Source organism: uncultured Parvimonas sp. (assembly GCF_963524015.1).
In the GTDB taxonomy this organism is placed as follows: Bacteria; Bacillota; Clostridia; order Tissierellales; family Peptoniphilaceae; genus Parvimonas.
The window spans coordinates 57,672-288,357 of sequence record NZ_CAURDT010000002.1 but is presented as its reverse complement, the minus strand read 5'-3'; the positions used below and the strand labels follow the sequence as shown (position 1 = coordinate 288,357).

Annotated in this window: 212 protein-coding genes, 19 tRNA genes, 1 pseudogene, 1 riboswitch and 1 other annotated feature (2 of these 234 only partly in view); of the genes and pseudogenes, 204 read left to right on the top strand and 28 right to left on the bottom strand. The window is 28.0% G+C overall.

Annotation, left to right across the window (positions count from 1 at the left end; all coding sequences use genetic code 11):
* From RWJ08_RS04260 to RWJ08_RS04170, 19 genes are all read left to right on the top strand, one after another.
* Nucleotides 1–4, top strand: the final stretch of a protein-coding gene (locus tag RWJ08_RS04260) for a hypothetical protein (RefSeq protein WP_313961187.1). The gene continues 587 nt to the left of window position 1, outside the view; only the last 4 of its 591 coding nucleotides appear in the window; its start codon lies beyond the left edge, outside the window; it ends in the stop codon at nt 2–4.
* Between the two features lies 1 nt (nt 5).
* Complete coding sequence (locus RWJ08_RS04255) at nt 6–713, top strand: pseudouridine synthase (protein WP_313961186.1); 708 nt, start codon at nt 6–8, stop codon at nt 711–713.
* Nucleotides 714–793: 80 nt separating this feature from the next.
* Nucleotides 794–2,326, top strand: a complete 1,533-nt coding sequence (locus RWJ08_RS04250; RefSeq protein ID WP_313961185.1) for a chloride channel protein — start codon at nt 794–796, stop codon at nt 2,324–2,326.
* 37 nt (nt 2,327–2,363) lie between these two features.
* Entirely contained in the window at nt 2,364–2,876 is a 513-nt protein-coding gene (locus RWJ08_RS04245; protein ID WP_313961184.1) for a GNAT family N-acetyltransferase, read from the top strand.
* 187 nt (nt 2,877–3,063) lie between these two features.
* Nucleotides 3,064–4,242, top strand: coding sequence for a DUF819 family protein (locus tag RWJ08_RS04240; RefSeq protein WP_313961183.1), 1,179 nt, complete (start codon nt 3,064–3,066; stop codon nt 4,240–4,242).
* Nucleotides 4,243–4,369: 127 nt separating this feature from the next.
* A complete protein-coding gene (locus RWJ08_RS04235) occupies nt 4,370–5,026 on the top strand; it encodes a YoaK family protein (protein ID WP_313961182.1) in 657 nt (218 codons plus the stop codon).
* Nucleotides 5,027–5,037: 11 nt separating this feature from the next.
* Complete coding sequence (locus tag RWJ08_RS04230; protein ID WP_313961181.1) at nt 5,038–5,535, top strand: tRNA (cytidine(34)-2'-O)-methyltransferase; 498 nt, start codon at nt 5,038–5,040, stop codon at nt 5,533–5,535.
* Nucleotides 5,535–6,185, top strand: a complete 651-nt coding sequence (locus RWJ08_RS04225; RefSeq protein WP_313961180.1) for a hypothetical protein — start codon at nt 5,535–5,537, stop codon at nt 6,183–6,185. Before RWJ08_RS04230 ends, RWJ08_RS04225 begins: the two co-directional genes overlap by 1 nt.
* Before the next feature lie 208 nt (nt 6,186–6,393).
* Nucleotides 6,394–7,023 (top strand): hypothetical protein, encoded by a 630-nt coding sequence (locus RWJ08_RS04220; protein WP_313961179.1) that lies wholly within the window; start codon nt 6,394–6,396, stop codon nt 7,021–7,023.
* Nucleotides 7,024–7,462: 439 nt separating this feature from the next.
* Nucleotides 7,463–8,218: an ABC-2 family transporter protein gene (locus RWJ08_RS04215; RefSeq protein ID WP_313961178.1), complete on the top strand. Its 756-nt coding sequence runs from the start codon at nt 7,463–7,465 to the stop codon at nt 8,216–8,218.
* A 1-nt stretch (nt 8,219) separates the two neighbouring features.
* Nucleotides 8,220–9,026 carry an ABC-2 family transporter protein gene (locus tag RWJ08_RS04210; protein ID WP_313961177.1) on the top strand — a complete coding sequence of 269 codons (807 nt, stop codon included), beginning with the start codon at nt 8,220–8,222 and terminating at the stop codon, nt 9,024–9,026.
* Nucleotides 9,027–9,037: 11 nt separating this feature from the next.
* Nucleotides 9,038–9,976, top strand: a complete 939-nt coding sequence (locus tag RWJ08_RS04205) for an ATP-binding cassette domain-containing protein (protein WP_313961176.1) — start codon at nt 9,038–9,040, stop codon at nt 9,974–9,976.
* Between the two features lie 297 nt (nt 9,977–10,273).
* Entirely contained in the window at nt 10,274–11,794 is a 1,521-nt protein-coding gene (locus RWJ08_RS04200; protein ID WP_313961175.1) for an ATP-binding cassette domain-containing protein, read from the top strand.
* A 99-nt stretch (nt 11,795–11,893) separates the two neighbouring features.
* Complete coding sequence (locus RWJ08_RS04195) at nt 11,894–12,400, top strand: FHA domain-containing protein (RefSeq protein WP_004831845.1); 507 nt, start codon at nt 11,894–11,896, stop codon at nt 12,398–12,400.
* The gene (locus RWJ08_RS04190) at nt 12,393–13,652 is read left to right on the top strand and encodes an FtsW/RodA/SpoVE family cell cycle protein (protein WP_313961174.1); all 1,260 of its coding nucleotides are present in this window, start codon (nt 12,393–12,395) and stop codon (nt 13,650–13,652) included. The genes RWJ08_RS04195 and RWJ08_RS04190 overlap by 8 nt, the downstream gene beginning before the upstream one ends.
* 9 nt (nt 13,653–13,661) lie before the next feature.
* Nucleotides 13,662–15,062, top strand: a complete 1,401-nt coding sequence (locus RWJ08_RS04185) for a penicillin-binding transpeptidase domain-containing protein (RefSeq protein WP_313961173.1) — start codon at nt 13,662–13,664, stop codon at nt 15,060–15,062.
* Between the two features lie 8 nt (nt 15,063–15,070).
* Nucleotides 15,071–15,394, top strand: coding sequence for a hypothetical protein (locus RWJ08_RS04180; protein WP_009355095.1), 324 nt, complete (start codon nt 15,071–15,073; stop codon nt 15,392–15,394).
* A gap of 116 nt (nt 15,395–15,510) precedes the next feature.
* Nucleotides 15,511–17,259, top strand: coding sequence for an oligoendopeptidase F (pepF, locus tag RWJ08_RS04175; protein ID WP_313961172.1), 1,749 nt, complete (start codon nt 15,511–15,513; stop codon nt 17,257–17,259).
* Nucleotides 17,260–17,283: 24 nt separating this feature from the next.
* Entirely contained in the window at nt 17,284–19,329 is a 2,046-nt protein-coding gene (locus RWJ08_RS04170) for a TcaA second domain-containing protein (RefSeq protein ID WP_313961171.1), read from the top strand.
* An 85-nt stretch (nt 19,330–19,414) separates the two neighbouring features.
* Here the strand turns inward: RWJ08_RS04170 and RWJ08_RS04165 are convergent, their stop codons facing one another.
* Nucleotides 19,415–20,095: a hypothetical protein gene (locus tag RWJ08_RS04165; RefSeq protein WP_313961170.1), complete on the bottom strand. Its 681-nt coding sequence runs from the start codon at nt 20,093–20,095 to the stop codon at nt 19,415–19,417.
* Nucleotides 20,096–20,318: 223 nt separating this feature from the next.
* Here RWJ08_RS04165 and RWJ08_RS04160 point away from each other — a divergent pair, with 223 nt between their 5' ends.
* From RWJ08_RS04160 to RWJ08_RS04125, 8 genes are all read left to right on the top strand, one after another.
* Nucleotides 20,319–20,984 carry an MgtC/SapB family protein gene (locus RWJ08_RS04160; protein WP_009354483.1) on the top strand — a complete coding sequence of 222 codons (666 nt, stop codon included), beginning with the start codon at nt 20,319–20,321 and terminating at the stop codon, nt 20,982–20,984.
* Nucleotides 20,985–21,167: 183 nt separating this feature from the next.
* Entirely contained in the window at nt 21,168–22,394 is a 1,227-nt protein-coding gene (tyrS, locus tag RWJ08_RS04155) for a tyrosine--tRNA ligase (protein ID WP_313961169.1), read from the top strand.
* Between the two features lie 9 nt (nt 22,395–22,403).
* Nucleotides 22,404–23,039 carry a uridine kinase gene (udk, locus tag RWJ08_RS04150; protein WP_313961168.1) on the top strand — a complete coding sequence of 212 codons (636 nt, stop codon included), beginning with the start codon at nt 22,404–22,406 and terminating at the stop codon, nt 23,037–23,039.
* On the top strand, nt 23,026–23,487 hold the full coding sequence (locus RWJ08_RS04145; protein WP_313961167.1) for an aminoacyl-tRNA deacylase: 462 nt from the start codon (nt 23,026–23,028) through the stop codon (nt 23,485–23,487). Before udk ends, RWJ08_RS04145 begins: the two co-directional genes overlap by 14 nt.
* The gene (locus tag RWJ08_RS04140) at nt 23,487–24,086 is read left to right on the top strand and encodes a molybdenum cofactor guanylyltransferase (RefSeq protein ID WP_313961166.1); all 600 of its coding nucleotides are present in this window, start codon (nt 23,487–23,489) and stop codon (nt 24,084–24,086) included. The genes RWJ08_RS04145 and RWJ08_RS04140 overlap by 1 nt, the downstream gene beginning before the upstream one ends.
* A gap of 198 nt (nt 24,087–24,284) precedes the next feature.
* Nucleotides 24,285–25,820 (top strand): ribonuclease Y, encoded by a 1,536-nt coding sequence (rny, locus tag RWJ08_RS04135; protein ID WP_009354564.1) that lies wholly within the window; start codon nt 24,285–24,287, stop codon nt 25,818–25,820.
* Between the two features lie 583 nt (nt 25,821–26,403).
* Nucleotides 26,404–26,892, top strand: coding sequence for an isoprenylcysteine carboxylmethyltransferase family protein (locus RWJ08_RS04130; protein WP_313961165.1), 489 nt, complete (start codon nt 26,404–26,406; stop codon nt 26,890–26,892).
* Nucleotides 26,893–26,922: 30 nt separating this feature from the next.
* Complete coding sequence (locus RWJ08_RS04125) at nt 26,923–27,531, top strand: class I SAM-dependent methyltransferase (RefSeq protein ID WP_313961164.1); 609 nt, start codon at nt 26,923–26,925, stop codon at nt 27,529–27,531.
* A 129-nt stretch (nt 27,532–27,660) separates the two neighbouring features.
* On the opposite strand, the gene mscL is transcribed toward RWJ08_RS04125, so the two are convergent.
* The gene (gene mscL / locus RWJ08_RS04120) at nt 27,661–28,074 is read right to left on the bottom strand and encodes a large-conductance mechanosensitive channel protein MscL (protein ID WP_083816251.1); all 414 of its coding nucleotides are present in this window, start codon (nt 28,072–28,074) and stop codon (nt 27,661–27,663) included.
* Between the two features lie 125 nt (nt 28,075–28,199).
* Here mscL and RWJ08_RS04115 point away from each other — a divergent pair, with 125 nt between their 5' ends.
* The 3 genes from RWJ08_RS04115 (at nt 28,200) to thrS (ending at nt 32,336) form a co-directional block, all read left to right on the top strand.
* Nucleotides 28,200–28,892: a DUF6873 family GME fold protein gene (locus tag RWJ08_RS04115; RefSeq protein WP_313961163.1), complete on the top strand. Its 693-nt coding sequence runs from the start codon at nt 28,200–28,202 to the stop codon at nt 28,890–28,892.
* A gap of 2 nt (nt 28,893–28,894) precedes the next feature.
* Entirely contained in the window at nt 28,895–30,196 is a 1,302-nt protein-coding gene (gene hisS / locus RWJ08_RS04110) for a histidine--tRNA ligase (RefSeq protein WP_313961162.1), read from the top strand.
* A 193-nt stretch (nt 30,197–30,389) separates the two neighbouring features.
* Nucleotides 30,390–32,336 carry a threonine--tRNA ligase gene (gene thrS, locus RWJ08_RS04105; protein ID WP_313961161.1) on the top strand — a complete coding sequence of 649 codons (1,947 nt, stop codon included), beginning with the start codon at nt 30,390–30,392 and terminating at the stop codon, nt 32,334–32,336.
* A gap of 139 nt (nt 32,337–32,475) precedes the next feature.
* Here the strand turns inward: thrS and RWJ08_RS04100 are convergent, their stop codons facing one another.
* Both RWJ08_RS04100 and RWJ08_RS04095 read right to left on the bottom strand, forming a co-directional pair.
* Entirely contained in the window at nt 32,476–33,297 is an 822-nt protein-coding gene (locus tag RWJ08_RS04100; RefSeq protein ID WP_313961160.1) for a CPBP family intramembrane glutamic endopeptidase, read from the bottom strand.
* Between the two features lie 12 nt (nt 33,298–33,309).
* Entirely contained in the window at nt 33,310–34,005 is a 696-nt protein-coding gene (locus RWJ08_RS04095; RefSeq protein ID WP_009354786.1) for a Crp/Fnr family transcriptional regulator, read from the bottom strand.
* 737 nt (nt 34,006–34,742) lie between these two features.
* On the opposite strand from RWJ08_RS04095, the gene RWJ08_RS04090 reads away from it, so the two are divergent.
* The 23 genes from RWJ08_RS04090 to RWJ08_RS03980 all read left to right on the top strand — a co-directional run bounded on the left by RWJ08_RS04090 (nt 34,743) and on the right by RWJ08_RS03980 (nt 46,086).
* Entirely contained in the window at nt 34,743–35,396 is a 654-nt protein-coding gene (locus RWJ08_RS04090; RefSeq protein WP_313961159.1) for a cupin domain-containing protein, read from the top strand.
* Between the two features lie 237 nt (nt 35,397–35,633).
* Complete coding sequence (locus tag RWJ08_RS04085) at nt 35,634–37,169, top strand: YjjI family glycine radical enzyme (RefSeq protein WP_313961158.1); 1,536 nt, start codon at nt 35,634–35,636, stop codon at nt 37,167–37,169.
* Nucleotides 37,159–38,004 (top strand): YjjW family glycine radical enzyme activase, encoded by an 846-nt coding sequence (locus tag RWJ08_RS04080; RefSeq protein ID WP_313961157.1) that lies wholly within the window; start codon nt 37,159–37,161, stop codon nt 38,002–38,004. The genes RWJ08_RS04085 and RWJ08_RS04080 overlap by 11 nt, the downstream gene beginning before the upstream one ends.
* Before the next feature lie 156 nt (nt 38,005–38,160).
* Nucleotides 38,161–41,439, top strand: coding sequence for a leucine-rich repeat domain-containing protein (locus RWJ08_RS04075; RefSeq protein ID WP_313961156.1), 3,279 nt, complete (start codon nt 38,161–38,163; stop codon nt 41,437–41,439).
* Between the two features lie 202 nt (nt 41,440–41,641).
* Nucleotides 41,642–42,094 carry a tRNA (adenosine(37)-N6)-threonylcarbamoyltransferase complex ATPase subunit type 1 TsaE gene (gene tsaE / locus RWJ08_RS04070; protein ID WP_313961155.1) on the top strand — a complete coding sequence of 151 codons (453 nt, stop codon included), beginning with the start codon at nt 41,642–41,644 and terminating at the stop codon, nt 42,092–42,094.
* Nucleotides 42,091–42,774 (top strand): tRNA (adenosine(37)-N6)-threonylcarbamoyltransferase complex dimerization subunit type 1 TsaB, encoded by a 684-nt coding sequence (gene tsaB, locus RWJ08_RS04065; protein ID WP_313961154.1) that lies wholly within the window; start codon nt 42,091–42,093, stop codon nt 42,772–42,774. Before tsaE ends, tsaB begins: the two co-directional genes overlap by 4 nt.
* Nucleotides 42,775–43,209 carry a ribosomal protein S18-alanine N-acetyltransferase gene (gene rimI, locus RWJ08_RS04060; RefSeq protein WP_313961153.1) on the top strand — a complete coding sequence of 145 codons (435 nt, stop codon included), beginning with the start codon at nt 42,775–42,777 and terminating at the stop codon, nt 43,207–43,209.
* Nucleotides 43,209–44,219: a tRNA (adenosine(37)-N6)-threonylcarbamoyltransferase complex transferase subunit TsaD gene (gene tsaD, locus RWJ08_RS04055; RefSeq protein WP_313961152.1), complete on the top strand. Its 1,011-nt coding sequence runs from the start codon at nt 43,209–43,211 to the stop codon at nt 44,217–44,219. The genes rimI and tsaD overlap by 1 nt, the downstream gene beginning before the upstream one ends.
* Before the next feature lie 193 nt (nt 44,220–44,412).
* A tRNA-Glu gene (locus tag RWJ08_RS04050) sits at nt 44,413–44,487 on the top strand.
* A gap of 31 nt (nt 44,488–44,518) precedes the next feature.
* A tRNA-Val gene (locus tag RWJ08_RS04045) sits at nt 44,519–44,594 on the top strand.
* A gap of 5 nt (nt 44,595–44,599) precedes the next feature.
* A tRNA-Asp gene (locus RWJ08_RS04040) sits at nt 44,600–44,676 on the top strand.
* An 8-nt stretch (nt 44,677–44,684) separates the two neighbouring features.
* A tRNA-Thr gene (locus tag RWJ08_RS04035) sits at nt 44,685–44,760 on the top strand.
* 22 nt (nt 44,761–44,782) lie between these two features.
* Nucleotides 44,783–44,867: transfer RNA gene (locus RWJ08_RS04030), tRNA-Tyr, on the top strand.
* 39 nt (nt 44,868–44,906) lie between these two features.
* A tRNA-Gly gene (locus RWJ08_RS04025) sits at nt 44,907–44,980 on the top strand.
* A gap of 4 nt (nt 44,981–44,984) precedes the next feature.
* A tRNA-Arg gene (locus RWJ08_RS04020) sits at nt 44,985–45,061 on the top strand.
* 5 nt (nt 45,062–45,066) lie between these two features.
* Nucleotides 45,067–45,143: transfer RNA gene (locus tag RWJ08_RS04015), tRNA-Gln, on the top strand.
* A 7-nt stretch (nt 45,144–45,150) separates the two neighbouring features.
* Nucleotides 45,151–45,226 (top strand) — tRNA-Lys (locus tag RWJ08_RS04010).
* 5 nt (nt 45,227–45,231) lie between these two features.
* Nucleotides 45,232–45,320: transfer RNA gene (locus tag RWJ08_RS04005), tRNA-Ser, on the top strand.
* Between the two features lie 4 nt (nt 45,321–45,324).
* Nucleotides 45,325–45,415: transfer RNA gene (locus RWJ08_RS04000), tRNA-Ser, on the top strand.
* Between the two features lie 7 nt (nt 45,416–45,422).
* A tRNA-Ile gene (locus tag RWJ08_RS03995) sits at nt 45,423–45,499 on the top strand.
* Between the two features lie 69 nt (nt 45,500–45,568).
* A tRNA-Trp gene (locus RWJ08_RS03990) sits at nt 45,569–45,642 on the top strand.
* 35 nt (nt 45,643–45,677) lie between these two features.
* Nucleotides 45,678–45,753, top strand: a tRNA-Phe gene (locus tag RWJ08_RS03985).
* 260 nt (nt 45,754–46,013) lie between these two features.
* Nucleotides 46,014–46,086 (top strand) — tRNA-Phe (locus tag RWJ08_RS03980).
* A gap of 123 nt (nt 46,087–46,209) precedes the next feature.
* Here RWJ08_RS03980 and RWJ08_RS03975 read toward each other — a convergent pair.
* Nucleotides 46,210–47,466 carry an AraC family transcriptional regulator gene (locus RWJ08_RS03975; protein ID WP_293440711.1) on the bottom strand — a complete coding sequence of 419 codons (1,257 nt, stop codon included), beginning with the start codon at nt 47,464–47,466 and terminating at the stop codon, nt 46,210–46,212.
* Nucleotides 47,467–47,934: 468 nt separating this feature from the next.
* Here RWJ08_RS03975 and argF point away from each other — a divergent pair, with 468 nt between their 5' ends.
* From argF to brnQ (RWJ08_RS03930), 9 genes are all read left to right on the top strand, one after another.
* The gene (argF, locus tag RWJ08_RS03970) at nt 47,935–48,927 is read left to right on the top strand and encodes an ornithine carbamoyltransferase (protein ID WP_009354542.1); all 993 of its coding nucleotides are present in this window, start codon (nt 47,935–47,937) and stop codon (nt 48,925–48,927) included.
* A 9-nt stretch (nt 48,928–48,936) separates the two neighbouring features.
* Nucleotides 48,937–49,872, top strand: a complete 936-nt coding sequence (gene arcC / locus RWJ08_RS03965; RefSeq protein ID WP_281703228.1) for a carbamate kinase — start codon at nt 48,937–48,939, stop codon at nt 49,870–49,872.
* Between the two features lie 9 nt (nt 49,873–49,881).
* On the top strand, nt 49,882–50,817 hold the full coding sequence (locus RWJ08_RS03960) for a DMT family transporter (protein ID WP_009354601.1): 936 nt from the start codon (nt 49,882–49,884) through the stop codon (nt 50,815–50,817).
* Nucleotides 50,818–50,987: 170 nt separating this feature from the next.
* Complete coding sequence (locus tag RWJ08_RS03955) at nt 50,988–52,118, top strand: Mbeg1-like protein (RefSeq protein ID WP_293440706.1); 1,131 nt, start codon at nt 50,988–50,990, stop codon at nt 52,116–52,118.
* Nucleotides 52,119–52,341: 223 nt separating this feature from the next.
* Nucleotides 52,342–52,752 (top strand): 30S ribosomal protein S12, encoded by a 411-nt coding sequence (gene rpsL / locus RWJ08_RS03950; protein WP_009355082.1) that lies wholly within the window; start codon nt 52,342–52,344, stop codon nt 52,750–52,752.
* A gap of 129 nt (nt 52,753–52,881) precedes the next feature.
* The gene (rpsG, locus tag RWJ08_RS03945) at nt 52,882–53,352 is read left to right on the top strand and encodes a 30S ribosomal protein S7 (RefSeq protein ID WP_004831806.1); all 471 of its coding nucleotides are present in this window, start codon (nt 52,882–52,884) and stop codon (nt 53,350–53,352) included.
* A 39-nt stretch (nt 53,353–53,391) separates the two neighbouring features.
* Entirely contained in the window at nt 53,392–55,467 is a 2,076-nt protein-coding gene (gene fusA, locus RWJ08_RS03940; protein WP_009354890.1) for an elongation factor G, read from the top strand.
* A 20-nt stretch (nt 55,468–55,487) separates the two neighbouring features.
* Nucleotides 55,488–56,681 carry an elongation factor Tu gene (tuf, locus tag RWJ08_RS03935; protein WP_313961151.1) on the top strand — a complete coding sequence of 398 codons (1,194 nt, stop codon included), beginning with the start codon at nt 55,488–55,490 and terminating at the stop codon, nt 56,679–56,681.
* 259 nt (nt 56,682–56,940) lie between these two features.
* On the top strand, nt 56,941–58,359 hold the full coding sequence (gene brnQ / locus RWJ08_RS03930; protein WP_313961150.1) for a branched-chain amino acid transport system II carrier protein: 1,419 nt from the start codon (nt 56,941–56,943) through the stop codon (nt 58,357–58,359).
* Between the two features lie 49 nt (nt 58,360–58,408).
* On the opposite strand, the gene gpmA is transcribed toward brnQ (RWJ08_RS03930), so the two are convergent.
* Nucleotides 58,409–59,152, bottom strand: a complete 744-nt coding sequence (gene gpmA, locus RWJ08_RS03925; RefSeq protein WP_313961149.1) for a 2,3-diphosphoglycerate-dependent phosphoglycerate mutase — start codon at nt 59,150–59,152, stop codon at nt 58,409–58,411.
* Between the two features lie 131 nt (nt 59,153–59,283).
* Between gpmA and RWJ08_RS03920 the strand changes: the two genes are divergently transcribed.
* From RWJ08_RS03920 to RWJ08_RS03855, 14 genes are all read left to right on the top strand, one after another.
* Nucleotides 59,284–60,141, top strand: coding sequence for an ABC transporter permease (locus RWJ08_RS03920; protein WP_293440695.1), 858 nt, complete (start codon nt 59,284–59,286; stop codon nt 60,139–60,141).
* The gene (locus RWJ08_RS03915; protein WP_313961148.1) at nt 60,135–60,923 is read left to right on the top strand and encodes an ABC transporter permease; all 789 of its coding nucleotides are present in this window, start codon (nt 60,135–60,137) and stop codon (nt 60,921–60,923) included. Before RWJ08_RS03920 ends, RWJ08_RS03915 begins: the two co-directional genes overlap by 7 nt.
* Nucleotides 60,910–61,998, top strand: coding sequence for a spermidine/putrescine ABC transporter substrate-binding protein (locus RWJ08_RS03910; RefSeq protein ID WP_313961147.1), 1,089 nt, complete (start codon nt 60,910–60,912; stop codon nt 61,996–61,998). The genes RWJ08_RS03915 and RWJ08_RS03910 overlap by 14 nt, the downstream gene beginning before the upstream one ends.
* Nucleotides 61,999–62,203: 205 nt before the next feature.
* Nucleotides 62,204–63,640: an amino acid permease gene (locus tag RWJ08_RS03905; RefSeq protein WP_313961146.1), complete on the top strand. Its 1,437-nt coding sequence runs from the start codon at nt 62,204–62,206 to the stop codon at nt 63,638–63,640.
* A gap of 108 nt (nt 63,641–63,748) precedes the next feature.
* Entirely contained in the window at nt 63,749–65,068 is a 1,320-nt protein-coding gene (locus RWJ08_RS03900; RefSeq protein ID WP_313961145.1) for a M18 family aminopeptidase, read from the top strand.
* The gene (locus RWJ08_RS03895) at nt 65,068–65,448 is read left to right on the top strand and encodes a hypothetical protein (RefSeq protein ID WP_039868482.1); all 381 of its coding nucleotides are present in this window, start codon (nt 65,068–65,070) and stop codon (nt 65,446–65,448) included. The genes RWJ08_RS03900 and RWJ08_RS03895 overlap by 1 nt, the downstream gene beginning before the upstream one ends.
* A 163-nt stretch (nt 65,449–65,611) precedes the next feature.
* Nucleotides 65,612–66,787 carry an iron-containing alcohol dehydrogenase gene (locus RWJ08_RS03890; RefSeq protein WP_313961144.1) on the top strand — a complete coding sequence of 392 codons (1,176 nt, stop codon included), beginning with the start codon at nt 65,612–65,614 and terminating at the stop codon, nt 66,785–66,787.
* Between the two features lie 384 nt (nt 66,788–67,171).
* Nucleotides 67,172–68,425, top strand: a complete 1,254-nt coding sequence (locus RWJ08_RS03885) for an ABC transporter permease (protein WP_313961143.1) — start codon at nt 67,172–67,174, stop codon at nt 68,423–68,425.
* The gene (locus RWJ08_RS03880; RefSeq protein WP_313961142.1) at nt 68,418–69,287 is read left to right on the top strand and encodes an ABC transporter ATP-binding protein; all 870 of its coding nucleotides are present in this window, start codon (nt 68,418–68,420) and stop codon (nt 69,285–69,287) included. Before RWJ08_RS03885 ends, RWJ08_RS03880 begins: the two co-directional genes overlap by 8 nt.
* A gap of 9 nt (nt 69,288–69,296) precedes the next feature.
* Nucleotides 69,297–70,172 carry a hypothetical protein gene (locus RWJ08_RS03875; protein ID WP_313961141.1) on the top strand — a complete coding sequence of 292 codons (876 nt, stop codon included), beginning with the start codon at nt 69,297–69,299 and terminating at the stop codon, nt 70,170–70,172.
* Between the two features lie 227 nt (nt 70,173–70,399).
* Entirely contained in the window at nt 70,400–71,419 is a 1,020-nt protein-coding gene (locus tag RWJ08_RS03870) for a LacI family DNA-binding transcriptional regulator (protein WP_313961140.1), read from the top strand.
* Between the two features lie 44 nt (nt 71,420–71,463).
* Nucleotides 71,464–73,224: an ABC transporter ATP-binding protein gene (locus tag RWJ08_RS03865; RefSeq protein ID WP_313961139.1), complete on the top strand. Its 1,761-nt coding sequence runs from the start codon at nt 71,464–71,466 to the stop codon at nt 73,222–73,224.
* Nucleotides 73,214–74,968 carry an ABC transporter ATP-binding protein gene (locus RWJ08_RS03860; RefSeq protein WP_313961138.1) on the top strand — a complete coding sequence of 585 codons (1,755 nt, stop codon included), beginning with the start codon at nt 73,214–73,216 and terminating at the stop codon, nt 74,966–74,968. The genes RWJ08_RS03865 and RWJ08_RS03860 overlap by 11 nt, the downstream gene beginning before the upstream one ends.
* The gene (locus tag RWJ08_RS03855; RefSeq protein ID WP_009354719.1) at nt 74,949–75,179 is read left to right on the top strand and encodes a hypothetical protein; all 231 of its coding nucleotides are present in this window, start codon (nt 74,949–74,951) and stop codon (nt 75,177–75,179) included. Before RWJ08_RS03860 ends, RWJ08_RS03855 begins: the two co-directional genes overlap by 20 nt.
* A gap of 436 nt (nt 75,180–75,615) precedes the next feature.
* On the opposite strand, the gene RWJ08_RS03850 is transcribed toward RWJ08_RS03855, so the two are convergent.
* Nucleotides 75,616–75,861, bottom strand: a complete 246-nt coding sequence (locus tag RWJ08_RS03850; RefSeq protein ID WP_004832367.1) for a type B 50S ribosomal protein L31 — start codon at nt 75,859–75,861, stop codon at nt 75,616–75,618.
* Between the two features lie 211 nt (nt 75,862–76,072).
* On the opposite strand from RWJ08_RS03850, the gene thyA reads away from it, so the two are divergent.
* The 10 genes from thyA to RWJ08_RS03800 all read left to right on the top strand — a co-directional run bounded on the left by thyA (nt 76,073) and on the right by RWJ08_RS03800 (nt 84,367).
* Nucleotides 76,073–76,903, top strand: a complete 831-nt coding sequence (gene thyA, locus RWJ08_RS03845; protein ID WP_313961137.1) for a thymidylate synthase — start codon at nt 76,073–76,075, stop codon at nt 76,901–76,903.
* Between the two features lie 9 nt (nt 76,904–76,912).
* A complete protein-coding gene (locus RWJ08_RS03840; RefSeq protein ID WP_313961136.1) occupies nt 76,913–77,449 on the top strand; it encodes a flavin reductase family protein in 537 nt (178 codons plus the stop codon).
* A gap of 128 nt (nt 77,450–77,577) precedes the next feature.
* Nucleotides 77,578–78,021, top strand: a complete 444-nt coding sequence (locus tag RWJ08_RS03835; RefSeq protein WP_313961135.1) for a GNAT family N-acetyltransferase — start codon at nt 77,578–77,580, stop codon at nt 78,019–78,021.
* Between the two features lie 10 nt (nt 78,022–78,031).
* Complete coding sequence (topA, locus tag RWJ08_RS03830; protein ID WP_313961134.1) at nt 78,032–80,116, top strand: type I DNA topoisomerase; 2,085 nt, start codon at nt 78,032–78,034, stop codon at nt 80,114–80,116.
* A 102-nt stretch (nt 80,117–80,218) separates the two neighbouring features.
* Nucleotides 80,219–80,731, top strand: coding sequence for a cysteine hydrolase family protein (locus tag RWJ08_RS03825; protein WP_118058439.1), 513 nt, complete (start codon nt 80,219–80,221; stop codon nt 80,729–80,731).
* A 173-nt stretch (nt 80,732–80,904) separates the two neighbouring features.
* Nucleotides 80,905–81,246, top strand: coding sequence for a histidine triad nucleotide-binding protein (locus RWJ08_RS03820; protein ID WP_313961133.1), 342 nt, complete (start codon nt 80,905–80,907; stop codon nt 81,244–81,246).
* Nucleotides 81,247–81,391: 145 nt separating this feature from the next.
* Nucleotides 81,392–81,571: a 30S ribosomal protein S21 gene (rpsU, locus tag RWJ08_RS03815; protein ID WP_004832359.1), complete on the top strand. Its 180-nt coding sequence runs from the start codon at nt 81,392–81,394 to the stop codon at nt 81,569–81,571.
* Between the two features lie 355 nt (nt 81,572–81,926).
* Nucleotides 81,927–83,045: a carbohydrate kinase gene (locus RWJ08_RS03810; RefSeq protein WP_313961132.1), complete on the top strand. Its 1,119-nt coding sequence runs from the start codon at nt 81,927–81,929 to the stop codon at nt 83,043–83,045.
* Nucleotides 83,017–83,937 (top strand): pseudouridine-5'-phosphate glycosidase, encoded by a 921-nt coding sequence (locus tag RWJ08_RS03805; protein ID WP_313961131.1) that lies wholly within the window; start codon nt 83,017–83,019, stop codon nt 83,935–83,937. Before RWJ08_RS03810 ends, RWJ08_RS03805 begins: the two co-directional genes overlap by 29 nt.
* A 109-nt stretch (nt 83,938–84,046) precedes the next feature.
* A complete protein-coding gene (locus RWJ08_RS03800) occupies nt 84,047–84,367 on the top strand; it encodes a TfoX/Sxy family protein (RefSeq protein ID WP_313961130.1) in 321 nt (106 codons plus the stop codon).
* Nucleotides 84,368–84,445: 78 nt separating this feature from the next.
* Here the strand turns inward: RWJ08_RS03800 and ppdK are convergent, their stop codons facing one another.
* Both ppdK and RWJ08_RS03790 read right to left on the bottom strand, forming a co-directional pair.
* The gene (gene ppdK / locus RWJ08_RS03795; protein WP_313961129.1) at nt 84,446–87,070 is read right to left on the bottom strand and encodes a pyruvate, phosphate dikinase; all 2,625 of its coding nucleotides are present in this window, start codon (nt 87,068–87,070) and stop codon (nt 84,446–84,448) included.
* A gap of 13 nt (nt 87,071–87,083) precedes the next feature.
* Nucleotides 87,084–87,890, bottom strand: coding sequence for a pyruvate, water dikinase regulatory protein (locus RWJ08_RS03790; protein WP_009354535.1), 807 nt, complete (start codon nt 87,888–87,890; stop codon nt 87,084–87,086).
* Nucleotides 87,891–88,117: 227 nt separating this feature from the next.
* Between RWJ08_RS03790 and RWJ08_RS03785 the strand changes: the two genes are divergently transcribed.
* From RWJ08_RS03785 to RWJ08_RS03750, 8 genes are all read left to right on the top strand, one after another.
* Nucleotides 88,118–89,515, top strand: coding sequence for a L,D-transpeptidase/peptidoglycan binding protein (locus RWJ08_RS03785; RefSeq protein WP_009354489.1), 1,398 nt, complete (start codon nt 88,118–88,120; stop codon nt 89,513–89,515).
* A 514-nt stretch (nt 89,516–90,029) separates the two neighbouring features.
* Complete coding sequence (locus RWJ08_RS03780) at nt 90,030–90,638, top strand: CPBP family intramembrane glutamic endopeptidase (RefSeq protein ID WP_313961128.1); 609 nt, start codon at nt 90,030–90,032, stop codon at nt 90,636–90,638.
* Between the two features lie 32 nt (nt 90,639–90,670).
* On the top strand, nt 90,671–91,561 hold the full coding sequence (locus RWJ08_RS03775; protein WP_313961127.1) for a CPBP family intramembrane glutamic endopeptidase: 891 nt from the start codon (nt 90,671–90,673) through the stop codon (nt 91,559–91,561).
* 115 nt (nt 91,562–91,676) lie between these two features.
* Nucleotides 91,677–92,027 carry a GntR family transcriptional regulator gene (locus RWJ08_RS03770; protein ID WP_009354524.1) on the top strand — a complete coding sequence of 117 codons (351 nt, stop codon included), beginning with the start codon at nt 91,677–91,679 and terminating at the stop codon, nt 92,025–92,027.
* 1 nt (nt 92,028) lies between these two features.
* Nucleotides 92,029–93,384: a PH domain-containing protein gene (locus RWJ08_RS03765; RefSeq protein ID WP_313961126.1), complete on the top strand. Its 1,356-nt coding sequence runs from the start codon at nt 92,029–92,031 to the stop codon at nt 93,382–93,384.
* 9 nt (nt 93,385–93,393) lie between these two features.
* Entirely contained in the window at nt 93,394–93,591 is a 198-nt protein-coding gene (locus RWJ08_RS03760; RefSeq protein WP_009448946.1) for a PLD nuclease N-terminal domain-containing protein, read from the top strand.
* On the top strand, nt 93,591–94,505 hold the full coding sequence (locus tag RWJ08_RS03755) for an ABC transporter ATP-binding protein (RefSeq protein ID WP_313961125.1): 915 nt from the start codon (nt 93,591–93,593) through the stop codon (nt 94,503–94,505). Before RWJ08_RS03760 ends, RWJ08_RS03755 begins: the two co-directional genes overlap by 1 nt.
* Entirely contained in the window at nt 94,502–95,269 is a 768-nt protein-coding gene (locus tag RWJ08_RS03750) for an ABC transporter permease subunit (RefSeq protein ID WP_313961124.1), read from the top strand. The genes RWJ08_RS03755 and RWJ08_RS03750 overlap by 4 nt, the downstream gene beginning before the upstream one ends.
* Before the next feature lie 35 nt (nt 95,270–95,304).
* Here the strand turns inward: RWJ08_RS03750 and RWJ08_RS03745 are convergent, their stop codons facing one another.
* Nucleotides 95,305–95,781: a glutathione peroxidase gene (locus RWJ08_RS03745; RefSeq protein WP_313961123.1), complete on the bottom strand. Its 477-nt coding sequence runs from the start codon at nt 95,779–95,781 to the stop codon at nt 95,305–95,307.
* Between the two features lie 504 nt (nt 95,782–96,285).
* Here RWJ08_RS03745 and ileS point away from each other — a divergent pair.
* Entirely contained in the window at nt 96,286–99,381 is a 3,096-nt protein-coding gene (ileS, locus tag RWJ08_RS03740; protein WP_313961122.1) for an isoleucine--tRNA ligase, read from the top strand.
* Nucleotides 99,382–99,481: 100 nt separating this feature from the next.
* On the opposite strand, the gene RWJ08_RS03735 is transcribed toward ileS, so the two are convergent.
* Together RWJ08_RS03735 and RWJ08_RS03730 are read right to left on the bottom strand one after the other, a co-directional pair.
* Nucleotides 99,482–100,693, bottom strand: coding sequence for an arginine deiminase (locus RWJ08_RS03735; RefSeq protein ID WP_313961121.1), 1,212 nt, complete (start codon nt 100,691–100,693; stop codon nt 99,482–99,484).
* 1,019 nt (nt 100,694–101,712) lie between these two features.
* A complete protein-coding gene (locus RWJ08_RS03730; RefSeq protein ID WP_313961120.1) occupies nt 101,713–102,243 on the bottom strand; it encodes a folate family ECF transporter S component in 531 nt (176 codons plus the stop codon).
* Nucleotides 102,244–102,268: 25 nt separating this feature from the next.
* Nucleotides 102,269–102,360: riboswitch (THF riboswitch) on the bottom strand.
* A gap of 188 nt (nt 102,361–102,548) precedes the next feature.
* On the opposite strand from RWJ08_RS03730, the gene secA reads away from it, so the two are divergent.
* From secA to RWJ08_RS03595, 27 genes are all read left to right on the top strand, one after another.
* Entirely contained in the window at nt 102,549–105,269 is a 2,721-nt protein-coding gene (gene secA / locus RWJ08_RS03725) for a preprotein translocase subunit SecA (protein ID WP_313961119.1), read from the top strand.
* A 407-nt stretch (nt 105,270–105,676) separates the two neighbouring features.
* Nucleotides 105,677–106,159: a hypothetical protein gene (locus RWJ08_RS03720; protein ID WP_313961118.1), complete on the top strand. Its 483-nt coding sequence runs from the start codon at nt 105,677–105,679 to the stop codon at nt 106,157–106,159.
* Nucleotides 106,160–106,170: 11 nt separating this feature from the next.
* Nucleotides 106,171–106,398 (top strand): hypothetical protein, encoded by a 228-nt coding sequence (locus RWJ08_RS03715; RefSeq protein WP_313961117.1) that lies wholly within the window; start codon nt 106,171–106,173, stop codon nt 106,396–106,398.
* Nucleotides 106,399–106,641: 243 nt separating this feature from the next.
* Complete coding sequence (rlmD, locus tag RWJ08_RS03710) at nt 106,642–108,015, top strand: 23S rRNA (uracil(1939)-C(5))-methyltransferase RlmD (protein ID WP_313961116.1); 1,374 nt, start codon at nt 106,642–106,644, stop codon at nt 108,013–108,015.
* A gap of 24 nt (nt 108,016–108,039) precedes the next feature.
* Nucleotides 108,040–108,342: a hypothetical protein gene (locus RWJ08_RS03705; protein ID WP_313961115.1), complete on the top strand. Its 303-nt coding sequence runs from the start codon at nt 108,040–108,042 to the stop codon at nt 108,340–108,342.
* 495 nt (nt 108,343–108,837) lie between these two features.
* Nucleotides 108,838–109,842: a low temperature requirement protein A gene (locus tag RWJ08_RS03700; RefSeq protein ID WP_313961114.1), complete on the top strand. Its 1,005-nt coding sequence runs from the start codon at nt 108,838–108,840 to the stop codon at nt 109,840–109,842.
* A 465-nt stretch (nt 109,843–110,307) separates the two neighbouring features.
* On the top strand, nt 110,308–110,598 hold the full coding sequence (locus tag RWJ08_RS03695) for a thioredoxin family protein (protein WP_313961113.1): 291 nt from the start codon (nt 110,308–110,310) through the stop codon (nt 110,596–110,598).
* A gap of 97 nt (nt 110,599–110,695) precedes the next feature.
* Entirely contained in the window at nt 110,696–111,259 is a 564-nt protein-coding gene (locus RWJ08_RS03690) for a hypothetical protein (RefSeq protein WP_313961112.1), read from the top strand.
* 93 nt (nt 111,260–111,352) lie between these two features.
* Nucleotides 111,353–112,288 carry a DUF4268 domain-containing protein gene (locus RWJ08_RS03685; protein ID WP_313961111.1) on the top strand — a complete coding sequence of 312 codons (936 nt, stop codon included), beginning with the start codon at nt 111,353–111,355 and terminating at the stop codon, nt 112,286–112,288.
* A gap of 85 nt (nt 112,289–112,373) precedes the next feature.
* Complete coding sequence (locus RWJ08_RS03680) at nt 112,374–113,453, top strand: hypothetical protein (protein WP_313961110.1); 1,080 nt, start codon at nt 112,374–112,376, stop codon at nt 113,451–113,453.
* Nucleotides 113,454–113,543: 90 nt separating this feature from the next.
* Nucleotides 113,544–114,659 (top strand): hypothetical protein, encoded by a 1,116-nt coding sequence (locus RWJ08_RS03675; protein ID WP_313961109.1) that lies wholly within the window; start codon nt 113,544–113,546, stop codon nt 114,657–114,659.
* 117 nt (nt 114,660–114,776) lie between these two features.
* Nucleotides 114,777–115,247 (top strand): GNAT family N-acetyltransferase, encoded by a 471-nt coding sequence (locus RWJ08_RS03670; RefSeq protein WP_313961108.1) that lies wholly within the window; start codon nt 114,777–114,779, stop codon nt 115,245–115,247.
* 123 nt (nt 115,248–115,370) lie between these two features.
* Nucleotides 115,371–115,781, top strand: coding sequence for a GNAT family N-acetyltransferase (locus RWJ08_RS03665; RefSeq protein ID WP_009354484.1), 411 nt, complete (start codon nt 115,371–115,373; stop codon nt 115,779–115,781).
* Between the two features lie 200 nt (nt 115,782–115,981).
* Nucleotides 115,982–116,698 (top strand): putative ABC transporter permease, encoded by a 717-nt coding sequence (locus RWJ08_RS03660; protein ID WP_313961107.1) that lies wholly within the window; start codon nt 115,982–115,984, stop codon nt 116,696–116,698.
* 257 nt (nt 116,699–116,955) lie between these two features.
* The gene (locus RWJ08_RS03655; RefSeq protein WP_313961106.1) at nt 116,956–117,717 is read left to right on the top strand and encodes a hypothetical protein; all 762 of its coding nucleotides are present in this window, start codon (nt 116,956–116,958) and stop codon (nt 117,715–117,717) included.
* Nucleotides 117,718–118,081: 364 nt separating this feature from the next.
* Nucleotides 118,082–118,332: a binding site (T-box leader), on the top strand.
* A gap of 118 nt (nt 118,333–118,450) precedes the next feature.
* Nucleotides 118,451–119,737 (top strand): branched-chain amino acid transport system II carrier protein, encoded by a 1,287-nt coding sequence (gene brnQ, locus RWJ08_RS03650; RefSeq protein ID WP_313961105.1) that lies wholly within the window; start codon nt 118,451–118,453, stop codon nt 119,735–119,737.
* 24 nt (nt 119,738–119,761) lie between these two features.
* On the top strand, nt 119,762–121,042 hold the full coding sequence (locus RWJ08_RS03645; RefSeq protein ID WP_313961104.1) for an O-acetylhomoserine aminocarboxypropyltransferase/cysteine synthase family protein: 1,281 nt from the start codon (nt 119,762–119,764) through the stop codon (nt 121,040–121,042).
* A 280-nt stretch (nt 121,043–121,322) separates the two neighbouring features.
* The gene (locus tag RWJ08_RS03640) at nt 121,323–122,681 is read left to right on the top strand and encodes a DKNYY domain-containing protein (protein WP_313961222.1); all 1,359 of its coding nucleotides are present in this window, start codon (nt 121,323–121,325) and stop codon (nt 122,679–122,681) included.
* A gap of 111 nt (nt 122,682–122,792) precedes the next feature.
* The gene (locus RWJ08_RS03635) at nt 122,793–123,602 is read left to right on the top strand and encodes an MBL fold metallo-hydrolase (RefSeq protein WP_313961103.1); all 810 of its coding nucleotides are present in this window, start codon (nt 122,793–122,795) and stop codon (nt 123,600–123,602) included.
* Nucleotides 123,603–123,779: 177 nt separating this feature from the next.
* Nucleotides 123,780–125,141: an aldehyde dehydrogenase gene (locus RWJ08_RS03630; protein ID WP_313961102.1), complete on the top strand. Its 1,362-nt coding sequence runs from the start codon at nt 123,780–123,782 to the stop codon at nt 125,139–125,141.
* Between the two features lie 194 nt (nt 125,142–125,335).
* Complete coding sequence (locus RWJ08_RS03625) at nt 125,336–125,569, top strand: pro-sigmaK processing inhibitor BofA family protein (protein WP_313961221.1); 234 nt, start codon at nt 125,336–125,338, stop codon at nt 125,567–125,569.
* A gap of 11 nt (nt 125,570–125,580) precedes the next feature.
* Entirely contained in the window at nt 125,581–126,210 is a 630-nt protein-coding gene (gene tmk / locus RWJ08_RS03620; protein WP_313961101.1) for a dTMP kinase, read from the top strand.
* Nucleotides 126,207–126,533 carry a cyclic-di-AMP receptor gene (locus RWJ08_RS03615; protein WP_293440093.1) on the top strand — a complete coding sequence of 109 codons (327 nt, stop codon included), beginning with the start codon at nt 126,207–126,209 and terminating at the stop codon, nt 126,531–126,533. Before tmk ends, RWJ08_RS03615 begins: the two co-directional genes overlap by 4 nt.
* An 8-nt stretch (nt 126,534–126,541) precedes the next feature.
* Nucleotides 126,542–126,814, top strand: coding sequence for a cyclic-di-AMP receptor (locus tag RWJ08_RS03610; RefSeq protein WP_009354493.1), 273 nt, complete (start codon nt 126,542–126,544; stop codon nt 126,812–126,814).
* A gap of 3 nt (nt 126,815–126,817) precedes the next feature.
* Entirely contained in the window at nt 126,818–127,624 is an 807-nt protein-coding gene (locus RWJ08_RS03605) for a hypothetical protein (RefSeq protein ID WP_313961100.1), read from the top strand.
* Nucleotides 127,625–127,636: 12 nt separating this feature from the next.
* Complete coding sequence (locus RWJ08_RS03600; protein WP_293440089.1) at nt 127,637–127,765, top strand: LPXTG cell wall anchor domain-containing protein; 129 nt, start codon at nt 127,637–127,639, stop codon at nt 127,763–127,765.
* 130 nt (nt 127,766–127,895) lie between these two features.
* Nucleotides 127,896–128,135 carry a Veg family protein gene (locus tag RWJ08_RS03595; protein ID WP_009354820.1) on the top strand — a complete coding sequence of 80 codons (240 nt, stop codon included), beginning with the start codon at nt 127,896–127,898 and terminating at the stop codon, nt 128,133–128,135.
* An 81-nt stretch (nt 128,136–128,216) separates the two neighbouring features.
* Here RWJ08_RS03595 and RWJ08_RS03590 read toward each other — a convergent pair whose 3' ends face one another.
* On the bottom strand, nt 128,217–128,780 hold the full coding sequence (locus RWJ08_RS03590) for an ECF transporter S component (RefSeq protein ID WP_009354650.1): 564 nt from the start codon (nt 128,778–128,780) through the stop codon (nt 128,217–128,219).
* Between the two features lie 171 nt (nt 128,781–128,951).
* On the opposite strand from RWJ08_RS03590, the gene RWJ08_RS03585 reads away from it, so the two are divergent.
* The 25 genes from RWJ08_RS03585 (at nt 128,952) to RWJ08_RS03465 (ending at nt 156,279) form a co-directional block, all read left to right on the top strand.
* The gene (locus tag RWJ08_RS03585; RefSeq protein ID WP_313961099.1) at nt 128,952–130,085 is read left to right on the top strand and encodes a class I SAM-dependent RNA methyltransferase; all 1,134 of its coding nucleotides are present in this window, start codon (nt 128,952–128,954) and stop codon (nt 130,083–130,085) included.
* A 17-nt stretch (nt 130,086–130,102) separates the two neighbouring features.
* A complete protein-coding gene (locus RWJ08_RS03580; protein WP_293440084.1) occupies nt 130,103–131,212 on the top strand; it encodes a SpoIIE family protein phosphatase in 1,110 nt (369 codons plus the stop codon).
* Nucleotides 131,212–132,477: a glucose-6-phosphate isomerase gene (locus tag RWJ08_RS03575; protein WP_313961098.1), complete on the top strand. Its 1,266-nt coding sequence runs from the start codon at nt 131,212–131,214 to the stop codon at nt 132,475–132,477. Before RWJ08_RS03580 ends, RWJ08_RS03575 begins: the two co-directional genes overlap by 1 nt.
* Before the next feature lie 13 nt (nt 132,478–132,490).
* The gene (locus RWJ08_RS03570; protein WP_313961097.1) at nt 132,491–133,063 is read left to right on the top strand and encodes an AI-2E family transporter; all 573 of its coding nucleotides are present in this window, start codon (nt 132,491–132,493) and stop codon (nt 133,061–133,063) included.
* Nucleotides 133,053–134,282 carry a gephyrin-like molybdotransferase Glp gene (gene glp, locus RWJ08_RS03565; protein WP_313961096.1) on the top strand — a complete coding sequence of 410 codons (1,230 nt, stop codon included), beginning with the start codon at nt 133,053–133,055 and terminating at the stop codon, nt 134,280–134,282. Before RWJ08_RS03570 ends, glp begins: the two co-directional genes overlap by 11 nt.
* The gene (mobB, locus tag RWJ08_RS03560; protein WP_313961095.1) at nt 134,272–134,763 is read left to right on the top strand and encodes a molybdopterin-guanine dinucleotide biosynthesis protein B; all 492 of its coding nucleotides are present in this window, start codon (nt 134,272–134,274) and stop codon (nt 134,761–134,763) included. The genes glp and mobB overlap by 11 nt, the downstream gene beginning before the upstream one ends.
* A gap of 160 nt (nt 134,764–134,923) precedes the next feature.
* Nucleotides 134,924–134,999 (top strand) — tRNA-Lys (locus RWJ08_RS03555).
* A gap of 378 nt (nt 135,000–135,377) precedes the next feature.
* Nucleotides 135,378–135,453 (top strand) — tRNA-Phe (locus RWJ08_RS03550).
* 3 nt (nt 135,454–135,456) lie between these two features.
* Nucleotides 135,457–135,531, top strand: a tRNA-Gly gene (locus tag RWJ08_RS03545).
* Nucleotides 135,532–135,540: 9 nt separating this feature from the next.
* Nucleotides 135,541–135,614 (top strand) — tRNA-Cys (locus tag RWJ08_RS03540).
* 87 nt (nt 135,615–135,701) lie between these two features.
* Nucleotides 135,702–137,177 (top strand): UDP-N-acetylmuramoyl-L-alanyl-D-glutamate--2,6-diaminopimelate ligase, encoded by a 1,476-nt coding sequence (locus RWJ08_RS03535; RefSeq protein WP_313961094.1) that lies wholly within the window; start codon nt 135,702–135,704, stop codon nt 137,175–137,177.
* Between the two features lie 73 nt (nt 137,178–137,250).
* Complete coding sequence (gene asnB / locus RWJ08_RS03530; RefSeq protein WP_313961093.1) at nt 137,251–139,074, top strand: asparagine synthase (glutamine-hydrolyzing); 1,824 nt, start codon at nt 137,251–137,253, stop codon at nt 139,072–139,074.
* A gap of 11 nt (nt 139,075–139,085) precedes the next feature.
* Nucleotides 139,086–140,276, top strand: coding sequence for a D-alanine--D-alanine ligase (locus RWJ08_RS03525; RefSeq protein ID WP_313961092.1), 1,191 nt, complete (start codon nt 139,086–139,088; stop codon nt 140,274–140,276).
* Entirely contained in the window at nt 140,276–140,959 is a 684-nt protein-coding gene (locus RWJ08_RS03520) for an amino acid racemase (protein WP_313961091.1), read from the top strand. Before RWJ08_RS03525 ends, RWJ08_RS03520 begins: the two co-directional genes overlap by 1 nt.
* A 116-nt stretch (nt 140,960–141,075) precedes the next feature.
* Entirely contained in the window at nt 141,076–141,522 is a 447-nt protein-coding gene (locus RWJ08_RS03515) for a DNA starvation/stationary phase protection protein (RefSeq protein WP_313961090.1), read from the top strand.
* 410 nt (nt 141,523–141,932) lie between these two features.
* Complete coding sequence (locus tag RWJ08_RS03510; protein WP_313961089.1) at nt 141,933–143,636, top strand: proline--tRNA ligase; 1,704 nt, start codon at nt 141,933–141,935, stop codon at nt 143,634–143,636.
* 40 nt (nt 143,637–143,676) lie between these two features.
* Nucleotides 143,677–144,564 (top strand): hypothetical protein, encoded by an 888-nt coding sequence (locus RWJ08_RS03505; RefSeq protein ID WP_313961088.1) that lies wholly within the window; start codon nt 143,677–143,679, stop codon nt 144,562–144,564.
* 116 nt (nt 144,565–144,680) lie between these two features.
* On the top strand, nt 144,681–146,471 hold the full coding sequence (locus RWJ08_RS03500) for an ABC transporter ATP-binding protein/permease (protein WP_313961087.1): 1,791 nt from the start codon (nt 144,681–144,683) through the stop codon (nt 146,469–146,471).
* Nucleotides 146,461–148,116: an ABC transporter ATP-binding protein gene (locus RWJ08_RS03495; RefSeq protein ID WP_313961086.1), complete on the top strand. Its 1,656-nt coding sequence runs from the start codon at nt 146,461–146,463 to the stop codon at nt 148,114–148,116. Before RWJ08_RS03500 ends, RWJ08_RS03495 begins: the two co-directional genes overlap by 11 nt.
* Nucleotides 148,117–148,176: 60 nt before the next feature.
* Nucleotides 148,177–148,596 (top strand): YbaN family protein, encoded by a 420-nt coding sequence (locus RWJ08_RS03490; RefSeq protein ID WP_313961085.1) that lies wholly within the window; start codon nt 148,177–148,179, stop codon nt 148,594–148,596.
* 283 nt (nt 148,597–148,879) lie between these two features.
* Complete coding sequence (gene nrdD, locus RWJ08_RS03485; protein WP_009355056.1) at nt 148,880–151,003, top strand: anaerobic ribonucleoside-triphosphate reductase; 2,124 nt, start codon at nt 148,880–148,882, stop codon at nt 151,001–151,003.
* 12 nt (nt 151,004–151,015) lie between these two features.
* The gene (nrdG, locus tag RWJ08_RS03480) at nt 151,016–151,510 is read left to right on the top strand and encodes an anaerobic ribonucleoside-triphosphate reductase activating protein (RefSeq protein ID WP_029949551.1); all 495 of its coding nucleotides are present in this window, start codon (nt 151,016–151,018) and stop codon (nt 151,508–151,510) included.
* Between the two features lie 2 nt (nt 151,511–151,512).
* The gene (locus RWJ08_RS03475; RefSeq protein WP_313961084.1) at nt 151,513–152,685 is read left to right on the top strand and encodes a cation diffusion facilitator family transporter; all 1,173 of its coding nucleotides are present in this window, start codon (nt 151,513–151,515) and stop codon (nt 152,683–152,685) included.
* A gap of 89 nt (nt 152,686–152,774) precedes the next feature.
* Nucleotides 152,775–154,529, top strand: coding sequence for an ATP-binding cassette domain-containing protein (locus RWJ08_RS03470; protein WP_313961083.1), 1,755 nt, complete (start codon nt 152,775–152,777; stop codon nt 154,527–154,529).
* Nucleotides 154,522–156,279, top strand: a complete 1,758-nt coding sequence (locus RWJ08_RS03465) for an ABC transporter ATP-binding protein (protein ID WP_313961082.1) — start codon at nt 154,522–154,524, stop codon at nt 156,277–156,279. The genes RWJ08_RS03470 and RWJ08_RS03465 overlap by 8 nt, the downstream gene beginning before the upstream one ends.
* A gap of 85 nt (nt 156,280–156,364) precedes the next feature.
* Here the strand turns inward: RWJ08_RS03465 and RWJ08_RS03460 are convergent.
* A pseudogene (locus RWJ08_RS03460) lies at nt 156,365–157,019 on the bottom strand (IS30 family transposase).
* Between the two features lie 376 nt (nt 157,020–157,395).
* Between RWJ08_RS03460 and RWJ08_RS03455 the strand changes: the two are divergent.
* Nucleotides 157,396–164,067 (top strand): S8 family serine peptidase, encoded by a 6,672-nt coding sequence (locus tag RWJ08_RS03455; RefSeq protein WP_313961081.1) that lies wholly within the window; start codon nt 157,396–157,398, stop codon nt 164,065–164,067.
* A 65-nt stretch (nt 164,068–164,132) separates the two neighbouring features.
* Here the strand turns inward: RWJ08_RS03455 and RWJ08_RS03450 are convergent, their stop codons facing one another.
* The 4 genes from RWJ08_RS03450 to RWJ08_RS03435 all read right to left on the bottom strand — a co-directional run bounded on the left by RWJ08_RS03450 (nt 164,133) and on the right by RWJ08_RS03435 (nt 165,739).
* Nucleotides 164,133–164,357 (bottom strand): IS3 family transposase, encoded by a 225-nt coding sequence (locus RWJ08_RS03450; protein ID WP_255260971.1) that lies wholly within the window; start codon nt 164,355–164,357, stop codon nt 164,133–164,135.
* A gap of 68 nt (nt 164,358–164,425) precedes the next feature.
* Entirely contained in the window at nt 164,426–164,938 is a 513-nt protein-coding gene (locus RWJ08_RS03445; protein WP_313961080.1) for an IS3 family transposase, read from the bottom strand.
* Between the two features lie 166 nt (nt 164,939–165,104).
* On the bottom strand, nt 165,105–165,536 hold the full coding sequence (locus RWJ08_RS03440; protein ID WP_313961079.1) for a helix-turn-helix domain-containing protein: 432 nt from the start codon (nt 165,534–165,536) through the stop codon (nt 165,105–165,107).
* Nucleotides 165,537–165,604: 68 nt separating this feature from the next.
* Nucleotides 165,605–165,739 (bottom strand): hypothetical protein, encoded by a 135-nt coding sequence (locus tag RWJ08_RS03435; protein WP_255260946.1) that lies wholly within the window; start codon nt 165,737–165,739, stop codon nt 165,605–165,607.
* Between the two features lie 8 nt (nt 165,740–165,747).
* On the opposite strand from RWJ08_RS03435, the gene RWJ08_RS03430 reads away from it, so the two are divergent.
* From RWJ08_RS03430 to RWJ08_RS03350, 17 genes are all read left to right on the top strand, one after another.
* Nucleotides 165,748–166,083 (top strand): hypothetical protein, encoded by a 336-nt coding sequence (locus RWJ08_RS03430; RefSeq protein ID WP_009354838.1) that lies wholly within the window; start codon nt 165,748–165,750, stop codon nt 166,081–166,083.
* A 111-nt stretch (nt 166,084–166,194) separates the two neighbouring features.
* Complete coding sequence (locus RWJ08_RS03425; protein ID WP_293439242.1) at nt 166,195–166,845, top strand: YaaA family protein; 651 nt, start codon at nt 166,195–166,197, stop codon at nt 166,843–166,845.
* A 778-nt stretch (nt 166,846–167,623) separates the two neighbouring features.
* Nucleotides 167,624–168,337, top strand: a complete 714-nt coding sequence (locus RWJ08_RS03420) for a type II CAAX endopeptidase family protein (RefSeq protein ID WP_313961078.1) — start codon at nt 167,624–167,626, stop codon at nt 168,335–168,337.
* 30 nt (nt 168,338–168,367) lie between these two features.
* A complete protein-coding gene (locus RWJ08_RS03415) occupies nt 168,368–169,045 on the top strand; it encodes a type II CAAX endopeptidase family protein (protein ID WP_313961077.1) in 678 nt (225 codons plus the stop codon).
* 57 nt (nt 169,046–169,102) lie between these two features.
* On the top strand, nt 169,103–169,825 hold the full coding sequence (locus tag RWJ08_RS03410) for a CPBP family intramembrane glutamic endopeptidase (protein WP_313961076.1): 723 nt from the start codon (nt 169,103–169,105) through the stop codon (nt 169,823–169,825).
* A gap of 63 nt (nt 169,826–169,888) precedes the next feature.
* Nucleotides 169,889–170,605 carry a CPBP family intramembrane glutamic endopeptidase gene (locus RWJ08_RS03405; RefSeq protein WP_313961075.1) on the top strand — a complete coding sequence of 239 codons (717 nt, stop codon included), beginning with the start codon at nt 169,889–169,891 and terminating at the stop codon, nt 170,603–170,605.
* A 50-nt stretch (nt 170,606–170,655) separates the two neighbouring features.
* Nucleotides 170,656–171,363: a CPBP family intramembrane glutamic endopeptidase gene (locus RWJ08_RS03400; protein WP_313961074.1), complete on the top strand. Its 708-nt coding sequence runs from the start codon at nt 170,656–170,658 to the stop codon at nt 171,361–171,363.
* A gap of 156 nt (nt 171,364–171,519) precedes the next feature.
* Nucleotides 171,520–172,920, top strand: a complete 1,401-nt coding sequence (gene lpdA / locus RWJ08_RS03395; protein WP_009354968.1) for a dihydrolipoyl dehydrogenase — start codon at nt 171,520–171,522, stop codon at nt 172,918–172,920.
* Between the two features lie 56 nt (nt 172,921–172,976).
* Entirely contained in the window at nt 172,977–175,070 is a 2,094-nt protein-coding gene (locus RWJ08_RS03390) for a Tex family protein (protein ID WP_313961073.1), read from the top strand.
* Nucleotides 175,071–175,387: 317 nt separating this feature from the next.
* Nucleotides 175,388–176,188, top strand: a complete 801-nt coding sequence (locus RWJ08_RS03385) for a DUF169 domain-containing protein (RefSeq protein WP_313961072.1) — start codon at nt 175,388–175,390, stop codon at nt 176,186–176,188.
* Nucleotides 176,189–176,264: 76 nt separating this feature from the next.
* Complete coding sequence (locus RWJ08_RS03380) at nt 176,265–177,182, top strand: TDT family transporter (protein ID WP_313961071.1); 918 nt, start codon at nt 176,265–176,267, stop codon at nt 177,180–177,182.
* Between the two features lie 142 nt (nt 177,183–177,324).
* Nucleotides 177,325–177,876: a translation initiation factor IF-3 gene (gene infC, locus RWJ08_RS03375; RefSeq protein WP_009354441.1), complete on the top strand. Its 552-nt coding sequence runs from the start codon at nt 177,325–177,327 to the stop codon at nt 177,874–177,876.
* Nucleotides 177,877–177,891: 15 nt separating this feature from the next.
* Nucleotides 177,892–178,083, top strand: a complete 192-nt coding sequence (gene rpmI / locus RWJ08_RS03370; protein ID WP_009354463.1) for a 50S ribosomal protein L35 — start codon at nt 177,892–177,894, stop codon at nt 178,081–178,083.
* An 18-nt stretch (nt 178,084–178,101) separates the two neighbouring features.
* Entirely contained in the window at nt 178,102–178,446 is a 345-nt protein-coding gene (gene rplT / locus RWJ08_RS03365; RefSeq protein WP_009354971.1) for a 50S ribosomal protein L20, read from the top strand.
* A 46-nt stretch (nt 178,447–178,492) separates the two neighbouring features.
* Nucleotides 178,493–179,842 carry a TrkH family potassium uptake protein gene (locus RWJ08_RS03360; protein ID WP_313961070.1) on the top strand — a complete coding sequence of 450 codons (1,350 nt, stop codon included), beginning with the start codon at nt 178,493–178,495 and terminating at the stop codon, nt 179,840–179,842.
* Between the two features lie 8 nt (nt 179,843–179,850).
* Nucleotides 179,851–180,492, top strand: a complete 642-nt coding sequence (locus RWJ08_RS03355; RefSeq protein WP_313961069.1) for a TrkA family potassium uptake protein — start codon at nt 179,851–179,853, stop codon at nt 180,490–180,492.
* Between the two features lies 1 nt (nt 180,493).
* Nucleotides 180,494–181,252, top strand: a complete 759-nt coding sequence (locus RWJ08_RS03350; protein ID WP_313961068.1) for an RNA methyltransferase — start codon at nt 180,494–180,496, stop codon at nt 181,250–181,252.
* 59 nt (nt 181,253–181,311) lie between these two features.
* Here RWJ08_RS03350 and RWJ08_RS03345 read toward each other — a convergent pair whose 3' ends face one another.
* Both RWJ08_RS03345 and RWJ08_RS03340 read right to left on the bottom strand, forming a co-directional pair.
* Nucleotides 181,312–182,649, bottom strand: coding sequence for a C1 family peptidase (locus RWJ08_RS03345; RefSeq protein WP_313961067.1), 1,338 nt, complete (start codon nt 182,647–182,649; stop codon nt 181,312–181,314).
* 418 nt (nt 182,650–183,067) lie between these two features.
* Complete coding sequence (locus RWJ08_RS03340; protein ID WP_009354522.1) at nt 183,068–183,601, bottom strand: hypothetical protein; 534 nt, start codon at nt 183,599–183,601, stop codon at nt 183,068–183,070.
* Nucleotides 183,602–183,814: 213 nt separating this feature from the next.
* Between RWJ08_RS03340 and RWJ08_RS03335 the strand changes: the two genes are divergently transcribed.
* The 5 genes from RWJ08_RS03335 (at nt 183,815) to RWJ08_RS03315 (ending at nt 190,826) form a co-directional block, all read left to right on the top strand.
* A complete protein-coding gene (locus tag RWJ08_RS03335; protein WP_009355037.1) occupies nt 183,815–184,714 on the top strand; it encodes a YitT family protein in 900 nt (299 codons plus the stop codon).
* A gap of 216 nt (nt 184,715–184,930) precedes the next feature.
* Nucleotides 184,931–187,495, top strand: a complete 2,565-nt coding sequence (locus RWJ08_RS03330) for a L,D-transpeptidase family protein (RefSeq protein ID WP_313961066.1) — start codon at nt 184,931–184,933, stop codon at nt 187,493–187,495.
* 239 nt (nt 187,496–187,734) lie between these two features.
* Nucleotides 187,735–189,126: a glycine--tRNA ligase gene (locus tag RWJ08_RS03325; protein ID WP_313961065.1), complete on the top strand. Its 1,392-nt coding sequence runs from the start codon at nt 187,735–187,737 to the stop codon at nt 189,124–189,126.
* 8 nt (nt 189,127–189,134) lie between these two features.
* Complete coding sequence (locus RWJ08_RS03320; RefSeq protein WP_313961064.1) at nt 189,135–189,401, top strand: glutaredoxin domain-containing protein; 267 nt, start codon at nt 189,135–189,137, stop codon at nt 189,399–189,401.
* Nucleotides 189,402–189,410: 9 nt separating this feature from the next.
* Nucleotides 189,411–190,826: an aminoacyl-histidine dipeptidase gene (locus RWJ08_RS03315; RefSeq protein WP_313961063.1), complete on the top strand. Its 1,416-nt coding sequence runs from the start codon at nt 189,411–189,413 to the stop codon at nt 190,824–190,826.
* 107 nt (nt 190,827–190,933) lie between these two features.
* On the opposite strand, the gene RWJ08_RS03310 is transcribed toward RWJ08_RS03315, so the two are convergent.
* Entirely contained in the window at nt 190,934–191,131 is a 198-nt protein-coding gene (locus RWJ08_RS03310) for a DUF1858 domain-containing protein (RefSeq protein ID WP_009354496.1), read from the bottom strand.
* 181 nt (nt 191,132–191,312) lie between these two features.
* On the opposite strand from RWJ08_RS03310, the gene RWJ08_RS03305 reads away from it, so the two are divergent.
* From RWJ08_RS03305 to mnmA, 6 genes are all read left to right on the top strand, one after another.
* Nucleotides 191,313–191,897 (top strand): methyltransferase domain-containing protein, encoded by a 585-nt coding sequence (locus tag RWJ08_RS03305; RefSeq protein WP_313961062.1) that lies wholly within the window; start codon nt 191,313–191,315, stop codon nt 191,895–191,897.
* 39 nt (nt 191,898–191,936) lie between these two features.
* Nucleotides 191,937–192,077, top strand: a complete 141-nt coding sequence (locus tag RWJ08_RS03300) for a hypothetical protein (RefSeq protein WP_269752366.1) — start codon at nt 191,937–191,939, stop codon at nt 192,075–192,077.
* A gap of 9 nt (nt 192,078–192,086) precedes the next feature.
* Nucleotides 192,087–193,358 carry an MFS transporter gene (locus RWJ08_RS03295; RefSeq protein ID WP_313961061.1) on the top strand — a complete coding sequence of 424 codons (1,272 nt, stop codon included), beginning with the start codon at nt 192,087–192,089 and terminating at the stop codon, nt 193,356–193,358.
* Between the two features lie 170 nt (nt 193,359–193,528).
* Nucleotides 193,529–194,863 carry a phosphoglucosamine mutase gene (gene glmM / locus RWJ08_RS03290; protein ID WP_313961060.1) on the top strand — a complete coding sequence of 445 codons (1,335 nt, stop codon included), beginning with the start codon at nt 193,529–193,531 and terminating at the stop codon, nt 194,861–194,863.
* A gap of 1 nt (nt 194,864) precedes the next feature.
* Nucleotides 194,865–195,695, top strand: coding sequence for a DegV family protein (locus tag RWJ08_RS03285; protein ID WP_313961059.1), 831 nt, complete (start codon nt 194,865–194,867; stop codon nt 195,693–195,695).
* Nucleotides 195,696–195,705: 10 nt separating this feature from the next.
* A complete protein-coding gene (gene mnmA / locus RWJ08_RS03280; protein WP_313961058.1) occupies nt 195,706–196,782 on the top strand; it encodes a tRNA 2-thiouridine(34) synthase MnmA in 1,077 nt (358 codons plus the stop codon).
* Between the two features lie 27 nt (nt 196,783–196,809).
* Here mnmA and RWJ08_RS03275 read toward each other — a convergent pair whose 3' ends face one another.
* Entirely contained in the window at nt 196,810–199,701 is a 2,892-nt protein-coding gene (locus RWJ08_RS03275) for a transglycosylase domain-containing protein (protein WP_313961057.1), read from the bottom strand.
* Nucleotides 199,702–199,931: 230 nt separating this feature from the next.
* Here RWJ08_RS03275 and rplU point away from each other — a divergent pair, with 230 nt between their 5' ends.
* The 10 genes from rplU (at nt 199,932) to RWJ08_RS03225 (ending at nt 206,468) form a co-directional block, all read left to right on the top strand.
* On the top strand, nt 199,932–200,243 hold the full coding sequence (rplU, locus tag RWJ08_RS03270) for a 50S ribosomal protein L21 (protein WP_004832219.1): 312 nt from the start codon (nt 199,932–199,934) through the stop codon (nt 200,241–200,243).
* Nucleotides 200,243–200,581 (top strand): ribosomal-processing cysteine protease Prp, encoded by a 339-nt coding sequence (locus RWJ08_RS03265; RefSeq protein WP_313961056.1) that lies wholly within the window; start codon nt 200,243–200,245, stop codon nt 200,579–200,581. Before rplU ends, RWJ08_RS03265 begins: the two co-directional genes overlap by 1 nt.
* A 3-nt stretch (nt 200,582–200,584) precedes the next feature.
* Nucleotides 200,585–200,863 (top strand): 50S ribosomal protein L27, encoded by a 279-nt coding sequence (gene rpmA, locus RWJ08_RS03260; protein WP_004832215.1) that lies wholly within the window; start codon nt 200,585–200,587, stop codon nt 200,861–200,863.
* Nucleotides 200,864–200,942: 79 nt separating this feature from the next.
* On the top strand, nt 200,943–202,268 hold the full coding sequence (der, locus tag RWJ08_RS03255; protein WP_313961055.1) for a ribosome biogenesis GTPase Der: 1,326 nt from the start codon (nt 200,943–200,945) through the stop codon (nt 202,266–202,268).
* Nucleotides 202,261–202,857 carry a glycerol-3-phosphate 1-O-acyltransferase PlsY gene (plsY, locus tag RWJ08_RS03250; protein ID WP_313961054.1) on the top strand — a complete coding sequence of 199 codons (597 nt, stop codon included), beginning with the start codon at nt 202,261–202,263 and terminating at the stop codon, nt 202,855–202,857. The genes der and plsY overlap by 8 nt, the downstream gene beginning before the upstream one ends.
* 202 nt (nt 202,858–203,059) lie before the next feature.
* The gene (locus RWJ08_RS03245) at nt 203,060–203,398 is read left to right on the top strand and encodes a PadR family transcriptional regulator (protein WP_313961053.1); all 339 of its coding nucleotides are present in this window, start codon (nt 203,060–203,062) and stop codon (nt 203,396–203,398) included.
* Complete coding sequence (locus RWJ08_RS03240; RefSeq protein ID WP_313961052.1) at nt 203,382–203,933, top strand: DUF2812 domain-containing protein; 552 nt, start codon at nt 203,382–203,384, stop codon at nt 203,931–203,933. The genes RWJ08_RS03245 and RWJ08_RS03240 overlap by 17 nt, the downstream gene beginning before the upstream one ends.
* 110 nt (nt 203,934–204,043) lie before the next feature.
* Nucleotides 204,044–205,231: an acetate kinase gene (locus RWJ08_RS03235; protein ID WP_313961051.1), complete on the top strand. Its 1,188-nt coding sequence runs from the start codon at nt 204,044–204,046 to the stop codon at nt 205,229–205,231.
* A 91-nt stretch (nt 205,232–205,322) separates the two neighbouring features.
* Nucleotides 205,323–205,502: a 50S ribosomal protein L32 gene (gene rpmF, locus RWJ08_RS03230; RefSeq protein ID WP_004832204.1), complete on the top strand. Its 180-nt coding sequence runs from the start codon at nt 205,323–205,325 to the stop codon at nt 205,500–205,502.
* Nucleotides 205,503–205,577: 75 nt separating this feature from the next.
* On the top strand, nt 205,578–206,468 hold the full coding sequence (locus RWJ08_RS03225; protein WP_293439160.1) for a D-alanyl-D-alanine carboxypeptidase family protein: 891 nt from the start codon (nt 205,578–205,580) through the stop codon (nt 206,466–206,468).
* Between the two features lie 152 nt (nt 206,469–206,620).
* On the opposite strand, the gene RWJ08_RS03220 is transcribed toward RWJ08_RS03225, so the two are convergent.
* Nucleotides 206,621–206,821, bottom strand: coding sequence for a hypothetical protein (locus RWJ08_RS03220; RefSeq protein WP_004832200.1), 201 nt, complete (start codon nt 206,819–206,821; stop codon nt 206,621–206,623).
* A 431-nt stretch (nt 206,822–207,252) separates the two neighbouring features.
* Between RWJ08_RS03220 and RWJ08_RS03215 the strand changes: the two genes are divergently transcribed.
* The 4 genes from RWJ08_RS03215 to RWJ08_RS03200 are packed head-to-tail and all read left to right on the top strand — an operon-like array spanning nt 207,253 to nt 210,805.
* Nucleotides 207,253–208,269: an iron ABC transporter permease gene (locus tag RWJ08_RS03215; protein WP_009354560.1), complete on the top strand. Its 1,017-nt coding sequence runs from the start codon at nt 207,253–207,255 to the stop codon at nt 208,267–208,269.
* The gene (locus tag RWJ08_RS03210; RefSeq protein WP_009354450.1) at nt 208,256–209,047 is read left to right on the top strand and encodes an ABC transporter ATP-binding protein; all 792 of its coding nucleotides are present in this window, start codon (nt 208,256–208,258) and stop codon (nt 209,045–209,047) included. Before RWJ08_RS03215 ends, RWJ08_RS03210 begins: the two co-directional genes overlap by 14 nt.
* Nucleotides 209,034–209,735: a class I SAM-dependent methyltransferase gene (locus RWJ08_RS03205; RefSeq protein WP_313961050.1), complete on the top strand. Its 702-nt coding sequence runs from the start codon at nt 209,034–209,036 to the stop codon at nt 209,733–209,735. The genes RWJ08_RS03210 and RWJ08_RS03205 overlap by 14 nt, the downstream gene beginning before the upstream one ends.
* Nucleotides 209,732–210,805, top strand: coding sequence for an ABC transporter substrate-binding protein (locus RWJ08_RS03200; RefSeq protein WP_313961049.1), 1,074 nt, complete (start codon nt 209,732–209,734; stop codon nt 210,803–210,805). Before RWJ08_RS03205 ends, RWJ08_RS03200 begins: the two co-directional genes overlap by 4 nt.
* A gap of 109 nt (nt 210,806–210,914) precedes the next feature.
* Here the strand turns inward: RWJ08_RS03200 and RWJ08_RS03195 are convergent, their stop codons facing one another.
* The 3 genes from RWJ08_RS03195 to ychF all read right to left on the bottom strand — a co-directional run bounded on the left by RWJ08_RS03195 (nt 210,915) and on the right by ychF (nt 212,932).
* Entirely contained in the window at nt 210,915–211,106 is a 192-nt protein-coding gene (locus tag RWJ08_RS03195) for a hypothetical protein (protein WP_009354945.1), read from the bottom strand.
* Between the two features lie 107 nt (nt 211,107–211,213).
* Nucleotides 211,214–211,819 carry a hypothetical protein gene (locus RWJ08_RS03190; RefSeq protein WP_313961048.1) on the bottom strand — a complete coding sequence of 202 codons (606 nt, stop codon included), beginning with the start codon at nt 211,817–211,819 and terminating at the stop codon, nt 211,214–211,216.
* An 18-nt stretch (nt 211,820–211,837) separates the two neighbouring features.
* Entirely contained in the window at nt 211,838–212,932 is a 1,095-nt protein-coding gene (gene ychF, locus RWJ08_RS03185; protein WP_293439139.1) for a redox-regulated ATPase YchF, read from the bottom strand.
* A 209-nt stretch (nt 212,933–213,141) separates the two neighbouring features.
* Between ychF and RWJ08_RS03180 the strand changes: the two genes are divergently transcribed.
* From RWJ08_RS03180 to RWJ08_RS03170, 3 genes are all read left to right on the top strand, one after another.
* Nucleotides 213,142–213,555: an NUDIX hydrolase gene (locus RWJ08_RS03180; protein WP_009354350.1), complete on the top strand. Its 414-nt coding sequence runs from the start codon at nt 213,142–213,144 to the stop codon at nt 213,553–213,555.
* Nucleotides 213,555–214,478, top strand: a complete 924-nt coding sequence (gene whiA / locus RWJ08_RS03175) for a DNA-binding protein WhiA (protein ID WP_313961047.1) — start codon at nt 213,555–213,557, stop codon at nt 214,476–214,478. Before RWJ08_RS03180 ends, whiA begins: the two co-directional genes overlap by 1 nt.
* A gap of 167 nt (nt 214,479–214,645) precedes the next feature.
* Entirely contained in the window at nt 214,646–215,236 is a 591-nt protein-coding gene (locus RWJ08_RS03170) for a DUF4230 domain-containing protein (RefSeq protein ID WP_313961046.1), read from the top strand.
* A gap of 51 nt (nt 215,237–215,287) precedes the next feature.
* Here the strand turns inward: RWJ08_RS03170 and RWJ08_RS03165 are convergent, their stop codons facing one another.
* Nucleotides 215,288–216,175, bottom strand: a complete 888-nt coding sequence (locus tag RWJ08_RS03165; RefSeq protein WP_313961045.1) for a linear amide C-N hydrolase — start codon at nt 216,173–216,175, stop codon at nt 215,288–215,290.
* Nucleotides 216,176–216,282: 107 nt separating this feature from the next.
* Here RWJ08_RS03165 and RWJ08_RS03160 point away from each other — a divergent pair, with 107 nt between their 5' ends.
* From RWJ08_RS03160 to RWJ08_RS03125, 8 genes are all read left to right on the top strand, one after another.
* Nucleotides 216,283–218,073 (top strand): ABC transporter ATP-binding protein, encoded by a 1,791-nt coding sequence (locus tag RWJ08_RS03160; protein WP_313961044.1) that lies wholly within the window; start codon nt 216,283–216,285, stop codon nt 218,071–218,073.
* Entirely contained in the window at nt 218,066–219,811 is a 1,746-nt protein-coding gene (locus RWJ08_RS03155) for an ABC transporter ATP-binding protein (protein ID WP_313961043.1), read from the top strand. The genes RWJ08_RS03160 and RWJ08_RS03155 overlap by 8 nt, the downstream gene beginning before the upstream one ends.
* 12 nt (nt 219,812–219,823) lie before the next feature.
* A complete protein-coding gene (locus tag RWJ08_RS03150; protein ID WP_313961042.1) occupies nt 219,824–220,660 on the top strand; it encodes an Mrp/NBP35 family ATP-binding protein in 837 nt (278 codons plus the stop codon).
* A 147-nt stretch (nt 220,661–220,807) separates the two neighbouring features.
* Complete coding sequence (locus RWJ08_RS03145) at nt 220,808–221,734, top strand: bifunctional riboflavin kinase/FAD synthetase (protein WP_313961041.1); 927 nt, start codon at nt 220,808–220,810, stop codon at nt 221,732–221,734.
* A 9-nt stretch (nt 221,735–221,743) separates the two neighbouring features.
* The gene (gene galE, locus RWJ08_RS03140; protein ID WP_269722914.1) at nt 221,744–222,760 is read left to right on the top strand and encodes a UDP-glucose 4-epimerase GalE; all 1,017 of its coding nucleotides are present in this window, start codon (nt 221,744–221,746) and stop codon (nt 222,758–222,760) included.
* Nucleotides 222,761–222,772: 12 nt separating this feature from the next.
* On the top strand, nt 222,773–224,107 hold the full coding sequence (locus RWJ08_RS03135; protein WP_313961040.1) for an MATE family efflux transporter: 1,335 nt from the start codon (nt 222,773–222,775) through the stop codon (nt 224,105–224,107).
* 9 nt (nt 224,108–224,116) lie between these two features.
* Nucleotides 224,117–224,659, top strand: coding sequence for a TIGR01440 family protein (locus RWJ08_RS03130; RefSeq protein WP_118058591.1), 543 nt, complete (start codon nt 224,117–224,119; stop codon nt 224,657–224,659).
* 15 nt (nt 224,660–224,674) lie between these two features.
* Nucleotides 224,675–225,601 carry a phosphotransferase gene (locus RWJ08_RS03125; protein ID WP_313961039.1) on the top strand — a complete coding sequence of 309 codons (927 nt, stop codon included), beginning with the start codon at nt 224,675–224,677 and terminating at the stop codon, nt 225,599–225,601.
* An 18-nt stretch (nt 225,602–225,619) separates the two neighbouring features.
* Here the strand turns inward: RWJ08_RS03125 and guaB are convergent, their stop codons facing one another.
* Nucleotides 225,620–227,083 carry an IMP dehydrogenase gene (gene guaB / locus RWJ08_RS03120; protein WP_313961038.1) on the bottom strand — a complete coding sequence of 488 codons (1,464 nt, stop codon included), beginning with the start codon at nt 227,081–227,083 and terminating at the stop codon, nt 225,620–225,622.
* Between the two features lie 561 nt (nt 227,084–227,644).
* Between guaB and gcvH the strand changes: the two genes are divergently transcribed.
* The 3 genes from gcvH to RWJ08_RS03105 all read left to right on the top strand — a co-directional run.
* Entirely contained in the window at nt 227,645–228,016 is a 372-nt protein-coding gene (gcvH, locus tag RWJ08_RS03115) for a glycine cleavage system protein GcvH (RefSeq protein WP_009354933.1), read from the top strand.
* 70 nt (nt 228,017–228,086) lie between these two features.
* Nucleotides 228,087–228,974 carry a DMT family transporter gene (locus RWJ08_RS03110; RefSeq protein ID WP_293439114.1) on the top strand — a complete coding sequence of 296 codons (888 nt, stop codon included), beginning with the start codon at nt 228,087–228,089 and terminating at the stop codon, nt 228,972–228,974.
* A gap of 284 nt (nt 228,975–229,258) precedes the next feature.
* Nucleotides 229,259–230,686 carry the 5' portion of a 3D domain-containing protein gene (locus RWJ08_RS03105; protein ID WP_313961037.1) on the top strand. Its footprint extends 138 nt past the window's final position, so 1,428 of the gene's 1,566 nt are visible here — the first part of the coding sequence; the start codon lies at nt 229,259–229,261; its stop codon lies off the right edge, out of view.

Sequence of the window (230,686 nt, the reverse complement as noted above, 5' to 3'; positions counted from 1 at the left end):
ATAAAATGAAGATTAGAATTGATAGATTCCTTTGTCATATGGGAATTGGCTCAAGAAGTGAAGTTAAAAAGTTTTTAAAAACTTGTAGAGTTAAGCTGAATGGAAAGATTGAAAAAAATCCAAATACACAGGTTGACATTGAAAAAGATGAAATTTTGTTTGATGATGAAAGAGTAATCTATAAGGAATTTACTTATTTGATGTTGAATAAACCAAAGGACTTTATCAGTGCAACCTTCGATACAAAACTTCCTACAGTTTTAGATTTATTAGAATTTCCGTACTCTAATATGGAATTATTTCCCGTTGGACGACTTGACATAGATACGACAGGATTTTTGATTTTAACAAATGACGGCAAATTTTCCTACAATGTAACAAATCCAAAGAAAAAAGTAAATAAAAAATATTTTGTTACTTTAAGAGATGATATTACAAGTGAACAGATTGAAAGTCTCGAAAATGGAATTTACTTTGAAAAAGAAGATTTTACAACAGAAAATGCAAAGGTTGAAAAAATTTCAGAAAAAGAAATTTACCTTACTATTTCCGAAGGAAAATTTCATCAAGTAAAAAGAATGTTGGAATATGTGGGAAATGAAGTTGTTGAACTCAAAAGAGTGTGCATTGGAAATTTGAATTTAGACGATAGTCTTAAACTTGGAGAGTATCGAGAAATTACAAATAGCGAATTAGAAGAAATATTTAGATAAAGTTTTGATTGTTGTCAAAACTTTTTTTATTGTTATTTTTGTGATAAAATAATTATAAGATATTTATTTTAGGAGTTTTTATGAAAAGTATAGAGAATGTTAGTAATAATCATAGACAAGAGGATTTAAAATTACTGTTTTATGGAATTTTAGTAGGGATTGTTGCGGGTGGATTTTCCAGCTTCTATCGTTATATTATTCATGGAATAGAAATAATTATAGGAGGAATCATAAATATAAGTAGAAGTCATTTTTATATTTATCCGATTATCTTTATAGCACTTATATTTATTTCTTTTTTAGTTACAAAGATTAAGAGTATGTCAAGATTTTGTGGGGGTTCAGGAATACCACAAGTTGAAGCGGAAATAAAGGGATATATTAATCCTAATCCAGTAAGAGTTTTATTGGCAAAAATTTTTGGAGGAGCTTTAACTGCTTTGGCAGGTTTTTCAGTTGGTCGTGAAGGTCCATCAATTCAAATAGGGGCAATGAGTGGAAAATTAGTTTCAAGAAAATTAAAGAAAAACAAAACAGTTGAAAAGTTTTTAATAACTTGTGGAGCAAGTGCAGGACTTGCTGCTGCATTTAATGCACCTGTTGCAGGAATTTTATTTGCAGTTGAAGAAGTACATCGACATATTAGTAAAAAACTTTTAGTAGTTTGTATGGCAGCAACAATAACTTCGGATTTAGTTTCAAAAATACTATATGGAACAGAAACTGTCTTTAATTTTAATTTGTCTGAAAAATTGCCATTAGTAAATTACTGGACTTTGATTTTATTTGCAGTGGTATTATCACTTTTAGGAGTTCTCTATATATTTTTGATGGAATTTTTTATGAAAGTTCAAGACGGACTTAAGTTAAGGAAAGAATTTAAATTAATTCCATATTTTCTATTACCTATAGTAATTTTAATATTTACACCTAATTTATTAGGTGGTGGCGGTTTCTTGATGAAAGAGTTACAAACTGTTGATTTTCCAATTTATATGTTGATTTTACTTTTTATAGTAAAATTATTATTCTCAATAATTTGCTTTAGTTCAGGAGTTCCAGGTGGAATTTTCTTTCCGATATTAGTTTTAGGAGCTACAATCGGAACAATTTTTGGGAAAATCATAGATCCAATTTATATAAATAGTTTTATTATTTTTGGAATGGCAGGATATTTGACTGCAATAGTTAGAGCACCACTTACTTCAATAATTTTAATCTTTGAAATGACTGGTAATCTTTCCTATTTATTGCCTCTTTCAATAGTTTGTCTTATAACTTATTCCATACCTAATTATTTAAAATCATTACCTATTTATGAATATCTTTTAGAAAGATTAATGGAAAGAGAACATATTGCAAGTTCAAAAGATGGAGAAAAAATGACTATGAGTATAGTTGTTGAAATCGGAAGTGAGATAGAAAACAAGAAAATAAAAGAAGTAGAATTTCCAAAGGGAATGTTAATTGTAAATATTGACAGAGGAGTTGAAGAAATAATACCAAATGGGGAAACTACAATAATAAATGGGGATGTTATAAATGTACTCGTAAGTGAAAATAAATTATTTGATACATTTAATGCATTACAAAAGATTTGCCAAGATAATTAAAAAATAAAGAATACTTTTAGAATTGTTAGGGGGTCTTATGATTAAATTATTAACTTTAGAAGAAATTGAAAAATATAAAAGAGAAATTTCCGATATATACAAAGAAGTTTTTAAAACTGATGATTTTTCTGCTAATTTTTTAATTACTAGAATTGACGGTAGTTTAAAAAATAATATAAAAATTGTTGGAGCCTTTGAGGATGATAAGTTAATCGGATTTGTATATGGCTTTGACTTTTTAAAAGAAAATTGGTGGGCAATGCAGGTTGATTCGCAGTTACCAAGTGGAATAGATTGGTATAAAGGCACTTTTGAGCTTAATGAATTGGCTGTTATTGAAAAATATCAAGGTAAGGGATATGGAAAAAAATTGATGAAATGTCTAATTAAAAATTTTGAAGGAGATAAAATTTTATTATCCACTAAGAAATTTAATAATGATAAAATAATCAATTTTTATCATAAACTAGGATTTAAAGATTTGGTAAATCCATTTGAATATCCTAATGGAGATTATGAAACTTCAATTATATTATGTTTAAATAAATAGTTTTTTAAAATGATTAGATTAAAGTCTAATCATTTTTTTGTGCAATAAAGCAAAACAATAATAGATATTTATTATCAAATATTTGACAACGATTGCCTATAGTGATAAAATAAAATTAATAAGAAAATAATCATCAAAAATATTTTTTGGTTTTTTCTTATTGAAAATATATTTTAGGAGGTTTTTTATGATTACAGATGGATTTCAATTTGTTGCACTGTTATTTTTTGTTTCAGGTATAGTGATTTACTTGGAAAAGAAGTTTAAAAATGGAGTATTTTTTAAATATATTCCTGCATTGGTTATAATCTATTTTGGTGCTATGATTTTATCAACATTAGGTGTATGGGATATGAACGTAGAAAGTGTATCTAAAGCTAGAAGTGTTTTAAAAGATGCAATATTACCTTCAATGATATTTTTAATGTTGTTGAGAGCTGACCTTAGAGATATAGCAAAATTAGGCCCTAGAATGATAATTTCATTTTTTACTGCAACATTTACTATAATGATTGGTTTTGTTGTGGCATTTCTTATATTCAAGGGAAACCTAGCATCAAATGCACCTTTAACTTTTGGAGCACTAGCTGGAAGTTGGGTTGGTGGAACACAAAATATGGTTGCGGTACAACAGGCAGTAGGACTTGAAGGCTCAGGAATGGGTTATACACTATTGATTGACTCAATAGATTATTCAATATGGATAATGTTCCTATTATTCTTAGTTCCATTTGCAGATAAATTTAACAAGTGGACGAAGGCTGATACTTCAAAAATTGATAATATTAATGAACATTTAACTGCAAAATTTTCATCAATAAGTAAAGAGATAACTTTCCAAGATATATTTTTCTTATTGAGTGTTGCACTTGGAGTTACCGCAGTTACTGGAATAATAGGAAATGAAATGGTAAAAATTCCTGCTCTTGCTTTTATGGGAGCAACAGGTTGGACAATAATCATAACAACAATCTTAGGAGTTATTTTTGCGATGACACCACTTGCAAGAATTCCAGGTTCTCCTGAAGTTTCAAATGTCCTATTATATATGCTAATAGGATTAATTGCATCAAATGCAAATTTCTTAGAACTTACTCAAGCTCCAGCATATATTTTAGCAGGTTTTGTAATCCTTATAATTCATGGAATTTTGATGGCTATAATTGGAAAAGTATTCAAACTTGATTTATTTACTTGTGGTATAGCTTCTCTTTCAAATATAGGTGGAGTAGCTTCTTCACCGGTACTTGCAGCGGCATATTCACAATCATTGGTTCCAATAGCTGTATTAATGGCATTAATTGGGGTTATAACAGGAACGTTTTTCGGAATTGGAGTTGCAAAATTATTGACGATGTTAGCTTAAAAATTTTTTTAATGGAATGGTCTATTTTATAGACCATTCTTTTTTGTGAAAATACAGATAATAAAAACTTGTAAAAAAAGTTTTTTTGGTATATACTATTTTGTGAATGTTTGAGAAGGAGTTTTATATGAAAAAAGCAATACAAATGTCCGAATCGATTGAAGTTGCAATATTTTTAGCATTAAGCGGTGGACTTATGGATGCATATTCATACCTTTTAAGAGGACAAGTTTTTGCAAATGCACAAACTGGAAATATGTTATTATTAGGAGTTCATGCTTCTCAAGGAAATTGGGCGATGTGCTTAAAATATGCTTTTCCGATATCGTTTTTTACTCTTGGAATTTTTTTAGCTGATTTATTTAGAAAAAAAGGGGATTATAAATTACATTGGCGACAAAATGCCGTTTTATTTGAAATATTTTTACTTATTTGTGTAGCATTTATTCCTGAAAATATGAATGAAACCGCAAATGCAATGACATCTTTTGCTTGTGGAATACAAGTTCAAAGTTTTAAAAAAGTTTGTGGAATAGATTTTTCTACAACAATGTGTATTGGAAATTTAAGAGGTGGAACTCACAATTTAGCTGAGTATTTTTATACAAAAAATAAAAAGTTTTTAGAATATAGTTTAATGTATTTTGGAGTTATATTATGTTTTATTATTGGGGCGATTATAGGAAGTAAATTTAGTAATATCTTAGGATTAAAAACTATTTTGCTAAGTGCATTTTTGCTTATAATTTGTGTATTTATTATGTTTATAGATAGAGAAAAATAAGGAGAGATATTTTGTTTAATATAGTTTTATTAGAACCGGAAATACCTTTCAATACTGGAGCTATTGGAAGAACTTGTGTCGCAACTGATACTAAATTACATTTGATAAAGCCTTTGGGTTTTTCACTTGATGATAAAATGGTAAAGAGATCAGGTCTTGACTATTGGGATAAGTTAAAACTTTTTGTCTATGAAAATATTGAAGATTTTTACGAAAAAAATCCTAATGCAAATATCTATTTTGCAACCACAAAGGCAAAAAAGACCTATGATAAGGTAGAATATTCTCCAAATGATTATATAATGTTTGGGAAAGAGAGTAAAGGAATACCAGAAGAAATTTTAGTTAAAAATGAAGGACATTGTGTAAGGATACCGATGTGGGGAGAAATTCGTTCCCTAAATTTATCAAATTCGGTATCAATAGTTTTATATGAAGCACTAAGACAACAAGATTTCTCAGAACTAGAAAAGTTTGGGAATCTACATAGATTAAATTGGAGTGAATAATGGATAAAGAATTATATGAATTATTAAAACAAAAAAGAAAAGTAGAAGCTGTAAAGTACATTAGAAATAAATACGATATGGACTTTAAAAGTGCAAAAGAAACAGTTGATAAGTTGATAGAAAAAGTTGAATATTTTGATGAGAAAAATCTTGAATTATCAGAAGAAGATTTGTTGTATAAAAATAGAAGTTTAGAGGAATCTGAAATATCTGATGATGACTTATATGCTTTGGTAAAGGAAAATAGAAAAGTAGATGCTATAAAATATGTAAGAGAAAAATATAATTTTGATTTAAAAATATCAAAAAATATAGTTGATAGTTTAGATATAAATGATCCAAAGACATTTACAGAAAAAAATATCATTTCTGCATCAAAGTCAATAAATTCTAATTATGGAAGTGATTATACTAGTGAAGGCTATTCCTATGAAATGAGGAATGGAGAACAACATTACTATGTATATAAAGATGGAGAAAAAAGAGAAGTCAATAGAACTGCAATTCCTAGAGATATACTAAAAGGTTTCGAACAAAACTTTGAAAAATCCTCAGAAGAATATGAAGATAGGAAAACAAAAAGAAAAAATATTATTTTAGGGATTCTATTAATTATAGTAATATCAGGAATACTTATTTACTTTAATTAAAATTTGACATTCTAAAAAGAATAAGCTTTGATTATTAAGATAAGTTAAAACTTTCTGTCTAAGAAAAAATCAAAGTTTTTTACGAAAAAATCCAAATTCAAATATTTATTTTGCAAATACAAAAGGTAAAAATAACCTACGATAATGTAGAATATTTCTCGAAATTTAAAAAGTTTGATAATTTACATAGATTATATCGGAGTGAGTAATGGACAAAGTATTATATGATTTATTAAAACAAAAAAGAAAAGAAGAAGCTGTAAAGTATGTTAAAAATAAATATGATATGGATTTTAAAAGTGCAAAAGAAACAATTGATAAGATGACAAAAACCTTGGAATATTTTGAAGGAAAAAATCATGGTTTATCAAAAACTGATTTTTCCTATATGTTTAAAAATTCAATAATATCTAGGATATATGATAATGATTTATATGCTTTGATAAGAGAAAATAGAAAAGAAGAAGCTGTAAAATATGTAAAAGATAAGTATAATTTTGATTTAGAAAAAGCAAAAACTTTGGTTGATAATTTAGAACCAGAGATGTTTACAGAAAAAAGTGTTATTTCTACATCAAATTCTAATTTATCTAATTTTATAAGTGGTTATAGTATTGGAAACTATTCTTACAAAATGATAGATGGAGAACAGCTTTACTATATTTATAAAGACGGTGAAAAAAAAGAAGTAAATAGGGTTACAATTCCAAGAGATATACTTAAAGATTTTGAAAAATCTGCAGATGAATACGAAGATAAAAGAATAAAAAGAAAAAATATTCTTTTGGGAATACTTTTGGTGCTTTTAATAGCAGGAATACTTATTTACTTTAATTAAATTTTGACACTTTAATTTCTTTGTGTTAAAATTTAGGTGATGTAGAGATATATCAAAATTAAATAAAAAATTCAGGAGGAAGGAATGTTAATTAGATAACTATTATGAAACAGAAATTTAATAGCTTTTTAGAGCTTAGTTTTTTGTTGCCATTTTAGTTATGCATTCCTTTTTGTGTTCTTTTCAGAACCCCTTTTTGAGTTGCTAAGTGAATGTTGAAATGGCAATAAGTGGATTGCCATTTTTTGTACTGTTGATTTTGCAATGATTGTATTATTATGTATTGACTTTTTTATTAATAAATTGTATAATTTACCTTGCTATTAGTGTAAAGAACACGATATTGTATAATTAGCAATTACATCTAATGAATACTATATAAACACTAAAAATGAGGCTAGGATTAGGTCTCAATTTTTTTATAATTGGAGTGGAAATTTTGAGAGGATATTTTTTAGCATCAATTTTAACAATTAAAAATTACAAGAGAATGTATTTTTTTGCTTTTTTAATGATTTTTGTAAATGTTTTTTTGCAATTATCAGTTATATATGCATTTCAAAATAATATACATAGTGATTTTAATATTAAAATTATTATATATGTTGTTTTTTCATCATATATTTCTATTACATGTTCAATATATCGTACACCTATATTTTCTGATAAAATTATCAGTGGAGATTACATAGTATATGCGATTAGACCTTTGAGATATATATCACAATTCATTTTTGAAGAATTATCTTTTTCGGCAACTTTTGGAGTGATTTATAGCTTTGTTCCGATTGTTTGTGCTTTGATTTTTGTGAATTCAGGAATATATTTGAATTATATTACATTTTTGTTAAGTTATATATTAAGTCTAATTTTAGCAACAGAATTTACAATATTTATATATAGTTTAACTGTTTTTACACAAAAAAATAGTGCAATAAAAGCTTTATTTCATTCAGTATGTGCATTGCTTTCAGGTAGTATGATTCCAATTGTTTTTTTGCCTGATGCATATATTAGAATTATACAGTATTTACCTTTTGCATCAATAGTAAATACTCCAATTCAATTATTATTTGGTTCGCAAAACGGAAATAATTTGATACTTTGTCAAATTATATGGATTTTGTTATTTTATGTATTTAATTTAATTATAAGTGAAAAAATATTAAAATTTCAAAGACATATAGGGGGTTAGAATGCTACAGGCATTAAAAGATTATTTTATATTGATAAAAATTAGTATAAAATGCCAATTAAAGTATAAGCTGGATTTTTTTGTTCAGTTAATAATTTGGTCTATATACGCTTTTATTCCTATAATCGCTGTGGATTTACTAATAAAAAAATTTGGGAAATTAGGAAATTGGACTCAATATAATATTTTTATAGGTTATGCGGTTATTATGTTGTCTTATGACTTGGCAAGAATGATTGCAAGAGGATTTGATAATTTTCATAATTATGTTGAAAATGGTTCTTTAGACATAATTCTTGTTAAACCTTTAGGTGTTTTTTTACAAATTATGGGCAACGAATTTTTCTTGAGAAGATTTTCTGGAATTATTTCTTACATATTTTTACTCTTTTTATCTATCTCAAAATTAGATATTGAAATGAATAAGTTGTATATTAATATTTTTATATTATTTATAGTAATATCCGTTGTTTTACTTTTCATTTCTTTACTTATTTTTTCTTCAATTTTTACACTTATTTTTAAAAAAAGGAATTTAATATCAGAAATACTTGTAGATAAGACAGCTTTTATTTCTTATATACCTACAAATATGTTGAATAAGATGGTACAAACTTTTTTGATTTATTTTATACCAATATATTTTTGTTATTATATACCAATGAATAAAATTTTTGTTTGTGATTTTTATGGAAATATTATTCTTTCGATTTTTATTTCATTGTTGATTTCAATAAGTTATTTGTATATCATAAAAAAAATATTTATAAAAATTTTAAGAAGATTTTATGTTAGTAAAGGAAATTAGGGGTTAGCATTATGATTGAAATAAACAATTTAAAGTATTCATATGATAAATCTTTTTTTAGAAAAAAATTATCAAATTATAATATTGAAATAGAAAATTTATCCATAAAAAAAGGTTCAAAAATTACAATTTGTGGATTAAATGGTTCGGGAAAATCAACATTTATTAAATTGTTATCAGGAGTTTTGAGTGCAAATGAGGGAAAGATAAATGTTATGGGATTTAATCCTATTAAAGATAGAAAGGAATATGTAAAAAATATTTCAGTGATTTGGGGACAAAGAAGTGGATTGTGGCAGGATTTAACACCTTTGGAAAATTTTGAAGTTTTTTCTAAGTTATATAGAGTAAATAAATTCGAGGCAAAAAAGATTATAGATAAGAGTATAGCTGAATTAAATTGTGAGAGTTTTGTTAATAGACAAGTTAGAAAACTTAGTTTGGGACAAAGAATTAAAATTGAAATAATTGCATCATTAATTCATAGTCCAAAAATTTTATTTTATGATGAAGCTTTTTTAGGTTTGGACTTTAAATCTAAAGCCAAAATTATAGAATATTTGAATAGATATATAGAAGAAAATGATGTTACTTTATTCTTGATTAGTCATGATATTGAAGATTTGGTTCAAATGTGTGATGAGATGCTTTTTTTAGAAAAAGGAAGAATTATTTTAAGAGATAAAATAAAAAATATTATTAATAAGGATTTAGAAAGAACTAATGTTAAAATAAACTTTTATGGGATGTTTAAATTTGATAATATAAAAGAATATATAGGGAATGAGATAATTATTACAAAACAGGCTGACAATTTTATAGAATTATCAGTAACTGCATCTTTTAGTCGATCAAAATTAATTAGACTTTTAGCTAATGACAATAACTTATTGAACATAGAATTTAGTCAGAATGGTTTAGAAAATGTCTTGTTACAAATAGTAAAGTAGAGGATTTAATAGATAAAAACAAAAAATAATTTGACACTTTAATTAGTTTGTGTTAAAATTTAGGTGATATAGAGATATATCAAAAATTAATAAAAAATTCAGGAGGAAGGAATGTTAATTAGATAACTATTATGAGACAGAAATTTAATAGCTTTTTGGAGCTTAGTTTTTTGTTGCCATTTTAGTTATGCATTCCTTTTTGTGTTCTTTTTAGAACTCCTTTTTGAGTTGCAAAATGAATGTTGAAATGGCAATAAGTGGATTGCCATTTTTTTTGTGGCTTATTTAGGAGGATATATGCTTAGTATAAAAAATTTAACGATATATTTAGTGAATGATTTAAGAACTGTTATTGAAGATTTCAGCTTTTCTTTAGAAAGAGGAATGAAAGTTTGTATTATCGGAGAAGAGGGAAACGGAAAGTCCAGCATTTTAAAGGCGATAGTAGATGATGAGGGCTTAAAAGAATATGCTGAAATAAGTGGAGATATAAATAAGCAAAATGAAGTTATAGGATATTTACCACAGATTTTAGAATCAAAGATTTTAAATTTTTCAACAAAGGAATATCTTGAAAATAAAATTAAAGAGGAATTTTTTGACTATAATTTATTTTATAAATTGTTAAAGGAGTTAAATCTTGATGAAAATTTAATAAATGAAAAGCAAAAGATAAGTGAATTATCAGGTGGAGAAAGAATTAAATTTATTTTGCTTTGCGAACTTATGAAAGAACCGACTTGTCTTTTATTGGACGAGCCTAGTAATGATTTGGATATAAATTCTATTGAATGGCTTAAGAATTTTATAAAGAATATTGATATTCCAATAATTTTTATTTCTCACGATGAAGATTTAATTGAAAATTGTGCAAATGTAATTATTCATATTGAACAGCTTATGAGAAAACAAAAACCGAAGATTTCGATTGAAAAGTTGGATTATGAAAATTATGTTGAGAATAGAGGAAATACTATTGAAAGACAGGAGAGAATTGCAAAAAAGCAAAGAGAAGAATTTGATAAGAAACAAAGAAAATATCAGAAAATATATGAAAGAGTGCAACATGAAATCAGAAGTACAAAAAATGATTTTTGGGGGACAGAGCTGAAAATAAAAATGCATACTGTAAAATCTATCGGTAGAAAACTTGAAAAAGAAAAGGAGAATTTACTTGATTTTCCCGATTATGAAGAATCTATTTTTGTAAAATTTGATGAAAATGTAAATTATTCAACAAAAAAGGAAATTTTAGATTTGAATTTGGAAAAACTTGTCATCGGTTCTAAAATTTTGAGTGAAAATTTGGAATTAAAGGTATTTGGTACTGATAAAATCTGTATAATTGGAGAAAATGGAATAGGAAAGACAACTCTTTTAAAGATAATTTTGGAAAATGTAAAGAAAAATGTAAAGATTGCCTATATGCCTCAAAATTATGACGATAAGATGAATGTTGATATGAGTATTATAGATTATTTGAGTAAGACTTACGAAAAGGAGGAGACTACAAAAATAAGGACATTTTTAGGGTCAATGAAGTTTACTGCAGATGAGATGTTTCATAATTTAAAATCACTTTCCGGAGGACAAAAGGCGAAAATTTACTTCTTAAAAATGATTTTAGAAAATCCCGAAGTTTTAATTTTAGATGAGCCTACTAGAAATTTATCTCCTTTTTCGTCAGTAGAAATCAGAAAATTATTAAAATCCTATAAAGGCTCAATAATCTCAGTTTCTCACGATAAAAAATATATTAATGAGGTTTGTGATAAGGTTTATAGGCTTAACAAAAATGGATTGGAGCTTGTAATTTAAAAGTAAGAATTCATTTAATCAAAATTTTGACTACTTTTTGTATTTATGGTAAAATAAAAGCTAGTTAATTAGGATTTTAACATAAAAAGCGGAGGATATATGGATAAAATTTTTGATATTTTAGAGGGTATTTTTTCAGTTGAAACCTTTGGAAATTTAAAGCTATATGATTTAATGGCAATTATTTTTAAATATATTTTTGTAATTATTATCTATTATTTTATTTATAATATAATTAAAATGATATATTTTGATATTAGCACAACTAGCGAAATGAGTGAGGTTTCCAATACCTATTTAAAACTTATAAACAGAAAGGAAAGTCTTCCTTTTAAGGTTCATGAACATTATTATATAAATAATGAGACAACTTTGGGTCGTGGAGATTCTAATGATATTGTAATAAATGATAAATTTATTTCTAAAAAACATATGAGAATTATTAAAGAAGACGGAATTTATTATATTGAAGATTTAGGTTCTGCAAATGGAACTTTGCTAAATGGAGAACCAATTACAGAAGCTATTGAACTTAAAGATAAGGATTTAATAGATGTTGGTCGAATTGAGTTCTTATTTGTAAATGAGGAAGTTGATGATGATTAGTAAAAAATTAAAGTCAAGATTTAGAACTTTAAATGTAAATTCCTATGTCAGCACTAAGAGCATTCAAGGACTTTTGTTGTTCTTTCAAATTTTAGGATTATTTCTAATTATGGCTAGGGATTTCGCGAATTTTGACAAAACTAAGTTGTTTTTTATGATTGCCTTGATAGGCTTTGTATATATTTCTGGAAAACTGGTACAGAAGTTTACTAGGGGCGATTATTATATAATGCTTATTGCAAATATGTTATTTTCCATTGGAATATTAGAGATTTATAGACTAAATAATAAATTAGCATATAGGCAAATTATTTGGTTTTGTATCGGAATTGTAGCATTTTGGGTTATATATTTAATTTTAAAATATATAAGAATCTGGAGCAAAATGTATTATTTTTATGCTGGAATTTCTTATCTTTTATTTATTGCAACATTCGTTTTGGGTAGTAGAATTAATGGTGCAAAAAACTGGATAAGATTGGGGAAAAATTTTGCTTTCCAACCATCCGAGCTTATAAAAATTGCTTTTGTTTTCCTTATTGCAGCTTATTATAAAAATAGAGAAAAGTTTGAAAAAGATATTTTTAAAAAATACAGTTTACATTTCTTTTTCTACACATTTTTAGGATTTCTATTTTTACAAAAAGACTTAGGGACTGTACTTGTGTTTTCAGGGGTTTTCATCTTTGCACAATATATGTACGAGCCACATAGAAAATATATTTTAATTAATCTTTTAGTTCTTTCTTTTGGGGCTATTTTAGGATATGTTTTGTTTAAGCATGTTAAGGTAAGAGTAAAAATCTGGCTAGATCCTTTTAAATATGCCGATGGAATGGGCTATCAAATAATTCAAGGTTTCTATGCAATTGCAAGTGGTGGATTTTTTGGAAAAGGTCTTGGACTTGGAAGACCTGATTATATTCCATTTGCAGAAAGTGACTATATATTTGCAAGTATTTGTGAAGAAATGGGAATTTTAATGGGAATGGGAGTAGTTATGTTGTTCTTAATCTTAACATATAGAGGCTTAAAAACTTCTATGGAACAACATAATAAATTCTACAAATATGTAGCTTTTTGTCTTTCATTAATTTTCGCTTTTCAGTCATTGATAATGTTCGGAGGAATTTTAAAGCTTATTCCTCTTACAGGAATTACAATTCCTTTTGTCAGCTATGGAGGTTCTTCAATTCTTTCAAGTTTCATCGCTTTGGGAATTTTACAGTATGCCTCTGAAGAGAATATATAGGAGAATATTATGATTGAAATAAAAAGATATAAAAGAGTTTTAACATTTATAAGTTTATTATTTATTTTAATTCTTGGATATATGACTTATTTTCAAGTTGCAAAAGCAGATAAACTTAAAAATGATGAAGATAATAAAAGAAATTGGGTTGATGACAATAAATTAAAGAGAGGAAATATTCTCGATTCTAATGGAAATATTTTAGCAGAAACTAAAACTGATGATAAAGGAGATAAATATAGATATTTTCCTTATGGAGAAGCTTATGCCCATATTGTTGGATATAATAGTAAGAAATATGGAAAGACGGGAATCGAAAAGAAATTTAATACAACTCTTTTAAATAAACAAGATAAAACTCCTATCGGAGAATTAAAGAAAATCTTGGTTGATCAAAAAGAGGGTAATTCAGTAAAATTGACTACAAATACGGAATTACAACAATATGCTCTTTCTCTTTTGAAGGGTCATAAGGGCTCAATGATTTTGATGAATCCACAAACAGGGTCAATAATTACAATGGCCGATATGCCGACTTTTGATCCGAATACAATAGAATCTAATTGGGCAAATATTATTGCTGATGAAGAAAATGCTCCACTTTTAGCAAGAAGTACTTCTGGCCTTTTTACACCAGGTTCTGTTTATAAACTAATAACAGGAACGGCATTACTTGAAAAGCTTAGTGGAAAAGATTTAAATTACAATGATAAGGGGTCGACAACTATTGACCATTACAAAATAAATAACTACGCTAAGGAAGCTAATGGAAATATAGATTTGAGAAAAGCTTTGGTAAAATCCTCAAACACATATTTTGCAGATCAAGTACAAAAAATTGGTGTTGATTCAATGATTGATGTAAGTAAAAGATTTATGTTTGGTCAAGAAATTCCTTTTGAATTAAAAACTGCAATTTCTCCAATACCATACAATGAGAAATCAACAGCTTTAGAGCTTGCTACTGGTGCTTTTGGTCAAGGAAAAGACTTAGTTACTCCATTACATGTTGCTATGTATACAAGTGCAATTGCCAATGGTGGAAATATGATGAAGCCTCATATTGTAAGTGAAATTTTAGATCCAAGCGGAAAACTAATTGAAAAAATTTCACCAGAAGTTTTATCAAAAGTTGCTGATAAACAAGTAATGGATACAATGAAAGATTATTTGAAATCTTCAGGAGATAAAAATTTCGTTGGATTTGTTAAAGGAAAGAAAGTTGCTGGTAAGACAGGAACTGCAGAAAAAACAAAGGATAAAATTCACTCTTGGGTAACAGTTTTTTATCCGGTAGATAATCCTACAATTGTTTGTACTGCATTTTTTGAAGAAGAAAACAAAATTGCTGCTGAAATGATTCCTCTTGTAAAAAAACTTGTAAATAAAGCTATAGAACTTGGATATTAGGAGTAAGAATGAATTATAAGGTGCTATTTAGAATTGAAAGGTTAAAACTTATAGACAAACTAAAGGCAAAAATAGTAAATTACAGAAGATATTGTGAAGAAATGGGAGATACTTGCGAGATTGAAATAGTTTGTGCCGGAAATGTTGTTACACATTTTTTAGAGGAAGATGAGTTTTTTAAGGATGAGAGTTTACAAGTTAAACTATGTAAAAATGCTCTAAATGGATTAAAACCAAATTATGAACAGAAAAATATTCAAATAGTTTCAGCAGGAATTGGAGAGGTAATCAAAAGAAAATCTGAAGGCTGGATTGAATATACAATAGAATAAAAATTTTTTGAAAAAGAATGTGCAAACATTCTTTTTTTTATAAAAATATTGATAAAAAGTGAAAAAAGTGGTAAAATTAATGTGTGAAATTTTAATTTTTTTATTTGGAGGATATGATGGAAAAATATAATTGGTCTTTGGAAAAGATTTACAAGAATTCAGATGAAGCAAGGGCAGAGATAAAACTTTGTGACGAATACGTTGAAAAAATATTAAAAGAAGAAAAAACTATTAAAAACTTAAAAAATATAATGGAATTATCTGAAAAGGCTAATAGACTTTTAGAAAAATTATATACTTATTCATATATGAAAAGAGATGAAGATAGTAGAGTTCCTGAATCTCAAAAATTAGCTTTAGAAGTAAATTCACTAGGAACAAGAGTAGGTTCAGCTATGACATTTTTTGATCCTTTCTTAATGAGTTTATCTGATGAAGAATTAGAAAACTTTTACAAAGAGGGAGATAACGAAAAGTATAGAGTGTTTTTTGATAATATTTTAAGATTTAAACCTCATACATTAAGTGCAGATGAAGAAAAGCTTCTTGCAAATACTAGTGAAATGATGGGAACAGGTCAAAGCTCTTTTTATATGTTAAGTTTTGCTGATATGGATTATGGTAATATTGATAGCAAAGATGGAGAAAAATTAACTCCTGGAAATTATAATACTTTCCTTTTAGATGAAAATGAAGAAGTAAGAAAAGAAGCATTTGATAAAATGTATGGAACTATTTCAAGTTTTAAAAATACTTATGCAACAACACTATATAGTGCAATTAAAAATTTAACAATACTTGCTAAGGTTAAACACTATCCTTCAGCTAGATATATGGAATTATTCCAAGATTGTGTTCCTGAAACAGTTTATGATTCTTTGATAGAAAGTATTGAAGAATATTTGCCATCTCTTCATAAATATTATGGATTAAGAAAGAAAGCATTAAAGAAAGATAAACAATATATGTGGGATGTTTCTATCAATTTAGAAAAAGAATTTGACCAAAAATATCCTTATGAAAAAGCAAGAGAACTAATAACTGAAGGTCTTAAACCATTGGGAGAAGACTATATTGAAGTTCTAAATAGAGGTTTTGATGATCGTTGGGTTGACGTTTATCCAAGAGAAGGAAAAGCTGGTGGAGCATATTCATGGGGAAGCTTTGATACAGATCCATATATCCTAATGAATTATACAGATACTTTAGATAGTATGTTTACATTAGCTCATGAATTTGGACATTCAATGCATAGTTATTATTCAAAATCAGACAATGACTATCTATATGCTCAATATAAGATTTTCGTTGCAGAAGTTGCATCAACTTTTAATGAATTAACTTTATTAGACTATATGTTGAAAAATGTTAAAGATAAACACGAAAAAATTTATATTTTAAACTATTATATAAATATGTTTATAGGAACAGTATTTAGACAAACTATGTTTGGTGAGTTTGAAAAGAATACACATTTAGAAGTTGAAGCAGGAAATGCCTTAACTGCTGATGATTTCACAAGAATCATGGGCGAATTAAATGACAAATATTATGGAGAAAATGTTGAAAAGAGTGAATTAGCTAATTACTTATGGGCGAGAATTCCTCATTTCTACACTAATTTCTATGTATATAAATATGCAACAAGTTTCTGTGCTGCAAGTTTCTTATCAAGCAGAGTAGTTAAGGGAGATAAAGAAGCATTAAAGAGTTATAGAAATTTCTTAAAAGACGGATGTAGACATCAACCAATAGAACAATTAAGAGCCGCAGGAATAGATATGGAAGATAAAAATTCTATCAATAAAGCTCTAGATGTTTTCAAAGGTTTAGTTGACGAACTAGAAAAAGAATTAGAAGCTTAGAAAGATTTAAGGAGGGTTTTTTTCGTGTCTAAGAAAAATAATAAAAAGAATAAAATTGAAAAAAATTCTTCAAATTTTTCAGAGGGGGGATTTGACAAGTCTATTTTATCAGACTATTCTCAATGGAGAGAAGAATATTCCGAAAAAGAAATTTCTGAAGAAGATGTTCTCGAATCCACTACAGAACCAGAGGATAATATAGTTCAAGAAACGGACAAAGTCGATGATTTAGACTTTAAATCAAATCTTATTAATTCAGAAGTGGAAGACCATACTTTTTCAACTGATGAAGAAAAAGCAGAAATTACATCAAAGGCTGAAAAAGAAAAAGAGAACAAGGAAGAAAAGTACGAAGAAAAAGATAAAGAAGAAAATAATAAAGAAAAAGATAAAGACGACGAAGATGCGATTTTAACAGAAACACAAAGGCTTCAACTAATTTATGGGAATGTAGTTCCTCTACATGAAAGACGTCGTAGAGGAAGTAAATCCTCTAAACATAAAAATAAAGAGACTCATAAGGAAAAAAATGTAGAAGTTTTAAAAGATACTGATGGTGAAGAAAAAGAAATTTCTCAAGAGGAAGAAATTTCTCAAAAACCAATCCAAAGTGTTGAACAAAATGAAGTAGAAAAGCCTATTGAAACTTCTGAGCCAGAAGATAAACCTAAAGAAAAAGAGTATTATCAGGCAGTAGATAATAAAGAGAAAAAAGAGACAATTAAGTATGATATGCCAAAAGTGCCAAAGATTTTAAAGATGATTTTTGCTTTTACTATAATTTTGGCAATTTCAACTGTTGGTTTCTTTGGACTTAAGGCATATCATTCACTTGGAGTTAAACTTCCTGGTATTTTATCAGGAGTTGAATCTAAAAAAATAGGATTTTACACATCAAACTTTGTTTTTAATGATAAAGTCATAGATAAGAATCAGGCAGAAAATTTGATTTCTATGTTTGAAGAAGATGAAACGAAGTTAGCTACAATTACAAAATGGCTTAAAGAGGATGCTGAAAATCTAAAGAAAGATGAAAATTACAAGAGTAATAGACCTGTTAGACTTCAAAAAAGTGGAAAAGTTTTAGGACTTTTTGATGATTATAAAATTTGTTTAGATCCGATAAAGTTGAAAGTCGAAAAAAATGAAGAGGTTCAAACTTCTATTTTGTTAAATGGTAAAGAAGAGGCTATTTCAGATAAGGAATATGAACTATTTCCTGGCAAATATACAGTTTTCTATTATGATAATAATGTGAAATTAAAAGAAGAATTTTCTCTTTTCTATGATGAAAAGTCTAGCGTTAAAACTGTGTCCTATGGAGCTGGAACGGAATATCAATTAGCGAATGAAGTTGAAAAACTAGATACCAATTCAAAAGAAAGTTCATTTAAAATTTTAACAAGAGATGAAAATAGTATTTTATTCGTAAATGATAAAAATACAGAGTTAACTGTAAAAGAATTTAATAAATTATCAGGAACTAATATAAAAGAGGGAGATGTTTTAAAAGTAGTAACAAAAATGCCTTGGGGTTATACTATATCAGAAGGAGTAACTTATTCTGGTGAAGGTAAAATAAATGTAAGCACATCTCTTACAGATAAAAGACTTTTAAATGTTGCAATTTCAAGGACTATTGAATTGTTGAGAGAAGATGTTCAATCAAGAGGTAAGAAAGATGCAAGTTTATTGACTATAATGACAGATCCATCATTAGGGGTTGAAAAGAGAAGAGTAGAGTCATTGATAAATAGTGGAAGGGAATATGTCGGAGGCTATCCATCAATGGAATTTGACCTCAATTCTTTTGAAATTAGAGAACATGGCGACACTTATGAAATGTATATAGGTGGACATCTATTAGTTCAAGAGACAACTTATCCTCAAAATAATAAACCACCACAACTGTCATCAATTACTCCTGTAGAATCTACAGTAGGGTTCCATTTTATCTATGATAAAGAAAAGAAAAATTGGTATAGTAACATTTGGGGTTTCACAACAAGGACAATTACAAGAAATAATATAAAAAGTGTTGACTTATCAAAAGATATGATTGCAAGATAGAAAAACTGTTGAATTAATACAATCTCTGAAAGTTTACAAAAAGCTCATCTAAGTTAATTAGATGAGCTTTAAGTTTTTTTGTGTTTTATTTTTTAGTGTTCAATTTATATTCGACTTTTGTGTCTTCATCAATGATTTTACTGATTGACGAGTAAACAAATTTATTTTTTAAACCATTAGCAGTAATATAAGTTTTTCCATTTTCTTGTTTTAAATTAGCATTTGAATAGTGGGTTTCCTTTCCGTTTTCTTTAATAAATAAATTAGCCTGTCCATTTTCTGTTACAGCGAACACAATCTGAACTCCTGAATCAGAAATAAAACTTTTATTGGAAATATTTTTTATATCTTCTGTAATTTTTATCTTATTAACTGAATCTAAATTATCAGGGAATTCTCCTTGCTTAGATGCTTTATATTCAAGATTGTTTTTTGTGTCTTTTATTGTTTTGTCATTTATTATTTCTAAATCTAAATCCAAATTATCAGCTGTAATAAATTCTTTTCCATCTTTTTTAGTTATTTTTGCATTTTCATATATCATGTAACCAGCACCAGAGTTTATTTTCTCATACATAACTAAATGATATTTTTTTGAATCAGAAGAATTTTCATTATCCTTAGTTTCTTCAATGGTAAATGCCTTTTCTTTTGAGATAAAAGATTTATCGCTTAGCTGTTCTATTTTTACTCCTTTTGCTGAACAAGAGCAAAAAATTAAAGTAACTAAAGCAAAGATAAAACATTTTTTAAAAAATTTTATCATATTATTGAATACCTCCAATATTATATTTAGCACTTTTGTACTATAAACTAATTATATCATAAAAAATAATAAATAAAAGACTAATAATTTTTGTAAAAATATGATATAATTATATGATAATAGTATTAGTTTAATAATGAAAAAAGAATTATTAAGCTTTTTTTAGTAGTACACATAATTAAATTAGTAAAATTTGATTTTAAAATTAAGTTAGGAGCACTATATGAATATTAATATAGATATTATTTATCAAAATATTGAGTTTCTGGTAAAAATGATTCTTGCAACCTCTATGGGAGCAATAATTGGTTTTGAAAGAAAGAGTAGAAATAAAGAAGCAGGTATTAGAACTCATGCAATAGTTTGTTTGGCATCTGCACTTATGATAATAGTTTCTAAATATGGTTTTTTTGATGTAGATGAATACGATGCAGCCCGTGTTGCTGCTCAAGTTGTTTCTGGAATTGGTTTTTTGGGAGCAGGACTTATTTTTATAAAAAACAATGCCGTAAATGGACTTACTACTGCTGCGGGAATCTGGGCGACTGCCGGAATTGGTTTAGCTATGGGAGCAGGACTTTATGGGGTAGCAATTGGTGGAACATTTTTAATCGTAATTATTCAAACTTTGATGCATAAAGATACTTTTTTGAATAAAGATCATTTGACTATTACTTTTGAAATAAGTTTGGAAGACAGTTTTAATACAATCAGAGAAATTCGTAGTTGTTTAGAAAGATTTAGACTTGAAATTCAAAATGTAGAAGTTGTTAAGAAGAGTAGATCTGTAATAGTTAGATTTTATACTGTAGTTCCTCTTGATTTTGAAAGAGAACATTTGGAAGATTTAATTTTTGATGATGATAGAGTTAAAAAGATAGAAATGTAGTTGACTTTTTCGGCTATTTTTTATATAATTATTTCAATATTTAATACTGAGCGTTGATTGTGCTTACAACACAGGAGCTCAAAAGTAATTGTGCTTAAACAATATGAGGCCTATGCGAAGAAAGGTGGTACCACGATAAGTCGTCCTTTCACAGTTTTAGGTCTTTTTTTATAGGAGGATTTTATGGAATATAAGAATATTTTTGAAGAGCTTGTAGATAGAGGATATTTTGAACAAGCTACTTATGAAGATGAATTAAAGGAGTTATTGTCTAAGGAAAGAGTAAAGTTTTATATAGGTTTTGATGCAACGGCGGATAGTTTGACAATTGGTCATTTTATTCAAATTATGGTTATGAAGAGAATGCAAAACTATGGTCATATTCCAATTGCGCTTTTAGGTGGTGGGACTACAATGATAGGCGACCCTTCTGGAAGAAGCGATATGAGAATGGTAATGACTGAAGAACAAATTAATCATAATGCAAAAAGATTTTTTGAACAACTTTCAAGATTTATTGATTTTTCAGATGGAAATGCTATTATAGAAAATAATAAAGATTGGCTTTTGGATTTGAATTTTATAAAATTTATGAAAGAAGTAGGAGTTCATTTTAGTGTAAATAAAATGCTAACTTGTGATGCTTATAAAAACAGAATGGAAAAAGGTCTTACATTCTTTGAATTTTCATATATGTTAATGCAAAGTTATGATTTCTTATACCTATACAGAAAACATGGTTGTAAATTGCAATTAGGTGGTAGCGACCAATGGAGTAATATACTTGGTGGATATGACCTTGTTAGAAAACTTGAACAAGATAAGGTTTATGCAATGACTTTTAAACTTTTAACAACTGCTGACGGTGTTAAAATGGGTAAATCTCAAAAAGGTGCTGTTTGGTTGGATGAAGAAAAAACTTCTCCTTATGAACTTTTCCAATATATGAGAAATGTTGATGATAGAGATGTTGAAAAGTTTTTACTTATGCTAACTTTCCTACCAACTGAAAAATGTAGAGAATTAGGAAAATACAAAGATGAAAGAATAAATGAAGCAAAAGAAATTTTAGCTTTTGAAGTAACTAAGATTATTCATGGTGAAGAAAAGGCTAAAAAAGCATTGGAAACTTCAAGAGCATTATTCAGTGGAGAACTTTTAGATGAAAATATGCCTTCAACAGAAATTAAAAAATCGGATTTTGAAAATGAAGAAATAGGAATTTTAGACTTGATTAGAACTTGTGGACTTTCAAAGTCTAATGGAGAAGCTAGAAGACTTATAGAACAAGGTGGAATTTCTTTAAATGGAGAAAAAATTACAGATACAAATACAAAAGTTTCTCTTAATTTAGAAGAAATTGTTATTAAAAAAGGTAAAAAAGTATATCACAGAGTAATTGCTTTATAGGGGATTTTGATGAAAAAAGAAGATGTTTATGTAGTAGGAATTGCTGGAGGCTCTGCTTCTGGCAAGACTACGATTATTGAAAAGTTAAAAAAACAATTTAAAGATGAAATTGTTATGATTAGCCATGATTTTTACTATTGGCCAAATGATGATAAGACTTTAGAAGAAAGAGCAAAGTTAAATTATGATCATCCTAAGTCTTTTGAAACTTCCAAACTTATTGAAGATATTAAGGTTTTAAAATCAGGTAAGCCAGTAGATTTGCCAATTTATGATTTTACAATTCATACTAGAAGCAAAGAAACTATGAGAGTATATCCAAAACCTGTAATAATCGTTGAAGGAATTTTAATTTTAGAAGATGTAAGACTTAGAGAATTAATGGATTTAAAGGTTTATGTCGATACTGATGCTGATGAAAGACTTATTAGAAGAATTTTAAGAGATACAAAAGAGAGAGGTAGAAGTCTTGAAAGTATTTTGACCCAATATCAAAATACGGTTAAGCCAATGCATGAGGAGTTTATTGAACCAAGTAAAAAGCATGCAGATATAATCATTCCTCGTGGTGGAGAAAACACTCCTGCCATAAAGATGTTGGTTCAACATTTAAAGACTTTTTTGGATAAAAATGAAAAAAAATAGTAAGACAAATGTATGTAGAATTTTAGATAGTAAAAAAATAAAATATGAATTTGTAGTTAGAGATGAAGACAAAGAATTTGAAGAAATTGGAATAGATAGAAATATATGCTTTAAGACACTTGTTCTAGAAGGAAGTGATAAAAATCATTATGTCTGTGTTATTCCTATTGACGCACATTTGGATTTGAAAAAAGCAAGTAAATTTTTAAAACTAAAGAGCATTAGAATGATTTTACAAAAAGATTTAGAATCTTTAACAGGTTATGTTCATGGCGGATGTAGTCCTGTTGGAATGAAGACTAAATTTAAAACTGTTTTTGATGAAACTGCAAAAAATATGGAGAAATTTCTTGTAAGTGCTGGAAAAGTTAGAAATTCAATTATAGTAAATCCTATTGAATTTGCAGGCTTTTGTGATGCAGATTTTGCTGATTTGGTGGTAGAATAATGATAAATTGTATAATACTTGCAGGGGGTAATTCTAGAAGAATGACTTTTCCCAAAGAGTATATTGAAATTGAAGAAAAGTATCTGATACACAATTCAATAGAAGCGTTAAAAAATCTTTTTGACGATATAGTTGTCGTTTCTAATAATAAAGACCATTATAAAGATGTAAAAGTAAGAGTTGTTAGGGACATTTTTTACAAAAAAGGTCCAATGGCTGGACTTCATAGTGGGCTTTGTTATTCAAATAATGAATTTTCATTTTTGACTGCATGTGATATGCCAAATATGGATGAAAAGTTTATTAGATTTTTGATTTCAAAATTAGATAAAGATTTTGATGGCTTAGTTTGTCTTTCAAAAGGTGGAAAAATATTACCTATGAATGGAATCTATAAAAATTCTTTGAAAGAAAATTTAAGAGAAGAATTAATTAAAGATAATCTAAAATTTGTAAAATTTATTGAAGATAGTAATTTTAAATTTTTAGAATATGAAGAATGGAAAAATTTTGATGATAAAAATATATTTGAAAACTTAAATACTATAAAAGAATTGGAAGAATTTAAAAAGAAATTATTGACAATAAATAAAGATTAATGACGGTTTATACCGTCTTTTTTTGAATTTAATTAAAATATATTATCAAAATTAATACATTTTTATACGTTTTTTTAAATTGACAAAATACTGAAAAAGTTGTAAAATAGTAATTGTGAGTAATCACATTTAATTTTAAGGAATAATAATTTGATAATTGTAACTTGAAAATTTAATATGAGGAGGTGTGTAAGACTAATGCCAAAGGAATTTATATTACTTCCTGTTTTTTTGATTGTTGGTACTATTATTGGCTATGTTTTTAGAAGGTTTACTTCAGAAAAACTCATAAACGGTGCTGAAAATCACGCAAAAAAAATTGTTGAAGATGCTATAAAAGAAGCTGAAACTAAGAAAAAAGAAAAATTAGTTGAAGCAAAAGAAGAAGCTCATAGAATAAGACAAGAAAGCGATAAGGAAAACAGAGAGAGAAGAAACGAAATTCAAAAATTGGAACGTCGTTTGATTACTAAAGAAGAAAATTTAGACAAGAAAAACGAAAATTTAGATAAGAAAAATGAACGTTTAAATAAAGAATTAAAGGCTTTAGAAGTTAAAGAAACTGAAATTGAAAAATTAGTTGAAAAGCAAAAAGAAGAACTTGAAAGAGTTGCCAATATATCATCTGAAGAAGCTAAAGAAATTATACTTGAAGAAGTTAGACAAGAAAGTATAAAAGATGCTGCAAACATCATTAGAGAAATTGAACAAAATGCTAGGGATAATGCGGAAAAAAATGCAAGATATATTATTGGAACAGCTATTCAAAGATATGCAGCTGATCAAGTTGCAGAATCTACAGTTAGCGTTGTAACTTTACCTAATGACGAAATGAAGGGTAGAATTATAGGTAGAGAAGGTAGAAATATTAGAACATTTGAAAGCTTGACAGGAGTAGATTTGATTATTGACGATACACCTGAAGCGGTTGTTTTATCTTCATTCGACCCAGTTAGAAGAGAAATTGCAAGACTTGCTCTTGAAAAATTGATTAATGACGGAAGAATTCACCCAACAAGAATTGAAGAAATGATTGAAAAATCAAGACAGGAAGTTGAAAATAGTATTAGAATTGCAGGAGAAGACGCTTGCGATCAAACTAATATTCATGGACTACATCCTGAATTGATAAAACTTTTAGGAAGATTAAAGTACAGAACTTCTTATGGACAAAATGTTTTGAAACATTCAATAGAAGTTGCACATTTAGCAGGAATGTTAGCTGCTGATATCGGAGCTGATGTTAAAATTGCTAAAAGAGGTGGTCTATTACATGATATAGGTAAGGCGATAGATCACGAAATGGAAGGAAACCACGTTGAATTAGGTGTTCAAATGGCTAAAAAATATAAGGAAAAACGTGAAGTTCTCCATTGTATTGAGGCACATCACAATGACGTTGAACCATCAACTGTTGAGGCACTTTTGGTACAAGCTGCGGATGCTATTTCAGCTGCAAAACCAGGTGCAAGACGTGAGTCTGTTGAAAATTATATTAAGCGTTTGGAAAATCTTGAAGAGATTGCAAATTCATTTGATGGAATTGAAAAATCTTTTGCAATTCAAGCAGGACGTGAAATAAGAGTATTGGTTAAACCAGAAGTTATTGACGAAGATAAGATGTTATTAACTTCAAAAGAAATTATTAAGAAAATACAAGAAGAACTTGAGTATCCTGGAACAATTAAGGTTAATTTAATTAGGGAAACAAGAGTTGTTGACTACGCTAAATAGTTTTTAAATTTGAAAACAAGAATGTTTATAGAAATATAGACATTCTTTTTTTATGCAAAATTGAAAGTTGTTAGATTTATTTATGTATCTTCGATACATTCACTTTTGTTTTCAACGAAAGTGTGAGATCTCTCCACTCCACTTCGTTTCGGTCGAGATGACGTATAAGGGAGTGTACTCATTTTAGAGCTAGACGTGAATGGTAAATAAACTTCAAAAAATATTTAAAAATTATTTAAAATAAAATATTTAACGTCATAGTACTTTGCAAAGAAAATATCTCGACACGTCATTTCGACCGAAACGAAGCAAAGCTGAGTGAAGTGAATCTAGCTCTAACTTTGTTTGCTTGTAAAAAAAGTAGGACTGACGGGAGTTAATTGTATATATAGTAAAATAATTTACGTCATTTTCTATGCAAAGAAAGTCTCCTAACACGTCATCTCGAGCGTAGTCGAGAGATCTCCTAAAGCTCCTGTTCTTAATGGTATTTCCTAATAAGGTTTTTAAGTTGATATTCTTTTGCAATTATGATATATTTATATTAATCAATCATTTTGTTTACAAATAATAGGAGTAAATTATGAAAAGAGAAAAGTTATCAGTTTTAGGGATTGGTCCGTTATATGTGGGTATTATACTGATTGTAACAAGTATTTTAATATTTTTACAAAATAAGGGTTATTTTAAAAATGGAGAAATTTCTTTTTTAAAAATACCTTTTATAATTATAGGTATTTTATGTATAGTTATAGGTATTGGACTGTGGGTTTCTGCAGTTGTTAATTCAAGAATTTCTAAGAATATAAAGGAACTAAAATTGGTAACTACGGGAGTTTTTTCGGTTGTAAGAAATCCGATTTATTCAGCTTTTATGTTTCTTTGTTGGGGAATTTGTTTTGTTTTCAATAATTTATATTTTTTAATTACAATTCCAATTTATTGGATTCTTTTGACAATTTTAGTAAAAAATACGGAAGAAATATGGCTTAAAGATATTTTTGGAGAGGAATATCTGGCATATTGTAAGAGGACAAATAGATGTATCCCTTGGTTTTCTAGAAAATCTTGATTAACTTATTATTTAAATTTAGGGGGTAGTATGAGTAATTATTTTGATGAAGTTGCTAAAGTTTGGAATACTGAAGAGAGAAAAAATAGAACTTTTACCATATACGAAAAAATGTTCAAGTATTTAGGAAAAAATCTGAAAGAGAAAAAGGCTCTTGAAATCGGATCGGGAGATGGACTTCTTGCAACTTTATTATCTAAAGATTTAAAACATATTGATTGTATGGATACTTCTTTAAAGATGAGAGATGAGTCTTTAAAGAGAATAAATGAAATGGAAATAGAAAATATCAGTATAAATGATGAAAATTTTTTGGATAATTCGAATGAAAAATACGATATAATTTACAGTTTAACTGCTTTTCATCATATTGTAGATGTAGATGCAGAGCTTAAGTTGTTAAGAAAACATTTGAAAGAAAATGGAAAAATAATTATAATGGATTTAGATACAGTTTCTCCTGACTTTCATAAGGATTTTCCAAACTTTGATGGACATGATGGTTTTTCAAGAGAAGAAATGGAAAATTATTTTAAAAGAGCCTCATTTATTCCGAAAAACTATGAAATTTTATGGAATGGAAGAAGTAAGGACATTGATTTTAGAATTTTCTTAATGGAAGGGATATGTGAAAAATAAAATGAATAAGAACCCCACGATTTCATGATGCTTCGCATCAGGTGAGTTTCTGGGAACCTTGTTGTTTCACAATAAAAAAGCCGAGTTGAAATTTCAACTCGGTTTTTATGTTTAAGAAAATTTTCTATATTAGTTTTTTTCTTTAATATCATTTAAGATATTCTTAATATCTGTTAAGATTTCTTCTTGAGTCGGACCAGCAGGTGCTTCCTCAACTACTTCTTCTTTCTTTCTGCTTAATTTATTCATAGCTTTTACCATCATAAATATACAGAAAGCAATAATTAGAAAATCAATAACATTTTGAATAAATGCACCATATTTAAAAGCAACTTCAGCAATTTCTTTTGATGGATCTGCTGCTTTTAATACAATTTTTAGGTCTGAAAAATTAATTCCACCTGTTAACATTGAAATTAAAGGCATTAGAACATCATTAACTAATGATGTAACGATTTTTCCGAAAGCTCCACCAATAATTACACCGACTGCTAAGTCCATTACATTACCTTTTAAGGCAAACTCTTTAAATTCTTTTAACATAAACATCCTCCTAATAAATAAAATATGATAAAATGTGTTATAATAAAATATAGATACATTATTATTATAATTATCAAATCTAGTATTACCCAATTATATAAAACTTAATCATTTAGGAGATAAATATGTTACAAAAAATTATAGTTAGTAACCGCGCTAGTGCAAAATTTTTTGAACTTTTAGAAAAAGAAAATATTAAGTATATAAAAAGTTTGAATAATGAAAAATTTAATAAAAATTATAATGACCATCCAGACCTTAGTATTGTAAAGATTGATGAAGATATTTATATAGAAAATTCTGTTTATGATTATTATAGTGAGTATTTGAGTGGATTTAATTTAAAAAAAGTGGACGTTTCTAATTTTAAAAATGGAGAGATGGTTTTAAATGTTGCAAAAAATAAGAAATATTTTTTTCATAATGAAAAATTTACCACAAAAGAAATTTTTGAAAAACTAAGATTAAATAGAGAATATGTAAAGATAAATCAAGGTTATGCAAATTGTAGTATGATTTGTTTTGAAAATCATATAATAACAAGTGATGAGGGAGTATATAAAACATTAAAAGCTGAGAATATCGATGTGGAACTTGTTACAAATGAAGGAATTATTTTAAAAGGATATAAAAACGGATTTATTGGAGGGACTTGTGGTTTTGTTTCCGATGATATTTTATTATTTTATGGTGATGTGACAAAATATCGAGATTATGATATAATTAAACGCGTAGCTGATGAAGAAAATGTGAAAATACTCTATCCTAAAGACGAAACTTTTGTCGATTTAGGTGGAATTATTTCACTCTGGAGGTAATTATGGGATTTATTAAACCGAGCAATGTTGTTGGTACTATGGAACTTTTACCAAATGAGCAAATTTTGTTCGACAATGTTAAGAATATAATTGAAGATACTTTTAAAAAACGTGGATTTTTACCAATAGATACACCAGTTTTTGAAAAGAATGAAATTCTTTTGGCTAAAGGCGGCGGAGAAACTACAAAACAAATTTTTAAAATTGATTCTGAAAGCAAGGACATTTCTTTAAGATTTGATCTTACTGTGCCTTTGGCAAGATATGTTGCTCAATATTTTAGCGACTTGAATTTTCCTTTTAGAAGATATCATATAGGTAAAGTTTATCGTGGAGAGAGAAATCAAAAGGGAAGATATAAAGAATTTTATCAATGTGATATTGATGTTATTGGAAATGGAAAATTAGATATTAAAAATGATGCAGAGCTTCCTTATATAATCTATGAAATTTTTTCAAGAATCATTAATGAAAAATTTGCAATAAATTTTAGTAATTTAAAAATTATTAATGGACTTTTTGAAAATCTGGGTATAGATAATAAAACTGATATGCTTCGAATTATCGACAAGATTGAAAAAATTGGTTTTGATAAAGTTGTAGAAGAACTTAAAAATACAGGACTTGATGATAATAGTTTAGAAAAAATTATAGAATTTATAAAAATTTCAGGAAGTAATGAAGAAATTATTGAAAAACTAAATACTTTAAGAATCGAGAACGAACTTTTTGAAAAAGGAGTTGAAGAACTTAAAGAAGTTTATAATTGTATGAAACTTTTTGGAATTCCTGAGGATTTTATAAGGATTAATCTTACAATTACAAGAGGGCTTGATTATTATACTGGAACTGTTTATGAAACATTTTTAGAAAATTATAGACAACTTGGAAGTGTTTGTTCAGGTGGAAGATATGATGACTTGGCGAGCAATTATACAAGTCAGATTTTACCCGGTGTTGGAATTTCTATCGGTCTTACAAGATTGTTCTATCAACTACTTGATAAAAACTTATTTAAAGAAATTAAAACTAATAGTATAGATGCTTTGATTATTCCAATGGAAAATTGTTATGATTATGCTATAAAACTATTGAATAAATTTGAAAATAGTGGTAAAATAATACAAATATATTTTGAGGACGCAAAGATGAAGAAAAAAATATCTTATGCGGACAAATTAAATATTCCTTATATAATCATAGTTGGAGAAGATGAAAAGGTTAATAATACTTATACTGTTAAAGATTTAAAGACAGGAGAACAATCAACGGTTGATTTCGAAGGATTATTAAATTTAATATAGACGTTGAAGTAACGAGTAGGACTTAAGCGCTTTAAGAGAGAATGAAACGTGGCTGGAATTTCATTTAAGAATGCTATTTACCGAAAACTATTACTGAGTCTTTTATTTAATTAAGAAGTAATTAGGGTGGAACCACGAGTCATCGTCCCTACAGTTTTGTAGGGATGAGGCTCTTTTTTTATAGGAGGATAATATGGAAATGATTAAAGTTACATTCCCTGACGGGTCTGTTCATGAATTTGAAAAAGGTGTAAAGATTTTAGATGTTGCAATTAGCATTTCTGAAGGCTTTGCAAGAAATGTTATCGGTGCTGTTATTAATGATGATATTATAAAAGGTTTAAGTGAAACTTTGAAAGAAGATTGTACAGTTAAATTTGTAAAATTTGAAGACAAAGAGGGAAAAGAAATTTTTTGGCATACATCAAGCCACGTAATGGCTCTTGCTATTCAAAGACTATTTCCAGATACAAAATTTGGAATAGGTCCTGCAATAGACAACGGATTTTACTATGATTTGGATTCTGAACATAAATTCACACCGGAAGATTTAGAAAAAATCGAAGCAGAAATGAAGAAAATCGTTAAGGAAGGTTATTCTGTTGATAGAAAAGAAGTTGATAGAGACTTTGCCTTGAAATATTTTGCTGAAAAAGGACAAGATTATAAAATTGATTTAATTGAAGGCTTTGACAAAGATGCTGAACTTTCTTTCTATGAATTAGGAGAATTTACTGACCTTTGTAGAGGACCACATCTTGTTGATGTTAAAAAGATAAAAGCAGTTAAACTTTTAAGTATAGCTGGTGCATACTGGAGAGGTAGCGAAAAAAATAAAATGCTACAAAGAATTTACGGTATAACTTTTGAAAAGAAAAAAGATTTGGATGAATATCTTGAATTTTTAGAAGATGCAAAACAAAGGGACCATAGAAAAATCGGCAAGGAATTGGGAATCTTTATGATTAGCCAAAATGTTGGAGCAGGACTTCCATTCTGGCTACCAAAAGGTGCGACAATTAGACGTGTAGTTGAAAGATATATAGTTGATAAAGAAATTGAATGTGGATATGAACATGTTTATACTCCAATTCTTGCTAATGTTGACTTGTATAAAACTTCAGGTCATTGGGATCACTATCAAGACAGTATGTTTCCACCAATGGACTTAGGAAATGGAGAATTATTAGTTTTAAGACCTATGAACTGTCCACATCATATGGAAATTTACAATAATGATGTTCATAGTTACAAGGAATTCCCTATAAGAATTGCTGAACTTGGAATGATGCATCGTTATGAAATGAGTGGTACACTTTCAGGATTACAAAGAGTTAGAGAAATGACTTTAAATGATGCTCATATCTTTGTTCGTCCTGATCAAATTAAGGAAGAATTTACAAGAGTTGTAAATTTAATGAAATCAGTTTATGAAGATTTTGATATAAAGAATTTTAGATTCAGATTAAGTTACAGAGATCCTGAAAATAAGGAAAAATACTTTGATGATGATGAAATGTGGAATAATGCTGAAGCGATGCTTAAGAGTGCAATGGATGACTTAGGATATGAATACTTTGAAGCAAAAGGAGAAGCTGCTTTTTACGGTCCTAAACTTGATGTTCAAGTTAAGACTGCAATTGGTTTGGAAGAAACTCTTTCTACAATTCAACTTGACTTCTTATTGCCGGAAAGATTTGACTTAACTTATGTTGGAGAAGATGGAAAGAATACTCATAGACCTGTTGTAATTCACAGAGGAATTGTTTCTACAATGGAAAGATTCGTAGCTTATTTGATTGAAGAATATAAAGGAGCGTTTCCAACTTGGTTAGCCCCTGAACAAGTTAAGATTTTACCTATTTCTGATAAATTTAATGACTATGCAAATGAATTACAAAAAGAATTTGCTAAAAAAGATATAAGAGCAGTCGTAGATGACAGAGCAGAAAAAATCGGATTAAAAATCAGAGAAGCACAACTTGCTAAAATCCCATATAGTTTAATCGTTGGAGAAAATGAAGTAAACGAAAGAACAGTTTCCATTAGAAAACGTGGAGAAGGGGATAAAGGTTCAATGAAATTCGAAGCATTCCTTGATAAAATTTTGGAAGAAGTAAATTCTAAAGTTGTAAAATAGTAAAAAATTGTAAACAAAAAAGCTATTGAAGTTTTACTTCAATAGCTTTTTTTGTGAAACAACAAGATTTTTACTAACCCATCCAATAAGATACATCTTGGTAGGTCTTATTCTTATTGAGATAACCCTATGTAAACAATTAGAACAAGTGGGTTAACTGTGTTAACATCATTATTAATGCTATGAAATTATTTATAAAATGACCAAATATACAAGGTAACAAAGATTTTGTCTTTTCGTATATTAAACATCCTATAAAACTTGGAACTATATACAATGGAACTAAATACAATCCGTCATGAATCATCGCAAATATAAAAGCGGAGATTAATGCCGGTATAAATATTCTTAAAATTTTTCCTTGATCATGAAAAATTTCGTGAAAAAATGTAAATATACCATATTTAAATACAATTTCTTCTCCAATTGGAGCTGAAAATAATAGATTTATTATTAATAATATCTTATTATATTGTAAAGCTCTGAAAATGCCTTGGCTATTTTCACTTTTAAAACTTAGTCCAAATAGTCTATAGGCTTGTGAGATGATAATATTCCACAAAATCATAAATATGCCTAGTCCAACTCCGAGTAGCAGTAATTTTACTAAAGTAGCTTCAGATTTTTTTGTTGAAATACTATCAGTTCTTTTTCTACTTAATAAAACGCCTATTATAAATGTTATAAGTGTTGTAATTGAAATTACTACACTTATAAATACATCCTTAAATATTTCTTCATCTTCCAATATAAATTTATTGTTTTGAAAGAACTTTATTGCGATTGGTGAATTCATCATACTTCTAGGATAATCGCCATCTACTAAAAAGAAAAAAATTATCGCAGCAATAATAAACGGAGTTATAAAATAGTTTATAACTAAAATTAAAGATTTTAAATTAAACCTTTTTGTTGCACTATCCGAACTTGATAAATTTACATTTTCTATAGAATTATCCATCGCTTCCACCTATTATTCGTTATCCACACCTTTTTCTTTTGAGTATTCAACTAGATTATCATAATTTTCCTTTGAAATTATAATCTTACCAGTTTTTCTTGAAATACAATTTCTATCTATTAATTCATTCAAATATCTATACATTGTTCTTTCATTAATTCTCAAATAGTCCGAAATTACTTTTTTTGTTAGAGTAATTCTCACAGGAAATTCTACATCGACACATTTTGATAAGAAAAATTCAATTAAGTTTTTCTTTCTTCCATAATTCTTAGTTAAATCGAATGTAGCAATGGAATGTTTTGCAAAATCTAATAAGAAATGGTTGTAAATTTTTAGAAGTTCAATACTTTCAGCTTCTTGTTCAAATCTTTCAACAGGAATTCTGATAAGTCTTGTATCTTTAAAAAATGCAACACTCTTGTAGAAATCGTGTTTATTATCCATAAATTCAAGTAAACCAAATATAGAAGTATTTGTTATATGATTAAAAACAATTAATTCACCAACTGGAGTGAAATGAACAACATTCGCACTTCCTCTAACTAACAAATATAAATAATCCAATTTGTCGTTTTCTTTTATTATTACAGTCTTTTTCTTAACTTTAAGAACAGTAAATTCTGAATATAATCTTCTGTCAGTTTTTAAATCAAAAGTCTTATCTATCAAAACTTTTCTTAACAATGTAACCAATTTACTCTCCATTAATGTCCCTCCTTAATATTATTGTACAATAATATTATAATATAAAAATGACAAAAAATAAATAGAAAAATGCAAAGATTGTGAAAAAAATTTTAGCGAAAAATGTTATATTTTGAATGTTTTCAGTGCAATAATATCAATAAAAACGATTGACAATCGAATGGCATATATGATAATATAATAGTTAAGAGAGATGCTTTTAAATTAAGTAATTTTTGTTAAAAATACTCTCGAAATATAATTAAAAATCAACACTATTATTTTATGTTTTTGGTCTCATAATACTAAAGAAATTATGTAGAATACTATTATTAGAAAAAATTCTATAATTCTAGTATTTGTATCATTTACAGTTGAATAGATAGTTTGAGTTAAATTATATTTAATAAAAAGTTGATATTACTATTTTCATTAAAATCGTTTCCTTTTTAAATTCTATAATAAATATATATTGTATTTATATTTATTTGACTGTTTTTGTAAATTTAGTAGTAAATATGTTTGAAACTATGAATAATGTTACAGGTGATATAGTTTGTACTTACAGCGTTGCAAAACTTTCAGGTTTGGTTGATGAAGAAGAATAAAAAATATAATATTTTATAATTAATCAAAGGGTCAATGAATTCTCATTGACCTTTTTTTATGAAAAACTATGAATAGATTTGTTAGTGAAATTTTAATTAGGGTATATTCTATTGGAACAATATTTATGTACATATAGAAGGAGGTGCGTTTTGAAAGAACAAGTTGGAAAAGTGTTCTCCATAGCTAAAGATAATAAAGCACTAGAAGGATGTACAATATCAAAAGAAGTACATGGAGGAGAAAATTACATAGCATATTTTTCTATGGCAGAAGATACAGATATAAGTGCAGAATTATTCCCTTATTATAAGCTGTTGATTGTAGCAGAGGGAGAGCTTGAAGTATATGGATTTTCTGAAAATATTAAAATAGTAAAAGTAGGAGAATGTATTGTAACACCGATTGAAATTCCTGTAGGAATGAAAACAAAATCAGGAGCAATTTTTACCGAAATTGCTATAAAAAAGGAGGACTTTATGAATAAGTTAGTAAAAGCTGGAGAAGTTTTTAAATTAGGAGAATTACTACAATACCAAGAAGGTAAAATTGTAAATATGGACGTAGTCCACAATGATAAAATGAAATTTGTATTAATGGCATTTGATGCAGGAACAGGTTTGTCAGAACACTCAGCACCGGGAGAAGCAATAGTATTTGCATTAGACGGCGAAGGAATCATAGGTTATGAAGGAACAGACCATGTAATTAAAGCAGGTGAATGCTTCCATTTTGCAAAAGCAGGAAGACATTATGTAAAAGCCGAAAAAAATTTCAAAATGGCTTTACTTTTGACTTTGGAATAAACAGAGAAAATGTTAAAATAAATTAAAACGACCGTATGGTCGTTTTTTGTTTAAAATACAGTGGTTTTTTATATTTAAAAAAGTCGTAATCTAGAGCCGATAAAAGTTTTTTGTTTTTTTCAAAAAATCTCAAAATATTTTCTTAAAAAAGACAAATTACAGTATCATTTTGGGGATTATTCATATATAATATGGGTAAATAGTAAATGACTTTTTGACATAAAATTGGAGGTATTTATGATTTCTAAAATAAAAACATTGGAAGAAGCTAGAGAATTATCAATGAATATAATTAAGGCTAAGGATTTAACTTATGAGCAAAAGACTTCTCAACTTGCAAAGCTTGCAGAGAATTTGAATGATTTTCCTGAAAGTTCAGTTAATGAGAGAATTTTTGAAATTTCTGAAAATGGAGGTTTCTGCGATTTGTGGGAAGGTCATGCACCTTATGCACCGAGATACATTTGCCCTAATTACCAAAAACTTTTGGATGAGGGCTGTAAGTTTTTACGTCTTGAGAAGGCTGAAACTTTACTTGATGCTATTAATAGTTTATTGATTTTTTATCATCATGTTCCTTCTATAACTAGATATCCAGTTTATATTGGGAAAATTGATAAGCTTTTAGATCCATTTATTACAGATAGAGAAGAGGCTAAAAAATTAATTAAATGGTTCTTAGTTTCTTTAGATAGAACAATTAATGACAGTTTTTGCCATGCAAATATTGGTCCTGAAAAGACTGTTGCAGGTGAAATTATTTTAGAATTACTTCCAACTTTAAATAATGTTACTCCAAATATGACAATTCTTTATGATGAAGATATTACACCTGACGATTTTGGAGAAAAGGCAGTTTATGCATCTCTTTTAACTGCAAATCCTGCTTTTGCTAATGATAAATACTATAGAAAAGATTTTAATGGAGATTATGCAATAGCAAGTTGCTATAATGGTCTTCCAATTTCAGGTGGAGCATTTACTCTTAGCAGATTAAGACTTGGTTCTCTTGCTAGAAGTTCAAGTTCAAAAGAAGATTTCTTTGACAGAGTTTTACCTGAAGCAATAGATTTAATGTGTAATTTCATGGAAGGGAAAATCAGATTTTTAGTTGAAGAAACTCCTTTCTTTGAGGAAAATTTCTTAGTTAAAGAAGGTTTTGTTGAGTTAGATAGATTTGTTGGACTTTTTGGAGTTGTAGGACTTCATGAATGTGTTCAAAAACTTTTAGAGTTTGAAAGTAAAGATTTAGTTTATGGAAAAGACGATTACGCCAATGATTTAGGGATAGAAGTAATGGATTTTGTAGAAAATAGAGTAAATTCATTCGAAAGTAAGTATTCTACTTTCTGGAATCATAGATTTATGCTTCATTCACAAGTTGGGGCACAAGATGATATGGAAGATAGTGCGGGTGTTAGAATTAGAATAGGTAAGGAAATTCCTATGTATGACCATATTAAACATTCAGCTTTATTCCATAAGTATTTTCCATCAGGAATTGGCGACCATTTCCCATTTGATGAAACTGCAGAAAGAAATCCATCAGCTGTTTTAGATATTTTCAAAGCAGCATTTAAACTAAATATGAGATATATTTCTTGTTATGGAGATAGTGGAGATTTGATTCGTGTAACAGGATATTTAGTAAAGAAATCTGATATGCAAAAGTTTATTGACGGCGAAACAGTTAGTTATGATACTGTTCAATATGCAAGAGAGGCTTTTGAAAAATATCATTTATTAGAACGTAAGGTTAGAGATGTCAAATAAAGGAATTATAAATAAAATAATAGATATGTCGGTAGTAGACGGACCTGGAAACAGGACGTCTATTTTCCTACAAGGTTGTAATTTCAACTGCTTTTATTGTCATAATCCTGAAACTATTAAACATTGTATAAATTGTATGGAATGTATTCCTTCTTGTCCAACAAAGAGTTTGACGAATGTAAATGGAAAAATAGTTTGGAATGATAAGACCTGTATAAATTGTGATGAATGTATAAGGGTTTGTAAACATCTTTCAAGTCCGAAGATATACAATTGGACAGTTGAAGAAACAGTCGAAAGAATAAAAAAGAATATGCCTTTTATTAGAGGAATTACAGTTAGTGGAGGAGAATGTACTCTGCAACATACTTTTTTAACTTCTCTTTTTAAAGAGGTTAGAAAACTTGGGCTTACTTGCTTTGTCGATACAAATGGCGGTATTCCTTTAAAAAAACTTCCTGATTTTGTAGAAGCTTCTGATGCTTTTATGCTTGATATAAAGGCTTTTGACAATGAAGAACATCTTTTTATAACTAAAAGTAAGGTTGATGTAGTTTTAGAAAATGCTGATTATCTTGCAAGTATTAATAAACTATTTGAGATAAGGACTGTAACAATTGCCGGAATGGACAATAGAACTACAGTTGATAAAATTACAAAGATGCTTTCCAAATACATAAAAATGGGACATAAAATTAGATATAAAATCATAAAGTACAGAAAATATGGAGTTAGAGAAGAATACAGTATGTTTTCTGCTCCAACGGATGATGAAATGGAAGAATTAAAAGAAATAGCGCTTCAAAATGGATTTGAAGATGTTATTATAGTATAATCAGTAATATAAAAAAGAACTATGTGTTAAGCATAGTTCTTTTTGCATAAAAAATATTAATGTATAGGTGATTTAGAATAAGATATATCTATTATACTTTAAAGTCATTATATGATAAAATAATGTTGTATATTTATTTATAAACGGAGGATATTTATGAAAAATAAAAGCATATTGGCTTTAGCATTGCTCTGTGGATTTTCTTTTTCACAAGTAAGTTATGCTGATAGTGAAACCGTGATTTACAACAAAGATGGAATTGCCGTAAATTTAATCGCTGATGGCGAAGGAACTTTTAAGATTTCTGTTGAAAACAAAACTTCAAAAGACATGGTTGGAGTTAGAGTAAAGACAGAAGATATAAAAGGCCTTAAAATTATTAGTGGAAAAGAACTTGAAATTGGAGATATAAAAGCTGGAGAAAAGAAAGTTTTAGAAAATGAAAAGTTACAATTTGAAGTTGTAGAAGCTATCAAGGATGGAGTTAATAAAGGTAAACTTGCTAAAACTGGAATCTCTGGAGTTTATAAAATCAATGTAACAATAGCAGTTGCAGGAATTATTGGAGTTGTTTGCGTATTAGTTTCTAAAAAGAGAAATGCAAAAAAACTACTATCTATTGCAGTTGGTACAGGCATTTTGATGTCTTCAGTTTTTGCTTATAATTCAAATGCAGATGGAATTTATAAAAATTCTGCTGATTTATCCGGAAAGATTGAGATAAAAGGAAAAACTTATGATTATGTTGGCGTATTAATGTGGAATGATGCGTCTTCAAAAGTAGATGAAAATAAACCAAATGAAAACAAACCTGACGAAAACAAGCCAGATGATAATAAACCTGATGAAGAAGATAAAGTTGTTGAATTTGAAGATAAAAATTTAAAACAATTCATTCTTGATAAGTTACATGCCTATGAAGGTGAAGATAGCTTTGAAGCGGAAATGAACGAATACAATTTCAAACTTAATGATAAATCATATAGAAAAGATAAGAATTCAAATGAAATTTATAAGAGCGATTTAGAAAAAATTGAATCTATAGGAATCAGAGGAATGGATGCTGCTGAAGAAAATCTTATAGAGGTTAGCAGTATCAAAGGACTTGAATATTGTAAAAATTTAAAGACTCTTACAATTTCATCCGGAGAAATTCCTGATGATAATGAAGAAATTAGATATTCTGAGGGTGCTATTAAGGATTTAACACCACTTGCTGGACTTAAAAATCTTGAATTGTTAAGACTTTCTCATAATGAAATTTCTGATGTTTCTCCACTAAAAGATTTAACACAATTGAAATTCTTATATATTTCACATAATAATATTTCTGATATTAGCTCATTGAAAAATCTTACAAATTTAGAAAATTTTGATTTTGCAGTTAATAAAGTGCTTGAAATGAGTATTGTTAAAAATTTTAAAAAGTTAACTCTTTTTGATATCTATTCAAATAAAATTTCTGATATCAGTTATGTTAAAGAGCTTGAAAATTTAACTTATTTAAGAGCAGATAACAATAATATTGAAGATATTGATGCTTTGAAAAACTTAAAATTATTGGAAAATTTAGATTTAGGAAATAATAAAATAAAAGATATTTCTGTAATAAATGGATTGACAAAACTAAATAAATTGAGTTTAAAGGGAAATAATCTAGATAGTTTTAAATTGAATAAACTTACAAAACTTGAAGATTTGAATCTTGAAAATAATAAAATTTCAGATATTTCGTTTTTAAAGGATATAAATAAACTTACGAGTTTAAATTTAAATAAAAATAATGTAGAAAATATAGATGCAGTTAGTAATTTAAAAGATTTAATCTATTTATATTTAAAAAATAATAAAGTTTCGAATATTGACGCTTTAAAATCTTTAAATAAACTTTCAACTTTAACTTTATCTAATAATAATGTTTCTGACATTTCTGCACTTAAAGATTTGAATGAACTTTCAAGTCTTAAACTTGATGGAAATAAAATAAAAGACTTTTCGCCAATAAACAATAAAAAGAGTATATTTGAGAAAGTTATTCACAATCAAAATATTGATTTAGAAAATGTTGAAGTTAGTGAAAAAACTTTTGAAATTGACAATGTATTTGTAGGTCTTGAAAAGATTGCTAAAGGTGGTAATATTAAGATTAGCACTGATAATAAAAATATGTCAGTAAGCTTAGAAAATGGAAAACTAAAATTCAGTTTAACTGATGATATTTTCAATAATATTTCAGATAGTGGATTAGAATTAAAAGTTAAGTTTGAATTTGAAAACGAAATGGATTATGCAAATAATCCTACTATATTGAATTTGAATGTAAAATTAGTAAAACCAGCTAAAAAATATGTTGAAATTGAAGATGCAAAACTTTTAAAGGTAATAAATAAAAATTTAGATAAAAATAGAGCTGATAATCAAAAAGTTACGATTGAAGAAATGGAAAGTTTAACAGAATTATCAATCTTTTTAAAGGAAGATGGAAGAGCTGATTTTAGTGAAAATGCAAAATATTCAATACTTGGAAAACCAACAAGTTTAAAAGGAACCAAGGATTTTAAATTTGCTGTTACAAGAGGTATGAAGAGCATTAAAGGCTTGGAATATGCAAAAAATTTAAAGAAATTGAAATTAAATGAAAATGAGATTTCAGATATTTCTCCACTTAAAAATTTAACTAAATTGGAATATTTGGAAATTCAAAGAAATAGAATTGTTGATATAAATCCATTAAAAAATTTAACTAATTTAACATTTTTGAAATTATATAACAATTTAATTGAAGATATAACACCTCTTTCAAATTTGACAAATCTAACAGGATTGGATTTGCATTATAATGTAACTGTTGAAGGAAATGAGAGTCATAAAATAATATCCAAGGGAATTACTGATATTTCTGCTTTAAAAAATTTGAAAAACTTAACATTCTTAGATTTATCAGCTAATAGAATAGAAGATGTTTCAATTCTTAAGGATTTTGATAAAATAGAACACTTGGATTTTTCAGGAAATAGAGTTAAGAATTATGAAGGACTTGGAAATTATATTGCTGAAAGATTGGAAAAAGCTTTAAATGAAGGTATTGGAAGTATTCAATTCTCAGGACAAGGGATTAACTTTGGATTAACTGTTGAAGTTAAGGGAAAAGAAGTTTCTTTTGTAACTCCTTTTAAAGGAATTAAGGAGGTTGGAAATTCATTAGCTAAAGCATTTGGGGAAGATGAAGTGATAAATCTTTTTGACGAAATAAGTTCAGGAGTAGAAGGAATTGAAGCTAGTTATGATTTAGCTACAAACAAGATAAATCTAACTTTTTCAGATGAAGTTATTGCTAGATATAAAGGAAAAGAATTAGATCTAAATTTAAAAATGTCATATGATGAATATACTTGGACATTAAAAAATATAAAATTAAAATTTGTTTCAGAATAAAATTAGAATAGAAAAGGGGACTTGTAAGTCTCCTTTTTCTGTTTTTTACTGTTATAAAAATACTTTTTATGATATAATAATTATAGCTTTATGCCTTATGATAAAGCCATAATTATTTCATCATAATAACAAAATTTAATTATCAAAAAGAAATTATGATTTAATTAAATGTAATTTATAATATGAAATTAGGAGGGAAAATTTGTTAGAGATTATTTTAAATTCTTTAGAAGAATGTGATAACTTTTCTAAAAGATTTTCGAAAACTTTAAAAAATGGCGACGTGATTTCTTTAATTGGAGATCTTGGAGCTGGGAAAACAACTTTTACTAAATTTTTAGGGAAAAATTTGGGAATTGATGAAGATATTACTTCTCCAACTTTTAATTTAGTTAATTTATATTCTGGGAAGTTTGAGTTTAATCATATGGATTTATATAGAATTGATTCACCTGAGGAACTTTATCAAATAGATTATGAAAACTACTTTTATCCTGATGGTATAACAATAATAGAATGGGCTGAAAACGCCGATTATTTATTACCTAAAAATTTAATTGAACTTGAAATTTTAAAAATTTCTGAAAATTCAAGAAGGATTGTAATTAAAGGAAAAAATAAAAGAGAAATAGAAATTATAGAGGAATTAGAATGAAAATTTTAGCGATAGATACTTCAACGACTCATAGTTCTTGTGCTGTTATGGAGGATAATAATATTGTTGGAGATTATAGTATTAATCAAAGTATGAGCCATAATGAGATTTTGCTTGTTATGGTTGATGAAATGCTTAAAAAATTAAATATTGATATAGAAGAGATAGATTTGTTTGTTGCAGTTACTGGTCCGGGGTCTTTTACAGGAATAAGAATAGGGGTTACGGTAGTAAAGGCTTTAGCAATGGCTTTAAATAAGCCGATAGTTGCTGTAAATACATTAGAAGCTCTTTCTTTTGGAGTGTATTCAGATAAAAAGAAAATTCCTTTAATTGATGCTAGAGGAGAAAGAGTTTATTACGGAGTTTATGAAGGGATAAATAATACAAATATAGTTGCTCCTGCACTTTTAACTATTGATGAGCTTTTGGAAGAGATTTCAGATAAAGGAGAATTTGTTTTTGTAGGAGATTGCGTTAATTTGTATAAAGATAGAATTTTAAAAAATAAGAATTTTGAAATTACTCCTGCTTGCTTAAATAGTTGTATTTCAAGAAATGCCTGTGTTATTGGTAAACATAAATTTGAAAGTGGAGATATTTCAGATTGTTTTAATTTAAGTCCTGAATATGTAAGACTTTCACAAGCTCAAAGAGATATGGAAAACAAAGGTAAGTAGATGATTTTATATAGATATGCTGAAAATAAAGATGTGTTTGATATTCTATCTTTAGATAATGAAAATTTTTCCAACAATTTTGAAGAAGCGTTTTATTTAGAATATATACAAAATCAAAGAGTCATTGTAGCAGAAAAAGAAAAAAATGTAATTGGATATATTCTATTTAATCAAATTTTAGATGAAGCTGAAATATATAAAATAGTTGTTTCTAAAGATTTTAGAAAAAAACAGATAGCTTTTAAAATTATGGAATTTTTTCAAGATGAATTAAAGAAAAATGATGTTAAAAAGATATTTTTAGAAGTTAGAAAAAATAATATTCTGGCTATTAATCTATATAAAAAATGTGGATTTATAGATATTAGGGAGATTGTTGACTACTATAGCAATCCGAAAGAAAATGGAATTATGATGTTAAAAGAGGTAGTTTGATGGATGATATAAAAATTATGGCGATAGAGAGCAGTTGTGATGAAACAAGTGTTGCTGTCGTCAAAAATGGAAGAGAAGTTATTTCTAATGTAATTTCTTCTCAAATAGATATGCATAAAAAGTTTGGGGGAGTAGTACCTGAGGTTGCAAGTAGAATGCATTTAGAAGTAATCAATAATATAGTAAGAGAGGCTTTGGAAGAAGCGAAAATTACTTTAGATGATATAGATGCAATAGCTGTAACTAAAGGTCCTGGTCTTGTTGGAGCTTTGCTTGTTGGAATATCAGAAGCAAAGGCATTATCTTATGCTTGTAAAAAACCGCTGGTTGGAGTAAACCATATGAAAGGACATATCTGTGCGACTTTAATAACTCATAAAGAGCTAGAGCCTCCATTTATTTGCCTTTTAGTTTCCGGAGGACATACTTATTTAGTACATGTAAAAGACTATAATAATATGGAAGTGATTGGAAAGACAATTGATGATGCCTGTGGAGAAGCTTATGATAAGGTTGCTAGATGTTTAGGAATGAATTATCCAGGTGGACCTGAAGTCGAAAGACTAGCAAAACTTGGAAATGATGAAGCGATAGATTTTCCAAGAGTAATGCTTGATAAAAACAGCTATAACTTTAGTTTTAGTGGACTTAAAACCGCTGTACTCAATTATTTAAATAATAAAAAACAAAAAAATGAAGAAATATCTAAAGAAGATGTATGTGCAAGTTTTCAAAGAGCAGTTTTTGATGTGTTGATTTATAAGACTGAAAAACTAATGAAAGAGAAAAACTTAGATACCCTTGTCGTATCAGGAGGTGTATCTGCAAATAATACTCTAAGGGAAGAAATAAATAAAATGTGCGAAAACAATGGTTTTAAATCATATTTTCCTGATAAAATACTTTGTACAGATAATGCAGCTATGATTGCATCATCAGGTTATTATGAGTATATATCAGGTGTAAGAAGTGATTTAACATTAAATGTTGAGCCGAATTTAGAATTGTAAAATTATAAAAAAATTTTTTAAAAAAGTGTTGACAATGAAAAAAATAAAGTGTATAATATTCGAGTAACTGTTTGAGAGATACCGTTCAAAGAATGATTTAATCACATTAAAAATTTCAAAAAGGTATTGACAAATCACAAGTTATGATATATAATTATTAGGCAGTCAATTTTAGAGTAAGATTGATTGATGAGGCCCCATGGTCAAGCGGTTAAGACATCGCCCTTTCACGGCGGTAACCCGGGTTCGAATCCCGGTGGGGTCACCATTTTATTTTAGTAGGTTTATTGGTAATATTTGGGCGCATAGCTCAGTTGGGAGAGCATCTGCCTTACAAGCAGGGGGTCATAGGTTCGAGCCCTATTGTGCCCACCAAATATGGCCTGGTAGTTCAGTTGGTTAGAATGCTAGCCTGTCACGCTAGAGGTCGTGGGTTCGAGTCCCATCCAGGTCGCCAATAAATATGCTGGTGTAGCTCAATTGGTAGAGCAACTGACTTGTAATCAGTAGGTTAGGGGTTCAAGTCCTCCCACCAGCTCCAATCTACTTTTAGTAGATTATATGGAGGAGTTCCCGAGTGGCCAAAGGGGACGGACTGTAAATCCGTTAGCTGCGCTTTCAGTGGTTCGAATCCACTCTCCTCCACCAATTGAATTTTTGTTAAGACCATAAAGTTTGAGTTTATATGCGGGTGTAGCTCAGTGGTAGAGCCCCAGCCTTCCAAGCTGGTTGCGAGGGTTCGATTCCCTTCACCCGCTCCATTTTGCACCTATAGCTCAGCTGGATAGAGCAACGGACTTCTAATCCGTGTGCCAGAGGTTCGAATCCTCTTAGGTGCGCCAACCTTTGGGGTATAGCCAAGTCGGTAAGGCACTAGACTTTGACTCTAGCATTCCGCAGGTTCGAGTCCTGCTACCCCAGCCAATTTTATGATTCATTAGCTCAGTCGGTAGAGCACCTGACTTTTAATCAGGGTGTCCGGGGTTCGAATCCCCGATGGATCACCATTCATGGAGAGGTATCGAAGTGGTCATAACGAGGCGGTCTTGAAAACCGTTTGGGTTCACGCCCACGTGGGTTCGAATCCCACCCTCTCCGCCACAATGGAGAAATACTCAAGTGGCTGAAGAGGCTCCCCTGCTAAGGGAGTAGATCCTTTACGGGATGCGAGGGTTCAAATCCCTCTTTCTCCGCCAATAATTTGGGCCTTTAGCTCAGTTGGTTAGAGCGCCCGGCTCATAACCGGTAGGTCCCGGGTTCAAGTCCCTGAAGGCCCACCAAATTATCTGAAGATATTTCTATTTTAGAAATATCTCTTATTTTATAGAGCTAAAAAGGATTGGTATTGTAGGGGTATAGTTCAACGGTAGAATGTCGGTCTCCAAAACCGCTGATGAGGGTTCGATTCCTTCTACCCCTGCCATTTACATAATATAAAGAAATCATAATATTAAATATGCCCAGATAGCTCAGTCGGTAGAGCAGAGGACTGAAAATCCTCGTGTCGGTGGTTCGATTCCGCCTCTGGGCACCAGATCTGTAATTCGAGAAATCTGTTACGGATTGCTATTATTTTCCTGCTTAAGCAGGATTTTTTTACTCATTTTTAGGTAGTTTTATAATTTTAAGCCCGGATAGCGAAAAGTCGGTATAAGAGAGTAACCAAAATATCGAGATGAAATCGAAGATATTTTGAGTTAACATCTTAGTTTAGTGCGAAGCACGAGAAGATGAGTTATGAAAAGCTAAAACAGTGAAAATCTAAAAAAGTAAATAAAATAAAAGTGCTAATAAATAATTATCAGCTGGAAGAGTCAGAGGACTGAAAATCCTCGTGTCGGTGGTTCGATTCCGCCTCTGGGCACCAGATCTGTGATTCGAGAAATCTGTTACGGATTGTTATTATTTTCCTGCTTGTGCAGGATTTTTTTTACTCATTTTTAGATTTTTTTAAAACAAATATAAAAGCTGTTGATTTATTCAACAGCTTTTATATTTCTCTATCTTGTAGTTTTAGGTTTTTTCTAAATTCTGTAGGTAACATTTTTTGATATTTTAAGAAATTACGATTAAATGTTTTTACTGTGTTATATCCAACTTCAAATGCAATATCAGTTATTTGCATATCTGTTTTTAGCAATAATTTTGTAGATTTGTTAATTCTTACAAAATTTAAGAAATTCTTAAAATTTTTCTCTACATAGTATATAAATAGTTTATTAAGTTCTATTAAAGATATTGAAAAATCTTTGCAAATTCGTTCTAAGTCAATATCATCGCTTGAATTTTTTACTACATAGTTTAATATTCTGTAAAATTTTCTTATATTTTCTATTTGGCAAATTTGTGAAACTCTTTGGAAAGTTTGTCTGTATTTATTAGGATTTTGTCCCGTTCTTGCTGTAAATACTTTTGAAAGATGAGAACGGTCTGAAAATCCCGTTATTTCTGCTATTTCTTCTATGTCCAAATCTGTATATAATAGCATATCCATTGTCTTTCCAACTCTCATCTCATTTATTAAAGTATTAAAAGAAAGACCAGTTGTTTCTTTTACATATCTATTTATTGTCGATTCACTTAAGAAGAATAATTTTGAGATAGAAGAAATGGTTAGTTTTTCGCTTAGGTGAGCATGTATATATCTAAAAATATTGATTTTATCAAAGTTTTCATCAATCCTTTTTGTTTTTTGTGTATCCTCATTTTGCATTCTTCTATATGTAATAATCAAGTCTATTATTTTATTTAAAACATAAGCTGAAGAAATAGGATTTTCATTCTTATTATATAATGTAGAATCTTCTCCTAATTCAGCTCTTAATAAGTCAAAAACATTAGAAAAATATTTAAATTGTTCATTTGTACATTGGATTACAGGCTTATCATAGAACGAATTAATTAAACTTAGGTTTTCAGCATCTACATTGTAAAATGATTTTATTATTTTATTTGCACTATCAAAATTGTATTTTAGAATAAAATATTGTATAGTTTTTGAAACTTCAATAACTTCAGTATATTCCCAAGGCAGAATACATACTAAAGTTCTGTCTTTTATTTCATATATATTATTTTGAATTCTCATCTTTGCAGTGCCTTTTTTTATTAGTAAAAATCTAGCAGATTGATGAAAAAGACCTTTTGTTGGAGATGTTATTATTTCTCTGTCTATACTATACATACTTTCTTCATTTATATATGAATTAGCTTTGTTTTGTATTTCAATTCCTTTTTGTTTACTCATAAATACCCCTATTACAAATATGATAAGTTGTTTTTATATGTACACTATAAGTATAAATCATAATCGAATTTATGTAAAGATAAAAATATAAAAAATGTCTTTTTGCAAAATATTGTATTTAATACAAGCATTTTAAAATTATTATAAAATAACAATTAGATAATATCAAGATATATTAATCATTAAAAGACTATTTATTTATAAATTAGAGTAAAAATAAGTCGTTTTTTGTTGTATAAAAATTTTTAAATTTCAATTTGTAAAAAATAAATTTATAAAAAAATTATGTTGACATATACAGAGCTATCATAATCCTTAAATATAGCTAAATTTATGATGATAAAATAAATAGAAAGTAATACAAATTTTATTAAATAAAATGTCCTGAATTTTTTATAAGATATAGTATAATAAATATGTATTGAATACGTTTGTCGTATCAAAAAATTTTTTTAAAGGAGAAATGTTATGAGCAAAAACTTAAGAGGAAGAAATTTCCTAACATTATTAGACTTTACAAGTGATGAAATTCGTTACCTTTTAGATCTTTCAAGAAATTTTAAAGATTTAAAGAGAAGTGGAACTCCTCACCGTTATTTAGAAGGAAAAAATATAGTATTATTATTTGAAAAAACTTCAACAAGAACTCGTTGTTCTTTCGAAGTTGCAGGAATGGACTTAGGTATGGGAGTTACTTACTTAGATCCAGGTTCTTCACAAATGGGTAAAAAAGAATCTATTGAAGATACTGCAAGAGTTTTAGGAAGAATGTATGATGGTATTGAATACAGAGGATTCAGCCAAGAATTAGTTGAAACTTTAGGAGAATATGCTGGTGTTCCAGTATGGAATGGTTTAACTGATAAATTCCATCCAACTCAAATGTTAGCGGACCTTTTAACTATTGAAGAAAAATTTGGATATTTAAAAGGATTAAACTTTGTATATATGGGAGATGCAAGAAACAATATGGGTAATTCACTTATGATAGCTTGTGCTAAGATGGGTGTAAACTTTACAGCTTGTGCTCCAAAAGAATTATGGCCTGAAGAAGAATTAAGAGAAAAAGCTTTAGAAATCGCTAAGGCTACTCATTGTACAGTAAGATTCGAAGAAGATGTTAAAAAAGGAACTACAAATGCTGATATAATCTACACAGACATTTGGGTATCAATGGGTGAACCAGACGAAGTTTGGGCTGAAAGAATTAAATTATTAAAACCATACCAAGTAAACAAAGAAGTTATGGCAAACGCTAAAGAAACTGCTATCTTTATGCACTGCTTACCTTCATTCCACGATCAAAAAACTGTTATCGGTAGACAAATTTTTGAAAAATTTGGTATTCCTGAAATGGAAGTTACTGATGAAGTTATTGAAGGACCACAATCAGTTGTATTTGATGAAGCTGAAAATAGAATGCATACTATAAAAGCAGTTATGTATTCTACTTTATGGTAAGAGGTACAAATGGGAAAGAGAATAGTTGTAGCTTTGGGGGGTAATGCTTTAGGCAATACCCCTTTAGAGCAATTAGAGAAAGTAAAAATAGCCGCCGATATAATTTCTGATTTAGTTAAAGATGGAAATGATGTTATAATCGGACATGGAAACGGACCTCAAGTAGGAATGATTAATTTGGCAATGGATTATTCAGCAAATGGAAAGGAAAAAACTCCTTTAATGCCACTTGTTGAATGTGGAGCTATGAGTCAAGGATATATAGGTTATCATTTACAACAGGCTTTAGGTCAAGCTTTTAAAGAAAAAGGAATTAATAAAACTGCTGTTTCTGTTGTAACTCAAGTTGAAGTTGCAGAAGATGACAAGGCTTTTGAACACCCAACTAAACCAGTTGGAATGTTCTATACAAAAGAAAAGGCGGATGAACTTGCAAAAGAAAAAGGATTCACTTTTGTTGAAGACTCAGGAAGAGGATACAGAAAAGTTGTTCCTTCACCAAAGCCATTAAATATTGTTGAAATTGATGCTGTTAAGAAAATGGTTGATGCTGGACTTGTAGTTATAACTGTAGGTGGTGGCGGAATACCAGTTGTTAAGAAAAATGGTAAATTAGTAGGAATTGATGCTGTAATTGATAAGGATAAATCAAGTGCAAAACTTGCAGCAGATTTAGATGCTGATTTTCTTTTAATTTTAACTGCTGTTGATAAAGTTTGTATTAATTTCAATAAACCTGATCAAAAAGAATTGGATGAAATAAATGTTGAACAAGCTAACAAATATATCGCAGAAGGACAATTTGGCAAGGGAAGTATGCTTCCAAAAGTTGAAGCTTGTTTGGAATTTGTAAATGGATCAGAAAATAGATGTGCCATTATTACTTTACTTGAAAAAGCATCAGATGCTGTAAAAGGTCTTACAGGAACTAAAATAGTTAAGTAGGAGGGCATTTTGAACAATATATCACATAGAACAAGTTTTTTAGCAAAAGTTGCACTTTTTATTGTAGCGATTTTATGGGGGACTTCGCTTACTGTAGTTAAAAGTGCAGCAGATGTACTTAAACCGAACTTTCTTTTAGGTGTTAGATTTACCATAGCAGGAATTGTTTTAGCAATTGTTTTTCATAAAAAACTATTTAAAGCTAGGAAAGATGAATTGGTTTCAGGAGCTATTATTGGAATATTTTTATTTATGGCTTATTCCAGTCAAACTTTGGGGGTTACATTTACAACACCAGGACGTAGTGGATTTTTGTCAGCGTCATATTGTGTAATTGTACCTTTCTTATATTGGATAACTAACAAAGTTAGACCTGACAAATTTAATGTATCTGCCGCAATTTTTTGTATAGTTGGAATATTTTTTATTGCTATGGCAGGAGAGAGTGGATCTATTTTTAATTCAAGTTGGACAGCGATTTATGGAGATGCACTTGCACTTTTAAGTGGACTTTTGTTTGCAGGCCATATCGTTATGGTTACAAAATTAGGAGTTGGAAAAGACCCTTTTGTGCTTACAATTATGCAATTTTTAGTTGCGGGGGTTCTATCTTGGATAACTACATTTGTTTTTGAAAATAATGCTGGAATGCAACTTACATTAAGACCAATGCTTGAAGTTTTATATCTTTCTGTAATGTGTACTGCTGTTGCATTATTATTACAAAATTTAGGACAAAAATATACAGATCCAAGTAGTGCAGCTATAATATTAGGTTGTGAGTCAATTTTCGGGGTTGCTTTTCCAGTTGCACTTGGAATTGAAAGTTTAACTGTTAAATCAGTTATTGGTTTTTGTTTGATTTTTATTGCTATAATAATTTCAGAAACAAAATTATCTTTCATATTCAAAAAGAAAGACAAAGAAATTGAAAACAAAGTTTAGAAGTCTTAGGACTTCTTTTTTGTTGCAAAAAAATTGAAATTCTTGATTAAATAAGAGTGTTACATATAATCTAGGGTAAATACTAAATATTGACTTTTATGCTTTTGTATGCTAGTATAAAAACAAGTTTGAGGGCATTGAGTATGTCCTTTTGTCATATAGGAGGGAATATGATTAATATAGATGTTTTATTGATTTTAAATTGTATAGTATATGTCCATGATTTTGAAAAAGACGATGTACAAGAAAAATTAGTTGGGAAGAATATATTTGAAATATTTGATTTTATTAGAAATATAAAGGATGAATCAGGCAATTATCCCGGAGAAATACATGAAAATGAGTTTTTAAGTATTTTAAATACAGTAGATCATAATAGAGCGATTTATGAGAAAATAAAAATAGTAGATGTTGATAATTCAGTTTATGGAAATGCTTCAGGTAGTGATAGGGTAGTAAATGTAACTTTTCAGTTTGAAGACAATTTGATTATAGTTTATAAAGGAACCGCTGGAGATTACGAATGGAAGGATAATGTAGAAGGAACATATAATATAACAGATACAAAACAACAAAGAAGAGCATTAAGATACTTCGATGAAATGGTTAAAAAGTTTAAAGACATAAAAAATATATATGTTTCGGGACATTCAAAAGGCGGAAATAAAGCTCAATATATTGGAGTTTTAAGAGGAGATATGTCTAAACTTAAAAATGTTTATTCCTTTGATGGACAAGGATTTAATACAAATTTTATAAACAAGTATAGTAAAGAAATTGAAAATAATAAATATAAAATTTTTAATATATGTAATGAATATGATTATGTAAATATCATAATGCATTCGGTATCTAATAAGATTTTTATAAAATCTATTACAAATGTCGGAAATGAAGATAATAGATATTCTAAAATTGTTCATAGATTGGGAGGGGTTCATTCTCCATACTCAATGTTTAAAAAAGAAAATGGAATTTTAACCTTAAATGATGTTGTTGAGCAAAGTGAACTTATGATAAATTTTGAAAAACTTTTTGAATTCTATAATGCTAATATGGAGGAAGAAGATAATAAATTTATGTATTATAGGATGTCATTATTAATGATGGATTCTGGTAAAGAAGTTTTCGGGACAGAATGTCCTACTCCTCCAAAGGGATTTTTTAAAAGATTTTCAAAGCTTACTAGGGAGTTTACAAAAAACGAGAGTGAACTAAATTCTTCTCAAATCATAAGACTTTTTAAACCTATTTTTTCAGATATAGGTTCTATAATAATAAAAGGGAAAATTTCAAACTAAGGATTTAAAAATATATTATTTTAGTTTTTTAAAAACTGCTCATTTAGAGTGGTTTTTATTTTTTTACTTATGCTTTATTTTTGTCGTATATTATAAATTATTTTTGTGAAAAAAATTAGAAAAATGTTGACTTTTATATATATAAATGTTAAAATATTTAGGTACATTTAATAATGTATAGTTATGTGCATTTTTAAAAAAAGATATTTAAGGAGGTGAAGAAATGCCAACTATTAACCAGTTAATTAAACAAGGAAGACAAAAAGCTGTAACTAAATCAAAAGCACCAGCATTAAGTTTCAATTTTAATACTCTTAAAAAGAGAAGTACTGCTAGTGAATCACCACAAAAAAGAGGTGTATGTACAGCTGTAAGAACTGTAACTCCTAAGAAACCTAACTCAGCGTTACGTAAGGTTGCCAGAGTTAGATTAACAAACGGAATGGAAGTTGCAGCTTATATTCCAGGTATAGGTCATAACCTTCAAGAACACAGCGTTGTGCTTATTAGAGGGGGAAGAGTAAAGGACCTTCCAGGGGTTAGATACCATATAATCAGAGGTACATTAGATACTGCAGGAGTAGCTAACAGAAAACAAGGAAGATCTAAATACGGAGCTAAAAGACCTAAATAATTAAACTGATGTGGCAGAAATGTTTTATTAATTAGAGTTTAACTTTATAATACATACATTTGTGTGCTTATCAGCAAGAAAATCGCTGAGTACCAGTGATACTACTAATATAGTAAGGAGGGAAGAAAGGTGCCAAGAAAAGGACATGTTCCAAAGAGAGAGGTAATGCCAGATCCGATTTATGGTGATGTGGTTGTTACTAAACTTATAAACAACATTATGCTTGACGGTAAAAAAGGAATTGCTCAAGCTATCGTTTACGGTGCATTTGAAATCGTAAAAGAAAAAACTGGCGAAGAACCAACTGAAGTTTTCAGAAAAGCTTTAGAAAACATAATGCCCGTTTTAGAAATTAAAGCAAGACGTATAGGTGGGGCAACATACCAAGTGCCTATTCAAGTTAGACCTGAAAGAAGACAAACTTTAGGTTTAAGATGGTTAGTAACTTACTCTAGAAATAGAGGAGAAAAAACTATGAAAGAAAGACTTGCTAAAGAAATTTTAGATGCTGTTAACAACACTGGAGCAAGTGTTAAGAAGAGAGAAGACACTCACAAGATGGCTGAAGCTAACAAGGCTTTTGCACATTACGGATTCTAATATAGGAATTTTATTTAAAAGGAAAGGGGAAATGCTATTGTGGCAAGACAATATTCACTTGAAAATACAAGAAATATTGGTATAATGGCGCATATCGATGCTGGTAAAACAACAGTAACAGAAAGAATGCTTTATTATACAGGAAAGATCCACAAAATAGGTGATACTCATGAAGGTGCTGCACAAATGGACTGGATGGAGCAAGAAAAAGAAAGAGGTATCACTATTTGTTCAGCTGCTACAACATGTGTATGGAATGATACAAGAATTAATATCATTGATACTCCAGGACACGTTGACTTTACTGTAGAAGTTGAAAGATCTTTAAGAGTTCTTGACGGCTCAGTTGCACTTTTTGATGCAAAGAGCGGTGTAGAACCACAATCAGAAACTGTTTGGAGACAAGCAGATAAATATGGCGTACCACGTATTTGCTTTATAAATAAAATGGATGCTACTGGAGCTAATTATTATGACTCTATCGAAACTATTAAGGATAAGTTAAAAGCTAATCCAGTTCCTGTTCAAATTCCTATCGGAGCTGAATCAGAATTCGTTGGAGTAATTGACCTAGTTTCAATGCATGCCATTATTTATAAAAACGACTTAGGTACAGATATTGACGAAACTGATATTCCAGATGCTTATAAAGACAAAGCAGAAGAATATCGTCAAAACTTATTGGAATCATTAGCTGAAACAGATGAGTTTATTATGGAAAAATATTTAGAAGGGGAAGCTATTTCACCATCTGAATTAAGAGAAGCAATTAGAAGAGCTACTATCAATCTATCAATAAACCCAGTACTTTGTGGTTCAGCTTATAAGAACAAAGGGGTTCAACCTCTATTAAATGCTATTGTGGCTTATATGCCATCTCCATTAGACATTCCTTCTATTGAAGGTGTGGATGATAATGAAGAACCTGTGCAAAGACATGCTTCAGATGAAGAACCTTTCTCAGCATTAGCATTTAAAATCGTAGCTGACCCATTTGTTGGAAAGCTTGCATATTTCAGAGTATATTCAGGAACTTTAGAATCAGGTTCTTATGTATATAACTCAACAAAAGGCAAAAAAGAAAGAATTGGTAGAATTCTTATGATGCATGCTAACAAGAGAGAAGAAGTTGATAGCGTTTCAGCTGGAGACATCGCTGCAGCAGTAGGTCTTAAAGATACTACAACTGGAGATACTCTTTGTGATATGAATAGCCATGTAATTCTTGAAAAAATGGAATTCCCAGAACCAGTTATTTCTGTTGCTATAGAACCAAAAACAAAAGCATCTCAAGAAAAAATGAGTATAGCTTTACACAAATTAGCAGAAGAAGATCCTACTTTTAGAACTTATACAGACGAAGAAACTGGACAAACAATCATTTCAGGTATGGGTGAATTACACTTAGAAATCATCGTTGACAGACTTTTAAGAGAGTTCAAAGTAGAAGCTAATATAGGTAATCCACAAGTTTCTTACAGAGAATCAATTTCTCAAGGTGCAGAAGCTGAAGGAAAATACATCAGACAATCTGGTGGTAGTGGACAATACGGACATTGTAAAATTAAAATTGAACCTCAAGAAGCAGGTAAGGGCTTTGAGTTTGTAAATAATATCGTAGGGGGAGCTATTCCAAAAGAATATATCGGACCTGTTCAAAAAGGTATTGAAGAAGCTACTCAAGCAGGTGTACTTGCAGGATATCCAGTTTTAGATGTTAAAGTTACTTTATATGATGGTTCATACCATGAAGTTGACTCATCTGAAATGGCATTCAAAATTGCAGGTTCAATGGCATTTAGACAAGCAGTTGCAAAAGCTGCACCAGTTCTATTAGAACCAATGATGAAAGTTGAAATAACAACTCCAGATGAATATTTAGGAGATGTTATGGGAGACGTTTCATCAAGAAGAGGTAGAATTCAAGGAATGAATCCTAAAAATGGAGTTCATGTACTTGATGCATATATACCTTTAGCAGAAATGTTTGGATATGCAACAGACTTAAGAAGTAATACTCAAGGTCGTGCAACATATTCAATGCAATTCGATCATTATGAAAAAGTGCCTCAAGCAATTGCTGAAAAAGTAATTGGCGAGAGAGCAAAAAAATAGATTAGGAGGACATTAGTAAAATGGCTAAGCAAAAATTTGAAAGAACTAAACCACACGTTAATATCGGAACTATTGGTCACGTTGACCATGGTAAAACTACTTTAACTGCAGCTATCACTTTAGTATTAAACAAAAGATTTGGTACTGGTGAATTCGTTGATTATGCAAATATCGACAAGGCTCCAGAAGAAAGAGAAAGAGGAATCACAATTTCAACTTCTCACGTTGAATACGAAACTGCAAAAAGACACTATGCACACGTTGACTGCCCAGGACACGCCGACTATGTTAAGAACATGATTACAGGTGCTGCACAAATGGACGGTGCTATCTTAGTAGTAAGTGCTGCTGATGGTCCAATGCCACAAACAAGAGAACATATCTTACTTGCAAGACAAGTAGGCGTTCCTAAAATTGCTGTATTCTTAAACAAAGAAGACCAAGTTGATGACCCAGAATTAATCGAACTTGTTGAAATGGAAGTTAGAGAATTATTAAATGAATACGAATATGATGGAGATAACACTCCAATCGTAGTTGGTTCAGCATTAAAAGCACTTGAAGAACCAGATGGAGAATGGGGAGATAAAATTGTTAAATTAATGGAAGCAGTTGATGATTATATTCCAGAACCAGTTAGAGATGTTGATAACCCATTCTTAATGCCAGTTGAAGACGTATTCTCAATCACTGGTAGAGGTACTGTTGCTACAGGTAGAGTAGAAAAAGGTAAAGTAAAAGTTCAAGATAACGTTGAATTAGTAGGTTTAACAACTGAAAGAAGAACAGTTGTTGTAACTGGTGTTGAAATGTTCAAGAAGATGTTAGACGAAGCTGCTGCTGGAGATAACATTGGTCTTCTATTAAGAGGTGTTCAAAGAAACGAAATCCAAAGAGGACAAGTTCTTGCAAAACCAGGAACAATTAATCCACATACTAAATTCGAATCAGAAGTTTACGTATTAACTAAAGAAGAAGGTGGAAGACATACTCCATTCTTCTCAGGATATAGACCACAATTCTACTTCAGAACAACTGACGTAACTGGTAATATCCAATTAGAAGACGGCGTTGAAATGGTTATGCCTGGAGATAACGCTAAATTCATAATCGAATTAATCACTCCAATCGCTATTGATGAAGGTTTAAGATTTGCCATCAGAGAAGGCGGAAGAACAGTAGGTTCAGGAGTTGTTACTAAGATTTTAGGATAATAATCTGAATATTTAAAGGGGAACTGTATGGTTCCCTTTTTTGTTGTTCAAAAGAATTTGAAATATGAAATTATTGTGGATATTTATTTTTAAAAAGAATAATTATACAATAAACTTTATTTGTTTTCAGTTTTATATACTTCAAATTATCAAAAAAATTAGAAAATATAAAGATGATTTTTTAAGTTACCTTGCCTTGCAAGTTTTTAGTTTTTGTGTTAATATATCTAAAGAAATCGTTTTTATTTTAGGAGGGATTATGAAAAAAGAAATTAGAATAATATTTGTAATAGGCTTTAGCTTATTTGCAATGTTCTTCGGTGCCGGAAACCTGATATTTCCAACATTTTTAGGTTATAATTCAGGTTCATATTGGCCTATAGCATTTATTCTATATATGGCGGCTGATGGGCTTTTGGCAATGATATCACTATATACTGTTTTTTGTTGTGGAGGTATAACAGAATTTGTAAAACCTTTGGGAAAATATTTGGGGACAATAATCTTAGTTTGTATCTCTTTGTGTATAGGACCTTTAGTTGCAATACCAAGAACTGGTGCGATTACTTATAATTTAGGAGTTGCTAATTTTGGATTTAAAAACTTAGTTATAACAACTGCAGTATTTTTTATTGTTACATATTTAATTTGTATTAAATCTGAAAAAATAGTTGATTTTATAGGTAGATACTTAACTCCTACTTTACTTGTATTTTTAATTATTATGATTATAACAGGAATTATTTCTCCAGTTGGAGAAATTCTACCAGGTGAAAATTTACAACAAGTTATGTATGACTCTTTTATAAATGGTTTTCAAACCTTAGATGGACTTGGAGCTGGGCTTTTTAATGCCGTTATAGTAAATGCTTTGATTTTCTATAAGATTAAAAAGGAAAGAGAAAAAAAGGTAATTCTATCTTCATCAATTATAGCTTTTATATGTTTAAGTATTGTTTATGGAGGACTTTGTTTCTTAGGAGCAAGTTCAAAACTTAATGTTGAAGGTGCAAAGAATGGAACAGCTATTTTACTTAACTTCACAAATTTATTATTTGGTCGTTCAGGAGTTTTAATGCTTTCTGTTATAGTAATACTAGCTTGTCTTACAACTTCCGTTGCTCTTACAGGTGGAGTTGCAGAGTATTTTTCAGAGTTAATTCCTAAGATTCCATATAAAATTTGGGTTATAATTGTTTGTTTTGCAAGTTTTGTTTTCTCTTGTCTTGGAGTAGATGCAATAATAAAATTGGCAGTTCCACTTTTATTTACTTTGTATCCACCAATAATAATTTTAATTTTGACAAGTATAATTAGAAATAAAATTTCTTGTAATAGGGCTATAAAATATTCTGCCATAGTTGCAATAATTATTGGATTTATGACTGTGCTAAATGACAATTATGGAATTTTAGAATTTATAAAACTATTACCACTTAGTTCTTTAAGTTTTGGTTATTTGATTCCGTCTGCAATAGTTTTTGCTATTGTTGCTTTATTTGAAAAGAATACAGGAGATCATATTGATGTTCCTAAAGTATTAAATGCTAGAATAACTTTACATGATGAAGATGTGGGAATGCTTTATTATATATCAGAAAAAATGGATGAGCCAAAGTCTGAAGTTATAAGAAAAGCAATTAAGAATTTATATGATGAAATAAAAGATAAAGAGTAACGAAAAAAGGTTGAGGACTTTACTCCTCAACCTATTTTCTTGAAAAAAATTACTTTTTCTTCGCTTGATTTGCAACAGAATTTATTTTTGCATTTATTTCATCTTGATTTCCTAAGTAATATTTATTTGTAACTTTAAAATTGTCATCAAATTCGTAAACTAAAGGAATACCTGTTGGAATATTTACAGAAATAATTTCTTCATCTGTTAAATTATCTAAATATTTAACCAATGCTCTTAATGAGTTTCCATGGGCAGCTATTAGGATTCTCTTACCATCTAACATATCCTTTTTTATAACTTCTTCGTAATAAGGAATAACTCTATCAATAGTATTTTTTAAACTTTCGTTGTAAGGCAATTCACTTTTATCGACATTTCTGTAAGGTTCTTGATTATGAGGACATCTATCGTCATCTTTGTCAAGTGCAGGAGGTGGAACATCAAAAGATCTTCTCCAAAGTTTTACTTGTTCTTCTCCATATTTTTCAGCAGTTTCAGCCTTATTTAATCCTTGTAATGCCCCATAATGTCTTTCATTTAATTTCCAAGTTTTTATAACAGGCAACCACTGTCTGTCCATTCTTTCTAAAACAATATTTAAAGTGTTAATTGCTCTTTTTAGATAAGAACAGTAGCATACATCAAAGTCGTATTCATTTTCTTTTAGAGAAAACCCAGCTTCATTAGCTTCGATAATTCCTTTTTCTGAAAGGCCTACATCCGTCCAGCCAGTAAATAAATTCAACTTATTCCATTCACTTTCTCCATGTCTAATTAAAACTAATTTCATTTTCAAAAACTCCTTTAATTTTTCTTATACTAATTATATTATAAAAAACGAAACTTTACAAGAAAAAACTTGTCTAATATCAATTTTAATGATAAAATAATAGTTGGATTTATTTGTTTTATGGAGGATTTATGTTACGAAAACATTTATATAGAATAAGGGCTATGCCATACTTATTATGGACGATTATTTTTACGATAGTGCCTTTGTTTTTTATAATTTATTATTCTTTTAAAGTAAAAGATGAAAGTTTTGTTTTCACTTTGGATAATTACAAAAAGTTTTTCACACCAACTTATGTGAAAATAATTTTAGTATCTTTAAAATTATCCTTGATTTCAACTTTTTTATGTCTAATTTTGGGCTACCCTGCAGGACTTCTTCTAAGTAGGATTAAGTCTCAAAAGAGGAGAAATATTTTAGTTTTACTATTTATTATGCCTTTATGGACTAACTTTTTGCTTAGAACATACTCCTGGATGAGTATTTTTAGAGAACAAGGAATTATAAATCAAATGCTTATAAATATCGGAATTATAGATAGTCCTATAAAGTTTTTAAACAATAATTTTGCAATTATTATAGGAATGATTTATAATTTTTTACCTTTTATGGTACTTCCAATTTATACCGCACTTATTAATATCGATAAAGAATATATAGAATGTGCAAGAGATTTGGGAGCTAGGGGAAAAGATTTATTTTTGAGAGTTATTTTTCCACTAAGTTTTAAGGGAGTAATTTCTGGTTGCATTATGGTCTTTATGCCTTCTGTAACAACTTTCATAATATCAGACTTACTTGGTGGAAGTCAAAATATGCTAGTAGGAAATTTAATTCAAAGAGAGTTCTTACAGGCCAGAAACTGGGAAACAGGCTCAAGTATTTCTCTAATTATGATTCTTATAATTTTTGTAAGTCTTATGATTTTTAGGTTGTTTATAAAGAAATCAGATAATGAATTTGCAGAAGGATTGAAGATATGGTAAAAAAATATACTGGGAAAATATATCTTGCTTTGTGTTATATATTTTTATATATGCCAATTATATTTATGATGGTTTTTTCGTTTAATGAATCCAGATATAATAAAGATTTTACAGGTTTTAGTTTGAAATGGTATATAGAACTTTTTAAGGATGAATCCGTTATGAGAGTTTTTTTTCAAACGCTTGTAATAACAGCAATTGCAACTATTTTTGCACTTATAATTGGAACTATCGGAGCCTGGTCTATATACAGAGCTTTTAATCCAAAGCTAAGAACTTATTTTACAAATGTAACATATCTTCCACTTATTCTACCTGACATTGTAATTGCAGTTGGAATGATAATTTTATATGTATTTTTCCAACTTAATTTTGGATATTTTACTATAATTTTAGCTCATATAATATTTAATGTTCCATTTGTAGTCTTTGCGATTTTACCAAAATTACTGACTTTTGATAAGAGTCTTTATGATGCAGGAATGGATTTAGGAGCAAGACAGTTTCAAGTGTTTAAAAGAATTGTTTTACCACAATTAATACCTAATATAATCATTGGAGCATTAGTTTGTATAACTATGTCCTTAGATGATTTTACTGTTAGCTATTTTACTTCAGGGAATGGAGTTGCAACACTTTCGGTTAAAATCTATTCGATGACTAAGAGGGGAATTAGTCCTAAAATAAATGCATTATCAACATTGCTTTTTGCAATAATAATTATTATATCAACAATAACTTATGTATTTAAAAATAGAGGAGTAAAAAATGAAAAAATTTAAAAGCTTATTAGCATTATTATTAGTTTTTGCTACGGCTATATCATTTACAGCTTGTGGAAAAAGCGAAAAGAAAGAAGATAAAAAGGAAGAAAAGGCAGAAGAAAGTACAGAGAAAAAAGTTTTAAATGTAACTAATACCGATCTTTTTATAGATCCTGAAACAATCAAGGAATTTGAAAAAGAGTATAATTGTAAAGTAAATTACACATTTTTTGAAGAAAACGAAGAATATTATACTAAATTAAAAAGTGGTGCGGAAAAATATGATGTAATTGTAGCAAGTGACTATATGGTAGATACTATGATTAAAGAAAATATGCTGGAAAAATTAGATAAAAGTAAAATTCCAAATATGGATAAAGTTAAGAAAGAATATAGAAACTTAGTTTTTGACCCTACGAGTGAATATTCAGTTCCATATACAATAGGAAATATCGGAATTGCTTATGATAAGTCAAAACAAGAAAAAGTTGACAGTTGGGCTGACCTTTGGAGCGAAAAAAACAAAGGTGAAGTTGTAATGTTAGACGGAAGTAGATTTACAATGGCAATAGCGATGATTAAAGAAGGATTAGATCCAAACTCAACAAAAGTTGAAGATATTGAAAAAGCCAAAAACTCTTTAATTGCTCAAAAGAAAATAGTTAAAAATTATGTTGGTGATGATCAAGCAAAAGATAACTTAATAAATGGAGATTCAAAATTAACTTGTATTTGGGGTGGAGAAGCCTTACTTGCAAAAGATGAAAATAAAAATGTAGAATTTGTTTTTCCAAAAGAAGGAGCAATCTTTATCTTTGATAACTGGGTAATCCCTAAAGTTTCAGAAAATAAAGAATTAGCAGCAAAGTTTATTGACTTTATGTCAAGACCGGAAATTTCTGCAAGAAACTGTAACTTTGTAAAATATGGCTCACCAATTGATGGAGCTAGAGAGCTTATGGATGAAAATTTAAAAAATAGCGATATAGTCTTTCCTAAAAAAGAAGTATTTGAAAAAGGTTATGTATTAAAAGACTTAGGAGAATCAAACGAAAAATTACAAGATGCTTGGACAGAAATAAAAGCAAAATAAATAAATTTAAAATCAAAAGACACCATTTGGTGTCTTTTATCTTTTGCTAAATTGTGAGTTACAGAAACGATAGAGTGAAGTGATAATATTTTTATAACAAAAACAAAACGTTATCCTATTGCAAATACCTTTGACAAGAAGTAATATTTTTGGTATACTGTGTGTGGCTAAAGATAGCTTAGAATTTATATTTTAGGAGGACAGGATGGAAGGTTCCGAAAAGAAAATTAGTTGGCAGTCCCTTGTATTTATGTGTTTCTCAACACTTTGGGGATTTGGAAATGTTTTAAACGGATATATCTACTTTCATGGTACACAAGTTATATTTTCTTGGATACTAATGTTTGCATTGTATTTTGTTCCGTATGCACTTATGGTTGGAGAACTTGGTTCTACATTTAAAGATTTAGGTGGTGGAGTAACTTCTTGGATTCAAGAAACTACTAACTCTAAATTGGCTTACTATGCAGGTTGGACTTACTGGGCAGTACATATTACTTATATTGCTGGTAAAGGTTCAGGTGGTCTTAAAGCTTTAAGTTTTATGATTTTTAGAGATGCTAAAGCATATGATAGTATTCCTACAATCTATGTTCAATTAGCTACATTTGGTGTATTGCTATTATTCTGTTATTTAGCAACAAGAGGGTTGAGTCCAATCAAGAGATTGGCGACACTTGCAGGTTCAAGTATGTTTGTTTTAGGTATTTTATTTATTCTTATGATGTATGCTGCACCTGTAATTAATCCAAATGGTGGATATTTAAAATTGAACTTCGCATGGAATAACTTATTCCCTAAGATTGACTTGAACTATTTAAGTAGTTTATCAATTTTAGTATTTGCTGTTGGTGGTATTGAAAAGATTTCACCATATGTAAACAAAATTGAAGGAGATTCTGCAAAAGAATTCCCTAAAGCAATGATGTTTGCAACTTTAATGGTTGTTATTAGTGCTATCTTTGGTACTGTTGCAATGGGACTTATGTTTGATATCAACGAAATTAATGCAAGTAAAGAAGCGTTTGACTCATATGCAGCAAATGGTGCTTATTGGGCATTCCAAAAATTAGGACAATACTATGGTGTTGGTGATTTGTTATTAATCATTTACTCAGCAGCTAATACTGTTGGACAATTCTCAACATTATTAATAAGTATAGATGCTCCTTTAAGAATGTTATTAGAAGACCCTAATGCAAGTCAATACATCCCAACAAGATTGTTAAAGAAGAACGAAAAAGGTGCTTATGTAAATGGTATTGCATTAGTTGCTATACTTGGTGGAGCAATTATATTAGCTCAATCATTTGTTCCAGGAGCAACTACAGTTCTTAGACAACTTACTCGTCTTAACGGTGTAGTAATGCCAATGAGATATATGTGGGTATTCGTTGCTTACTTTGCTCTTAGATATGGTAAAGAAGAACTTGACAGACATTATAGATTTGTTAAAAACAGAGGAGTTGGATTATTCTTTGGTGGATGGTGTTTCTTAGTAACATTAGCTTGTTGTTTACTTGGAATGTACTCAAAAGACCAATTCGAAATGGTATTAAAGATTATAACTCCTGCAGTTTTAGTTGCTTTAGGTTTAATCTTGCCGGTTCTTAGAAAAAGAGAAGACAATAAAAAAATGTAGATTATAAAGGAATAAAGGAACTTTGGTTCCTTTATTTTCTTTAAAATATATTTACTGATTTTAAAACATTTAAATAGGGTAAATTAAATTCTGATAGGAGGTATTGATATGAATGATATTAAAATTTCAAAAGAATTATTAACTTTTATTGATTCAAGTAAAAGTATGTTTCATACTGTTGATACAATGAAAAAATATTTTGACAAAGCCGGATATACATTTTTACCAGAAAATGAAAAATGGAATATCAAAAAAGGTGGAAATTATTATACTACAAGAAATAACTCAAGTATATTAGCTTTCCAAGTAGGAGAAGAACTTAGCGACTATCATTTTCAAATAACTGCTGCTCACAGCGATTCTCCAACATATAAAGTAAAAGCAGTTCCAGAAATGGACGCACCAGGAGAACATTTAAAATTAAATGTTGAAGGTTATGGTGGAATGATTGACTCAACTTGGTTTGATAGACCTTTAAGTCTAGCTGGTAGAGTTTTGGTTAGAGAAAAAGGAAAAATTGTAAATAAATTATTCTATATAGATAAAGATATTTTAATGATACCAAATGTTGCAATTCATTTAAACAGAGAAATAAACAATGGCTATGCTTACAATAAGCAAATTGATTTATTACCTTTATTCTCTGCTGGAGAATTGAAAAAAGGTGATTTTGATAAAATGGTTGCAGAAGAATTGGGTGTCAAAGTTCAAGATGTTGTTGCAAAAGATTTATTCTTAGTAAATCGTCAAAGACAATGTATTTGGGGATATAAAGATGAATTTGTTTCAACACCTAAACTTGATGACTTACAATGTGCATTTACATCAATGAAAGCATTTCTAGAAGCAAAAAATCCAAAGGCAATAAATGTTTGTGCAGTTTTTGACAACGAAGAAGTTGGTTCAAACACAAAACAAGGTGCAATGTCAACATTTATGAAAGATGCTCTAAAGAGAATTAATGCATCACTTGGTTTTGGAACTGATGAATATCATCAAGCAGTTGCAAAATCTTTCTTAGTAAGTTGTGATAATGCTCATGCTGTTCATCCAAATCATCCTGAACTTTATGATCCAACAAATAGAACTTTTATGAACAAAGGTATCGTTATAAAAGAAGCTGCAAATCAAAAATATACAACTGATGCTTTCAGTAGAGCAGTATTTTTAGAAATTTGTAAAAAAGTAAAGGTTCCAACACAATTCTTTGCAAATAGATCCGATAAAGTTGGTGGTTCAACTCTTGGAAACTTATCAAATATTCAAGTTAGCCTACATGCTCTTGATATTGGAGTTGCACAACTAGGAATGCACTCAAGCTTTGAAACTTGTGGAATTAAAGATACAGGATATATGGTTACAGCATTAAAAAAATTCTTCTCAACAAATATTAAAATTGACGGTTCTGATGGAGTGATTTTTGAATAATGGCAAGAAGAATTACACCGAAGGAAATGTCAGAAGATAAAGCGAAAATATCACTGACAGGATTAACCATTATTATGATGGGAACTTTGTTTATATATTTTTTATGGGCTGTTATAAATAGTAAATTTTTAGTTAATTTTAGTATAGATGCATTAGTTGGAGTAGTTGCTCTTGTTATTTTAATTAGAAATTTAAAAATAAAATACAGTATAATAAAAAAATATACAAGTGAAAAACAATTTATGATTTTAGATTTAGTCGCTTTTGCTCTATGCCTTTTAATAAAAGTTGTAGTGCAAATTCCTTTTGATTTTTCTTTAATCATTTTGTTAATTTCACATTATGCTACAAAGCAAATATTTAATAAAATGGTAAAATAAGGCATAGTATATTGTTTTTACACAATAAAAAATTAGAGAGGATTGTTTTGAAATTCTCTCTTTTTGTTTTCTCAAGTTAAAATAAGGGTATTCTTTAACTAGATATAGAGGAGAGGTAAAATTAATTTAGAAGTATTAAAAATAAATTTAAAGGAGGATTTTTATGAAACCATTTATTTACAATATTCCTGTTAAGGTATATTTTGGAGAAGGACAACTTTCCAATCTTGGAAGAGAATTGTCAAAATATGGAAAAAAAGTTTTATTAACTTATGGAGGAGGTTCCATTAAAAAGATAGGACTTTATGATGAGGTTATAAAAGAAATAAGAGGTGCAGGACTTGAAGTTTTTGAACTTTCAGGGATAGAACCTAATCCTAGAATAGAATCTGTTAGAGAGGGTGCTAGAATATGTAAAGAAGAAAATATTGATGTGGTTCTTGCTGTTGGTGGTGGTTCAACGATTGATGCCTCAAAATTTATTTGTGCCGGAGCGAAAGTTGATTTTGACCCATGGGATTTTCTTGATTTAGAAAAAAGAGCAGAAATAGAAGATGCACTACCTCTTTTAACTATATTAACACTTTCAGCAACCGGTTCTGAAATGGATAATGATGGAGTTATTTCAAACCTTAAAACAAATGAAAAATTAAGCAATGGCTCAATGTGTATGTTACCAAAAGTTTCATTTCTTGACCCCAAAAATACATACAGTGTAAGTGAGTATCAAACTGCTTGCGGTTCAGCAGATATTTTAAGTCATATACTGGAAGTTTATTTTACAACAGAAAATGATTTATTTATGCTTGATTGTGTTATGGAAGGTCTTATGAAAACAGTTATAAAATATGCTCCGATAGCAATGAAAGACCCTACAAACTATGAAGCTCGTGCTAATTTAATGTGGGCATCTTCCTGGGCAATAAACGGTTTTATAAACGGAAGTAAATCAACTGCTTGGAGCTGTCACCCAATGGAACATGAACTTTCAGCTTTTTATGATATAACTCATGGACATGGACTTGCAATATTAACTCCACGTTGGATGCAATATTGTTTAAATGATGAAAATATATATAAATATGTTCAATTTGGAGTTAATGTTTTTGGCATAGATAAAAATCTTTCTGATAGAGAAATTGCAGAAAAAGCCATTGAAAAACTTTCAGACTTTTTATTTAATGACTTAAAATTACAAAGTACATTAAAAGATGTAAATATTAATGATAAAAATTTTGCTATTATGGCTAAGAAGGCTTGTAAGGGAAAAGAAAGTATAAAAGGCTTTAGAGAATTAACACCTGAAGATATAGAAAATATTTATAGAATGTGCTTGTAAACTTTAGTAAAATTTTTACAAATAATTAAACAAAAACTCATCTAACATGCTTAGATGAGTTTTTTTATACAATATAGAATATTCGATATGAAAATAATTTAATAAAATTTTTTTCATAATAAAAAGCTCCATAAATAATAAGTTTGATATTTTAAAATTAACGTTATAAGTTTACAATATCAATTTATCCTATTATATATTATAATTTTATTTTATGTCAATATATAAGAGAAAAATAACAGTTATTATATTTGACAAATAATAATAATTATGATATTCTTGTGATAACGATTTACCTAGAGATAAAATTAAATAGATAAATTATTTTTTTCGAGATATATCTTATATATAAGCTTTTAGTGATTTTTGTTTTGGGAGGTAGTTATGTGTAATTTGTTTTTTAAATATTTTATAAAACAGAAGAAGAATATATTATTTCTTATTATAATTATAAGTTTTGGTCTAATTATGTCCTCAATTTCAAAAATTGAAAACAAGAAGACTAATGATGAATATATTTCTTCCAAGGAAGAGTCATTAAAATATCATAAATCGATTGTCAAAGAAACCGAAGAAAAATTATATCAAAATAATCTTACAAAAGAAGAAATAGAAGATTTAAATCGAATCAAAGAAGATTTTTCAGAGTTATTAGAAGATGATAGGGTTAAATATGAAGCTAGTAAAAATTCTAATTGGAAAACTTTATATGAAATACATATGGAGTTTCTTAAACCCGAAAAAACTAATAGTTTTATTGCTATGGGTTTAAATACAATTAATATTCATCCATTAACTATTGAAATAACCTATGAAACCTTAAAATATTTAAAAGACAATAATATTCCTTCAGCTCATCCTTTGAATTTACAGAGAACAGAATTTGATCAACCTAGAACTTCAGAAGAAGAGAAAATTCTAGACAATTATAGTAAAAAAACATTAGTTGGAACTTCGCATAGATTATGGGACTTTTTTACAAATAATTTAGTGTTAATATATACTTTCATAATTGTTGTAACTTTTGGTATTTTATTTTCAAAGTTGGAAGAGAGTCAAAATAAAACTATTAGATTTTTAAAGACATCGGGGGCAAGTAAATTTAGGATTGTATCGTCGGGACTTTTCACAGGTGGAATTTTAACGATTATACTTGGGCTATTGATACCTGCAATATTTTTTGGAATAGAATTTCTAATAAGTGGGTCATCATCTTTTAAATATCCGATTACGACTTATATTGTAAAAAGTGATTATTTTTCACTTCTGAGTTTTGGATATAAGATTGTTCCAATATCTGATGTTTTAATAAAAAGTTTGATTTTGTTCTTGCTCTATGGATTATTTATTTTCCTTGTTACAAGTACAATTTCAACTTTTGTAAAATCAAGTGTAAAATCTGTTATTTTATCCTTTGGACTGATAGCAACTTTACAGATGTTTAATAAATGGTATAATCCGTTTTCATACTGGAGAGTTGGAAAAATTGCAGATGGCAGTATAAATTTTTTATTTAAAACTATTACTTACAGTTTTGATAAATCTTGTAAAATTTTGATAATTGGAATTTGTATTTTAACAATTTCATTAATTTGTTTAGCTTTTATTCAAGATAGAAGGAGGAGTAAATATGCCTAGTTTGAGTATAAAAAATCTTACTAAAAGATACGGAGAAAATATAGTTTTAAATGATTTGTCTTTAGAACTTGAAAATACAGAGGTTTGGGCTTTGGTCGCACCTAACGGAACGGGAAAAACTACTCTTTTAGATTGTATTACAAATTTGATTAGCTATCAATCAGGACAGATTACTGTAAATGGTATAGACAATAGGGATAATGCTATTTTTAAAAAATTGTCGTATTTGCAAGATGCAAGTATTTTATTTCCAAATTTAACGGGACTTGATCATTTGAAATTTGTAGCAAATATACAAAAATTACCAAAGACTAGAATAAAAGAAATTGTAAGTTTAACAAAGATTGAAAAATTTTATAAAAGACCTGTAAAGACATATTCTTTGGGAATGAAACAGAGATTACTTTTGGCTATTGCACTTATTAATAATCCTGAAGTTTTATTGCTTGACGAACCATTTAATGGACTTGATCCAAGCAGTCAAATTGAGCTTAGAGTAATGTTAAAGGAAATTTCGAAAAATGGAACTCTTGTAATTTTATCAACACATTTTTTAGGAGAAATTAGCCAATTAACTGATAATCTTTTATTCATAAAGGATAAAAAAATTGTAAAAAAGATTGTGGAAGATGAATTTTTAATCTATGCTATTGATACTACTTCCAATGAGCAATCTTTAGAAATTTTATCTCCATTTGTAGTAAGTGCTGAAATTGAAAAAGATATGATAATTTGCCAGTTTAAAAAGAATTCTTTTGACGATGCAATTAAGGCAATACAAGATAAAGGCATAAGATTAATTAAAATAAGAGAGCATATAAATGCGTCTGAACAGATGTATCAAAGATTGTTTGCTGAGTAGGTGAATGTTATGAATACATTTATATTAGAATGTAAAAATTTTATAAGAAGTAGAGTATTTGTAGTAATTCTAGGTGTTGTTTTTGTGTTGTTAGCTTCTTTGTTTTATAAAAATTATTTAAATTTTCAACAAGTTGAAGCAGATAAAAAACATGAGTTACTTATGGTTAAAGAAAAAATAGGATTAATTTTATATCCTAAAGTTAAAAATGCTTCTTGTAGATATTCTGGAGATAAAGATAAAATGGCTTTGTTGAAAGAATCTCTTAATATAGCTGAAAATACTGTAAAACTTAGATATAGTGGAAATGAAAGAGGCTTTATGGAAAGCGCTATATTGATGTATGAAAAAATCATTGAAATTAAGGAAAATGATATAGATTTTTCTATGTCAAAAAGTTATGCACAACATGAAAAAGAAAGGCTATCCGAAATTATTAAAGTAAATGGAGCTTTTCAATATGAAGAAGCTCCATTGGATGGTGTTTTAGTTGAATACAATAATATAAAGTATATTCTATCTGTAATTTTTTTGGCAACCCTATCTTATTTCTTTATAACTACTTATTTAGACTTTTACTATCATAAGGGATTTTTATTTACACTTCCTATAAAAAAGACGAGTTTTATAGTTTCGAAGGCTATTATTTCTTTTATTATTAATATTGTATTAATAATAAGTCAATTTGGATTAAGTTTAGTTTTTTCATACTTTTGGAAGTGGAAAATTGCTTTTGATTATCCTGTTTTTCACGAGTTGGCTGGTGGATTTTTACCTGTAAAAAAGGCTTTACTTAATTATATTGAAATAGAAATTGCAGTATGTTTTATTGCATTGCTTATTTCTACTGTTTTGTACAGTTTATATATTAAAATAAAAAAATAAATTTTTTTACTGTGAAATAGTTTGAAAATCATTTTACAGTATTTTTTTACTTTAATATTTTTTGATTTTGATAAATTTGTTTTATAAATTTTATGTATTTTATAGGGAAAATTTGTGAATTTATTTTTCTAAAGTGTTTTATTTTATTAAAATCTATGATATAATAATGTTGGAGTTTGTAAACGATTTAATTGTAATTATAAATTTATTTTTAAAGGAGTGATAAAATGTCAGCACCTACTATAAAAGATGTAGCTAAATTAGCAGGAGTTTCAATTTCTACTGTTTCAAGAGTTATGAATGAATCAAAACCTGTTAGTCCAGAATCAAGAAGAAAAGTTTTAGATGCAATAAAAAAATTGGATTTTAAGCCTAATGAATTGGCAAGAAGTCTTGTAATGAGAAAATCAAATATGATTGGGGTAATTGTTAAAGATATTGGTATTTCTTATATGGCTCAAATTATTAGAGGAATTGAAGAAATTGGAAGAATGTACAATTACGATATTTTGCTTTCTAGTACATATGGAGATATTGAAGTAGAGCATAAGATTATCGAATTTATGTGCACTAAACAGGTTGAAGGAATAATTATGATTAGTGAAAAAATTAATCCTGAGATTCTGTTTAAGTTGAAAAGTAAAAAAATTCCTTTTGTAAGACTTGATAAATTTTACGAATATACAGATGAACATACTGTAAGTATAGACTATAAATCAACTTGTAATAAAATGACTAATTATCTTATAGATGAAGGTCATGAAAGTATAGTTTTTATAAGTGAAGATGTTACAAGTAGAATTGGTAGAGAAAAACTTGCAGGATTTAATGAAGCTGTTGCACAAAGAAAAGTAAAATCAGCGCTTATAAATGCAAAAGATATAACAGTTCAAACAGGATATGATATGGGAGAAGAAATTTTCAAACTTATCAAAGAAAATAAATCAACTGTTGTTTTTGCAAGTGAAGATGCTTTAGCTATCGGTTTTATTAGTTATTGTTACGATAATGGTCTTAAAGTTCCACAAGACATTTCAGTTGCAGGGTTCGGTGATGATATAATTGCATCAATTTATAGACCTGCCCTTACAACTATAGAAGAACCATATTATGATATGGGAGCAATCTCTATGAGAAAATTGATTAAGGAACTAAGAAACGAAGAAAAATTAAAGGATGTTACAATCTTACCTTCAAGAATAATTGAAAGAGGTTCGGTTGCAACATTTACTAAGAAAAATAAGTAAATAAATTTTAAAAATGCTCTTCTTTTTGAAGAGCTTTTTTTGAAATGAAAGAAGGTGATAGAATGGGGATATATTGGGCTGTTCGAGACGGCTTTAAAAAGGCAAAAACTAGATTTTTATTTGGATTAATTTTTGATATTCTTAGTAGTTTCATTTTGATATATATAGTTACTCTTTCTGGAACTATTGTAGATTTATTTAAAAGTCCAAATTTTGAAGCTGTTAAAGTTTATAAATATGTGGGCTTAATGGTTTTTTTAGGAGTAGTAAACTTCTTTGGCTTTATGACTTTTTCATATTTAGCCTATGGATCAGGTGCAAAGCTAAAAATGTATTACAAAGATATAATCTTTAGAAAAATCTTAAAAAAGTCTCCTGACTTTTTTCAAAAAAATACTGCAGGTGATGTAATCGGACTTGCAGATAACGAAACAAAGTATATATACGACTATTTTACTTTTGGAATTCTATTAGCTTGTGATTCTATTGTTATGCCTTTAATATGTGCAAGTTATTTGGTGTTTTTTATTTCTTGGGAGCTTACAGTTGCTGTTATGTTGCCATTTGTTTTTACTGCAATAATCACAAATAAAATTAGTAATAAAGTAGGAAAAGTTAATGAAGAAATGAATTTGACTTTTGGAAAGTCAAGTCAAGAGATTTTGGAAATAATTGAAGGAATAAAATTAATAAAAAGTTATGTAAATGAGGAAGTAAGACAAAAGAATATTTCTAAAATCATTAAATATTATTTTGACTTAGCTTTTATGGAAGTAAATCTTTGGATGTTATCATTTCTTTCAAACTCCTTTATAAGGTCAATTTCTATGGTTATTGGACTTTTTTATGGAGCGTTTTTAGTAAGAAATGGTAGTATTACAGTTGGGAAACTTGTAACATTCTTTGGATTAGCTGAGATGTTGGCTTGGTCTTTTTGGGGACTTGGAGATTGTATAAATACTTATAAAAGAGCTTTAGTTTCTATAAATAGAATAAATCTTTTGCTAGATGATAAGACAGAAATAGAAAACGGGGATAGGATTTTAGATGATTTTTCCACGATGGAATTTAAAAACTTTTCTTTTAGTTATCCGGAAGATAAAGAAATTTCACTTAAAGACATTAGCTTTAAGTTAAATAAAGGGGAAACTCTTGGAATAGTTGGAAAAAGTGGAAGCGGAAAGAGTACATTAGTTAAACAGATTTTAAGATTTTATAATTTTGATAAAAATAAAATCTTTATAAATGACATTCCATATGAAGATTATGACATTACATCAGTAAGAAATAAATTCGGATATGTAAGTCAAGAGAATATTTTACTTTCTAAAACAGTCAGAGAAAATATTTTATTTGGAAGTATTGCAGAAAATGACGAAAAAATTATAAATGTTATAAAAAAGGCAGACTTTTACAAAGATATACAAAATTTAGAAAAAGGACTAGATACAGTTGTTGGAGAACGTGGTCTTGGACTTTCAGGAGGACAAAAGCAAAGAATTTCTCTTGCTAGAGCTTTGTATAGAGATCCTGAAATACTGATTTTAGATGATTCTTTTTCCGCCATTGATGCGAATACTGAAAGTAAAATTGTAAATTCTCTTAAGGAAAATAGAAAAAACAGGACTAATATAATTATTTCTCATAGAATTTCTGCAGTTGAACATTCTGATTTAATTTTAGTTATGGACAATGGAGAAATAATCGACAGAGGCACTCATGAAGAACTTATTTCAAGAGATTCTTGGTATAAGGAGCAGTTTGAGTATCAAAGTTTAGATAAGGAGGAAGATGATGAAAAATAGTAAATTAAAATTTTTAACTTCCTACCTTTTAGAAGAAAAATTTCTATTCTTTACAGGATCAATCTTTACTATATTTAGAGTTTTTCTCGATGTGTATTTACCAACTGTAATTTCATCAATTATAGATGCAGATTTAATGCATATGGAAAATTTTTACTCTTTTGTCGTTCAAAAAGCACTATTATATCTAGGACTTAATATATTAATTTTAGTGTTTTTATTTATTGTAAGAATTTCTTTTAACAAATTATCTTGCAATATCGCTTATAAGATACAATCTAGTTTAATAAGACATATGCAAAATTTCAAAATGCAATATTTTGATAGCTCTTATGCGGGAGATTTAGTCTCAAGATTTACAACAGATACTAATACAATTAAAGAATTATATCAAACTCTTCTAAATGATATTTTAGGTTTCGTGTTGAATTTATTAATGATGCTCGTAGTAATGTTTTATATTAGTCCATATCTTTTATTAATAGTTTTGATATATTTACCTTTAATGTATATTGTAACTAATTATTATGGACGAAAACTTACATCAGTTACTAAAACAATAAGAAAACATGAGGGGATAACAAGCTCAATTTATAATGAAACAATTAAATCATTACCTGTAATTCAAGTATATGGAAATGAAGATTTGATGATTGAGTCTTTTGAAAAAGAAAATAAAGAAGTTGAAAAGAATTATATTAAGAGGACTATTTTAAATGCTTTATTCTCATGGAATTTAATTGATTTTACTATGATTTTTACAAATGCCATGATAATCTTAGTCTTTACAATTCTAAAAATTAATGGATTGGGATTAAGTGTTGGTATCTTATATGTTTTAATTGAGTATAATAAAAGAATTTTAAGACTTTTTATGAACTTTTTATCACAAATAAATAGATATAAGACAGCGCTCGTTTCTTGCGATAGAATAATTAAAATTTTTGAAATAGAAGAAGAAAAAACAACAGATAGAGCAATTGAACTTGAAGGAAATATCGAATTTAAAAATGTCGGCTTTGAATACAAAGAAAATGTTCCGGTTTTAAAAGATGTTAATTTTAAACTTGACAAAGGGAAATCCATCGCTTTTGTAGGAGCTACTGGAAGCGGAAAGTCAACTATAATGAATTTGATTTTAGGATTTTACGATAATCAAAAAGGAGAAATTTTACTTGACGGACAAAACATAAAAAATTTAAGCAAAGCTTCTTATAGAAAACAAATGGCAGTGGTTCTTCAAGACCCATATATTTTCACAGGAAGTATAAGAGATAATATAACACTTAAAGATGGAAGTATAATAGAAAGTGAAGTTTTAGATGCAATAGTAAAAGTTGGTGGTAAAAATCTTTTACAAAAAAGAAATAACAATTTAGATTATGAGTTGGCAATAAGCGGATCAGACTTATCTCTTGGAGAAAAACAAATCATTTGCTTTGCTAGAGCCATAGTAAGAAACCCAAAAGTTTTAATCTTGGATGAGGCAACTGCAAACATCGATACAGAAACAGAAAAAATAATTAATTATGGAATTGAAGTTCTAAAACAAGGTAGAAGTACGATGATTATTGCACATAGATTGTCCACTGTAAAAAATTGTGATACAATAGTTATGATAGAAAGTGGAAAAGTTTTAGAAACTGGTACACATGACGAGCTTATCGCTCTAAATGGTAAATATAAAACTTGGTACGAAATTCAATCTGCAAAAGGGGATAATAATGAAGCAAGAGTATTATGATTTATATGATATAGTTATTAAAGATATAAATGCGGAAGGATATTTTGTTTATTCAAAAAAAGCAAAAAAACTCATCAAAGAAAAAACAAATATGACTGTTGATCAACAAAAAAGAGCTTTTCAATTTTTTGAACTTATGGGATATTTTAATCAACATGATAAATTTCCAAAGATTTATATAAGAAGTAAAAAATTAAAAGGTGGTTGTTAATTAAAGAGAGCTGTGAAAACAGCTCTTTTTTGTTGTTTTTCGCTTTAATAAGTATTATGATGTTAAATAGTTTATTTGTTATAATTTTTTAAAATAACTCGTAAGCTGATTTACATTTAACGGTAAGCTATTAAACAAAGTTTTTTTCCTTATCCGTCATTTTGGCGTAGTCAATCAAGCCCTAACTTAGATTATTTACTTGTAAATAATCTATAGTAGGTCTGACGCAAAGATTGTCCAAATCTTGATTTGGGTACAATCGACTGTGGAAATCTCATACTTTTACTTTAGCAAAAGTAAATGTATCGAAGATACATACTAAAATTATTATAGAGTTTCTTTCATAAATACTATTTTTTGTAAACAAGCAATAGTCGAGAAATTTCCTAAATCCCCTGTTTTTTGCAACAAAAAAAGCAGATTGCTCTGCTTTCTACTAGTCCATATTATATCTTTTCTTGAATTTTTCAATTCTACCACCTTTTTCAACAAATCTTTGACGACCTGTGTAGAATGGATGTGAATCAGAACTGATTTCAATTTTAATTAATGGATAAGTGTTACCATCTTCCATTTCTATTGTTTCATTTGAAGTTTTTGTTGAACCACAGATGAATTTATATCCACTTGTTGTATCCATAAAAACTACTTTATTGTATTCTGGATGTATTCCTTTTTTCATTGTATTCACCTCGCTTAAATATTATAAATTAATCACTTCGCATATTATATCATATCGTAAAATATAAATCAAGTATTTTTAATATATAAATTAAAAATATTTTGAAATATACAATATCGTACAAGAAATATTTTGTAAAACTACTTTAATGAATTTGCGTTTTTGTTTTAAAAATGTTATTCTTATTGTAGTATGATTTTAGGAGATAATTATGAGTAGAGCAGATGATATATTTATTTCAATGTGTAAAGATATACTTGAAAATGGAGTAGACACAAAGGGCGAAAAAGTTCGTCCTGTATGGGAAGATGGAACAAAGGCATATACGATAAAAAAATTCGGAGTTGTAAATAGATACAATTTAGCGGAAGAATTTCCTGCACTTACACTTAGAAAAACAGCTATAAAATTATGTACTGACGAAATGCTTTGGATATGGCAAAGGAAGTCCAATAATATTAAGGATTTAAAGAGTCATGTTTGGGATGAGTGGGCCGACGAAAACGGAAGTATTGGAAAGGCTTATGGTTATCAGCTTGGAGTTAAACATAAATATAAGGAAGGAATGTTTGATCAAGTTGATAGAGTTATTTACGACTTGAAAAATAATCCTTATAGTAGAAGAATAATTACAAATATTTATGTTCATGAAGATTTATCTGAAATGAATTTATATCCTTGTGCATATAGTATGACTTTTAATGTTACAGGTAATAAGCTGAATGCTATTTTAAATCAAAGGAGTCAAGATATTTTGGCAGCAAATAATTGGAATGTTTGTCAATACGCAATTTTGATTCATATGCTTGCTAGAGAATGTAATTTGGAAGTTGGAGAGCTTGTTCATGTAATAGCTGATGCTCATATCTATGATAGACATGTTCCGATTATAAAAGAACTTATTACTAGGGAAAAATTTCCTGCGCCAAAGGTTACTTTAAATCCTGATGTTAAAAACTTTTACGATTTTACATCAGATGATGTTATAATAGAAAATTATAAATGTGGAGAACAAATAAAAGATATTCCAATTGCAATTTAGGAGAAAATTATGAAAAGAAAAATTAATGTTTTTGATTATGCAAAAGAAATAATGTTGGCAGTTGAAAAAGGTGTCTTGCTTACTACAAAGTCAAAAGAAAAGATAAATACAATGTCAATTTCTTGGGGAACTTTGGGAATAGAATGGAATAGACCAATTTTTACAGCATTTGTTAGAGAAAGTCGTTTTACAAAGAAAATACTTGATGAAAGTGGAGAATTTACTGTAAATATCTTTTTAAATGATTTTGATAAAAATATTATTGGAGTTTGTGGTACAAAGTCAGGAAGAGATACTGATAAAATTAAAGATTTGAATTTAACTTTAGTTGAATCTGAAATTGTAGATGTTCCAGCTATTAAAGAATTGCCTTTAACTTTGGAATGTAAGGTTATTTATAAACAAAAACAGGATGAAAATGCAATACCAAAAGAAATAAAGGAAAAAAATTATCCTGAAAATGTGTCAGGAGAATTTTATGGAGCAAATAGGGATTATCATACAGCTTATTATGGAGAAATTGTAAGTGCATATATAATAGAATAAAATTAAATTTTTGTGTCAATTTTTTAAAATTGACACTTTTTTAATTGTGAAATTATAAAAATATATTGACAAAATTAATTAAATTATATAACATATAGAGAGTTTATAGATTATACGGAGATGTTTTTATGGAATATAGAATATTAAAAAGCGAAGAAATGGAAAAGGCATTCGCTTTGCGAGAGGAAGTTTTCGTAGATGAACAAAAAGTTCCACTTGAATATGAAGTTGATGATAGAGATAGTTTAGAAGATACAATTCATGTTGGAGTTTTTGAAGAAGATGAGCTTCTTGCTACTGCAAGGATTATGAATATAAATAAAGACATTGTCTATTTTGGAAGAGCCTGTGTAAAGAAATCTTGCAGAGGAAAGGGAGTAGGAAAGTTTTTATTTATAAGTATGGAAGAAACTGTAAAAAAATTTAAAAAAGAAAATGAAAAAAAGATAATTAGATTTTCGGCGCAATATCATGCAATGACATTTTATGAAATGTTAGGTTATACTAAAGATAATGATGATATTTTTGTTGAAGTTGGAATAGAACATATTTCAATGAGTAAGATTATATAAGGAGTTAGTTTTGTATAAAAATTTAGTTATAGTAGAATCTCCAACAAAAGCTAAAACAGTTAGCAAAATGCTTGGAAGTAATTACAAGGTTGTAGCAAGTGTTGGACATATAAGAGATTTACCTAAAAGCAAAATGGGGATAGACATAGAAAATAATTTTGAACCTGAATATATAAATGTAAGAGGAAAGGCATCCAAGATTAAAGAATTAAAAGAGCTTTATAAAAATTCTGAAAACATATATCTTGCGACCGACCCCGACAGAGAAGGGGAAGCAATTTCTTGGCATATTGCCTACCTTTTAGGTCTTGATATTAATGCAAATAACAGAATAGAATTTCATGAAATTACTAAAAAGAGTATCAAAGAATCTATAAAAAATTCAAGAAAAATAGATATGAATTTAGTAAATTCTCAACAAGCCAGAAGAGTTTTAGACAGACTTGTAGGATATAAACTATCTCCGATTCTTTGGAAAAAAATAAAGAGTGGGCTTTCTGCAGGTCGTGTTCAATCTGCAACTTTAAAAATTATCTGTGAACGTCAAGAAGAGATAGATAATTTTGTTCCGGAAGAATTTTGGAAGATTGAAGGGATACATAATGTCCAAAATATAGAGTTTAAATCACTATATTATGGAGAATATGAAAATAAAAAAATAGTAAAAAAAGAAATAAAAAATGAAAAAGATGCTTTAAAGGTTGTAGAAAAAACAGATAAAGACAATTTTATCGTGGAAGATGTAAAAAAGGTAAAAAAAGAGAGAAAACCTCAACCACCTTTTACTACAAGTACTTTACAACAAGAAGCGGGAAGAAAATTAGGTTTTTCAAGCTCAATGACTATGAGTATTGCACAACAACTTTATGAAGGGATAAATGTAGGTAAAGAAGGATCAGTCGGTTTGATTTCATATATGAGAACTGACTCAACTAGAATTTCATCAGAAATAGTTGCAGAGGCAATTGAGTACATTACTGAAAATTATGGAAAAAATTATGCAAGCAAAGGTAATGAATACAATTTAAAGAAAAAGAATTCACAAGATGCTCATGAGGGGGTTAGACCAAGTAGTATTTTTAGAAGTCCTGAAAAAATAAAAAGCTATTTAACTGCAAATCAATATAAACTATATAAATTGATTTGGGAAAGAACAGTCGCTTCTCAAATGAAGGCAGAAAGTTATGAAAGTACACAAATAGTTTTAAATTCTAATAATTGTATCTATAAATTAAATGGAAGATACACTTTATTTGACGGATTTTCAAAAATATATACTTCAAGTGATATTAAAGATGAACCATTGCCTAAATTAGAAGTAAAAGATGTAATAAATGCAGAAAAAATAGAAAAAAGTCAACATTTTACAAAACCGGTTGCAAATTTTACAGAGGCGAGTTTAGTTAAAAAACTTGAAGAAAATGGAATTGGAAGACCAAGCACCTATGCAAGTATTATAAATAGTTTGACAAGCAGATTTTATATTCTAATTGAGAATAAAAAAATAATTCCAACAGATTTAGGAAAAAATGTAAATAAGTTTTTAGTTTCCAACTTTGAAACAATTATAAATGAAAAATTCACTATGGAAATGGAAGAAAAACTTGATGAAATAGCTGAAAACAAAAAGGATTGGAAAAAAGTTATCTCAGACTTCTATGCTGTATTTGAAACATTTTTGAAAAAGTCTGAAGGAGATTCAGAAGATTATAAAATAAAAGATGAAGTCCTTGATGAAAAATGTCCACAATGTGGTAAAAATTTAGTTGTCAAAAAGACAAAATTTGGTAGATTTATTGGTTGTAGCGGATTTCCTGATTGTAATTATATAAAAAAGGAAGTTAAGGATACAGGGGTAAAATGTCCTAAATGTGGTGGAAGAATAATAGAAAAAATATCCAAAAAGAGAAAAGTGTTTTACGGTTGTGAAAATTATCCTGAATGTGACTATGCAATTTGGGATAAACCGATAGCTGATAAAAAATGTGAAAAATGTGGAAAATTCTTAGTTGAAGTTAAAAACAGATTTAAACATGCTCTAAAATGTTCCGATGAAAATTGTGATTTTGAGATTGATTTAAAGAAAAAGAAATAAAAGCTTAAGAATTTTATAATTTGACAAAAGATTAAATAATGTATATAATTTATTTGGTTAAAATATTTAGATTTTTTTATAAAAAACTTTTGGAGGCTGGTTATGAAAATATTAGTTGTTATTGATGTTCAAAATGATTTTGTTGATGGTAAGTTGGGAACTCAAGAGGCTATAAATATGATTCCTAAATTAAAGGAAAAAATTAAAAACTTTGACGGAGAAATTATTTATACAATGGATACTCACGATGATAATTACTTAAATACACAAGAGGGAAGAAAACTTCCTATAAAACATTGTATTAAAGGAACTGACGCTTGGAAAATCAGAGAAGGTATCTATAAAGAAAACTGTAAAATTTTTGAAAAAGCAGGTTTTGGCTCTAGCGACTTGGTTGAGTATTTAAAAAGCATAAACGAAAAAGAGAAAATTGAAAGTATAGAATTTGTTGGGATTTGCACAGATATTTGTGTGATTGTAAATACTTTAATGATTAAAGGATTTTTACCTGAAGTTGAATTAATTGTAGATAGTAAATGTTGTGCGGGAGTTACTCCACAAAGTCATAATACAGCATTAGAAGCTATGAAAATGTGTCAAGTTGATATTTTGTAAAAAATAAATTATTTAATTAAGCAAAAAAAACGCAACAACACGATATGCAATAATATACTATTGTAATCGTGTTTTTTCTTGAAAATAGAGGTTGTATATGGTATAATAGACAATAATTAAAATAGAGCTCATCTATTTTGATTTTGATACATTTACTATATGGAGGTGAGATAATGGACTGTATATTTTGCAAAATTGTTAATGGAGAAATTCCGTCTAATAAAATTTATGAAGATGATGATATAGTTGCATTTAACGATTTATCACCTCAAGCTCCTATTCATTTTTTAGTAATCCCTAAAAAACATATTGAATCCTGTAATTTTGTAGATAAGGAAAATGCAGAAGTAATTGGGAAAATATTTCTAAAAATTTCTGAACTTGCTAAGGAAATGGGATTTGATGAATCAGGTTATAGAATAGTTAATAATTGTAATGATGATGGTGGGCAAACCGTTAAACACTTACATTTTCACGTTCTTGCAGGGCGTAGTTTAAATTGGCCACCAGGCTAAAATTAAATATATTATAAAAATTTATAAATTTTATTAATTATACTAAAAAATATAGTGAATTTACTTGAATTTATATCAATTTTGTTGTATAATATGAATGATTATTTCTCAAGACAGTTTGTCTATATAAGAGAGGGGGGATATCATGGCAGAGATCAGAGTTGGCGAAAACGAATCTTTAGATAATGCGTTGAAAAGATTTAAAAGACAATGTGCACGTGCTGGAGTGCTTTCAGAATATAGAAAAAGAGAACATTACGAAAAGCCAAGTGTAAAGAGAAAGAAAAAATCAGAGGCAGCAAGAAGAAAAAAGAAAAAATTCTAAGCTGTTTAAAATTTAATTTTTTGAATTAAACTAAAGTCCTTTATTTAAAGGACTTTTTTTATTGCGAAGCAACAAGGTTCTCAGTGGTGCTGAGGTTCTTATTAAAATTAATGAAAAAAAAAGACTTAACTATTAGATTTAATAGTTAACAAGTAAATAAATGAGCAGTATTATAATACAATTTTTCAATAATTTGATTTTAATGTTAAAGTTTATTTATAATTAAGAGATCTCACACTTTTGCTTTACAAAAGTAAATGTATCGAAGATACATATAGAATTTTTTTTATTTAAAATATTGATTTTTATATAAACATTTGATATAATATAATAAACTATTGCTTAAGGAGGTACTATGACAAAAAGAGAACAAGAACTTTTAGATATAATAAAAGAAAATCCTTATATTTCTCAAAATGAACTGGCTGATTTACTTAATATAAAGAGATCATCAGTTGCAGTTCATATTTCAAATTTGATTAAAAAAGGATATTTGGTCGGAAGAGCTTATGTGATTAACACGAATTTATCAAAAGAAGTTTGTGTTATTGGTGGATGTAATATTGATTTTATTGCAAAAAGTTTTGAAAAAATTAATATGAAAGATTCCAATCCAGGAACTTTGGAATATTCTTTTGGAGGGGTTGCAAAAAATATCGCTGAAAATTTACTTAAAATGGGAATAGATAATAAATTTATTTCTGTATTTGGTGATGATGTCTATTCAAGAGAAATCAAAGATTATTTGAAGAAAATCGGACTGGATTTTTCAAATAGTAAATTTTTAACTAATAGAGGTATGTCAAATTATATTTCTATTTTGGATGAAAATAATGATTTATTTACTGCCATTTCTTCAATGGAAGTTTTGGATGAAATCAATATTGAATTTATCTCTAAACTTATTGATTTGATTAAGAGTTATAAATATATAGTTATGGATACAAATTTAAGGGAAGATGTTCTTGAATACATCTGTAAAAATTGCCCTAATTCAAAGATAATTGTAGATTGTGTTTCAAGAAAAAAAGCTTTAAAAATAAAGAAGTTATTGAAATATATTTACCTTATAAAGCCGAATATTTATGAAGCAGAAGAATTGACTGATATTCCTTATGAAAATGAAAGTGATTTAGAAAAGATTGTGAATGTATTTTTAGAAAAAGGTGTTCAAAAAGTTTTTATTTCGATGGGCGAAAAGGGAATTTTATATGCCGATAAAAATGAGAACGGAATTGTAAGGATAAATGAAAAACCAAAGATTGAAAACACTTCAGGTTGTGGCGATGCAGCTATGAGCGGAATAATCTATGGTGTTGTTAACGAAAATGATATTTTAGAATGTGCAAAACTTGGAAATATCGCAGGTTTCATAACTGCACAATCTATGGATACAGTAAGTAAAAATATAAGTGAAAAAAATCTATTAAATTTTGGAGGAAGTTATGAAATTAGAAAAATATTTAACAGTTAGTGAAGAAGTAAAAAATGCAATTAAAGAAAATAAACCTGTTGTAGCTTTGGAATCAACAATAATATCACATGGTATGCCTTATCCTAAAAATGTTGAAACGGCTCTTGAAGTTGAAAAAGTTGTTAGAGAAAATGGAGCGATTCCTGCTACAATAGCTATTATAAACGGAGAAATTAAAGTTGGGCTAACAAAAGAAGAAATTGAAGTTATCGGAAAAGCGGGACTTAGTGTAACAAAAACTTCAAGAAGAGATTTAGCTTATGTTTTTGCTAATAAATTAAATGGTGCTACAACTGTTGCTGCAACAATGATTTGTGCAGAAATGGCAGGAGTTAAAGTTTTTGCAACAGGTGGAATCGGTGGAGTTCATAGAGGAGCGGAAACTACTATGGACATTTCAGCAGACCTTGAAGAATTAGGAAATACAAATGTAGCTGTTATTTGTGCAGGTTGTAAATCAATTTTAGATATGGGACTTACTTTAGAATATTTAGAAACAAAGGGAGTTCCTGTTTATGGATACCAAACAAATATATTACCGGCATTTTATACAAGAGAAAGTGATTTTAAAGTTAGTAAAATAAATTCAGAAGAAGAAATAGCAAGAGTTTTAAAAGCTAAATGGGATTTAGAACTAAATGGTGGAGTTGTAATTGCAAATCCTATTCCGGAAGAATTTTCAATGGATAGAAAATTAATTGACAAGACAATTTTAGATGCTTTAAAAGAAGCAGACAAAAATGGAATAAAAGGAAAAGACACAACACCATTCTTACTTGACAAAGTTCAAAAACTTACACAAGGAAAGAGCTTAGAAGCTAACATCAGATTAGTATTCAATAACGCAAAACTTGCAAGTAAAATAGCAATAGAATATACAAAATTAGCATAAAAGTCGGGGAAACCTCGACTTTTTTTGAATTTACAAAACAAAAGATTTGATTTTTTCAGTAGATAATGTTAGTATTTAGGTAGTAAAAAGCATTTTTTAGGAGGTTATTATGGCATCAAGTAAAGAATATTTAGAATATATCTTGGAACAGTTATCTGAACTTGAAGATATAAATTATAGGGCGATGATGGGAGAATATATTATCTATTATAAAGAGAAAGTTATTGGCGGAATATATGATGACAGATTTTTAGTAAAAGCTACAAAGAAAGCTATTGACTATGTTTCTGACGTACAATTTCAATTGCCTTATGAGGGAGCAAAAGAAATGCTATTGGTTGATGATGTGGAAGATAAAATGTACCTAAAAGGATTATTTGATACAATGTATGATGAGTTACCTTTCCCTAAAGTTAAGAAGAAAAAATAAAAAGTAAAAATTTTGTTATAAATTAAAATGGATAGCATTTCGCTATCCATTATTTTTTATATTTCTTCTAGTTAAAGTTTATTTACTTTGTTTAATTTTTGCTTGTGCTGCTGCAAGTCTTGCGATTGGCACTCTGAAAGGAGAACATGATACATAGTCGATTCCTACAGAATTTAAGAATTCAATTGTATCAGGATCGCCACCATGTTCACCACAAATTCCTACATGAAGATGAGGGTTTGTTTCTCTTCCAAGCTTGAAAGACATTTTTACTAATTTACCAACACCTTTTTGATCCAATTTTGCAAAAGGATTAAAGTCGAATATTTTTTTGTTTTCATATTCGTTTAAGAATTTTCCGGCATCATCTCTTGAAAAACCGAATGTCATTTGTGTTAAGTCATTTGTACCATAACTAAAGAATTCAGCTTCTGTTGCGATTTCATCAGCAAGTAGGGCAGCTCTAGGAATTTCAATCATTGTTCCAATTTTGTACTTAATGTTTTCATTCAATTCTTTTAAAGTCATTTCGATTTCTTCAACGATTTCTCTTTTTACATATTTTAATTCTTCAAGTTCTCCAACTAATGGAATCATTATTTCAGGAGTAATTGATATATTTAAATCTTTTTGTGCTTTTACTGCAGCATTTATTATAGCTTTTGCTTGCATTCTATATATTTCAGGATAAGTAACTGCAAGACGACAACCTCTGTGTCCAAGCATTGGATTTACTTCTTCCAAATCTGTAATTACATCTCTTAGATGAGACTCGTCGATATTCATTTCTTTTGCCAAGTTTTTAATATCTTCGTTTTCATAAGGTAAGAATTCATGTAGAGGTGGATCAAGTAATCTTATTGTTACTGATTTTTCTTTTAATACAGAGTAGATATCATAGAAATCTTTTTCTTGCATTGGTCTAATTTTTTCTAATGCTTCAACTCTTTGTTCAGTATTTTCTGAAAGAATCATTTGTCTTACAACAGGGATTCTATCTTTGTCAAAGAACATATGTTCAGTTCTACAAAGTCCAATTCCTTCAGCTCCAAATTCAACAGCTTGTTTTGCATCTCTAGGGTTATCTGCATTTGCTCTAACTCCTAAAACTTTAATTTCATTTACCCAATCCATAAAGATTTTAAAGTTTCCAGTTAATTGTGGATTTAATTTTTCAATTTCGCCTTTGTAAATAATTCCTGTTGTTCCATCAAGAGAAATTACATCTCCTTCTTTGATAACTTCGTTTTGAGTTTTTATAACTCTTTCGATTTCATCAACCTTGATTTCACTTGCTCCAGCGATACAACATTTACCCATACCTCTTGCAACTACTGCTGCGTGAGAAGTCATACCACCTCTTGCAGTTAAGATACCTTCAGCTTCAACCATTCCTTCGATGTCTTCCGGAGAAGTTTCTTGACGAACTAAGATTACTTTTTCTCCTGATTTAACTGCATCAACTATATCTCTTGAGTGAAAATAAACTTTACCACTTGCAGCTCCTGGAGAAGCAGCTAGTCCTCTTGCCAAGATAGGAGTATTTTTCATCATTTCAGCATTGAAGATAGGGTGAAGAAGTTGGTCTAAACTCTTTGGTTCAACTCTTAAAATAGCTTCTTCTTTTGAAATTAATCCTTCGTTAACTAAATCTACTGCTACATTGATTGCAGCATCTGTAGTTCTTTTTCCATTTCTTGTTTGTAATAAGTATAATTTACCTTTTTCAATAGTAAATTCCAAGTCTTGCATATCTTTGTAATGTTTTTCTAAAGTTTTTGCAATTCTTAAGAATTCATCATAAACTTCTGGCATAATTTCTTTTAGCTTTTCAATTGATTCAGGAGTTCTGATACCTGCAACAACGTCTTCACCTTGTGCATTCATTAAAAATTCTCCGAATAATTTATTTTCTCCAGTACTTGGATTACGAGAGAAAGCTACACCAGTACCACTTGTGTTACCCATATTACCAAATACCATTGCTTGAACATTTACAGCAGTTCCTAGTGAATCGTCAATACCGTTTAATTTTCTATAAACGATAGCTCTAGGATTCATCCAAGATTTGAAAACTGCTTTAATAGCTATGATTAATTGTTCAATTGGGTCTTGTGGAAATTCTTTGCCTGTTTCTTGTTTAAAAATTTTCTTAAATTTTTCAACTAGAATTTTTAAATCTTCAGCAGTTAATTCAGTATCCATTTTTACATTTTTTTCTTCCTTGATTCTGTCAAGTTCATTTTCAAAGTAAATTTTTGGAATTTCCATAGCAACGTCGCTGAACATTTGGATAAATCTTCTGTAACTATCAAATGCAAATCTTTCATTATTTGTAGAGTTTGCTAGACCGATTACTGATTTATCGTTAAGACCTAAGTTAAGAATAGTATCCATCATACCAGGCATTGATATAACGGCACCACTTCTTACAGAAAATAATAGAGGATTTTCTGTACTTGAAAAACTTTTTTGTAGCTTGCTTTCACAGTCTTTAATATGAGTTTTAATTTCTTCAATTAGACTTTCAGAAATTTTTTCATCATTTTTGTAAAAATTATTACAAGCTTCTGTAGTAATAGTAAAACCAAAAGGAACATTTAGTCCAATGTTAGTCATTTCGGCAAGGTTGGCACCTTTACCGCCCAATAAAGCTCTCATATCTTTATTGCCTTCATCAAAATTGTAAACAAATTTGCTCATTTTTTTCCTCCAATTACTTATTAATTTTTAATAGATGTTTTAAGATAATGTCAGCTGTTTCTTCGATAGCTTTTGCTGATACATCTATTACAGGACAGCCTATTTTTTTCATTATTCGGCTAGAATATTCAAGTTCTTCAAGTATTCTATTTGAATTTGAATAAATACTATTATCAGGGAGACCTAAAGATTTCAGTCTTTCCTTTCTTATGCTTTCCAACTTTTCGGGTGTATTAGTTAGACCTATAACTTTTTTAGGCGAAACTTGGAATAATTCTTCAGGTACAGGTGTTTCTGGTACCAGAGGAATATTTGCAACTCTAATATTTTTATTTGCAAGATACATTGACAACGGTGTTTTGGATGTACGAGAAATTCCAATTATTACAAGATCTGCAATTAAAACTCCTCTTGGGTCTTTTCCATCGTCATAACGAACTGCAAATTCAATAGAGTCAATTCTTTTAAAATATTCTTCGTTAAGTTTTCTAAGAGCACCCGGATTATTTCCTGGAGCGATGTTACTCACTCTTTGGATTGCTAAAATGGACGCAGAAAGTAAATCTACATTTGTTATAGAATGTAATTCTGAAAACTTTTTAACATAATCCAAAAGTGGAGCGTCAACCAAAGAATAAAATAAAATAGAATTCTCAGTTTCTTTACATTTGTTTAGTATCTCAGAAAGATCCGAAAATTCTCTTATATGAGAAAATCTTTCAAGAGAATACTCAATGTTGTTAAACTGAGCAAGAGCGGCACGTGCAAGTTGCTCCGCTGTTTCTCCCGTAGAGTCGGAAATTAAAAAAATGTTAAGCATTTATCTTCCTCCTTACTAAATATATTATAAACTTTTAACTAAGGAAATACAAGTTTTTTAATGATTTTACTTTTAAAATTAAATATGATAAAATTAGAAGATAATATTGACTAATAATTCTTTTGATATATTAATCCAATTATTTGAAATGATTATAATAACAAGTTTTATGGTATATAATAGATTATTAATTAGATATTTTCGTAAAAATGGAGGTGTATTTTTTGATGGAAGATACCAAAAAAGTAAATTCAGGAAAAAAATTAGCTAAAAAGATATGTATATTTGTCGGAGCGTTAATTTTATCAATTTATTTATTAGGTGTTATAATATTTTCTTTTATTGCTCTGCCTAACACTAAAATAAATGGTAATGATGTAAGTTATGTAATGATTGATGATGTTTTTAATAAAGACTGGACAGATGTTTCTATTAAGTTAAATCGTTCTGATGGAAAGAGTGATTTTTTTAAACCTGAAAAGATAAATTATAAGGAAGAATATTTAGCGGATAAGAAAATTTTACAAAATCAATTCACTTGGCCTATGGCATTTTTCACAAGTCGAGATTTTAAATTGGAAGTAAATATAAGTTATGATAATGATAAGTTTGAAGAATTTTTACAAAATACTTTAATTTTAAAGGGTATGAAACATCCAGAAGATGCTAAGATAGTATATAAGGATGGCAAGTATAGTATTCAAGATGAAGTTATGGGAACTTATACAACAAAAGAAAAATTGAAAGAAGCTATTTTACTTGCTCTCTCCGAGAGAAAAGAAAGTATTGATATGAATACTATTTCTGAACAACCAAAACTTAAAAAAGATGATAAATCTTTACAAGATGCTCTTTCAAAATATGAAAAAATTTCAAAGTTAAAATATGAAATAAATATCGGTTCAAATAAAGAAGTATTAGATGGTGAAATTTTAGCAAATATTTTTACTTTTGTCGATGGAGAATTGAAACCTGATGAACAAAAGGCAAGAGATTATGTAAGAAGACTTGCAATTAAATATGATACTTTTGGAATGGATAGAAAATTCCAAACAACTGGGAAAGGAGAAGTTGTGATTCCTGGAAAAGATGGAATATATGGTTGGCAAATTGATGTTAATAAGACTAAAGATGTTTTAGTTGAAAAACTATTAAAATTTGAATCTGATACAATTGATCCAGTTTTCTTGCACCAAGGATTATATTATGATAAAGAGGATGATATAGGTAAAACTTACATTGAAATTGACCTTACTAGACAACATATGTGGTTTTACAAAGAAGGAAAACTTCTTTTAGATACTGATATAGTTACTGGGGATGTAAGCAAAAACGTTGAAACACCTGTAGGTGTAATGAAAGTTTGGAGTAGAGAAAAAGACAGAAATCTTAAAGGTCTTTCTCCACAAGGATATGATTATGTTGCACATGTTGATTACTGGATGCCAATAAATTGGAAAGGTGTAGGAATTCACGATGCTACTTGGAGAAACGGAAAATTCGGAGGAGAAATATATAAGACATCAGGAAGTTATGGTTGTATAAATACTCCTCTAGAAAAAGTAAAACAAATTTACGATAATGTTGAAATAAATACTCCAGTTATAATTTATAAGAGTAATTAGAAATGAATTTAGTTTAGTGATTAAGGCTGATTTTTTCAGTTTTAGTTACTAAACTTTTTTTGTTTATTATAATTTTTAAAAATAAATCGCAAGCTGATTTGCTAGTAACGGTAAGCTATCTAACAAAGGAACTTCCTTATCCGTCATCTTGAGCATAGTCAATCTAGCCCTAACTTTTGTTGTTTATTCTTAAACAACAAACAGTAGGTCTGACGGGAGTAATTGCATCTTTAGATACAATTATTCTGAAGATCGCAACTATTGCTTGTTTATAAGCAATAGTATTTCTGAAAGAAATTCTAAAATATTTTTGATGTATTTTTGATACATTTACTTTTGCTAAAGCAAAAGTATGAGATTTCCTAGAGCTCTTTTATTAATGAATTACGCTTTTAGGTCTTATTGAGCAATTTTCTTTTTATATAATCAAAATTACTAATATTTGACTGTTGACTTTTTACTTTAATTATATTATATATTATAGTGTAAGAATAAATAGAAGGGAGATTTAGTTATGGATTTGCTAATAAAAAAATTGACTAACAGTATTATTCAAATTATTGTATTTTCATTAATACCATTTTTATGGTGGTTAGTTACTTCAAGAAAAAAGATGAGTTTTTTTGAATGGATTGGATTAAAAAAAGTAAAAAATTTAAAAGAAAATAAACTTTTTGCATGGATTCTTATGGTAATAGTTTTAGTTTCAATTTTCTCAGTTTTTATCTTCTATATACTTAAAAATGTGAATGTTGCATATTCTGAGTATACAGGATTAGGAATTAAGGCTTTGCCTTCAATATTAGTTTATGCATTTTTTAATACTTCTTTTCCTGAAGAAATATTATTTAGAGGTTTTCTTTTAAAAAGAATTGGAAATAAATTTGGATTTACAATAGGGAATCTAATCCAAGCACTATTATTTGGTTGTATTCATGGAATTTTGTTTTTCTCTGCTGTTGGAATTTTAAAAAGTATTGTAATAACTTTATTTACTGGAATGATTGGTTGGATAATTGGTTATATAAATGAAAAAAAAGCTGGAGGCTCAATATTAATAGGTTGGGGAATGCATGCATTTTTCAATACAGTTTCAGGCATTTGTTATACTTTTTTAGTATAATAGTATAATTTATAGGAGGAGTTAAAAAAGCAATGGAAAATATACAGGAAAAAAAGTGGTATGATAATGTTTTATGGATTTGTATAATAAGTTATGCAATTATATATATTACTCAAATTGTTGGAGGATGGATTACACCTAGATTACTTAGACTATTATTTACATCTGGATTGTTCAAAGCTAATGAATTTAGTTATACATTTATTATGTATATTCTATCCATTTATATATGGTTTGGAGTTCTTTTTGTACTATTAGTTTTTAAAAATAATCATTATATAATCGATAAAATAACAACTAAGACTAAAGGAAATACTATAGCATATTTATTTTTAGGATTATTATTAGGCTTTGTGTTAAATGGATTTTGCGCTTTAATTGCTATGATAAATGGAGATTTTCCTTTACGATTTAGTCTGTTTGAAATATTTCCTGCAATTGGCTTGCTATTTGCCGTTTTTGTTCAATCTTCAGCGGAAGAGCTTTTATGCAGAGGCTTTATGTATCAAAGATTATTAAAATCTACTAATTGTCCAGCTTTTGTTATCATATTCAATTCATTATTCTTTGCAGCTTTACATTTGTTCAATAATGGAATGTCTATTTTGCCATTTTACTGTATATTTATTTTTGGAGTTTTCGCATCCATGATTATATATTATTTTGACAGTTTATGGATGGCAATGGGATTGCATACAATGTGGAATTTTACTCAAAGCATATTACTTGGATTACCAAATAGTGGAAATAATGTTCCATATTCAATTTTTAAAATTGGAGGTTCAGTAAAAGGAAGTTTTGCTTATAATCCAACATTTGGACTAGAGGGAACAATCTTATCATCTGTTTTGATGACAGTTTGTTGTTTGGCATTATATCTTTGGAAATCAAAGAAAAATAAAGAAGGAGTAGTTTTAAATTAACAATTAATAAAGTTTAGCTTTTAAGATAAAATAATTTTTTCTTAAATACTAAACTTTTTTTGTTGACTTTTTGTATTATCTGTATTATAATATATAATACAAGGAGATGAGAGAAATGTTTTTTATTGATACTTTGTCGGAAGTTCCAATTTACACTCAGATTTGCAATGGAATTATCAAAGAAATTGCAGAGGGAAATTTAAAAAATGGAGATGAATTACCTTCTGTTAGACAACTTGCAAAAGATTTTGGAATAAATCCTATGACTGTGAATAAGGCTTATGGAATTTTAAAAAGTGAAAATGTAATAGAGATTGACAGACGTGTAGGCTCGATTGTATATGTTAGATGCACGGAAAAAAATATTGAAAACATAAAAGAGAATTTACAAAATTTAATTAATGAAGTTAAAATGAGAAATCTTGGAAAAGAGTTCTTACTAGATCTTATAGAAAGGAGTTTTTAATATGGCTTATGATTTAATTTTAATTGGATGTCTATGGATGGTTTTTGCTATAAGTTATTTTTCACAAAAGAAAGGATTTTCTTACAATAATGGAAAAATTTTGCTTACTACAATTCCTATAAATGAGGTAGATAGTGAGGAAGTTAAAGAGATTAGTAAAAAAGCTTTAAAGAGTTTTAATTTACTTCATTTAATGTTTTTTATAATTTCATTTTTACCACTACTTACCAAAACTGATATAGAAATTCTATTTTTTATCGGAATAATCTTTGCTTATTTGATTTCTCTAAGATTTTTGTCAAATAAATATATAAAACAAATGAGAAAGTTAAAAAAGGAAAAGAATTTTGCAAGTTTTACTAGGAAATATGTGGATTTCACAATTACAAAGGAAATAGATAAACAAAAACTTCCAATTTTCGTTTGGTTAATTCCTTTGGTAGTTTTTATTGGAGGATTTTCTATTTTTGGAACTTTTTCTGATATGGAGTTAATTTTGTTTATATGCTTGTCAACGACTTTAATAGCAATGATATTTATGGGACTTTTCTGGAGAAGGTCTAAAATATCAGTAATAAGCGATAATAAAGAAAAGAATTTATATATAAATAAAATTAAAATTATAAAACTTCAAAATAAAATTTTTACTTTAGTAAATTTTTATTCTGTTTTGTTTTTAGTTTTAGTATTTTTACAAAAAATGGATAAATACTCTTTTCTTCCTTTTGGAGCAAGTATAATACTGATTACATTTTTTATCTTTTATATTATATCTACTGTTAATAAAATTGATATGGAAATAAGTAGTAATATTGAAGATGATAAATTTGTTGAGGATCAAGACGAATACTACGATATTTTTGGTTATAAAAATCCGAATGACCCAAGATTTTTAGTACCTGATCCGATGAATTCAGGTAATACCGTTATTAATCGTGGAAACAAAAAAGGAAAAATTTTATTTGCCTTCTCGAATACACTTGTAGCATTTGTTATTATAATTGCATTGGCTTTAACTTTTGAAAAAGATTGGAAAGTTGAGATTTCAGATACTGTAAAAATTTCAACAATACTTTATAAAGATAATATAAAATCTAGCGATATTGAAAATTTAGAATTGCTTAATAAATTTCCTAATAAAAGAGCTATTAGGATGAATGGTGGAGCTACCAAAGAAAAAGCTTATGGTAATTTCTCTTTAGAGGGAGAAGGAAATGTTAGGCTTTATGTTTTCAACAAAACAGATAAGGTCATAAAGATAAGCAGAAAAAATGAAAAAACAGTTTATATTAATATGAGAACTAATGAAGAAACTGAAGAGCTTTATGAAAAATTGAAAAATTTTGTGGATAAATAGGAGGAGATTATGGACTTTTTAAGAGAACATTTTTTAATTTTATTGCCAATTATTATTATAAATATAACATTATTAGTAGTTGCACTAAGACATTGTTTAAAACATCAAAATTATAGATGTGGAAACAGATTGATATGGATTTGTGTGATAATTCTTATTCAAACTATTGGACCTATTTCATATTTTGTATTTGGAAGTGAAGAATAATGAATATTTTAACTGTAAATAGTTTAAGAAAAACTTTTAATGGAAATGATGTTATCAAAGATTTGACTTTTAGTATAAAAGAAAAGCAGATTTTTGGATTTCTAGGGAAAAATGGTGCTGGAAAGACAACCACTATGAAAATCATTTTAGGCTTTTTAAAAGCTGATTGTGGGGAGATTTTAGTTTTTGATGAAAAAGTCCATTTTGGAAATACGAAAACTAATAGATTTATTGGATATTTGCCTGATGTTCCGGAATTCTATGATTATATGACTTCAAAAGAATACCTTAATTTATGTGGAGAAATCACGGGATTATCAAAATCAGAAATTAAAGAAAGAACTGAAGAAATGTTAAATTTAGTTGGCTTAAAAGAGGAAAATAAAAGGATTGGAAAATTTTCAAGAGGTATGAAACAACGTCTTGGAATTGCTCAAGCATTATTCAATAAGCCTAAATTACTAATCTGCGACGAACCAACTTCTGCTTTAGATCCAATCGGTAGAAAAGAAATTTTGGATATACTATTAAAGATTAAGGAGCATACAACGGTCTTATTCTCAACTCATATCCTACAAGATGTTGAAAGAGTTTGTGATGAGTTTTTGATATTAAATGAAGGTGTTAATTGTTTAAATGGAAATATATCTGATATTAAAAATATGGGATTTAAAGATAAAATTTCTGTAGAATTCTTTAATATTGAAGATAGAGATTTGTTTCTAAGTAAATTTGAAACTAATAATATTAAAGTAGAATTAAATGATTGCTCTGTGATATTTTCTTCTTTTGAAAACTTGAAATATATCGAAAATAGAATATTTAAAACTGTTTTGGATAATAATTTGCTTATTGGTAGCTACAATATAATTAAGCCTTCATTAGAAGATTTATTTATAGAGGTGATAAAATGAAAGTATTTATAGCATTGTTAAAGAAAGAATATCTTGAAAGTGTTAGAAATAAAAAATTATTTATAATGTCTTTTATATTTTTATTTCTTGGTATTCTAGGTCCTGTTACAGCAAAAATATCTCCTGAAATTTTAAAATCATTTTTAGGAGAAGAACTAGCTAAAGGACTTCAAGAGCCTACATTTATAGATTCGTGGGCACAGTTTTTTAAAAATATAACTCAACTGGGCTTTATATTTATAGCTATAATTTTCAGTAATTATATAGTAAATGAGTTTTCTAAAAAAACATTAGTAAATTTAGTTGCAAAGGGATTACCTAGATTCCAGATAGTAATTTCTAAAATGATTTTTGCTTCTTTACTATGGACAGTATCTTTCATTATTTACTGTTTAATCTTTAACATATATACAACATATATATTTAAAGAAAATGTTGAGATATTACTTGCAATAAAGGCTTCAATCCCAATTTGGATATTTGGAATATTTTTAATAATCTTGGAATGTTTTGCAGGTTTTGTGTTTAGAAATACTGTAGGTGCTTTATCAACTTTAGTTATAACAGTTGCATTACAATTTTTAATTGGAATGTATGATAAAATAGCTAAGTTTTTACCAATTTTTCTATTTTCAGATAATATTAATTTAATTAAGGGAAGTATATCATTTGCAGATTATAGATATTCGATTTTAACTACAATATTACTTACAATTTTGATGATTTTTACATCTATATTTGTATTAAATAGAAAAGAAATTTAAAAATGCATTGTCTATTTGACAATGCATTTTTTAAATTATTTTAACAGTTCTAATATATGTTTTTCAATATCTTTTGGTTCAGTTTGCGGAGCAAATCTTGAAACGACATTTCCATTTTTATCTACAAGAAATTTTGTGAAATTCCATTTTATTTTATTTCCCAAAAGACCAGATTTTTTTGCTTTTAAAAACTTATATAATGGGTGAGTGTCTTTTCCGTTAACTTCTATTTTTTCAAACATAGGGAAAGTTACTCCATAATTCATACTACAAAATGTTTTAATTTCTTCGTTTGTTCCAGAATCTTGATTTTTAAATTGATTACAAGGGAAACCTAAAACTACAAAATCCTTATTCTTATATTCGTCATATAATTTTTGTAATCCCTCAAATTGAGGAGTAAAACCGCAACTGCTAGCTGTATTTACTATAAGTAAAACTTTGTTTTTAAATTGTTCCATTGAAACTTCGTTTCCGTCAATGTCATTTACTTTAAAATCATAAATATTCATTTCTACCTCCGATAATATGTATAAGATATATTTATTTTAATACCCTTAAAATAATAATAACAAACATAAATCAACTTATTTTAACAAGAAAAATTTAATATAAATAAATATTTTTAATAATTTTATAATTATTAAAAGAGAAATATCGAAAAATAAACAACTTTTATAAATTGTTTAAAATAAAAAGTTAATTTGAATGTTTATTAAATGAATTGAATAAAATATTTGACTTTTTTATGCTTTTATAGTATAATAATGCACGTATTTTATAGAAGGCGATGAAGAGGACGGAGCTTGTGAATTAACTCAGAGAGATAGTGTCTGGTGCAAACTATTTTATGAAGCAAATTCGTATCAACTTGGAGTTTTTTGGTTAATCCCGTTAAAGATTTTTGAGTGATTTAAGATTTTTTTAGTCTTAAATAATTTGGGTGGTAACACGGAAAAATTTCGTCCCTAAGATTTTATCTTAGGGATTTTTTTATAGAAAAAATGGAGGTATATATGGCAAAGTTTAGAGAACTTTCAAAAGAGTCCGTTAAGGATAGAGAAATGAAAATATCTGAATATTGGAATGAGATAGATTTGTTGCATGAATCTGTAAATTCAAGAGATGGACATGATAATTATATATTTTATGATGGTCCTCCAACAGCAAATGGAAAACCCGGTATTCACCATGTTATAAGTCGTACTTTAAAGGATATGACTTGTAGATATAAAACCATGAAAGGTTTTAAAGTAAAGAGAAAAGCAGGTTGGGATACTCATGGACTACCTGTTGAAATTGAAGTTGAAAAGAAATTAGGTCTTTCAAGCAAAAAAGATATTGAAAATTACGGTGTAGAAAAATTCTGTAAGGAATGTAGAGATTCTGTTTTCGTTTATGAAAGTAAATGGAGAGAAATGTCTGAAAGAATGGCTTTCTTGGCGGATATGAACAATCCTTATATCACTCTTAATAATAACTATATTGAATCAGTTTGGAATCTTTTAGATGAGATTTTTAAAAAAGGTTTAATGTATGAGGGAGCAAAGATTCTACCATATTGTCCACGTTGTGGAACTGGTCTTGCATCTCACGAAGTAGCTCAAGGTTATGAAATGATTAAGACTACAACAGTTTATGCAAAATTTAAGAAGAAAGATGAAGATGCTTATTTTATTGCTTGGACAACAACTCCTTGGACTCTTCCTTCTAATGTTGCTTTGACTGTTAATCCTAATGTAACTTATGTTAAGGTAAAATATAAAGATGAATTTTTCTATTTAGCTGAAAATCTAGCCACTAAAGTTTTAGGTGAAGATTATGAAGTTATTGAAAAATTCTTAGGAAAAGATATGGAATATTGGGAATATGAACAACTTATTCCTGAAATTGAAATAACGAAAAAAGCATTTTTTGTAACTCTTGCTGATTATGTAACAGTAGAAGACGGTACTGGTATTGTTCATACTGCTCCAGCCTTTGGGGAAGACGACTATCAAACAGGAAGAAGATACAATCTTCCTTTGATTAATCCTGTTAATGAAGAAGGAAAATTCAGCACTACAAGATATGAAGGTAGACCAGTTATGGAATGTGACGCTGATATTATCACATATCTTTTTGAAAATAATAAGGCATTGAAAAAACAAAAGGTTGAACATAATTATCCACATTGTTGGAGATGTCATACACCTTTAATTTATTATTCAAAACCATCTTGGTATATTGAAGTTACTAAATATAAAGATAAATTAATTGAAAATGCAAAGGCTGTAAATTTCTATCCTGATTTTGTTGGAGAAAAGAGATTTGCAAACTGGCTTGAAAACTTAAATGACTGGGCAATTAGCCGTTCAAGATATTGGGGAACTCCTTTTAATGTTTGGAAATGTGATTGTGGACATTGTACAAGTGTTGGTTCAAGAAAAGAATTAGCTGAAAGAAGTATAGAAGATATTGATGAAAATATTGAATTGCATAGACCTTATGTTGATAATGTTCATTTAAAATGTGAAAAATGCGGTGGCACAATGACAAGAGAAAAAGACGTTATCGACGTTTGGTTTGACTCCGGAGCAATGCCTTTCGCACAACATCATTATCCTTTTGAAAATAAAGAAAACTTTGGAGAATTATTCCCTGCAGATTTCATTAGTGAAGGAATTGACCAAACTCGTGGATGGTTCTATTCATTACTTGCAATTTCAACATTAATAACTGGAAAATCTCCATATAAAAATGTTTTGGTAAATGATTTGATTTTGGATAAAGACGGTAAGAAGATGAGTAAATCTCGTGGAAATACAATTGATCCGATAGAATTGTTTGATAAATACGGTGCAGATGCAGTGAGATTTTATTCACTTTATGTTTCACCACCTTGGGTTCCAACTAGATTTGACGTTGAAGGACTTAGAGAAATTGAAAGTAAATTCTTCAGATCTTTCAAAAATACTTATAATTTCTTCCAACTTTATTCAGGAACAGATGACATAGATCCAAGAGAGTTCTTTGTAGAGTATAATAAGAGACCTGAAATAGACAGATGGATACTATCTCGTTACAATAATCTTTTGAAAATGTATAACGAAAATATGGATAAATTTGAAGTTACAAAGGTTGTTCGTGCAATTTCTGATTTTGTAATTGAAGATTTATCAAATTGGTATATCAGAAGAAATAGAAGAAGATTTTGGAATACAGAAGTTGATGATGATAAAAAAGCTGTTTACAATACAACTTATGAAATTTTACTTGGAGTTTCAAAGATTATTGCACCTATTACGCCTTTTGTTGCAGAAGAAATGTATCGTAATTTAACTGACAAGAAGAGTGTTCATTTAGATTTCATTCCTGAATGTGATGAAAGTCTAATTGATGAAGCGTTGGAAGAAAAAATGGATATCGTTAGAAATCTTGTAACAATCGGTCGTGCAAGTCGTGAAAAAGTTAAGATTAAAGTTAGACAACCACTTTCTGAAATAGTTGTTGATTTTGCTTTAAAAGAAAAAATTGGCGACTTAGAAGAATTGATTAAGGAAGAACTTAATGTTAAAAAAGTTGTATTCGAAAAAGATTTATCAGGCTTTATGAACTATATGTTAAAACCGGATTTCAAAGTTTGTGGAAAAATTTTAGGAGCTAAAATTAAAGAATTTGGAAAATTCTTAAATGAAATAAATCCAAAAGAATTTTTAGAAAAACTTGAAAAAGGTTCTGTTTTTGTAAACTTAAATGGGGAAGATACTGAAATATTAAAAGAATATGTTGATGTAAAGGTTAGTGCAAAAGAAGGATTTGACGTTACTATGGAAAATAATCTTTTTGTAATTTTAGATACGACTTTAACTGACGAATTACTTGACGAAGGCTTTGCAAGAGAAGTAATTTCAAAGATACAACAAATGAGAAAATCTGCTGATTTTGATGTTCTTGATGAAATAAGAATAAAATGTGCATGTTCTGAAAGATTGAAAAAAGCAGTTGAAAACTACAAAGAATTTATAATGAAAGAAACTTTAGGTGTTGAATTGACTTTTGTTGACAATTTGAATACAGAGGAAGTTGATTTTAATGGAGAAGTTGGAAAATTATTTGTAGAAAGAGTATAATAAAAAACATTGAAAAACAACGGGTAAAAATCCGTTGTTTTTTTGTGCGAAAATAGGAAATAGAAAAAGCACAGAAATTCTGTGCTTTAATTTAAATTTTTTATAAGTTTTCTCTAAATAGAGGCATACTCATACATCTTGGGCCTCCACGTCCTCTAGATAATTCACCTGAATCAATCTTATGAAGTTTTACTCCTTTTTCTTCAAGTAATTGATTTGTTATAGTATTTCTATCATAAACGATAGCTTCTCTAGGTGCTATAGCTAAAGTGTTATATCCGTCAGACCATTGTTCTCTGTGTGTATCTAAAAGTCCGCCTTTTCCTTCACGGATAAAGTCAATTTTATCAACATGTAAATATTTTTTCAATACAACTTCTATATCAGTTGATTCGACTTCAACTTTTACTTTTCCATCAACTAATTTTAATGAATAAATTTCCAATGTCTTTTCAATTTCAGGATGTAGAGTGAATAAATCTCTGTCAACTGAAGTTAAAACAGTATCAAGATGCATAAAAGCTCTGTTGTTTGGAATTACTAATGCAAGCACGGTTTTTACTCCGTTTTCATCTTCAAGAAGTCTTTTTGCAATAGTTTCAATTGCCATTGGTGTTGAACGTTGAGAAATGCCGATAGCAACAACATCCTCAGATAAAACTAAGATATCTCCACCTTCGATAGAAGGAATATCTGTTCTATCATACCATTTTTTAATACCTTTAAATTCTTTATGATGTTCAAATATATACTTTCCAAAAAGAGTTTCTCTTCTTCTAGTAACTGACCACATTGTATGAAGACTTACACCGTCTTTAATGAATGAAAAAGGATCTCTTGTGAAATACAAATTAGGAAGTGGTTTTGAAATGAAGAAATCATTCTTTGAAACAAGTTCACTTAAAGTTGAAGGTTCTTTTAAATCTACTTCATTCTTTCTAACACCTTCCATCATTTTTAAAACTAACTCTTTGTTGTCTTTAATAGAAAATAGATATTCTTTTAATAATCTTTTTTCGTTTTCTACATGCACATCTGCATTATCAAGGAATTCTTCAATAAAAGCAGTTCTTATACCGTCATCATAAAGACTTTCAGCACACAAATCTTCAAGATAGAACACTTCACATCCATTTTGTCTAAAAATGTTTGCAAACATATCATGTTCTTTTTGTGCATTATCCAAAAACGGAATTTCATCAAAAAGAAGCTCATCAAGTAAATAAGGTGTCAAGTTTAAAAGTTCTTTATGAGGTCTGTGAAGTAAAACTGATTTTAATTTTCCAATTTCAGAATTTACATTAATTTTCATAGCTCCCTCCTTAAACTTATTAAATATATTATAACAGATAAAATATTTAAAGACAATACATTTTTATAGATATATTGACAAATACGAAACAAAGTTTTACATAATTCACATTATATTTTTTTTTGTAAGTCTAAATAATAAATAAAATTTATTTTATTTGCAAAAAAATGTAAATTTATCACGTGAAAACAATTAGCAAAGTAAATCTCCTAATACGTCATCTCGACCGAAATGAAGGGGAAGCGAATCAAGCCCTAACTTTATTTACCTATAAAGATAATAAACTAATTCACGTGAAAACAATTAGCAAAGTAAAGCCCCTAAAACGTCATCTCGAGCGTAGACAATCTAGCCCTAACTTTGATTATTTACTTGTAAATAATCAATAGTAGGTCTGACGGGGTCATTGTAGCGTTGTTTGATACAATGACTTTGGAGATCTCATACTTTTGCTTTAGCAAAAGTAAATGTATCGAAGATACATAAAAAAATTATTGTAGAATTTCTTTCAGAAACACTATTGCTTATAACTAAGCAATAGTTGAGATTTCTCCACTTCACTTCGCGTTGCTTCGTTACGGTCGAAATGACGGGTAAGGAAGTACCCTCGTTTAATAGCTTACCATTAATAGTAAAACAGCTTACGATTTATTAAAAAAATTATAACGAATAAAATAATTCACGTCAAAAACCAAGCAAAGTAATGCTCCCAACATGTCATCTCGAGCGTAGACAATCTAGCCCTAACTTTGATTATTTACTTGTAAATAATCAATAGTAGGTCTGACGGGGTCATTGTAGCGTTGTTTGATACAATGACTTTGGAGATCTCATACTTTTGCTTTAGCAAAAGTAAATGTATCAAAGATACATAAAAAAATTATTGTAGAATTTCTTTCAGAAACACTATTGCTTGTAAAAGAGCTTACGATTTATTAAAAAAATTATAACGAACAAAAAAACTGACTACCATTGCAGTCAGTTTATAATTCGTGTTTATGATTTTTCTTAATTTATTTTTATCTGTATGTTTTTTTTATTCTTGTAGTTAAAACTAAAAGTGCAACAAATGTAATTCCCATTTGGATTAAATTTGGCAATGTTCTTGAAACAACATAGTACCAAAATCCTTTACCTCTTGTTACAGAAAGCCAAAAGCTGTCTAAAAAGATTGTAACAACAAAAGAAAGAATACAAATAAGTGCAACTTTTAAGATTACAAAAAGTTTACTTTCTTTTTCAATATTTTTTCCAAGTATAAGTCCTGAGAAAAATCCCATTATCATATTTGTAAGCATATATCCTGGAAAATACATTCCAGGAGAACCTAAGGTCATGAAATAAATCAATGGATCAGAAGCACCACCGATTATAGTTCCAAGTGTAGGCCCTAATAATATACCAGAAAATAGCATTGGTATAAATCTAAGTGTTATTCTTCCACTTCTAGGGGGGAATAAATAAATATTTTGATATGACAAAATAACTGTTATAGCTATCATAAGTCCTGCAATAGCTAATTGTGTGGTTGTAAACCTATTTTTTTTCATTTTTCTCCTTTCAAAAATCAATGCCAACAGTGGATGCGAAAACTAACCACGAGAAATCTCTTCGTTTACAAGCAACATCCCATCTTGTAACACTTAATGCAAGTTTCCTACTCTGCCTAAAAAAATAGGCTACTATTGGTATCACACGAATACTATAATATTTTATAAGATTTTTAAAATAAAGTCAAGATTGTAATAGTAAACAAAAAATTATAAGTTGTTTTTTTATTATAATTTGTAAATTTTGAGTATTTATGGTAAAATATCACTTGTGAGAAAATATATTTTTTAGATAGAGGTGAGTTATGGGATTTTTTAGTGATATTTTTAATTCTTCTTCAAAGAGAGTTAAAAAGATAAATCCAATCGTAGACAAAATAATGTCTTACGAAGAAAAATATTCAAAATTAACAGATGATGAACTTAGAAATAATACAGAAATATTTAAAACTAGATTAGCAAATGGAGAAACTTTAGACGATATTTTACCTGAAGCTTTTGCAACAGTTAGAGAAGCGGCTTATAGAGTTTTAGGTATGAAACATTATAGAGTACAGTTAATTGGTGGGGTTGTTCTACACGAAGGTAGAATTGCCGAAATGAAAACAGGTGAAGGAAAAACTTTAGTTGCAACTTTACCTTCATACTTAAATGCTCTTACAGGTAAGGGTGTTCATATAGTAACAGTAAATGATTACCTTGCAAAGAGAGATAAGGAGTGGATGGGTAAAATTCATGAATTTTTAGGGCTAAAAGTTGGTTGTATTTTACATGGTCTTACAAATGATGAAAGACGTGAAAACTACAATTGTGATATTACTTACGGAACTAACTCAGAATTTGGTTTCGACTACCTTAGAGATAATATGGTTGTTTACAAGGAAGAACTTGTTCAAAGAGGACTTAATTATGCAATCGTCGACGAAGTTGACTCGATTTTAATCGACGAAGCTAGAACTCCACTTATTATTTCAGGTGAAGGAGATCAATCAACTGATTTATATGCACTTGCTGATAGATTTGTAAAGAGTTTAAAGGGAAGAATTGCAGATCCAAGTGAAGAAAATGAAGACTTTTACAACAGAGAACTTAGAGAAGAAACTGTTGATTTTGTAGTTAATGAAAAACATAAAACTGCAAACTTAACTGAAATAGGTACTGAAAAAGCGGAAGAATTTTTTGGACTTGTAAACCTTTCAGATCCAGTTAATATGGAAGTAGCACATCATATAAACCAAGCATTAAAAGCTAACAATACAATGCAAAGAGATGTTGACTATGTTGTAAGTGAAGATGGAGAAATCCTAATCGTAGATGAATTTACTGGACGTATAATGGAAGGTAGAAGATATAGCGAAGGACTTCACCAAGCTATTGAAGCTAAAGAGGGTGTTGAAATCAAGTCTGAATCTAGAACTCTTGCAACAATCACTTACCAAAATTACTTCAGAATGTATGAAAAACTTGCTGGTATGACAGGAACTGCAAAGACTGAAGAAGATGAATTTAATGAAATTTATCACATGGATGTTATTGAAATTCCAACAAATAAACCAGTTATAAGAATAGATCATCATGATAGAGTTTATTTAACTGAAGAAGCTAAATTCAAAGCAATTGTTGAAGAAATAGAAAGAATTCATTCAACAGGACAACCTGTGCTTGTTGGTACAATTTCAATTGAAATTTCTGAATTACTAAGTGCAATGCTTAAGAAAAAAAGAATAGAACATGATGTATTGAATGCTAAATTCCATGCAAGAGAAGCTGAAATAGTAGCTCAAGCCGGTGTTTATGGTAAAGTTACTATTGCAACAAACATGGCAGGCCGTGGTACTGATATTCTTTTAGGTGGTAATCCTGACTTTATGGCTAAACATGAAATGAAGAAAAATGGAACACCACAATATGTTTTAGATAATTTAGATGCTTTCTGGGAAACTGATGATGAAGAAATCTTAAAAGCTAGAGAAGAATTCAAAAAATTGTATGAAAAATATAAAGCAAAAACTGATGAAAATGCTAAAAAAGTAATTGAAGCTGGTGGACTTTTCATTGTAGGTACCGAAAGACATGAATCAAGACGTATCGACAATCAGTTAAGAGGACGTGCTGGTCGTCAAGGAGACCCTGGTGAATCAAGATTTTTCGTTTCACTTACAGATAACTTAATGCGTCTATTCGGTGGAGAAGCTATTCAAAGATTTGCAATGAATAGAAATTATGACCCGGACGAAGTGTTAGAATTCAAATCTGTTACTAGAGGAATTGAAAGATCACAAGAAAGAGTCGAAGCAAATAACTTTGGTATCAGAAAGAATGTATTAAAATATGATGATGTTATGAATGTTCAAAGAAATGTAATTTACAAAGAAAGACGTGCAGTTCTTGACGGAGAAGATATGAAAGATAACATTCAAGAAATGTTAATTGAATTCATAGATGCTACTGTTGAACAATATTCTAACGGAAAAAATATTGAATTAAATGATTTGAAAATGGCAATCGAAAATGCATACTTACCACATGGTATCTTGAATTTTGAAGAAATGAAAGGATTAAACAAACAAGAATTAAAATCCTATATTACTGATGTTTCTCAAAAATTCTATGCTGAAAAAGAAGAACAAATCGGCGAAGAACAAATGAGAGAAATTGAAAGAGTAATTATGCTTATGGTTGTCGATAGAAAATGGATGGATCATATAGATGCTATGGATCAATTAAGACAAGGTATTGGCATAAGATCTTATGGACAACAAGATCCTGTAAGAGCGTACGGAGCAGAAGGCTTTGAAATGTTTAACGAAATGAACGAATCAATCAAAGTAGACGTTCTAAAAGGATTATTCAACATCCAACCTGCCGGAGCTGAAATCGAAAGAGAAAGAGCTGCAAAAGAAGTTTCTACAAATGTTCAAGACGAACAAACAACAGTCGTTAAAGGAAAACAAGTTGGAAGAAATGACCCATGTCCTTGCGGAAGTGGTAAAAAATATAAAAAATGTTGTGGAAGAAATAAATAGATAAGTTAGAGGAAAGAGTGAAGTTGTTTCGCTCTTTTCTGCTAATAGAAAGGAAATATATGGGAAGAAGATTATCTAAAAAATTACAAATACAGTGAAATGCAAGGAACTATGTTATAATTAAGAAAAATATGATTTTCATAGGGATAGAGTTGTTTTGATAGAAGAACAAGTAATAAATATGTGATATTAAGAAATGAAAAAATGGTATCATCTGGTTAGTTAATTATTATGTTAGATATAAAAATTAAGATACATTAGGTGGCATCTATATAACTATTATTTAGTATTATTATCATTAAACTAAGAAATATCTTTTAGAGAGGAATTATGATGAATATGTAAATTTAAAGATGGCATAGGAAAATCTATAATAGAAATAGTAAAAATATAAGGGAGAGTTTATTATGAAATCTTTAGTCGAAAAAAAGGGTGAGAATTCAATAGAAAATGTAAAAGTATTAAAAGAAATTGGAACAGTTTGTAATAATATACTAGATGCAAATGCAAAAAATACAAAAGATTACTTTAATCTACTTGAAGAGGTATTAAAATCAAATAATTCTATTTCCAGTGAGTATAAGAAATTTGTTGAAAAAGAAATGGATTTGTATAAGATGGGCTTAGAAAAATCAACATCAGAAGAAGAAAGGAAATCTATATTTGAAGAAATAAAAAAGTTACATGAAGATGTAAACAGAATAGTTGATAAACAGATAGAAGAAAATTCGAATATAAAAGAAAAAGCAACAAAAAATATGGAAAATAATAAAGAATTAACATGGAATGTATTAAAAATCATAGGAGTAGGATTATTATTTACGATTGGAATTACTGTTGGAGTTAAAAATAGAACAAAGGTCATTAATAAGTTAATAGATAAAAAATAAGGAGATTAGATATGGGATTTTTAAAATATATTTTTAAATCTGATAACGATTTAGAAAACGAATATGAAAAAGAAAGGCAAAAATGGTTGAAAAATGGCAGTAGAAAACATTCTAAAAAAATGGAAAGTTTAGATAGAGAAATGTGTAGAAGATCAGATATAAAATATGAAAAAGAGCATCGAAAAAGTAAAGATTCTAATTTCAGATGGACAGATGCAAATAGATGGGATAAAGATTAAAATATAAACTATAATACTATTTACTCAAAGTGGCAAATATTTGAAATTGAAACATTTATTTCTTTTTAAGAATTTACTAAAATGTATTATAGAAAAATGTTTGCAAATATGATATAATATTTTATGAATTAAGAGATTAAATTTAAAGAACAAACTAAAAAATAATATGGTAAGAAATAAATAGATAGGTTAGAGGAAAGAGTGAAGTTATTTCGCTCTTTTCTGCTAATAGAAAGGAAATATATGTCAAGAAGAAAGAAAAAATATTTAGAAGGAATAATTGAAAAAGTTAATTTTCCAAATATGTCCGAATTTACTTTTGAAGATAAAAAAGTAAATTTTAAAGGTGGAATTGAAGGACAAAAAGTTTCTGTAGTCGTTGGAAGAAAAAGAGAAAAACATATGGAAGCAAAACTTTTGGAAATTTTAGAAAAAAGTCCACTTGAAACTAATCCAACTTGTCCAAACTATTTGGAATGTGGAGGTTGTAGCTATCAAAGTGTTCCCTATGAATACGAACTTAAACTAAAACAAAGACAGATAAAGGAACTTTTTGAAGATGTATATTCAGAAGAACCTGAAATATTTGAAAGTCCATTAAAAACTGCATATAGAAACAAAATGGAATACACTTTTGCCGATATGTATAAAGACAGTCCAATAATGCTTGGCATGCATAAAAAGAATAGATTTTATGAAGTTGTAGATACGAAAGAATGTAATTTAGTACATAGAGATTTTGAAATAATAAGAAATGCAATTATCGACTTTGTAAGAGAAAAAAATATTCCGTTTGTTAAAAAGAGAACTCACGAGGGACTCTTAAGACATTTAATCATTCGTTATGCACTGACAACCGGAGAAATAATGGTTAATATCGTAACTACAACACAAAGCGAATTTGATAAAAAGAGTTTTGTAGATATACTTTTAGGATTGAAACTTGAAGGGAAAATAAAATCAATTGTGCATACTGAAAACGACTCACTTGCAGATGCAGTTGTTCCTGAAAAAATAAATATAATTTTTGGAAAAGAATACATAACAGAAAAAATATTTGACTTGGAATTTAAAGTAACACCATTTTCATTCTTCCAACCAAATGTATTTGGAGCAATAAATCTATACTCAAAAGCAATTGAACTCTGTGGAGACATAGAAAATAAAGTAGTCTTTGACCTATATTCAGGAACGGGAACAATAGGGCAAATTGTAGCTAGAAAAGCAAAAGCAGTCTATGGAATTGAAATCGTAGACGAAGCAGTCGAAAGTGCGAATAAATCCGCAAAAGAAAATGGACTAACAAATTGTACTTTCATAGCCGGAGATGTGCTGGAAGAAATTGAAAACAGAAAAGAAATGGTAGATGTAATCATCGTAGATCCACCAAGAGACGGAATAAACCAAAAAGCATTGGAAAAAATAATCTCTTGCGGTGCAAAAGCAATGGTATACATTTCTTGCAACCCAAAAACACAAAAAAGAGATGTTCAAATTCTACTTGAAAATGGCTACGAACTAAAAACATTAAAAATCTTCGACCAATTTCCAAGAACAGTCCATTGTGAGACAGTTGCGTTATTGTCAAAAATTTCGCCCGCTTGCAACTATCTGTAGATATAATTAAGGAGTAAGTAGAGTATGAATGATGTGAATAAGATAGAAAATTTGATAGAGGCATTCTCTGATGAATTATTTCATAAATTGATTAATGAAAAGCGCATAGCAATTGAAGAAATTTTGACTGAATTTACAGCTTCTTCATATGAGAAAATTTCGAGAAGCATTAATTCTCGAATAAAAAATGAGAATAGTCTAAGAGAAAAATTAAGAAGAAAAAATTATATTAAAATCTGGGGTATAGAATCAGATGAAAAAATAGATTTGCAGAATATAATTTGCGAAAAACTTCCGGATTTATTGGGCTTTAGAATAAATTGCTAATTTAAAAGTGATGAGGAAATAGTTTTTGATAAACTGATAGAGTTTTTAAGGGATAAAGATAATATAGAAACTGAAGAAAATCCTAAGTTAGTGCAGAATAATGGACATAATATTTATAAGATAGCTTGTAAATATAAGGAGTTAAATAATATTTTTTCTTTTGAAGTTCAAATTAAATCATTACCATTTTATGTAATAATAGGATAATATAAAACATACATGGAGCATATTGGGATAAATTTGAAGCATCAGCGGAAAGCTTTATTTAGATAAAAACCTTGACAGATTCTACACTATTTAAGAAGAGAGCTTTGAAGAAATACTGAAAAACATGGTTTAGACAATATAGAAAGGACGAGCATATGGGAGAAAAAATGATAGAAGAGGCAAAGAAGGTCAATCTTACTGAGCTGTTTTATGACTTGGTGTTTGTATTTGGGATTTCTAAGATTACTCATGTTCTACATAGCCTAGAGAGAGGAATATTTAGCTTAAATGAGATTATTATATATATATATTGTTGTTTTTGTATGTTTCATAAATATTTGGAATGTACAAACAGTGTACATGAACCGCTATGGGAAGCATAATTTATTACATATCATCATTATGACAGTTTTTCAAATACCTGCTTTATTATTTATGGCTGCAAATGTCAGCTCGGATATGGAGGATAGCTGGAGCGCCTTTACCTTGGCGATTATATGGATTTCTGTTGTGCAATTTCTGCAGTATCTTCTCGCTTATACTAAGCACAAGTATAGTGAAAAAGATATAAAACTGATTAAGGATTTTCTATGGCTTCTCTTTGTAAGATCAGTTGTTATTGTTATTAGCTTATTTATACCGGGAACAGGTCGTATCTTGTTGACTGGCTTTAGCTTTATTTTAAGTATTCTAGGCTCAAGCTTATTTAGAAAAGACATGGCTATGGTACCAATTAACATGCCCCATCTTATAGAAAGATTGACACTCTTTACTATCATTACTTTTGGGGAAATGCTGATGGCCACGGCGAATTTCTTCGAATTAGAGAAATTTTCAATAAACTCTGTTTTACTTATGTTTCAGGTAGTGGCGTTGTTTTTGTTTTATATATCAGAATTTGACCACGCTATTGAGGAGAATCTTCCTTGTCAAAGTGGGGCTGAACTCATTTACAAGCATTACTTTATTTGGTTTGGCTTAAATATCTGTACAATAGACTTAGACTATTCTAATGATGCCATGGGCATTATAAGGGTTATAATGATGTTTCTTGGCTTGTTTCTGTTTTACTTTGGTGTGCTAAGCAATTCACGATTAAACAAAAAGAGCCATCAGCTGGATAAGAAGATAATGAATCCGTTTGTGCTGGTTTATATCTTGGGGCTTAGCAGTTCCATTGTTTTCCAGTCAAATATTCCTGTGGGTATTGTTCTTTGTACCCTGACGATTATTTTGGAAACAGTATTATTTGTTACATTCGTAGTAAGGCGTTTTTCAAAGAAAATCAGGTAAGAGATAATTTGTACGTAAATGAAATGTTTATTGCGTTTTACAAGATTGATTTAGCTCGTGGACATTGTGGACTGGTTGTTTGATGAGTTATAATGTCAGTAACTTCTAATTTGTAGGGCTGTTTTAAATCAACTTAGTTTGTTAATATAGCCCTACAAATCTCAGTTTGTCGAGGTAATACCTTTTAACGATAACCTTAAGCTATCGTTAAAAAGTTCATGGATATGTTCCTACATACGAACGTAGCTACTTGACATACTTAGTGTTTACTCGTTTCATTGTGAGACAGTTGCGTTATTGTCCAAGCTTAATTAAGGGAAACATTAGATTAGTAAACTACATCTCTATATCTTGAGGATGAGATGTGTAATTATAGTATGGATTTAAAGAAGATCATTGCTAAAAATGAGAAAGAAGGATATTATGCGAGAAATGAGAATTATTCAAACATTGACAGAGTATCAAATGATTAAAGAGAAAGAGAAGTTTAGTTTATTTTTGTTTGGTTCACAGGCTTGTGCTCCGTGCAAAGCACTTAAGGAAAAAATTACAATTTGGAGTGGGACACATCCTCAAGTGTTCACTGGCTATGTATCAATAGAGAATAATATTTCACTTGCAGCACAGGAAAATATCCTTGGATCACCAGCAATACTTGTTTTTGTTGAAGGGAAAGAAGCGATACGAAAAATTGGATATTTCAGCCTTGAAGAAGTGTTTACCGCATTGGATAGATATATATCATACAGTGATTAAAGTAAGCCAAACTTATTTTGTTATCAAAGAAATTATCAGAATTAAAGAAAAAAGTTAATATTTTATGAATTTTTTATTAATATTTGGAGGTTTGTAGATGTATATATTGGAATTATATCAAAATAATTATTCAAAAGATTTAGTAGCATTTGATTCTTTAGAAGAAGGAAAAGAATTCGTATCTAAAATATCTGGATATACTATAGAAAAAGAAGATAATTTAGAATATGAATATTTTAATCCTAAAAATATACCTGATTATATGGAAATTATCTATAATGAAAATATTGTACCGCTATCCAGATTTATGTTTGATTCTGAAGAGAATGTTGAAATTGTTTGGAAAAAAATTTCCGATCTATCAGTTAAAAAAGATAAAATTATAGCAGGATATTCAAAAATAGATGCTTATGTAATTAATAATGAAGAAGTAAAAGCTTATATTGAAGAAAGAGAAACTAAATATAATCTTATAAAGGATTTCTTAGAAACAAATGGCTATGAAGTAGATAGAAGCTTTTTCGGAAGCAAAGATGGGGAAGCAATTACATACAGAAAGAAAGAAACGCCAGATTGGCACTTTCTATGCCACCTAGACCCGGGATTTTTATATATAAAAGGTGTAAAAGAATATGTTAAGGAATTAATAAAAGGGTTGTAGGAAGTGAAGATAGGATATAAAAAATCTTAAATAATAATAAAATAAATATTTACTAAAATATATAAAAAAATATATTGAAAGGAGAATTTTTTAATGACAATACCAGAACTAGGAAGACTTGAAGAGGTAAATGTAAGAAAATTATGGAGTCATGAACAATATGATTTCTCTAATTGGCTTGCAAAGGAAGAAAATATAGATTTATTAAATGAAGTGTTGGAACTAACTCTTGTTGATATTGAAAAAGAGGTATTGGTTGGTTCTTATCGTTGTGATTTAGTTGCTAAAGATGAAGCTTCAGGACAGAATGTTATTATTGAAAATCAGTTAGAAGCATCTGATCATGATCACTTAGGAAAAATTGTTACATATGCTTCCGGATTGGATGCAAATCTTATTGTTTGGATAGTTAAGAAAGCACGAGAGGAACACAGAAGTGCAATTGAATGGCTGAATAATAATACAAATAAGAATCTTAATTTCTTTTTGATAGAAATTCGTGCCTATAGAATAGGAGATTCTTTATTTGCCCCTAAATTCGAAATTGTAGAAAAGCCAAATGATTTTATTAAAAATGCTAAGATACAAACTGAATCTAGAGAATTTAGTAAGTCACAAAATGAAATATTAGTTTTCTGGAAAAGATTTAATGAGATACTCATAGAACGCGGGAAACCGTTCAATGATAGAAAAGTAACTACTGATAATTGGTATGAGGTCGCAATAGGAGTAAGTGAAAAATGTGTTCAGATAAGACTTGTAAATAAAGAAGGATATATAGGAATTGGTTTATACATAAATGATGATAAAGAGCTATTTGATTCCTTATACGAAAAGAAGATTGAGATTGAGTCAAAACTTGGATTTGAGCTTGATTGGCAGAGAGTTAATAATAGAAAAGTTTCAAAAATAATCTATCGTATTCCTGGTCTAAATTTTGATGACCATTCAAATTATGATGATTTAATGAATGATATTATTGATAAAGTACAGTTATTTGTTAAAGTTTTTAAGAAGTATGTGAAATAGTCTGATTGAAAAATTAAAAGTAATAAACAGATTAAAAATGTTATATATATATTGATTTTGTAATATTTTTTAATAGGAGGTATATATGTTTGAATTATCTGAGTTAGAAAAATTAGTATCAGTTCTAATTATACAAGAGGACACCGAATCAATATACTCTCTATTGCAGACAGAAAGAGATAATATTTTTTCTATGGAAATTATTCCTTATTATGTCTTATTTGTTCAGTCGTGTCAAGAATACATGGGCGAAAAATTATTGAAGGAAACTTTGGATAATAATTTTAAAGATATTCGTAATCATATAAAGGCATATTCGAAAGGATTTGAGAAATCAAAAAAAAAGATATTATCGGTTGATGATAGGCACAACGAAGATTTTAAAAATACAATTTCGTTGGAATTTTTAAAAACTAAGAATATACATTTTAATCTGGGAAGTTATTGGACTGATGCAGGACATATTATAGGAAATACACAACAATTATCGGATTTTTTAACGGTAAAAAGTATGTTTGATTACTCATTGAATGATAAATTCTATCATATTGGATATCAAATAGGATCATTCGTTTCTTCTGTTCGAGAAGGACTTTCTGAATCAATGGATTATCCTATTGTTCATAGAGCACAAAAATTCGTTAAAATAAATAATTATTATGATATAAATACAAATCTGAAAAATAAATTATTTTTACAAAACATATCAAAAGAGATAAATCTTTTTTTCTTGCATTTGTTATGTAATATGAATTTTATAAAATACATATTAAGGTCTTTATTTTTAGATGGAAATAAATGGATATTTAGAATTGAATATATTACATCATATTATACATTACGTTCATTAGAGCGTTTTAAAAATTATATTGAAAGTAATAAAAATAAACATTTTGAAACTGAAAAATTTGTTGAAATATTTAAGGTAGGAGAAAAAATTTTCAAAACACAACTGCGAAATTGTATGATGCATTATAATCTTAGGGAATCTGGTGTTATTACATTTAAAAATATTGATAAGCCTTTTTATGGAATTATAGAAAATTGTTTTGAAGGAATAACTTATCAAGATTATTTGTTTAAATTACATAATTTATCTGATAAAATAATAGACTGTTTAGAAAATCAATTTGATTTTTCTAATGTAAAATTAGAAAAATTTTAAGAATTATTCTGAAAGTATTATTAATTCTGGATTTTGAACTATGTATCTTTAAAAAGGTATTTATGTTATAGAAAAGGTATTGTAATTATTATGTTAAACAAAATCAAATCATACTGGCTTAAATTAAAAACAGAATATGAAAAAATATACAATAAACCATTTTTAAAAGATTTTGAAAGTTCAAAGGAATATCTTGAGATAATGAAAAGCTATCTTTTGAAAAAGCAAAGTGAATGTCCATCAAATGTTGATGTTGTTTGTACTTTTGCTTCTGTTGAGTTGGAACTTAGAGATGATAAATTTGATTATATTGAATTTCTACAAGATTTTTTTAATGAGTTTGAAAATTCTTTAAGTGATATTGATAAAGCAAGAATATATACTGATCTAGCTTTTTGGGATGATTTTTCTAAAAACAGTTTGGAGTATTTTAATTTAGCTAAAGACTTGAATTCTCCATTTGTAGAAACTTATACAGGTCTTGGTCTTTATTATTTTAGTGAGTATGAATACTCTAAGGATGAAAGAGATTTATTAATAAGTCATAATTACTTCAATACAGCAAGAGAAATGGAAGAAAATTATATTACTTCTTTTAACTTTGCAGTATCTTTTTTTGAACTTAAGGAATATGAAAAAGCAAAAGAAATATTTTTAAGCTTACTAGAAGTTTATCCAAATAGAATGCGTCTGTTATTGTGTTTGGTTTATTGTGAAGTGTATCTTGGCAACAAAGACGAAGCAATGTTTTATGTAGAGAAAGTAAAACCTGGACAAGATTATAATTACAATTTAAATACAGATGATATTTCAGAAGACCAAATTATTGATGTCTATTATGCTCTTGAAGAGTATGATATATTTTTAAATCTTTGTGGAGATTGTGTTGAATACTATTATATCGCAGAATGGGAAGAATATTTTTATGTTCTTTGGTTAAAAAATCAAAAGAAAAGATTTTTTAGTCTTGAAGAAAAGAATCGGAAGTATTTTGAAGAAGCTATAGATGAAGCTATTGCTGATGAAGATTATGACAGCGAAAAAGAGAAACAAGAAACTATTGCTAGTTGGGAAGAGGATAAAAGAAAGTTTGAAGAGATGATTTTTAGTATAAAGAGTGGAGCTTCAAGACCTGAGATAAAATTAAATTTATATCCTGAGTATTCATGTTTTATGGTAGATTGTGTTAGACATAAATTTGTTTAAAATAAGTTAACGAGATATAGATTGTAGGGATATTTTACAAATGTATGGGGGTATAGTATGTGTGGAATTACTGTAGATTTATAAAAACTAAAAATATTATATAAATTGGAGGTAAGCATGAATTTTAAAATAAGAGAATTAAAAAAATGTGAAATAAAACTGTTGGATACTTTTTTATATGAAGCTATTTTTATTCCTGAAGGAGTTCCAGAACCATCTAAAGATATTATAAATCACCCTGATTTACAAATATATATTTCAGATTTTGGAAAGAAAGATGATATTTGTTATGTCGCAGAGGTTGAAGGTAAGGTAGTAGGAGCGGTTTGGACTCGTATAATAAATGATTATGGTCATATTGATGATGAAACTCCATCACTTTCAATTTCACTTCTAAAAGAATATAGAAATTTAGGCATTGGAACAAAATTAATGAAGCAAATTATTTTAGCTCTAAAAGAGAAAGGGTATAAGCAAGTTTCTTTATCAGTGCAAAAAGTAAATAATGCAGTTCGTATGTATAAGAAGGTTGGATTTGAAATAGTTCATGAAAATGAGGAAGACTATATTATGGTCTGTAAACTTTAACCTTGTAAATTCTAGTTTATATAATTAATGAAGATATAATTTTCTTAAACAAAAAAATTTGAAATAATTAAAAAGATAAATAGTTAATAATTAATAATTAATTAATAAAATATAGAGGAGAATATGGAATTTAAGATTGAAAATAAAGAATCAGCAAAATCAAAAGAACTGGCAAACTTAATTAAATCATATAATAAATCAAAGAGAGAACCATCAATAAGTGAACCACTAAATATTTATTTGGAAGATTATCAAGGTAATTTAATTGCTGGAATGGTCGCAGAAACATTTGGAAATTGGCTTGAAATTGAGTACTTATATGTAAGTGAGAAGTTACGTGGGCAAGGACTTGGTTCAGAAATTTTGAAGAGAGCAGAAAATGAGGCTAGAAAAAGAAATTGTAAATATTCCTTTGTAGATACTTTTAAGTTTCAAGCTCCAGATTTTTATAAAAAGCATGGCTATAAAGAAGTATTTGTATTGAAAGATTACCCATATATTGGAGAAAGATATTATTATACAAAAGAGCTATGATTGAAGTTTAGTATGAAAATTTAAAGTAAATAGCACAAATTCGTTGTAAAGCTATGTGTTTGTTTAGAAATATATATTTATAGATTTATAAATTTATATAACGGATTAAGAATAAAAAAAGTAAAATTTATTTATATAGTAAGGAAATTTATTTTAATTTTAAATAGATTTTATAGAATTACATTTTTTAAAGGAGTATTATGGAATTAATTAGATATTTGAATGCATATTTTGCATTTAGTGTTTTGGGCTGGATATGGGAAAGTATATACTGTACAATCGACCAAAGAAAATGGCAAAATCGTGGGTTTTTGTATGGACCATTATGTCCGATTTATGGTTTTGGTTCAATTTTAGGATTGGCCTTTTATGATCTTATTTCAATGGGTAAAATTTCTCATCTATCATGGTGGCAAATATTTATTATGGGATTTGTTGCTAGTATGGTATTAGAATATCCAACGTCATATGTACTTGAAAAATTGTTTCATGCTAGATGGTGGGATTACAGTGATATGCCACTTAATATAAATGGAAGGACTTGTGCGATTACTTCTGTTGGTTTTGGGATTGGAGCAATTATTATAATGGAATTTTTTATTCCGCTTTTTGAAAAAATTTATGTGACAATTCCAAATAATTTTGCAATAGCTCTTGCTGTTGTTTTACTGGCTATACATTCTTCTGATTTTACACTTACAGTTTCAGGATTGACTAATTTCCAAAGAAATATTGCTGAACTTGAAGAAGAGTTCCAAGATAAAATGACTTTGACTGTTGATAAAATTTTTGAAAGACATAGCAGATTATATGGTAGAACATTAAGTAGAATTGCTTCTTTTAGGATGGGTGAATCTCGTAATATGATTGCAGATAAATTAGTAAAAATAAGACGTGATTTAAAAAAGAATAAATAATTTTTCAAAAAAGACTTATTCAAGTTATATACTTTAAAATAATTATAACTTTGATTTAGCTTTTTTATTTGTTGAAAATTTAATATAACTAAAATAATTTAAATAACAAATATGAAAATATAGAATAAATATTAGATAATATATATATTTGCTTGAAATTACTAAAAAACACTTATATTAAATTTTTTTGTATGTTATATTTTTTATACAAAAATAAACTATAATCATAATGTGAATTTTGAGTTAAGGAGTAAAATATGAAAAATAAACAATACATAGAAATGATAAAAAATTATTGTATAGCTGAAGATAAAAAAAAGATTGATGATATTAAAGGTGAGTATCAAGAACGTTTAGATAATTATATATATTATTCCTTATATATGCCATCATGCGCTAATTGTAGTACTATAGAAATTGATGGGTTATGGATAGAACCTTATAAGATTATTTTATCTAATGGATTTGAATTTTATCATCACTCTCCAAAAGAAATTTTTGAATATTCTATAAAAAAAAGAGGGGACTATGAATTTTTAATAAGTCAAATGAATTCAGAACCACATACAAATATTCTTGATTTAAAAGAATATCCTTCGCCATTTACTCAGGATAAGTTATACATGGTTAGATTAAATGGAAATCATAGAACAGGAGTGTTTAGAACAATTGGGTTACCATTTGTGACTGCTAGAATAGAAAAATTAAATTCTAATAAATGGACTTATTTAGTTGGGGGCAATATATGGTTTGTGGAGAAATTTTTAAACCTATTAGTAAAAATAAAGTTAATTGAAAACTATGAGAGAAGAAATTCCAAAAAATATATAATTATTCCAAAAACAGGATTAGCAATTTGGATATTACCTGGTAATTATTGTATATCAATAGTCAAAATTCTAAAAGATATTAGAACAAGAATTAGACTTATTGAGAATTTGTATCCAGATTATAAGAATAAAATACCTAAGAAACTTAGATCAAAGTTATTATTGTTGTACATTTTAATTAGCAAATAAATTTTATTCATAATAATTATAGATTTGTTATTCTCATTTTTTACAATTATGGGTCTAAGTTGATAATAAAATAAAGTGTATTATGTTTAAATTTTTTTAGAGGTATTAGGTTGATTAAACTTTATAACTCTAAAAAATACAATAGAAAATTCATAATAACAGTACCTTTATGTAAGATGTAAATTTACTATTATAAAAAGATTATTTGAATACAAAGTTAAAGAATTTTTTATAACTGAAATAAATAATAAGCTAATTTATCAAAACAAATATATAATTTAGTGAAATTTCTATATGACCAAATTTTAGTTAAAAAATTTCATTTTAGGTATTGACAAATTGTTTTTTGTCCTTTATAATCTATAGCAAGACGTTGAAGAGAAGAGTAGAAAGTTATTCAATCGATACAGAGACATTTCGTTTGGTGAGAGAAATGAGAGAGAAGCTTTCGAACATGGCCTTGGAGTCATCACATCGAGATCTATTTTTAGATTTAGGTTGTGACGGGTGTGCCCGTTATAGCATTGCGAGTATGATAGTACTCAATAAGGTCTTTTTAGTGATAAAAAGATGAATTAAGGTGGTAACACGTGAGTTTTCGCTCTCGTCCTTTGTTGGACGGGAGCTTTTTTTATTTTTGGCTCATAACTAGGTGCGCAACTGGTTACTTAATTTTTTGATTTACTTATCATTCTCTTTCAGTAATATTAGTGTAATTAAAAAGGAGAAGATTATGAACAAACAAAAGAAAGATATTTTAATAGTAGGATTAGCTCTATTTGGTTCCTACTTTGGTGCAGGAAATCTTATATTTCCCCCTTTATTGGGATTTATTTCAGGTAGTCAATGGTCATTAGCTGCAATAGGATTTTGTATTTCTGCAGTATTAATGCCGGTTGTGGGACTTTATGTTATATCAAAAAATGGTGGTTCACTTGAAGCCATGACAGAAGATATTCATAAAAAATTTGCAAAGTATTTATTATTATTTATAATGGTTTTTGCAGGATGTATCTCTGTGCCACGTACAGGAGCGGTTTCTTATGAGTTAGGATTTAAGGCACTATTTCCTAATGTATCAATCGTTGCATTTATTATTGGATATTTTGCTATAGCACTATATTTTTCATTGGATATCAACAGAATGATTAACAGTGTAGGAAAGTTTTTAACGCCAATTTTAGTTATAGTATTACTTGGAATTATTATTAAAGGAATTTTTACTCCAATTGGAATTCCAACACTTCCACAACAAAGTGGTGTTTTTACTCATTCATTTTTAGAAGGTTACCAAACAGGAGATTTAATAGTGAGTTATCTTATAGGTACTGTTTTTATAGGAGATATTGTTTATAGAGGATACCGTACAAGCAGAGAAAGAAATAAATTAACTGCTTATTGTGGAGTAATAGCTTTAATTCTTTTAGCAGTAATTTATGTAGGACTTATATATCTTGGAGCTTCAGTAAGTAGCTATTATCCAAAAGATATAGATAGAAGTAAGTTACTATTAGCAATTGCTGAAAGAGTTTTAGGAAAGAATGGAATGTTATTCCTTTCAATAGCTGTGGTTTTGGCTTGTGTTACAACTGCCATTGGTCAAATTACATCAATAGCAAACTTCTTCCATGACTTTTCAAATGGAAAGATACCTCACAAGATAGCTGCTGTAGTTTCATCAGTTGTTGGTGCTACAATTGCAGTACTTGGAGTTGAAAACATAGTTTACTATGCAACACCAATTTACAAGGGAGTTTACCCTAGTTTAATAGTATTAATGATTTTGGGTATTTTCCGTAAATTTATACCTAATAAACAAAGTTTTAGATATGCATTAATTTTCACATTGGCAGTAAGTGTATTAGAAGCAATTTTATCTGTTGCTAATGTCCCTAGTATCAAGGCATTTATTGATATACTTCCACTAAGTAGTCTTGGATTTGCTTGGGTATTACCTGCTACACTTGGACTTATTGTAGGAGCTGTAAGTGGCAGTGAACCTATAACACAATTTGAATAAAATAATTTTAAAGGAGAAATAAAAATGACAAAAAAATATAATACAAGCACAATCTGCGTACAAGGTGGTTATGAACCAAAAAACGGAGAATCAAGAGTAGTTCCAATAGTACAATCAACAACTTTTAAATACGAATCATCAGAAAAAATGGGAGATTTATTTGACCTAAAAGATTCAGGATATTTTTATACAAGACTTGCAAACCCTACAAATGATGCAGTAGCAAATAAGATTTGCCAACTAGAAGGTGGAGTTGCAGCAATTTTGACATCATCAGGACAAGCAGCAAATTTCTATGCAATATTAAATATAGCTAGTGCAGGGGATCATATAATTTCAACTTCTGCTATCTATGGTGGAACTTATAACCTTATAGCGAATACAATGAAAAATTTAGGAATTGAATCAACTTTTGTTGACCCTGATATTTCAGTTGAAGAGTTAGAATCAAAATTTAAACCAAATACAAAATTAATTTTTGGCGAAACTTTATCAAACCCATCACTTAATATATTAGATATAGAAAAATTTGCAAAAGTTGCTCATAAACATGGAGTGCCACTAATAGTTGATAACACATTCCCTACACCAATTTTCTGTAGACCTTTTGAATGGGGAGCTGATATTGTTACACACTCAACAACAAAATATATGAATGGTTCTGCAAATGCAGTTGGTGGAGCAGTTGTTGACTCAGGTAATTTTGATTGGACTAAATATAGCGAAAAATATCCGGGACTAACAACTCCTGATGAAACTTATCATGGAACAGTTTATACTGAAAGCTTTGGAAAGGGTGCATATATTACAAAAATGACAACTAATTTGATGAGAGATTTAGGTTCTATACCTTCACCACAAAACTCTTTCTATCTTGGAGTTGGTTTAGAAACTTTACACTTAAGAATGGAAAGACATTTCGAAAATGCATTAGCACTTGCTAAACATTTAGAAAAACATCCTAAAGTGTCTTGGGTTTCTTTTTCAGGTTTAGAAAATGATAGCCAACACGAATTGGCACAAAAATATCTTCCAAATGGCTCTTGTGGAGTAATATCTTTTGGAATCAAAGGTGGTAGAGAAGCTGCAGTTAAATTCATGGACTCTCTAAGACTTGCTGCAATTGTTACTCACGTAGCTGATACAAGAACTTGTGTTCTACATCCTGCATCAACAACTCACAGACAAATGAATGATGAAGAATTAATAGCAGCGGGTGTATCTCCGGACTTAATTAGACTTTCAGTAGGTATAGAAGATATTCGCGATTTAATAGAAGACATTGACCAAGCATTAGAAAAATAAATTAAATATAATACTCTAAAGGAGTTGTTATAGTTGATTAGATTATCAATTATATCAACTCTTTTTTATTGCTATTATTTATGGTTTGGAATATAATATATTTAATAAAATAACTATGGGGGATGATGTTATTTGGATAGAAAAGAGAATGAAAGTATTCGTTCAAAAATTTTAGGTATTTGTTTAATTTTAGTTAGTTTAACAATTGTTTTTTTTTACATTTAGTCAGCTTCTCGTGAGAGATGATACTTATGTAAATATTGAAAGAAGTGGGGAATGAATTGGTAATAGTTTTTTTTATAAATATGATAACAAGATTTATGTACTTATTCCTAGTGGTGGATATTACATTGTAGAAGGTGCAGATGTAGATTCTTTTAGTGTAATTAAGTCAGAGAATGATTATAATAATTCAGTTGTTGGAAAGGATAAAAATCATGTTTATTTTGGAAATGTAAAAATTGAAGACCTTAATCCAAAGGAAATAACTAATGTTGGGAATGGATATTATACTGATGGTAAAAGTACTTATTTTTGTTCTTCACTTTCTGAGAGAAATGATGAGATTTCTTATGTTTCAGAAATTTTTGGACATATAGTTCATGCATTTTTTAAGGATAAAAAGCCTAAGTCATATATTTATCCATATCATAAATTAAATACTGAAAAGAAAATTTCGAAAATTAATAATTTAATATATTTTGCAACAGATGGAGATGTGCTCTACTACAAGGGAAAGCCACTTGAAAACGCAGATGTAAATACTATAAAGCAGGTTTCTAAACATGGAGAGTATTTTTGTGATAAAAATAATGTTTATTACAAAAATGAACTTTTACCAATTAAAAATAGTGGAGAATTAGAAGTCGTTTCAGTTGAGCAGGGGGACGATTTGCTTTATGATAAAAAGAGTGGAGAAGTTTTTAAAGGTAATCTTAGATTTGACGAAAATTTCACTCCTTATAGAGTAATTGGAAATAGTAGTTCTCATATTTATAATCTATTTTTTGCTTCAAAAGATGGAGTATATTTTTATAATCAAAGAAATAATAAGCAAATAAAAATTGGAGAAAATAATTTTAAAGGAAATATTGAATTTTTAGATGAGAATGTGTTTTGTGATGAAGAAAATATGTATTTTTTAAATTCTTATGAAACGTATATTGTTAGATTTAGAGTTCCACATATTAGACGATTGTATTCAAGAAATTCTCAAATAGTTAGCTTTGGTAAAAAAGAAGGTTGGGAAAAAGTAAAAGACATACAAAGTAATGTAATAGGCTCCGTTTGGACAAAAAATGGGAAATACTATTATTTTGACAATTTAGGAAACAGCCAACTTATTAACGATACAGTTTTTGAAATTACTGACAAAGAAGTATTGAACGAATTATTATCAGATGAAGGCAAAATAACCGTCGATAGAATTAGAGAAATAATAAAAGCCGAAAAAATGCAAGCTGTATCAGGAGAAGTCAAATACACAGCAACTGTAAAATATAGTTATTACTACCTTTATATGATTTTATTATTTCCTTTTGTAATTGTTGGAAGCATATTAAAACAAAAAGGAAGAAGAAAATTGTTTAGACAAAATGGAAGATATAAATACGATATTTATAGCAACAAATACCATTAATTTCTATATGAAATGTTTGCTCAGTATTACATATAAATACAATGATAAATGTTGATTTGTATAATTAAAATAATTTTTCTGTAATCTAAATAAATTTATAAGGAGGATATTATGGGAATAATTTATTTTTTTGACAAACATTTTAAAAAGTATCTTTTGAAGGGTACCAAGGCGCTTAATCCATCTAATACCGGTATTTTTCCAAATGGAATTTCATGTATTAGAGAAGCTGATGTAAATATGTGGTTTTATACTAAAGATGGTAATACTATTGCTTTTGATTCAGGGCATATGAACTTTCCAAATGTCAATTTTGAGTTTGAAAAAATTAATATAAATCCAGATAATATTAAATATGTTTTTTTAACTCATGTTGACGTAGATCATGCCGGCGGGATTGATAAGAATGGAAAGAATATTTTTCCAAACGCTCAAGTATATATTGGTGAAAAAGATGAACAATATTTAACAGGACAACTTCATAGAATGAAGAAATTAGGATTTTTAAAGCTTAATATTGGTGTAAGTTTATCTTCTGGTTATAAACTAATTAAAGATGGAGATGTTTTTAATATTGAAGGTATAAAAATTGTTGCTATTCATATTCCTGGACATACAATTGGACATATGTGTTATATTGTTGATGACAAAATTCTTATAAGTGGAGATTGTTTAGCGATTAATAAAAAAGGTGGTTATCCATTCTTTGACTTTTTCACACAATTTCCAGAAATGAATAAAAGATCCTTAATTAAATTAAAAGAAAAAGTTAAGGGATACAACATAGAAGCTGTATGTACTGGTCATAGTGGATATAGAGAATTTGACAATAATACTTTTGCTCATATTACGGAGACTGCAGACTTTGGCAGAAAAAATCATTTTGATGAAGATGCTCCTGATGACTGTATGAAATACTAATTACAATGGTAAATTTTATTATAAAGATAATTATCTATTTTTATTTTAAATAATATAAAATTAAATTAATAGGCTTTAGAGCTAATTAATGGTATTTCTAAGGAGCTTTTTAAAACAAATTTGACTTATATTTAGAGAAAATCTTAACAAAATATAGTATATCATAAGGAGTACAAGATGGAATTAAAAAGTATTGTTGAAAAGCAGAGAAAATTTTTTACTACAAATACAACAAAATCTGTCGAATATAGGATTAGTATGTTACAAAAACTTGAAAAAGTAATTCAAACTAATGAAAAGCAAATATTATCCGCTCTCTATGAAGATCTTTCAAAATCAGAGGCAGAAGGTTATCTTACTGAAATTGGAATAGTATATGGTGAAATTCATGAGGCATTGAAAAAAGTGAAGAAATGGAGTAAGCCTAAAAAAGTGAGAGGAAGTCTTGGGACATTTCCTGCTAAAAGCTATGTTTATTCAGAACCTTATGGAGTTGTGTTAATAATGGCACCGTGGAATTATCCTTTTAATTTGTCACTTTCTCCACTAGTTGCTGCTATTGCTGCAGGAAATTGTGCTGTTATAAAATGCTCAAAAGAGAGTAAAAATACATCAAAAATTATTAGAGATATAATAAATAAAACATTTGAAGAAGAATATATTTATTGTGTAGATTCTGACCTTGATTATGACGAAATTCTTCATCAAAGATATGATTTTATATTTTTTACCGGAAGTGCAAGAGTTGGAAAAATCATAATGCGTGTTGCAAGTGAAAATTTAATTCCTGTATCTTTGGAGTTAGGGGGAAAGAGTCCTTGTATTATTGACGAAACCGCTGATATAAAACTTTCTGCAAAACGTATAATATGGGGGAAACTTTTAAATGCAGGACAGACATGTGTTTCAATAGACTATATTGTTGTTCATAAAAATGTAAAAGAGGAACTTATTAAATATTTGCAAAAAGAAATTGAATTAAGATATCCAGATGCTGTAAATAACAAATCTTATCCAAAAATTATTAATACTCGTCACTATGAACGTCTTTTAAATTTAGTAAAGACTGAGTCAAATGTAATTGGCGGAAAGAGTAATGACAATGAAAGAAAGATTGAACCTACTATATTTCCTGATGTAGATTTTGACCACGAGATTATGAAAGATGAAATTTTTGGACCTTTGCTTCCTATTATTGAGTATGATGATATAGATAAAATTATTGATATAATTAAAGAGAGAGAAAAGCCATTAGCATGTTATATTTTTTCGCAAAGAAAGGAAAATGCAGAGTATATTATTAACAGCCTTTCTTATGGAGGAGGTTGTGTGAATGACACTATAATGCAACTTGCAAATAGTCATATTCCTTTTGGTGGTGTAGGAAATAGTGGTATGGGCTCTTACCACGGGAAATATGGCTTTGATTTATTAAGCCATAAAAAAGGAATTGTAAAAAATAAAACTATTTTAGATTTACCATTTAGATATGCACCTTTTGATTTGAAAAAATTGAATATATTTAAAAAGATAATGTAGCAAATAAGTAAAAAGCGGTTAGAATAGATATATTTATTTTTTGACAGTTTTAATTGATAAAATCTTTGCATTGTGATAAAATAATAGTAGAAAGAATAGGAGAGTGATACTTTGGAAAACTTTGGAAAAATGTATTATGATTCATTAGAATCTCTTGATTTCGCTGGTTTAAGTAAGTTTTTTTCGAACATAGTATTATTTCTTATATTGTAGGAATTTTATTAATTGTTTTAGTTTTTAAATTACTAAAGTTTCCGTTAAAGATTTTAAAAAAGATTATTGTGAATTCTATAATCGGATATGTGATTTTATATATTTTAGCGATTTTTAAAATAGTTATTGTTCCATTTACTTATTTGAGCTACTTTTTAGTTGGTAGCTTCGGAATAGTTGGAATAATTTTATCATATTTATTTTATTCATTCTAAGGAGTTAAATAATGGGTTTATTTATTACTTTTGAGGGACCTGACGGATGTGGGAAAACTTCAATAATAAATTTAATTAAGGAATACTATAAGGATAACGAAAAAATAATTTTTACAAGAGAACCAGGTGGAACAAAAATATCAGAAGAAATTAGAGAACTTATTTTATCTAATGATAATGTAAATATGTCGTCACGAACAGAAGCATTACTTTATGCAGCTAGTAGAGCTCAACATATTGATGAACTTGTAAAGCCAAATTTGGAAAAGGGTAATATTGTTATTTCAGATAGATTTGTTTTAAGTTCACTTGCTTATCAAGGTGGTGGCAGAAAACTTGGGATTGAAAATGTTAAAAGAATAAATGATTTTGCTATTAATGGAGTTAATCCAGATGTGATTATTTTCTTTTATGTTGACCCTTTGACAACTTTGAAAAGAAAGTCTTTAAGTGAAGATGCTGATAGACTTGAACTTTCGGGAGATGATTTCCATAGTAGAGTTTATGATACATATATGGAACTTCTTGAGGAAATGAAAGATGATAGAGTCTTAAGAAAAGTCGATGCTACTAAAAGCATGGAAGAAGTTTTTGAAGATGTAAAAAAAATAATAGATGAAAAAATGGAGGAATTGCTATGAAGATGATTATTGCAATAGTTCAAGATCAAGACTTGAACCCACTACAAGAAGATTTAACTGAAAAGGGATTTAGAATGACAAATCTTGCTTCAACAGGTGGATTTTTAAGAGCTGGAAACTCAACTCTTTTAATTGGGGTTGAAGAAGAAAAGTTAGATGAATGTTTGAAAATTATTGAAGAAAATTGCAAGTCAAGAGAAATTACAACATCTGTTTTGAGTGTTACAATGCCAGGCGACGCTTATATTCCTTTCCCTATGGAAGTTCTAGTAGGTGGAGCTACAATTTTTGTGCTTGATGTTGTAGATTTTGTAAGAATGTAGGTGATTTTATGAAACTTATTTTAGCAATTATACAAGACCATATAGCTCAAGACGTTTTAAATGAGCTTTCTGAAAATAAAGTTAGAGCTACAAAACTATCTTCAACAGGTGGATTTTTCAAAAAAGGAAATACTACAATATTGATAGGTATTGAAGAAGAAAAATTAGATAGAGTTAAAGAAATGATTTTAAATATTTCAAAAAATAAGGAAACAGTTGATGATAAAACAGCTAATACTGTAATGTTTGTTCTAAATATGAATCAATTTATTAGGGTGTAGTTTATGAATTACACTCTTTTCAAAGAAAAGATTGATTTCTTTGATTTTTCTCAAAACTATATTGTTGAGGGAAGCGAAGATTTTTTAGATAAAGTTTCTAAAGAATTAACATTAAAGGTTTTAAATCCTGAAGATGATTTTAAAATTTCTAGAGAAATTGAAGAGCAAACACATCCTGATTTGATGATAGTTGAAAGCGAAAGGAATAATATTCCTATTGATTCAATTAGAGAGATGATTAAATATGTCCAAAAAAGACCTTTGGAATCAAAGTATAAATTGGTCATCATAAAAGGTGGACAGTTTTTAAGAGCAGAATCATCAAATGCTTTATTAAAAACTCTAGAAGAGTCTTTTGACTATGTCATAATCTGTATTTTAGTTGATTCAAGATATAAACTATTGTCAACAATAAGAAGTAGATGTATTTTTGTTTCAGAAGTAAATTCCTCAGAAAACTTTGATTATTCAGATTATGGCAAATTGTTGGAAATTTTATCCATTGCACTTAAAGGTGACTTTTTGGCAATTTATGATTCGAAAAATAAGGAATATCTTTTGAGTTTAAAAGAGGATAGAAATTTTATACCTTTATTGTATAATTTTTTTAAAGAATTTTATATTTTTTTAGAAACGGGTCAAGATGTTTCAAATAAAGATATTTTGAAAATATTTAAAAACAATGTTGATTTTGATAAAAAGAAATTATCAAAAATTTTAGAAACGATAGAAAATGTCAGAGAAAATTTGTATAATAATGTGAATTTTCAATTGTCTATTGAGAAAGTATTTATAACAATTTTGAGGTAGTTGGAGGTTTGTATGGGAGAATATACTAATCTTATTTCATTTATGAATATTGATAGTAGTAAGAATCTATTTTTAATAATAGGAGTTTTAAGTTTAATAGCTATTATAGTTGTATTAGTTATGAAGAGAAGAAATAAATAAATTTTTATGGATATTTTTAACTGTAGATATTCTTATAAAATATCTACAGTTTTTTGTTTTTTTATCAAAGTTTTCTAATTTGACTTTATTTCTTTTTTATGTTAAAATATATATAAAAGGCGGTGCTGTTATGGATACAAAAGAGAAATTAGTTATGATTAGAAGAGTTTTGGGAAACAACATTGGAAGAAAAGTATTGATTACTATTAAACGAAGCAAAGAAGAATATGTTGAAATCAAGGGAGTAATTGGAGAAGTATTTACTTCATTCTTTACTGTTGAAATTGAAACAGAAGAACATAAAACAAGAACTTGTTCATATTCCTATTTTGATGTTTTGACATCTCAAGTAAGTTTAAAGGCAAGCTAAAATGGATTATTAGAACTTTGATTTTTCAAAGTTCTTTTTTTGTGTTATAAGAAATGAGTGATTAATAATCACCCATTTTTGCTAAAATTTTAAAATTTTTTGTAAACTCTTGTAAATTATAGGAACTAATGCAGAACATACTATTATTTCAGGAATTCCATTTGAAATTGCAACTCCAAATAAAAATTTTGCAGGATTGACTTTTAAAACATCATATATTTGATTAGCACAGAATATATATGCCATAGAAAGGACTCCAAATGTGTTTATCATTGTTCCTACCATACTTGCAAGTACAACATTAAAAATATTTTTAATGTATTTTTTTATAAAATTAAATGTATAATATGTTCCAACTCCTATCAGTGCTCTTGGAAGTATTGATACCATCGGATTTATAAACATAAAAGATAGAGGACTTATTCCTGATAAATGTTGAAAAAATGAGAATAATCCAAAAATTAATCCAACAAAAAATGATACTGTTGGTTTCTCTATTAATGCGATTAAAACTATTGGTATATGTACTGTAGTAATTCTAACTACTCCTAATGGAATAAATCCTATTGGAGAAAGTGATAAAATAATTACAATTGCACTTAGTATTCCGATTTTTGTTACGGATTTTGTTGAAATATCTTTCATAAATTCCTCCTTAGAGTTTTGAATATTAAAGCCTTGTTTATTATAACAAAAATAATAGAAAAATTCCATAATTTTCAATTTCTTTTGTTTTTTTTATGCAAATTTGGTATAATTATAGTCAATGATAGATGTATTTTTGTTATATTAGATTTTTATATAAATGGAGAAATAATGAAAAAAATAACTTTAATTGCCACTTGTGCTTTTGGTTTAGAGGCAGTTGTTAAAAGAGAGATAATCAAACTTGGTTTTGATGATATAAAAGTTTCTGATGGAAAAGTAGAATTTTTAGCAAATGTAAATGATATTGCGAAAGTTAATTTATGGGTTAGATGTGCAGAAAGAATTTTACTTAAATTGGATGAATTTAAAGTTTTAAGTTTTGAAGATTTGTATCAAGGAATAAAGAAAATAAAATGGGAAGATTTAATTTCAGTAAATGATAAATTTCCTGTAAATGCTAATAGTGTAAAATCAAAACTTTTTAGTTTATCAGATATTCAAAAGATTACAAAAAGAGCAATAGTTGATAGACTTAAAAATGTTTATGGAGTTGAATGGTTTGATGAAACTTCAGATGCATTGTACTATATAGAAGTATCTATTTTAAAGGATATTGTAACTGTTACCGTTGATACTTCAGGAGAGGCTTTACATAAAAGAGGATATAGAAAGAGAGCAGGAGATGCACCACTTAAGGAAACTTTAGCAAGTGCTATGATTAGTTTATCTTTTTGGGAACCAAGTAGAGTTTTTTACGATCCTTTTTGTGGAAGTGGAACTCTTTGCATTGAAGCCTATATGATAGGAAGAAATATTGCTCCTGGTATAATGAGAAATTTTGCTTTTGAAAATTGGAATTTATTAGATAAAGATGCTTTAAAAAACGAGAAAAATATAGCAAGAGCATTAATAGATTATGATAGAGATTTAAAAATTTTAGGGTCGGATATAGATAGACATTCGATTTTAATAGCCAGAGATAATGCTGATATTTTAGGCGTGGATGATGAAATTTCATTTTTTATAAAAGATATGAGAGATGTTGATCTTTATAATGAATATGGTGTTGTTGTTACCAATCCTCCGTATGGAGAACGTATGGGAGATATGGAAGAAGTTGAGAGGCTTTATAGAGATTTTGGGAAAAAATTTAAAGAATTAGATACTTGGTCTGTTTATTTAATAACAAGTATAGAAAGTTTTGAAAGATTATATGGGAGGAAAGCTGATAGAAAGAGAAAACTCTTTAACGGAAGAATTAAAGTCGATTTCTATCAATTTTATGGACCTAAGCCAAAATAACGGAGAACAGAATGTATATGGACAAGATTACACATTTAAATTTTGAACTGGCAGATTTTATGGAAGATTTAGTTCGAGTTTTCGATAAAACTGGACGAATTGTATATACTAATGCCAGTATGAAAAAATTTTTAGAAAATGAAGAAGGAAAGTTTTGTTTGTTTTCAGATGATTACATACATAAGAATGATAAAATTTTTTCTTCTTTAAAATGTGTTGCACCCATTGGACACAAGGAAGATGTAGAAACTGAATTATTATCAGTTGGAGAAAGAGACTTTTTAGTAAAGAGTAGTCCTATTTTTGATGACAAAAAGGATTACTGGGGTAGTATTGAAGTTTTTAGAGATATTACAGAAGGTAATAGACTTCAAAAAGACTTAATCAAATATCAAAAAATGATAAAAAATGATATGATAACTGCATCGGATATACAAAAAAGTTTATTATCTAAATTGAGTCATATTGATGGACTAAATTTAGAATATAAATATATATCATCTGATCAGTTATCAGGAGATTTTTTTGATGTAATAGAATTACCTAACGATAAAACTTGTGTGTATATAGCTGATGTTATGGGTCATGGTATTTCTGCAAGTATGATAACAATGTTTATAAAATTTTCCGTTAGGATGTTAGTTCATGGGCGAAAAATAGAACATCCAAGAGAGATACTAAGAGCTTTATCAAAGGAGTTTTCAAAACTTAATTTAGAAATGTATTTTACAATATTTTTGGGGATTTACAATAGAGAAACTTGTGAATTTGAGTATTCAAATGCAGGACATAATTCTATCCCGATTTTATTTAATAAGGATAAAAATGTTCGATTAGAATTAAGTGGTTTACCAATATCTTGGTTATTCCAAGATAGTAGATATTCTGTTGGTAAAGCAAAACTATGTCATGGAGATTGTGTGCTATTTTATACAGATGGACTTACTGAAACAAAAAATGAAAACAGAGAAGAATATGGAGAAGAAAGATTTTTTAATGTAGTAGATAAATATAAAAATTCACTTTCTGATAAGGAACTTTTGGACAAGTTAGTTGAAGATGTTTCTGAATTTAGATGTGGAATTCAAGAAGATGATATTGCATTACTAAGTATGAGGGTTTTATAATGATAAATAATTTTGAGCTAGATTTCTCAGAAGATTTATGTTTTACTAATTATAAAGAAGATGCTTTTAAAGCATTAGATTTTATTTTAAATAAAAATGGTTTGGGGAGTAATTTTTTAGGTTGGGTAACTCATCCAGAAGTTTATGACAGAGAAGAATACTCAAGAATGAAAAAACTTTCTGAAAAAGTAAAAAAGTCAGAAGTTCTTGTTGTTATTGGTGTAGGAGGAAGTTTCCTAGGATCTAAAGCGGTTATTAAAGCCCTTAAACCTTATTTCAAACAAGATGGCTTGGATATTGTATTTGCAGGGAATAATCTAAGTGGAGATTATTTGAGTGAATTGGTTGAATATATAAAAGATAAGGACTTTTTCATAAATGTAATTTCAAAATCGGGAAGTACATTTGAAACTGCTGTAGCTTTTAGAGTTTTAAAAGAATTATGTGAAGAAAAATATGGAAAAGAATCGATAAATAGAATTATTGTTACAACTGATTCAGAACGAGGATTGTTAAAAGAACTTAGCAATAAAGTCGGTTACGAAACTTTTAATGTACCTGATGATATAGGTGGAAGATTTTCAGTTTTAACAGCGGTTGGTTTATTTCCTATTATGTGTGCAGGAATTGATACTGATGCACTTTTACTTGGAGCAAATGATGGCTTAGAAGAATATACTAAGAAAAGTTTGGATAATATTTCTTTAAAATATGCAATAATTAGAAATGCAATGTTTAAAGATGAAAATAAGGAAATAGAATACTTAGTTGCGCATGAATTTAAACTAGCTTATCTTCAAGAGTGGTGGAAACAATTATTTGCTGAAAGTGAAGGAAAAAATGGAAAAGGACTTTATGTAGAAAGTGCAATTTTTACAAGAGATTTACATTCTTTTGGTCAAATGATTCAAGATGGAAATAAAATCACTTTTGAAACTATAATTGAAGTTGAAGATTTAAAGAATGACATTATCATTCCTCTTATCGATGAAGATTTTGACAATTTAAATTATTTAGCAAAAAAATCACTTAATGAAATAAATAAGGTTGCTGTTACAGCTACAAGGAAGGCACATACAGATGGTGATGTTCCAACTATTAAGATTACTGTTCCAAAATTAGATGCATACAATATTGGAAAGTTAATTTACTTTTTTGAAATGTCTTGTGCTATTTCTGCTTATATGTTGGATGTTAATCCTTTTGATCAACCTGGAGTAGATAATTATAAAAAAAATATGTATCAATTATTAGAAAAGATGTAAAGGAGGAAGAAATATGTATGTAAGCTATATAAAAGCTATGCTTAAAAAATGTAGGAAAACTTTAAGTTTTTATTTAAAAGTACAAGGAATTCTCGTTTTGTTAGCAATGCTTACTTCATTAATTGCTGTTTACCTAATGGGTTATCCTGGAAAATTTAAAGCTGGTTTAATTATGGGTATTTTGGAAATTGTTCCAATAATAGGTAATGGACTTTATTTGGCTTATCAAATTGTAGTTAATTTGATTAATCACGAAGTCGTAATTTCAGCTAATTTAGCAATATTGTATCTTACGATATTATCCGTTAGATTAGTCTTAGAACCAATTTTATTAGGAAGAAAACTTAATTATAAAATTGGAGTTATAATCTTTTTAGCAATTATATCTAAAATTATCGGCGGAAATAAAGGACTTTCAATAATGACTGTAATAATATTTATTTTGAATACTTTGATAAATATTAACGATATTTACTCTTTTGATCAAAAAAGAAAGATGAAAGAAAGAAAAGAAAAAAGACTTAGAGAAAGAGAACTTAGAAAAAAATACGATTATGAAAGTATAGGAGATGACCATGATAATTAATAATTTTTCACCTATTGAATTAAAAGAAGCTAGAAAAATAGTTGATGAAGTCAAAGTTGAAGAAAAAATTGAAAAAGTATATTTCAATGATGCTTTAGAAAAAGTTATCGCTGAAGATATAATTTCAAAAGTTAATATTCCTAACTTTGATAAGTCACCATTGGATGGCTATGCTTTTAGGGAAGAAGATGTCATAAATGCAAGCAAAGAAAATCCTGTTGTTCTAGAAGTTATAGATGTAATAATGGCAGGGGACGTTTCAGAAAAATCAGTTTCTAAAGGACAAGCAGTTAGATTGATGACTGGAGCAAAAGTTCCGAGTGGTGCAAATTGTATCGTAAGATATGAAGAAACTGAATTTAACGACAAAGAAGTTAAGATTTTTTCTCCAATAGGGAAAAATAAAAATATAATTGGACTTGGTGAAGATGTAACAAAAGGCGATGTAATAATAAAAAAAGGTACATTTCTAACTCCTGCAGAAATTGGTGTTTTAGCTAGTCTTGGAATTCCTTTTATTAAGGTCTATAAAGCGCCTCTGTTAAGTGTTTTTGCTACAGGAAGTGAGCTACTTGATGTTACTGATAAGATGGAAGATGGAAAGATAAGAAATAGTAACAGTTATACTATCGAACAACTTGGTAAAATGTACAATGCAGATGTTATCCAATATGGAAAAGTTGAAGATGATTTGGATTCCTTGGTTGATATGTATAGAAAAGCTATAAGAAATAGCGATATTGTTATTTCTACAGGAGGAATTTCTGTTGGAGACAGTGATTTTGTTTTAACTGCATTAGATAAAATAGGAGTAAAGACTATTTTTACAAGAGTTATGGCAAAACCGGGTGGACATGTTTTCTTTGGAGAATATGAAGGTAAATTTATATTTGCTTTATCTGGGAATCCTGCAGCATCTTTTATGAATTTCTACCTTTATGTTAGACCAATAATTTTAAGATTACAAAACAGAAATGCTAATATGCTTAAAGTTCAAAGCGAATTAATTAATGGATTTAACAATAAAGCAAAAGTTAGTAGAATTTTAAGGGCAACAACATTATACAAAGATGGAAAATTCTTTACAGAAATTGAAGAAGGACAAAAATCAGGAGTTTTATCTACAATGATTTCAAAAAATTCCATAGTTATTGTCCCAAGTCAAACTGAAATTTCTAAGGGAGAAATGATTGAAGCGGAGTTTTTATATGAACAATAAAGCAATTTCCATAGTTGGAGAATGTTCTAATGTTGGAAAGACAACTTTAATAAAAAACTTGTTAAAAATATTTTCTAAAGAAGGATTGAAAGTAGGAGTTGTAAAACATCATCATAGAGAATTTGATTTTGATAGAGAGGGAAAAGACAGTTATATATTCTCACAGTCTGGAGCAAGTTGTGTAAAAATGGTTAGCCCAAACAGAGTAATAACAGTCGAAAACTTGAATTATGAAAAATCTTTAAATGATGTTTTAAAAACAATGACTGAATATGATTTTGTTTTAGTTGAAGGATATAAATGGGAAAACTTAGATAGAATTGAAATTTATAGAACAGGCTATTCGACAAAAATAATTTCTGAAAGAGAAAAACTAATTGCAATTGTTTCAGATATGGAACATGATTTGGATGTAGATCAATTTAAATCAAATGAATATGAAAAAATTGCAGAAAAAATAAAAGATTACTTTAGTATTTAATTGAGATGTTTTACATCTCAATTTTTTTGTCTATTTGAAAGTGTTATATAAAAATGACTAATTAAAAATATCAAGAAAGTAGAGCTTTGTCCTATAAAAAATATTGTAAAGTACTTGACAAATTAAAATAAATGATTTATACTATTTAGGTATCAAATATGCACCTTTAGCTCAGCTGGCAGAGCACCTGACTCTTAATCAGGGTGTCCAGGGTTCGAACCCCTGAAGGTGCACCAATTAATTTTTTAGGTCGTTAGAAGATACCTAGAAAGTTGTATGCCCAGATAGTGAAAGTTGGTATAAGAGAGTAACCAAAATATCGAGATGAAATCGAAGATATTTTGAGTTAATATCTTAGTCTAGTGCGAAGCACGAGAGAATGAGCTATCCGAGAATTGATATAAAAGATATATTAAAAAATATAAAAGTTTGAAAAAATTGAATATTATATGCCCAGATAGTGAAAGTCGGTATAAGAGAGTGGCAAAAACAACGAAGTTGTTTTTAGGCAATATCTTAGTTTAGTGCGAAGCACGAGAGAATGAGCTATCTAAAAATTGAAATAAAAGCAAGTTTAAAATTCTAAAAATTTTGAAAAAAATTGAATATTATATGCCCAGATAGCTCAGTCGGTAGAGCAGAGGACTGAAAATCCTCGTGTCGGTGGTTCGATTCCGCCTCTGGGCACCATTTGCGGGAGTGGCTCAGTGGTAGAGCATCGCCTTGCCAAGGCGAGGGTCGCGAGTTCGAATCTCGTCTTCCGCTCCATTTCAATTTGGCGACATAGCCAAGTGGTAAGGCAGAGGTCTGCAACACCTTCATCTCCAGTTCAAATCTGGATGTCGCCTCCAAGGTCTCTTATGAGACCTTTTTTGTTTATGTAAAGAATAATAAAATAATTAAAATATTATATGGAGTTTTATAGATAGGAGTAAGATATGTTAGCTAATGAATTGTTATCTTATTTAAAGGTAAAAAAGATTTGTGGAAATATTGAAAATATAAATATAGAATACATTTCTCAAGATAATAGAAATATAAAAGAAAATACTGCTTTTATTTGCATAGAAGGTAATACTGTAGATGGACATTCATTTGTTGAAAGTGCCGTAAAAAATGGTGCAAAATTGGTGATAGCATCAAAAGAGGTATCTGACAAGTTAGGGGATATTCCGATTGTTTATGTTAAGGATAGTTTAAAAGTTATGGGACTTCTAGCTAATGTGCTATATAAATGTCCAAGTGAAAAATTATTTATGGTTGGAATAACTGGAACTAACGGAAAGACAACTACAAGTTATTTAATCAATCATATTTTTGAAACTTGTAATATGAAAACAGGACTAATAGGAACGATACATCATAAAATAGGAAATAAAGTAATTCCTACTAAAAATACAACTCCTATTTCTGTTGATTTGCAAGGATTTTTAAATGAAATGGTTATTGAAAATTGCAAATGTTGTGTAATGGAAGTTTCATCACATGCACTGGCTTTAGATAGAGTTTTAGGTTGTGATTTTGACTGTGCAATTTTTACTAATTTGTCACATGAACATTTAGAATTACACAAGACAATGGAAAATTATGCAAATACAAAGGAGCTTTTATTTACACAATTAGGTCATAATTTAAAGAATGGAAAGTTAAAAACAGCTATTTTAAATAGTGATGACGAATATTCAAAAAGATTTGCTGAACATATTCCATCAGAAATTATTACTTATGGAATAAATGATAAAAGCGCTGATTTTTTTGCTGATAATATTTCATTTGATGATTGGAAAATGAGATTTGATTTACATTTTTTAGATGAAGTATATAGAGTTGAAACTAATTTAGTTGGAGTTTTTAATGTATATAATGTGTTGGCTTCAATTTGTGCAGGATATGTAAAGAGAATTTCAATTTCAGATGTATTAGAAGCTTTAAAGAGTTTTACAGGTGTAAGTGGTAGAATGGAAATCGTAGAATCGAATAGAAATTACAAAATAATAATTGATTTTGCTCATACTCCAGATGGACTTATAAATGTTCTTGAAACTTTGAATAAAGTCCCTCATAATAGGATTATTACTATGATAGGTCATAGTGGTGGTAATAGAGATTCCAGTATGAGACCTGATTTAGGAAAAATAGCTTTAGAAAATTCTGATGAAGTTGTATTTACAGCAGATAATCCTAGACATGAGTCAATTAGCAAAATTGTAAGAGAATTGGTTTCTGAATGTGATAAGGGTAATTATACTGTTGTTGAAGATAGAAAAGAAGCAATAGAATATGCTTTTGAAATAGCAAAAGAAAATGATATTGTATTACTTGCTGGGAAAGGTGCAGAGCCATATCAAGTAATTGGTGATGAATATTTTCCTTATAGTGAGATAGATACAGTTAAGGAAATTTTAAAAAAATAGAAATAAATTGTTCTATATGATATAATTAATTAATAATTTGTTAATTCTTTTAAGTAGTATTTAAGGAGAAATTATGTGTGGATTTGTAGGATTTTACAGTAAAGATATAAAAGATGAAAATATAATAAAAGAAATGAATAATCAAATTATCCATCGTGGTCCAGATAGTGACGGATATTATTTTGATAAAGGAATTAATTTTGGGTTTAGAAGACTTAGTATAATTGATTTACACGAAGGCTCTCAACCAATCTTGAATGAAAATAATGATGTGGCTATTATTTTTAATGGAGAAATTTATAATTATCAAGAAATTAAGGATGATTTGTTAGGAAAGGGATATAAATTTAAAACTAATACCGATACTGAAGTTATTTTACATGGATATGAAGAATATGGTGAAGAAGGAATTTTAGCTAAATTAAGAGGAATGTTTGCTTTTACTATTTGGGATAGTAAGAAAGAGAGACTTTTTGGAGCAAGAGATCATTTTGGAATAAAACCATATTATTATACAATGATTGATGGAGATTTTATTTTTGGTTCAGAAGTTAAGTCATTTTTAAAATATCCAAAGTTTAAAAAAGAAATTAATGAAAAAGCATTAAAGCATTATTTAGTTTTTCAATACAATCCTTTAGAAGAAACATTTTTCAAAGGTGTAAAGAAACTTAGACCAGGACATTATTATATTTTTGAAAATGGGAAACTTGAAATCAAGAGTTATTACGATTTAACTCTTGATTATAAGGAAATGACTTTTGATGAAGCTGTAAGCAAGATAGAAAAAGAAGTTGAAGAATCAGTTAAGTATCACAAGATAAGTGATGTTGAAGTTGGCTCTTTCTTGTCAGGCGGTGTTGACTCAAGTTATGTTGTTGCAACAGCTATGCCTAACAAAACTTTTTCGGTAGGTTTTGATAATAAAGGCTTTGATGAAACAGTTTATGCAAAAGATCTTTCAGATAGATTAGGGATTGAAAATTTTTCAAAAATAATAACGCCTGATGAGTTTTTTGACGGAATAAATAAAGTGCAATATTATTCAGATGAGCCACATGCAAATCTTTCTTCTGTTGCTCTATATTTCTTGTCAAAACTTGCATCTGAACAAGTTAAGGTAGTTTTGTCAGGAGAAGGAGCTGATGAATTATTTGCAGGATATAATGAATATGCAGAGGCTCTTCCACAAAGAATTTACAAAAAATTACCATTTAGTTTAAGAAATAAGTTATATAACAAGTACAAAGATAAAAAGCATTTTAGTGGAAAGACTATTATAATGAAGTATGGTCGAAAGGTTGAAGATAGATATATTGGACCTGCAGAAATAATGTCTGATGAACAAGCTAATTTACTTTTAAAAGAAAAATATCAAAATTCTGAAACATCAAGAGATTTAACTAAAAAATATTATGATGAAGTTAAAGATATGGATGATGTTTCTAAGAGATTATATCTTGATATGAAAATGTGGATAGTTGACGATATTTTGCTTAAAGCAGATAAAATGACTATGGCAAATTCTATTGAGCTTAGAGTTCCACTTTTAGATAAAAAGATGTGGGAACTTGCAAGAACAATTCCTGTAAGACATAAAGTTCATAATGAAATAACAAAATATGCTTTTAGAAAAGCTGCTTTGAACAAATTGCCTGATGATTGGGCTAAGAGAAGAAAGTTAGGTTTTGTTGTTCCTTTTGTTTTATGGATTAAGGAAGAAAAATATTATAATATTGTTAAAGAAACTTTCAATAAGGATTTTGTAAGTGAATTTTTTGATGTGGAAAAAATCAATTCACTTCTTGACGATCACTTTAATAATAAAAACAATAATGGTCGTAAAATTTATACTATTTATACATTTTTAAAATGGTATGAACAATATTTTAATTAAGAGGTAAAAGAATGAACAAAGCTGTTGTTTTAGGTTGTAATTACTATATAGGACTTAGCATAATAAGATGCTTAGGACGTGAAGGAGTTCATGTTGTAGCTTGTGATTATGACTTTGATAATTCCTATGGAGCAAAGTCTAAATACATTTCTGAATTTTTAAAAATTGATGATTTGAATAAATTTGGAGAAGAGGCTTTTGTAGGATTAATTGAATATGGAAAAAAACAAGATGAAAAACCTGTTTTGCTTCCAACTCATGATAAATATGTTGAACTTATAGATAAATATTATGACGAATTAGAAAAATATTATTTAATTAGTCAAGCAAAAGGACTTAATTCAAAATTATTGGATAAGTGGACTTTACATGATATTGCTAAAGAAAATGGAGTAAAAATTCCAGCAACAATTAATGCAAACGATGAAAATTTAGTTGAAAAAGTGAAAAATGAAGTTGGATTTCCTTGTATTATCAAACCTTTTGACACTGTAGATTTTACTAAGGTCTTTAGAAATAAAGTTTTTATCTGTAATAATGTGGAAGAAATGGAAAATGGAATAAAAAAAGCTAAGGACAATAATATAGAAATCTTTGTTCAAGAAATTGTTCCAGGATTTGACGATTGTATGTTGACTTACGATTATTACATCGATAGAAACGGAAAGACAACTCATTATATGACTGCTCAAAAGCAAAGGCAATGGCCAATTAATTTTGGGGCATCTGTTTTTACAATTCAAAAATACAATCAAAAATTGATTGATATATCAAGACCTTTCTTAGAAAATATAGGTTATAGAGGTTTTGGTGAAATAGAATTTAAAAGACATGAAAAAACAGGAGAAATCTATCTAATAGAAATAAATGCAAGGACTACTAATTTTAACAATTTGATTTATAAAGTTGGAATTAATATGCCTTATATTGCTTATCTTGATTTAACTGGTAATTTAAAAGAAAGTGATTGTAAATATATTGATTATGATACAAATTACGCTTTTATTTACGGTTTTGAAGATATGGTTGCAATTTGGCATTATAAGAAAACTAAACAAGTTGGAATTTTTAAATCTTTAAAGATTTCATTTTCAAGAAAGTGGGCTCCTGCAATTTTTGCTACTGATGATTTAAAACCTTGGTTTTTCTTTAATAAAATTTTATTAGGAAAAGTTTTTAGAAAAATATTTAGGAGGAAATAGTGTACAAATTAGGAGTTATCGGAGGTATGGGACCTTTAGCAACTGTTAAGTTCTACGATAAAGTCGTTTTAAATACTGAGGCGCATAATGACAATGAACATATTGATTTAATAGTGTTAAATCATTCAACAATGCCTGATAGAACAAGATGTATTATAGAAAATAAAGATACTGAATTTTTAAATGAAATTAAGAAAGATTTGGAAATTTTGGATAAAATTGGTGTAGATGTAGTTGCTATTCCTTGTAATACGAGTCATTATTTTTATGATGAATTTAAAAAATTCGCAAATTTAAAAATTATAAATATGATTGAAGAAACAATTTTAGAAATAAAAAGAAGAGGAATAAAAAAAGTCGCAGTCTTTGGAACACTTGGAACACTAAATTCAAAAGTTTATAATAAATATGCAGAAGAAAACGGAATAGAAGTAAAAGAATTGTCCCTAGAAGATAAGAAAACTGTTATGGATATTATTTACAAGATTAAAGAAACAAATAATTTAGAGAATAAAGAATTTGTAGAAATTCTAAATAAATACTGTGATAACGAAACTATTGGAATAATAGCTTGTACTGAACTTAGTCTTTTAGATATATGTAAAAATATAAATACGATTGATGCTTTGGATGTTCTCGTAAATAAGAGTATTGAATACAGTGGAGCAAAGCTTAAAAAATAAATGTGATTCTAATCATATATTCTCAAAAAAATAAAAAAAATTATAAAAAAACTTTATTTTTAAAATATTTGGGTATATAATGGTTGTGAATGATAAAATAATAGGAGGAATGAAAAATGAAAGATTTTAAAAGTTTAAATGTTTATTTATCAGACATCGCAGTTATGACAACTAAATTGCATAATTTGCATTGGAATGTAGAAGGAAGAAATTTCTATCAAACACATATTTTTACAGAAGGATTATATGATAAATTCTTCGAATGGTATGATGAAGTTGCTGAAGCAATTAAAATGAGAGGTGGATTCCCATTCGCATCATTAAAAGAATATGTTGCTAATGCTACTGTTAAAGAATTAGAATCTAAGAAGGTAACAGTTGATGAAGTTAACGAAATAGTTATGAATGATTTAGATGCTCTTAAAGAAGAAGCTACTAAAATTAGAGAAGAAGCTGATAATGATGGAGATTTCATAATTGTTTCAATGTTAGAAGATCAAATTGGAGAACTAGAAAAGAATATTTGGTTCTTAAGAGCTTCTAAACCATGTTGCAATAAATAATAATAAAAAAATTTAGGTTGAGTTTATACTCAACCTTTTTTTGTTAAATAACAATGATTTTGAAAATCCGTTTGATAAAAAGAATAGTGGAATGATAAGGCTCTTAATTAAAATTTAATTTTTTATAGTTGACTTTTTCTATTAAATTTAATATAATTTATTCATTAGATATTTAGTGATGATAAGAAATAGTAAATTATTTATGTATATTTAGAGAGAAGTTGTTTGGTGAAAAACTTTTATGCAGATAATTGAACCTATCTTTGAACTTGTATTAAAATTACAGGGTTGTGCCTTATAGCTTTTGAGTATAAATTAGAGTGGTACCACGGCTTTCGTCTCTTGGAGATGATAGCCGTTTTTTTAATATCATCACAAAAATTAATTTTTTATTATGGAGGAATTATATTATGAAAATGAAAAGATACTATATGCCAACACTTAGGGAAGATCCACAAGAGGCAGAAATTATAAGTCATAAATTGCTTTTAAGAGCTGGAATGATAAGAAAAACTGCTGCAGGAGTTTATTCCTATCTTCCTCTTGGATATAGAGCAATTAGAAAAGTTGAAAATATTGTAAGAGAAGAAATGGATAGAATGGGTGGATATGAAATTTTAATGTCTGCACTTCAACCAAAAGAAATATGGGAAGAATCAGGAAGATGGCAAACTTTTGGACCAGAAATGTTTAAAGTTAAAGATAGAAATGAAAGAGAATTTTGCCTAGGACCTACTGCTGAAGAATATTTTACAACTTTAATTAGTGGAGAAATAAAAAGCTATAAACAATTACCATTAAATATTTATCAAATTCAAACAAAATATCGTGATGAAAAAAGACCACGTTTTGGTATAAACAGAGCTAGAGAATTTTCAATGAAAGATGCTTATACTTTTGATGTAAGCCCTGAAATGATGATGGAATCTTACAAAGAAATGTGGAAAGCATATGAAAAAGTTTTTAATAGATTAGGACTAAATTATAAAATTGTTGCTGGAGATGCTGGAGCAATGGGAGGAAACAGTTCACATGAATTTATTGCTCTTTCTGATGTTGGAGAAGGAGTTATTTGCTATTGTGATGAAAGTGGATATGCGGCTACAGACGAAAAAGCAGAAGTTATTTACAAAGTTGACGAAAGTGGAGAAGAAAAGGAACTTGAATTGGTTTATACTCCAAATTGTAAAACGATAGAAGATGTTGCAAACTTTTTAAAACAAGAGGCTTCAAAATGTATTAAGGCGATAGATTTAATTGTAGCAGGAGAACCTATTATAGTATTTGTTCCTGGAGATAGAGAGCTTAATATGACAAAACTTTGTGCTTATTTAGGAGTTCCAGAACATGAAATTGAAATGATGGATGAAGAAACAATTTTAAAAATTGGATCATCAGCTGGATACACAGGACCAGTAAACTTGAAAGCAAGAAAGATTTTAGATAAGAGAGTTACTCTTATGAAAAATACTGTAGTTGGTGGAAACAAGGAAAATCATCACTATATAAATTGTAATTTTGGAAGAGATTTTGACGGAGAAATTGCAGAAGATTTACTTATGGTTCAAGAGGGAGATGTTTGTCCTATAAGTGGTAAAACTTTGAAATTTGCAAGAGGTATAGAAGTTGGAAATATCTTCCAGCTTGGAACAAAATATTCTAAATCTTTAAATGCAACTTTCCTAGATGAAAATGGTGTTAGTCAATATTTCTGGATGGGAAGTCATGGAATAGGAATTACAAGAAGTATTACAGCGATTATCGAACAAAATAATGACGAAAAAGGAATTATTTGGCCAATTCAAGTTGCACCATATCATGCAATAGTTACAGTTGTAAATATTAATGATGAAGAACAAATGAAGCTTGGTGAAAAAATCCATGATGAATTGGAAGCTCAAGGTGTTGAAGTTATGCTTGACGATAGAAAAGAAAGAATAGGTGTTAAATTTAATGATAGAGATTTAATTGGTATTCCTTTAAGAATTACTGTCGGCAAAAAAGCTAATGAAAATATAATTGAATTCTCAACAAGAAGAGAAATGGAAAATGTTGAAATGTCTTCTGAAGATGCAATTAATAAAGTTGTAGAAGAAGTTAGAAAAATAAAATAGTTTTTAATAGTTGTATAGTTTTAATACGGAGAAATTCTAAGTGAAAGAAAAATTAAAAAGACTTTTAGATTTGCTGAAATTTGATATTTTTGATAATGTGGATGACGATTTGATTTTAGATAAAAAAGCTTTTAAACATTTATACAAAAAAATAATTTCTAATATTACTACTATAATTTCAGTTACATCTGTATTTATAGTTATGATTACTATGTCTTTCCAGGTTTTTTATAAAATAAATTGTAATGAATATTTTGGAATACCTAAAAAGTATTTTTCATATGATTTTATGGAACTTTTAGTTGAATTACTAATTAACTTTCTGAGGATAGTTATTTTCTATTATATAACATATTCTTGTATGAGTATTTCTATAAAGGTGGAGAAAAGACATAAAAAAATTTTTAAAATTAAAACTAGTTTTTGTAAAAATATTTTGAAAATAATATTTATAAGTATTACTATTTCAATCTTTTTTGTATGTATAATTATCACTGAATATTTGGCTTTTTATTTTATATTTGGATTTAATTTAGATACAAGCAATTTAACTGGGATAATATTATTGATTTTATTTATAATTTTTATAATAGTACTACTAAAGAATAAAATTATTTTCAATAAAACTTTTTGGATTTTGAATATTTTACTGTTGTTGATATTATCTATGTATATTAGATTTGATAGTGTTAAACCGAAAAATTTAAAGTATTATGAAGTTACAGTTATGAATATAGGAGGGAAAGATGAACAAGTAGTAGTTCTATCTAATAGTAACGATAAATGTTTAGTTGTAAAGTATGAAGAAAAAGATGGAGAAGCAATATTTTATACTAAGAATTATTATTTTATAAATAGGGAAAATAGAAAGTTTAACGTAAAAATATTTGAATATAAAACTATTGAAAAAAATGCTATTTTAAAATAGTAAGAATACCACAATATGTGGTATTTTTCAGACACATCAATTGAGATTGATTAGATTTTTAAATTTATATTGGGTATCTTACAGATAACTAATATTAAATTGTACAAGGAGTTTTTATGGATAGTGATTTCAGCACAAAAATACAAAAGCAAAAAATAAGTCGTGAAAGGCGAAAGGAATTAAAAAATAGATTAAAAAAAGAGTTAGGAGATAGAATGAGATTTGTCTATATATCATCTTTTTTGTCTTGGATTCAGTTTTTAATGAGAATTATTTCTTTTGGCTTTATAGCAAAGGGATTTTCTAATTTATATAATAAAATAGATTTTAATCTTTTTGCTTATGTTGTAATTGCAATCGGATTAAATATTTTCGGTTTTTGGATTTCTATTTTTGCTAAGAGATACCAAGGAGTAGCTTCTCAATTTGCGAGAGATAATTTAAAAGTTAAATTTTTTGATGCCTTTTCTAAAAGTGATGAAGAAGTCTTTAAAGGCTATTCAACAGCAGATGTACTTACAGTTGCATCTCAAGGGATTGACAGTTTAGATACTTTTTACAGTAATTATTTGACAACAACTTTAAGAACATATTTTAATTGTGCAACAATTTTATTGATTGTAGCTTTTATCTATCCTTTGGGTGGTTTGGTCTTTTTAGTTAGTATTCCTTTTATTCCTGTTTCAATAGTGTTAATACAAAAGCGTTCAGCAAAGATTATGCAGCATTATTGGTCAACTTATATGGATGTAAGTAATTTATTTATGGACGATTTAAAAGGATTGAATACTCTTTATTCTTATAGTGCAGATGCTATTTATGAGAAAAAATTTAATGAATCTGCTGAAAAATTTAGACTTTCCACTATGGAACTTTTAAAATTTCAACTTCAATCGGTTGGATATATGGATGGAGTTATGTATCTTGGAATTGCAATTTCAGGATTTTTAGCGGTTCTTTCAGTTTCAAAAGGCAATATGTCAATCTTTAATTTTATATTCTTTGTTTTGATTGCAACTGAATTTTTTACTCCAATTAGAGAATTGGGATATTGCATGCATTTACTTATGATGAATACTAAAATGGCAGATAGAATTTTTACTTTTTTAGATAGTGTAAAGAATGAAAAGAAAACAGAAGTTTCAAATATCAATTTAGAAAGTATAGATAATATTGAATTTAAAAATTTATCTTTTTCGTATGACGATAGAAAGGTTTTAAATAATATTAATTTTAGTATAAATAAAGGTAGTTTATTTGCAATAGCAGGAGAAAGTGGACTTGGAAAGAGCACATTTGCTAAAGTTTTGTTTAAAAATCTTGATGATTATTCTGGAGAAATATTAATTGATGGGAAATCCTTAAGAGATTTCTCAAAGTCAGATATAAATGCTCTAGGTTTTTATGTATCTCCTGATTCTTATGTCTTTAATGAAAGCATTATGGATAATTTGAAAAAAGCTACAAAATTATCTGAACACGAAATTTTAGAATGGATTGAGGAGAAAAATATTCTAAAATTTGTAAAGACTTTGCCTGACGGTTTTAATACAATTATTGGAGAAAACGGAAGATTGGTTTCTCCGGGGCAAAGGCAACAGATAATTTGTGTTAGAAGTTTACTTGCAAATAGAAAAATTTACATTTTTGATGAAATGACATCAAGTGTTGATACCGAAAATGAAATAGCAATTTTGGATTTAATCAAAATGATTTCTAAAAATTCTATTGTTATGTTTATTTCTCATAAGATGAAGCAAGTTAATAAAGCTGACTTTGTTTTATTTATGGGAAAAGAAAAAAGTTGGAATTTTGGGAAACCGGAAGATTTATACAATTCAAACTTTGAATATAGATTATTATTAGATAAACAAAATGAAATGGAGGAAATTTTAAATGAAAGATAGTTTAAGATTAGTAGCTAGACTTATAAATTTTATGAGAAAATTACTCCCAGTAATTTTGTTAGCTGTATTTTTTGCAGTTTTTGGATTTTTAATCACAGTTTATATTCCTGCAAAAATTATTTCCCTGGGTTTTGATGCGGTTAATGGAGAAAAGCTAAAAATAATATCTTTAATAATTTTAGTTGTTCTTGCAATTTCAAGAGGGCTTTTCAGATATGGAGAACATTATTTTGGACATTACGTTGCGTTTAAAGTTTTAGCAGATTTTAGAAGAGAAATTTTTTCAAAACTTAGACGACTTGCTCCGTCAAAACTTGATTCTCAAGATAGTGGAGCTCTGTTGAAACTAATAGGCGAAGATGTAGAAGCTTTAGAAGTTTTCTTTGCTCATACTTTAGCACCTATTACAACAGGGACTATTGTTTCAATAATTTTAATTATTTATTATTTACAATATAATATACTTTTAGCTTTAATTGCAGTTATAGTGTATTTTACACTTGCTGTTATTATACCTAATATATTTTCAAATAAATTAAAACCACATCTTGAAGTTCAACAAAAATATAGAAAATCATATACTTCATACTTTTTAGAAAGTTTAAGAGGTATGAAAGATTTACTTCAACTTGGAGTTGAAAAAGAGAGATTTAAAAACTTATCAAAAGAAAGTCGAATTGTAAATAAAAAAGAAAGAAATGTTGCAAAATTAAATTTCTTACAATTTTCATACAGTTTTTTAACAATAGGTTTCGGTGTTTTGGCTTTTGCTTTTGTAGATTTTATACTTGTAAATAAAAATGTAATTAGTGTAAAAGATGCAGTAATTACATTGGTAGTTTTCAGTTCATCATTTGCTCCATTTTTAGAACTCAGCAGACTTCCTTTAGGACTTGGTCGTGCATTACAAGCAGCAAAACAAACTTTTAGTTTATTAGATGAAAATGAACCGGTTGGAAATGACGGAAGTAAAGAAATTGAAAAAATAAATGAAATAAAATTTGAGAATGTTGATTTCTCTTATCCTAAGAGAGATAAGATGATTTTTGAAAATTTGAATTTGCATTTTGAAGATGAAAAAATTGTAGGTCTTGTCGGAGAGAGCGGATCGGGTAAAAGTACATTGATGAAAATGGTGATGAAATGGTATATGGCAAAATCAGGAAAAATATCTTTAAATGAGGAAGATATCCTAGAAATAGATAGTATAAAATTACAAGAAAAAATTGCTTATATTCCACAATTTCCACAAATTTTTTCTCAAACAATCAGAGAAAATTTAGTTTTAGGAAATGATAAGATTACTGATGAAGAAATTTTAGAAATTGCTGAAAAATGTAGATTAAAGGATGTAATTTTATCAACTGAAAATGGACTTGATACTAAAATAAATTCTGAAAAAATTATTTTTTCAAGTGGAGAAATGCAAAGACTTGAACTTATGAGAGCATTATTAAAGAGGGCTGATGTTTATATTTTTGATGAGCCTACAAGCAATTTAGATACTTTAAATGAATCAATAATTTTGAATTTGATTAAAGAAAATTGTAAGGGAATGGTATTTTTGATTTCTCACAGAATGAGTACAGTATCATTTTCAGATGTTGTGTATAGAGTTGAAAATGGTAAATGCTTTAAAATATAGCCTTGAAGATTAAGATGAAATATGTTATCATTACCATATTAAAGATATGAGGGGTAATATATGAAAATAAAAATTGTAAGATATACTTGGATTATAATAGGACTTATATTTTTTGCAATAGGAACTATTGGAGCTTTTTTACCAATATTGCCTACATTTCCATTTTATATTGTAACATTATTTTGTTTTGCAAGAAGTTCCGAGAAATTGCATACTTGGTTTGTTGGAACCAAATTATACAAAAATAATATTGAAAAAATTGCAAATAGAAAAGGACTTCCACTAAGACAGAAAGTAAAGATTATAATATTTTTCACTTTGACAATGGGAATTGGATTTTATTTTATGAAAAATACAAAAATTGGACGAATAATTTTGGGAATAGTTTGGTTTTGTCATGTCATATATTTTGTCTTTGGAATTAAGACAATAAAAAGTAATGAAAATGAAATAGAAAATATAGAAGCTGATATGAATTAAGAAATTCATATCAGTTTTTTATTGTGAAACAACAAGGTTCCCGGGAACCCACCCGATGCGAAGCATCGTGGAAGGGTGGGGTTCTTATTGGTTAAAAAATTTTTTTAAAAAATTTAAAAATTTTTTGTTCTACTTATTGATATAAAAATAATTACAATGGATTTCAGAAGAAAAAATGGGTAAATATACTATATATAGTAGCTATATGGTTTGTTGACAATATATATTGTTGATGATATAATCTTACTATCGAGCATTTACGAAGTATTTTTGGAGGTAGTATATGATTAAAGTTATAAAAAGAAATGGTCAAGAAGTAGATTTTGATGCTAATAAAATTGCAATAGCGATAAATAAAGCTATGCATAGCAGTACAGGAGTATATGAAGAAGGATTGGCAGAAAAGATTGCATCAGAGATAGAAACTTTTGCAACAACAATCGGAAAGAAGATGAGTATATATGATATAGAAGATCATGTTTACTACAGCTTAATTAAATATGGAAATCCTGCAACCGCCAGAGCTTATGAAAACTATAAGGCTGTGCAAACTTTTAAAAGACTTAAAAATACTACTGACGAAAGTATTTTAGGTCTTCTGGATAAGACAAATTTGGATGTTATAAATGAAAATTCAAATAAAAATGCTATTCTTGCATCAACTCAAAGAGATTTGATTGCCGGAGAAGTTTCAAAGGATATAGCAAGAAGAATGTTAATTCCTGTGGATATTGTTCAGGCTCATGACGAAGGAGCTATACATCTTCACGATATGGACTATTTAATTCAACCTATGTTTAATTGCTGTCTAGTTAATATTGGAGATATGCTTGATAATGGAACAGTAATAAATGGTAAAATGGTTGAAACTCCAAAATCTTTCCAAGTTGCTTGTACAGTTATGACTCAAATAATTGCACAAGTAGCATCAGGTCAATTTGGTGGTCAAAGCTTAAATGTTGCTCATCTAGGAAAGTATCTAAGAAAGAGCTATGAAAAACATTTAAAACTTGCAAAAGAAATTTTAACTGATGAAAAAGACATTGAAAATATTGCAAGAGCAATGACTAAGAAAGAATTGGAAGCAGGTATTCAAACTATTCAATACCAAATAAATACTTTGATGACTACAAATGGGCAAAGTCCTTTCGTTACTCTTTTTATGTATGTTGAAGATGGTTTTGAATATGAAGATGAAGTTGCACAAATTGTTGAGGAAATAATAAAACAAAGATTAGAAGGAATTAAAAACGAAAAAGGTGTTTATATCACACCTGCTTTCCCTAAATTGATTTATGTTTTAGATGAAAACAATGTAAGAGAAGATAGTAAGTATTATTATTTAACAAAACTTGCTGCAAAATGTACTGCAAAGAGAATGTATCCTGATTATATCTCTGCTAAAAAACTTAGAGAACATTATGAAGGAAATGTATTCGGACCTATGGGTTGTAGATCATTCTTAGCGCCTTATAAAGATGAAAATGGAAACTATAAATTTGAAGGTAGATTTAATCAAGGTGTAGTAAGTTTGAATTTACCACAAATAGGAATTTTAAATACGGGAAATGAAGAAGGTTTCTTTGAAATGTTGGATAAAAGACTTGAAATTGTAAAAAAAGCACTTTTATTCAGAAATTCACTTCTTCAAAATGTAAAGAGCGATAATTCTCCTATTCATTGGCAATATGGAGCAATTGCTAGACTTAAAAAAGGTGAAAGTATTAAAAAATACCTTGAAAACGGATATTCAACTCTTTCTGTAGGATATATTGGATTATATGAAGCTACTATGTGTGTAAAAGGCGTTAGTCATACAACTGAAGAAGGAAAAGAATTTGCTCTTAAAGTTATGAGAAAAATAAAAGAAGCGGCTGACAGTTGGAGTGAAGAAACAGGAATGACATTTTCATTATATGGAACTCCTGCTGAAAGTTTAACTCACAGATTCTGTTCTATAGATAGAAAGAAATATGGAGAAATAAAGGATATAACAGATAAGGGATATTATACAAATAGTTATCATGTTGACGTTAGGGAAAATATTTCAGTTTTTGATAAATTCAGATTTGAAGAAGATTTCCAAAAATTGTCAACAGGAGGTTGTATTTCTTATGCGGAAATTCCTAATATGAACCATAATGTTGAAGCTGTTGAACAAATGATTAGATTTATCTATGATAATATTCAATATGCTGAATTTAATACAAAATCAGATTATTGCCACGTTTGCGGATTTGATGGAGAAATAATCATAAACGAATATAATGAATGGGAATGTCCTCAATGTCATAATAAAGATAAGCAAAAAATGAATGTAACTAGAAGAACTTGTGGCTATCTTGGAGAAAACTTCTGGAATGAAGGAAGAACAAAAGAAATAAAGGCAAGGGTGCTTCATATATAGTGAGGGATTAAAATGAGATATGGTCAGATAAGAGCTTATGATGTTGCAAATGGTGTTGGTATCAGAACTAGTATTTTCGTAACTGGCTGTACACATAATTGTAAAGATTGTTTTAATAAAAAATATATGGATTTCAATTTTGGAGAGCTTTGGACAAAAGAAACTACTAATTTAGTCATAGACTATTTGCGTGATAAAAATGTTTCTGGTCTTACTTTGCTTGGTGGAGAACCAATGCAAAACGCAAAAGAACTCCTTGAGATTGTAAGAGATATTAAGAAAAGTGTAAATAAAAATATTTGGATTTATTCTGGATATACTTTTGAGGAAATTCTTGAAGATGATGATAGATTCGAGCTTTTAAAAGAATGTGATGTTTTAGTTGATGGAAGATTTGATTATAGATTAAAAGACTTAACTTTGAAATTTCGAGGTTCTTCAAACCAAAGAATTATAGACATAAAAAAGACAATTGAAAGTGGAAATATTGTACTGTTTATGGAGTAAATATGTTAGAGAAAAAAATATTGAATATTTCGAAAATTGAAAACACAGATAAATATGATAGAAAAAAAGTCGGATATCTTTCAGGAATGATAGGAACATTTTTAAATGTTACTTTGGGAGTATCAAAATTTGTAATCGGAATTTTAGCAAATTCGGTTTCAATAACAGCTGATGCAGTTAATAATTTTTCGGATGCTATTTATTCCTTTGCAACAGTTTTAGGCTTTAAATTTTCTTCTGCACCACCAGATAAGGATCATCCTTACGGTCATGGAAGAGTTGAATATATAACTACCTTAATAATCTCAATGATGGTTATGATTGTAGGAGTTCAATTTGCAAAGACATCTATCGAAAGAATTATAAATCCTGAAAAAATTATTATGGGGAAAATAGGAATTGCTTTTTTAGTGATTTTTATTTTTGTAAAACTTTGGATGAGTTTATTCAATAGAAAACTTTCCAAAGCAATAGATTCAAGCATTTTAAAGGCTACTTCAATTGACTGTTTGAGTGATGTTTTTACAACTTCAGTTGTTTTAATTGCAATGATTTTTGCTAACTATACTACTTTTCCGGTTGATGGAGTTGTAGGTCTAATAGTTTCTGCATTTATTCTATTCTCAGGTTTCTCTTTGGCAAAGGAAACAATAAGTCAACTTATTGGAGAGGCACCAAGTGTAGAATTGATAAAGTCAGTTTTGACAGACATTGAAAATCACAAAGAAATTTTGGGAATACACAATTACACTTTTCATAGATATGGACATCTTAAAACAATTGCAACTGTTGATGTTGAAGTTGATGCTGAAATGAGTTTAATCAAAGCACATAATCTTATGAGCCTTATTGAAAAAGAAATTTACGAAAAATATGAAATTGTATTGGTAATCCATGTTGAACCGGTAGGGGGAAACTTTACTGAAAGAGAAATTGAATTAAAAGAAATTACTGAAAATTGGAAAAATCAGTTTAGTTATATAAAATCAATGCATGACTTTGCAATTTACAAACAGGGAGATAAGTACTTTGTAGGATTGCAATTAGCATTAGATGGAAACAAATTGGATAAAAATTTCGACGAAAATAGTTTAAAATCAGAGCTTGAAGAACTGATAAAAAATTATGATGAAGAATTAAAAACTTCAATAACAATTTTATATGAATATTTTTAAAATAGCACTTCGGTGCTATTTTTTGTATAAGTTGACGTCTATGTAATTTTTTTATATAATCAGGGTAGCAATTTATTTGGAGAAAATTTATGAAAAATTTAGTATTACCTTTTATTAGAAAAAATATTTTTAAAATTTTAATTTATAATATTAGTTTTATAGTTGCATATTTTTTAGATGCTTATTATTTTGGATATATTTTTTCTTTAGTCGAAAATAAAATATATAGTTATAATAAATTTATCTTTATTATACTTTTTTTGTTTGCTATAATTATATTTTCTAAAATTATGTCAAGTATTTTATTTTCAAAGCTATCTTATGAAGTAGTTCGTTTTAGATTTAAGTTAGCAAGAAAACTGAACAACTCAATTTTACAAAAGAATATGGAAGATATTGAAAATCCTAAATTTGAATATTCAATGAATAGAGCTTGGAATTTTTTAGCTTATGATAATGCAGGTTTTAGTGCAATTTTGATGGATTTAGTAAATTTTATTCCTATTTTTGTATTGCTTATTTTTTCAGGCTTTATTATTTCGAAAACTTCTTTTTACATTGTAGTTTTTACATTTTTAATTCAACTTGGAGCATATCCTCTAAGAGAAAAAATTAATGAATTTGACTTGGATACAGATTTAGAGCAAGGAAATGTATTGACAAAACTTGAATATTACAATAATTTTAGTATGAGAAATGAATACGGAAAAGATATTCGTATATTTAATTTAGGAAATCTAATCTTAAAGAGATATGAGAAAATTGTTAATGAAGCAATGACTATTATAAAAAATAAAACTAATTTAGGTATAAAATTAGGGATTATTTCAATATTTTTGGAAATTATAACTGATATTCTTACAATTGGAATGTTGATATACTTATTTAGTATTAATTCCATTTCTATATCTACAATTTTTATAGTTTTCAGTATGTATCAACTTTTTGTAACTAATGAAAAGGAGTCTTTAAGAATTATATCCGATTTAAAGAAAAATATAAAAATGTTTGATAAATACCTTTTACATTTAGAAGAAAATAGTTTAAAAAGTAAAAATGCCAATATGGAAAATAAAGAAGCATCCTTTGAACTTAAAAATATTTACTTTAAATATCCAAATACTGATAAATACAGTTTAGAAAATATAAATATGGAGTTTTCATCTTTCAATAAAATCGGAATAATTGGAGAAAATGGTGCCGGAAAGAGTACACTTATAAAAGTAATTATGGGAATTTACAATCAAACAAGCGGAAAAATTCTCATTAATGGGAAAGAAGTTTCAGCAAAAGAAAGACTTGCTTATTTTTCAGCCGTTTTTCAAAATTCACATTTTTTTGCAGGGACACTTAAAGAAAATTTATTCGGGTTTGAAAGTGTGAAAAAATATGAAGAAAATTATATTGAAGAATATTTAAAAAGTTGTAAACTTGACAATGTAAATGGAAAATTGATAGATTTGAATACCAGATTTGGAAAAGAGTTTTTTGATGATGTTTTTGAACCTTCAGGTGGTCAATTACAAATGCTGACTATTCTAAGAGCATTAGTTAAAAGTGGAACGATGTTAATTTTAGATGAACCCACATCTGCACTTGATGCTAAAAAAGAAATGGATTTTTATAATAGATTATCTCTTGAAGAAAAGACAAAGGGATTTATTATTATTTCCCATAGATTGGCTATTTCTAATATTGTGGATAAAATTTATATTTTAAATAATGGAAAAATATTAGATTCAGGTTCTCATTTTGAATTAATTGAAAGATCTGAATATTATAGATACTTAAAAGAATTGACTAAAAGTATGTTTAAATTGAAAGTAGGTGATAAAAATGATTAATTCATTTAAAACTATTTTCAGATTTTTAAAATTGTCTTTTAAAATAGATAAGAGATTTGTCAATAGAATTTCAATTGATATTTTAATTAATATTCTATTGACTTTACTAGCTTTATTTATGGTTAGAGATTTTACAGAATATTTACAAATTGGAAATATTAAAAATGTATCTATTAAATTGATTTTTGAGGCTATTGTTTTTGTTGTATTAAGGATTTTTAAAGAAGTATTAAAGTGGAAAGTCCAATACTCTGCAAGAGAGTATTTACTTAAAATGGAAAAAGGACTTCTGAAAAAATCAACAGAAATAGACTATTTTAATTTAGAAAGCCCTTATTTTCATAATTTACAAGAAAGAGCAAGATTTTCCCTTAGAAATCAATATTGTCTTGAAAACTTATTAGAGGCAATTGTAAAAAGCATAGAAAATATTTCCATTATGCTAACAACTTTTATTGCCATAGGATATTTTTCTTTCTATCTAAGTATAGTATTACTTATCCTATTTGTTGTAAATATATTTGCAAAGAAAAAATGCAGTAAGGAAGAGAGTAAATTTTATGAAAATTTATCTCCGATAAATAGAAAATACTGGTATTATAGCTATATGGTTTTGAATAGAGATGATGTATTAGATATAAAATCAAATGAATTTGAAAGTTTCATAGATAATAAATTTTCTAAAACTATAAAAGATATATTAAAATGTTTTAAACCTTTTTATAGGAATAAGGCTATTGTAAATATAATTGAAGTGATAAATTCAATTATCTGTACCTTATTTGTAATAATTTTTAGTGCAAGTAGGGTTTATAAAAATGAAATCAGCTTTTCTGATTTTAGTTTTACTGTAGTAGGGATACTAAAATTTACAAGCAGTATGAATGAATTTTCTGAAAATATAATTAATTTGGACAGATTTTCAAAATATACCATTCCTGTTTTGGATTTCATTGAATTTGACATTGGGAAAAATGTAGAGAGAAGTATTGAGAGCAAAGATTTGGGATTAATCGCAAAAAATATTTACTTTAAATATGGAGATTTTAAAAATTATGTTCTAAATGATATTTCATTTGAAGTAAAAAAACCTAAAATTGTAGTAATTATTGGAGAAAACGGAGCAGGAAAAAGTACTTTAATAAAACTTATTTCCGGACTTTACGAGGTTTCAAAAGGAAGTTTGACTTATGATGGAAAGTCTATTTATGAAACTGAAAATAAGTATATAAGTACAATTTTTCAAGATTTTAAGCTAATTGATGATATAACATTAAGAGAAAATATTTGCTGTAAATTAATTGAAAATGAAGACGAAAATGAAATTGTGGATGAAGAAATTTTTAAAATTATTGATAAACTTGGTATAAAAAAAGAAGATTTTAAAATTAATTTAGATGATAAACTTGGAGTTGAACTTGATGATGAAAATATTGAATTGTCAGGAGGTCAAGCACAATTAATTGCAATCTTAAGGGCAATTTATAAAAATAGTCCTATACTAGTTTTAGATGAACCAACAGGAAGTCTTGATATTGAAAAAGAAAATTCTGTTTATAAAATTTTAAAAAATATAAAAGAAGATAAAATAATATTTATGATTTCTCATAGAATGGCATCAGTTCATATTGCTGATGAAATATGGTTTATGAAAGATGGAAAAATTATTTTTGGAAATCATAATGAACTCATCGAAAATTCTTTGGAATATAAGAAATTATATTTATCACAGGCAGAGAAATATATTTAAAATAAAGTCTAGATTCTATTTAGAATTTAGACTTTTTTGATAAGGGTCTTTTAAAAATATTATATTTACAAATTGCAAGAATAAGTTAGCCAATTGAAAAAACTTCAAAAGGTGTTTTATAGTTAAATAGTTTTTTAGGATAATTATTTATCCAATCTTCAATAAATGCTACTCTTTGTTGAGTAGTGTTTTTTGTTCCTTTTGGTAAAAATCTTCTTATGAGTCTGTTGTGGTTTTCATTACTTCCTCTTTCATAACTACTATATGGATGTGCATAATAAATATTTTCATAGTCAAATACTTCATATAGTCTTGCAAACTCTAAGCCATTATCTGCCATTATACTTTTTATTTCATACTCTTTTAATACTTCTTTTAAAGCTCTATTTACTGATTTAACTGTTTTATCTTCAATTAACCTTATTATTTCATATCTACTTTTCCTATCTGTTAATGTTAATAGACATTGCCCCTTTTCCTTTCTTAATATTACAGTATCTATTTCATAATGTCCTACTTCTTCTCTATTATTTATTTCTTTTGGTCTTTCTTCTATTATTTTTCCTAATATTCTTACTCTTTTTACTTCCTCTTTTTATTTCATTATTTATTGTTTGATGATTTTTACCTAGTAATCTTACTATTTCTCTATTACTATTTCTTTCTTTTTTCCATTTCTCTATTAATTTTCTTAAATCTATTGTTAAGTGCTTATATTTTGTGTTACAATTATTGTGGATCTCATTGAGGTTCCTTTCTTTAGTTTTTAGCTTAACTATTATTTTACCTCTTTGAGATGTTTTTTTCTATTTTTTCATTTGTGGCTAATTTAATTTTACAATATACGAAATTTAAAAATTAAAATAAAATTAAAAATTTTATTTTAATATCTAAGTAGATTATGAAAATAATTTTTATATATTTTTTACTAAAGATGTTAAATTTATTTTATTAAAAGAATGCTCTTATATAAGGGTGTTCTTTTTTTATTTAATTTTTGTTTTTATAAAAATTAAATGTTGTTTAAAGTTTGATATTGACAATTACTATTAATTGATATAAAATATTTTTTGTTAGTTTATGCTAATTTTATTTTATTTTTTTAGGAGGAATTATATGAAAATTTTTAAGAAAATCATATCTTTTGTGGTATTTTGTTCTTTGATTTTTACAAGTTTTAGTGGTGTTTTTGCCACTGAAAGTAAGTCTTTAGATTTTCAAAAAAAGATAGAAGAGTTAAAAGATTACAAAGATGATGATTTTGTCGATGTAATTATCAAATTGAAAAAACAAGTTGATGTTTCAAAAATTAAAGATGCTGTTAAAAAAGAAAATGTTAATGCATCTAAGGAAGAAATTCAAAATGAGATAAGAAAGGATATGGTAGATAAGTCTATAAAGTTAAAAGAAGATAGTCAAAAGTCTATTATAGAAATTCTTGAACGTTCTAAAAAAGATGGTAATGTAAAGAATTATCAACAATTTTTTATTATAAATTGTATAAATGTAGTTTGTAAAAAAGAAGTTTTGGTTAAGATTTCAAAAAGGTCTGATGTAGAAAAGATTTGTATTAATAAAAAAGTGAAGATGCCAAAGCTTCAAAATAATATTCCAGAAGATAGAGAAGCTTTATCTAGTGTGGAAAAAAAGCATATCCCTTGGAATTTAAAGATGATTAGTGCAGATAAGGCACAAAAAGAAGTTGAAAATTCTAATAACGATGTTGTTGTTGCGATAATTGATTCTGGTGTTGATGGAAATCATCCTGCAATTAAAAATAATTATAGAGGAAATGATGAAAAGCTTAAAAGATATTCTTGGTATAATGCTGTAAATGAAAAGACGGGAGATAAAGAAGAACCTTATGATGATAGGGGACATGGAACTCATGTTTGCGGAACTATCTTGGGTCAAAGAGAAAACTCTCTTTTAGGTGTTTGTCCGAATGCTAAATGGATGGCTGTAAAAGTTTTTGATTCAAATGGTGAAACAGATAATGCTAAGCTTTTAAAAGCGGGTGAATGGATTATGGCACCTAAAGATGAAAATGGTATACCTCATCCAGAAATGGCTCCAAAAGTTGTAAATAACTCATGGGGTGGGAATTCAACAGATGGGTTTTATCAAGATATGGTTCAAAAATGGAGAGAAGCAGGAATTTTTCCTGTATTTTCTGCAGGTAATGTAAGTCAATTTAATGAAGGAGGGGCTGATTCTATAGGGACACCTGCTTCATATCCACAAGCTTATGCAGTTGGAGCTATTAGGCAAGATGAAATAGTTGCAAAATTTTCTCTAAGAGGTAAATCTAACTATACAGAAAATTTTAAGCCGGATATTGTTGCGCCCGGAGTTAATATTTTATCTTCAATTCCAAATGGAAAATATACAATTTATACTGGAACCTCTATGGCAAGTCCTCATGTTACAGGTGTTGTTTGTTTGATGCTTAAAGCTAATCCAAATTTAAGTGTTGATCAAATTGAAAAGATTTTAAATGAAACTGCAACACCTTTAAAAGACAATGACTATACAACAACTCCAAACCATGGTTATGGGCATGGAAAAGTTGATGCTCTTAATGCAGTTAAGCTTTCTATCGGTCAAAAAAAGGGAAAAGATATAGATATTTCAAATATGAAACTTTTACAAGGTCGTATTCTTACAAAGGGAGTGGATAATGAAAAACCAGTTATAAATCACACTCCGATTAGTAAGGTTTTTACAACATATAAAACAACTTTTGATGCAAATGTAAAAGATAATGTTGGAGTTGATAGTGTAAAACTTTATTTAAATGTTGGTAGTGAATATAAATCTTATGATATGAAACTTAAAAATGGAAATAATCTTTCAGGTTATTATAGTGTAAATATTCCGGTTGCAACTTTTAAAAATGTTACAAATGGAAAATATTATATTGAAGCTACAGATATTAACAAAAAAGTTACTAAGAGTGATGAATTTTCATTTGAAGTTCAAAAAGGTGTTGGTATTGGATATATACAAGATTTTGAAAAAGATACTTCAGGTTTTGAGTTGGGCGGACAATCAAAATTATTTAAATGGGGAAATATTAAAAAAGATGAAGCAAATAAAAAATTAATAGGTATACAACCTTATAAAAATGTTCGTGGAAATTCTATTTTTGTTATGCCTCCAATAGATTTAACAGAAGAAACTAGAAATCCAGCTTTAAGTTTTAAACATTTTTATGACCTTGGAAATTACGAATCAGCCTTTTTTGATACTGCTGAGGTTTGGATTGCAGAAGCTAAAGAAGATAGTGATCCAGATAGTTTAAAATGGGAATTAAAAAGAAGTTATAAAAACTCTTCAAAAGAAAAGTGGGTTGATGAATACATTGACCTTTCAGCTTACAAGGGTAAGAAAATTTGTGTAATGTTTGGATTTAGACCTAATGGAGAATATAAAAGTAGTGGTAATGGTTGGTATATTGATGATATAAAAATAGAAGAAGCATCAAAAGAAATACCACAAACTCCAAGTGAATATTTAAAGTTAAATGATAAAAAAGACGGTAGATTAATTTACACATTTTCTCCGGTAAAAAACGAAAAGATTACATCTTATGAGCTATATAGATCAAAAGATAAAAATGGACCTTTTGAACTTATAAAAAAAGTTGAAAAAGGAGATTCTAAAAATGGATTTGGAAAATACTCTATTGATTTAGTTGATATTCCAAAGCCACAAAAAGGAACTTATTATTACTATGCTGTTGCAAAGATTGGCGAAAATAAAAGTGAGCCTTCTGAAATTTTATCTCATACTTTTACAGAAGGGAAAGAAGTTAAAAGTTTTGATTTTGAAAAAGGACAAGATGATTTTACAAGTGTAGAAAGTGATAAAGAAACAAAATGGGATTTTGGCAAATTAGAATATGGAGATAAATATGATGCAAAATATAAAAAGCCTACAAGTGTTCAATCATTAGGTAAAAATGACGGTATGAATGTTTGGGCGACAAATTTAAATGATCATAGAAAGCCTAACACAAAATATTCACTTATCTCTCCAACTATGGACTTGTCAACTTTAAAAGATGCTACGCTTTATTACCAAAACTGGTTTGGTTCAAGTGGAAAAAGAAAAACTGATGAGTATGATTCATATAATCAAGATATAGGAGAAATTTATTTTTCAAAAGATGATGGAAAAACTTGGGATAAAGTTTATACTTTAGATGAAAGTGAAGTAGATAAGCATATAAAACATGCTTGGTTTACAAATGGTGTTGAAATTAAAAAAGATTATTTAACAGATAAATTTAAAGTTAAATTTGTTCTTGATGCAGGAAGTGATAAAGGAAATACAGATCCGGAGCAATGCGGAGGTTGGTATATTGACGATGTTACTATAAATACTAAAGATGTAAAAAATAACAATATAATAGAAAAAGTATCTCCATTTAAGCTTTTAAATATGCAAAATTTAAGTGAAGAAAACGAAAAAAAAGATATACTTGCATTAGTTGGAAAAATTACAATTAAAGAAACAGGAAAAACTATTAATACAGAAGCTGGAACAGGTAAGTTTAGTATAAAGCTTCCGGCTGGTAAATATACTGTAATAGCAAGCGCAGATGGCTATAAGGACAAAGAAGAAGTTATAGACCTTACAAATGATGTAAATAAAGATTTTTATTTAGATAATTTTAAAAAAGTTGCTATATCAGTTAATGTAAAAGATTCTGATTATGAGTCAATAAAAGGAAATGTAAAACTTTATAAAGAGGGGAAATTAGAACCTATAGCAGAAGAAAATGGAGAAACTGTTAGATTTACAAACTTAACATCTGGAAATTACACTTTAGTTGCAACAAGCGATGGTTATAAAAGATTAGAAAAAAATATTAAAATTCCTGGAACTGGAACTGTAAGTATGCCTTTAGAAAAAGTTTATCAAGAAAGTCAGTTAAATGTAGGTTATACAGATGAAAAAGCAACTAAGCTTTCAGGAATGGACCTAAAGGATAGAGCATTTGCAAATAAAATTTCAAATGATAAACTTGTAGATATAAAAGAAATTTCATATTTTATTACAAAAACTAAAGATGTAGATTTAACTAATAGTAAATATAGAATTTCTATTTATGATAAAAATACTGAAGATGAACTTCCATCAAAAGTGTTATTTTCAAAAGATTTAACATTTGAAAAAGAAGGCTGGAATAAACTTTCTATTTCAAATGTTCAAGTAAATGGTGATTATTATATTGCATTTACAAAACTAGATGGAGAAATTGCACTTGGTATGGATGATAGTAACGATGGAATTAATTCTTTTCAAATGTTTAATGGAGCTTGGGATGAACCTGAAACTAAAGGAACATATATGATAGGAGCCAAGGTTAATACATTATCTGATAAAGAAGTTAAACAAGTTACAATTAGTTTTGATAAAAACGGTGGTAGCGGAGAAATGCAAGCTGTAAAACTAAAAGCTAATGAAGATTATAAATTACCACAATGTACTTTTACAGCTCCAGACAATCAAGAGTTTGATGCTTGGCAAGTAAATAATGAAAGAAAAAATGTATCAGATACAATAAAAGTAGATAAAGATTTAACAATAAAAGCTCTTTGGAAAGATAAGAAAAATGAAAATCCACAAGAAGAAAAACTTGACCCTATAATGCCAAATCCACTTTTAATGACTACAAATGTAACTGATTTTACTCATTTTATAACTTATTCTAATGATAACAAATCTGATGAGTATTTAAAATCAGTTCAAAAAGTTATTGTAAATCACAAAGGAAAGACAAGTGAAATAACTGATGTTAAAGGCATTGACTCTACAGATTTCGCATCTAATCCAAATAAAAAACTACAATTTTCATTTACTGAAAAATTAGATAAAGATGATACTATAACTATTGTTTCTAGCAAATACAAAAATGTTATTGTAAAAATAACAAAGGATACCCTTGTAGGAAATGATGTCTATTACTCAATAAGTGCAAATATTGAAGGTAAAAAGGTAGTTTATAAAGTTACTTTTGATAAAAATGGTGGTAGTGGAGAAATGAAAGATGTAGAAGTTGAAAATGGAGAAATTTTTACAGTTCCACAATGTACTTTTACAGCACCTTCAGGTATGGAGTTTGATAGTTGGGAATATATGAATGAAAAAACAGAGGTAGGACATCAATATCAAATTACTAAAAATATAACAATAAAAGCTCTTTGGAAAGAAAAATTAACTAAAAAAGCTACAATTACATTTGATAAAAATGGTGGTCTAGGAACTATGCAAGAGGTTAAAAAATTAGTAAAAGAAGAATATGAACTTCCTGTTTGTGAATTTTTAGCTCCAAAAGATATGGAATTTGATTGTTGGGAAATTAATGGACAAAGACATCTTCCAGGAGAAAAAATTACCCTAAACGAAGATATAACTCTAAAAGCTTTATGGATAAAAGAAGATAAATCAAAAGAGCCTAAAGAACCACTACTTGGAGAAATTTCATCGAAAGATCCATCAGTTATGAAAGTTAATTGTATTAATTTAATCGGCTATAAAAAAGAAGATAGTGAATATGTAAATAAAATAAATCTTATAACTATAAGAAGAAATGGAAAAGAAATAAAACATTATCTATTTACAAAAGAAGATGGAAAATATAAAAATCTTGATAAAACTTTAGATAAGGTAAGTATTGTATTTAAGGATAAAACTTTCTTTAATAGAGATGATGAAATTATAATTTCCGCAAGAGGATATAAAGATTTAAAACTTCATATTATATCAGCTGATGATATGGTAATGAACGCTTTATATACTACAGAAATTGTATCAACTGTTAAGTTTGAAACTTTTGGTGGAAGTAAAATTGATGATCAAATTATAAAAGTTAATCAATTAAGTGCAAATAAATTAGCTAAAGTACAAGATCCTACTAAAGATGGTTATACTTTTAAAGGTTGGTATGAAGATAGTGAATTAACAAAGGTGTTTGATTTTGATAAAAAAATAATAACAGATACTACAATTTTTGCAAAATGGGTTAAAAAAACACCATCTGAAGAAAAAACTATAGAACTTGAAGTTAAAAATGTTACAATACATCAACAAGATACATTAGATCTTAAATCATTAATCGTTAAAGCAAAAGATAATAAAAACAACGATTTAAAAGAACAAGTTGAAATTATAGATGAAGGTGGATTTAACAAAGACAAAGTAGGAACATATACAATAACATTTAAATTAACAAATAAAAATGTAAGTGTAATAAAAAAAGCTACAGTTACAGTTGTAGAAAAAGAAAACTCTACTGTAAATCCTATAAATCCTGTAAATCCAAGTCATAAAGACCCTAAAACACCAGAAGAAAAAACACAAATAAAATTTTTATTTGGAGAAAATCAAGAAATTGATAAAAATAAAAATGAAACATTAATTTTTAAAATATCTCCAGAAGTAGAAGATTTTAAAGATGTTTATGTAGATGAAAAACTTGTTGATAAATCTATGTATGATGTAAAAAAGGGAAGTACTATAATTGAGTTTAAAGATGAATTTATAAAAAAACTTTCTTGTAAAAAACATAAGTTTAAATTTAACTTTAAAGAAGGAAGTATTGAAACTTGTATTTTAGTTAAAGACTCTAAGAAAGAAGATAAAGCTAGAAGCAAAAATAATAATAATGCAAAAAGAACAAATACTTCTATGGCAAATACTTCAATACAAAATATATCTTTTATACCTTTAATTCTATCTACTATAGCTTTAGTAGTAGTTAAAAGAAAAAGAAAATAGAAAAATAAAAAAATAAAAGTGTTAGAATTATGAGCTGAACCCAAAAACACGGAGAGTTAAATAAATTATTCAAAGGAATGTAATCTATAATCAATAGGAGACATTCCTTTTAAATTCTCCTTAATTCTTTTCGTATTATACCATTTAATATACTCTTTTATATCTTCTATTAATTTTTCATAAGAAGAATAATTTTCTTCATAAAACATTTCTTGTTTCAATATTCCAAAAAAATTCTCCATTGGTGCATTATCTAAGCAGTTTTCTTTCCTAGACATACTTTGTCTTATTTTGTTATTTTCTAATGTTCTTACAAAACTACTATGTTTGTAATGAAAGCCTTGATCTGTATGAATCGTTAAATCTTCTTTGTTCTTTTTAAAGATTTTTCTAATGACACATTCGTTAAATTTACTGTAGGACTAAAACCTATTGAATATGATATTATTTCTCCATTAAAAGTATCTAAAATAGGTGATAAATATATTTTCTTTGTATTATTTCCTATTTTAAATTCTGTTATATCTGTTAGCCATAATTTATAAGTTTTATCAGTTTTAAAATTCCTATTAACAACATTTTTTGCGATTTTTCCCACTGTTCCTTTATATAAATTATACTTTCTAACTCTGTTTTTGAACTTTTTACATAAAAGTTCGTTTTCTTTCATTATTCTTAAAACTTTCTTGTGATTTACAATAAGTCCATATTCTAATCTTAATATCTTACTTACTCTTCTATATCCATATCTTCCTTTAGATTCTTTTACTATATCTTTTATTTTTTCAATAATATAAATCTCTTTTGACTTTATCTGTTTATTTAGTTTTTCTTTCCACTCATAAAAGGAACTTTTATTTAATTTAGCCACTTTTAACCATTGTAATATTGTAATTGATTTATATTCTTTTGCCTTGCTTAATTCAATTATCGCTTTTGCTTTTTCTTTGTTTTTAAGTCCTTTTCCATAAGCAAGGCTTGAAGTTTTTTTTCATAAGCTATAGCTGCCTTTAATAGGAGATTTTCTTCTCTTAGTCTTAAAAGTTCTTCTCTTTCGCTTTCTTGTAAATTTTTTTTCTTTTTTGTTCTATTGGTATAGATTTTTTCATTTTAGGCTTTCTTCCTTTTGTTTTACTATTTAAACCATCTAATCCATATTCATCATATTTCCTTTGCCAATTAACTATGATTGAATCATTTGTTATATCAAATTTAACAGCAGTTTCTCTAAAAGTTAGATTATTAGTTTTTCTATATTGTAATACAAACAGTTTAAAATTACTAGTATAACTTTTGTTTTTAAATTTTTTACTTATACCTTCAATACCATTATCAAAATACCATTTTATCCAATTTGAAATAGTTGTTTGTGGTATTTTATATTTTTTTGATAATTCAGATTGACTAATATTATTTTTTTCATATTCTTTAATTACTTTTATTTTTAATTTTATATCATATTTTGACATTCAAAAACCCCCAAATCCTTTGTCCGGATTTAGGGGTTCACATCAATATTATTTAGGTGCTTTTAAATTTATTTTAAATAATCATGTACTGCTTGAACAAAGAATTTAACACCATTTATAAAATATTTTTCATTAAGTCCAAATTTTTCGTTGTGGTGAGGATAAGCAACTCCATCAACATAAAGAGGATTTTGTAAAAGCACATAATCTTATGAGCCTTATTGAAAAAGAAATTTATGATAAATATGAAATTGTACTTGTTATACATGTTGAACCTGTTGGTGGAAACTTTACGGAAAGAGAAATTGAATTAAAAGAAATTACTGAAAATTGGAAAAATCAGTTTGAATATATAAAATCAATTCACGATTTTGCAATCTACAAAGAAGGAGAGGAATATTTTGTAGGTATGCAAGTAGCATTATACGGAAATAAATTAGGTAAAACATTTGATGAAAATATATTTAAATGTGAGATAGAAGAACTGATTAAAAGCTACGATAATAATTTAAAAACATCAATAACAATATTATATGATTATTTATAAAATAGCACGAGAGTGCTATTTTTTGTTGATTATAATGAGATTTTTTAATATAATCAATGTAGTATTTTATTTGGAATATTGCTATTTTAAAATAGATTTAAGGAGAAAAATATGAAAATAATTTTATCACCTGCAAAGACAATTTCTAAAACTTGTGAGAGATTTTCTTTGGGAGTTGAATTTTCTGATAAAACAAATGAAATTATAAAGAATGTTCCGGAAGTTTTGGTTTCAAAAGATTATTACAAGGCTTTTTATATGTATGATGGAATGTGTTATAAAAATATAAAAAGAGAAGAGTTTGATGAGTGCGATTTAGAATATATAAAGGAGCATTTAATTATTATTTCTGCACTTTATGGAGTGCTTAAACCTTTTGATTTAATTAATCCATATAGACTTGATTTTCTTATGAAAACAAAAATGGGAAATTTATATAATTTTTGGAAAGATGATATTGCCAAGAACATTTTAAAAGACACAGATTTTATTGTTAATCTTGCAAGTGATGAATTTTCAAAAACTGTTAAAAAGTACATTTCAGAGAAGCAAATTTTGGATTTTGAATTTTTTGAAAAAGTTGATGGAAAGTTAAAAAAACATTCTACGATTTCAAAAAAAGCTAGGGGAATGATGCTTAACTTTATGACTAAAAATAAAATTGAAAATATTGAAGATATAAAGAAATTTGACAAAGATGGATATGGTTTTGCTGAAGAAATGTCTTTAGAGAATAAATTTGTATTTGTAAAAAATAGTTAGAAATATTATTATATGAGATCTCTCCGCTTCGTTTCGCGTCGCTCAACTTCGGTCGAGATGACATATTAGGGATTTGAAATGAACGTCAACACGATATGAATATTTTTGTTATGTTTATAGAGTATTAATATGGTTTTAAGTTTATTAACTTTTAACATTATGCTATTAAATTAGATTTTCTCTTTGCACGTCATTTCGACCGAAGCGAAGTGTAGTGAATCTAGCCCTAACTTTGTTTGCTTTCAAATAAAAGTAGGTCTGACAGAGCAATTGTATAATTAGATACAATTGCTCTGGAAATCTCATAATTAGATTATAAGTAAACAAAATAAAGACTAGATTTTTTTCAAGTCGTTTAATTTCGATTGAGATGACATATTAGAGATTTGATTTCCAGCGTAATATTAAGTGAATGTTTTTTATTTTATAATTAGAACTTCAAAAGTGTAAAAACTTTTGGAGTTTTTTTATTGAGTTTAAAATAATCTTTATAGAAATGTTTGCATACAGATATATAATAAATTTTATATTAGCTTTTTATAAATAAAATTAATAAATAAATTTTTGATTAAATAAAAAATACTGTTTTTTCAATAATTATATTTTATAATAATTAGCATTTTTATTGTTTTACAATATTTTGTTATTTCATCTTGACAAATACGTTTTCTTTATGGTATCATTACTTTGCATAGTGATTATTATACTGCATTTACACTTTCTTTAGATGAATTTTAACAAATTGTTATTCAATAAAATATATGGTCAAGGAGTTTTTATGAGAAAAACTAATTTATTAAATGTAAAAAACTTTAAAAAATGGATATTACCAATTATTTTATTAATTTCTTATAAATTTATATTTGATAAGATGATTTCTTATATTGTAATAAATAGAGCAGGTAATTTTTCTAAATCGATATTAATTGGTAATTTTATTGTTGCAATTATATTGTTTTTGTTAATTAAATTTATATTTAAAGGAAAATTAAATTCGATTGATAGTTCTGAAAAAATGGACTTAAAAAAATCTATTATTATTTCAATAGTTGTGTTATTTTTAACTATAGGAATTATATATGGGGTTATGTGGGTACAATCTTTTCTTTTTAGTCATATTAGCTTAAATAGTTCCAATGCAGATGCTATTACAAAAGAATTTAAATCTAATCCATTACCAGTAGTTGGGCTTTCTTTTGTAACATCAACACTTGAGGAACTAGTTTATAGACAACTGTTGTTTGGATATTTGTATGATTTATTTTTAGGATGTAATAAATATATTAGATATATAACTTCAGCACTAATATCTGCAATTATATTTGGATCAATACATGATGGTTTATTCCATCCTGCAATGCTTCAATACATAACTCATGGATTTATTTTATCTGGACTTTATTTATATACAAAAAGAATATCATCTCCAATAATTGTACATGTTTTATTTAACTTACTTTTAGACTTTAGGAGATTTATAATTTATTTCTAACATTATGAAAATATAATAAAGGAGAAAATAATGCTAGATACTAATTTATTAAATATAAAAAACTTTAAAAAATGGATATTACCAATTTTGATGTTTTTAGTTTATGAATGTTACAGCAAAATATCTAAAAAACTTTTTATAAAATATGGGACAAAGGATTTTGCATTTATACATTTTTTTGCTCATATTGTAATAATAATTTTCTTTATATGTTTAATTCATTTTGTATATAAGGATAAATTTAATTCAATAGATGCTTCTAAAAAAATGAATTTACTAAAATCAGTACTGATTTCAGTAGTAGTATTTGTAATTAGTTTTTATCTTGATAAGATTATCTCCGTTATTGTGTATAATGTATTTGGAAATGTTAATAGCATTAATGATAATGCTATAAAAACAGCAAAAGAAGTTAGTATTTATAGAAATTTTGATAGCGTATTTGTAGCTCCTATATTTGAAGAGATTGTGTTTAGGCAAATATTATTTGGATACTTATATGATTTACATTCAGGATGTAATAAATATATTAGATTTATTACTGCATTAATTGTATCTTCAATAGTATTTGGCTCAATACATAATGGAGTTTTCCATCCTTATATGTTATTTTATGTTACTTCTGGTATAATTTTATCCAGTTTATATGTTTATACTAAAAGATTATCGTCACCTATTATTGTCCATATTTTACATAATCTTTTCTAATTTTTTAAATTATTGTAGAGAAATATAAATTAGGGTTTTAAGAACAAGGAGGAAATTATGTTAAATGGAAAAAACTTAACAAAATGGGTAGCACCAGTTTTAATGTTTGTTTTTTGTGATTTTATTTATAAACAGTATTTAGTAAAATATTTATTAGATAGGGATTATTTAGTTGTTAATTTCTTTGAAAACTCTTTTTTGAATAAGACTTTTTCTTTTGGATTGTTAAATTTTGCTGTTGCAGTAATTATTTTATTGATTTCTAAATTTATATTCAAAGAAAAGTTAACTTCTATAGATAGTTCTGATAAAATGAGTTTAAGAAAATCTACTATAATAGTAGTCTTGGCTGTTGTTTTAACAATAATCATATTTTATTTATTAACTTATATTATATATGATGTTTTAGGTTCGTCAGTCAATAGTGCAGCTGCTATCTATATTAGAGACATGTATATGCGAAATAAATTTATTTATGTTATTTTTACATTTTTTACTGTTACTTTTGAAGAAGTTGTATATAGAAAATTGTTATTTGGATATTTATATGATTTACATTCAGGATGCAATAGATTTGTAAGATTGATTACATCTTTGTTGGGATCGGTGATTATTTTTGGAGCAATCCATGATGGAGTACTTAGTTCCGGGATGATTTATTACGTTATTGCCGGGATAAGTTTTACAATTGTTTATTTTTATACTAAGAGAATTTCGGCTGCCATAGCTATACATTTCTTATATAATATATGTGTACGACTTATTCGTACTATTATTTAGAGCAATTATTATAGAAATATAGCTTATATCTTTTATAAATATTATTTGTCTAGGAGGGAAATAATGGTAAATGTAAAAAACATTAAAAAGTGGATATTACCTGTTTTAATGTTTCTATTTTTTGAATTCATCTTTAGGCAGAAAATTTTAAATTCTTTATTTTTTGGGAAAATATTTGTTTTTAAATTTTTTGAAAATCCAATTGTAAATAATTTCTTTGTTGGTGGGATTTGTTGTCTATTTGGAAATTGTATAATATTTTTGATTATAAAGTATATATTTAATGGAAAATTAAATTCTATAGATAATTCAGAAAAAATGGACTTAAAAAAATCTATAATTATTTCGATATTAGTTTTTGTTTTTACTATGTTGATTATATATTTAGCTTCATACATTGAAAGTATTTTCAAACTTGAGGTTTATAGTTTGAATGCAAAAAATACTAGGGGTACTGAAAGACTTAATTTGTTTGTAAGTTTATTTTCAATAGCTTCGGTAAATATATTTGAAGAACTGGTGTATAGACGAATACTGTTTGGATATTTGTATGATTTACATTCGGGTTGTAATAAATATATTAGGATAATAACATCTATGATAATATCATCTATTATCTTCGGTTCAACACATGATGGTGTATTTCATTTGGCTATGATTCAGTATATAATTTATGGAATATCTTTTTCAGCAATATACTTATATACTAAGAGAATCAGTTCAGCTATAACTGTTCATATTTTAGTTAATATATTTATAACAATTATGAGATTTTTCTAAATTAACATATAAAAAATTTATTTATAAAATAAAAATTTTAGGAGGAAGTTATGAGTGTTAAGACAAAAAATTTTATTGTATCATTAATAATATCATTGGTGTATTTTTTAGGGATTTTAAGATTTTCTACATTGGCAAATAAATATTTAAAATCAGAATTTGTACTTAAAAACCTATCAAATATAAATATTATTTTACTTTTGATTTTTGGAGTTTTAGTATATTTGTTTTGTAAAAAGTTTCCAACAAATTCAATATCCAAAGGTAGTAAAAAGGAACCTTTAGTAAAATCAATTTTGATTGGGGTATATTCTGGGATAGCTTTGATAGTTGTAATGCAAATTATATATAAAATTTTAGGATTTTTAGGTTATCCCTATGATATGACCGGAGAATTTATTAGAATTAAAAATCTGGTATCTAATAATAAAATTGCCTTAATAAATATGGTGTTTATTATTCCTTTTGTAACTGAAATTGTATATAGAAATGTAGTATTTGGCTACTTATATGATTTATATGAAGGTGGATACAAATTTGTTAGATTATTTACACCAGCTTGTTTATCAGGAATTTTGTTTGCACTCATAAATGTAAAACATGCACTTCCTGTCGTAGTAGAAGCTGTAATTATATCCTTGACTTTTGGATATGTTTATTTAAAGACAAAAAGAATAGAAAGCGCGATAATTGGACATATTATATTTAGTACAGGTATTGTAATACTTTCATTTATAGTAAAGACAAGTGTTTTATAAAATTGTTTATATTAATTATTTTGTATAATTTTAAATACTTTTAAATAGTTTATTGCAAATATAGTAAATTTTACTTAAAAACTTGAAAAAAAAGTATTTTTGATATATAATTTTAGTGAGTGAAAACTTAAAAAAATTTATTAAGGAGTGTGTTTTATGACTAAAATAGCTGTTATTGGAGCAGGCCCAGGAGGATATGAGGCTGCTATTAGAGCTGCACAAATGGGAGCAGAAGTTGTACTTATTGAAGCAGATAGACCGGGTGGTACTTGTTTAAATAGAGGATGTATCCCTACAAAAACACTTTGGAAAAATGCTGAAATTATGGAAAATATTCATAGAAAAGCAGAATTCGGTTTACTTATGGACGAATGTAAAATTGATCCAATAAGACTTAATGAAAGAAAATGCGAAGTTGTTGAAAAAATCGTAGGTGGGGTAGAATTCTTAATTGGTTCTTATCCAAATATTGAATACCTGAAAGGTTTTGGTTCTTTTGTTGATCCTCATAAAATTCATGTTAAATTAAATGATGGTTCAGAAAAAGATGTAACAGCTGATTACATAATCATTGCTACAGGTTCTAAACCAAGTGTTCCGCCAATTGCAGGAACTGATTTGCCTAATGTAATTACTAGTGATGAGTTCTTAGATTTAAAAGAAATTCCTGAAGAACTTATAGTTGTTGGTGGTGGAGTTATTGGAATGGAATTTGCAAGTATTTATGCTCAATTCGGTTCAAAAGTAACTGTAATGACTAACGGTGTTTTACCTGCAACTGACGGAGAAATACAAAAGAGAATTCCAAGTATTTTCAAAAGAGCGGGAATTAAGATTGTAAATAAAGTTCGTGCTAGTGAAATTACGCAAGAAAACGGTAAATTAAAAGTTACAGCTAAGAGAGTTGATAAAGATAAAGTTGAAGAAGCTGAAGGTACAATGGTTCTTTTAGCAACAGGAAGAAAAGCTAATATCGATGGATTAGAAATCGAAAAAGCTGGGGTTGTTACTGAAAGAGGAGCTGTAGTTACTGATAAAGGATTTAAGACAAATGTTGACCATATTTATGCTATTGGTGACGTTGTTTATGGAAATGTTCAACTTGCTCACGTTGCAAGTGCACAAGCAATTCATGTTGTTGAAAAATTAATGGGAGAACATCCTGAAATTAATTTAGATATTGTTCCTGCTTGTACATTTACTTTACCAGAAGTTGCTCAAGTTGGTTTAACTGAAGAAGAAGTTATTGCTCAAAATATTCCTTATGTTAAGAGTAAATTTATGTTCAGCGGAAATGGTAAAGCTGTTTCATTAGGAGAAGCTGATGGATTTGTAAAAGTTCTTGCAACTGAAGACTTAAAGAGAATTTTAGGTATCCATATTATTGGACCTCATGCAAATGACTTAATTCATGAAGGAACAGTTGCTATGGCAAATGATATGGGAGTTGAGTCAATAGGCAAGATGATTCACGCTCACCCAACTCTATCAGAAGCATTTATGGAAGCAATTCACCAATTAGAAGGAAAGTCAATCCATAGTGCACCTGCAAAATAATTATTTTGTTAGAATTTTAGGGAGCGTTAGCTCCCTTTTTTATTAAAGAGGTAAGAATGAATATTTTTGAACAAATTGCAAAAGAATTAAATATAAAAGTAGGTCAAGTTGAAAATACTGTAAAACTTATAGATGAGGGAAATACTATCCCTTTTATCGCAAGATATAGAAAAGAAGTTACGGGTAATTTAGATGATGAAATACTTAGAAATTTAGAACAAAAATTACAATATTTAAGAAATTTAGAGCAAAGAAAAGAAGATGTTATAAGACTAATTGACGAACTTGGAGAGTTGAATGATGAATTAAAAAATGAAATTATAAATGCTGAAACTCTTTCAAAAGTTGAGGATATATATCTTCCATTTAGACCTAAAAAGAGAACTAGAGCAACTATTGCAAAGGAAAAAGGTCTAAAACCACTTGCTGATTTAATTTTAGATAGAAAACTTAATGAAAATAATTTTGAACAAAAAGTTTCTGAATTTATTAGTGAAGAAAAAGAAATTTTAAATATTGATGAAGCTATGGCTGGTGCTTTAGATATTATTGCAGAGATGATTTCTGAAGATAAGGATTTTAGAGATATTTTAAGAAAAGATGCCGAGAAAAATGGAATTTTAGTCTCTGAAAAGGGAAAAGAAGAGAATAATGTTTATGATATGTATTATGAATTTTCTGAAAAGATTTCTAAACTTCCAGCACATAGAATACTTGCTATAAATAGAGGAGAAAAGGAAAAAGCTCTAAAGGTTTCTATAAAGTTAAGTGACGAAAAAAATATTGGTGAAATTTTATTTTCACTATGTATGGATGATGAAAATTTCTGTCATAAATTCTTAAAAGATGCTGTTATCGATAGTTATAATAGACTTTTATTCCCACAAATAGAAACTGAAATAAGAGCAAATTTAAAAGAAAAAGCAGATACACAATCTATTGAAGTTTTTGGCAAGAATTTAAAACCTTATATTATGCAATCTCCAATTCTTGACAGAGTTGTTCTAGGAATTGACCCTGGTTATAGAACGGGTTGTAAGGTAGCTGTTATTTCAAAAACTGGATCAGTTTTAGACCATGTAAATATATATCCTACAAAGCCACAAGAAAAGATAAAGGAAAGCAAGGAAATTTTAGCAAAACTTATTAAAAAATATGATGTAAGTTTAATTGCAATAGGAAATGGAACTGCAAGTCGTGAAACTGAAAAAGTTGTTGTTGAATTGATAAATGAATTGAAAAAAGAAGATTTATTCTATTCAATAGTAAATGAAGCGGGAGCTTCAATTTATTCTGCTTCAAAACTTGGACAAGAAGAATTTCCGGATTTAGATGTAACTGTTAGAGGTGCAATATCAATAGCAAGACGTATTCAAGACCCAATGGCTGAGCTTGTGAAGATTGAACCAAAACATATTGGTATAGGACAATATCAACATGATGTAAATCAAAAACAATTGACAGAAACTTTATCAGATGTTATTGAAGATTGTGTAAATAAGGTTGGAGTTGATGTTAATACTGCATCATTTTCACTTTTATCTTATATTTCAGGAATGACAAAAACTATGGCTAAAAATTTAGTTTCATATCGTGATGAAAATGGGGCCTTTAAAAATAGAGATGAAATAAAAAAAGTAAAAGGAATAGGGCCTAAGGCATATACTCAATCTGCGGGATTTTTGAGAATTAGAAATGGTGAAAATCCTCTTGACAATACTGCTGTTCACCCTGAAAGCTATGAAATTGCAGAAAAACTTTATGGAAAAGATTTAGATAAGATTAATATTTCAAAACTTTCAAAAGAATTAGAAGTTGGTGAATTAACATTAAAGGATATAATTGAAGAGCTTAAAAGACCTGGTCGTGATATTAGAGAAGATATGCCAAAACCAATTTTAAGATCTGATGTTCTTTCTATTGAGGATTTGGAAGTTGGAATGGAATTAAAGGGAACTGTAAGAAATGTTGTAGATTTTGGGGCATTTGTAGATATTGGAATTAAAAATGATGGACTAGTTCATATTTCACAAATTTCAAATAAATATATAAAGCATCCTTCAGAAGTATTAAAAGTTTCTGATGTAGTTAAGGTTAAAATTTTAGAAATTGACCTTGAAAAGCAAAAAGTAAAATTGACAATGAAGTAAAAAGAAATGCGATAAAACGCATTTCTTTTTTTGTATAAAAATAAAGTAATTATCAATGCTAATGTTGTGTAAAATCTTTAAAAAAAATAGTGAATATTTTATCATAAGAATTTTTATGGTTTCATAAGGTTGTTAAATGTTTAAAAATGAAGGAATATATTTTATAATAAAAAATAATTATTAATAATGCTTATCCATAGAAAAAAAGTATTAGACTTATTTATAAATGTGTGATAATATGGCTATGATTATATTTGTTTGTGATTTTACAAAATCTTTTATCAAATATAAATAGTAAATATATAGGAGGTTATTATATGGATATTCAAGAAAGTGTAAAACTTGTAGATTCATATTTAGACTTGAATCGTAAAGTAGTAGGAGTAAAGTTTTTTCACGATGAAGAAAGTTATGAAAAGTTTGAAGTTCCTGAAAGAGAAAGTAAAGTTACATATTGTAACGCTGTTAATTTGGCGTCAAAAGGAGCTAATGTAAAAGTAAGAAAAGCACATCAAGGTTGTCCAAATGGTTCAGTTGCTTTTGGTTTTAATCAAGCGCCACCTAAAATGGCATCTGGAGAAGCTAGATTTAGTAAAAATATTTATAAAGATGTTGAAACATCAAAAAGTGTTTCTGATGAAATGATATTTTTGAAGGAACCAATCTATGGTATAGTAGTGATGCCTTTAGAAAATTTTAAAGTTGAACCAGATGTTGTTGTTATGATTGAAAAAGCATATAACATAATGAGAGTTGTTCATGGATATTCTTATTTTAATGGATACTCTCCAGAAATGAAAACTGTTGGTTTACAAGCGGTTTGTCATGATCTTACAACTCTTCCTTATGAACATGGAACAATAAATATCACATTCTTATGCCCAGGTACAAGACTTATGGCAAATTGGCATCCTGATGAGTTAGGAATTGGAATGGCGTGGAAACATTGGTACAATGTTGTTCAAGGCATAGTTGAAACTACAAATCCTTTTGAACGTAATGGAAATAAGAGAAAAATAATTAAGAAGATGAAAAAGAATCATATGGATGATTCTGTAATTGAATTAAATAAAAATTATGATACAGGATCATATTTAGGTGGACCAATAGAAAAATAAATTCAAAATAGTTAGGGATTTCTTTTTAGAAATTCCTAACTTGAATTTTTTAAAAAATTTAGTAAAGGAGAATTTTATGGATTTATTAAAAAAATTACCTATTCCCATTGCGGGATTGATTTTAGCTATGTTTGCGTTAGGAAATTTGTTACAATCTTATAGTAATGTTGTTAGATTATGTATAGGTGGCGTTGCACTTATTTTATATATTATTTTTGTTTTAAAAATTGTTTTATTAAATTCAAAATTAAAAACTGTTTTAGATAATCCAGTTCCTGCAAGTGTACTTTTAACAATTACAATGGCTACTATTTTACTTAGTAGCTATGCAAAGCCTTATTCTTCAGGCTTAGCTGCTGCATTTTGGTTTGTTGGTGTAATCTTACATACTTTGTTAATTATTTGGTTTAGTATGAAATTTTTACCTAATTTTTCAATTAAGAAAGTATTCCCATCTTGGTATATTGTTTATGTAGGAATTGCAACAGCTAGTGTTACAGCAGGAGCAGCGGGACAATTAAAATTAGGACAAATTTGTTTTTGGTTTGCTTTAATCTCATATTTTATTTTAATACCTGTTGTATGTTACAGAGTATTTAAAGTTAAAGAAATTCCAGAACCTGCACAACCTACTTTTGCAATTTTATCAGCACCTGGTTCACTTGCACTTGCAGGATATTTGAATACTTTTCCTGAAAAGAATTTTATTTTCGCTGCTGTTTTGTTTGGATTTTCACTATTTTTCTATTTAGTAGTTTTAGTAAATTTACCAAAATTACTGAAATTGAAATTTTCTCCAGGTTTTTCAGGTTTTACATTCCCATTAGTTATTAGTGCACTTTCTTCTAAATTATTTAATGGATATGTTACAAAATTATATGGAGCAAATTCAGTTTTAAAATTATTTGTTAATTTTCAAGAAATATTAGCAACGTTGATTGTACTATATGTTTTTATTGGATATATGAAATTGTTATTTTCAAAAGAGAATTAAATTATTATAAAAATTGCTTGACTATTTAATTAGTATATGTTAAAATATTTGAGTAATATGATGAATGAAGTAGAGTACTCGCTCTCACCTTGTTACTATTTTGTTTCAGGTTTATGTTAATAATTTAAGTTTTGTAATTATTATGGCGGGTGTTTACTCGCCGTTTTTTTATGGAGGTGTTATTATAAAAGAGCTTTTAATTAATGAAGAGATTAGAGCAAAAGATGTTAGGTTAATTGATGCAGAAGGTAATCAAATTGGAGTAGTTCCAATTTCGAGAGCATTAGAAATGGCAAATGAAAAGAAATTGGATCTTGTTAATATTTCTCCTAATGCTAATCCACCTGTTTGCAAAATTTTAGATTATGGAAAATATAGATATGATTCATTAAAGAAAGAAAAAGAATCAAGAAAAAAACAAAAAGTTATAAATGTTAAAGAAATTAGACTTACTCCAAGTATCGATAAGCATGATATAGAAGTTAAGGCAAAACATGCGAATAATTTCTTAAAAGGTGGAGATAAGGTAAAAGTTTCTGTAAGATTTAGAGGTAGAGAATTGGGACATACTGATATTGGTAAGGTAGTTTTAAATCAATTTAAAGAACTTACTGCAGAATATGGAAATGTAGAAAAAGATTCCGTAATGGAAGGTAGAAATATGACAATGTTTTTATCACCAAAACAAGATTAATAGGAGGTTTTAGATATGGCTAAAATGAAAACACATAGAGCGTCAGCTAAGAGATTCAAGAGAACTGGTACTGGAAAAATTAAAAGATTTAAGGCATATAAGAGCCATTTAACAAGTAAGAAATCACCAAAGAGAATTAGAAATTTAAGAAAATCATCAGTTATCAGTAGTGGAGATCAAAAAAGAATCAATAATATGATTCCTTAATAATGGAGGTAAAGAGTAATGGCAAGAATAAAACGTAGTTTAAATGCAAGAAAAAAACATAGAAAAGTATTAAAACAAGCTAAAGGTTATTATGGTGCGAAGTCAAAATTATTCAAAGTTGCTAATCAAGCAATTATGAAATCAATGACTTATTCATTCATAGGAAGAAAGAGAAAGAAAAGAGATTTTAGAAGCTTATGGATTGCAAGAATTAATGCCGGAACAAGACAATATGGTTTAAGTTATAGCAAATTTATGTATGGACTTAAGAAAAATAATATAAATATGAACAGAAAAATGCTTTCTGAAATGGCTATAAATGATCCAGAAGGATTCAAAAAATTAGTTGAATTAGTAAAATAGAGAAAATGTCCCTTCATAATTGAAGGGCTTTTTTTTGGAGGTTATTTTGAGAGATTTTATAAAGCAGTTAAAAAATAAGCTTGAAACTAATCCGCCTGCGGTATTAACTTTAGGTTTCTTTTTAATAATAACTGTTGGATCTATTCTGTTATTTTTACCTTTTTCATCTAAAAATTTAAATTTTACAAATTTTTTAGATTGTTTATTTATATCAACTTCTTCTGTTTGTGTAACTGGGCTTTCAACTATAAATATAACTAATGAATTTAATTATTTTGGAAAAACTATTATAATGCTTTTAATTCAAGCAGGAGGATTAGGCTTTATGACAATGGCTACTATGGTAGCTATGATTTTAGGCGAAAAGATAACTTTAAAAGATAGACTTGTAATTCAAGAACAAATGGGATCAACAAAACTTAGTGGAATGGTTAAACTTATAAGATATGTAATTTTTTCAACCTTTTTAATTGAAGGTTTGGGTGCAATATTACTTTCTTTTACATTCGTTCCTAAGTTTGGGTTGAAAGGAATTTATTATTCTATTTTTCATTCAATATCAGCTTTTTGTAATGCAGGTTTTGATGTTTTAGGAGAAAATAGTTTAGAGAGTTTTAATACAAATCCATATTTACTTTTAATAGTTTCGTTTTTGATAATATTAGGAGGTCTTGGATTTCATGTTTATATTGATATAAGTAATTTTAGATTCAATTATAAAAAGTATTCATTGCATACTAAGATTGTTCTAGTAATGACTTTAGGACTTCTTATATTTGGAACAATTGCTTTTTTTGTCTTAGAATATTCTAATGCAAAAACTTTAAAAAACTTAAACTTTTTTGATAAAATTACAAATTCATTTTTTCAATCTGTTACTACAAGAACTGCAGGTTTTGCATCTATAGATCAAACTGGTTTTACGGAATCTTCAACGATTCTAAGTGTATTTTTGATGTTTATAGGAGGCTCTCCTGCAAGTACAGCCGGTGGTATAAAGACAACTACAATATTTTTATTGATAGTAACAACTATATCTTTCATTCAAAATAATAATGAGATAGAAGTTTTTAAAAGGAGAATTTCTTTTTCTTTAGCAAAAAGAGCAATTGGAATATTTGTTATATCTTTGTTACTAGTTAATACTGTAGTTTTTATTTTAACTTTGATTGAAAATGTAAGATTTATAGATTTGCTTTTTGAAACTGTTTCAGCTTTTGCGACAGTTGGACTTAGTAAAGATTTAACTCCACATTTAAAAGATATTACAAAAATATTATTAATTATATTGATGTTTATTGGAAGAGTAGGTCCGCTTACAATTATTTTCTCTTTTTATAAAAAGGTTAATAAAAAGAAATTTAAGTATTCAAGCGGAAATGTTATTGTTGGATAGGAGATAGTATGAAACAAATTGCTGTTATAGGTTGTGGAAGATTTGGAATGAGTTTAGCCATAACCTTGGGAAAACTTGGAAATGAAGTAATGGTTATAGATAAAGATGAAGAGATTATAAATTCTATTGCAGACAAGGTTACACATGCTATAATTTGTGATGTTAGTGTAGATGGAAGTCTAAAGGAATTAGGACTTGCTAACTTTGATATTTGTGTTGTTGCAATAGGTTCTGATTATAAAACTTCAATTATTGCAACTGTAGAAGCAAAAGAGCTAGGTATTCCAAAAATTATTGCTAAGGCAACTGACGGTGTTCAGGCTATGGTTCTTAGAAAAATAGGGGCAGATAGAGTTATAATTCCAGAAAAAGATATGGGAGTAAGAGTAGCAAATAATATAAGTAATTCAAATATTTTAGACTCTATCAATTTATCTGATGAATATTCTCTTGTTGAAATTTCGCCAATGGAAGTTTGGGTTGGAAAATCAATAAAGGATTCTGAAATTAGAAATAGACATCATGTAAATATAGTTGCTATAAAGAATAAAGATGGCTTGGAGATAAATGTAGGAGCTGACTATGTTATAAAGAGCAGTGATATTCTTTTAGTTGCTGGTAGAAATGACTGGATTGGTAAGCTGGTATAATATGGAATTTAAAGTTATAGATAGTAAAGATAATAAAAGGTATAAATTATTTAAGAGTCTGTATTTGAAAAAAAATAGAGATAAATATAAATTATTTTTGCTAGAAGGAAAAAAACTCTTATTAGAGGCTATTGGCGAAGAACTTGATATAGAAAATATAATTTGTACTGAAAAATTTATTGAAAACTTTGATTTTAATGAAAAATATTTAGATAAAGTTATAATCTTATCTGAAAAGTTATTTAAAAACTTGACTGAACTTACAAATTCTGAAGGAGTTATTACTGTTGTTAATTATATTGAGGATAAAAATATTTCTTCTAAAAATATAATTTGTTTAGAAAATGTAAGTGATCCGGGAAATTTTGGAACAATAGTTAGAACTGCAAATGCGTTTGGAATTAAGGATATATTGACTATAAATTGTGTAGATAAATATAATTCAAAAGTTTTAAGAGCAACTATGGGTGCAATGTTTAGAACAAATATTGTAGATTGTGAAATTGAAAAAATAAAAGAATTACAAAAAGATGGATATAGATTAATTTCTACGACATTAAGTGAAAATTCAAAAATTTTAGAAGATTTTAAATTTGATGGAAAAAATATTGTAGTTATGGGAAATGAAGCAAATGGAGTTTCAGCTGAAATGCTAAGAATTTCAAATGCACATTTAAAAATAGATATGGACAATTCAATGGAGTCTTTAAATGTATCAATAGCAGCTGCAATAATAATGTATAAAATATATAAAAATTAAAGGAAGTGTTTATAAGCACTTCCTTTTTTGTACTATATATTTTTGGGACAATTTTTCAATTATTTTAATCTTGCCAATGCACCAAATGGATCCCATGGTTCAAGTTCTATTGTTTTTTCATCAAGAGCTTTTAACCATTTTTCATCAACGTATTTTTTGTCAACCATTACTTCATAGTTGTATTCATCAAACCATTCATCAGTCATTGAAAAAATACCTTTATCTCCAACTGCATCTCCCCAAGAGTTTTCAACTTGCCATTCTAATGGTTTTCCATTTTCATCAAGATTTACTCCTGTAAACACCATTGCATGAGTTAATACACTTTCGTGATAATCAAGTCTTTCTGCTTTTGTAAAGTTTTCTAAAGTAGGGAATATGTCATCATACAAGAACATATCTAAGTCCATAATTCCTTTTTGCTTTTCCAAAAACTTAATTACATCACAGCCAAACCATACAGGTTCCCCAGCTTTAATTGACTTTATAGCACTTTCTTTTAATACTTCTATAGGAACATTTAAGTATTTAATTTTGTCAGCTTCTTTAACTGTTCCTAAGAATTTTACAGTATAAACTTTTCCGTAAGGTTTGTCATCAGTTGGAGCATTGATTAAACTTATTTTATCTTTTAAATTCCAACCAACATATTTATCGAAAAATTCTTTAGGAGTAATATTTGATATTCTGTGGAATTTTTCGTCTTTATCTCTGTATTCATAGGTGAAAGTTTCAGGAATTTCTCCCAAACATTTAGTTAAAATATTGTAAACTGTATAAAGAGTTTCATTTTTTAAATCTTCAATTTCTTTTAATGGTTTGCCAGCTTTATGAAGATTTCTCATATCACAAGCTGCTTTTCTAAGATATTTAGTTAGTATTGCTTCCATATCTCTTGTGTTTGAAGAGTGGAATGTTTCAGGCATGATTCCTTTAGGAACAACACCATATTTTTCTAAAAGACCTTTAAACATATCCCATTGACCACCATCTTGTACAGGTGCAGTTAAAAGATGAGAAACAACTCTTGAATCAGTTTTTTCGTCTAATGTTTCAATTATACTTTCTAAAAAGAAGTTTGCTTTTTCAAGTTTGTCCCAAAATAGAGTATATGTTTGTGAGTATTCCATAGATTTTATGTTTAATTTTTCCATAGTTGAAACTCTTGCAACATTTAATGCAGAGAACATCCAACATCTACCACTTGATTTTTGGTTTGTTATTTCACCTTTTTTTGTAACATCAGAAAACTGAAAATTATGTCTTTTATAGACCTCATGATTTGTAGATGCTTCGTGTAACCCCACTTTTGCAACACTTGCAGCTACGATCTTGTTTGTTTTACAAGAATTAAATCTTTCTTTAAATGACTTAAGAATTTCATTTGTTAATGCCATTTTTATCACTCTCCTTAAAAAATTTTTTTGTGAGAAACCTCACAATTACATTGTAACATAAAATTATAATAAATAAAAGATAATTATTATCAAAAATGATAAAAAATTATAAATTTTTAAATATATTATATATTGAGATAAAATAATAAGTAGCCTAAAAAATTATATTATAACAATAGTATTTTATTATAAATATTATAAATTTTTAATAATTTTTAAAATATAGAAATAGGAAATATTTGACTAAAAAATTCTTGAAATATTGATAAAATGGTAATAGATCATATTAATCGCTATAACATTAGAATAATTGCAGATAATTAAAAAGGAATGTTTCCTGATAATTACAGGTCACATTCCTTAAAGTAATTAATTTATTTATTTGTATTATGAAAATCTAATATTAATCATTTAAGAATTATTTTAAAACTTCTCTTAGTTTTTCAAGAATATATTCATCAATCGGTTTTCCATCAATAAATGCATTTTCTCCATCTGGTAACATAATTCTAAAGAAGTTGATAATTAAATTTCCATCAACTATATAGTAATCATCTAAATGTAATGGAGCAATGTAAACTTTCAAGATTTCTTTATTATTGTTTGGAAATTCTTTGTTTAATTCTTCAATAAGATGATTTACATTAAGAACTTTTATAGGTTTTGCCATAAGTTGTGGAAGTTCAAGGTCTTCCATCATCCACATATTATTATTCCAAAATCTTTTTTCTTCTTTAGTAGCTGTAGAAAGTAATTCTCTATTTTGGATAGCAGATAAAACTCTTCTTACTGATTCTTCATTAAAATCTTTAGTCTTTATAGCTTGTAGTGGATATTGTTTAGCTACATCAACAAAAAAGCTTTCAGCAACTTTTTCTTTTTCAGCTAATGCAGTCCATAAATATAACATGGATTCGATAGTTTCTAAGTTTAATTCAATTTGTTTAATCATATAAGCCTCCAATAAATTATTAAAATTTACAATAAATATGTAAAAAATTTCATTTCTATATTTTGCATAAAAAATTTTTATGAACAATATAAAATATAGTATAAATTAATTGTAAACTTTTTTTGTAAAAAAATCAATACTTATGTAATTTACTTGTTGTAAAATTTGAAAAGTTTTGTTATACTTGTACGGTAGATTATAGGAGGGGAGATTATGAATTATAGTACATTAAGAAAAGTTATTATTACAACATTTGCATCTGTTATAGTATCTGCAGGGGTTTATTTCTTTATGGTTCCTTATAATTTGACTATTGGAGGAACAGCAGGGCTATCAATAGCATTAGCAAAATTTATTCCTGGTATACCTGTTGGGGTATTTCAACTTGGAATTAATATTATTTTGTTTATTTTAGCATTTTTACTTGTAGGAGCAGAGTTTGGTGGACTTAGTATATATGCTACAATTGTATTATCTATTTCACTTATTGCTTTTGAAAAAATATTTCCAAACATTCAACCATTGGTTGATACTCCGTTTATGAGTATGATTATAGGAGTTGGTGTTACGGCTTTTGGTATTGCTCTATCATTAAATCAAAATGCCTCAACTGGTGGAACTGATATCGTTGGAAAAATATTGAATAAGTATATTCATGTAGATTTAAGTGTTGGAGTTTTTATAGCTGATTTCTCTGTTGTAGTTATGGGTTATGCTGCTTATGGAATTAATGCTGCAATGTATGCTCTAGTTGGTATTTTATTTAATGCAGTAGTTATAGATAAAGTTCTTACTGGATACAAGACTAGAATTAAAGTTTATATTAACTCAAGAAAATGGGAGGGTATTAATGATTATATCCTTAATGAGATTGTTAGAGGAAGTACATTGTATGAAGTAAAAGGAGGTTTTAATAAGAGTCAAAGAGTTATGATTGAAACTATTCTTACAAGACCTGAATACATAAAACTTATGAATTTTATTAGAGAATTTGACAATAACGCATTTGTAAATGTTGCAACAGTTAGTGAAGTTTCTGGAGAAGGATTTAGTTACCTTACTGAAGAAAATAAAAAAGTTTTAAAAGAAAAGAATAAAACTAGAAAAATGTAATTGTAAAACTGTTATGGAGATTTGTTTCATAACAGTTTTTTATATGAAATAAACACAGTAAACATCGATTTCTTATTGACTTTTTACATAAAATTTTATATACTATAATTAGGATGATAACTATATGTTTTAAATTAAAATATATTTAATTTGATAGTATGTCTATCAAAATTAATAGTGTTTATTTATTTTCATAATTTTAATAAAGGAGGAGCTATGAAAAGAAAATTTTTATCAAGAGTTTTGTTGATTTTATCTTTATTTATGGTAAATATTCTTGTTTTAGATAATTATGAAGATAAAAATATTGTTGTTGCTGAAGGCTTTAGTGGTTGGAAAGAAGAAGACAATCAAAAGTATTTTTACCAAAATGGTAAAAAATATACTGGAAAATATCAAGATAAATATTTTGTAAATGGAAAATATGCCAACGGAATTTATGAAGGAATTCTATATAAAAATGGTGTAGAGCAAAAAGGAAAGGTTTATGTAAACAACATTTTTTATGATCCTGATGGGAAACCTGCAAATGGCTGGTATGATGATGGCACAGCATGGTATTTTTTCCAAGATGGTAAAAAACATACAGGAAAAGCTGTAGATGCAAATGGCGAAATGTATTTCGTAAATGGGAAATATGCTAATGGATATATAGATAAACTTTTCTATAAAGATGGTAAGTTAGCAGATTGGTGGTGTGATGATGGCACAGCGTGGTATTTTTTCCAAGGTGGTAAAAAACATAACGGAATTGGAAAAGATGCTAATGGAATAAGATTATTTGTAAATGGAAAATATGCCAATGGAATATATAATGATAAATTATATAAAGATGGTGTAGAGTCAAATGGTAAAATTTATGTAAATGGAATATTTTACGGATATGATAAAAAACCAGCAAATGCATGGTATGACGATGGTACAGGTCGGTATTTCTTTAAGGATGGTAAAAAGCTCACTGGAAAAGGAATAGATGCAAATGGTGAAATGTATTTCGTAAAAGGAAAATATGCCAATGGTTATGTAGATAAACTTTTTTATAAAGATGGGAAATTAGCAGATTGGTGGTGCGATGACGGAACAGCATGGTATTTTTTCCAAGGCGGGAAGAAACATAATGGAAATGGAAAAGATGCTAATGGAATAAGATATTTTGTAAACGGAAAATATGCTAATGCCTATATAGATGAGATTTTTTATAAAGATGGAGAAATCGCGAATTGGTGGTGTGATGACGGAACAGCATGGTATTTTTTCCAAGGTGGGAAGAAACATAATGGAAATGGAAAAGATGCTAACGGAATAAGGTATTTTGTAAATGGAAAATATGCCAACGGAATATATGATGATAAATTATATAAAGATGGTGTAGAGTCTGATGGTAAAACTTATGTAAATGGAATATTTTACGGATATGATAAAAAGCCAGCAAATTGGTGGTATGATGATGGAGAAGGATGGTACTTCTTTAAAGATGGTAAAAAATACACAGGAAAAGCAGTAGACGGAAATGGCGAAATGTATTTCGTAAATGGAAAATATGCAAATTGTTATATAGACGGATTGTTTTATAAAGATGGAGTAATAGCCAACTGGTGGTGTGATGACGGAACAGCATGGTATTTTTTCCAAGGTGGGAAGAAACATAATGGAAATGGAAAAGATGCTAACGGAATAAGGTATTTTGTAAATGGAAAATATGCCAATGGAAGATATAATGAAAAATTATATAAAGATGGTTTAGAATCTGCGGGGAATACTTATATAAACGGATTGTATTATGCCGAAGATAAATATTTAGCAAATGGTTGGTATGATGATGGAACTGCATGGTATTTCTTTAAAGATGGTAGAAAGCATACAGGAAAAGCTGTTGATGGAAATGGCGAGATGTATTTTATAAATGGTAAGTATGCTAATGATTATGTTGGAGGAATTTACTATAGCGAAGGTAAAATTGCAGAATGGTGGTGCGATGATGGCACAGCATGGTATTTTTTCAAGAACGGAAAAAAACTTACAGGTTTTGGAGTAGATGCCAATGGAAGAAGATATTTTGTAAATGGAAAATATGCCAATGGAAGATATAACGGAAAGTTATATAAAGATGGTTTAGAATCTGAAGGCAATACTTATATAAACGGTTTATATTTTGGAGGAGATAAATATCTAGCCAATGGTTGGTATGATGATGGATATGATTGGTATTTTTTCCGAGATGGAAGAAAACATAATGGATATGCAACAGATGAAAATGGATCAAGATATTTTGTAAACGGAAAATACGCAAATGGATATTATGGCGGAAAATCTTATATTGATGGAGTTGAAGTAGGCTTGGCGGATTCTGATTGGTACGTTTCAAATGGAATTTGGAGGTCCAAAAATACAGGTAGAAGTTGCCATGTAAATGGAAATTTTATAGTAGTAAGTTTGAGTGATCAAAAGTTATGGCTTGTTAGAAATGGAACTATAATTTCTAAAGTAGGTATTGTAAGTGGTAAGCCTTCTACACCTACTGTAACAGGAATTTTCAGTGTGCTTTCAAAGGAATATTCAAGAATTCTAAAAGGACCCGGATATGCTTCTTGGGTTCAATATTGGATGCCATTCCATGGAAGTTATGGAATTCATGATGCAAATTGGCAACCAGGTTATGCTTTTTCAGATTATTACTACTATAGAAGAGGTGGCTCACATGGTTGTATAAATGTTTATCCTGGTTCAATGGGATATATTTACAATAATTCTTATATTGGAATGAGAGTTATAGTCTATTAGTATTGATTTTAAAAAACAAATATGTTAGAATTATCTTGTTAATACTTACGTTGAACGATAAAAAATAATATGAAAATTTTAGAGAGTAGTTGTTTGGTGCAAAATTACATTTTTGTATTATGGGGAAATCGGGAGTAATTTTTTTAGAGTGATGTTTTTAACATAATTAGGGTGGAACCACGGTCATATCGTCCCTTGCGATATGGCCTTTTTGTTTATTTATTTTTAGGAGGAATATTATGAAATCAGAAAAGAGTATGGAAAAAATTGTTTCTTTATGTAAGAATAGGGGAATAATTTATCCAGGGTCAGAAATTTACGGAGGACTTGCTAACACTTGGGATTATGGTCCTTTAGGTGTTGAATTTAAAAATAATGTAAAAAAAGCTTGGTGGCAAAAATTTGTTCAACAATCTAAATATAATGTTGGTCTTGACAGTGCAATTTTGATGAATCCGGAAGTTTGGGTTGCTTCAGGTCATGTTGGAAGTTTTAGTGATCCTTTAATTGACTGTAAAGAATGTAAATCTCGTTTTAGAGCTGATAAACTTATCGAAGATTTTTATTTTGAAAATAATCTTGGAGATATAAATGTTGATGGTTGGGAAAATGAAAAAGTTGAAGAATTAATGAAAGAAAAAAATATTTGTTGTCCAAATTGTAAAAAACAAAATTTTACAGGAATAAGAAGATTTAATCTTATGTTCAAAACTTTCCAAGGTGTAACTGAGGACAGCAAATCTGAAATTTATTTAAGACCGGAAACAGCACAAGGTATTTTTGTTAATTTTAAAAATATTGCCAGAACTTCTCGAAAGAAAGTTCCTTTTGGTATTGCTCAAGTTGGAAAATCTTTTAGAAATGAAATTACTCCTGGTAATTTTACTTTTAGAACTCGTGAATTTGAACAAATGGAATTGGAATTTTTCTGTAAACCTGGAGAAGATTTAGAATGGTATGACTATTGGAAAAACTATTCTTTTAATTGGTTATTGTCTTTAGGAATGAATGAGGAAACTTTAAGACTTAGAGACCATGAACAAGAAGAATTGAGTTTTTACAGTAAAGCTACTTGTGATATAGAATTTTTATTCCCATTTGGTTGGGGAGAACTTTGGGGGATTGCAGATAGAACAGATTATGACTTATCAAGACATATTGAAGTTTCCGGCGAAGATTTGAGATATATAGACCCTGTTACAAATGAAAAATATATTCCATATTGTATTGAACCTTCACTTGGAGCAGACAGAGTTGCGTTAGCATTCTTATGTAATGCTTATGATGAAGAAGAGATAGGAGAAGGAGATGTTAGAACTGTTTTAAGACTTCATCCTGCTTTAGCTCCATTCAAGGCTGCAATTTTACCGCTTACTAAAAAATTGTCAGATAAGTCTGATGAAATTTATGATGAACTTTCAAAATATTTTATGATAGATACAGATGTTTCAGGAAGTATTGGAAAAAGATACAGAAGACAAGATGAAGTTGGGACTCCTTTCTGTATAACTGTCGATTTTGATACTTTGGAAGATGATTGTGTAACGGTTAGATTTAGAGATACTATGGAACAAGAGAGAATAAAAATCTCAGAACTAAAAGATTTTATTGAAAAGTCTTTAGAATTTTAGGAGGAATTATGGTTAAGAAAAAAGTTGTTTTTGGCTCAAGTATGTGTCCTGATTGTATTGTTATGAAAAAGGCACTTGATGAAAGAGAAGTTAAGTATTTGTATTTAGATATTACTGAAAATTTAGCAAATCTTAAAAAATTCTTAAAATTTAGAGAAGATCCTGCATTTGATTTTGCTAAGGAAAATGGTTCAATAGGTATTCCTGCAATGGTAATAAATGATGGAGAAAAAATAATTTTTAGCATAGAAGAATTTGATGAATATAATAAGTAGGAGGCAATTATGTTAGAAAATTTAAAACCTGAAAGAGTTTTTTATTATTTTGAAGAGCTAACTAAGATTCCAAGAGAATCTGGAAATGAAAAGGCAGTTAGCGATTATTTATACAGTGTTGGAAAGTCTTTAGGATTAGAAACTATTCAAGATGAAAGCAATAATATTGTTATAAGAAAACCTGCATATAAAGGTTATGAAGATCACGAACCTGTTGTTATTCAAGGACATATGGATATGGTTGCAGAAAAGGCTGACGGAGTTGAACATAATTTTCTAGTTGATCCTATTCCTGTTATTGTGGATGGAGATTGGGTTAAGACTAAAGGGACAACTCTAGGAGCTGATGATGGAATAGCAGTTGCAATGGGACTTGCCATTTTGGAAGATAAAGAAGCTAAACATCCTGCACTTGAATTACTTGTAACTACTGATGAAGAAAGAACAATGGCAGGTGCTAGAGCGGTAAAGAGAGAACTTTTAAATGGAAGAAAACTTTTAAATATTGATGCTGAAGAAGAAGGAGTACTTTTATCAGGTTGTTCAGGTGGACATAATATTATGGGTACTTTGAAAGTTAAATTTGAAGAAAATAATAAGAAAAATACTTTTGTTTTATCTGTAAATAATATGCTTGGTGGGCACTCCGGAATGGAAATTCATCAACAAAGAGGAAATTCTTTAAAATTTGCCCTTAGAGCAATGGATTTGGTAAAAGAAATTGCTGATTACAGATTGGTTAGTATTGAAGGTGGAACAAAACACAATGCAATTCCTAGAGATGCAAAAGTAATTTTTACAAGTGATGCTGACGAATTTAAAATTGATTTTTCTAAATTAATTAGTGAATATCCACTTGATAAAGATATGAGAGTTTCTATAGAAAAAGTTGAAAATACAAAAGAAGTTTTATGTAAGGGATGTCAAGAAAAAATTGAAAATGTAATTAGAAATATTCCTCATGGAGTGTATTCAATGATGGAAGAATATCCATCAATCGTTGAATGTTCTGACAATTTTGCCATGATTAAATTTGATGGAAATTTTGTTAGATTTACACTTTCATTAAGAAGTTCAAATCCTAAGACTTTTGAAGAATATACAAATATAGTTAAAAAAGTTTATGAAGAAAATGGTGTTGAATATACATTAGAAGATTATTATAAACCATGGGAGTTTGCAAAAGTTTCAAAATTAAGAGATACTGCTTTAGAAGTTTATAAAAATTTAACAGGAAAGGAAATGAAAGTTGAAGTTGTCCATGCCGCTTTAGAACCAGCAGTTTTTGTTGATACATTCCCTGAAATGGAAATGATATCAATAGGACCTACAATGAAAGATGTTCACAGTCCTGTTGAAAGATTGAATATTCCTTCAACTCAAAGAACTTTTGAATTTGTAAAAGAATTATTAGAAAAATTATAAAAATTATAAAAAATAAGTATATAATATATAAAAAATCGCGATAACTTTACTCGCGATTTTTTTATGTACTACTCACCGAACACTTTTGTGAAAGGTGAGGAATAGTTTTAATTTGAATTATTTTCGTTTAAGACTTCAAGAAGTAAATCTAAATTTAGTCCATGAACCATTGTAGCTTCTTCAAGAGTCTCCATTTGACTTGCAGGACAACCAACACAAGAAAGTCCAAAATTAAATAGGATTTCAACAGCATCCGGATGAATTTGGATAATGTCTCCTATTAGCATATCTTTTGTTATTTTCATAACTGCACCTCCTAGTTATCTTATACCCATATAATACAGGTAATTGAGAAAAAAATCAAGTTATATTTGTCTCTAAATAATAAAATTGTTAAGTTGTAAAATATCATGGTAAATATAGAATGAATGATTAGACTATTATTATTTTTTGTGATAAAATAATTAGGTTATAAGGAGGCTTATTATGAAATGTTGTAACAATAAAAAAGCAATAGATAATCTATATAAAAATATTGCTGTAAATGATAGATTAAGAGAAAGCGAAGATAGTAAAGAACTTGAAAAGAAAATAGCTCTAAGCTTAGGTTATACTTTAGAAGATTTAGAAAATGGGGCAAATCTAGGCTTGGGTTGTGGAAATCCAATTGAAAATGCAAATTTAAAATCCGGAGAAACAGTTTTAGACTTAGGTTGTGGAAAGGGAATGGATGTTTTTAAGGCTTGTAAAATAGTTGGGAAAGAAGGCTTTGTTATCGGAGTTGATAGACTCCCTGAAATGATTGAAAGAGCAAATTATATAAGAGAAAAAAAGAAGTTTTTAAATACGGACTTTAGAGTTTCAGATATAGACAATCTTAAAGTTGAGAGCAATACCGTTGACTGTGTAATTTCAAATTGTGTTATAAATTTATGCGAAGATAAGGAAAAAGTATATTCTGAAATTTTTAGAGTTTTAAAAGCTGGTGGAAGAATTTCAATTTCAGATATTGTTCAATTTAAAGAATTGCCAACTTGGGTTAAAGATGAACCGATTTTTCATGCAACTTGAGTTGCAGGATCAATAACTTCGGAGAAGTTAAAGAATATTTTGAAAAATGTTGGATTTGAGCTTTATACAATAATTGAAGAAGAGTTAACTGAAGAATACCTTGCAAAATGGGGACATAAAATAGATTTGAGAAAATATATAAGACGTGGTAAAATTTTAGCTTTTAAGCCAAAAAATTAGGAGAGAAAAATGGAAAAATTATATTCATCAATTTTTATGATTGTTTTAACTTTTATAATTATATATTTTATTTCAAAGAAATACGATTTGGATAGAAATCAAAAGTTAATATTTTGGTTGTTTGTACTTTTTTGGAGTGGAATAACAGTTGTAAGAGCATATAGAAAGCTCTATGCTATAAGTCCCATGGAAGAGGGGGGGCTTGGTTTTTCGATTGTTTTGGCTGCACAGATAACTTCAGCATACGGACTAATAAGTTGCTTTATCAGGCTGCCAATTTTTATACTGAGTGATATTTTTAATAGAAAAAAAATATTTATTCAAATTGCACTTTTTATTTTAACATTAGCATCTTTAATTGTAGTTTTAAAACCAAGCTATAATACTCTTTATTTTTCATCAATAGCTATGGGAATATGTGCATCTATGCTTGCAGTTTTCAATGTGTTGTTTTCAGAGACATTTTCTAAGGAAAAAGCTGCAATTTCAGCGTCGATTCTATCAATAGCACCGCTTTTAGCAGAATTTATAGCAGCTCCAATACAGTATTTGTCAACTTATGGTACATACAAGAATTTTAAATTGCTTTGGACACTTTCTGCCACAATTTCAATTGTAGCTTTGATATTAAGTTTTTTTGTTAAAGATGTTTCTTATTCTGCAAAGAGATTTAGCTTTGAAAAAGTTAAAAAAGTTTTTGAATTTAAAGGCTATTTATATACCTGTTTAATTGCAATTTTAGTTTCATTTATAAAGTTTTCAACGTCAGGAGCAAATATGATTGCTTATGCAAAAGTTAATTTAAATATGCCACCTATATGTTTGGCTTATATTGACGTACTATTTGCTTTTCCACAACTTATTGCAAGTGTATTAGCAGGAACTTATTTTGCAAAGAAGATAGGAATTGAAAAAACTTTAATCTTAGGTTTAGTTTCAAATCTAATATTTTATATAATTATTTTATTAACTAATTCATATATCCCTGCATTTTTTGGATATATTTTTAATGGTTTTGGCTATGGAATTGCATATACTTGCTTGATTTCAATGGCTATGCAATATTTTGAAAAAGAAGATAGAAATGTAAGTATGGGAATTTTTCAATTGTTCTTTGCTATGGGAGTCTATTTTGGAGATAGAGTTTATCTATGGATTTCAAAGTTAATACCAGAGGGAATTTTAGGATTTGAACAGAATAAATCAATTTACCTTATAGTTGTTGTCATTACTTTATTAAGTATAATAATGGCACAATTTAAAATAAAAGAGAAAAATTAAAAAAGTATTGTACTTTATTTATAATAGTATGAGAAATTTAAATTTAGTATGATAAATATAAATACATTGTTTTTTGCTATAATTAATGATTTTTTTCTTTGTTTATGATATAATTATTGTGATTATGTGTGTAATCAAGAATAAATTTAGAAAATAAAATAGGAGAAAAAATGGGTAATTATTTTGGAACAGATGGTGTAAGAGGAGTATATGGAGAAAATTTAACTGACGAACTTGCATATAAACTCGGAAAATCTGTTGGATATATTTTAAAAGATAAAGAAGAAAAGTTATTTATAATAGGTAGAGATACTAGAGAAAGTGGAAAAAATCTTGAGAGTAGTTTAGCTAAAGGCTTATTAGAAATGGGCTTTAATGTAGTTACTATTGGAATAGCGCCAACACCAACAGTTGCTTATTTAATTAAATATTTTAAAGCAGTTGGAGGAGCTGTTATTTCTGCTTCACATAATCCTTTTAAATATAATGGAATTAAGATTTTTAATGAAGATGGCTTCAAACTTTCTGATGAAATAGAATTTAAAGTTGAAAATATTTTAGATGATGAAAATTTTGACTTTGGAGAAGTTCAAGAAGGAATTTTCACTGAAGAAAAAGAGGCGGTTTCTATTTATGCGGATTATTTAAAATCAAGAGTAGATGCAGATTTTTCAAATTTAAAAATAGCAGTAGACTTTGGAAATGGGGCAAGTTATAAAATTGCAAGAAAATTATTTGAAGAGTTAGGAATGGAAGTTATTTCTTTAAATACTGCTCCTGATGGAAAGAATATTAACTTAAATTGTGGTAGTACAAATATGGAAGTAATAAGAAAAGCCGTTTTGGAAAATGATGTTGATATGGGATTTTCTTTTGATGGAGATGCAGATAGATGTTTAGCTGTTGATGAAAAAGGAAATATTATGGATGGAGATCATATTTTAGCAGCAATGGCTAAGTCGTATAAAGAAAAAGATGAACTTACAAATAATGCTGTTGTTGGAACAGTTATGAGTAATATTGGACTAAAAAAATATTTAGACTCAATAGATGTAAATTTTGTTGCAGCAAAAGTTGGAGATAGGTTCGTTCTTGAACAAATGCTTGAACATGATTACATTCTTGGAGCTGAGCAATCTGGACATATGATTTTCTTAAATGATAGTACAACTGGAGATGGGACTTTTACAGCTTTAAAGATATGTGAACTAGTTGCAAGTAGTATAAATAAATTGTCTTATTTTAATGAGCTTATGGTTTCATATCCACAAGTTTTAGTAAATGCAAAAGTTAAGCTTGAAAATAGAAATGCTTATGCACAAGATAAGGAAATAGTTGCTGAGATAAAACAAATTGAAGAAAAATTTTCAGGTAATGGAAGAGTTTTAATAAGACCTTCTGGAACTGAACCTTTAGTTAGAGTTATGATTGAAGGAGAAAATCAAGAAGAATTGGAAGTTGAAGCTAAAAAACTTGCCAAATTTATTGAAGAGAGGTTAGGATAGTATGAAAGATAGATTGATAGTTGCTGACAGTTGTTGTGATTTAACAGAGGAGATGAAAAGCAAACTAGATATCGAATTAGTTCCTTTGACATTACAACTGGATGATGTTGATTATTTAGATGATGAAAATTTAGATGTAGATAAATATATAGAAGCTATGAGAAATGCAAGTTCTATAAAAACAGCTGCTCCATCTCCTAAACTTTTTATGGATAAATTTGAAGAGGCAAAAGAAGTTTTTTGTGTAACTTTATCTGGAAAATTAAGTGCAACATATTCTAATGCATGTTTAGCAAGGACAATGGTACTTGAAAAGGGAGAAAGATTAATTCATGTTTTTGATACTAAGTCTGCTGCTTCTGGAGAAACTTTAGTTGCCTTGAAAATTCAAGAATGTATAGATAAAAAAATGGCGTTCCAAGAAATTGTTGATAATGTAACAAAATACATTTCAGAAATGAATATATTTTTTGTTTTGGAAAGTCTTGATAATTTAATAAAAAATGGAAGAATTTCTAAATTAAAAGCTATGATTGCTTCTGCTTTTTCTATAAAGCCTGTTATGCAAGGTGTTAATGGTGAAATAGATATTTATAAGAAAGTTAGAGGCTTAAAAAAAGCATATAGTGAATTAATTGATGCAATAGCTGAAAATAGTTCAAATATTGAAGAAAAAATATTGGTAATAACTCATTGTAATTGTTTGGAAAGAGCAAAAGAAATAAAGAATAAAATAGTTGAAAGATACAATTTTAAGGATATTTTGATTGTTTCTGCAAGAGGATTATCTTCTACTTACGAAAATGAGGGTGGAATAATTATCAGTTATTAGTGAGGTAATTTTGAATAAAAGAGTTATTTTAGGAATGAGTGGCGGGGTCGACAGTTGTGTTGCCTGCCATTTGTTATTGGAAGAAGGTTATGAAGTAATTGGAGTTACTATGAATTTAGTACCTAAAGGACATCTTTATGATGAAGAAAAGGGCTGTTGTTCTTTATCTTCTGTTATGGATGCAAAAATTGTTGCTGAAGCTATGGGAGTAAAGCATTATACAATGAGCTTTAGGGAAGAATTTGATAGAAAAGTAATTGAAAATTTTGTAAGAGAGTACTCTCTTGGTTACACTCCAAATCCTTGTGTTGCTTGTAATAAATACATTAAATTTAATAGCTTTGTAGAAAAAATAAAGCCTCTAAAGGCTGATTTTATTTCTACTGGACATTATGCAAAAGTTGAATTTGATAAAAATTATAATAGATACTTATTAAAAAGAGCTAAAGACTCTAAAAAAGATCAAACTTATTTTTTATACAATACAAGTCAAGAAGTTTTATCAAAGACTTTATTTCCACTTGCAGATTTAGAAAAGGAAGAAGTAAGACAAATTGCTAAAGATGAAAATATTTTGACTTATTCAAAAAAAGATAGTGAAGAAATTTGTTTTGTTCAAAATAGAGATCATGGTCTTTTTATTAGACAAAGAAATCCTGAATTGATTAAAGAAGGATACTTTATTGATGATAGGGGAAATAAACTAGGAAAGCATAATGGCATAGTCTATTATACTGTTGGTCAAAGAAAAGGTCTTGGAATTGCATTGGGTAAAAGAGTATTTGTATCTAAGATAAATGCAATAGATAATACAGTAACATTATCGGATGAAGATGCACTTTATAAAGATAAAATAAAAATAAGGGAAGAAAATTTTATACCTTTTGATACTTTAGAAAAGCCTTTGGAAGTTAGTGTAAAAGTAAGACATGGTCAAAATGAAACTAAAGGATTATTATTCTATAAAAATAATGATTTATTTGTAGAATTTAAAAAACAAGTAAGAGCCCCGAACAAAGGGCAATCAGCTGTGTTTTATTTGGATGATATTGTAATAGGTGGCGGAATAATCGATGAAGTATACTAAAAAAGAGTTGCGATTGCAACTCTTTTTTTATGGATTGTTATTTTCATTTGTGTTAGTATTAGTATCGTTAGTATTACTATTACTATCGTTATTATTGTTGTTATTATTACTGTTATTATTATTGTTATTTGTATTTGGATCATCTACTATATCAGATACATCTGATGGAGGTGGATTAATAAAGTCATCTCTAGAATAATCAGTTTTACCTGGTTTATAAGCACTAGCTTTAATATAATATTTTCTTTCTTCAACATATTGCTTTGGAGTAGATTCAGTAGCTAATTTTCCATTTCTTTTATCAATCTTATAATAAACAAAATATGATTGTTCAAATTTTGTAGGTTCAGTACCTTTTACAAAATATTCATAAACAGCTTTTCCTGATCCTTCTGTAGCTAACAATCCTGATCTGACTGAAATGTATTTCTTAATTACATTTTCAGGAGGTGGGTCAAATTTCTTTGCCTTTTTACCTTCTAAGACTATCTTATTAACTTTTCCCCAAAGAGTTGCTGCCATAGAATTATTATTATTTAGTTCTATATTTTGATTATCAAATCCAATCCATGTTCCAATAGTATAATAAGGTGAAAAACCAATGAACCAAGAGTCTCTAAGGTCACTTGTAGTACCTGTTTTACCAGCAACTTCTATTGTTGGATGTTTAGCACCAGGTGCCATAGCATCAGGTACCCCTTTAAGTATATCTCTCATAATAAACGCATTAGCATTTGACGTAACTTCTCTTTGCTTTTGATCTGGTTCTAAAATCACTTTACCTGTAGAGTCGACTACTTTTGTAAATGAAATAGGTTCAAGGTATTTTCCATCATTTGCTATTGAGGCATAAGCAGCGGTCATTTTTAAATTAGTCATACCTCTTGTCATACCACCTAAAGCCATACTTGATAAGTTTTCGTCATTATATTCAATATTTTCTGACCTTGAAACATAAGTATCATCTAATTCATTTTCTTCATTTATTAAACCAAATCTTTTCAAATATTCTTTTGATTTTTCAATTCCAATTTTTTCTAGCGTTTTAACTGCATTTACGTTTATAGACTGAACAATACTTTCTCTAAGAGTTTGAAGACCTCTATAACCATTATACCAGTTTTTTGGCCACAATTCGTGCTTATCATTATAGTGTGGAGCATCTTCAATTCCAGTAGCAGCAGTATATCCATTATCAAGTGCAGGTGTATATACTCCGATAGGTTTCATAGTAGAACCTGGTTGTCTCGGAACTCTATAAGCTCTATTTAGAGGATTACCTTTTGTTTCTCTACCTCCAATTATTGCAATTAATTCGCCTTTAGTATGGTCGATTACTACAGAAGAGGATTGTGGTTGAACTGTTCCATCTTCATCTATTTGGAAGTATTTTGAGTTTAAAGTTAAATCTCCATTATCATTTACATTATAAAAATCTTTATAAGTTTCAAAGAAAGATGCAGAAATTTTAAAAGTTTTTTCATTTTCAATAGTTAAATTTTCCTCAGGGACTTGAAAACTTCCTATTCCATGGGTTACAAGATTGTTTTGGTTATTAATAGTATAGAAACTTGATACCGCTAAAACATTTTGGTACATGGAAATTCTATTACTCTTAATTTCCAAAGATTTATCTTCGTTTATGGTAAATTCTCCTTTTGGAATTATAATATTATTATTTCCATCGATAATATTAGATTTTTTATATAATATTATCTTTCCATTAGAATCAGTTATATTATTCGATCTATCTCTTTTAAATGAGGCAAATGCAGGTCCACCACTTTTTGGGGCCTTCATAACATTTGCAAAATCACTATAAAGATTTTCTAAATTTTTCTGAATAGTTTGATCCATTGTAGAATGAATAGTCAAACCACCATTGTATATTTTATTCCAGGCTTCTTCTTTTGTATAATTATACTTTTTCATTAGCTTTTCAGCAACTTGGTATTTAACATATTCTGTGAAGTAAGTTGAAACCTCTCTCTCAAATCCCTTATTAGGCTTGATAGCAGCAAATACATCTTCTTTAAGAGCTTCTTCATATTCTTCTTTAGTTATTTTCTTAAGTTGATACATTTTTTTCAAAACATATTTTTGTCTATCTAGTACTTTAGGATTATATACTGCTTTATAAACTTGACCATTGATATTTAAATCTTTTATAACAGAAGATTCATCATTTACATTTTCTGGCTTAATAGTCTTATATAGAGAATAGTTTGATGGACTTTGAACAATAGCTGCAAGAAGTGCAGATTCTGCAATAGTCAAATCTTTTACATCTTTTGAAAAATACCCTTGACTTGCTGATTGCACACCATAGGAATGCTGCCCTAAGAAAACTCTATTTAAATAAGCTTCAAGAACACCTTCTCTTTTTAAACTATCTGTAATTTTAATTGCAAGATATGCTTCTTTCAATTTTCTTTCAATTTTCTTTTCATTAGAAAGATATAAATTTCTAGCTAATTGTTGAGCGATTGTTGAACCACCTCTAAGTCTACCTTTAGCAGTATCGAAAAGACTCTTTGCAATACCAATGGGGTCAACACCTTTATGTGTATAAAATCTTTCGTCTTCAATAGAAATAAAAGCATTTACCAAATGTTCAGGAACATCGCTTAGTTTTACAATTGTTCTATTTTCTAAGTTTTCTATTTTTTCAACTACATTTTCATCTCTATCTAAAATTTTAGAAGATTGAATCATTAGTTCATTTATATTAGACGTATCAACAACTGGAGCATCTTTCATAATATCTACGAATGTTGTTGCAAAAATTCCTGTAATTCCTGCTCCAAGCATAAGAATAGTCAATATAGTTATGGTTAAAATTTTGAAAATTGATTTTCCAGAACTTTGCTTCTTATTTTTAGGTTTTGATTGTATACTTCTTATTTTTTTCTCTGACATAAAAAACCTCCTCAAAGAACAATCATTTTGATTTTTATATAATTACTTTTATCTTATTTTTAAAATAATATAAATTATTATACCATAAAATTAAAATAATATAAAATTTTTTGAAAAATCTTGATTTTTTGTTATTTTTATGATATACTACTTGTTGTGTTACCGCACGGATTAGGTTTTTAAAGCATAGCACCTAATTTCGGCGAGACTTAAGAATGAGGAGGTGCACTATGTACGCAATAATTGAAACTGGTGGTAAACAATACCAAGTTGAAGAGGGACAAAGCATTTTTGTTGAAAAATTAAACGTTGAAGAAGGTTCTAAAGTATCTTTTGATAAAGTTCTTTTAGTTTCTAAAGATGGAGATATTAAAGTTGGGTCTCCATTGGTTGAAGGAGCTAAGGTTGAAGGAACTGTTGAAAGACATGGAAGAGGAAAGAAAGTTATAATTTTCAAGTTCAAAGCTAAGAAAAATTATAGAAAGAAAAAAGGACATCGTCAACCATTTACAAAAGTTAAGATTGAAAGTATTGCATTTTAATGACTGATATTTATATTTTTAAGAAAAAAGATTTATATTACGGATTTGAAATGGATGGACATGCTGATTTTAGTGAAGAGAATGATATTCTCTGTGCATCATTATCTATTTTATCTATGAATACACCGAATTCTATTGAAAAAATCTGTTCCATAGACCCTAAGTGTATGGATATAGATGTAGGAGATGGATATTTAAAGATGATGATAGATATTGAAAATTTAGATGAAGCTAAGGTTAGAGATATTCAGACGATAATAAAAACTTTTGAAGTTGGCATTATATCATTGAAAGAAGAATATAATAAATATATTGAGATTTATTATAAGGAGGTGTAGAGTATGTTAAAAATTAATTTACAACTTTTTTCCAGTAAAAAAGGTTTAGGTAGTACTAAGAACGGTCGTGATAGTAGAGCTAAAAGATTAGGTACTAAAAGAGGGGATGGACAATTCGTTCTTGCAGGAAATATTTTAGTTAGACAACGTGGAACAAAAATACACCCAGGAGTAAATGTTGGTAAGGGTGGAGATGATACACTTTTTGCTAAAGTTTCTGGTGTTGTAAGATTTGAAAGAAAAGGTAGAGATAAAAAACAAGTTTCTATTTATCCAGTATAATAATGAGCTCCTTTATAGGAGCTTATTTTTTTAAATAACAAAATATGTTAAAATATATTAAGAAAGTGGAGGTGAATTTATGGAAAGACCTTTAGTTTGTGTAGTTGGACGACCAAATGTTGGGAAATCAACACTTTTTAATAAACTTATAAATAAAAGAATTGCTATTACTGAAGATACTCCCGGTGTTACGAGAGATAGATTATATCAAGATGCTGAATGGCAAAATAAACATTTTATTCTTTGCGATACAGGAGGCCTTGAGCCTAATAGTGATGATATTATTTTACAAAAGATTAAAGCTCAAGCAGATGTTGCAATGGAAAATGCTGATGTAATTTTATTTGTTGTTGATGGAAAAAATGGCTTAATGGATGAAGATAGAGAAATTTCAAACTATTTAAGAAGAACTAAAAAGCCAGTTGTTTTAGCTGTAAATAAAGTTGATACTCATAAAATGCCTGCAGAAGTTTATGAGTTTTATGAACTTGGTTTTGAAAATTTGAATATTATATCTGCGACTCAAGGTTTCGGACTTGGAGATTTGCTTGATGAAATTATTAAAGAATTTCCTGAAAATAAATATACAGGTGAAGAAGATGAAGTAACAAAAATTGCATTAATTGGGAAACCTAATGTAGGTAAGAGCTCTTTAATGAATAGAATTCTTGGGGAAGAAAGAATGATTGTTTCTGATATTGCGGGAACTACAAGAGATTCTATAGATTCTAGAGTTGAAATTGATGGGAAAACTTACATTTTCACTGATACTGCGGGGCTAAGAAGAAAAAAGAATATAACTGAAAACTTGGAAAGATATAGTGTAGTAAGAACTTTAAATGCAGTTGAAAGATCAGATATTGCAATTCTTTTGATTGATGCTACAGAAGGTGTTACGGAACAGGATACAAAAGTTATTGGTTTTGCTAAAGAACAGAATAAATCTTTAATTATCGCAGTTAATAAATGGGATTTAATCGTTAAAGACAATAAAACTTATAAAGCTTTTGAAGATGATATAAGAACTAAATTAAGCTTTGTTCCATATGCACAACTTGTTTTTATTTCAGTTAAAACAGGGCAAAGAATTGATAAATTATTTGATGCTATAAGAATTGCAGATGAAAATTATAGTACAAGAATTTCAACTGGAATTTTAAATGATATTATAAATGATGCAGTTGTTCATAATTCACCACCTACTGATAAAGGACAAAGACTAAAAATATTTTATGCAAGTCAAGTTTCGGTTAGGCCACCGAAGTTTGTAATATTTGTTAATAAAGTGGAGTTGATGCATTTTTCATATTTGAGATATTTAGAAAATCAAATTAGAAAGAATTTTTCATTTACTTCTTCTCCAATAGTTTTTGAACTTAGAGCAAGGGGAGAAGAAAATGTTTAAATTTATATTTTGTATAATTATTGCTTATTTTTTAGGTAATATATCTGGTGGAATGATTTTTGGAAAGTTGTTATTTAATAAAGATATTAGAGATTATGGAAGTAAAAATGCGGGAACGACGAATGCATTAAGGGTTTTTGGTATTAAGGCGGGAGCTCTAACATTTATTGTTGACCTTTTAAAATCAATTTTAGCTTGTTTTATAGGAATGAAGCTATTAGGATTAAATGGTGTGCTTTTAGCAGGAATTTTTGTTGTTATTGGACATAACTGGCCTATAGTTTTAAATTTTAAAGGTGGAAAGGGTATTGCATCCTCTTTTGGATTTATTATATTTTTAGACTATAAAATTGCAATTGTGGCGATTTTAATATTTATTACAATAGTTGTATTGACTAAATATATATCATTGGGGTCAATGTTGGCAACAACTTCCGTTTTACCAATATCATATATATTTTTTAAATATAGAAATATTTATGTACTATTAACATTATTATTTCTAGCAAGTTTAAGTATATATAGACATAAAAGTAATATTGTAAGACTTATTAATGGTAATGAAAATAAAATAAATTTTAAAAAATAATATTATAGAAGGCAGAGATTAAAAAAATTTCTGCTTTTTTTATTGTGAAACAACAAGAATCTCTTAATAAAATATCCTATTATTGCTGATTTTACTATATTTTACAAATAAAAAATTTTTTTATTAAAGTGTTGACAACTATTACGTTTTATGATATACTTTAATTACGATATATCATAAAACGTAATAGAAAGGAGAAATAATGGGAAGACAAACTAATAGTGGAGCTTTAACAGAATCTGTTTTTTATATTTTACTTCGTCTTCATAACCCAGCTCATGGATATGCTTTAATGAAAGATATTGCAGAGATGACTGATAATAGAGTAAATCTTGGAGCAGGAACACTTTATGGGGCATTAGACACACTACAAAAAAAGAACTGGATTAGACAGTTGGATAATGAACCTCAAGATAGAAAAATAGAATATATTATAACAGATACAGGAAAAAAATATTTTGAGTTAGAACTTATTCGTTTAGAAGAATTATTGAAAAATGCGAGAACAGTAAAGGAGAAAAACAATGAAAACAACAGTTAAAAAAACTTTTTTGGACATTAGTAAAGAAGAAGAATGGTTAAATGAACAGGGAGAAAATGGACTTATGCTTATAGGATATAGCAATGGAAATTATGAATTTGAAGATGTTTCACCTGCTAAGTATCAATATAAGATTGATATTCCAAACTATTCTGGAGAAAAGAAAAAAGAATATCTTAATTTTATAGAACAAAGTGGAATTACTATAGTTGCAGAATATGCAGGAAGAGTATATATGCGAAAAAATAAAGCTTATGGAGAATTAGAGTTATATTCAGATAGTAAAGATATTAATAAACAAGTTAGAAAAAGATATTCAATGTTTATTTCTATTGGAGTTTCACAGTTTGCTATTGGAATTATGTTACTAATTTCAATGTTAAAATATATTAAAGAAAAGAATGCGCCATTTTGGATAACTGCAATTTTCGGAACAATTTTTGTTATTTGTGGTACTGTATTTTTTATCATGGGAATTCTTAAGCAAAGAAAAAATACCATTAAAAAAGAAAAAGTTGATATTTTCGAAGAATAATAGCTGGTGATTTTAGATTATAATAAAAAATTGTATTGACTTATTCAGCTCAAAATAGTAAAATATCTATGTATGTAAAATATGCTTTTTTAAAAATTAGGAGGAAATTAATGAAAATTTTAGTTATTAACTGTGGAAGTTCATCTTTAAAATATCAATTATTTGATATGACTGATGAAAGTGTATTATGTAAGGGATTAGTTGAGAGAATTGGAATTGAAGGTTCAAAATTAACTCACAAAGTTGGAAGTGAAAAATTAGTTGTTGAAGAAGCAATGAAAGATCATACAGCAGCTATCAAACATGTATTTGATGCTTTAGTTCATGAAAAATTTGGAGTTGTTAAGAGCTTGGACGAAGTTAATGCAATTGGACATAGAGTACTTCATGGTGGAGATAAATTAACAGCATCATGTATAATTGATGAAAATGTAAAAGCAAAAGTTAAAGAATTTATTAAATTTGGACCACTACATAACCCAGCAAATTTAATGGGTATTGAAGCTTGTGAAAGCCTAGTTCCTGGAAAACAAAATGTTGCAGTATTCGATACAGCATTCCATCAAACAATGCCAGCAAGAACATTTATGTATGCGATTCCTTATGAATACTATGAAGATTATAGACTTAGAAAATTTGGTTTCCATGGAACAAGCCATAGATATGTAACTTTAAGAACTGCTGAATTGTTAAATACAGATAAGAAAAACTTAAATATTATTACTGTTCACTTAGGAAATGGATCATCAATCGCTGCAATTAAAAACGGAGAATGTTATGATACAACAATGGGATTAACTCCGTTAGAAGGACTTGTAATGGGAACAAGAAGTGGAGATTTAGATCCTACAGTTATGACATTCTTAATGAATGAAAAAGGATATTCAGCTGATGAAATGAATCAAATTTTAAATAAAAAATCTGGAGTTCTTGGAGTTTCAGGATTAAGCTCAGACTTTAGAGACTTAGAAGAAGCAGCTGAAAAAGGAAATGAAAGAGCGCAACTTGCTTTAGATATGTTTATCACAAGAGTAAGAAGATATGTTGGTGGTTTTATGGCTGAATTAGGTCATGTAGATGCAATTTCATTTGCTGGTGGTATTGGAGAAAATTCAGCTTCAATGCGTAAATTAATATTAGAAAACATGGAAGAATATGGAATTATTATTGATGATGCTAAAAATGATACAAGAGAAGAAGCTGTTATTTCAGCTGGTAATTCAAGAGTAAAAGTCTTAATAGTTCCTACAAATGAAGAATTAATGATTGCAAGAGATACTATGAATTTAGTAAAATAATGTTGACAAATTAATTTTTTTGTAGTATAATATTTCTGTTATCCGTTTAAAACGGAGGTATATGTTATAAGAATTCAGAGGAGGTGTTATAATGGCAGTACCTAAGAGAAAAACTTCAAAAGCAAGAAGAGATAAAAGAAGAGCATCTTCATATAGATTACCTAAAGTGGCTCTAGTTAGAGATCCTGAAACTAATGAATTGGTTGTACCTCACAGAGTTAATCCTGACACAGGAATGTATAAAGGAAGAAAAGTATTAGATGTTGAATAAAAAGTAGTTTAAAGGGATTTAGATTTCTAAATCCCTTTAATTATGTATTAAGATATAATAAGATAGAGGGTAATTTTGAAAAAGACAAAAAGTAGAAGACTTATTTTTATAGTAGCAATTTTTGTATTAATTATTTCCTATGTAGTATTTTCATTATATACTAAAAATAAAAATAAAAAGTCGGAAATAGAAAAAGATTTACCTTATAATTTTGAAAATTTATCTTTGCCTGAAGTTACAGATTTTTCTGATATTTTAACAAATTATGCAAAAACTTTGGAAAAAACTCCTATTTATGAAAATGAAAATCTTTCTATTCAAAAAGGTAAAATTGATAAGGAAAAGTATCTTGAAGTTTATGGCTATAAAGATGGAGTAAGTAAAATAAAATATAATGATAATTTTTATTTTGTTAAGAGTAAAAATATAGAAAATGTATCCAAAGATAAAAATTTTAAAGTTATAAAGGGAATACTTTTAGTAAATACTGAATATGGATTGCCAAGTGATTTTAATCCACAAATGGATAAATTTGTTGAAAAGCAATTTGAATTAATGAAAGTAGATGCAAATAGAGAAAAAATAACTCTTAATTTATCTAAAGATTATGTAAGTTATGAAGAGCAAAAAGAAATTCATAAAAATGCACCAAAACCTGATGGAGCTGTTATTTATGCAATGTATGCTGCACCAGGGCATAATGAATCACAAATAGGACAAAGTTTAGATATAATTGGTAAAGATGAAGAAAAAAATTTAACAGAAGCATTTAAAGAAACTGAAGAATTTCACTGGCTTATAAAAAATGCCCATAAATATGGATTTATTCTTCGTTATCCTGAAAATAAGGAAAACTTAACTAATTTTAAGTTCGAGCCATGGCATTTTCGTTATGTTGGTGTAGAAAACGCAAATAAAATGTTAAAAAATAATATCACATTAGAAGAGTTTTTTAGACTTGATTAAAATTAAAATAAGAAAATTATCAATTAAATATTAAAATAAAAAATAGACAATTTCATATATTGTCTATTTTTTTATTGAGAAACAACAAGGTTCCCGAGCACCCACCCGATGCGAAGCGTCGTGGAAGAGTGGGGTCTTATGTTAATTTGATTTTATCGAGCAAAAAACAAAAAATATATTGCATAACCAATAATTAAAGCCATAACTATTGAGCCGATTCTGGAATACCATTTATATTTTTCATAAGTTCCATTATTTTTCATAGTCGGTATAACATACTTCTTATAAATATATATATTTTGTACTATAAGAATAATAAGTAATATCCTAAAATGTAATTCTCTTGATATCATAATAGCACCTCCTATTTTTTTGCGATGTACTCCTTACAATAAGTATATTTGAAACTTTTATAACTGTCAAGCTTTTATGTGAAAAAGTTTGTTAATAGTTATGATATCTTATATCGATAGGAACCACAACTTTACACGATGTTTTGTATAGAGAGAGTGCCTGAGAACCTTGTTGCTTCACAATAAGAACCTCACCCTTCCACGATGCTTTGCATCGGGAGGGTACCCGAGAACCTTGTTGCTTCGCAATAAAAATCAATTCATTAAAGGTTGTAAAAAAACAGTAAATCATCAAATTGTCTTACTGTTTTTTTGTTTAAAATTTTGACTTTACTACATAGTTAGCCATAAACAAAGACTGATATTCGTTGACTTTTTCATATTAATAATTTATAATTTATATAACGTTATATTTTTTGGAGAACATAGTTATGATTGATAAAAAAGTAAGAATAAAGTTCTTATTTTTAGTAGCTTTTTTAGTTTTAGCTTTTATTTTTTCCTTTAGTATTGGACGATATCCAATCAAATTTTTGGATGTAATAAAAGTGATAACTGATAGATTTTTTTATGGAATAGTTGATAATTCACCTGCAAGTACGGTGATTTGGAATATAAGGATTCCTCGTGTTTTGTGTGCAATTTTAGTAGGAGCGGGAATTTCTACTAGTGGAGCATTATATCAAGGACTTTTAAAAAATCCTATGGTAAGTCCTGATATTTTAGGAACAACTCAAGCTGCTGCATTTGGTAGTGCATTTGGAATACTTATGTATTTTAATTTTTTTGAAATAACACTATTATCTTTTAGTTTAGGTATTATTTCAGTTTTTGTTACTTACACTTTAAGTAAAATTTTTAGAAGCGATAGAATTTTAGGGCTTATTTTAACTGGAATGATGATAGGAAGTTTATTTTCATCTTTAATTTCCTTTGTAAAACTTGTTGCTGATACAGAAAACCAACTTCCAAGCATAACATATTGGCTTATGGGTTCTTTGGCTTCTGTAAAAATGATAGACTTTAAATTTATCTTTTTCCCAATTGTAACAGGACTTATTGTATCTAATCTTTATAAAGTAGAAATAAATATTTTTACAATGGGTGAAGAAGAGGCTAAAACACTTGGACTTAATACTGAAAAAATAAGATTTATTATAATATTTTTTGCAACACTTATGACTGCTTCAAGTGTTGCGGTTACAGGTATAATAGGTTGGATTGGACTTGTAATACCACATTTTTCAAGACTTATTTTTGGGGATGATTATAGATTTGTAATTCCTGCGTCTGGACTTTTAGGAGCTAGTTTTTTACTTGTCGTAGATATTTTATGTAGAAATATTACTACTTCAGAAATTCCAATAGGGATAGTTACTTCTTTTATCGGTGCTCCAATATTCTTGTATTTGATTTATAAAAAAGGTAGAGATTATGATAGAGATTAAAAATTTAAATGTTTTTTATGGGAAGAATGAAATATTAAAAGATATTAGTTTTTCATTAAATAAAGGAGAAATAATCTGCATTTTAGGAGAAAATGGAGCTGGAAAATCAACTTTATTAAAAGCACTTTTAAAACTTATTCCTATAAAAAATGGAAATGTAATTATTGATGATTTTGATTTAAAAGAATTAGATAGTAAAAAACTTTCAAGATTTATTTCATATATTCCACAAATTCATTTTCCAGCTTTTGACTATAAAGTTATTGATGTTATCTTAATGGGAAATTATTCTAAAAAAGATGGATTTTTCTATAAGACAACTAGAGAAGATTATGAAAAATCTGTTGAAATTTTAAAAACTCTAGGAATTTCTTATCTAAAAGATAAAAATTATAGACAAATTAGTGGTGGAGAAAGACAGCTTGTGTTAATTGCTAGAGCATTGTTACAAGCTAATAACTACATTTTTATGGATGAGCCGGTTGCAAACTTAGATTATGGCAATCAACTTAAGATAATGGAGATTTGTAATTCATTAAAGGAAAAAAATATAGGATTTTTAATTACTACTCATAATCCAAATCATGCATTAACTTATGCAGATAAAATTTTGATTGTTAAAAAAAATAAGGAAATTCATTTTGGAGATATTTCAATTTTAAATAAAGAAATTTTAGAAAAACTATATAATGTTCCTATAAATTTAATTGAAACTGAAAATGGGAAATTCTGTATTCCTGACTATAAGGAGGTTAGACAAGATTATGTTTTGGAATGAAGATAGAATAAAATGGTATTTAGTTGCTTCTGAATACACAAAATACCACGACAATATGACTTCAGAAATAAAGAAAATCATTCCAAAAGGAGAAAGTCTCGTTGACTTTGGTTGTGGATTAGGAATTTTACCGATGAAATTATCTAATCATTTCAGTGATATAGTTGGGGTAGATTATGATGAGCATGTTTTAAAACTTTTGGAACAAAGCATAGCTAAAAATAAAATTAAAAATTTTAAAACAATTTGCTCTGACTGCTATAATGGGGAACTTATAGAAAAAATAGGGAAGAGGGACAATATTTTATTCTCTCATTTTGGGAATATTGAAGATTATTTTTATAATTTTTATAATTTATTTTCTAAAAGAATGATTATAATTAGAAATGATATTGAAAATGAGATTGTACATAATCCAAATAAAAATACAATTCAGGATATTTGTAAATTTCTTGAAGAAAGAAAAGTTACTTATAAAATTTATAGACAAACTTTTGAATTTGGTCAGCCATTAAAAGACGATGAAGAGGTTATGAAGTATTTAAAAAAATGGTATGGAGAAGAAGGAATTAATTTGTTATCTAATGTAAAAGATATAAATTACAGCTACAATGGAGAAGTTTTTACAAAATATTATTGTAAACCTAAAAACACAGCAATTGTGGTAGTTGAAAAGGAGGAAATATGAAAAAGTTTAAAAGAATTTTAGCGCTTTGTTTAGCTTTTGGGTTTCTGTTTACTGCTTGTTCAAAAAATACTGAAAAGAAGGAAGAAAAACAACAAACAGAAACAAAAGAAGAAACAAGAGTTTTTAAAGATGACTTAGGTAGAGAAGTTACTTTAAAACAAAACATAACTAAGGTTGCACCATCAGGGAATCCCGCACAAGTTATGTTGCATATTTATGAACCAAAGAAGTTGGTTGGAATTGCATCAAAATTTTCTCAAAGTACTGAAAAGTACATTTCAGATGATTTAAAAAAATTACCAGAATTTGGAGCCTTTTATGGTAAAAAAGCCAATCTAAATATGGAGGCAGTTATTAATGCAAAACCTGATGTAATAATTGATATGGGTGAAAAGAAAAAAGGAATTGAAGAAGATTTAAATAAGCTTCAAGAACAATTAAAAATTCCTGTAGTTTTTATAGAATTAACTCTTGATAAATTGCCAGAAGCATTTGAAAGACTTGCAGAAGTTTTAGGAGATAAAGAAAGAGGAAAAGAGCTTTCAGATTATATAAAGAAAACATATAAGGAAATTGAAGAAAATAAAGCGAAGATAAAAGATGTTAAGAAAGTTTACTATGGTGGAGGAAAAACAGGATTATTTGCGAATGCAAAAGGTTCTATTCATGCTGATATCATAGAATTCATAGGAGCAGAAAATGCAATTACTGTTGAAAAAGTTCAAGGTGGTTCAGGAAATGAAATTCCTTTTGAAAAATTATCAGAAGTAAATCCTGATTTCTTAATTTTTGAGTCAAAAGAATTGGCTGATCAAATAAAAGGTGATTCAACTTTTAAAAATCTAAAAGCTGTAAAGGAAAATAAAGTTTTTTATGCACCTAGTGGACCTTATAACTTTTTTGGAAGACCTCCTGCAGCAAACAGAGTAATCGGAATGAAATGGCTTGGTAATTTAGTTTATCCTGATATATATAAATATGATATGGAAAAAGAAGTAAAAGAATTCTATAAATTATTTTACAATTATGAATTAAAAGATGAAGAAGTAAAAAGTATTTTAGGAAAATAACAAATATTATAAGAAAAGACTGTGTTCTAACACAGTCTTTTCTATTACATAATAATTTTATTATTGATTCACAAAATAGTAAGTATTGTAGAATAGTAAAGTAACAATACTATTTTGTAAAATTATCCTCTATAATTTGACCATTCTTCAAAGATAATAATATTTTACTATCATCAGGATATAAAATATTTATTACCATATCTGATAAAACTTTATTTATAAGATTTGATGAATATACAAAGTATTCACAGGATTTTTTCCATGTTTCTTGAGCTTTTTGAGTATCTTTGAATTTTAACATTTGGATAAGCCCTTCTTTTGCTTGACCTTTTAGTTTAACATTTATAGCATCTTGTTCTTCGTTATATTCGACATCTCCAGCTTGTTTTATTTCTTTTTGAAAGATTTCTATAAATTTAGATAAAGTTTCTTTTTTTGTTTGAGATTTAATTTTTTTATTTCGTCAGCAGTTAAAACTTCAGAAGAAATTTTATCTTCTCCTTCAATCTTTTGTTCATTAATATTTAATTCTTCTTCTACTTTTGTAACTTCTCCATTTTTATAAATTAAAGCTACAGTATCAGGTTTTTCTGGATTTAAAAAGTATAATTTAACATTTGGAAATAAGTCATCTATTTCGCTTTTTTTAAGATTATCTCCAAGTGCTTTTAATTCTTCGTCAAGATTATCACTATTTAATGATTCAATTAATGATTGTTTCATTTCTCCAACAGCAAGAAGTGTTATTGCATCGGCATTTATATTATAATCTATTTTAAATTCATTCTCTGAATTTTCAGATAAAAATTCTATAAATTTAGATAAAATTTCTTTATGAACTTCTGCTTTTATCTTATTAGTTTCTCTTTCTTTAACTTTTTTAGTAATTTCGCTTTTTTGTTCTTCAGTAATTGTTGACTGAGCATTTTCTTTTTCTTTCGTATTTTCTTCATTCTTTCCACAGCCTACAATAGTTGTCAATACTAACAACATTAATAATAATTTTTTTCTCATTTTTAATCCCTTTATTTATTATACATTGAATCTGAAGTAAACTACATCTCCATCTTGCATAATATATTCTTTTCCTTCAAGCCTTACAAGTCCTTTTTCTCTAGCTGCAACCATACTTCCAAGGGAAATTAAATCATCATAATTTACAATTTCAGCTCTGATAAAGCCCCTTTGAATATCTGAATGTATTTTTCCAGCTGCATTTACAGCATTTGTTCCAATTTTAATTGTCCAAGCTCTTGTTTCTTCCGGTCCTGCAGTTAAAAAGCTCATAAGTCCTAAAAGATTATAGCTCTCTTTTATTAACTTTGAAACACCGCTTTCAGAAATACCTAAATCGTTTAAAAATTCAATTTGTTCATCTTCTTCAAGTTCTGAAATTTCTTTTTCAATTTGTGCGCTGATTACTACGATTCCAGAATTTTCTTTCTTGGCAAAATCATCAAGTACTTTTACATACTCATTATTTTTTCCTTCATCAAGCATATCGTCTTCATTTACATTTGCAACATAAATAATAGGCTTAACACTTAAAAGAGAAAAGTTTTTTAAAATTGCTTTTTCACTATCATCAAAACTTAAAGATCTAATGGATTTTCCTTCTTCTAAAACAGGTAATATTTTTTCTAAGAGGTCAACTTCTTCTTTAAAACTTTTATTTCCCTTTAGTGATTTTCTAGCTTTTTCTAATCTCTTTTCAACGAGTTCAAGGTCTGATAGTATAAGTTCTAAATTTATTGTTTCAACATCTCTTAGAGGATTAACTTCTCCATCTACATGAACAATATTTTCATCTTCAAAACATCTTATAACTTCAACAATAGCATCAACTTCTCTAATATGAGATAAGAATTTATTTCCTAGACCTTCGCCTTTACTAGCTCCTTTTACGAGACCGGCAATATCGTAAAATTCAATAACTGCAGGGATTGTCTTTTTTGAATTGTAAAGTTCTGTCAATTTATTTAATCTTTCATCAGGTACATTAACTAGACCTACATTAGGATCTATAGTACAGAAAGGGTAATTTGCTGATTCAGCTCCGGCTTTAGTAATTGCATTAAATAATGTACTTTTACCAACATTTGGTAGTCCAACTATTCCTAATTTCATTTATTATCTCCTTTATAAAAAATCTTTTTTATCTTAAAATACACAAGACATATTATATCATAATTCTTCTAAGATAATCAATCGTAATTTTATTGTTCAAAGCAAAATTTTAAGAAGTAACAATCTTTACTTGAAACTTGTAATTTGAATGTGATTTCATTTCGTGTTATAATATTAAGAAGATATGAGATACGACAATAGGAGGGTTTATGCTAGAAGTTAGTGCCGGTGGAGTTGTTATTCATAATGGTGAATTTCTTTTGTTGAAGAAATTTAGCAATGAATGGGTTTTGCCAAAGGGTAGGCTTGAAAATAATGAAACTAGAGAGATTGCCGCTATTAGAGAAGTTCAAGAAGAATCAGGGATACGAGCTAGAATTATCAAGTATTTAGGATTCGTAAAATATGATTATCAACATAATGACGGGGAAAAAGTGAAAAAAACAGTTCATTATTTTTATATGGAACCTGAGGATTTGAATTTAATTCCACAAAGAGAGGAAGGTTTTGTAGAAGCAATATTTTTACCATATGATAAAGCTATGAAATTAGTAAAGCATGATGCTGAAAGAAATATGTTAAAGAGTGCCAATTATTTTTATGAAAAGAGAAAAAGAAAATAATGGCTTTTTCAACTGATTTAAAAAATGAACTTTCAAGAAGAGAAATAGTAGAAAAAGATTCTGCTATTTCTGAGCTTTCTGCTTTTATAAGAACTAATGGAACTATAGTTTTCAGTAACTTTGCTTTTATAATTCGTTTTGAAACTACAAATAATTCGATTATAAGAAGAATTTTTAAACTCTTTAAATTTCTATATTCTTATGATGGGAAAATAATGGTTTCAAAGATTTCCAATTTAAGAAAAAACAATGTGTATAAAATTGTAATAGAAGATGAAGAAATTTCAAAAAGATTTTTACAAGATACTTTTTTTTCTGACTTGGATAGTCTTTTTCTAAAAGATGATTTATATGAAGGTTCAGCTAAAAGTAAAAATTTTATTAAAAATTTTTTATGTGGAATTTTTTTAGGTGCTGGATCAATAGCAAATCCTGACAAGAGTTATCATCTTGAATTTACTTTGAATTCAAATGAATTGGCAAAACTTGTAATAAAATATTTGAAGCTATTTGGAATAAAGGCAAAAAGTATAGAAAAAAAGGATCAATACATTGTATATGTAAAAGATAGTACAATGATTTCTGACTTTCTTTCATTAATTGGAACTGTAAATAGTTTGTTCAAGTTTGAAGAAACAAAGATGATAAAGGAAATAAAGAATAATACGAATAGACTTACAAATTGTGAAACGGCAAATTTTGATAAAACTTTAAATACTGCATTTGCACAAATAGATGCAATAAATAAAGTTTATAAAATATATGGTAAAAAGAATTTAGATAAAAATTTACTTGAACTTTGTGAGTTAAGATTAAAAAATCCAACTCTTTCATTAAAAGAATTGGCGGAGATTTTAAAAATTAGCAAATCGGGAGTAAATCATAGATTTAAAAAAATAATGGATATGGCGAATAAAATTTAATTTTGTTCGCTTTTTTATTGTGAAACAACAAGGTTCCCAGGAACCCAACCGATGCGAAGCATCGTGGAAGGGTGGGGTTCTTATTTAAATAAAGAAAAAATACTTGACATCCTATATATATATATATAATGGTTACGTTATTATTTGTTTAGGAGGACTATTTCATAATGAAACTATTAAAAAAAGTATCTGCAATAGTAGTAGTTGTAATTTTAATTATAGGATGTTCATATTTTTGGTTTGGAACAGATAATGGAAAACCTAAAATAACTAATCAAACTATTGGAGTACAAGTTAAGGAATTGAAGGAATTGGCTACTATACAATATAAGTACAAAGAAATAGCCAGTAGAGAAGATTGGAACACTTTATTTAATATCAAGTTACCATTTACAAAGTCAAGTTTTATAGTAAGTTATACAGGAATTTTAAAATTAGGAATCGACTTATCAGAAACAAAAGTTGAGGTTGATGAGGCTAATAAAACTATAAAGGTTACTTTACCTGAATCAAAAATATTATCAAATGAGCTGGATATGAAATCTTTAAAAGTGTATGATGAAAAGAACTCTATTTTTAATCCTATTAAAGTTGATGATTATGCAGAATTTACTCAAAGTGGTAAAGAAAACGCAGAAGCTGATGCAAGGGAAAGTGGAGCTTTTGAACAGTCAGCAGAAGTGGCGAAAAAAGTTATATCAGATCTTTTAAATGCTACAAAAGAAATAAAAGAAAAATATAAGATAGTATTTGAATAATATTTCAAGTAAATTTAAAATGACTTTACATTTTGTAAAGTCATTTTTTAGTTAAACAAATTGAACTGTAGTTTTGCTATTTTCATCTTTAAAATCATCAAATGAAAAAGAATTAATATTTTCTAAATTTGTATATTTGAAATAATATTTTAAAGTTTTTGAATTGCTTATAGAATAGTAAAGGGTTATATTTTGTGAATCTTCTGAAAGATTTTCCAAATCCTCTTTACTAATCGTAAATTTTTTTAAAGAATTAAATAAAATATTTTCGTTATTTTCTAAAAAATTATTAGTTTTTAAATTTTCTAATTCTATGTACGCTCTTATGAATCTTTTTGTAGGAGTGAAAATATTTCCCTTTAATTCTCTTTTTTCTAAATATTTTTCTAAATTTCTTATATGTTTTGTAAAGCTAGGACTGTTTGTCATTATATTATATTTATTTTCATGAACTTTTAAATTTCCGTCTTCAATTTCAACAATCAAACTTTTATTGTTTTTGTCTGTAAACATATAATGATAATGTCTTGAATAGTTGTTTTCATCAACAAGAGATTTTTCAATTATATAAATTTTTGGAGCAAGATTTTTTATATCTTCAAGAGTTTCACAATTTGTCAAAAATACATTTAAAATCTTTGTGGATGTTAAATTAATTTTTGATTCTACAGGCTCTTTTTTAAAATGAATAGCATTTCTAAAGGAGTTGGTACAACCTAAAAGTCCTTTTTCATTTATTCCATCAATTAAATGGTCATAATCTTTAAAAGTTGCTCCCATTATTTTGTATTTTGTATATAATTTATTTCCAAAGACATCTTCTTCGTAGTTAAAATCTTTTGGAAAATACTTAAATTCATATCTATGATAAGATCTTAAATCCATAGTTCTACCAAGTAGTGTTTCTCCATTTCTAAAAATAGAAAAAGTTGTACACATAAAATCACCTCTTAAAGTATTATAACAAAAAAACTTTACAAATCCAAATAAATTTGCCTTTTTTCCTAATTTAGATTAAAATATATGTAAGTATTTTATGAGGTGGTATGTTGAAAGAAATTAGACTTTTTTGGAAGATTTTAAAAAACAATAGACTAACTTATTTTCTTTCTATGATTTCTACAATTTTTATACAAATTTTTTCCGGACTTACACCTATTGTAATTATGATTACAGTAGATTCAATAATTGGAAATAAAGAGTATAAATACAATATTTTAGAAAAAGCTGTTAATCTTATAGGTGGTAGAGATTATCTTAGAGAAAATATTTACATATTAGCTTTTGTAATTGTTATTTTAACAGGTATTAGTTGTATTTTTATTTTTTTAAGAAATTATTATTCTAATGTAGCCTGTGAAAATTTAATATATAATTTAAAAGAAAAAATGTATCATAAATTTTTAAATTTAGATATGAGATGCTTGAATGATTATTCTACAGGAGATTTAATTCAAAGAAGTTCTTCGGATATTGAGACTGTAAGAAAACTCTTTTCAGCACAACTTGTGAATGCCTTTGGCTCCATTGCCACAATAGCTTTGGTTATAGTTGTTATGTCTTTAATAAATTTAAAGCTTGCTACAATAAGTATAACTCTTTGTATTGTAATTGCCATTTTATCATCAGTTTTTTATAAAAAAATTGGTGAAATTTTTAAAAAGACAGATGAAGCAGAAAGCGAGCTTATGGTATTTATCAAAGAAGCTCTATTTAATATAAGAGTTATAAAGGCTTTTAATAGAGAAGATTATATTTTAAATTTATTCAGAGAAAAAAATGAAGAATTTAATATAACTCAAAATAATTTTATGAAGACTTTTGCAAGATTTAGAGCAGTAAATGACTTTTTAACTTTCCTACAACTTGCAATTATTTTAGTAGTTGGAGGATATGAAACTATTGCTGGAAGAATGAATTTTGGGGATTTAATAGCTTTTGTTATCTATATTAATATGATTATTTGGCCAATTAGACAAATGGGACAATTACTTAGTGATATGGCGAGGGCAAGTGTTTCAATCTCAAGAATTTATGAAGTTTTAGATTTACCAGAAGAGGATTATGATTATGGAATAAGAGATGTTTCATTTTCTAAAAAGATTGAATTTAAAAATGTTAGCTTAAAAATAAATGATAATACTGTTTTGGATAATATTAGTTTTGTTCTAAATTCAGGAGAAAGTCTAGGAATTATCGGATCTACTGGTAGTGGAAAAAGTATGATAGTATATTTATTACTTGGATTTTTTGAAGCTACAAGCGGAGAAATTTTAATTGATGGTATTAATATAAAAGAGATAAATAAAAGATATATTAGAGAAAAAATTTCTGCAATTATGCAAGATAGTGAACTCTTTAATATGTCTATTTTGGATAATGTAAAGATTGTAAATAATGATATCGAAGAAAAAAGTGTTTATGATGCGACAAAGATTTCTTCTATACATAATGAAATTTTGAATTTTTCTTCTAAGTATGATACCGTCGTAGTAGATAACGGTATAAATCTTTCAGGAGGTCAAAAGCAAAGAATTTCTATTGCTAGAAGTTTATTAAAACCTTTTGAAGTTTTGATTTTGGATGATAGCTTAAGTGCTGTTGATATGAATACTGATTTAAAAATAAATAATGCACTAAAGTCTATGGATAGAAAATTTACTTCTATTTTAATTTCTCATAGAATTTCAACGATAACTAATTGTGACAATATAATTGTTATGGATGGTGGAAGAATAGTTGAAAGCGGAAAACATAGTGAGTTGATTAAGAAAAATGGGATGTATAGTAAAATTAATGAAATTCAAAGTAAGGAATATGATGTAAATAATGAATAAAAAGAAAGTTGTAAATATAAATGTTTTTAGAGATTTAATAAAATTTTATAAAATAGAATACAAAAAACTTTATATGCTTATGTTTGTAGTTTTGATTTCTGGAATTTTACAAGCAGTTGTACCTTTATCTATAAAATTATTAACTGACGATTTTATCACAAAACAGAATTTAAAGGGTTTTATTTTTGCGGGGATTGGATTTTTTTCACTTGTAATAATTTCAACTCTTGCAATTTATAGCTTCTATGTTTTTGGAGGTAAGCTTGAATATCAAGTATCAAAGGAAATAAGAAAATCAGTTTTTGAGAAAATTGAGAAATTTTCAGTAACCAATATAAAGAAATATGAAACAGGCGAACTGATTTCCAGATTAACTTCAGATGTTCAAAAATTAAGTGAAGTTTTTAGTTGGGGAGTTATAGATGCTTGTCATAGTATAATCGTCTTGCTAATATCAATAACAATAATGCTATATCTAAGTTATACATTGACTTTGATGTTATTTTTGATTTTACCAGCAATCTATATTGTAACTTTAATTTTTCAAAAAAATATTTTGAAATTTCAAAGAAAGGTAAGAGATTATAACTCTAAAATTATAAGAAGCTATACGGAGTCATTAAGTTATATAAAGACAATTAAAGCGCTTGGAATTGAAGACAAAAAGAAAAAAGAATTTGAGGTATTTAACGAAAAGTATAGGAAATACAATTTAAGATCTATACTTATTTCAGCAATTTTTGTGCCTGCTGTTATGTTTGTTGCAAGTATTGGTGTCGGTTTTGCTTTTAATTTTTCATCAATTTCAGTTATGAAAAATGTTATGACTTATGGAGCTTTTTTGAGTTTTTTAACTTATAGTTTTCAAATATTTGAACCATTTAAAATGCTTGCACAGATTTTTACTGATTTAAAATCTGCACAGGCATCTGCAGAAAGAGTTTTTCAAATTTTATATGAAGAAGATGAAATTATTGAAAATCAAAAAAGTGATTTAAACTTTGAAGGAAATATAAAATTTGAAAATGTAAGTTTCCATTATTTTGATGATGATAAATTAATTTTAAAAGATTTTAATTTTGAAATTAAAAAAGGAGAAAGTGTTGCTTTTATCGGTAGTACTGGAAGTGGAAAATCAACAATAGTTAATTTGATTTGTAAATTTTATAATCCAACTTCTGGAGATATTTATCTTGATGGAATAAATTACAAAAATATTGATAAAACTAGTTTGTACAATAATTTAGGTTATGTATTACAACAACCCCAGCTTTTCTCTATTTCTATTAAAGATAATATTAAGTTTGGAAACGAGGATGCTTCTAATGATGAGATTTTAGAAATTTGTAGTTTGTTGGGAATAGATGATTTTGTTTTTAAATTACCTGACGGGATAGATACGGTCATTGGAGAAAATGGGTATAATATATCAAACGGTCAAAAGCAATTAATATCTTTTGCAAGAGCTTTGATAAAAAATCCTAAATTGTTAATACTGGATGAGGCAACTTCTTCAATAGATACTGAAACTGAAAAAATTATTCAAAATAAGATGAAGGATATTTTAGAAGGAAAGACATCTATTATTGTTGCTCATAGATTATCAACAATTAAGCATTGTGATAAAATTGTTTTGATTGAAAATGGAAATATTCTTGAACAAGGAACACATTTAGAATTATTAGACAAAAAAGGAATTTACTATAAAATGTATATTTCTGAAGAACTGAAAATATAGGAGGATGTTATTATGAGTGATAGTTGTAGTTCAGGAGGATGCTCAGGATGCCCTAGTGCATCAAGCTGTGGAGTATCAGAAGAGTTTGAAAGCTTATTGGTTGACCAAAACCAATTTAGTGATATAAAAAAAGTTATTGGTGTTATAAGTGGTAAAGGAGGAGTTGGAAAATCTTTAATAACTTCTATGCTTGCTACAGGAATGATGAAGAGAGGTAAGGAAGTTGGTATTTTAGATGCTGATGTTACTGGCCCATCAATACCTAAGTCATTTGGGATTGACAGAAAAGCTCAAATCGATGAAAGAGGAATCATTCCTTGTACAACTGAAAATGGAATTAAAATAATGAGTATAAATTTATTGCTCGAAAAAGAAACTGATCCTGTAATTTGGAGAGGACCTGTTATAGGTGGAGTAATAAAACAATTTTGGACAGATGTAGTATGGGAAAATGTGGATTATATGTTTGTAGATATGCCACCAGGAACAGGTGACGTTCCTCTAACTGTTTTCCAATCTTTACCTGTAGATGGAATTATAATTGTAACATCTCCTCAAGATTTAGTTTCTATGATTGTAGAAAAAGCAGTTAAGATGGCAAGAATGATGAATATTCCAATTATAGGAATAGTTGAAAATATGAGCTATTTTAAATGTCCTTGCTGTAATGAAGAAGTAAATATATTCGGTGAAAGTGATTTACCTTATATCTCAAGAAAATTCGGTCTTACAAATGTTGCAAAGATACCTCTAAATAAAAATATACCTGAAATGGTTGATGAAGGTGAAGCAGAAAAATTAGATACTGATTGCTTATCAGATATATTAGATGCAATAGAAAAATTATAGAGAGAACGCGTTCAAAACGAACGTGTTTTTTTATGTGGCAAAAATAAGATTTTTTATAGACTTAAAGGACTTACGATTTCTAAAATTGAAATTAAGTACTTTTTGTTGTATAATTATTGTAAAATATGGATTAAATAAGAGGTTTTTATGGAGCATTTTAAATTAAATTTGGAAAGTGATTTTAAATTTGATGACATTGTTGTAGCTCTAGGAAATTTTGATGGCTTTCATAGAGGACATCAAAAATTGATTTCGGAATTAAATAATGTAAAATTAAATAAAGGTTATAAGAGTGCAGTTTTTCTTTTTGAAAATCATACAAAAGATTTGATTTTTCATCAAAATGCAAGTAGGATAATGTCTTTTGAGGATAAATTAAAAAAACTTGAAAGTTTTAAAATAGATTATGTTTTTAGCATTGAATTTTCTGAGAGAATTAAAAATCTTTCACCGAAAGAATTTTTAGATTTTTTAACTATCAATCTAAATATAAAACATATTGTGGTTGGAGAAGATTATAAATTTTCAAAAAATCGTGAAGGAAATACTGATTTTATAAAGTCTTATATGAAAGAAAAGTGTCTATCTTGTACCATTATTGATAAATTACGCTATGATAATATTGAGATTAGTAGTACAAAAATAATTGAATACATAAAATCAGGAAAAATTGAATTGGCAAATGATTTGTTGGGAGATAATTTTTCAATTAAGGGAAAAGTAACTCACGGCTTTCAAAGAGGAAGAAATCTTGGTTATCCTACAGCAAATTTGGAGATTTCTTTTAATTATGTAATGGTAAAAGAGGGAGTATATTTTACCAAAACTATAGTAGATAAAAATGAATATTTTAGTTTTTCAAGCGTTGGGCATAATCCAACTTTTGATAATAAAAAATCCACAATAGAATCTCATATATTTGATTTTCATAAAGATATTTATGGAAAAGATATTGAACTTTGCTTTTTAAAAAGACTTAGGGATAATATAAAGTTTAATTCTGTTGAGGAACTCATAGATCAATTAAAAAAAGACGAAATTAGATGTAGAGAATTAATTAAGAATATAAAATAGGAGATAAATATGAAACAAATTTTAGTTACCGGAGGGGCAGGATATATTGGCTCTCATACTTGTATAGAACTTTTAAATGAAGGATATGAAGTTGTAATAATTGATAATTTTTACAACTCCAGCGAAAAAGTTTTAAAGATAATTGAAGAACTTAGTGGTAAAAAATTCAAGTTCTACAAAGGTGATATTAGAGACAAAGAAATACTTAGAAAGATTTTTTCAGAAAATGATATTTATGGAGTAATTCACTTTGCAGGACTTAAGGCTGTTGGAGAATCTGTTGAAAAACCTATAGAATATTATGATAATAATATTAATGGAAGCATAAAACTTATAGAAGTTATGAGAGAGTTTAATGTAAAAAATTTAATTTTCAGCTCTTCAGCTACTGTTTATGGAAAGCCGAAGTCTGTTCCTATAAAAGAAGATTTTTCACTTTCTGTAACTAATCCTTATGGAAGAACAAAATTATTTTTAGAAGAAATTTTTACAGATTTATATATTTCTGATAATGAATGGAATATTATTCTTCTTAGATATTTTAATCCAATTGGAGCTCATAAGAGTGGTAGAATAGGGGAAAATCCGAATGGAATTCCTAATAATTTAGTTCCATATATAACTCAAGTAGCGGTTGGTAAATTGGATTATGTTAGAGTCTTTGGAGATGACTATGAAACAAAAGATGGAACAGGTGTAAGGGATTATATTCATGTTTTAGATTTAGCATTAGGTCATATAAAGGCAATTAAAAAGTTTGAAGATAGTAAGGCTGTTAGGATTTATAATCTTGGAACAGGTGAAGGTTATAGTGTTCTTGATATGATTAAAAATTTTGAAGAAGTTACAGGTAAAAAGATAAAATATGTAGTTACTCCAAGAAGAAGCGGAGATATTGCAGAATGTTATGCTGATTCTACTAAGGCAAAGGAAGAACTTGGTTGGGAAGCTAAATATGGAATAAGAGAAATGTGTGAAGACAGTTGGAGATGGCAAGTAAATAATCCAAATGGATATGAGGATTAAAGAGGTTTAAAAATGGACACGAAAAGTATTTACTACGAAACTAATATAGTTAAGGCGATATTACATTTTGCAATACCGGGAATTTTGAGTATTCTTATTGCGGAATTATATAATATGGTTGATACATTTTTCGTTGGTAGATATGTCGGAGCCGATTCAATCGGAGCTTTAAGTGTAGTTTTTCCGCTACAAAGACTTGTTATTGCAATTTCTGTTTGTCTTGGTATAGGAGTTTCAAATTTAATTTCCAGAAGACTTGGAGAAAAAAGAAATAAAGATATAACAAAATATACCACAGCTGTAAATGGACTAACTTTACTTATTATATTTGCAGTTACAATAATATCAATTCTTTTTGTTGAGAATATTTGCGTGTTTTTAGGAGCTAGAAATAATATTCTGATGTATTCCATCAAATATCTAAGAATTGTTATGTGTGGCAGTATTTTTTTAGCATTTACAACGGTTTTCGGTTATATGAACATAGCTTACGGAAATATGAAAGTTATGCTAATTGCTTCAAGTATTGGAGCTTTAATAAATATAGTTGTAGATTATATTTTAATTAAAAATTTGAATATGGCTGTAGAAGGAGCTGCGATTGCCACTATTTCGAGCCAATTTATATCTTTTTTATTTTCACTTATCTTTGTAAAAAAATTACAAAGAGAAAATAATTTTTCTTTAATTCCAAGACTTGATCTCAAAATTTCATTTAATATTTTGACGATAGGTTTTTCTTCATTTATAATAGAATTTTCAGATGCCATTTTAATTAGTGTACTTAATCATTTGCTTTTACCGGTTGGTGGTAATGATGCGATTATTCTAGTAGGAGTAATAACAAAAGTTTCTATGTTTATGTTTGTTGCAATGATAGGAGTAAGTAGTTCAATTCAACCACTTATTTCATTTAACTATGGAGCGAAAAATTTTGTTAAAATCAAGAAAATTTTAAAAACAGGATTTATTTTTGTATTTTCATTATCCACTCTTATATGGATATTTATGAATTATAATGTTAGATTTATTATAGGTCTGTTTCTAAAAGACGAAAGACTTTTACAAATGGCTGCAGATAGTTTTAAATATGTAATTCTAGTTTTTCCGATTTTAAGTTTTTATTACATTTGTATATACTTTTTTCAATCAGTCGGAAAGGAAAAATACAATTTTTTCTTATCAATTTATAGAGAAACACTTCTATATATTCCGATAGTTATAATTATGGTAGGTAGATTTGGTGTTTTAGGAGCATGGATTAGTTATCCGATAGTTGATTTTATTTCTGCTGTAACAGGATTAATCTTGCTTTTAAAAACTGTTAAAAAGATTAGTACTTTTTAGGAGGTCGTTATGGATTTAGGTAAAATTAGAGAAGATTTAGAAATTTGTATGGATGAACTTATCGAAAAAGCTAAATTTGAAGAGGGAGACATCTTTGTTTTAGGTTGTAGTACAAGTGAGGTAAAAGGAAAACATATAGGAAAAGACACTGATATTGAAGTAGGAAAGCTAATTGTTGAAACTATAAAAGAAAAATTAGATAAAATTAAAGTTAATTTTGCTGTTCAATGCTGTGAACATTTGAATAGAGCAATAGTTATAGAAAAAGAAGTTGCGATTAAAAATAATTTTGAAATAGTTAATGTAGTACCACAAAAAAATGCGGGTGGTGGAGTAGCTACTTCTGCATACGAATTATTTAAAAATCCTGTGGTTGTAGAAAAAATAGTTGCAAAAGCAGGACTTGATATAGGAGATACATCAATCGGAATGCATGTTAAATTTGTTCAGATACCGGTAAGATTATCAATAAAAGAAATAGGAAATGCACATTTAACAGCATTAACTTCTAGACCGAAATTGATTGGAGGAAGTAGAGCAGTTTATCAATAATTAATTGGAGAATATATGTTTGAATTTTTAAAAGATATAAAAGAACTGGAAGATGTAGAGAGTGTTGAGAAAATAAATAAGGGATATTCTAAAGATGAAAAGTTTAAGATAAAATTGAAAAATAAAGATGAGTATTTGCTTTTAAGATTATCTGACATTTCTCTTTATGAACAAAAAAAGAAAGAATATGAAGTTATTTCAAAATTTTCTAAACTAGGCTTTGAAATGTCAAAGCCTATAAGTTTTGGAATATGTAATGATAAAAAGAATGTCTATATGCTCTTATCTTGGATTAACGGAGTTGCTTTAAGTGAGGAACTTCCAAAATTTTCAATAGAAGAGCAATATTTACTTGGAAGAAAAGCAGGGAGAATTCTAAAAGCTATTCACAGTTTAAAAGTTGAGGACAAAAATTTTGATGATAGGCTGAAAATAAAAATATTGGATAAAATAGAAAAATATGAATTATCTGATGTGAGAGTTGAAAATGACGATAATTTTATTAAATATGCTAAAAAGAATGTAGATAAAGTTTGTAAAAATTATTCTTATTTACATGGAGACTTTCATCCTTCAAATTTAATTTTAATGGAAAATAATGAGATAGGTGTTATAGATTTTAATCGTTGGGAAATATCCAACTCTTATGAGGAATTTTATAAATTAGAAAGTTTCGGGATAGAGTTTAGTATTCCATACTGTGTAGGGCAGATTGACTCTTATTTTGAAGATAATGTTCCAAATGAATTTTGGAAAATTCAAGCAATTTATGTCGCTTGTTATACCTTATATTCAATTAAATGGGCTGAAAAATTTGGAGAAAAAGAAATTCTTGGAATGAAGAGAAGATTTTATAAGACTTTTGAAAATTATGAGAATTTTAAAACAATTATACCTAAATGGTATTCTGATTATAAAAATAACAAAGGCTATTCGCTTTAAAACGAATAGCCTTTTTCTCTATTTAGAATAGTTTGGAGCTTCTTTAATTATTTGAACATCATGTGGGTGAGATTCAATAAGTCCAGCACCTGTCATTTTGACAAATTGTGCAGTATCTCTTAAAGTTTGTAAGTCTTTAGCGCCTGTATATCCCATGCCTGCTCTAATTCCACCTACGATTTGATAGATTGCATCTGCTAAAGTTCCTTTATAAGGAATTCTTCCTTCAATACCTTCTGGAACAAGTTTTTTACCTTCTTCTTGGAAGTATCTATCTTTTGATCCTTTTTCCATTGCAGCAAGAGAACCCATACCTCTATAAGTTTTAAATCTTCTTCCTTGGTAAATTTCAAATTCTCCCGGAGATTCATCAGTTCCTGCAAGCATTGAACCTAACATTACAACATTTCCACCTGCAGCAAGAGCTTTAACAACATCTCCTGAATATTTTAATCCACCATCTGCAATAATTGTTTTTCCCATTTCTCTTGCAATAGTAGCACAATCATAAACAGCTGTAATTTGTGGAACTCCTACACCTGCAACAACTCTTGTTGTACAGATTGAACCAGGACCAACACCAACTTTAACAACATCAGCACCTGCTTCAAAAAGTGTTCTTGTTGCTTCTGCTGTTACAACATTTCCTGCAATAATATCAAGATCTGGATATTTTTCTCTAATTTCTTTAACTTTTCTTACAACTCCCATAGAATGACCATGAGCAGTATCTATAACTAAAGCATCAACACCAGCATTTACAAGAGCTTCTACTCTTTCAAAAGTATCAGCACCAGTCCCAACTGAAGCTGCTACAAGAAGTCTTCCTTGTGCATCTTTTGCAGAATTTGGATATTTAACAACTTTTTCTATATCTTTAATAGTTATTAAACCTGTTAAAATTCCTTTTTCATTTACAAGAGGTAATTTTTCGATTTTATGATTTCTTAAAATTTTTGTAGCATCATCTAAAGTAGTATTAGAAGGAGCTGTTACTAAATTTTCTTTTGTCATTACAGAATCAATTTTAACTGAATAATCTTCCAAAAATCTTAAATCTCTATTAGTTAAAATTCCAACTAATTTTTTTTCTTCCATTGAATTAACTATTGGAACGCCTGAAATTCTATATTTTCTCATCAAATCTTCAGCTTCTTGAACTCTATGATTTGGAGTTAAGAAAAATGGATCATTAATTACACCACTTTCTGAACGTTTAACTTTTTTAACTTCTTCTGCTTGCAGTTCAATAGGCATATTCTTATGTATTACACCAAGTCCACCTTCTCTTGCCATTGCAATAGCCATCTTATGTTCTGTTACAGTATCCATTGCAGCAGAAATAATAGGAATATTTAACTTGATTTTCTTTGTAAGTTGTGATGATAAATTAACATCCTTAGGTAGAACTTCACTCTTTGCTGGAATTAAAAGTACATCATCAAATGTTAAGCCTTCTTTTTGGAATTTTGTTTCCCACATAATATTTTCTCCTCCTAAATTAAATTATTTATTATAAACATACTTTTAAAAATTTTATTCATGACAATAAAAATTTTACAATATACAAATTTGTATTTTTTTGTTATATAAAAAATTCATTGTCTAACAACAAAATTTACTAAAAAAATATATTAACATATATTATACAACAAATTATAAAAAAATCAATTAAAAACATTAAAAAACAAAAGTTTTCCCAAAAAAATTTTTAAAAAATTTAAATAAAAAAAATATATATTTTAAAAAAGTAAAAATATATAGCTAAAATTTATGTTAAAGATTCATACTATTTTATTTTTTACTATGCTTTATTTGGTACGAAATATAATGCAATTATACTTTTTAATATAAATAATTAAAAATTTTTGAAATTTTTTCGAATAAATTTCAAAAAAACACTAAAAAATTAATAAAAGGTATTGAAATTTTTTTCAATCTACACTATAATTTAAGTATACTATAATATTATAGTGAATGTCCAATAGAATAGTACATAATTGGATGTATTGTTATAGTAAAAATTTTAGGAGGTATATTAGAATGAGAGTAGAAAAAGGATTACTTTATACTGAAGATCATGATTGGGTAAAAGTTGAAGGAAATGTAGTAACAGTTGGACTAGCTGATTATGCACAAGATCACTTAGGAGATATTGTTTACGTTGAACTTCCAGAAGTTGATGATGAAGTAGAAGCTGGCGAATCTTTAGCTTCTGTTGAATCAGTAAAAGCTGCTAGTGATATTAACGCTCCTGTTTCAGGAAAAGTTATAGAAGTAAATGAATTATTAGACGATGAACCAGGTGAAATTAACAAAGATTGTTATGCTGCATGGGTTTGCAAAATTGAAATGTCTAATCCAGCTGAATTAGAAAAATTAACTAATGACGCTGATTATGAAGCATCATTATAATAATTTCTTAAAATTATATTTTTAATAAATGCCACTTGCGTGGCATTTATTTTTTTAATAAGGAGGTATTATGGTAGATAATTCCAAAAATAAAAATTTAAAATTAGGTATTATTTTTATGATTATTTCTACACTTGGTTTTAGTTTTATGCAGATTTTTGTAAAGCTAACATCAGGTCAATTTACACTTATGCAACAAGTTTTTATGAGAAATTTTGTAATGCTTATTATTTGTACTATATATATTCTTATAAGAGGTAGTAGTTTTTTAGGCGAAAAAAAGAATAGAAAATTACTACTAATGAGATCAGCTTTTGGATATATGGGAGTTATTTTTAATTTTTATGCTATAAATCATATGGTTGTTGCAGATGCAGGAATATTGCAAAGAACTAGTCCTATTTTTGTAGTTTTAATTGCTTGTTTTATATTTAAAGAAAAGTTTACATTAGAAAGATTTTTAACATTAACATTTTCTTTCATTGGAGCAATTTTTGTAGTAAGACCACAATTTAATTCTAGATTATTTCCCGCGTTAGTTGCAATGAGCTCTGCTCTTAGTGCATCTATCGCATACATGTGTGTATCAAGAATAGGAAAGGCTGAAAGAACTGAGACTATAATCTTTGTATTTTCTTTGTTTTCAACTATTTGTAGTTTTCCTTTTATTTTTAATAATTTAAATATTCCTGATTTTAAGATGTTAATTTATTTGATTTTAATTGGAATTGCATCTGCAGTAGGTCAGTTTGGATTAACTATTAGTTATCAATATGCAAATGCTTCTGAAGTAAGTATATTTAATTATTTAGGAATTGTATTTGTAGTTGTTTTGGGAAAAGTAATACTTGGAGAGTCAGTAAGTATTTATAGTTTAATAGGAATTGCCCTTATTTTTTCTATGTCATTGATGTCATATATAGTAAATACGAGAAAAAATAGAGATAAAAAAATGTAAAAAAATAGCAGATATTACATTTTTTTAATATTTTTTAGTTTTCGCTTGGGAAAACAGGTCATTTTTTGTAACCATTCTGTAACCTTTGAAAACTAGGGAACTATATTTCTCAAAAAATTACAAAAATGTTACAAACACTCATTTTGAATTAAAAATATTGTTAAATTTTTATTTTTTTTTGAAAAATTCATTGAAAAATAGGAATTTTGTTGACGATTTTGGAGAAAATCATTATAATTCTATTGTCAGCTTATTGCTGATTAATTTAATTAAGGAGTGATTATTTGAAAAGAGCAATATTTAGAAGTGTTTTAGCATGTTTGTGTGTTTATGCTACATTTTCTGGATTTTCATCTAAGTCACTTGCAGACGAAAAGGTTAAAGGATTTGTAATCTCATCAGAATCCGATTCCAAAACTATTGAAAAGGTAAACGACAGAATTTTAGATAACACTAAAGGTAGTGCATCTAAGATATCTTATGTAGTTAATATAGACGATAAAATTAGCTTCAGTTTGGCAGGTTTACTTTCATTAGATAAGGGTGGAGTTGTTATTCCTGTAAAGAATAATAATATTGATGACGTTTCGAAAGCTATTTTAAAAAATAGTGAGCAAGTGTATGTTGTTGGAGATAAAAGTTCAATTTCAGATGATATTTTGAATGGTTTAGACATCAAATTCGAAAGAATTGGTTCCGATAATCCAGACGATACAAATTATCACGTAAATAAAGTTTCAGAAAAACGTGATCTTTTAGTTGTAGATTCAGGAAATGATTCTGATATTTTAGGAGCTATTCATTATGCACGAATTTATAATATGAATTTGTACATTTATGATTCAACTAAGGAAATTGATGAAAATATAATTTCAGAAGTGAAAAACGAAAAAAACATATACTTTTATGATGGAGTTAACTCTATTACAGAAAAGTTAAAGTCAAAAATATATGATTTATCTGGTAAAGATAAGAAAGACATAAAAAGTTATTCATTGGACGGAAAAGATTTATTAAAAACATTCAAGGATAGATTCTCATTAAGAAAGAATGACAATGTTGTTTTATCAGAAAATAAAAATTTAACAGATATGGTAAGTTCTTATATTTTGGCTGATAAGAGTGGATATAACTATTTAGTTATGGATTCAGATTCTATGAACTTGGATATTGAAAAACTTGTTACAGAATCAGAAGCTAAAAATTTATATTATGTTTCTACTGATAAATTAGAAAAATATGTAAATTTCAGATCACTGTTATCCTCAATAAATAAAGAAGAAGTAACAGGATTTGAAGTTAATGATTCTAAGGGAGAAATTACTGTTTCAGATTCAAATTCAGATAAAAAGAACGAAAATGCTGTTTCAGAACAAGTTACTTTAAAAGATAATGAGAAGTTAGTAGACGGCAAAGTAGTTCCAAAAGAAGAAGAAAAGAAAGAATCTGAAGAATCAAGTACTGCAAAATCCACAGCAGAAAAATCTACTAGTGAAAAATCAAAAACTGAATCATCTAGTGCTAGCACTAGTAATAATAGTAGTAGTGATGGAAGCTTTAACTATAGTAAGGTTCTAGTTATGAATGCAACTTCATATACTAATGATCCAGCAGAAAATGGTGGATATAGCACAACAAGATTGGGAACAAAGCTTAGATATGGGGTAGTTGCAGTAGATCCTAGAGTAATTCCTTTAGGAACAAAATTATAT

Coding starts and splice junctions, on each gene's coding strand:
- argF (WP_009354542.1), top strand. CDS start 47,935: ATGAGCAAAAACTTAAGAGGAAGAAATTTCCTAACATTATTAGACTTT.
- RWJ08_RS03130 (WP_118058591.1), top strand. CDS start 224,117: ATGGATTTAGGTAAAATTAGAGAAGATTTAGAAATTTGTATGGATGAA.
- RWJ08_RS03125 (WP_313961039.1), top strand. CDS start 224,675: ATGTTTGAATTTTTAAAAGATATAAAAGAACTGGAAGATGTAGAGAGT.
- RWJ08_RS04165 (WP_313961170.1), bottom strand. CDS start 20,095: ATGATAAAATTTTTTAAAAAATGTTTTATCTTTGCTTTAGTTACTTTA.
- lpdA (WP_009354968.1), top strand. CDS start 171,520: ATGACTAAAATAGCTGTTATTGGAGCAGGCCCAGGAGGATATGAGGCT.
- RWJ08_RS03495 (WP_313961086.1), top strand. CDS start 146,461: ATGAAAGATAGTTTAAGATTAGTAGCTAGACTTATAAATTTTATGAGA.
- RWJ08_RS03490 (WP_313961085.1), top strand. CDS start 148,177: ATGAAAATAAAAATTGTAAGATATACTTGGATTATAATAGGACTTATA.
- RWJ08_RS03730 (WP_313961120.1), bottom strand. CDS start 102,243: ATGAAAAAAAATAGGTTTACAACCACACAATTAGCTATTGCAGGACTT.
- RWJ08_RS03870 (WP_313961140.1), top strand. CDS start 70,400: ATGTCAGCACCTACTATAAAAGATGTAGCTAAATTAGCAGGAGTTTCA.
- RWJ08_RS03240 (WP_313961052.1), top strand. CDS start 203,382: ATGAAAACAACAGTTAAAAAAACTTTTTTGGACATTAGTAAAGAAGAA.
- RWJ08_RS03700 (WP_313961114.1), top strand. CDS start 108,838: ATGAGATTATTATATATATATATTGTTGTTTTTGTATGTTTCATAAAT.
- mobB (WP_313961095.1), top strand. CDS start 134,272: ATGAACAATAAAGCAATTTCCATAGTTGGAGAATGTTCTAATGTTGGA.
- RWJ08_RS04075 (WP_313961156.1), top strand. CDS start 38,161: ATGAAAAATAAAAGCATATTGGCTTTAGCATTGCTCTGTGGATTTTCT.
- RWJ08_RS03330 (WP_313961066.1), top strand. CDS start 184,931: ATGAAAAGAAAATTTTTATCAAGAGTTTTGTTGATTTTATCTTTATTT.
- RWJ08_RS03615 (WP_293440093.1), top strand. CDS start 126,207: ATGAAGATGATTATTGCAATAGTTCAAGATCAAGACTTGAACCCACTA.
- RWJ08_RS03780 (WP_313961128.1), top strand. CDS start 90,030: ATGGATTTGCTAATAAAAAAATTGACTAACAGTATTATTCAAATTATT.
- RWJ08_RS04095 (WP_009354786.1), bottom strand. CDS start 34,005: ATGGAGAGTAAATTGGTTACATTGTTAAGAAAAGTTTTGATAGATAAG.
- RWJ08_RS03320 (WP_313961064.1), top strand. CDS start 189,135: ATGGTTAAGAAAAAAGTTGTTTTTGGCTCAAGTATGTGTCCTGATTGT.
- RWJ08_RS03905 (WP_313961146.1), top strand. CDS start 62,204: ATGGAAGGTTCCGAAAAGAAAATTAGTTGGCAGTCCCTTGTATTTATG.
- tsaD (WP_313961152.1), top strand. CDS start 43,209: ATGGATGATATAAAAATTATGGCGATAGAGAGCAGTTGTGATGAAACA.
- RWJ08_RS03190 (WP_313961048.1), bottom strand. CDS start 211,819: ATGAGAAAAAAATTATTATTAATGTTGTTAGTATTGACAACTATTGTA.
- RWJ08_RS03805 (WP_313961131.1), top strand. CDS start 83,017: ATGAAATTAGAAAAATATTTAACAGTTAGTGAAGAAGTAAAAAATGCA.
- RWJ08_RS03900 (WP_313961145.1), top strand. CDS start 63,749: ATGAATGATATTAAAATTTCAAAAGAATTATTAACTTTTATTGATTCA.
- RWJ08_RS03310 (WP_009354496.1), bottom strand. CDS start 191,131: ATGAAAATAACAAAAGATATGCTAATAGGAGACATTATCCAAATTCAT.
- RWJ08_RS03955 (WP_293440706.1), top strand. CDS start 50,988: ATGATTAATATAGATGTTTTATTGATTTTAAATTGTATAGTATATGTC.
- rpsL (WP_009355082.1), top strand. CDS start 52,342: ATGCCAACTATTAACCAGTTAATTAAACAAGGAAGACAAAAAGCTGTA.
- RWJ08_RS04085 (WP_313961158.1), top strand. CDS start 35,634: ATGATTTCTAAAATAAAAACATTGGAAGAAGCTAGAGAATTATCAATG.
- RWJ08_RS03160 (WP_313961044.1), top strand. CDS start 216,283: ATGTTGAAAGAAATTAGACTTTTTTGGAAGATTTTAAAAAACAATAGA.
- RWJ08_RS03610 (WP_009354493.1), top strand. CDS start 126,542: ATGAAACTTATTTTAGCAATTATACAAGACCATATAGCTCAAGACGTT.
- thyA (WP_313961137.1), top strand. CDS start 76,073: ATGAGTAGAGCAGATGATATATTTATTTCAATGTGTAAAGATATACTT.
- RWJ08_RS04255 (WP_313961186.1), top strand. CDS start 6: ATGAAGATTAGAATTGATAGATTCCTTTGTCATATGGGAATTGGCTCA.
- RWJ08_RS04115 (WP_313961163.1), top strand. CDS start 28,200: ATGTTACAAAAAATTATAGTTAGTAACCGCGCTAGTGCAAAATTTTTT.
- RWJ08_RS03600 (WP_293440089.1), top strand. CDS start 127,637: ATGGGAGAATATACTAATCTTATTTCATTTATGAATATTGATAGTAGT.
- RWJ08_RS03750 (WP_313961124.1), top strand. CDS start 94,502: ATGAAAGTATTTATAGCATTGTTAAAGAAAGAATATCTTGAAAGTGTT.
- glmM (WP_313961060.1), top strand. CDS start 193,529: ATGGGTAATTATTTTGGAACAGATGGTGTAAGAGGAGTATATGGAGAA.
- RWJ08_RS03345 (WP_313961067.1), bottom strand. CDS start 182,649: ATGGCATTAACAAATGAAATTCTTAAGTCATTTAAAGAAAGATTTAAT.
- RWJ08_RS03855 (WP_009354719.1), top strand. CDS start 74,949: ATGAAGCAAGAGTATTATGATTTATATGATATAGTTATTAAAGATATA.
- RWJ08_RS03145 (WP_313961041.1), top strand. CDS start 220,808: ATGGAGCATTTTAAATTAAATTTGGAAAGTGATTTTAAATTTGATGAC.
- RWJ08_RS03800 (WP_313961130.1), top strand. CDS start 84,047: ATGGCATCAAGTAAAGAATATTTAGAATATATCTTGGAACAGTTATCT.
- rpmF (WP_004832204.1), top strand. CDS start 205,323: ATGGCAGTACCTAAGAGAAAAACTTCAAAAGCAAGAAGAGATAAAAGA.
- RWJ08_RS03285 (WP_313961059.1), top strand. CDS start 194,865: ATGAAAGATAGATTGATAGTTGCTGACAGTTGTTGTGATTTAACAGAG.
- udk (WP_313961168.1), top strand. CDS start 22,404: ATGAAAAAAGAAGATGTTTATGTAGTAGGAATTGCTGGAGGCTCTGCT.
- RWJ08_RS03590 (WP_009354650.1), bottom strand. CDS start 128,780: ATGAAAGATATTTCAACAAAATCCGTAACAAAAATCGGAATACTAAGT.
- RWJ08_RS03655 (WP_313961106.1), top strand. CDS start 116,956: ATGAAAAATAAACAATACATAGAAATGATAAAAAATTATTGTATAGCT.
- ychF (WP_293439139.1), bottom strand. CDS start 212,932: ATGAAATTAGGAATAGTTGGACTACCAAATGTTGGTAAAAGTACATTA.
- RWJ08_RS03745 (WP_313961123.1), bottom strand. CDS start 95,781: ATGAATATTTATGATTTTAAAGTAAATGACATTGACGGAAACGAAGTT.
- RWJ08_RS03165 (WP_313961045.1), bottom strand. CDS start 216,175: ATGTGTACAACTTTTTCTATTTTTAGAAATGGAGAAACACTACTTGGT.
- arcC (WP_281703228.1), top strand. CDS start 48,937: ATGGGAAAGAGAATAGTTGTAGCTTTGGGGGGTAATGCTTTAGGCAAT.
- infC (WP_009354441.1), top strand. CDS start 177,325: ATGGCGGGTGTTTACTCGCCGTTTTTTTATGGAGGTGTTATTATAAAA.
- RWJ08_RS03220 (WP_004832200.1), bottom strand. CDS start 206,821: ATGATATCAAGAGAATTACATTTTAGGATATTACTTATTATTCTTATA.
- RWJ08_RS04190 (WP_313961174.1), top strand. CDS start 12,393: ATGATTAGTAAAAAATTAAAGTCAAGATTTAGAACTTTAAATGTAAAT.
- RWJ08_RS03885 (WP_313961143.1), top strand. CDS start 67,172: ATGTGTAATTTGTTTTTTAAATATTTTATAAAACAGAAGAAGAATATA.
- RWJ08_RS03595 (WP_009354820.1), top strand. CDS start 127,896: ATGGATACAAAAGAGAAATTAGTTATGATTAGAAGAGTTTTGGGAAAC.
- brnQ (WP_313961105.1), top strand. CDS start 118,451: ATGAACAAACAAAAGAAAGATATTTTAATAGTAGGATTAGCTCTATTT.
- RWJ08_RS03690 (WP_313961112.1), top strand. CDS start 110,696: ATGTATATATTGGAATTATATCAAAATAATTATTCAAAAGATTTAGTA.
- RWJ08_RS03720 (WP_313961118.1), top strand. CDS start 105,677: ATGAAATCTTTAGTCGAAAAAAAGGGTGAGAATTCAATAGAAAATGTA.
- RWJ08_RS03235 (WP_313961051.1), top strand. CDS start 204,044: ATGAAAATTTTAGTTATTAACTGTGGAAGTTCATCTTTAAAATATCAA.
- RWJ08_RS03265 (WP_313961056.1), top strand. CDS start 200,243: ATGACTGATATTTATATTTTTAAGAAAAAAGATTTATATTACGGATTT.
- RWJ08_RS03630 (WP_313961102.1), top strand. CDS start 123,780: ATGGAATTAAAAAGTATTGTTGAAAAGCAGAGAAAATTTTTTACTACA.
- tyrS (WP_313961169.1), top strand. CDS start 21,168: ATGGAATATAAGAATATTTTTGAAGAGCTTGTAGATAGAGGATATTTT.
- RWJ08_RS03975 (WP_293440711.1), bottom strand. CDS start 47,466: ATGAGTAAACAAAAAGGAATTGAAATACAAAACAAAGCTAATTCATAT.
- RWJ08_RS03790 (WP_009354535.1), bottom strand. CDS start 87,890: ATGCTTAACATTTTTTTAATTTCCGACTCTACGGGAGAAACAGCGGAG.
- RWJ08_RS03825 (WP_118058439.1), top strand. CDS start 80,219: ATGAAAATATTAGTTGTTATTGATGTTCAAAATGATTTTGTTGATGGT.
- RWJ08_RS03860 (WP_313961138.1), top strand. CDS start 73,214: ATGAAAAATAGTAAATTAAAATTTTTAACTTCCTACCTTTTAGAAGAA.
- RWJ08_RS04080 (WP_313961157.1), top strand. CDS start 37,159: ATGTCAAATAAAGGAATTATAAATAAAATAATAGATATGTCGGTAGTA.
- gpmA (WP_313961149.1), bottom strand. CDS start 59,152: ATGAAATTAGTTTTAATTAGACATGGAGAAAGTGAATGGAATAAGTTG.
- RWJ08_RS03915 (WP_313961148.1), top strand. CDS start 60,135: ATGGTAAAAAAATATACTGGGAAAATATATCTTGCTTTGTGTTATATA.
- pepF (WP_313961172.1), top strand. CDS start 15,511: ATGGAAAAATATAATTGGTCTTTGGAAAAGATTTACAAGAATTCAGAT.
- RWJ08_RS04160 (WP_009354483.1), top strand. CDS start 20,319: ATGAATATTAATATAGATATTATTTATCAAAATATTGAGTTTCTGGTA.
- plsY (WP_313961054.1), top strand. CDS start 202,261: ATGTTTAAATTTATATTTTGTATAATTATTGCTTATTTTTTAGGTAAT.
- rny (WP_009354564.1), top strand. CDS start 24,285: ATGCCAAAGGAATTTATATTACTTCCTGTTTTTTTGATTGTTGGTACT.
- RWJ08_RS03680 (WP_313961110.1), top strand. CDS start 112,374: ATGTTTGAATTATCTGAGTTAGAAAAATTAGTATCAGTTCTAATTATA.
- nrdD (WP_009355056.1), top strand. CDS start 148,880: ATGATTAAAGTTATAAAAAGAAATGGTCAAGAAGTAGATTTTGATGCT.
- RWJ08_RS03820 (WP_313961133.1), top strand. CDS start 80,905: ATGGACTGTATATTTTGCAAAATTGTTAATGGAGAAATTCCGTCTAAT.
- RWJ08_RS03760 (WP_009448946.1), top strand. CDS start 93,394: ATGGACTTTTTAAGAGAACATTTTTTAATTTTATTGCCAATTATTATT.
- RWJ08_RS03390 (WP_313961073.1), top strand. CDS start 172,977: ATGAATATTTTTGAACAAATTGCAAAAGAATTAAATATAAAAGTAGGT.
- thrS (WP_313961161.1), top strand. CDS start 30,390: ATGGAAATGATTAAAGTTACATTCCCTGACGGGTCTGTTCATGAATTT.
- mscL (WP_083816251.1), bottom strand. CDS start 28,074: ATGTTAAAAGAATTTAAAGAGTTTGCCTTAAAAGGTAATGTAATGGAC.
- RWJ08_RS04225 (WP_313961180.1), top strand. CDS start 5,535: ATGGATAAAGAATTATATGAATTATTAAAACAAAAAAGAAAAGTAGAA.
- ileS (WP_313961122.1), top strand. CDS start 96,286: ATGGCAAAGTTTAGAGAACTTTCAAAAGAGTCCGTTAAGGATAGAGAA.
- rpmI (WP_009354463.1), top strand. CDS start 177,892: ATGGCTAAAATGAAAACACATAGAGCGTCAGCTAAGAGATTCAAGAGA.
- RWJ08_RS03580 (WP_293440084.1), top strand. CDS start 130,103: ATGGACAAGATTACACATTTAAATTTTGAACTGGCAGATTTTATGGAA.
- nrdG (WP_029949551.1), top strand. CDS start 151,016: ATGAGATATGGTCAGATAAGAGCTTATGATGTTGCAAATGGTGTTGGT.
- rimI (WP_313961153.1), top strand. CDS start 42,775: ATGATTTTATATAGATATGCTGAAAATAAAGATGTGTTTGATATTCTA.
- RWJ08_RS03850 (WP_004832367.1), bottom strand. CDS start 75,861: ATGAAAAAAGGAATACATCCAGAATACAATAAAGTAGTTTTTATGGAT.
- RWJ08_RS03890 (WP_313961144.1), top strand. CDS start 65,612: ATGAAACCATTTATTTACAATATTCCTGTTAAGGTATATTTTGGAGAA.
- RWJ08_RS03770 (WP_009354524.1), top strand. CDS start 91,677: ATGTTTTTTATTGATACTTTGTCGGAAGTTCCAATTTACACTCAGATT.
- tsaB (WP_313961154.1), top strand. CDS start 42,091: ATGAAAATTTTAGCGATAGATACTTCAACGACTCATAGTTCTTGTGCT.
- RWJ08_RS03275 (WP_313961057.1), bottom strand. CDS start 199,701: ATGTCAGAGAAAAAAATAAGAAGTATACAATCAAAACCTAAAAATAAG.
- RWJ08_RS03765 (WP_313961126.1), top strand. CDS start 92,029: ATGGCTTATGATTTAATTTTAATTGGATGTCTATGGATGGTTTTTGCT.
- RWJ08_RS03135 (WP_313961040.1), top strand. CDS start 222,773: ATGGACACGAAAAGTATTTACTACGAAACTAATATAGTTAAGGCGATA.
- RWJ08_RS04205 (WP_313961176.1), top strand. CDS start 9,038: ATGATTGAAATAAACAATTTAAAGTATTCATATGATAAATCTTTTTTT.
- secA (WP_313961119.1), top strand. CDS start 102,549: ATGGGATTTTTTAGTGATATTTTTAATTCTTCTTCAAAGAGAGTTAAA.
- RWJ08_RS03325 (WP_313961065.1), top strand. CDS start 187,735: ATGAAATCAGAAAAGAGTATGGAAAAAATTGTTTCTTTATGTAAGAAT.
- gcvH (WP_009354933.1), top strand. CDS start 227,645: ATGAGAGTAGAAAAAGGATTACTTTATACTGAAGATCATGATTGGGTA.
- RWJ08_RS03910 (WP_313961147.1), top strand. CDS start 60,910: ATGAAAAAATTTAAAAGCTTATTAGCATTATTATTAGTTTTTGCTACG.
- RWJ08_RS03715 (WP_313961117.1), top strand. CDS start 106,171: ATGGGATTTTTAAAATATATTTTTAAATCTGATAACGATTTAGAAAAC.
- tmk (WP_313961101.1), top strand. CDS start 125,581: ATGGGTTTATTTATTACTTTTGAGGGACCTGACGGATGTGGGAAAACT.
- RWJ08_RS03575 (WP_313961098.1), top strand. CDS start 131,212: ATGATAAATAATTTTGAGCTAGATTTCTCAGAAGATTTATGTTTTACT.
- RWJ08_RS03755 (WP_313961125.1), top strand. CDS start 93,591: ATGAATATTTTAACTGTAAATAGTTTAAGAAAAACTTTTAATGGAAAT.
- RWJ08_RS03535 (WP_313961094.1), top strand. CDS start 135,702: ATGTTAGCTAATGAATTGTTATCTTATTTAAAGGTAAAAAAGATTTGT.
- tuf (WP_313961151.1), top strand. CDS start 55,488: ATGGCTAAGCAAAAATTTGAAAGAACTAAACCACACGTTAATATCGGA.
- RWJ08_RS03155 (WP_313961043.1), top strand. CDS start 218,066: ATGAATAAAAAGAAAGTTGTAAATATAAATGTTTTTAGAGATTTAATA.
- RWJ08_RS03210 (WP_009354450.1), top strand. CDS start 208,256: ATGATAGAGATTAAAAATTTAAATGTTTTTTATGGGAAGAATGAAATA.
- RWJ08_RS03430 (WP_009354838.1), top strand. CDS start 165,748: ATGAGCCTTATTGAAAAAGAAATTTATGATAAATATGAAATTGTACTT.
- RWJ08_RS04125 (WP_313961164.1), top strand. CDS start 26,923: ATGAGTAATTATTTTGATGAAGTTGCTAAAGTTTGGAATACTGAAGAG.
- RWJ08_RS03920 (WP_293440695.1), top strand. CDS start 59,284: ATGTTACGAAAACATTTATATAGAATAAGGGCTATGCCATACTTATTA.
- RWJ08_RS03440 (WP_313961079.1), bottom strand. CDS start 165,536: ATGTCAAAATATGATATAAAATTAAAAATAAAAGTAATTAAAGAATAT.
- RWJ08_RS03410 (WP_313961076.1), top strand. CDS start 169,103: ATGTTAAATGGAAAAAACTTAACAAAATGGGTAGCACCAGTTTTAATG.
- RWJ08_RS03670 (WP_313961108.1), top strand. CDS start 114,777: ATGAATTTTAAAATAAGAGAATTAAAAAAATGTGAAATAAAACTGTTG.
- RWJ08_RS03355 (WP_313961069.1), top strand. CDS start 179,851: ATGAAACAAATTGCTGTTATAGGTTGTGGAAGATTTGGAATGAGTTTA.
- RWJ08_RS03340 (WP_009354522.1), bottom strand. CDS start 183,601: ATGATTAAACAAATTGAATTAAACTTAGAAACTATCGAATCCATGTTA.
- hisS (WP_313961162.1), top strand. CDS start 28,895: ATGGGATTTATTAAACCGAGCAATGTTGTTGGTACTATGGAACTTTTA.
- RWJ08_RS03305 (WP_313961062.1), top strand. CDS start 191,313: ATGAAATGTTGTAACAATAAAAAAGCAATAGATAATCTATATAAAAAT.
- RWJ08_RS04180 (WP_009355095.1), top strand. CDS start 15,071: ATGAATTATAAGGTGCTATTTAGAATTGAAAGGTTAAAACTTATAGAC.
- RWJ08_RS03215 (WP_009354560.1), top strand. CDS start 207,253: ATGATTGATAAAAAAGTAAGAATAAAGTTCTTATTTTTAGTAGCTTTT.
- RWJ08_RS03245 (WP_313961053.1), top strand. CDS start 203,060: ATGGGAAGACAAACTAATAGTGGAGCTTTAACAGAATCTGTTTTTTAT.
- RWJ08_RS03695 (WP_313961113.1), top strand. CDS start 110,308: ATGATTAAAGAGAAAGAGAAGTTTAGTTTATTTTTGTTTGGTTCACAG.
- RWJ08_RS04250 (WP_313961185.1), top strand. CDS start 794: ATGAAAAGTATAGAGAATGTTAGTAATAATCATAGACAAGAGGATTTA.
- RWJ08_RS03405 (WP_313961075.1), top strand. CDS start 169,889: ATGGTAAATGTAAAAAACATTAAAAAGTGGATATTACCTGTTTTAATG.
- rplT (WP_009354971.1), top strand. CDS start 178,102: ATGGCAAGAATAAAACGTAGTTTAAATGCAAGAAAAAAACATAGAAAA.
- rplU (WP_004832219.1), top strand. CDS start 199,932: ATGTACGCAATAATTGAAACTGGTGGTAAACAATACCAAGTTGAAGAG.
- RWJ08_RS03350 (WP_313961068.1), top strand. CDS start 180,494: ATGGAATTTAAAGTTATAGATAGTAAAGATAATAAAAGGTATAAATTA.
- RWJ08_RS03895 (WP_039868482.1), top strand. CDS start 65,068: ATGGCAAGAAGAATTACACCGAAGGAAATGTCAGAAGATAAAGCGAAA.
- RWJ08_RS03675 (WP_313961109.1), top strand. CDS start 113,544: ATGTTAAACAAAATCAAATCATACTGGCTTAAATTAAAAACAGAATAT.
- rpsU (WP_004832359.1), top strand. CDS start 81,392: ATGGCAGAGATCAGAGTTGGCGAAAACGAATCTTTAGATAATGCGTTG.
- ppdK (WP_313961129.1), bottom strand. CDS start 87,070: ATGAGCAAATTTGTTTACAATTTTGATGAAGGCAATAAAGATATGAGA.
- RWJ08_RS04130 (WP_313961165.1), top strand. CDS start 26,404: ATGAAAAGAGAAAAGTTATCAGTTTTAGGGATTGGTCCGTTATATGTG.
- RWJ08_RS03880 (WP_313961142.1), top strand. CDS start 68,418: ATGCCTAGTTTGAGTATAAAAAATCTTACTAAAAGATACGGAGAAAAT.
- RWJ08_RS03785 (WP_009354489.1), top strand. CDS start 88,118: ATGGAAGATACCAAAAAAGTAAATTCAGGAAAAAAATTAGCTAAAAAG.
- RWJ08_RS04195 (WP_004831845.1), top strand. CDS start 11,894: ATGGATAAAATTTTTGATATTTTAGAGGGTATTTTTTCAGTTGAAACC.
- RWJ08_RS03570 (WP_313961097.1), top strand. CDS start 132,491: ATGTATGTAAGCTATATAAAAGCTATGCTTAAAAAATGTAGGAAAACT.
- RWJ08_RS04145 (WP_313961167.1), top strand. CDS start 23,026: ATGAAAAAAAATAGTAAGACAAATGTATGTAGAATTTTAGATAGTAAA.
- rlmD (WP_313961116.1), top strand. CDS start 106,642: ATGTCAAGAAGAAAGAAAAAATATTTAGAAGGAATAATTGAAAAAGTT.
- RWJ08_RS03420 (WP_313961078.1), top strand. CDS start 167,624: ATGAGAAAAACTAATTTATTAAATGTAAAAAACTTTAAAAAATGGATA.
- RWJ08_RS03205 (WP_313961050.1), top strand. CDS start 209,034: ATGTTTTGGAATGAAGATAGAATAAAATGGTATTTAGTTGCTTCTGAA.
- RWJ08_RS03585 (WP_313961099.1), top strand. CDS start 128,952: ATGAAAAAAATAACTTTAATTGCCACTTGTGCTTTTGGTTTAGAGGCA.
- RWJ08_RS03150 (WP_313961042.1), top strand. CDS start 219,824: ATGAGTGATAGTTGTAGTTCAGGAGGATGCTCAGGATGCCCTAGTGCA.
- RWJ08_RS03605 (WP_313961100.1), top strand. CDS start 126,818: ATGAATTACACTCTTTTCAAAGAAAAGATTGATTTCTTTGATTTTTCT.
- RWJ08_RS03810 (WP_313961132.1), top strand. CDS start 81,927: ATGACAAAAAGAGAACAAGAACTTTTAGATATAATAAAAGAAAATCCT.
- RWJ08_RS03475 (WP_313961084.1), top strand. CDS start 151,513: ATGTTAGAGAAAAAAATATTGAATATTTCGAAAATTGAAAACACAGAT.
- RWJ08_RS03110 (WP_293439114.1), top strand. CDS start 228,087: ATGGTAGATAATTCCAAAAATAAAAATTTAAAATTAGGTATTATTTTT.
- RWJ08_RS03500 (WP_313961087.1), top strand. CDS start 144,681: ATGGATAGTGATTTCAGCACAAAAATACAAAAGCAAAAAATAAGTCGT.
- RWJ08_RS03195 (WP_009354945.1), bottom strand. CDS start 211,106: ATGTTAAAATTCAAAGATACTCAAAAAGCTCAAGAAACATGGAAAAAA.
- RWJ08_RS03840 (WP_313961136.1), top strand. CDS start 76,913: ATGAAAAGAAAAATTAATGTTTTTGATTATGCAAAAGAAATAATGTTG.
- RWJ08_RS03865 (WP_313961139.1), top strand. CDS start 71,464: ATGAAAGAAGGTGATAGAATGGGGATATATTGGGCTGTTCGAGACGGC.
- RWJ08_RS03465 (WP_313961082.1), top strand. CDS start 154,522: ATGATTAATTCATTTAAAACTATTTTCAGATTTTTAAAATTGTCTTTT.
- RWJ08_RS03295 (WP_313961061.1), top strand. CDS start 192,087: ATGGAAAAATTATATTCATCAATTTTTATGATTGTTTTAACTTTTATA.
- RWJ08_RS03425 (WP_293439242.1), top strand. CDS start 166,195: ATGAAAATAATTTTATCACCTGCAAAGACAATTTCTAAAACTTGTGAG.
- RWJ08_RS03835 (WP_313961135.1), top strand. CDS start 77,578: ATGGAATATAGAATATTAAAAAGCGAAGAAATGGAAAAGGCATTCGCT.
- RWJ08_RS03180 (WP_009354350.1), top strand. CDS start 213,142: ATGCTAGAAGTTAGTGCCGGTGGAGTTGTTATTCATAATGGTGAATTT.
- RWJ08_RS04235 (WP_313961182.1), top strand. CDS start 4,370: ATGAAAAAAGCAATACAAATGTCCGAATCGATTGAAGTTGCAATATTT.
- brnQ (WP_313961150.1), top strand. CDS start 56,941: ATGAAAAAAGAAATTAGAATAATATTTGTAATAGGCTTTAGCTTATTT.
- RWJ08_RS03335 (WP_009355037.1), top strand. CDS start 183,815: ATGAATTATAGTACATTAAGAAAAGTTATTATTACAACATTTGCATCT.
- RWJ08_RS03315 (WP_313961063.1), top strand. CDS start 189,411: ATGTTAGAAAATTTAAAACCTGAAAGAGTTTTTTATTATTTTGAAGAG.
- whiA (WP_313961047.1), top strand. CDS start 213,555: ATGGCTTTTTCAACTGATTTAAAAAATGAACTTTCAAGAAGAGAAATA.
- asnB (WP_313961093.1), top strand. CDS start 137,251: ATGTGTGGATTTGTAGGATTTTACAGTAAAGATATAAAAGATGAAAAT.
- RWJ08_RS03645 (WP_313961104.1), top strand. CDS start 119,762: ATGACAAAAAAATATAATACAAGCACAATCTGCGTACAAGGTGGTTAT.
- galE (WP_269722914.1), top strand. CDS start 221,744: ATGAAACAAATTTTAGTTACCGGAGGGGCAGGATATATTGGCTCTCAT.
- RWJ08_RS03705 (WP_313961115.1), top strand. CDS start 108,040: ATGAATGATGTGAATAAGATAGAAAATTTGATAGAGGCATTCTCTGAT.
- RWJ08_RS04185 (WP_313961173.1), top strand. CDS start 13,662: ATGATTGAAATAAAAAGATATAAAAGAGTTTTAACATTTATAAGTTTA.
- RWJ08_RS04140 (WP_313961166.1), top strand. CDS start 23,487: ATGATAAATTGTATAATACTTGCAGGGGGTAATTCTAGAAGAATGACT.
- RWJ08_RS03200 (WP_313961049.1), top strand. CDS start 209,732: ATGAAAAAGTTTAAAAGAATTTTAGCGCTTTGTTTAGCTTTTGGGTTT.
- RWJ08_RS04210 (WP_313961177.1), top strand. CDS start 8,220: ATGCTACAGGCATTAAAAGATTATTTTATATTGATAAAAATTAGTATA.
- guaB (WP_313961038.1), bottom strand. CDS start 227,083: ATGTGGGAAACAAAATTCCAAAAAGAAGGCTTAACATTTGATGATGTA.
- RWJ08_RS03735 (WP_313961121.1), bottom strand. CDS start 100,693: ATGAAAATTAATGTAAATTCTGAAATTGGAAAATTAAAATCAGTTTTA.
- RWJ08_RS04240 (WP_313961183.1), top strand. CDS start 3,064: ATGATTACAGATGGATTTCAATTTGTTGCACTGTTATTTTTTGTTTCA.
- RWJ08_RS03170 (WP_313961046.1), top strand. CDS start 214,646: ATGAAACTATTAAAAAAAGTATCTGCAATAGTAGTAGTTGTAATTTTA.
- RWJ08_RS03685 (WP_313961111.1), top strand. CDS start 111,353: ATGACAATACCAGAACTAGGAAGACTTGAAGAGGTAAATGTAAGAAAA.
- RWJ08_RS03660 (WP_313961107.1), top strand. CDS start 115,982: ATGGAATTAATTAGATATTTGAATGCATATTTTGCATTTAGTGTTTTG.
- RWJ08_RS03665 (WP_009354484.1), top strand. CDS start 115,371: ATGGAATTTAAGATTGAAAATAAAGAATCAGCAAAATCAAAAGAACTG.
- RWJ08_RS03455 (WP_313961081.1), top strand. CDS start 157,396: ATGAAAATTTTTAAGAAAATCATATCTTTTGTGGTATTTTGTTCTTTG.
- RWJ08_RS03400 (WP_313961074.1), top strand. CDS start 170,656: ATGAGTGTTAAGACAAAAAATTTTATTGTATCATTAATAATATCATTG.
- RWJ08_RS04100 (WP_313961160.1), bottom strand. CDS start 33,297: ATGGATAATTCTATAGAAAATGTAAATTTATCAAGTTCGGATAGTGCA.
- RWJ08_RS03510 (WP_313961089.1), top strand. CDS start 141,933: ATGAAAATGAAAAGATACTATATGCCAACACTTAGGGAAGATCCACAA.
- RWJ08_RS04200 (WP_313961175.1), top strand. CDS start 10,274: ATGCTTAGTATAAAAAATTTAACGATATATTTAGTGAATGATTTAAGA.
- RWJ08_RS03775 (WP_313961127.1), top strand. CDS start 90,671: ATGGAAAATATACAGGAAAAAAAGTGGTATGATAATGTTTTATGGATT.
- RWJ08_RS03525 (WP_313961092.1), top strand. CDS start 139,086: ATGAACAAAGCTGTTGTTTTAGGTTGTAATTACTATATAGGACTTAGC.
- RWJ08_RS03385 (WP_313961072.1), top strand. CDS start 175,388: ATGGATATTCAAGAAAGTGTAAAACTTGTAGATTCATATTTAGACTTG.
- RWJ08_RS03415 (WP_313961077.1), top strand. CDS start 168,368: ATGCTAGATACTAATTTATTAAATATAAAAAACTTTAAAAAATGGATA.
- RWJ08_RS03515 (WP_313961090.1), top strand. CDS start 141,076: ATGAAAGATTTTAAAAGTTTAAATGTTTATTTATCAGACATCGCAGTT.
- rpmA (WP_004832215.1), top strand. CDS start 200,585: ATGTTAAAAATTAATTTACAACTTTTTTCCAGTAAAAAAGGTTTAGGT.
- RWJ08_RS03635 (WP_313961103.1), top strand. CDS start 122,793: ATGGGAATAATTTATTTTTTTGACAAACATTTTAAAAAGTATCTTTTG.
- RWJ08_RS03470 (WP_313961083.1), top strand. CDS start 152,775: ATGAAAAATTTAGTATTACCTTTTATTAGAAAAAATATTTTTAAAATT.
- RWJ08_RS03875 (WP_313961141.1), top strand. CDS start 69,297: ATGAATACATTTATATTAGAATGTAAAAATTTTATAAGAAGTAGAGTA.
- RWJ08_RS04245 (WP_313961184.1), top strand. CDS start 2,364: ATGATTAAATTATTAACTTTAGAAGAAATTGAAAAATATAAAAGAGAA.
- RWJ08_RS03380 (WP_313961071.1), top strand. CDS start 176,265: ATGGATTTATTAAAAAAATTACCTATTCCCATTGCGGGATTGATTTTA.
- glp (WP_313961096.1), top strand. CDS start 133,053: ATGATAATTAATAATTTTTCACCTATTGAATTAAAAGAAGCTAGAAAA.
- der (WP_313961055.1), top strand. CDS start 200,943: ATGGAAAGACCTTTAGTTTGTGTAGTTGGACGACCAAATGTTGGGAAA.
- RWJ08_RS04220 (WP_313961179.1), top strand. CDS start 6,394: ATGGACAAAGTATTATATGATTTATTAAAACAAAAAAGAAAAGAAGAA.